General features: G+C 72.0%; 201 protein-coding genes (2 of these 201 running past the window's edge). 80 read left to right on the forward strand and 121 right to left on the reverse strand.

Translation table 11 applies throughout. The features are described from left to right. The 9 genes from efeU to QSK36_RS09500 form a co-directional block, all read left to right on the forward strand. On the forward strand, positions 1-505 hold the 3' portion of the coding sequence (gene efeU, locus QSK36_RS09460) for an iron uptake transporter permease EfeU (RefSeq protein WP_285782087.1). Its footprint begins 338 nt before the window's first position; only the last 505 of its 843 coding nucleotides appear in the window; the start codon falls outside the window, past its left edge; the stop codon is at positions 503-505. 15 nt (positions 506-520) lie between these two features. After that, positions 521-1,657 (forward strand): iron uptake system protein EfeO, encoded by a 1,137-nt coding sequence (gene efeO, locus QSK36_RS09465; protein ID WP_285782088.1) that lies wholly within the window; start codon positions 521-523, stop codon positions 1,655-1,657. Continuing rightward, positions 1,654-2,922 (forward strand): iron uptake transporter deferrochelatase/peroxidase subunit, encoded by a 1,269-nt coding sequence (efeB, locus tag QSK36_RS09470; RefSeq protein ID WP_285782089.1) that lies wholly within the window; start codon positions 1,654-1,656, stop codon positions 2,920-2,922. Before efeO ends, efeB begins: the two co-directional genes overlap by 4 nt. A 46-nt stretch (positions 2,923-2,968) precedes the next feature. Further along, a complete protein-coding gene (locus QSK36_RS09475) occupies positions 2,969-3,445 on the forward strand; it encodes an RrF2 family transcriptional regulator (RefSeq protein ID WP_285782090.1) in 477 nt (158 codons plus the stop codon). A 44-nt stretch (positions 3,446-3,489) separates the two neighbouring features. Next, positions 3,490-4,671: an MFS transporter gene (locus QSK36_RS09480; RefSeq protein WP_285782091.1), complete on the forward strand. Its 1,182-nt coding sequence runs from the start codon at positions 3,490-3,492 to the stop codon at positions 4,669-4,671. 190 nt (positions 4,672-4,861) lie between these two features. Beyond that, entirely contained in the window at positions 4,862-5,971 is a 1,110-nt protein-coding gene (locus tag QSK36_RS09485) for a hypothetical protein (protein WP_285782092.1), read from the forward strand. Positions 5,972-6,013: 42 nt separating this feature from the next. Then, positions 6,014-7,177 carry a toxic anion resistance protein gene (locus QSK36_RS09490; protein WP_285782093.1) on the forward strand — a complete coding sequence of 388 codons (1,164 nt, stop codon included), beginning with the start codon at positions 6,014-6,016 and terminating at the stop codon, positions 7,175-7,177. Continuing rightward, on the forward strand, positions 7,174-8,769 hold the full coding sequence (locus QSK36_RS09495) for a VWA domain-containing protein (protein WP_285782094.1): 1,596 nt from the start codon (positions 7,174-7,176) through the stop codon (positions 8,767-8,769). The genes QSK36_RS09490 and QSK36_RS09495 overlap by 4 nt, the downstream gene beginning before the upstream one ends. Next, positions 8,756-9,376, forward strand: a complete 621-nt coding sequence (locus QSK36_RS09500; RefSeq protein WP_182902521.1) for a hypothetical protein — start codon at positions 8,756-8,758, stop codon at positions 9,374-9,376. The genes QSK36_RS09495 and QSK36_RS09500 overlap by 14 nt, the downstream gene beginning before the upstream one ends. Here QSK36_RS09500 and QSK36_RS09505 read toward each other — a convergent pair whose 3' ends face one another. The 4 genes from QSK36_RS09505 to QSK36_RS09520 form a co-directional block, all read right to left on the reverse strand. Next, positions 9,377-11,341: a CehA/McbA family metallohydrolase gene (locus QSK36_RS09505; RefSeq protein WP_285782095.1), complete on the reverse strand. Its 1,965-nt coding sequence runs from the start codon at positions 11,339-11,341 to the stop codon at positions 9,377-9,379. Positions 11,342-11,440: 99 nt separating this feature from the next. Beyond that, positions 11,441-12,433: a methylmalonyl Co-A mutase-associated GTPase MeaB gene (gene meaB, locus QSK36_RS09510; RefSeq protein ID WP_502883297.1), complete on the reverse strand. Its 993-nt coding sequence runs from the start codon at positions 12,431-12,433 to the stop codon at positions 11,441-11,443. Then, positions 12,430-14,571: a methylmalonyl-CoA mutase gene (scpA, locus tag QSK36_RS09515; protein ID WP_285782096.1), complete on the reverse strand. Its 2,142-nt coding sequence runs from the start codon at positions 14,569-14,571 to the stop codon at positions 12,430-12,432. The genes meaB and scpA overlap by 4 nt, the downstream gene beginning before the upstream one ends. After that, complete coding sequence (locus QSK36_RS09520) at positions 14,568-16,391, reverse strand: methylmalonyl-CoA mutase family protein (RefSeq protein ID WP_285782097.1); 1,824 nt, start codon at positions 16,389-16,391, stop codon at positions 14,568-14,570. The genes scpA and QSK36_RS09520 overlap by 4 nt, the downstream gene beginning before the upstream one ends. Positions 16,392-16,523: 132 nt before the next feature. On the opposite strand from QSK36_RS09520, the gene QSK36_RS09525 reads away from it, so the two are divergent. After that, complete coding sequence (locus QSK36_RS09525) at positions 16,524-18,293, forward strand: serine/threonine-protein kinase (protein ID WP_285782098.1); 1,770 nt, start codon at positions 16,524-16,526, stop codon at positions 18,291-18,293. 16 nt (positions 18,294-18,309) lie between these two features. Here the strand turns inward: QSK36_RS09525 and QSK36_RS09530 are convergent, their stop codons facing one another. Continuing rightward, a complete protein-coding gene (locus tag QSK36_RS09530) occupies positions 18,310-19,083 on the reverse strand; it encodes a peptidoglycan recognition protein family protein (RefSeq protein ID WP_183531321.1) in 774 nt (257 codons plus the stop codon). Between the two features lie 162 nt (positions 19,084-19,245). On the opposite strand from QSK36_RS09530, the gene QSK36_RS09535 reads away from it, so the two are divergent. The 4 genes from QSK36_RS09535 (at position 19,246) to QSK36_RS09550 (ending at position 24,718) form a co-directional block, all read left to right on the forward strand. Further along, on the forward strand, positions 19,246-20,361 hold the full coding sequence (locus tag QSK36_RS09535) for a DUF5925 domain-containing protein (protein ID WP_285782099.1): 1,116 nt from the start codon (positions 19,246-19,248) through the stop codon (positions 20,359-20,361). Between the two features lie 135 nt (positions 20,362-20,496). Next, positions 20,497-21,618, forward strand: a complete 1,122-nt coding sequence (locus tag QSK36_RS09540; RefSeq protein WP_285782100.1) for a C39 family peptidase — start codon at positions 20,497-20,499, stop codon at positions 21,616-21,618. Further along, the gene (locus QSK36_RS09545) at positions 21,615-23,441 is read left to right on the forward strand and encodes a S9 family peptidase (RefSeq protein ID WP_285782101.1); all 1,827 of its coding nucleotides are present in this window, start codon (positions 21,615-21,617) and stop codon (positions 23,439-23,441) included. Before QSK36_RS09540 ends, QSK36_RS09545 begins: the two co-directional genes overlap by 4 nt. Further along, a complete protein-coding gene (locus tag QSK36_RS09550) occupies positions 23,438-24,718 on the forward strand; it encodes a M20/M25/M40 family metallo-hydrolase (protein ID WP_285782102.1) in 1,281 nt (426 codons plus the stop codon). Before QSK36_RS09545 ends, QSK36_RS09550 begins: the two co-directional genes overlap by 4 nt. 6 nt (positions 24,719-24,724) lie before the next feature. Here the strand turns inward: QSK36_RS09550 and QSK36_RS09555 are convergent, their stop codons facing one another. Beyond that, a complete protein-coding gene (locus QSK36_RS09555) occupies positions 24,725-25,996 on the reverse strand; it encodes a nucleotidyl cyclase domain-containing protein (protein WP_285782103.1) in 1,272 nt (423 codons plus the stop codon). A gap of 99 nt (positions 25,997-26,095) precedes the next feature. After that, a complete protein-coding gene (locus QSK36_RS09560; protein ID WP_285782104.1) occupies positions 26,096-27,859 on the reverse strand; it encodes a cellulose binding domain-containing protein in 1,764 nt (587 codons plus the stop codon). A 551-nt stretch (positions 27,860-28,410) separates the two neighbouring features. Here QSK36_RS09560 and QSK36_RS09565 point away from each other — a divergent pair. Further along, positions 28,411-29,871: an arabinofuranosidase catalytic domain-containing protein gene (locus QSK36_RS09565; RefSeq protein ID WP_285782105.1), complete on the forward strand. Its 1,461-nt coding sequence runs from the start codon at positions 28,411-28,413 to the stop codon at positions 29,869-29,871. Positions 29,872-29,880: 9 nt separating this feature from the next. Here the strand turns inward: QSK36_RS09565 and QSK36_RS09570 are convergent, their stop codons facing one another. The 3 genes from QSK36_RS09570 to QSK36_RS09580 are packed head-to-tail and all read right to left on the reverse strand — an operon-like array spanning position 29,881 to position 33,239. After that, positions 29,881-30,720: an ABC transporter permease gene (locus tag QSK36_RS09570; RefSeq protein ID WP_285782106.1), complete on the reverse strand. Its 840-nt coding sequence runs from the start codon at positions 30,718-30,720 to the stop codon at positions 29,881-29,883. Further along, positions 30,707-31,636, reverse strand: a complete 930-nt coding sequence (locus QSK36_RS09575; protein ID WP_079319243.1) for an ABC transporter permease — start codon at positions 31,634-31,636, stop codon at positions 30,707-30,709. The genes QSK36_RS09570 and QSK36_RS09575 overlap by 14 nt, the downstream gene beginning before the upstream one ends. Positions 31,637-31,643: 7 nt before the next feature. After that, positions 31,644-33,239: a peptide ABC transporter substrate-binding protein gene (locus QSK36_RS09580; RefSeq protein WP_285782107.1), complete on the reverse strand. Its 1,596-nt coding sequence runs from the start codon at positions 33,237-33,239 to the stop codon at positions 31,644-31,646. 120 nt (positions 33,240-33,359) lie between these two features. On the opposite strand from QSK36_RS09580, the gene QSK36_RS09585 reads away from it, so the two are divergent. From QSK36_RS09585 to QSK36_RS09595, 3 genes are all read left to right on the forward strand, one after another. Then, on the forward strand, positions 33,360-34,331 hold the full coding sequence (locus QSK36_RS09585; RefSeq protein ID WP_182902536.1) for a LuxR C-terminal-related transcriptional regulator: 972 nt from the start codon (positions 33,360-33,362) through the stop codon (positions 34,329-34,331). Positions 34,332-34,380: 49 nt separating this feature from the next. After that, positions 34,381-35,196: a DUF4253 domain-containing protein gene (locus QSK36_RS09590; protein ID WP_285782108.1), complete on the forward strand. Its 816-nt coding sequence runs from the start codon at positions 34,381-34,383 to the stop codon at positions 35,194-35,196. A gap of 62 nt (positions 35,197-35,258) precedes the next feature. Continuing rightward, positions 35,259-36,089, forward strand: a complete 831-nt coding sequence (locus tag QSK36_RS09595) for an SAM-dependent methyltransferase (RefSeq protein WP_285782109.1) — start codon at positions 35,259-35,261, stop codon at positions 36,087-36,089. Positions 36,090-36,093: 4 nt separating this feature from the next. Here QSK36_RS09595 and QSK36_RS09600 read toward each other — a convergent pair whose 3' ends face one another. Both QSK36_RS09600 and QSK36_RS09605 read right to left on the reverse strand, forming a co-directional pair. After that, positions 36,094-37,092, reverse strand: a complete 999-nt coding sequence (locus QSK36_RS09600) for a lactonase family protein (protein ID WP_285782110.1) — start codon at positions 37,090-37,092, stop codon at positions 36,094-36,096. A gap of 15 nt (positions 37,093-37,107) precedes the next feature. Beyond that, positions 37,108-37,953, reverse strand: coding sequence for a universal stress protein (locus QSK36_RS09605; RefSeq protein WP_285782309.1), 846 nt, complete (start codon positions 37,951-37,953; stop codon positions 37,108-37,110). Between the two features lie 137 nt (positions 37,954-38,090). Here QSK36_RS09605 and QSK36_RS09610 point away from each other — a divergent pair, with 137 nt between their 5' ends. Both QSK36_RS09610 and QSK36_RS09615 read left to right on the forward strand, forming a co-directional pair. Further along, the gene (locus QSK36_RS09610; protein ID WP_285782111.1) at positions 38,091-38,732 is read left to right on the forward strand and encodes a response regulator transcription factor; all 642 of its coding nucleotides are present in this window, start codon (positions 38,091-38,093) and stop codon (positions 38,730-38,732) included. Between the two features lie 158 nt (positions 38,733-38,890). Beyond that, positions 38,891-39,349, forward strand: a complete 459-nt coding sequence (locus QSK36_RS09615; RefSeq protein WP_285782112.1) for a hypothetical protein — start codon at positions 38,891-38,893, stop codon at positions 39,347-39,349. On the opposite strand, the gene QSK36_RS09620 is transcribed toward QSK36_RS09615, so the two are convergent. The 4 genes from QSK36_RS09620 to QSK36_RS09635 all read right to left on the reverse strand — a co-directional run bounded on the left by QSK36_RS09620 (position 39,350) and on the right by QSK36_RS09635 (position 43,866). Then, the gene (locus QSK36_RS09620; RefSeq protein ID WP_285782113.1) at positions 39,350-41,047 is read right to left on the reverse strand and encodes a sensor histidine kinase; all 1,698 of its coding nucleotides are present in this window, start codon (positions 41,045-41,047) and stop codon (positions 39,350-39,352) included. An 82-nt stretch (positions 41,048-41,129) separates the two neighbouring features. Further along, positions 41,130-41,741: an Rv1733c family protein gene (locus tag QSK36_RS09625; protein ID WP_285782114.1), complete on the reverse strand. Its 612-nt coding sequence runs from the start codon at positions 41,739-41,741 to the stop codon at positions 41,130-41,132. A gap of 456 nt (positions 41,742-42,197) precedes the next feature. Then, positions 42,198-43,187: an Acg family FMN-binding oxidoreductase gene (locus tag QSK36_RS09630; RefSeq protein WP_183531308.1), complete on the reverse strand. Its 990-nt coding sequence runs from the start codon at positions 43,185-43,187 to the stop codon at positions 42,198-42,200. 19 nt (positions 43,188-43,206) lie between these two features. Next, positions 43,207-43,866: a CBS domain-containing protein gene (locus QSK36_RS09635; RefSeq protein WP_139572940.1), complete on the reverse strand. Its 660-nt coding sequence runs from the start codon at positions 43,864-43,866 to the stop codon at positions 43,207-43,209. A 223-nt stretch (positions 43,867-44,089) separates the two neighbouring features. Here QSK36_RS09635 and QSK36_RS09640 point away from each other — a divergent pair, with 223 nt between their 5' ends. Further along, positions 44,090-44,791, forward strand: coding sequence for a CBS domain-containing protein (locus QSK36_RS09640; RefSeq protein WP_183531307.1), 702 nt, complete (start codon positions 44,090-44,092; stop codon positions 44,789-44,791). A 15-nt stretch (positions 44,792-44,806) separates the two neighbouring features. Here the strand turns inward: QSK36_RS09640 and QSK36_RS09645 are convergent, their stop codons facing one another. Next, positions 44,807-47,191, reverse strand: coding sequence for an HNH endonuclease signature motif containing protein (locus tag QSK36_RS09645; protein WP_285782115.1), 2,385 nt, complete (start codon positions 47,189-47,191; stop codon positions 44,807-44,809). Positions 47,192-47,689: 498 nt separating this feature from the next. Between QSK36_RS09645 and QSK36_RS09650 the strand changes: the two genes are divergently transcribed. Next, the gene (locus QSK36_RS09650) at positions 47,690-48,466 is read left to right on the forward strand and encodes a PRC-barrel domain-containing protein (protein ID WP_285782116.1); all 777 of its coding nucleotides are present in this window, start codon (positions 47,690-47,692) and stop codon (positions 48,464-48,466) included. Between the two features lie 142 nt (positions 48,467-48,608). Here QSK36_RS09650 and QSK36_RS09655 read toward each other — a convergent pair whose 3' ends face one another. The 4 genes from QSK36_RS09655 to QSK36_RS09670 form a co-directional block, all read right to left on the reverse strand. Beyond that, positions 48,609-49,127: an FxsA family protein gene (locus QSK36_RS09655; protein WP_285782117.1), complete on the reverse strand. Its 519-nt coding sequence runs from the start codon at positions 49,125-49,127 to the stop codon at positions 48,609-48,611. Positions 49,128-49,204: 77 nt separating this feature from the next. Beyond that, complete coding sequence (locus QSK36_RS09660) at positions 49,205-49,948, reverse strand: polyprenol monophosphomannose synthase (RefSeq protein WP_183531304.1); 744 nt, start codon at positions 49,946-49,948, stop codon at positions 49,205-49,207. Beyond that, entirely contained in the window at positions 49,948-51,504 is a 1,557-nt protein-coding gene (gene lnt / locus QSK36_RS09665; protein ID WP_285782118.1) for an apolipoprotein N-acyltransferase, read from the reverse strand. Before lnt ends, QSK36_RS09660 begins: the two co-directional genes overlap by 1 nt. Positions 51,505-51,970: 466 nt before the next feature. After that, positions 51,971-54,235: a HelD family protein gene (locus QSK36_RS09670; protein ID WP_183531303.1), complete on the reverse strand. Its 2,265-nt coding sequence runs from the start codon at positions 54,233-54,235 to the stop codon at positions 51,971-51,973. Between the two features lie 176 nt (positions 54,236-54,411). Between QSK36_RS09670 and QSK36_RS09675 the strand changes: the two genes are divergently transcribed. The 6 genes from QSK36_RS09675 to QSK36_RS09700 are packed head-to-tail and all read left to right on the forward strand — an operon-like array spanning position 54,412 to position 61,086. Continuing rightward, positions 54,412-55,632 (forward strand): ROK family transcriptional regulator, encoded by a 1,221-nt coding sequence (locus QSK36_RS09675; RefSeq protein ID WP_285782119.1) that lies wholly within the window; start codon positions 54,412-54,414, stop codon positions 55,630-55,632. Positions 55,633-55,664: 32 nt separating this feature from the next. Beyond that, positions 55,665-57,002, forward strand: a complete 1,338-nt coding sequence (locus tag QSK36_RS09680; protein ID WP_183531301.1) for an ABC transporter substrate-binding protein — start codon at positions 55,665-55,667, stop codon at positions 57,000-57,002. Between the two features lie 4 nt (positions 57,003-57,006). Beyond that, the gene (locus QSK36_RS09685; RefSeq protein ID WP_285782120.1) at positions 57,007-57,948 is read left to right on the forward strand and encodes a carbohydrate ABC transporter permease; all 942 of its coding nucleotides are present in this window, start codon (positions 57,007-57,009) and stop codon (positions 57,946-57,948) included. Continuing rightward, a complete protein-coding gene (locus QSK36_RS09690) occupies positions 57,945-58,787 on the forward strand; it encodes a carbohydrate ABC transporter permease (RefSeq protein WP_183531299.1) in 843 nt (280 codons plus the stop codon). The genes QSK36_RS09685 and QSK36_RS09690 overlap by 4 nt, the downstream gene beginning before the upstream one ends. After that, on the forward strand, positions 58,784-60,046 hold the full coding sequence (locus tag QSK36_RS09695; RefSeq protein ID WP_285782121.1) for a 6-phospho-beta-glucosidase: 1,263 nt from the start codon (positions 58,784-58,786) through the stop codon (positions 60,044-60,046). The genes QSK36_RS09690 and QSK36_RS09695 overlap by 4 nt, the downstream gene beginning before the upstream one ends. Then, complete coding sequence (locus QSK36_RS09700) at positions 60,043-61,086, forward strand: N-acetylglucosamine kinase (protein WP_285782122.1); 1,044 nt, start codon at positions 60,043-60,045, stop codon at positions 61,084-61,086. The genes QSK36_RS09695 and QSK36_RS09700 overlap by 4 nt, the downstream gene beginning before the upstream one ends. Here the strand turns inward: QSK36_RS09700 and QSK36_RS09705 are convergent. Continuing rightward, entirely contained in the window at positions 61,032-61,505 is a 474-nt protein-coding gene (locus QSK36_RS09705; protein ID WP_139572953.1) for an Lrp/AsnC family transcriptional regulator, read from the reverse strand. The two genes, QSK36_RS09700 and QSK36_RS09705, sit on opposite strands and share 55 nt — an antisense overlap. Positions 61,506-61,643: 138 nt before the next feature. Between QSK36_RS09705 and QSK36_RS09710 the strand changes: the two genes are divergently transcribed. Both QSK36_RS09710 and QSK36_RS09715 read left to right on the forward strand, forming a co-directional pair. After that, positions 61,644-61,922, forward strand: coding sequence for a DUF8820 family protein (locus tag QSK36_RS09710; protein WP_240808753.1), 279 nt, complete (start codon positions 61,644-61,646; stop codon positions 61,920-61,922). Next, complete coding sequence (locus QSK36_RS09715) at positions 61,922-63,010, forward strand: DUF6745 domain-containing protein (protein WP_285782123.1); 1,089 nt, start codon at positions 61,922-61,924, stop codon at positions 63,008-63,010. Before QSK36_RS09710 ends, QSK36_RS09715 begins: the two co-directional genes overlap by 1 nt. Here the strand turns inward: QSK36_RS09715 and QSK36_RS09720 are convergent. The 8 genes from QSK36_RS09720 to QSK36_RS09755 form a co-directional block, all read right to left on the reverse strand. After that, entirely contained in the window at positions 62,989-63,837 is an 849-nt protein-coding gene (locus tag QSK36_RS09720) for an STM4011 family radical SAM protein (RefSeq protein WP_285782124.1), read from the reverse strand. The genes QSK36_RS09715 and QSK36_RS09720 overlap by 22 nt on opposite strands. Beyond that, entirely contained in the window at positions 63,831-65,099 is a 1,269-nt protein-coding gene (locus tag QSK36_RS09725) for an STM4012 family radical SAM protein (RefSeq protein ID WP_285782125.1), read from the reverse strand. Before QSK36_RS09725 ends, QSK36_RS09720 begins: the two co-directional genes overlap by 7 nt. Then, on the reverse strand, positions 65,096-65,887 hold the full coding sequence (locus tag QSK36_RS09730) for an STM4013/SEN3800 family hydrolase (protein ID WP_285782310.1): 792 nt from the start codon (positions 65,885-65,887) through the stop codon (positions 65,096-65,098). The genes QSK36_RS09725 and QSK36_RS09730 overlap by 4 nt, the downstream gene beginning before the upstream one ends. After that, the gene (locus tag QSK36_RS09735) at positions 65,884-66,933 is read right to left on the reverse strand and encodes an STM4014 family protein (protein ID WP_285782126.1); all 1,050 of its coding nucleotides are present in this window, start codon (positions 66,931-66,933) and stop codon (positions 65,884-65,886) included. The genes QSK36_RS09730 and QSK36_RS09735 overlap by 4 nt, the downstream gene beginning before the upstream one ends. 4 nt (positions 66,934-66,937) lie before the next feature. After that, complete coding sequence (locus QSK36_RS09740) at positions 66,938-67,243, reverse strand: hypothetical protein (RefSeq protein WP_285782127.1); 306 nt, start codon at positions 67,241-67,243, stop codon at positions 66,938-66,940. Continuing rightward, entirely contained in the window at positions 67,240-68,196 is a 957-nt protein-coding gene (locus QSK36_RS09745; RefSeq protein ID WP_285782128.1) for an STM4015 family protein, read from the reverse strand. The genes QSK36_RS09740 and QSK36_RS09745 overlap by 4 nt, the downstream gene beginning before the upstream one ends. Before the next feature lie 67 nt (positions 68,197-68,263). Beyond that, the gene (locus QSK36_RS09750) at positions 68,264-70,039 is read right to left on the reverse strand and encodes a tetratricopeptide repeat protein (RefSeq protein WP_285782129.1); all 1,776 of its coding nucleotides are present in this window, start codon (positions 70,037-70,039) and stop codon (positions 68,264-68,266) included. Positions 70,040-70,105: 66 nt separating this feature from the next. Then, the gene (locus QSK36_RS09755; protein ID WP_285782311.1) at positions 70,106-71,224 is read right to left on the reverse strand and encodes a M24 family metallopeptidase; all 1,119 of its coding nucleotides are present in this window, start codon (positions 71,222-71,224) and stop codon (positions 70,106-70,108) included. Positions 71,225-71,454: 230 nt separating this feature from the next. Between QSK36_RS09755 and QSK36_RS09760 the strand changes: the two genes are divergently transcribed. The 3 genes from QSK36_RS09760 to QSK36_RS09770 are packed head-to-tail and all read left to right on the forward strand — an operon-like array spanning position 71,455 to position 74,744. Then, positions 71,455-72,339, forward strand: a complete 885-nt coding sequence (locus QSK36_RS09760; RefSeq protein WP_285782130.1) for a PP2C family protein-serine/threonine phosphatase — start codon at positions 71,455-71,457, stop codon at positions 72,337-72,339. Between the two features lie 25 nt (positions 72,340-72,364). Next, positions 72,365-73,255 carry a 5'-3' exonuclease gene (locus QSK36_RS09765; RefSeq protein ID WP_183533458.1) on the forward strand — a complete coding sequence of 297 codons (891 nt, stop codon included), beginning with the start codon at positions 72,365-72,367 and terminating at the stop codon, positions 73,253-73,255. Between the two features lie 49 nt (positions 73,256-73,304). Next, on the forward strand, positions 73,305-74,744 hold the full coding sequence (locus QSK36_RS09770; RefSeq protein ID WP_285782131.1) for an RNB domain-containing ribonuclease: 1,440 nt from the start codon (positions 73,305-73,307) through the stop codon (positions 74,742-74,744). 94 nt (positions 74,745-74,838) lie between these two features. On the opposite strand, the gene QSK36_RS09775 is transcribed toward QSK36_RS09770, so the two are convergent. The 7 genes from QSK36_RS09775 to QSK36_RS09805 form a co-directional block, all read right to left on the reverse strand. Continuing rightward, entirely contained in the window at positions 74,839-77,556 is a 2,718-nt protein-coding gene (locus QSK36_RS09775) for a DEAD/DEAH box helicase (protein ID WP_285782132.1), read from the reverse strand. Positions 77,557-77,629: 73 nt separating this feature from the next. Continuing rightward, entirely contained in the window at positions 77,630-78,541 is a 912-nt protein-coding gene (locus tag QSK36_RS09780) for a diacylglycerol/lipid kinase family protein (protein WP_183531291.1), read from the reverse strand. Positions 78,542-78,589: 48 nt separating this feature from the next. Beyond that, a complete protein-coding gene (gene tatC / locus QSK36_RS09785) occupies positions 78,590-79,459 on the reverse strand; it encodes a twin-arginine translocase subunit TatC (protein ID WP_183531290.1) in 870 nt (289 codons plus the stop codon). A gap of 34 nt (positions 79,460-79,493) precedes the next feature. Beyond that, positions 79,494-79,817: a Sec-independent protein translocase subunit TatA gene (gene tatA / locus QSK36_RS09790; protein WP_139572966.1), complete on the reverse strand. Its 324-nt coding sequence runs from the start codon at positions 79,815-79,817 to the stop codon at positions 79,494-79,496. A gap of 114 nt (positions 79,818-79,931) precedes the next feature. Then, on the reverse strand, positions 79,932-80,075 hold the full coding sequence (locus QSK36_RS09795) for a hypothetical protein (RefSeq protein ID WP_285782133.1): 144 nt from the start codon (positions 80,073-80,075) through the stop codon (positions 79,932-79,934). A 14-nt stretch (positions 80,076-80,089) separates the two neighbouring features. Next, positions 80,090-81,040, reverse strand: coding sequence for a helix-turn-helix transcriptional regulator (locus QSK36_RS09800; RefSeq protein ID WP_285782134.1), 951 nt, complete (start codon positions 81,038-81,040; stop codon positions 80,090-80,092). Further along, on the reverse strand, positions 81,037-81,978 hold the full coding sequence (locus tag QSK36_RS09805) for a helix-turn-helix transcriptional regulator (RefSeq protein ID WP_285782135.1): 942 nt from the start codon (positions 81,976-81,978) through the stop codon (positions 81,037-81,039). The genes QSK36_RS09800 and QSK36_RS09805 overlap by 4 nt, the downstream gene beginning before the upstream one ends. Positions 81,979-82,017: 39 nt before the next feature. Here QSK36_RS09805 and QSK36_RS09810 point away from each other — a divergent pair, with 39 nt between their 5' ends. Continuing rightward, complete coding sequence (locus tag QSK36_RS09810) at positions 82,018-83,085, forward strand: DUF3866 family protein (protein WP_285782136.1); 1,068 nt, start codon at positions 82,018-82,020, stop codon at positions 83,083-83,085. Here QSK36_RS09810 and QSK36_RS09815 read toward each other — a convergent pair. Together QSK36_RS09815 and QSK36_RS09820 are read right to left on the reverse strand one after the other, a co-directional pair. After that, complete coding sequence (locus QSK36_RS09815) at positions 83,031-83,507, reverse strand: DUF3291 domain-containing protein (RefSeq protein WP_183531287.1); 477 nt, start codon at positions 83,505-83,507, stop codon at positions 83,031-83,033. The two genes, QSK36_RS09810 and QSK36_RS09815, sit on opposite strands and share 55 nt — an antisense overlap. 14 nt (positions 83,508-83,521) lie before the next feature. After that, positions 83,522-84,178: a helix-turn-helix transcriptional regulator gene (locus QSK36_RS09820; protein WP_183531286.1), complete on the reverse strand. Its 657-nt coding sequence runs from the start codon at positions 84,176-84,178 to the stop codon at positions 83,522-83,524. 200 nt (positions 84,179-84,378) lie between these two features. Here QSK36_RS09820 and QSK36_RS09825 point away from each other — a divergent pair, with 200 nt between their 5' ends. Next, positions 84,379-85,245 (forward strand): chitosanase, encoded by an 867-nt coding sequence (locus QSK36_RS09825; protein ID WP_285782137.1) that lies wholly within the window; start codon positions 84,379-84,381, stop codon positions 85,243-85,245. Between the two features lie 62 nt (positions 85,246-85,307). On the opposite strand, the gene QSK36_RS09830 is transcribed toward QSK36_RS09825, so the two are convergent. The 5 genes from QSK36_RS09830 to prcB all read right to left on the reverse strand — a co-directional run bounded on the left by QSK36_RS09830 (position 85,308) and on the right by prcB (position 90,243). After that, entirely contained in the window at positions 85,308-86,270 is a 963-nt protein-coding gene (locus QSK36_RS09830) for an FKBP-type peptidyl-prolyl cis-trans isomerase (protein ID WP_285782138.1), read from the reverse strand. Positions 86,271-86,341: 71 nt separating this feature from the next. Further along, a complete protein-coding gene (pafA, locus tag QSK36_RS09835) occupies positions 86,342-87,700 on the reverse strand; it encodes a Pup--protein ligase (RefSeq protein ID WP_183531284.1) in 1,359 nt (452 codons plus the stop codon). A gap of 69 nt (positions 87,701-87,769) precedes the next feature. After that, positions 87,770-88,456 carry a RodZ family helix-turn-helix domain-containing protein gene (locus QSK36_RS09840; protein WP_285782139.1) on the reverse strand — a complete coding sequence of 229 codons (687 nt, stop codon included), beginning with the start codon at positions 88,454-88,456 and terminating at the stop codon, positions 87,770-87,772. A gap of 125 nt (positions 88,457-88,581) precedes the next feature. Continuing rightward, positions 88,582-89,400 (reverse strand): proteasome subunit alpha, encoded by an 819-nt coding sequence (gene prcA / locus QSK36_RS09845; RefSeq protein ID WP_285782312.1) that lies wholly within the window; start codon positions 89,398-89,400, stop codon positions 88,582-88,584. 27 nt (positions 89,401-89,427) lie between these two features. Continuing rightward, complete coding sequence (prcB, locus tag QSK36_RS09850; RefSeq protein ID WP_285782313.1) at positions 89,428-90,243, reverse strand: proteasome subunit beta; 816 nt, start codon at positions 90,241-90,243, stop codon at positions 89,428-89,430. Between the two features lie 232 nt (positions 90,244-90,475). On the opposite strand from prcB, the gene QSK36_RS09855 reads away from it, so the two are divergent. From QSK36_RS09855 to QSK36_RS09885, 7 genes are all read left to right on the forward strand, one after another. Next, complete coding sequence (locus tag QSK36_RS09855; protein WP_285782140.1) at positions 90,476-91,858, forward strand: extracellular solute-binding protein; 1,383 nt, start codon at positions 90,476-90,478, stop codon at positions 91,856-91,858. Positions 91,859-91,860: 2 nt separating this feature from the next. After that, entirely contained in the window at positions 91,861-92,751 is an 891-nt protein-coding gene (locus QSK36_RS09860; protein ID WP_285782141.1) for a carbohydrate ABC transporter permease, read from the forward strand. Continuing rightward, the gene (locus QSK36_RS09865; protein WP_142559173.1) at positions 92,748-93,572 is read left to right on the forward strand and encodes a carbohydrate ABC transporter permease; all 825 of its coding nucleotides are present in this window, start codon (positions 92,748-92,750) and stop codon (positions 93,570-93,572) included. The genes QSK36_RS09860 and QSK36_RS09865 overlap by 4 nt, the downstream gene beginning before the upstream one ends. Then, complete coding sequence (locus tag QSK36_RS09870; RefSeq protein ID WP_183531279.1) at positions 93,569-94,627, forward strand: ABC transporter ATP-binding protein; 1,059 nt, start codon at positions 93,569-93,571, stop codon at positions 94,625-94,627. Before QSK36_RS09865 ends, QSK36_RS09870 begins: the two co-directional genes overlap by 4 nt. Continuing rightward, positions 94,624-95,895 (forward strand): CehA/McbA family metallohydrolase, encoded by a 1,272-nt coding sequence (locus QSK36_RS09875; protein WP_285782142.1) that lies wholly within the window; start codon positions 94,624-94,626, stop codon positions 95,893-95,895. The genes QSK36_RS09870 and QSK36_RS09875 overlap by 4 nt, the downstream gene beginning before the upstream one ends. 66 nt (positions 95,896-95,961) lie before the next feature. Beyond that, on the forward strand, positions 95,962-97,173 hold the full coding sequence (locus tag QSK36_RS09880) for a Gfo/Idh/MocA family protein (RefSeq protein WP_285782143.1): 1,212 nt from the start codon (positions 95,962-95,964) through the stop codon (positions 97,171-97,173). 10 nt (positions 97,174-97,183) lie between these two features. Continuing rightward, positions 97,184-99,952: a glycoside hydrolase family 38 N-terminal domain-containing protein gene (locus QSK36_RS09885; protein ID WP_285782144.1), complete on the forward strand. Its 2,769-nt coding sequence runs from the start codon at positions 97,184-97,186 to the stop codon at positions 99,950-99,952. Between the two features lie 267 nt (positions 99,953-100,219). Here QSK36_RS09885 and QSK36_RS09890 read toward each other — a convergent pair whose 3' ends face one another. Then, on the reverse strand, positions 100,220-100,429 hold the full coding sequence (locus QSK36_RS09890; RefSeq protein ID WP_183531277.1) for a ubiquitin-like protein Pup: 210 nt from the start codon (positions 100,427-100,429) through the stop codon (positions 100,220-100,222). Positions 100,430-100,735: 306 nt separating this feature from the next. Between QSK36_RS09890 and QSK36_RS09895 the strand changes: the two genes are divergently transcribed. Continuing rightward, complete coding sequence (locus tag QSK36_RS09895; RefSeq protein WP_285782145.1) at positions 100,736-101,785, forward strand: serine/threonine-protein kinase; 1,050 nt, start codon at positions 100,736-100,738, stop codon at positions 101,783-101,785. Positions 101,786-101,885: 100 nt separating this feature from the next. Here QSK36_RS09895 and QSK36_RS09900 read toward each other — a convergent pair whose 3' ends face one another. The 3 genes from QSK36_RS09900 to QSK36_RS09910 form a co-directional block, all read right to left on the reverse strand. Then, positions 101,886-102,212 carry a PepSY domain-containing protein gene (locus tag QSK36_RS09900; protein ID WP_285782146.1) on the reverse strand — a complete coding sequence of 109 codons (327 nt, stop codon included), beginning with the start codon at positions 102,210-102,212 and terminating at the stop codon, positions 101,886-101,888. Positions 102,213-102,453: 241 nt separating this feature from the next. Further along, the gene (locus tag QSK36_RS09905; RefSeq protein ID WP_285782147.1) at positions 102,454-103,314 is read right to left on the reverse strand and encodes a class I SAM-dependent methyltransferase; all 861 of its coding nucleotides are present in this window, start codon (positions 103,312-103,314) and stop codon (positions 102,454-102,456) included. A gap of 173 nt (positions 103,315-103,487) precedes the next feature. Then, entirely contained in the window at positions 103,488-104,054 is a 567-nt protein-coding gene (locus QSK36_RS09910) for a TetR/AcrR family transcriptional regulator (RefSeq protein WP_221263039.1), read from the reverse strand. Positions 104,055-104,164: 110 nt separating this feature from the next. Between QSK36_RS09910 and QSK36_RS09915 the strand changes: the two genes are divergently transcribed. Next, on the forward strand, positions 104,165-105,121 hold the full coding sequence (locus QSK36_RS09915; RefSeq protein WP_285782148.1) for an NADP-dependent oxidoreductase: 957 nt from the start codon (positions 104,165-104,167) through the stop codon (positions 105,119-105,121). Positions 105,122-105,512: 391 nt separating this feature from the next. Here QSK36_RS09915 and QSK36_RS09920 read toward each other — a convergent pair whose 3' ends face one another. Then, positions 105,513-106,130: a hypothetical protein gene (locus QSK36_RS09920; RefSeq protein WP_285782149.1), complete on the reverse strand. Its 618-nt coding sequence runs from the start codon at positions 106,128-106,130 to the stop codon at positions 105,513-105,515. Positions 106,131-106,284: 154 nt separating this feature from the next. On the opposite strand from QSK36_RS09920, the gene QSK36_RS09925 reads away from it, so the two are divergent. Together QSK36_RS09925 and QSK36_RS09930 are read left to right on the forward strand one after the other, a co-directional pair. Beyond that, on the forward strand, positions 106,285-106,953 hold the full coding sequence (locus tag QSK36_RS09925; protein WP_183531270.1) for a response regulator transcription factor: 669 nt from the start codon (positions 106,285-106,287) through the stop codon (positions 106,951-106,953). A 1-nt stretch (position 106,954) separates the two neighbouring features. Then, positions 106,955-108,280, forward strand: coding sequence for a sensor histidine kinase (locus QSK36_RS09930; protein ID WP_285782150.1), 1,326 nt, complete (start codon positions 106,955-106,957; stop codon positions 108,278-108,280). A gap of 42 nt (positions 108,281-108,322) precedes the next feature. Here the strand turns inward: QSK36_RS09930 and QSK36_RS09935 are convergent, their stop codons facing one another. The 4 genes from QSK36_RS09935 to QSK36_RS09950 all read right to left on the reverse strand — a co-directional run bounded on the left by QSK36_RS09935 (position 108,323) and on the right by QSK36_RS09950 (position 111,824). Further along, positions 108,323-108,700, reverse strand: coding sequence for a GntR family transcriptional regulator (locus QSK36_RS09935; protein ID WP_183531268.1), 378 nt, complete (start codon positions 108,698-108,700; stop codon positions 108,323-108,325). After that, on the reverse strand, positions 108,697-109,512 hold the full coding sequence (locus tag QSK36_RS09940; protein WP_285782151.1) for a hypothetical protein: 816 nt from the start codon (positions 109,510-109,512) through the stop codon (positions 108,697-108,699). The genes QSK36_RS09935 and QSK36_RS09940 overlap by 4 nt, the downstream gene beginning before the upstream one ends. A gap of 319 nt (positions 109,513-109,831) precedes the next feature. Next, entirely contained in the window at positions 109,832-111,127 is a 1,296-nt protein-coding gene (locus tag QSK36_RS09945) for a sensor histidine kinase (protein ID WP_285782152.1), read from the reverse strand. A 4-nt stretch (positions 111,128-111,131) separates the two neighbouring features. Further along, a complete protein-coding gene (locus tag QSK36_RS09950) occupies positions 111,132-111,824 on the reverse strand; it encodes a response regulator transcription factor (RefSeq protein ID WP_183531265.1) in 693 nt (230 codons plus the stop codon). Between the two features lie 93 nt (positions 111,825-111,917). On the opposite strand from QSK36_RS09950, the gene QSK36_RS09955 reads away from it, so the two are divergent. Further along, complete coding sequence (locus QSK36_RS09955; RefSeq protein WP_285782153.1) at positions 111,918-112,400, forward strand: hypothetical protein; 483 nt, start codon at positions 111,918-111,920, stop codon at positions 112,398-112,400. A gap of 29 nt (positions 112,401-112,429) precedes the next feature. Here QSK36_RS09955 and dop read toward each other — a convergent pair whose 3' ends face one another. The 4 genes from dop to QSK36_RS09975 form a co-directional block, all read right to left on the reverse strand. Beyond that, positions 112,430-113,947 (reverse strand): depupylase/deamidase Dop, encoded by a 1,518-nt coding sequence (gene dop / locus QSK36_RS09960; protein ID WP_139573226.1) that lies wholly within the window; start codon positions 113,945-113,947, stop codon positions 112,430-112,432. Between the two features lie 76 nt (positions 113,948-114,023). Next, the gene (locus QSK36_RS09965; RefSeq protein WP_285782154.1) at positions 114,024-115,268 is read right to left on the reverse strand and encodes an acyltransferase family protein; all 1,245 of its coding nucleotides are present in this window, start codon (positions 115,266-115,268) and stop codon (positions 114,024-114,026) included. A gap of 223 nt (positions 115,269-115,491) precedes the next feature. Continuing rightward, entirely contained in the window at positions 115,492-117,255 is a 1,764-nt protein-coding gene (gene arc, locus QSK36_RS09970) for a proteasome ATPase (RefSeq protein ID WP_183531263.1), read from the reverse strand. Positions 117,256-117,460: 205 nt separating this feature from the next. Then, positions 117,461-118,324 (reverse strand): tRNA (adenine-N1)-methyltransferase, encoded by an 864-nt coding sequence (locus QSK36_RS09975; RefSeq protein WP_139572988.1) that lies wholly within the window; start codon positions 118,322-118,324, stop codon positions 117,461-117,463. Between the two features lie 163 nt (positions 118,325-118,487). On the opposite strand from QSK36_RS09975, the gene QSK36_RS09980 reads away from it, so the two are divergent. Beyond that, positions 118,488-119,600, forward strand: coding sequence for a GNAT family N-acetyltransferase (locus QSK36_RS09980; protein ID WP_285782155.1), 1,113 nt, complete (start codon positions 118,488-118,490; stop codon positions 119,598-119,600). A gap of 116 nt (positions 119,601-119,716) precedes the next feature. Here QSK36_RS09980 and QSK36_RS09985 read toward each other — a convergent pair whose 3' ends face one another. Further along, complete coding sequence (locus QSK36_RS09985) at positions 119,717-120,940, reverse strand: aminotransferase class III-fold pyridoxal phosphate-dependent enzyme (protein ID WP_285782156.1); 1,224 nt, start codon at positions 120,938-120,940, stop codon at positions 119,717-119,719. Between the two features lie 49 nt (positions 120,941-120,989). After that, positions 120,990-121,910 carry a carbohydrate kinase family protein gene (locus tag QSK36_RS09990; RefSeq protein WP_285782157.1) on the reverse strand — a complete coding sequence of 307 codons (921 nt, stop codon included), beginning with the start codon at positions 121,908-121,910 and terminating at the stop codon, positions 120,990-120,992. Between the two features lie 52 nt (positions 121,911-121,962). On the opposite strand from QSK36_RS09990, the gene QSK36_RS09995 reads away from it, so the two are divergent. After that, positions 121,963-122,553, forward strand: coding sequence for a TetR/AcrR family transcriptional regulator (locus QSK36_RS09995; RefSeq protein ID WP_183531259.1), 591 nt, complete (start codon positions 121,963-121,965; stop codon positions 122,551-122,553). A gap of 118 nt (positions 122,554-122,671) precedes the next feature. On the opposite strand, the gene QSK36_RS10000 is transcribed toward QSK36_RS09995, so the two are convergent. Both QSK36_RS10000 and QSK36_RS10005 read right to left on the reverse strand, forming a co-directional pair. Continuing rightward, a complete protein-coding gene (locus tag QSK36_RS10000; protein WP_285782158.1) occupies positions 122,672-124,216 on the reverse strand; it encodes an FHA domain-containing protein in 1,545 nt (514 codons plus the stop codon). Positions 124,217-124,403: 187 nt separating this feature from the next. Beyond that, a complete protein-coding gene (locus QSK36_RS10005; protein WP_183531257.1) occupies positions 124,404-125,534 on the reverse strand; it encodes a site-2 protease family protein in 1,131 nt (376 codons plus the stop codon). Between the two features lie 233 nt (positions 125,535-125,767). Between QSK36_RS10005 and QSK36_RS10010 the strand changes: the two genes are divergently transcribed. From QSK36_RS10010 to QSK36_RS10025, 4 genes are all read left to right on the forward strand, one after another. After that, a complete protein-coding gene (locus QSK36_RS10010; RefSeq protein ID WP_285782159.1) occupies positions 125,768-126,712 on the forward strand; it encodes a sensor histidine kinase in 945 nt (314 codons plus the stop codon). Positions 126,713-126,778: 66 nt separating this feature from the next. Further along, a complete protein-coding gene (locus tag QSK36_RS10015) occupies positions 126,779-127,639 on the forward strand; it encodes a RecB family exonuclease (RefSeq protein ID WP_285782160.1) in 861 nt (286 codons plus the stop codon). Between the two features lie 100 nt (positions 127,640-127,739). Further along, a complete protein-coding gene (locus QSK36_RS10020) occupies positions 127,740-128,939 on the forward strand; it encodes a sensor histidine kinase (protein ID WP_285782161.1) in 1,200 nt (399 codons plus the stop codon). A gap of 127 nt (positions 128,940-129,066) precedes the next feature. Beyond that, positions 129,067-129,750, forward strand: coding sequence for a response regulator (locus QSK36_RS10025; RefSeq protein WP_183531253.1), 684 nt, complete (start codon positions 129,067-129,069; stop codon positions 129,748-129,750). 211 nt (positions 129,751-129,961) lie between these two features. Here the strand turns inward: QSK36_RS10025 and QSK36_RS10030 are convergent, their stop codons facing one another. From QSK36_RS10030 to metH, 8 genes are all read right to left on the reverse strand, one after another. Further along, the gene (locus QSK36_RS10030) at positions 129,962-130,999 is read right to left on the reverse strand and encodes an ABC transporter ATP-binding protein (RefSeq protein WP_285782162.1); all 1,038 of its coding nucleotides are present in this window, start codon (positions 130,997-130,999) and stop codon (positions 129,962-129,964) included. Then, on the reverse strand, positions 130,996-132,021 hold the full coding sequence (locus tag QSK36_RS10035; RefSeq protein ID WP_139572999.1) for an ABC transporter ATP-binding protein: 1,026 nt from the start codon (positions 132,019-132,021) through the stop codon (positions 130,996-130,998). The genes QSK36_RS10030 and QSK36_RS10035 overlap by 4 nt, the downstream gene beginning before the upstream one ends. Further along, positions 132,018-133,037, reverse strand: coding sequence for an ABC transporter permease (locus tag QSK36_RS10040; RefSeq protein ID WP_139573000.1), 1,020 nt, complete (start codon positions 133,035-133,037; stop codon positions 132,018-132,020). Before QSK36_RS10040 ends, QSK36_RS10035 begins: the two co-directional genes overlap by 4 nt. Positions 133,038-133,127: 90 nt before the next feature. Then, entirely contained in the window at positions 133,128-134,903 is a 1,776-nt protein-coding gene (locus QSK36_RS10045) for an ABC transporter substrate-binding protein (protein WP_285782163.1), read from the reverse strand. Between the two features lie 52 nt (positions 134,904-134,955). Next, positions 134,956-135,948, reverse strand: a complete 993-nt coding sequence (locus QSK36_RS10050; protein WP_183531251.1) for an ABC transporter permease — start codon at positions 135,946-135,948, stop codon at positions 134,956-134,958. A 366-nt stretch (positions 135,949-136,314) separates the two neighbouring features. Beyond that, complete coding sequence (locus tag QSK36_RS10055) at positions 136,315-136,824, reverse strand: cellulose synthase (RefSeq protein WP_285782164.1); 510 nt, start codon at positions 136,822-136,824, stop codon at positions 136,315-136,317. 69 nt (positions 136,825-136,893) lie between these two features. After that, the gene (locus QSK36_RS10060; RefSeq protein WP_285782165.1) at positions 136,894-137,535 is read right to left on the reverse strand and encodes an HAD family hydrolase; all 642 of its coding nucleotides are present in this window, start codon (positions 137,533-137,535) and stop codon (positions 136,894-136,896) included. 80 nt (positions 137,536-137,615) lie between these two features. Further along, a complete protein-coding gene (gene metH, locus QSK36_RS10065; protein WP_285782166.1) occupies positions 137,616-141,080 on the reverse strand; it encodes a methionine synthase in 3,465 nt (1,154 codons plus the stop codon). Positions 141,081-141,298: 218 nt separating this feature from the next. Between metH and QSK36_RS10070 the strand changes: the two genes are divergently transcribed. Continuing rightward, on the forward strand, positions 141,299-142,153 hold the full coding sequence (locus tag QSK36_RS10070; protein ID WP_139573006.1) for a PAC2 family protein: 855 nt from the start codon (positions 141,299-141,301) through the stop codon (positions 142,151-142,153). A 23-nt stretch (positions 142,154-142,176) separates the two neighbouring features. Here the strand turns inward: QSK36_RS10070 and QSK36_RS10075 are convergent, their stop codons facing one another. The 12 genes from QSK36_RS10075 to QSK36_RS10130 form a co-directional block, all read right to left on the reverse strand. Further along, on the reverse strand, positions 142,177-143,112 hold the full coding sequence (locus tag QSK36_RS10075) for a PLP-dependent cysteine synthase family protein (protein ID WP_183531246.1): 936 nt from the start codon (positions 143,110-143,112) through the stop codon (positions 142,177-142,179). Further along, the gene (locus QSK36_RS10080) at positions 143,109-143,786 is read right to left on the reverse strand and encodes a TRM11 family SAM-dependent methyltransferase (protein ID WP_183531245.1); all 678 of its coding nucleotides are present in this window, start codon (positions 143,784-143,786) and stop codon (positions 143,109-143,111) included. Before QSK36_RS10080 ends, QSK36_RS10075 begins: the two co-directional genes overlap by 4 nt. Continuing rightward, positions 143,786-145,099, reverse strand: a complete 1,314-nt coding sequence (locus tag QSK36_RS10085) for an MFS transporter (RefSeq protein WP_285782167.1) — start codon at positions 145,097-145,099, stop codon at positions 143,786-143,788. Before QSK36_RS10085 ends, QSK36_RS10080 begins: the two co-directional genes overlap by 1 nt. Continuing rightward, positions 145,096-146,358 (reverse strand): ATP-binding protein, encoded by a 1,263-nt coding sequence (locus QSK36_RS10090; RefSeq protein ID WP_285782168.1) that lies wholly within the window; start codon positions 146,356-146,358, stop codon positions 145,096-145,098. Before QSK36_RS10090 ends, QSK36_RS10085 begins: the two co-directional genes overlap by 4 nt. Positions 146,359-146,414: 56 nt before the next feature. Then, positions 146,415-148,385 (reverse strand): serine O-acetyltransferase EpsC, encoded by a 1,971-nt coding sequence (gene epsC, locus QSK36_RS10095; protein WP_285782169.1) that lies wholly within the window; start codon positions 148,383-148,385, stop codon positions 146,415-146,417. A 362-nt stretch (positions 148,386-148,747) separates the two neighbouring features. Next, a complete protein-coding gene (locus tag QSK36_RS10100) occupies positions 148,748-149,461 on the reverse strand; it encodes a sirohydrochlorin chelatase (protein WP_285782170.1) in 714 nt (237 codons plus the stop codon). After that, positions 149,458-150,621 (reverse strand): uroporphyrinogen-III synthase, encoded by a 1,164-nt coding sequence (locus QSK36_RS10105; RefSeq protein ID WP_139573010.1) that lies wholly within the window; start codon positions 150,619-150,621, stop codon positions 149,458-149,460. Before QSK36_RS10105 ends, QSK36_RS10100 begins: the two co-directional genes overlap by 4 nt. Continuing rightward, a complete protein-coding gene (gene nirD, locus QSK36_RS10110; protein ID WP_139573011.1) occupies positions 150,618-150,974 on the reverse strand; it encodes a nitrite reductase small subunit NirD in 357 nt (118 codons plus the stop codon). The genes QSK36_RS10105 and nirD overlap by 4 nt, the downstream gene beginning before the upstream one ends. After that, positions 150,971-153,442 (reverse strand): nitrite reductase large subunit NirB, encoded by a 2,472-nt coding sequence (gene nirB, locus QSK36_RS10115; RefSeq protein WP_285782171.1) that lies wholly within the window; start codon positions 153,440-153,442, stop codon positions 150,971-150,973. Before nirB ends, nirD begins: the two co-directional genes overlap by 4 nt. Further along, positions 153,439-154,848 carry an FAD-dependent oxidoreductase gene (locus QSK36_RS10120; protein ID WP_285782172.1) on the reverse strand — a complete coding sequence of 470 codons (1,410 nt, stop codon included), beginning with the start codon at positions 154,846-154,848 and terminating at the stop codon, positions 153,439-153,441. The genes nirB and QSK36_RS10120 overlap by 4 nt, the downstream gene beginning before the upstream one ends. Beyond that, on the reverse strand, positions 154,845-156,944 hold the full coding sequence (locus QSK36_RS10125; protein ID WP_285782314.1) for a molybdopterin oxidoreductase family protein: 2,100 nt from the start codon (positions 156,942-156,944) through the stop codon (positions 154,845-154,847). The genes QSK36_RS10120 and QSK36_RS10125 overlap by 4 nt, the downstream gene beginning before the upstream one ends. A 237-nt stretch (positions 156,945-157,181) precedes the next feature. Next, on the reverse strand, positions 157,182-158,537 hold the full coding sequence (locus QSK36_RS10130) for an MFS transporter (RefSeq protein ID WP_285782173.1): 1,356 nt from the start codon (positions 158,535-158,537) through the stop codon (positions 157,182-157,184). Positions 158,538-159,006: 469 nt separating this feature from the next. Between QSK36_RS10130 and QSK36_RS10135 the strand changes: the two genes are divergently transcribed. Continuing rightward, a complete protein-coding gene (locus QSK36_RS10135) occupies positions 159,007-159,822 on the forward strand; it encodes a peptidoglycan recognition protein family protein (protein ID WP_225897456.1) in 816 nt (271 codons plus the stop codon). 80 nt (positions 159,823-159,902) lie between these two features. Here QSK36_RS10135 and QSK36_RS10140 read toward each other — a convergent pair whose 3' ends face one another. From QSK36_RS10140 to QSK36_RS10155, 4 genes are read right to left on the reverse strand one after another with little or no spacing between them, the layout of a single operon-like run. Beyond that, positions 159,903-161,159: a nucleotide sugar dehydrogenase gene (locus QSK36_RS10140; protein ID WP_285782174.1), complete on the reverse strand. Its 1,257-nt coding sequence runs from the start codon at positions 161,157-161,159 to the stop codon at positions 159,903-159,905. Positions 161,160-161,197: 38 nt separating this feature from the next. Continuing rightward, positions 161,198-162,175, reverse strand: a complete 978-nt coding sequence (gene rfbB / locus QSK36_RS10145) for a dTDP-glucose 4,6-dehydratase (protein ID WP_285782175.1) — start codon at positions 162,173-162,175, stop codon at positions 161,198-161,200. Then, on the reverse strand, positions 162,172-163,239 hold the full coding sequence (locus QSK36_RS10150; RefSeq protein WP_285782176.1) for a glucose-1-phosphate thymidylyltransferase: 1,068 nt from the start codon (positions 163,237-163,239) through the stop codon (positions 162,172-162,174). The genes rfbB and QSK36_RS10150 overlap by 4 nt, the downstream gene beginning before the upstream one ends. Positions 163,240-163,276: 37 nt before the next feature. Continuing rightward, positions 163,277-163,792, reverse strand: a complete 516-nt coding sequence (locus tag QSK36_RS10155) for a GNAT family N-acetyltransferase (RefSeq protein WP_285782177.1) — start codon at positions 163,790-163,792, stop codon at positions 163,277-163,279. Positions 163,793-163,994: 202 nt separating this feature from the next. Here QSK36_RS10155 and QSK36_RS10160 point away from each other — a divergent pair, with 202 nt between their 5' ends. Next, on the forward strand, positions 163,995-165,014 hold the full coding sequence (locus QSK36_RS10160) for a glycosyltransferase family 2 protein (protein WP_502883298.1): 1,020 nt from the start codon (positions 163,995-163,997) through the stop codon (positions 165,012-165,014). Beyond that, complete coding sequence (locus QSK36_RS10165; RefSeq protein WP_285782178.1) at positions 165,011-165,745, forward strand: WbqC family protein; 735 nt, start codon at positions 165,011-165,013, stop codon at positions 165,743-165,745. The genes QSK36_RS10160 and QSK36_RS10165 overlap by 4 nt, the downstream gene beginning before the upstream one ends. Here QSK36_RS10165 and QSK36_RS10170 read toward each other — a convergent pair. The 7 genes from QSK36_RS10170 to QSK36_RS10200 form a co-directional block, all read right to left on the reverse strand. After that, a complete protein-coding gene (locus QSK36_RS10170) occupies positions 165,712-167,964 on the reverse strand; it encodes a hypothetical protein (RefSeq protein WP_285782179.1) in 2,253 nt (750 codons plus the stop codon). The genes QSK36_RS10165 and QSK36_RS10170 overlap by 34 nt on opposite strands. Positions 167,965-168,312: 348 nt before the next feature. Next, positions 168,313-169,011 carry a class I SAM-dependent methyltransferase gene (locus QSK36_RS10175; protein ID WP_182901995.1) on the reverse strand — a complete coding sequence of 233 codons (699 nt, stop codon included), beginning with the start codon at positions 169,009-169,011 and terminating at the stop codon, positions 168,313-168,315. A gap of 19 nt (positions 169,012-169,030) precedes the next feature. After that, positions 169,031-169,513, reverse strand: a complete 483-nt coding sequence (locus QSK36_RS10180; protein ID WP_183531233.1) for a GtrA family protein — start codon at positions 169,511-169,513, stop codon at positions 169,031-169,033. Between the two features lie 113 nt (positions 169,514-169,626). Then, positions 169,627-170,781 (reverse strand): dTDP-4-amino-4,6-dideoxygalactose transaminase, encoded by a 1,155-nt coding sequence (rffA, locus tag QSK36_RS10185; protein ID WP_285782180.1) that lies wholly within the window; start codon positions 170,779-170,781, stop codon positions 169,627-169,629. A 101-nt stretch (positions 170,782-170,882) separates the two neighbouring features. Next, positions 170,883-172,010 (reverse strand): ice-binding family protein, encoded by a 1,128-nt coding sequence (locus tag QSK36_RS10190; RefSeq protein WP_285782181.1) that lies wholly within the window; start codon positions 172,008-172,010, stop codon positions 170,883-170,885. Positions 172,011-172,192: 182 nt separating this feature from the next. Continuing rightward, positions 172,193-174,247, reverse strand: a complete 2,055-nt coding sequence (locus QSK36_RS10195) for a DUF4082 domain-containing protein (RefSeq protein ID WP_285782182.1) — start codon at positions 174,245-174,247, stop codon at positions 172,193-172,195. A gap of 376 nt (positions 174,248-174,623) precedes the next feature. Beyond that, positions 174,624-175,811: a hypothetical protein gene (locus QSK36_RS10200; RefSeq protein ID WP_285782183.1), complete on the reverse strand. Its 1,188-nt coding sequence runs from the start codon at positions 175,809-175,811 to the stop codon at positions 174,624-174,626. Between the two features lie 420 nt (positions 175,812-176,231). Between QSK36_RS10200 and QSK36_RS10205 the strand changes: the two genes are divergently transcribed. Further along, positions 176,232-179,543, forward strand: a complete 3,312-nt coding sequence (locus QSK36_RS10205) for a DUF4082 domain-containing protein (protein ID WP_285782184.1) — start codon at positions 176,232-176,234, stop codon at positions 179,541-179,543. A gap of 56 nt (positions 179,544-179,599) precedes the next feature. Here QSK36_RS10205 and QSK36_RS10210 read toward each other — a convergent pair whose 3' ends face one another. From QSK36_RS10210 to QSK36_RS10240, 7 genes are all read right to left on the reverse strand, one after another. After that, positions 179,600-180,727, reverse strand: a complete 1,128-nt coding sequence (locus QSK36_RS10210; RefSeq protein ID WP_285782185.1) for a glycosyltransferase family 4 protein — start codon at positions 180,725-180,727, stop codon at positions 179,600-179,602. After that, complete coding sequence (locus tag QSK36_RS10215) at positions 180,724-182,043, reverse strand: lipopolysaccharide biosynthesis protein (RefSeq protein ID WP_183531228.1); 1,320 nt, start codon at positions 182,041-182,043, stop codon at positions 180,724-180,726. The genes QSK36_RS10210 and QSK36_RS10215 overlap by 4 nt, the downstream gene beginning before the upstream one ends. A gap of 5 nt (positions 182,044-182,048) precedes the next feature. Beyond that, entirely contained in the window at positions 182,049-183,203 is a 1,155-nt protein-coding gene (locus QSK36_RS10220; RefSeq protein WP_285782186.1) for a glycosyltransferase, read from the reverse strand. A 10-nt stretch (positions 183,204-183,213) separates the two neighbouring features. Beyond that, entirely contained in the window at positions 183,214-184,476 is a 1,263-nt protein-coding gene (locus QSK36_RS10225; RefSeq protein WP_183531226.1) for a hypothetical protein, read from the reverse strand. 6 nt (positions 184,477-184,482) lie between these two features. Continuing rightward, positions 184,483-185,586 (reverse strand): glycosyltransferase, encoded by a 1,104-nt coding sequence (locus QSK36_RS10230; RefSeq protein ID WP_285782187.1) that lies wholly within the window; start codon positions 185,584-185,586, stop codon positions 184,483-184,485. A gap of 37 nt (positions 185,587-185,623) precedes the next feature. Then, positions 185,624-186,355: a class I SAM-dependent methyltransferase gene (locus QSK36_RS10235; RefSeq protein ID WP_285782188.1), complete on the reverse strand. Its 732-nt coding sequence runs from the start codon at positions 186,353-186,355 to the stop codon at positions 185,624-185,626. A gap of 133 nt (positions 186,356-186,488) precedes the next feature. Next, on the reverse strand, positions 186,489-188,672 hold the full coding sequence (locus QSK36_RS10240; protein ID WP_285782189.1) for a hypothetical protein: 2,184 nt from the start codon (positions 188,670-188,672) through the stop codon (positions 186,489-186,491). A gap of 391 nt (positions 188,673-189,063) precedes the next feature. Here QSK36_RS10240 and QSK36_RS10245 point away from each other — a divergent pair, with 391 nt between their 5' ends. From QSK36_RS10245 to QSK36_RS10265, 5 genes are all read left to right on the forward strand, one after another. Then, complete coding sequence (locus QSK36_RS10245; protein ID WP_285782190.1) at positions 189,064-190,263, forward strand: glycosyltransferase; 1,200 nt, start codon at positions 189,064-189,066, stop codon at positions 190,261-190,263. Then, positions 190,260-191,204, forward strand: a complete 945-nt coding sequence (locus tag QSK36_RS10250) for an NAD-dependent epimerase/dehydratase family protein (RefSeq protein ID WP_285782191.1) — start codon at positions 190,260-190,262, stop codon at positions 191,202-191,204. The genes QSK36_RS10245 and QSK36_RS10250 overlap by 4 nt, the downstream gene beginning before the upstream one ends. A gap of 65 nt (positions 191,205-191,269) precedes the next feature. Beyond that, on the forward strand, positions 191,270-192,268 hold the full coding sequence (locus tag QSK36_RS10255) for an NAD-dependent epimerase/dehydratase family protein (RefSeq protein WP_285782192.1): 999 nt from the start codon (positions 191,270-191,272) through the stop codon (positions 192,266-192,268). Continuing rightward, on the forward strand, positions 192,265-193,293 hold the full coding sequence (locus QSK36_RS10260; RefSeq protein WP_285782193.1) for a glycosyltransferase family 4 protein: 1,029 nt from the start codon (positions 192,265-192,267) through the stop codon (positions 193,291-193,293). Before QSK36_RS10255 ends, QSK36_RS10260 begins: the two co-directional genes overlap by 4 nt. 5 nt (positions 193,294-193,298) lie before the next feature. Then, the gene (locus QSK36_RS10265) at positions 193,299-194,699 is read left to right on the forward strand and encodes a tyrosine-protein kinase domain-containing protein (RefSeq protein WP_285782194.1); all 1,401 of its coding nucleotides are present in this window, start codon (positions 193,299-193,301) and stop codon (positions 194,697-194,699) included. Positions 194,700-194,771: 72 nt separating this feature from the next. Here QSK36_RS10265 and QSK36_RS10270 read toward each other — a convergent pair whose 3' ends face one another. From QSK36_RS10270 to QSK36_RS10280, 3 genes are all read right to left on the reverse strand, one after another. Beyond that, positions 194,772-195,365, reverse strand: coding sequence for an arsenate reductase/protein-tyrosine-phosphatase family protein (locus QSK36_RS10270; protein WP_285782195.1), 594 nt, complete (start codon positions 195,363-195,365; stop codon positions 194,772-194,774). An 88-nt stretch (positions 195,366-195,453) separates the two neighbouring features. Beyond that, the gene (locus tag QSK36_RS10275; RefSeq protein WP_285782196.1) at positions 195,454-197,217 is read right to left on the reverse strand and encodes a DUF4012 domain-containing protein; all 1,764 of its coding nucleotides are present in this window, start codon (positions 197,215-197,217) and stop codon (positions 195,454-195,456) included. Then, positions 197,207-197,935, reverse strand: coding sequence for a hypothetical protein (locus QSK36_RS10280; protein ID WP_285782197.1), 729 nt, complete (start codon positions 197,933-197,935; stop codon positions 197,207-197,209). Before QSK36_RS10280 ends, QSK36_RS10275 begins: the two co-directional genes overlap by 11 nt. A 265-nt stretch (positions 197,936-198,200) precedes the next feature. Here QSK36_RS10280 and QSK36_RS10285 point away from each other — a divergent pair, with 265 nt between their 5' ends. The 3 genes from QSK36_RS10285 (at position 198,201) to QSK36_RS10295 (ending at position 199,939) form a co-directional block, all read left to right on the forward strand. Beyond that, on the forward strand, positions 198,201-198,827 hold the full coding sequence (locus QSK36_RS10285; RefSeq protein ID WP_285782198.1) for a class E sortase: 627 nt from the start codon (positions 198,201-198,203) through the stop codon (positions 198,825-198,827). Between the two features lie 183 nt (positions 198,828-199,010). After that, positions 199,011-199,151: a hypothetical protein gene (locus QSK36_RS10290; RefSeq protein WP_182902015.1), complete on the forward strand. Its 141-nt coding sequence runs from the start codon at positions 199,011-199,013 to the stop codon at positions 199,149-199,151. Positions 199,152-199,318: 167 nt separating this feature from the next. Then, positions 199,319-199,939 carry a snapalysin family zinc-dependent metalloprotease gene (locus tag QSK36_RS10295; RefSeq protein WP_285782199.1) on the forward strand — a complete coding sequence of 207 codons (621 nt, stop codon included), beginning with the start codon at positions 199,319-199,321 and terminating at the stop codon, positions 199,937-199,939. Between the two features lie 129 nt (positions 199,940-200,068). Here the strand turns inward: QSK36_RS10295 and mshC are convergent, their stop codons facing one another. The 6 genes from mshC to QSK36_RS10325 all read right to left on the reverse strand — a co-directional run bounded on the left by mshC (position 200,069) and on the right by QSK36_RS10325 (position 205,061). Beyond that, a complete protein-coding gene (gene mshC / locus QSK36_RS10300; protein ID WP_285782200.1) occupies positions 200,069-201,280 on the reverse strand; it encodes a cysteine--1-D-myo-inosityl 2-amino-2-deoxy-alpha-D-glucopyranoside ligase in 1,212 nt (403 codons plus the stop codon). A gap of 10 nt (positions 201,281-201,290) precedes the next feature. Then, on the reverse strand, positions 201,291-202,055 hold the full coding sequence (locus QSK36_RS10305) for an NRDE family protein (RefSeq protein WP_285782201.1): 765 nt from the start codon (positions 202,053-202,055) through the stop codon (positions 201,291-201,293). 94 nt (positions 202,056-202,149) lie between these two features. Next, positions 202,150-202,911 carry an SCO1664 family protein gene (locus QSK36_RS10310; RefSeq protein ID WP_139573045.1) on the reverse strand — a complete coding sequence of 254 codons (762 nt, stop codon included), beginning with the start codon at positions 202,909-202,911 and terminating at the stop codon, positions 202,150-202,152. A gap of 57 nt (positions 202,912-202,968) precedes the next feature. Next, positions 202,969-203,535 carry a DUF3090 domain-containing protein gene (locus QSK36_RS10315; RefSeq protein WP_183531212.1) on the reverse strand — a complete coding sequence of 189 codons (567 nt, stop codon included), beginning with the start codon at positions 203,533-203,535 and terminating at the stop codon, positions 202,969-202,971. Positions 203,536-203,544: 9 nt separating this feature from the next. Then, positions 203,545-204,246 (reverse strand): histidine phosphatase family protein, encoded by a 702-nt coding sequence (locus QSK36_RS10320; RefSeq protein ID WP_183531211.1) that lies wholly within the window; start codon positions 204,244-204,246, stop codon positions 203,545-203,547. Further along, positions 204,243-205,061, reverse strand: coding sequence for an undecaprenyl-diphosphate phosphatase (locus tag QSK36_RS10325; protein ID WP_183531210.1), 819 nt, complete (start codon positions 205,059-205,061; stop codon positions 204,243-204,245). The genes QSK36_RS10320 and QSK36_RS10325 overlap by 4 nt, the downstream gene beginning before the upstream one ends. Positions 205,062-205,096: 35 nt before the next feature. Here QSK36_RS10325 and QSK36_RS10330 point away from each other — a divergent pair, with 35 nt between their 5' ends. The 3 genes from QSK36_RS10330 (at position 205,097) to QSK36_RS10340 (ending at position 207,957) form a co-directional block, all read left to right on the forward strand. After that, positions 205,097-206,035 (forward strand): aldo/keto reductase, encoded by a 939-nt coding sequence (locus QSK36_RS10330; protein ID WP_139573049.1) that lies wholly within the window; start codon positions 205,097-205,099, stop codon positions 206,033-206,035. 151 nt (positions 206,036-206,186) lie between these two features. After that, complete coding sequence (locus tag QSK36_RS10335; RefSeq protein WP_285782202.1) at positions 206,187-207,197, forward strand: hypothetical protein; 1,011 nt, start codon at positions 206,187-206,189, stop codon at positions 207,195-207,197. A 154-nt stretch (positions 207,198-207,351) separates the two neighbouring features. After that, positions 207,352-207,957, forward strand: a complete 606-nt coding sequence (locus QSK36_RS10340; RefSeq protein WP_285782203.1) for a DUF2690 domain-containing protein — start codon at positions 207,352-207,354, stop codon at positions 207,955-207,957. Between the two features lie 132 nt (positions 207,958-208,089). Here QSK36_RS10340 and QSK36_RS10345 read toward each other — a convergent pair whose 3' ends face one another. Next, positions 208,090-209,313, reverse strand: a complete 1,224-nt coding sequence (locus QSK36_RS10345) for an acyl-CoA dehydrogenase family protein (protein WP_285782204.1) — start codon at positions 209,311-209,313, stop codon at positions 208,090-208,092. Positions 209,314-209,467: 154 nt separating this feature from the next. On the opposite strand from QSK36_RS10345, the gene QSK36_RS10350 reads away from it, so the two are divergent. The 5 genes from QSK36_RS10350 to QSK36_RS10370 all read left to right on the forward strand — a co-directional run bounded on the left by QSK36_RS10350 (position 209,468) and on the right by QSK36_RS10370 (position 214,708). Further along, positions 209,468-210,394 carry a LysR family transcriptional regulator gene (locus QSK36_RS10350; RefSeq protein ID WP_285782205.1) on the forward strand — a complete coding sequence of 309 codons (927 nt, stop codon included), beginning with the start codon at positions 209,468-209,470 and terminating at the stop codon, positions 210,392-210,394. A 145-nt stretch (positions 210,395-210,539) separates the two neighbouring features. Then, positions 210,540-211,673, forward strand: a complete 1,134-nt coding sequence (gene sfnG / locus QSK36_RS10355; RefSeq protein ID WP_285782206.1) for a dimethylsulfone monooxygenase SfnG — start codon at positions 210,540-210,542, stop codon at positions 211,671-211,673. A 4-nt stretch (positions 211,674-211,677) separates the two neighbouring features. Continuing rightward, a complete protein-coding gene (locus QSK36_RS10360) occupies positions 211,678-212,934 on the forward strand; it encodes an SfnB family sulfur acquisition oxidoreductase (protein ID WP_285782207.1) in 1,257 nt (418 codons plus the stop codon). A 53-nt stretch (positions 212,935-212,987) separates the two neighbouring features. Further along, positions 212,988-213,539, forward strand: coding sequence for an NADPH-dependent FMN reductase (ssuE, locus tag QSK36_RS10365; protein ID WP_183531204.1), 552 nt, complete (start codon positions 212,988-212,990; stop codon positions 213,537-213,539). An 11-nt stretch (positions 213,540-213,550) separates the two neighbouring features. Then, positions 213,551-214,708: an LLM class flavin-dependent oxidoreductase gene (locus tag QSK36_RS10370; RefSeq protein WP_285782208.1), complete on the forward strand. Its 1,158-nt coding sequence runs from the start codon at positions 213,551-213,553 to the stop codon at positions 214,706-214,708. Positions 214,709-214,786: 78 nt separating this feature from the next. Here QSK36_RS10370 and QSK36_RS10375 read toward each other — a convergent pair whose 3' ends face one another. The 3 genes from QSK36_RS10375 to fabG all read right to left on the reverse strand — a co-directional run bounded on the left by QSK36_RS10375 (position 214,787) and on the right by fabG (position 217,518). Continuing rightward, positions 214,787-215,779 (reverse strand): helix-turn-helix domain-containing protein, encoded by a 993-nt coding sequence (locus tag QSK36_RS10375; protein WP_183531202.1) that lies wholly within the window; start codon positions 215,777-215,779, stop codon positions 214,787-214,789. Positions 215,780-216,019: 240 nt separating this feature from the next. Further along, complete coding sequence (gene fabI / locus QSK36_RS10380; protein ID WP_183531201.1) at positions 216,020-216,784, reverse strand: enoyl-ACP reductase FabI; 765 nt, start codon at positions 216,782-216,784, stop codon at positions 216,020-216,022. Between the two features lie 29 nt (positions 216,785-216,813). After that, on the reverse strand, positions 216,814-217,518 hold the full coding sequence (gene fabG / locus QSK36_RS10385) for a 3-oxoacyl-[acyl-carrier-protein] reductase (RefSeq protein WP_182902027.1): 705 nt from the start codon (positions 217,516-217,518) through the stop codon (positions 216,814-216,816). 77 nt (positions 217,519-217,595) lie between these two features. On the opposite strand from fabG, the gene QSK36_RS10390 reads away from it, so the two are divergent. Further along, positions 217,596-219,089, forward strand: a complete 1,494-nt coding sequence (locus QSK36_RS10390) for a TldD/PmbA family protein (protein ID WP_183531200.1) — start codon at positions 217,596-217,598, stop codon at positions 219,087-219,089. A 5-nt stretch (positions 219,090-219,094) separates the two neighbouring features. Next, on the forward strand, positions 219,095-220,468 hold the full coding sequence (locus QSK36_RS10395) for a metallopeptidase TldD-related protein (RefSeq protein ID WP_285782315.1): 1,374 nt from the start codon (positions 219,095-219,097) through the stop codon (positions 220,466-220,468). 225 nt (positions 220,469-220,693) lie between these two features. Here QSK36_RS10395 and QSK36_RS10400 read toward each other — a convergent pair whose 3' ends face one another. After that, the gene (locus QSK36_RS10400; protein ID WP_285782209.1) at positions 220,694-220,909 is read right to left on the reverse strand and encodes a dodecin; all 216 of its coding nucleotides are present in this window, start codon (positions 220,907-220,909) and stop codon (positions 220,694-220,696) included. Between the two features lie 85 nt (positions 220,910-220,994). Here QSK36_RS10400 and QSK36_RS10405 point away from each other — a divergent pair, with 85 nt between their 5' ends. Continuing rightward, a complete protein-coding gene (locus QSK36_RS10405) occupies positions 220,995-221,318 on the forward strand; it encodes a DUF3099 domain-containing protein (protein ID WP_240808770.1) in 324 nt (107 codons plus the stop codon). Between the two features lie 306 nt (positions 221,319-221,624). Here the strand turns inward: QSK36_RS10405 and QSK36_RS10410 are convergent, their stop codons facing one another. The 4 genes from QSK36_RS10410 to QSK36_RS10425 all read right to left on the reverse strand — a co-directional run bounded on the left by QSK36_RS10410 (position 221,625) and on the right by QSK36_RS10425 (position 224,123). After that, positions 221,625-221,897, reverse strand: coding sequence for a DUF6457 domain-containing protein (locus QSK36_RS10410; RefSeq protein WP_285782210.1), 273 nt, complete (start codon positions 221,895-221,897; stop codon positions 221,625-221,627). An 11-nt stretch (positions 221,898-221,908) separates the two neighbouring features. Next, positions 221,909-222,529 (reverse strand): molybdenum cofactor guanylyltransferase, encoded by a 621-nt coding sequence (gene mobA, locus QSK36_RS10415; protein ID WP_285782211.1) that lies wholly within the window; start codon positions 222,527-222,529, stop codon positions 221,909-221,911. Between the two features lie 63 nt (positions 222,530-222,592). After that, positions 222,593-223,582: a GTP 3',8-cyclase MoaA gene (gene moaA / locus QSK36_RS10420; protein WP_285782212.1), complete on the reverse strand. Its 990-nt coding sequence runs from the start codon at positions 223,580-223,582 to the stop codon at positions 222,593-222,595. A 118-nt stretch (positions 223,583-223,700) separates the two neighbouring features. Then, positions 223,701-224,123 (reverse strand): YjdF family protein, encoded by a 423-nt coding sequence (locus QSK36_RS10425; RefSeq protein WP_285782213.1) that lies wholly within the window; start codon positions 224,121-224,123, stop codon positions 223,701-223,703. Positions 224,124-224,392: 269 nt separating this feature from the next. On the opposite strand from QSK36_RS10425, the gene QSK36_RS10430 reads away from it, so the two are divergent. After that, the gene (locus tag QSK36_RS10430; RefSeq protein WP_285782214.1) at positions 224,393-224,725 is read left to right on the forward strand and encodes a cupin domain-containing protein; all 333 of its coding nucleotides are present in this window, start codon (positions 224,393-224,395) and stop codon (positions 224,723-224,725) included. A 99-nt stretch (positions 224,726-224,824) separates the two neighbouring features. On the opposite strand, the gene QSK36_RS10435 is transcribed toward QSK36_RS10430, so the two are convergent. Together QSK36_RS10435 and QSK36_RS10440 are read right to left on the reverse strand one after the other, a co-directional pair. Further along, positions 224,825-225,259, reverse strand: a complete 435-nt coding sequence (locus QSK36_RS10435; protein ID WP_285782215.1) for a hypothetical protein — start codon at positions 225,257-225,259, stop codon at positions 224,825-224,827. A gap of 143 nt (positions 225,260-225,402) precedes the next feature. After that, the gene (locus QSK36_RS10440; RefSeq protein WP_285782216.1) at positions 225,403-226,431 is read right to left on the reverse strand and encodes a phosphotransferase; all 1,029 of its coding nucleotides are present in this window, start codon (positions 226,429-226,431) and stop codon (positions 225,403-225,405) included. A gap of 116 nt (positions 226,432-226,547) precedes the next feature. On the opposite strand from QSK36_RS10440, the gene QSK36_RS10445 reads away from it, so the two are divergent. Then, positions 226,548-227,702: an RtcB family protein gene (locus QSK36_RS10445; RefSeq protein WP_285782217.1), complete on the forward strand. Its 1,155-nt coding sequence runs from the start codon at positions 226,548-226,550 to the stop codon at positions 227,700-227,702. Here QSK36_RS10445 and QSK36_RS10450 read toward each other — a convergent pair. Next, positions 227,690-228,985 (reverse strand): cytochrome P450, encoded by a 1,296-nt coding sequence (locus QSK36_RS10450; RefSeq protein ID WP_285782218.1) that lies wholly within the window; start codon positions 228,983-228,985, stop codon positions 227,690-227,692. The two genes, QSK36_RS10445 and QSK36_RS10450, sit on opposite strands and share 13 nt — an antisense overlap. A 58-nt stretch (positions 228,986-229,043) precedes the next feature. Further along, positions 229,044-230,186 carry a cellulose binding domain-containing protein gene (locus QSK36_RS10455; protein WP_285782219.1) on the reverse strand — a complete coding sequence of 381 codons (1,143 nt, stop codon included), beginning with the start codon at positions 230,184-230,186 and terminating at the stop codon, positions 229,044-229,046. A 151-nt stretch (positions 230,187-230,337) separates the two neighbouring features. On the opposite strand from QSK36_RS10455, the gene QSK36_RS10460 reads away from it, so the two are divergent. Continuing rightward, positions 230,338-230,686, forward strand: the 5' end (the start) of a protein-coding gene (locus QSK36_RS10460; protein ID WP_285782220.1) for an NAD-dependent epimerase/dehydratase family protein. The gene runs 665 nt beyond the window's last position; 349 of the gene's 1,014 nt are visible here — the first part of the coding sequence; it begins with the start codon at positions 230,338-230,340; its stop codon lies beyond the right edge, outside the window.

Here is a 230,686-nt window from a genome sequence, read left to right on the forward strand (position 1 = left end):
CACCGCCGTGGTCGTGGTGGCGTTCCTGGCCGTCGCCCGCGAAGGACTGGAGACCGCGCTGCTGTGGTTCGCCGCCGTCCAGGGCGCGACCAGCAGCGCGAGCCCGCTGATCGGCATCACGCTCGGGTTGCTCACCGCCGTCGCGCTGGGCTGGGGGCTCTACCGCAGCGCCCTGCGGATCAACCTCACGAAGTTCTTCACCTGGACGGGCCTGCTGCTGGTCCTGGTGGCCGCCGGGATCTTCAAGTACGGCGTGCACGACCTGCAGGAGTCGGGACTGGTGCCCGGTCTGAACACCCACGCCTTCGACATCAGCGGGGTGCTCGACCCCAGCGCCTGGTACTCGACGCTGCTGAGCGGGATGTTCAACATCACCCCGCAGCCCAGCGTGCTGGAGGCCGTCGCCTGGGTCGTCTACCTGGTTCCCGTCCTCATCCTGTTCCTGCGGCCCGCGGCCAAGACGCCGGCGAGCCCCGCCTCCAAGTCTCCCCAGCCCGCTTCCTGACCGGAGTCCACCGAAATGCGCACCCCCACCGTCCTGGCCGCCGCCGCGCTGACCCTCGCCGGTCTCACCGCATGCTCGTCCACGGGCTCCGGCACCACGACCGAGGCGACCGCGGCCGGCGACGGGAAGATCACCGTGGCCGCCACCGACACCGAGTGCAAGGTGGCGAAGTCCGACCTGGCCGCCGGCACCTCGACCTTCTCGATCACCAACAACGGCACGAAGGTGACCGAGTTCTACGTGTACGCGGCGGGCGACCGGGTCATGGGCGAGGTCGAGAACATCGTGCCCGGCCTGACCCGCGAGGTCGTGGTGGAACTTCCAGCGGGCGTGTACGAGACCGCCTGCAAGCCCGGGATGACCGGCAAGGGCATCCGCGGCCCCCTCAAGGTCAGCGGCGAGCACAAGCCGCTGACCGGCGACGCCAGGCTCGCCGAGGCCGTGGCCAGCTACAAGCGCTACATCAAGAGCCAGTCCGACACGCTGCTCGACAAGACCAAGGAGTTCACCGAGGCCGTCAAGGCCGGCGACGTGGCCAAGGCCAAGGAGCTCTACCCGGTCGCCCGCACCTACTGGGAGCGGATCGAGCCGGTCGCCGAGGTCTTCGGCGATCTCGACCCGGCCATCGACGCGCGGGAGAACGACGTGCCCGACGGCGAGGAGTGGACCGGCTTCCACCGCATCGAGAAGGACCTGTGGGTCAAGAAGGACGTCGGCGGCGACGGCCCGATCGCCGACAAGCTGATGACCGACGTGAACACGATCGTGACGAAGGCCGCGACGGTCGACCTGTCCCCGGTGCAGCTCGCCAACGGCGCCAAGGGGCTGCTCGACGAGGTCGCCACCGGCAAGATCACCGGCGAGGAGGACCGCTACTCGCACACGGACCTGTGGGACTTCGACGCCAACCTGCAGGGCTCGAAGGCCGCCGTCCAGGCGCTGCGCCCGGTGCTGGAGGAGCGCGACGCCGAGCTGGTGAAGACGCTCGACGCGAAGTTCGCCGACGCCGAGAACGCGCTCGCCGCCCACCGCAGCGGCGACGGCTGGAAGCTGCACACGGACCTGTCCAAGGACGACCTCAGGGCGCTGTCCGACGCGATCAACGCCCTGGCCGAGCCGATCAGCAAGGTAGCCTCGGTGGTGGCCCGGTGACCCGGAAGAGCACAGTGAGCAACGGGATCAGCCGCAGGCGGCTGTTCGGCCTCGGCGCGGCGAGCGTGGCCGCCGTCGGTGCGGGCGCCGTCGTCACCCGGTCGTTCGCGGAGGAGCCGGTCGCCCACGCGGCCTCGGCCTCCGACCCCGTGCCCTTCTACGGCCCGCACCAGGCGGGCGTCACCACTCCCGCCCAGGACCGGCTGCACTTCGTGGCGTTCGATGTGATCACGAAGAACAAGGCCGACCTGGTGGAGCTGCTCCAGGAGTGGACCGCCGCCGCGGCCCGGATGACCCAGGGCAAGGACGCCGGCACGTTCGGCGCCGTGGGCGGGGCGCCCGAGGCGCCGCCGGACGACACCGGTGAGGCGCTCGGCCTGCCGGCCTCCGGCCTGACGCTGACCGTCGGCTTCGGCCCGTCGCTGTTCGACGAGCGGTTCGGCCTCGGCGACCGCAGGCCGCCCGCGCTGGCCGACCTGCCCGCCTTCCCCGGCGAGGACCTGCAGCCCGAGATCTCCGGTGGGGACATCTGCGTGCAGGCGTGCGCGCACGACCCGCAGGTGGCGGTGCACGCCATCCGCAACCTCGCCAGGATCGGCTTCGGCAAGGTCTCCGTCCGCTACTCGCAGCTCGGGTTCGGGCGCACCTCGTCCACTTCGCGGGCGCAGGCGACGCCGCGCAATCTCATGGGCTTCAAGGACGGCACCAACAACCTCAAGCTCGAAGACACCGCCATGCTGCGCGACCACCTGTGGGCCGCGCCCGGCGACGGCCCGGCCTGGATGGACGGCGGCACCTACCTGGTCACCCGCAAGATCCGGATGCACATCGAGACCTGGGACCGCGCCCCGCTGGCCGAGCAGGAGGCCATCTTCGGCCGCGACAAGGGCAAGGGCGCGCCGCTCACCGGGCACGGGGAGTTCGACGCGCCGGACTTCGCCAATAAGGGCCCGGACGGCACGCCGGTGATCGCCGGCAACGCGCACGTACGGCTCGCGCACCCCGACGCCCACGGCGGCGCGCGGCTGCTGCGGCGCGGTTACAACTTCGTGGACGGATCCGACGGCCTCGGGCGGCTCGACGCCGGCCTGTTCTTCATGGCCTACCAGCGCGACCCCCGCAAGCAGTTCGTCCCCATCCAGCGGATGCTGTCCCAGAAGGACGCGCTGAACGAGTACATCAAGCACGTCTCCAGCGGCCTGTTCGCCTGCCCGCCCGGAGTGACCGACGGCGGCGACTACTGGGGCCGCACACTGTTCGCCTGACATCTCCGCCGCCTCCGCGATAACCGGGACGTGTATAGTCCCGGTTATGCGGATGGGCGAGGGCGTCGAGTGGGGGCTGCACTGCTGCGTGACGCTGGGCTGGCTCGACGACCAGGCCCCCGTGTCGATCCGCCGGCTGGCCGCCTGGTTCGACCTGCCGCAGGAGTACCTGAAGAAGCGGCTGCAGCCACTCGCCCGCGCCGGGATCCTCACCTCCACTCCAGGCGTCCGGGGCGGCTGGTCGCTCGCCCGCCCACCCGATCGGATCACGGTGATGGACGTCGTCACCGCCATGGAGGGGCCGCTCGAAGCGTTCCGTTGCACGGAGATCCGCAAGCGCGGAGCGAGCGGGCGTGACGCCGGCGCCGAGTTCGACCGGCCCTGCGGCATCTCCAGCCTCATGCGCCAGGCCGAGCTGGCGTGGCGGCGCGAACTGGCCGGCCGTACGATCGCCGACCTCATGGAGCAGGGCCCCGCGGGCGCGGCGCGCACCCGCCGCAACTATGGCCGCATGACCGACTGATCCCCACCTTGGCACGGAGCATTCTCATGGAGAAAACAGGGACGTTGGATGTCCCGATTAACCCCCGCGAGGCCACGCCGCGAGGGCTCGGCTCGACCCTCGTTCTGGCCCTCGGGACGTTCGCCGTCGGGACCGACGCGTACGTGGTGGCCGGGTTCCTGCCCGCGATGGCGCACTCGCTTCGCGTGACGGAGAGCACCGCCGGGCAGTCGGCGACGGCGTTCGCCATCGCCTACGCCGTGCTGTCGCCCGTCCTGGCCACCGCGCTGGCCCGGATGCCGCGGCGGGCCCTGCTGGTCGGCGCCCTGGCCGTGCTCGCCCTGGCCAACCTCGCCTCGGCGCTCGCGCCGGACTTCGGCACGCTGATGGTCACGCGGGTGCTGGCCGCGTCCGGCGCCGCCGCGTTCACCCCGAACGCGGGCGCGGTGGCCGCGTCGCTGGTCGCGCCCGCGCAGCGGGCCCGGGCGCTGGCCGTGGTGGTCGGCGGCCTGACCGTCGCCACCGCCCTCGGCGTGCCCCTGGGCAACCTGGCCGGGAAGATCCTCGACTGGCGCGCGGCGCTCGGCCTGGTCGCGGCGCTGTGCGCCATCTGCGCGCTGGGCGTGTTCGCCGCGATGCCCGCGTTGCCCGGCAACCCGCGCATCCCGCTGCGGGAACGGCTGGCGGCGCTGCGGCAGCCGGGGGTGGTCGCGGTGCTGCCGCTGACCGTGCTCGGCCTGGCCGCCAGTTATGGGCTCTACGCCTTCGCCGTTCCCGTGATGCGCGCGCTCGGGGCCGGAGCGCGGGCGGAGACCTGGCTGCTGTTCCTGTACGGCGTCGGCGCGGTCGCGGGCAACCTGGTGGCGGGCGCCATGGTGGACCGGCGGGGGCCCATCCCCGTGCAGGCCGTGGGGTTCGCCGTGCTCACCGTGACGCTGGCCGTCTCCGCCTGGGCGGCCGGGGCGGGCACACACTGGCTGCCGCTGACCGCCGTGCTGATGGCGGCCTGGGGCGCGGCGACCTGGTTCCAGACCCCGGCGCAGCAGGTCCGGCTGATCAACGCGGCGCCCCGGGAGACCGCCGTGGTCGTCGGCCTGAACTCCTCGGCCCTCTACGCCGGGATCGGTCTCGGCACGGCGCTGGCCGGCGCCCTGCTTCCGGTCGGCCCGCCCGTGGCGCTCGCCGTCTGCGCGGGACTGGCCCTGGTGTGCCTGCCCTACCTGGGCGTCACCCGCCGGTACCGCTGACGCCGCCGGGGCGACAAAAGGTGATATAGCAGTATTCTCGGCAATAAATCATCGCCGATCCCATTTATTACCCTTCAATGAACACTTCCTGAATTCTCAGCCGCACCCTTCTCCTCTCGCTCGCGCATTCCCGCTATCTCCCATAATCCGGAATACGGGGATCAGGGCCACGGGGCGAAGGAAAGCATGAATGAAGCGTTGGGTCGGGGTCGGGCTGGCGCTGGCGCTGGGCGCCGCCGTCATCCTCGCCCTCCTGCTGGGCAACGGCGGGGACGGCGGCGGCGGTCAGCAACTCGCCACGGTCCGTGGCGTGATCGGTTCGGAGAAGAAGCCCTTCTTCGACGATCCCGCGGTCAGGGCGGCGTTCGCCAGGCACGGACTGCGGGTCGACGTCGACACCGCGGGATCCCGCGAAATCGCGACCACGGTGGACCTGCGCCCGTACGACTTCGCCTTTCCCTCCAGCGTCCCGGCCGCCGAGAAGATCAGGCAGGCGCATAAGATCGCGCGGACGTATTCGCCGTTCTACTCGCCGATGGCGATCGCGACGTTCCAGCCGATCGTGGACGTGCTCGCGAAGGCGGGCGTGGTCCACGACTCGGGCGCGGGCTACCAGGTCCTCGACCTGCGCAGGTTCCTCGGCCTCGTCGCGAAGGGCACCCGATGGGACGCGCTGCCGGGCAACGCCTCCTACCGTGCCCGCAAGCGGGTCCTGCTCACCACCACGGACGTCCGTACGTCGAACTCGGCCGCCATGTACCTCGCGGCGACCAGCTACGTGGCCAACGGCGACGACGTCGTGACCTCGCGGGCGCAGGTCGCCGAGGTGGCGCGGACGGTCGCCCCGCTGTTCCTCGACCAGGGCTACTCGGAGTCCTCCACCGAGGCGCCGTTCGAGGACTACCTCGCGCTGGGGATCGGCAAGACGCCGATGGTGGTGATCTACGAGGCGCAGTACGCCGCGCGGCTGTTCGCGGGCGGCGGGGCGATCCGGCCCGACATGCGGCTGATCTACCCCGCGCCGACCGTGCTCAGCAAGCACACGCTCGTCCCGCTCACCGACCGCGCCGCGGAGGTCGGGCGGCTGCTGCAGGAGGATCCCGAGTTCGCCCGCCTCGCCGCGAGATACGGCTTCCGCACCGCCGACCCCAAGGTCTTCGCGGACCTGGTGGCCACGACCAAGGCGCCGGTGCCCGCGAGCCTGGTCGACGTCGTGGAGCCGCCCGCCTACGACCGGCTGGAAGAGCTCATCTCGACTGTCGAGAAGCGCTACCTGGCCGGCGCGAAGCCGTCGTCCTGACCCCCGGTTATTCAGGAAGAGTCCCAGGAAGAGAGAACACCCGTGTCCGAAGATCTGGTGCTGACCCCGCCCGCCCCGGTGGCGGTGGTGCCGGTCGAGAAGGCGGCCGGCATGCTGCCGCTCCCCGGCGAGCGCGGCGCCGAGCTCGCCCGTAGAGCGTCCGGCTTCGCCGAGGAGCTCACCACGCTCGATCACCGGTCGCCGGAGTTCACCAGGAAGGTGCACGACATCACCTCGATGGGCGACTCGGAGATCCGCGCTTCCTCCCAGGTGGCCAACCGGATGCTCAAGCGCCCGGTCGCGGCGCTGGCCTCGGCCAAGGGCGAGGGCGCCGACGGCCAGGCGCGGGTCGCCGGTCAGCTCGTCGCGCTGCGCCGCACGATCGTCGACCTCGACCCCAAGCAGGCGACCGCCGGCACTCGGCGGCTGCTCGGGATCATCCCCTTCGGCGACCGGCTGCGCGACTACTTTGCCAAGTACCGCAGCGCGCAAAAGCACATCGACGACATCATCCGGGCGCTCAGGTCCGGGCAGGACGAGCTGCGGAAGGACAACGCCGCCATCGAGGGCGAGAAGGCGAATCTCTGGGAGTCGATGACGAAGCTCCAGGAGTACGCCGTGCTGGCGGCGGCGCTCGACGCGGAGCTGCAGGGACGGATCGACCAGATCGAGCTCACGGACCCCGAGAAGGCGAACGCCCTGCGGTCGGACGCGCTGTTCGGCGTGCGCCAGAAGCACCAGGACCTGCTGACCCAGCTCGCCGTGTCGGCCCAGGGCTACCTCGCGCTGGATCTGGTGCGCAAGAACAACCTGGAGCTGATCAAGGGGGTGGAGCGGGCCACCACCACGACGATCGCGGCGCTGCGCACGGCCGTCACGGTGGCCCAGGCCCTCGCCAACCAGAAGCTGGTGCTCGACCAGATCACGGCGCTGAACACCACCACCTCCGACCTGATCCTCGCGACCAGCGAGATGCTGCGCACCCAGGCGGGAGACATCCAGACCCAGGCCGCCGCCACGACGGTGAGCATGGAGGCGCTGAGCAAGGCGTTCGACAACATCTACTCGACGATGGACATGATCGACGGCTTCAAGGCCAAGGCCGTGGAGAGCATGGCCGTCACCGTCGACAACCTGACCGTGGAACTCGACCACGCCCGCGCCTATCTGGAGCGCTCCCGCCGCGGCGACGAGGCGGGGTCATGAGGAGAGCGATCACGGCCGCCGCCCTGGCGCTGCTGCCGGCCCTGGCGCTCACCGTCACCGCCGCCTGCTCGGGCGCGGGCGGGGACGCCCCTCCGGAAGACGGCCCTGACGTGCTGCGCGTCCTCGCGGGCAGCGAGATCAAGGATTTGGAGCCGCTGCTCGCCAAGGCGGCCGGCGCGGCGGGTGTGAAGGTGTCGCTCTCCTACACCGGCACGCTGGACGGCGCCGAGCAGGTGGCGAACGGCGGCGCGGACGGCCGCTACGACGCGGTCTGGTTCTCCTCCAACCGCTATCTGTCCCTGATCGACGGGGCGAGCGCGCGTCTGTCCACCCAGACCAAGATCATGGTCTCGCCCGTGGTGCTCGGCCTCAGTCGCGCCAAGGCCCGCGAGCTCGGCTGGGACACCGGCCAGGCGACCTGGACGGACATCGGCGAGGCCGCAAGGAAACACCGCTTCACCTTCGGCATGACGAACCCCGCGTCGTCGAACTCGGGCTTCTCCGCCCTGGTCGGTGTGGCGGCGGCGCTGTCGGACGCGGGCGAGGCGCTCGACCAGGCCCAGATCACGGCCGTCACCCCCCGGCTCACCGGGTTCTTCTCCGCGCAGACCCTCACCGCGGGCTCCTCCGGCTGGCTCGCCGACGCCTTCCGGCGGCGCACCGACGTGGACGGGCTGATCAACTACGAGTCCGTGCTGCTCGGCCTGCGCACCGCCTCCGGGGAGCCGCTCACGCTGGTCTATCCCGGCGACGGGGTCGTCACCGCCGACTACCCGCTGACGCTGCTCGCCTCCTCCGCCAAGAAGGAGCTGTACGGCAAGCTGGCGGCCTGGCTGCGCACACCCGGGGTGCAGCGCGAGATCATGACGACCACGGCGCGGCGGCCCATCGTGCCCGAGGTGCGGCCCGACGCCAGGTTCGGCACGGCCCCGCTGCTGGAACTGCCCTTCCCCAACCGCCGCAGCGCCGCCGACGCGCTGATCAACGCGTACCTCAACCAGGTGCGCCGCCCGTCGCGCACGGTGTTCGTGCTGGACACCTCCGGGTCGATGGAGGGCGACCGCATCGACGCGCTCAAGCAGGCGCTCACCGCGCTGACCGGCGCCGACGCCTCGGCCTCCGGCCAGTTCTCCCGGTTCCGCAACAGGGAGACGGTCACGCTGCTGCCGTTCAGCACCGTGGCCGGCCCGGCGAGCACGTTCACAGTGCCGGAACACGATCCCGAGGCGGTCCTGCGTCGGATCCGCGCGTACGGCGACGTCCTGACGGCGAGAGGCGGCACCGCGATCTACGACGGCCTGCGCGACGCGTACGAGACGGTCAGGAGCGGGCAGGGCGGCGGGCAGGGCGGCGAGGACTTCACCTCGGTCGTGCTCATGACGGACGGCGAGAACACCGACGGCTCCTCCTACGAGGACTTCGCTGGCTTCTACCGGACCCTGGGCACCCGGATCCCCACGTTCGTGGTGCTGTTCGGCGACAGCGACGTGGCCGAGATGCGCCAGGTCGCCACGCTCACCGGCGGCGCGGTGTTCGACGCCCGGCAGGCATCGCTCGCCTCGGCGTTCAAGGAGATCCGTGGCTACCAGTGACCGGATCCTGTCCTACCTCGGCTCGACGCGGAACATCGTCGGCTCCGCCCTCGCGCTCGGCGGCCTCGGGCTGCACTTCCTCGGCCTCGCCGGTTCGCTGTGGCCGGTGGTCGTCGCCGGGCTGTACGGCGTGGGCGCACTGCTCACCCCGCCCGACCGGGTGCGGCTGACGATCTCCCACGCCGAGGTCGAGACGCGGGCGCTGCGGGACGACCTCGACGCCCTCGTGGCCAAGGTGTCGCCGCCCCGCTTCCCCGAGGACGTCGTGGCCAAGGTCGGCGACCTCGCCGCGATCCTCCGCGGCGTGCTGGCCAGGGCGGAGGCGCTCACCTCCGCCCCCGACCACCTGCACGTCGTCTCCCAGGCCGTCCGCGACTACCTGCCCACCAGTCTGGAGGCGTACGCCAACCTGCCGAGGTCGTACGCGCTGACCCGCCGGGGATCGCGCGAGCGCAGCGCGCACGAGGAGCTGATGGCCCAGCTCGGCCTGCTGGAGTCGGGGGTGTCGGCGATCGCGGAGGCCGTCTACCAGGGGGACGAGCAGGCGCTCAGGGACCAGGGCCGGTTCCTGCGGGACCGCTTCGGCGGCTCGTCGCTCGACCTGTAGTCACAAGCGGGCTTCGTACACCGCCCTGGCCTTCTCGATCAGGTCGAGGTGGTCACGCAGCTGGGCCCGGGTCCGCAGGCGGGCCCTGGCCCTGACCAGCTCGTCGAGCAGGTCGAGCCACCGCAGGCACCAGCGCACGTCCTCCTCTCTTGCCACATGCCGCCCCCGCACGTCGAGGTAGACCGGGCTGGTGTGGGCGTACGCGCGGCCGCGCGGGGAGCGCGGATGGGGGCCGCCGCGGACCACGGCGACCACGTAGGTGGCGTCCGCCACGGACAGCGACGCGGTGATCTCGTGGCCCGGCCCCTCGGCGAGCACGCCGGCCGCGGTCCTGATCTCGATGCGCTCCACCTCCGGCCCGACGGCCCTGGCCCGGATCGCGACCGTCTCGCCGCCCTCCAGGCCGAGCGTGTCCCCCGGCCCCAGGCCGTTCACCGTGAGCTCCAGCCAGGGACCGGTGGTGGCGAACGTGCGGCCCCGCCGTACGGCCTCGGCGAACGACTCGGCGCTGAGCGGCCCGTCCACGCGTGCGTAGACGCGCTCCCAGCCCGGCGGGCTGGAGACCGTGTCCTGGCGGGTGAACGACAGCATGGTGTCGGTTCCGGCGAGCGCGGCGAGGCGGTTGCCCGCGCCGACCAGCCTCCGGTAGACCTCGGCGGTTCCCGGCGCGGGCGACAGGTCGCCGAAGTGCAGCACCTCCACTCCGTCGACCAGGCCGAGGGCGGCGTCGACGACCAGGGCGCGGCCGCTGCAGTTCCTGGTCCCGTTCGCGGCCACGTCCTCCGGGGAGGAGACCGGGCCGTGGAAGGGGTGGGCGTACCCCAGGACCGCGCGCGGCTCCCGCAGGTCGCCGCAGACCGTGGCGTTGGGCGGCCAGTCGGCGTCGGCGCCGAAGCCCGTGTGGTAGACGGCGGGCGGCGCGGCCACCCCGAACACGTGGACGTGCCCGAACAGGTCGTTGCGATACTCCACACCCATCCGGGCCACGTGCCCGGCGTCCGACCACGGCAGGTCGCGCCCGGCCCAGTGCTGGAGCGCCTCCCGGTCGTAGACCCGGTCCCCCGCGACGTTCCCGGCGACGAGGTTGAGCACGTGCAGGTCCTCGCCGAGCTGCGCCGCGGCCGCCTCCGCCGGGACGGCGACCAGGTCGCCCGCCCAGTTCATGTGGACGTGCAGGTCGGCGCCGTACCAGCCGCGGGCGGCGGCGTCGTACAGCCGCTGCGGCGCGAGCCCGACCAGCGTCTCCTCCCCCGTCCTGGGAACGACCGTCGTCTCGGCGATGCCGTACTCCATGCCGCGCGTGACCCGGATCGCGACCGGCTCGCAGGGCACGGCGAGCACGATGTCGTCGCCGTGGAAGAACGGCCTGTCGTCGTTGTCGCGCCGTTCCGGTGCTCCCTCCGGATACCACCCCTGGCCGTCGGCCGACGTGACGCTCCACCGGCACGGGAAACCCGCGCGCAACCGCAGCCGCGCGGCCGGTGCGGGCCGGGTCAGCCCCGCCAGGTCCACCTCCTCGCCGTCCACCGTGAGCATGGTCGCGGTCGTCACGTCGAGGAGCCTGGCCCCGCCCGCCGCGATCCCGTACGGCACGCCGTCGGCCGTGACCTCCACCGGGTGCGGCAGCGCGGAGTCGACCAGCAGGATGACGGGCACCGGCTCCGGCGACAGCAGCGGCCGGGCCGGGCCGTGCTCCAGGCGGTGCTTCAGTCGGTGGCCGTCCGCGGTCAGCCGCAGTGCCACCAGGCCCCGGGGGACCTCGCCTGCCAGAGTGTCGCGGAACTCCGCGTCGAGGTCGGGCCTGACGCTCATCCGGTCGGCCTCCTCGGGAAACCGCAGGAACGGCATCATCCGGACGTAGCCCAGCGGCGGCTCTCCCCAGGTCATGCCGTGTGCGGACAGCAACGCCCGATACTCCCGCAGAGCGCGTTCCACCTGCGGCGGCATCATCGGATCGTGGTTCATCGCACCTCCCCGTAATCGAAAGCGGCCACATGGTGGCACGGTTTCGGCCGGGGAAAACGTGCAACAGTGCATTCCCGGTCACATGGGTAGCGATCTTTCTCACCCGGGAGGAAAGGTGATCCCCCGGGTGTCATGAGAGGCGTCCGTGGGCAGGAAGGCCGCCAGGATGCGGTCGGCCGCCAGCGCCGGGGTGAGGGTGCCGTCGAGGACCTGTCGTTCGATCTCCGGCGCGATCTCCGCGGTGGCGTCGCGGAGCATGGCCAGCAGCCGCTCCCTGACCAGCGCCCAGGTCCACTCGACCTGCTGGCGGCTGCGCCTGGCGGCGAGGTCGGCGCCCTCCTGGTGGCGCACGACGTGCGCCCACAGCTCCTCCAGCCCGGCGCCGGTGAGGCCGCTGCAGGTCAGCACGGGCGTGGCCGAGCGCAGCAGCCGCAGCGCCCCGGACAGCTCACGCGCCGCCTTGCGCGCGGCCATCTCGTGCTCACCGTCGGCCTTGTTGACCGCGATGACGTCGGCCAGCTCCAGCACGCCCTTCTTGATCCCCTGGAGCTGGTCCCCGGTGCGGGCGAGGGTGAGCAGGAGGAAGGTGTCGACCATGTCGGCGACCGCGGTCTCCGACTGGCCGACCCCGACCGTCTCGACGAGCACGATGTCGTAGCCCGCCGCCTCCACGACGACGATCGCCTCGCGGGTGGCCTTCGCCACGCCGCCGAGCGTCCCGGCCGTGGGGGACGGCCGGATGAAGGCGTTCGGATCGGCCGACAGCCTGGCCATCCGGGTCTTGTCCCCCAGGATGCTGCCGCCCGAGCGCCGCGACGAGGGGTCCACGGCCAGCACGGCAACCCGGTGCCCCTGCCCGGTGAGATGGGTGCCGAGCGCCTCGATGAAGGTCGACTTGCCGACCCCGGGCACCCCGGACACGCCCACCCTGCGGGCCTTGCCGGCATGCGGGGTGAGCTCGACCAGCAGCCGCTGCGCCATCTCCCGGTGATCGGCCCTGGTCGACTCCACCAGCGTGATGGCCCGGGCGGTCCACCGCCGGTCGCCCGACAGCACGCCCTTGACGTAGTCCTCGATCACCGATGCGATCACCGATGACCCAGCCGGGCGGACAGCTCGCGCAGCAGCTCCAGGGCGGCGTCGGCGATCACCGTGCCGGGCAGGAAGATCGCCGAGGCGCCCGCGGTGCGCAGCTCCTCGACGTCGCCCGGGGGGATCACCCCGCCGACGACGATCATGATGTCCTCCGCGCCGAGGTCGCCGAGCGCCTGCCGCAGCGCGGGCACCAGCGTCATGTGCCCGGCCGCCAGCGAGGAGACCCCGACCACGTGCACGTCGGCCTCGACGGCCTGCCGGGCGACCTCCTCGGGCGTCTGGAACAGCGGGCCGACGTCGACGTCGAAGCCGAGGTCGGCGAAGCCGCTCGCGATCACCTTCTGGCCCCGGTCGTGACCGTCCTGGCCCATCTTCGCGACGAGGATCCGGGGCCGGCGGCCCTCCGCCTTCTCGAACTGCGCGCACGCCTCCCGGACCCGGTCCGCGGCGCCGCCCACCTCCGCGCGGTACACGCCCGATATCGTACGGATCTGCGCGGCGTGCCGTCCGAAGACCTTCTCCAGCGCGTCGGAGATCTCCCCGACCGTGGCCTTGGCCCTGGCGGCGTTCACCGCGAGCTCCAGCAGGTTGTCCACGCCGGCCGCGCCCTTCGTCAGCGCCTCCAGCGCCTCGTTGACGGCGGCGGCCGACCGCTCCTCGCGCAGCCTGCGGAGCTTGTCGATCTGCTGGTTGCGCACGGCCGTGTTGTCGACCTTGAGCACCTCGATCGGCTCGTCGGCCTCGGGGCGGTACTTGTTGACGCCGATCACCGGCTGCCTGCCGGAGTCGATGCGGGCCTGGGTGCGGGCCGCCGCCTCCTCGATGCGCATCTTGGGCAGCCCCTGGTCGATGGCCCTGGCCATGCCGCCGGCCCGCTCGACCTCCTGGATGTGGCCCCAGGCCGCCCGCGCCAGCTCCCGGGTCAGCCGCTCCACGTAGTAGGAGCCGCCCCACGGGTCGATCACCCGGCAGGTGCCCGACTCCTGCTGGAGCAGAAGCTGGGTGTTGCGGGCGATCCGCGCCGAGAAGTCGGTCGGCAGCGCGAGCGCCTCGTCCAGGGCGTTGGTGTGCAGCGACTGGGTGTGGCCCTGGGTGGCCGCCATCGCCTCGACGCAGGTCCGTACGACGTTGTTGAACACGTCCTGCGCGGTCAGCGACCACCCGGAGGTCTGGCTGTGCGTGCGCAGCGACAGCGACTTGGGGTTGCGCGGGCCAAAGCCCTTCACGAGGCGGGCCCACAGCAGCCGGGCGGCGCGGAGCTTGGCGACCTCCATGAAGAAGTTCATGCCGATGCACCAGAAGAACGACAGGCGCGGCGCGAACGCGTCGACGCCCAGCCCCGCCTGGACCCCGGCGCGCAGATACTCCAGCCCGTCGGCCAGCGTGTAGGCGAGCTCCAGGTCGCAGGTCGCCCCGGCCTCCTGGATGTGGTAGCCGGAGATCGAGATGGAGTTGAACTTCGGCATCTTCTTGGAGGTGTACTCGAAGATGTCGGAGATGATCCGCATCGACGGGTCCGGCGGGTAGATGTAGGTGTTGCGGACCATGAACTCCTTGAGGATGTCGTTCTGGATGGTCCCCGCCAGCTTGTCGGGCGTGACGCCCTGCTCCTCGGCCGCGACGATGTAGAGCGCCAGGATCGGCAGCACCGCGCCGTTCATCGTCATCGACACGCTCATCCGGTCGAGCGGGATCCCGTCGAACAGCTGCCGCATGTCGTAGATCGAGTCGATCGCCACGCCCGCCATGCCGACGTCGCCGGCGACGCGGGGGTGGTCGGAGTCGTAGCCCCGGTGGGTCGCGAGGTCGAAGGCGACCGACAGGCCCTTCTGCCCGGCCGCCAGGTTGCGCCGGTAGAACGCGTTGGACTCCTCGGCGGTGGAGAACCCGGCGTACTGCCGGATGGTCCACGGCTGGGTGACGTACATCGTCGGGTAGGGGCCGCGGAGGAAGGGCGCGACGCCCGGGTAGGTCTCGAGGGACGGGCCGTCCTCCAGGTCGGCCGCCGTGTAGAACGGCTTGACCGCTATGCCCTCCGGCGTCTCCCACACAGGAGTCTCCCAGACCGGGCCGTCGGGGATGTCCGCCGCCGGGGCGCCCGACCCCAGGTCAATCTCCGAGAAATCCGGAATCATCGGTCCACTCCCAGATCGTCGAACGTCGCACGGAGCACCCCGAGCGCGTCACAGCCGGCGTACAGGGTGGTGTCCACCCCCTCATACTCCCCCTTCCCGGCCAGCCAGACCCTGCGCGCCCCGGCCTCCCGCAGCGCCGCCGCGACCGTCGCGGCGTGCTCGCCGTACAGCCGGTCGCTGGAGCACAGGCAGGCCACGGGGGTGCCGCAGTCGCGGAAAGCCGCGGCGATCGCGGCCGGGTCGGTGCCCGGGCCGCTGGTGACGGTGGCGACGCCGCCCGCCGCGAACAGGTTGGCGGCGAACGTCGCCCTCGCGGTGTGCGCGGCGACGGGCCCGATCGTGGCGAGGAAGACCGTGGGACGGCTCGGCTGGGCGTCGGCGAGGTCGCGCAGCGCCTCGAACTCCTCGGCGTAGCGCATCACCGGCAGTCCCCCACCCGACGCCCCACCGGACGTCGCGGCGAGCCCATGGCCGGGCCGCCGGGACACCGGCCTCTCCTTCAGGTCGGGGAACTCGCTGACCCCCGTGATCGGGTCGCGGCGGTGGGCGAGGTTGTCCGCGCGCCTGGCCCTGGTCGCCGCCAGCCGCTCGGGAACCAGCCGCTCCAGCGCGGCCGCCACGCCGCCGGCCCGCTCGATCTCCTGGAACCACTCCCAGGCCCGGGCGGCGAGGTCGTCGGTGAGCCGTTCCACGTACCAGGACCCGCCGGCCGGGTCGGCCACGTGGGCGACGTTCGCCTCCTCCACCAGCAGCGACTGGGTGTTGCGGGCGATTCGGCGGGCGAACGCGTCGGGCAGCCCGAGGCAGGCGTCGAACGGCTGCACGGTCACCGCGTCCGCCCCGCCCGCCCCGGCCGCGAAGCAGGCCACGGTCGTGCGCAGCATGTTCACCCAGGGGTCCCTGACGGTCATCATCGCCGACGAGGTGACCGCGTGCTGAAGCTGCCTGCCGGGTTCCCGCGCGACCCCTGTGACCTCGGCGACCCGCGCCCACAGCCGCCGTGCGGCCCGGAGCTTGGCGACGGTGAGGAACTGGTCGGCGGTCGCGGCGTAGCGGAACTCGAGCTGCCCGAACGCCTGCTCGGCAGTCAGGCCGGCATCGGTCAGCGCCCGCAGGTAGGCGACGCCGGTCGCGACCGAGCAGCCGAGCTCCTCGGCGTCGGCGCCGCCCGCGTCGTGGTACGGCAGCGCGTCGACGGTGATCGCCCGCAGGCCGGGGTGATCCGCGGCGCAGCGGCGGGCGAGCGCCACGGCGACGCCGGTGTCCGCGGTCGCGCCGGTGCGGGCCGCCAGCCCGATCGGGTCTGCGCCCAGATTGCCCCCGGGTAGCGCCACCCCGCCGGCCACCCCCTCGACCAGGCGCAGGAACGCCTCCGCCGCCTCGGCCGTACGCGGGCCGGCGTCGAGGACGACCGGGGCGAGGTCGAGCAGGACGCCGTCGAGCACGGCCGGCAGCGCGGCCGGGTCGATCGCGGTCAGATCGAGCCACAGGGACGTGACGCCGTTCTCCAGGTCGGCGTGGATCGCCTCCCGGGTCGCGGCCGGATCGGGGTCGGCGTGCCGCTGGCGCACGTCCCACGGGCCCGGCGCACGCGTCGTTCGCGGCGCGGCCGGCAGGTCGGCGGCGTCGTACAGCGGGGCGACCGCCACCCCGTCGTAGGTCGCGGTGGTCAGGGCGGCCTCGGCCTCGTCCGGCGAACCGTCCCAGCCGGATCTGCGCAGCACCTCGGCCGCGAGCGTCCTCCACTGCTCCCGCGTGGCATGCGGGAACCCCGCTGCGGGATCGGCGAGATCGTCGAGTTCAACAGGCGGCACCGTCATGAACCGGATGCTAAATGCACCGGCCTGGCCTCGGGGCTCCGGGGTCCCGGTCTGTGGACAACTCCGCCCGGGGCACAGCCGTGATCTTCCTCAGTATTGTGATCTCGGTCATGGACGGGGAGAGGTAGGACGATGGGCGCGGACGGGGCCGGGGCGTCGCTGGGCAGCGGCTATGTGTTACTGGACGAGATAGGCGCCGGCGCGATGGGAACCGTATGGCGGGCGCGGCACCGGGATACCGGGGAAACGGTGGCGGTGAAGCTGCTGCGCGAGGGCCTCGGCGACGACCAGGACCTGGTCCTGCGGTTCGTGCAGGAACGCAACGTGATGCGGACGCTGCGTCACCCCAACATCGTCGCCATACGCGACTTCGTCGTCGAGGGCCGACGTCTCGCCCTGGTGATGGACCTCGTCGAAGGGCGGAACCTCCGCGCCCTCCTCCAGCGGCGCGGCACGCTGCCCCCGGCCGAAGCGGCCGCGCTGCTCGGCCAGGTGGCCGACGGCGTGGGAGCCGCCCACGCCGAGGGCGTCGTGCACCGGGACATCAAGCCGGGGAACATCCTCGTCGAGGAGAACACCGGACGGGTTCGGCTCACCGACTTCGGTGTGGCCCGCATCCTGCACGGGCCGGGTCTCACCCAGACCACCTCGATCATCGGCACGCCCACGTACCTGGCTCCGGAGGTGGCCGAGGGAGGCACCCCCACGACGGCGGTGGACGTGTACGCGATCGGGCTGATCCTCTACGAGCTGCTCGCCGGGCGCCCCCCGTTCGTCGCCGATCATCCGATGGTGGTGCTGCGGCGGCACGCGACGGCCGTGCCCCGGCGGCTGCCCGGGGTGCCGGACGCCCTGTGGCAGGTCATCTGGGCCTGCGTCGCGAAGGATCCCGCCGGGCGCCCGGGCGCGGCGGAGGTGGCGGCGGCGCTGCGGAACGCGGTGCCGTCGCTCACCGGTCTGCCCGCCCTCCCGGCGATCGCGTGGTCGGATCCGCCGTCCGCCACATCGGAACCCCTTCCCACGGCCGGTCCTCCGGTGGAGGCGGGGCCCCCAGATCGGGCAGCGAATCCCGCACCGGGTCCCGCGACGGATCCCGGAACCCCTCCCGCGGGCGAGGCGACCTCGGCGTCGAAGCGGGGCCGGCGATCCAGGCGGCGCCCGATCGTCGTCGTCACGAGCGTCACGGCTCTGGCGCTCACCGCGTCGGTCCTGGCCGTCCTGTCCCCGTGGCGGTCGGGGGCGAGCGACGGAGCCGGCGATACGACGGCACGGAAGGCGGCGGAGCCGCACCCAACCCCCGTCTCCACTCCGTCCGCGCGAAAGGAAACGAAGCCGACGCCGTCATCGGCCACCGAGGCGGCGCACCGGCCCACCCGTGAAGCGGCGCCGCGCACCCCCCGGGCGGCGGTCTCCACGACGCCGGCCCGGCCGCGCCCGTCGAAGTCGGCCACGCAGCAGGCCGCCACGTCTCCCAGGCCCCGGCGGTCGGAGGCACGGGCGACGGACGAAGGCGGCGCGGAGGAGGCCACGCGCCCCCGTCAGAGCCCCGAGTGGCGATGCCGGTCCTGGATCTCGGTCGGCGCCGGCACGGGTACGGAGATGTCGCCCTGCTTCGCGATGGTGGGGGACGTCTTCTATCTCATGGGCCGAATCAGGGGGGACGGCTCCGTTCGGTCCGACATCCACATCCAGTTGTTCGACAGCACCGCGAACATGAACGTCTCGCAGCCCTTCATCTGCTCGGGCGTCTCCCCTTCGAGCGATGGCGCGACCGTCACCTGCGGTCCGTTCACCGCCACGGCTCCGCGCACCGGAGGCGAGCACAACGTCCGCCAGCGCTGGAGGAAGACGGGCGCGGCGGCCTTCGGCGGCGGCGCGGAGAGCCCCGGCGTCACCTGGTGACGCCGGGCCGGGCTCCTCAGGACTTGGCGAACGCGGCGTTCCAGGTCTCGGGGCCGACGATGCCGTCCGCGTCGAGGTGCCGGTCCTTCTGGAACCTGCGGCACACGTCCTGGGAGTCCGGCCCGTACGCGCCGTCCACGGCGATGTCGTAGCCGAGCTCCTTCATCCGGGCCTGCCAGGCGCGCACGTCGTCGCCGCGCATCACGGGCGGGTATTTGAGCAGGCGGCCGGGCCACTGCTGCGTGGGCTCCGGTTCGGGCTCCGGCTCCGGCTGGGTGGTGCCGGGACGCGGCGCGCCCTTCTTGATCCAGGCGTACAGCGGGTCGCCGGGGCAGTCGGTGGAGTAGCCGTCGCGGTGGCCCTTGATCTCCTTGCCCGCGCCGCCCTTGGCGCGCAGATACTCCACCGCGTCCAGGATCGCGTGCAGAATGCCGTCGGTCGGCTGGATCAGGCCGGCGTTGCCGACGAGTCCGAGCACGGCGTAATGGCCGGAGTTCAGGCCGGGGCCGTTGGCGGCGGGCAGGTGTCCCGGCCCGCGGCCGACGAAGACCTTCCGATGCGGGCAGGCCACCATCGAATACCCGATGTCGATCCAGCCGTTGCCGTCGATGTGGAAGTTCTGGATGGACTTCACCATGGCCACGCACTTGGCGTGGTCGGTGACGATACCCGGGTCCACCCGGCCGCCGGTGTAGTGGACCTTCACGCCGCGCGTGGAGGTCAGCGACGAGTACGAGCCCCTGGGAGGACGCGCGCCCCATTCAGCGCGGGACACGAGATCGATGGCCACAGTGCTCTCCGTTGAAAACCGTACGACTGGACACCGAGCGTAGCGGTAACGCCCCAGCAGGTACTGCCTTTTGCCCATATGAAACTGCTTAAACGGCAAGCAAACTGAATAGGCCCATAAATCCATTCGACAGAGCGAGTCGTACGTCGAGATCATCGCCGTATGTCCGTTCTCAAGGAGGTCGACTTCTCTCCTCACTCCACGCCCCCACCGCCGGTGCCGATGCGGATCTGGCTCGACGACACCGACAGCCCGGCCGACGTGATCGACGCCATGGCGCTGTCGCCGTTCGCGACCGGCGAGCAGCCCTGGTCCCGCACCACCAGCCTCGGCCGGGTCCGCGCCGACGCCCCGCTGACCGCCGAGGGCGGCCGGCTGCTGCGCGTCGCCCAGCACACCGACGGGTACGAGACCCGGCTGATCGCGGGCGAGGGATGGACGCTGCGGGTGGTCCGCGGCGCGAATCGGTCGGCGACGCTCACCGCCACGGCGGTGAGCGAGGAACTGGCCGGCTCGGTTCTGGAGCAGGCGACCAGGAACGCGGAGGAGGCGGCTCCCGACGCCGACCACGTGCGAATGGGCTTCTGGTGGAGGTCGAGCCACGGGCCGCACCGCTCCGCCAAGCCCATCACGACCTCCTCCTGGCGGGAGATCAGGAGGAACTACCCCACGGCGGCCGTCGGCCGCCTGGACGCCCTCATGGCGACGACCGCGGCCGATGTGACGGGCCGGCTGGTCCTCCTGCACGGCCCGCCCGGCACCGGCAAGACGACGCTGCTGCGCACGCTCGCGCGTGAGTGGGCGTCCTGGTGCCAGGTCGACTGCGTGCTCGACCCCGAGTTGCTGTTCAACGACCCGGGCTACCTGATGGACGTCGCCGTCGGCTGGGACGGCCCGGGCGAGGACGAGAAGCCGCGCTGGCGGCTGCTCGTCCTGGAGGACTGCGACGAACTGATCCGCGCCGAGGCCAAGCAGTCGACGGGCCAGGGCCTGTCACGCCTGCTCAACCTGACCGACGGGCTGCTCGGCCAGGGCAGGGACGTGCTCGTGGCCATCACGACCAACGAGGACCTCAGCAGGCTCCATCCGGCCGTCGTACGGCCCGGACGGTGCCTGGCGCAGATCGAGGTCGGCCGGTTCGACGCCGGGCAGGCGGCCGAGTGGCTGGGCGCCGCGGGCGCCGGCGCGGGCGGCGCGACGCTGGCCGAGTTGTTCGCCCTGCGGGACGGCCGCCCGGCCGCCACCGAACCCGCCCCCGCCACCGGCCTCTATCTCTGACCGGCCGCACGATCTGACCGGACGCACGATCTGACCGGACGCACGGAGCACGGTCGCCGATGGCGTAGCGTCCCATGTGTCGGATACGTAAACCATCCGATGTGCCAGGTCGGGGCGGTAACAACAATCGGCGAGGTGGTCACCCTGCTGTCGGCCGGACCGAGCCCCCAGGTGAGCCCCGTCGTCCTCCACCGGTGGTCCGTCGAGGCCCGGGAGGCGGGGACGGCGAAATATCTGGATCCGTTCGCTCCCGGCGGTGAGCGGGAGTGGCCCTACATCCGCTGGACGTCCCCCGAGCGGGAGATCGGCTTCGCGGCCACCGAACTGGTGCCGTCGTGGACGGCCGCCGCGCCGCCCGGCGCCTGGCTGGAGATCGAGATCCAGGCGAGGACCGTCACCGGCGACCTGACCAAGTGGTACGTCATGGGCCGGTGGGCCGAGACCGACGCCGACATCCACCGCACGTCGCTGCCCGGCCAGGGGGACGCCGACGGGGACGTCGCCGTCGACACCTTCGTCGCCGCCCGCCCCGTGACGTCGTACCGCGTCCGCGCCACCCTGTACGGCAGCGGCGGCGGCATGCGCTCGCTCACCGTGATGGCCTCGGCCGTGGGGCAGGCGGGCAGAGGCGGCCCGCCGGGGCCGCGGGCGATCGAGCTCGACGTGCCGCGCCGTTCGCAGAAGGTCCACATTGGGCACTATCCGCAGTGGGACGGCGGCGGGGAGTCCTGGTGCAGCCCCGCGTCCTTCACGATGGTGCTGGGCTACTGGGGGCTGGGGCCCGCCCCGGCCGACCTCGCCTGGGTGGCCCCCGGCGACCCGTGCCCGGCGGTCGACCACGCCGCGCGCGACATGTACGACCACAGCTACCAGGGCACCGGCAACTGGCCCTTCGGCGTCGCGTACGCCGGACGGTACGGGCTGGACGGCTTCGTCACGCGGCTGCGCTCGCTGGCCGAGCTGGAGCGGTTCATCGCCGCCGGGATCCCGGTGATCACCTCTCAGGCGTTCCGCGATCACGAGCTTCCCGGTGCCGGATACTCCACCGGCGGGCACATCATGGTCGTCACCGGATTCACGGCGGAGGGCGACGTGATCGCGAACGATCCGGCCGCGCCGGACGACGGCGGCGTGCGGCGGGTGTATCCCCGCGCGGCGTTCGAGAGCGTCTGGCTGCGCGCCACGAGCAGCGGGGGGATCGCGCACATCGTGCATCCGCCCGGCACTCCGCTTCCAGACTCCGGGGGGAACTGGTGACCATTCGGGCCGTCGACGTCGCGCGGGTGGACGACCGCCCGCTGTGGGTGGAGACCTCCGGAGACGAGGTCTGGTGGGATGAGCCGCGCCCGCGGGAGGGCGGCCGGCGCTGCGTGGTGCGGCGCAGGGCCGACGGCGTCATCGAGGACGTGCTCCCGCAGGGCTGGAACGCCAGGAACCGGGTTATGGAGTACGGCGGGCGGTCCTGGCGCGCGCACGAGGGCCGTCTGGTGTTCACCAATTGGGCGGACGGCCGGATCTACCTGTGCTCCCCCGGCGGGGAGCCGGTCCCGCTCACCCCCGAGGAGCCCGCCCGCTACGCCGACCTCGTCGTCCACGGCGACGAGGTGTGGTGCGTGCGCGAGCGGGGCGACGCGCGCAGCGGCGAGCGCGACATCGTCGCGGTGCCGCTGGACGGCTCCCCCCTGCGCAGCGTGGTGAAGACCCATCATTTCCTGATGAACCCGCGCGTCTCGCCGGACGGGCGGTCGCTCGCCTGGATCGGCTGGAACCACCCGGACATGCCCTGGGACGCCACCGAGCTCTGCGTCGGATCCGTGGACGGCGGCCCCCACCGCGTCCTGCTGACCGGCGCGTCCACCTGCCAGGCCGAGTGGCGCGACGACGAGAGCCTGTACGCCGTCACCGACCCCACCGGCTGGTGGAACATCCACCTCGTCGGCCTGGACGGCACGGCGCGCGACCTGACCCCGGTGCCGCTGGAGTTCGGCGACGCCACGTGGAAGATCGGCGCCACGTTCTTCGCCGCCGCGGACGGGCGGATCGCCGCCGTGTACGGCACGGCCGACGAGCGGCGGCTCGGGGTCCTCGACGACCCCGCGAAGGCAGGTTCCGTCCGCGACGTCGGCGGCGGCTACACCTACTGGGCGTCCGCCCTGTCGGCCCGGGGCTCCCATGTCGTGGGCGTCGCGGCCTCGCCCCACCGGCCGTACGAGGTGGTGCGGGTCCACCTGGAAACGGGGGCGCACGAGGTGCTGTCCCCGGGCAAGCCGGTGCCCGAGGACGCGGAGCTGCCGACGCCCGAGGCGGTGACCGTCGAGGGGGTCCACGCACACCTGTACGCCCCGGCGGGCGGCGGGCCCGCGCCGTACGTGGTGTTCGTGCACGGCGGGCCGACGAGTTCGGCCCCGCCGGTGCTCGACCTGGAGATCGCGTACTTCACCAGCAGGGGCATCGGCGTCGCCGAGGTCAACTACGGCGGCTCCACCGGCTACGGCCGGGCCTACCGCGAGCGGCTGCGCCACAGCTGGGGCGTGGTGGACGTGCGCGACTGCGAGACGGTGGCGCGGTGGCTGCTGGACAGCGGGCGGGCGGAGAAGGTGGCGATCAGAGGCGGCAGCGCGGGCGGCTGGACGTCGATGGCCGCGCTCGTCCACAGCGACGTCTTCTGCGGCGCGGTGTCCCACTACGGCATCTCCGACCCCGAACACTGGGCGGCGGAGACGCACGACTTCGAGTCGCGCTACCTCGACGGGCTGATCGGCCCGCTGCCCGAGACCCGGCAGCGCTACGTGGACAGGTCCCCCGAACTGCATGCAGAACGGGCGTCCGGCCCGGCCCTGCTCCTGCACGGTCTGGAAGACAAGGTGGTCGATCCCGCGCAGTCGGAGCGCTTCGCCGCCGCGCTGGCCCGCCACGGGCACCGGTGGGCGTACCTCACGTTCGAGGGGGAACAGCACGGGTGGCGGCGTGAGGAGACCATCGTCCGGGCCCTGGAGGCCGAGCTGGCCTTCTACGGGATCGTCTTCGGCTTTCCGACGCCCGAGGTCCCGCCCCTGAAGCTGGAAGGTGGGATGTTGTGAGTGAGGTCGCGGCGATCTGCTCGGAACTGCTGCGGATCGACACCACCAACGACGGGTCCGGCGACGGGCCGGGCGAGCGGCGGGCCGCCGAATACGTGGCGTCCCTGCTCGCCGAGGTCGGCATCGAGCCGATGGTGTTCGAGTCGGCGCCGCGCCGCACCAGCGTGGTGGCGCGCATCCCCGGCGACAGCCCCGACGCGCTGCTCCTGCACGGGCACCTCGACGTCGTGCCCGCCGACCCGGCCGAGTGGCGTACGCACCCGTTCTCCGGGGAGATCGAGGACGGCTGCGTGCACGGCCGGGGCGCGGTCGACATGAAGGGCACGCTCGCCATGACCCTCGCCTGGGCTCGCGAGAACGCGCGCAGGGGCGTGCGCCCCAGGCGCGACCTCGTGCTGGCGTTCCTCGCCGACGAGGAGTCGACCGGCGAGTACGGCGCGGGCCACGCGGTCGAGCGGCACCGCGACCTGTTCGAGGGCTGCACGGAGGCGATCAGCGAGTCCGGCGGCTTCTCCTGGTATGAGGGCGACGTCCGCATCTACCCGGTGGCCGTCGGGGAGCGCGGCACCGCCTGGATGCGCCTCACGGCCCGCGGCGTGCCCGGTCACGGCTCCAAGCCCGCCGTGGACAACCCCGTGGCCGAGCTCGCCCGGGCCCTCGCCCGCCTCGCCGACCATTCCTGGCCCGTACGGCTGACGCCCGAGGTGGCCCGGCTGATCGACGAGCTGGCGCGGGCGCTCGGCCGGCCGATCGACGTCGACCGGCTGGAGGAGGAGATCGAGCGGATCCCCCGCGCGGCAGCCCTGTTCAAGGGCGTGCTGCGCAACTCGGCCAACCCGACCATGCTCGACGCGGGATACAAGGTCAACGTCATCCCCGGCACGGCCGAGGCCCACGTCGACGGCCGGTTCCTGCCTGGGCAGCGCGACGAGTTCCTGGAGACCGTCGACCGGCTGCTCGGGCCGAAGGTCACCCGCGAGTTCGTCAGCTTCGAGGAGGCCGTCTCCTCCCCCGCCGAGGGCCTGTTCGACGAGCTCTCCGCCGCCCTGCTCGCCGAGGACCCCAGCGGCAGGCCGGTGCCGTACGTCATGACCGGCGGCACCGACGCCAAGTGGTTCGCCAGGATCGGCATCAGGGGGTACGGCTTCGCGCCGCTGCTGCTGCCGCCGGACCTCGACTACTTCGGCATGTTCCACGGTCTCGACGAGCGCGTTCCGGTCGAGGGCCTGGAGTTCGGCGTCCGCGTCCTCGACCGGCTGCTCGTCGCGTCTTCGTAGAAACGCTCAGCCCTGGTAGAAGGTCAGGTCCACGCCGGAGACGGTGTGCCGGACGAGGGCGAACCCGCCCAGGCCGGCATGCGCGGCGACCTGGGCGGCGACCGTCTCGCTCAGGCAGACCAGGCCGGGAGCGGCGAGGTCCTGGGCCATCTTGGATGCCTGGTTCACGGGCGCGCCGGCGACGTCTCGGCCGCCGTCCGGCGTCCGCCCGGACAGCACCGGCCCGCTGTCCAGCCCGATGCGACAGGTCATCCCGGCCTCGGCCAGGGCGGCGCGCAGTTCCAGGGCGAAGGGCACGGCGGGGCCGGGATCGTCGAACAGGTAGATGGCCAGCGGACCCGCGACCTTGACCTCGACGGCGCCCTCCGCGGGCAGGAGGCGCAGGCCCAGCTCCCGCATGCGGGCCGACAGGTCCAGCTCGCTCAGGAGCGCGACCTCGGGAACGTCCTTCCCCGTCCCGGCCTCGCCGCGCTCGGCCAGGACCACCGTCCGCTCCCGCAGGTGCTTTTGCGCGAGCGCCGCGGCGAGCCCGGCGTCCTGCGGGTCGAGACGGAGCAGGTCCTCGTAGAAGGCCGCCGGATAGGGGATGGGGTACCACCCGTCGGGGGGCGCCGCGTCGGCGGCGCGCGGGCCGTCGAGCACCCGGTAGACGGCGCCCAGAGGCCCGTCCTGCCCGTCCTGCCCGTCCTTGCGGCGCAGGACGAAGCCGTGGTCCGCGGGCAGCCGGTCGGCCACCGCCTCCGTGACCGCGATCTCGCCGCCCTCGGTGTGGTTCTCCGCGAGGTGCTCGATCGCGTCGGCCTCAGCGCCGTACAGGCCGCCGTCCAGGTCGTAGTAGTCGCCGTGGTGGACGCCGATGCCGACCCGGATCCGGCAGGTGCGCCCGATCTCGTCCTGCGCCCGCAGCAGCGCCGACAGCAGCAATCCCGCGTCGGTCGTGGCGGGATGGAACATCTGCGCGTTGTCGGCCGCCCAGACGCCCACGGCCCGGCCGCCCGCGCCGGTCCCGTACGCGTGCAGGACGCGTTTCGGGCCGTCGATGAGCGCCAGCACCTCCAGCAGGCCGAGGCTGCGGCTCAATCTGGTCAGCCCGGCCGAGTCGGACACCACGCTGTATCCGGTCGTGACGTGCGCGCCGAGCAGGCGCCGGGCGTCGGCGGCGGTGCGGCCGCTCGCCCGCCACCGCTCCACCAGCGTCAGCGGCAGGCCCGGGGCCGCATCCCTGGCGAGGTCGAAGGCACCCGGATCGTGCCGGGTCATCGGAGTGTCGGGGGTCACACGCGAACGCTACTATCCGCTTACGGATAGTAGCGCTCGGTTATCCGGCTGAAGTTGGAGCTGCCGGATTGGGTCTTCCCCCGGGCCGGCTGACAGGAGTCAGGGGCTGGTGCAGGTGGCGGTGGGGGTGGCCGCGCTGCCGTTGGCGGTGAAGCCGAAGGTGGTGGACGAGCCGGCCGCGATCGAGCCGTTGTAGTCCGCGTTGCGGACGGTCACGCTGGACCCGGACACGCTCTGCGTGCCGTTCCACAGGCTGCTGATGCTCTGCCCGCTCGGCCAGGTCCACTTCACGGTCCAGCCGTCGACCGGCGCGCTGCCCGCCCGTACGGTCACCGTCGATTGGAACCCGCCCGGCCAGCTGTTGGTCGTCTCGATCGTCGCCGAGCACGCCCCGCCGACCGGCGGAGTCGGCGAGGAGTCCGGCGACGGCGACGGGGTGCTGCTCGGAGAGGGTGACGGTGACGGTGACGGAGTCGAGCCGCCGGGGGGCAGGAGGGTGATGGTGAAGGTGTCGTCGACGGCGGTGTGTGGCAGGTTGATCGTGGTGCTGTTGCCGGACAGGGTCGCGACGGTGTTGGAGACGGTGACCGGGCCGGTGACGGCGCCGCCGTTGTTGTAGGGGATGCGTTCGACGAGGACGCGGACCTGGTTGTTTTGGACGATGCCGCTGGTGGTGTCCAGGCGTTGCAGGTTGACGGCGATGTTGCCGGTGGTGCGGCCGCCGCCGAGGAGGATCTTGGCGGTTCCGCTTGTCTTGGTGGCGAAGGCGTCGTAGTTGGAGCTGGGGGTGACCGAGGCGATCTGTCCGGTCTGGGAGCCGTAGAAGCGGTAGACCCACCATTCGCCCTTGGGCTGGTACTGGCCGGAGGAGTTGTGGGTGAGGAGGTTGGCCAGGTCGTTGTGCAGGTTGCTTCCGCCGGCCCAGTTGGCGCGCAGGCCGTCGGCCCCGGCCCGTTCCAGCCGGGCGATGTACCAGGCGCCGTCGGCGGGGTTCTGCTCGTTGGAGGCGCCGTATTCGTTGATCTGGTAAGGGCGGGCATGGGCGATGCCCCGCGAATCGAGAGTGGTGTTGGCGGTGGCCACGTTGGCGACCGGGTCGCCGGGCAGGGAGTGCCAGCTGACGATGTCGGGCACGACGTTGTTGGCCTTGACGTAGTCGAGGTACTGGGTCCACCAGCCGCCCGTGGACGGTACGCCCGCGAAGCTGGGGCCCACGATCAGGTGGGAGGGGAACGCGGCGCGGATGCGCTGGTAGGCGCGTTTCCACATCTCGAAGTACTGCGACTGGGGGCGGTTCCAGAACAGGGTGATGTTGGGCTCGTTCCACAGGTCCCACTGGACCGTGTTTCCCTGCGCCGGGGCGCCGGTGGCCCGCACGTCGTCGATCAGGCGGGTGAGGAAGGCGTCGTAGTCGGCCCAGTTGCCGTTGTCGCCGGGGAAGCGGGAGATCGGGTAGCCGTCGGCGCCCCACAGGTCATGGACCAGCAGCACGAACTGCCCGCCCAGCGACTGGGTGCGCAGCAGCTGGGCGCGGGTGGCGTTCCACCGCCGGTCGTACTTGCCCGACACCCAGCCGCCGGGGCTGTCGAGCTGGGCGCCGCCGGCGCGCATGTACCGGAACTTCACATCGGTGAAGTAGTTGTCCGGCGGATTGGCGCCGTTCTCGGTCATGCCGTAGATCCACCCCGACGCCCGATACGTCGGGGAACCACCCGCGACCGAGAAGTTGACGGTGATGGACTCGTCGGCGGCCTGGGCCGGTGCGGCGGTCGCGACAACGGACCCGGCGACGAGCGCCGCGGCGGAGAAGAGGGCGGCCAGACCGCGGCGGCGACCATGCCGCCAACTTAAGGTGATGTTCACGCGTGACTCCTTCGACGGGGGGGGTGGGGGATCGCGGGACGAGCCGTGGCATGCCTCTAATCGAATCGATTCGCATCAACTGCCAATGAGAGCGCGCGGGAGCCGGATCCGGCGAATTCGGGTCGACCCGGGGACCCCTGCCGATCATCACCGACATCGGCAGTAGGGTGCTCGCGGACCAGTGTGGAAACCTCGGCGAAACCCTGTCAAGGCGCTGACGAATCGTTTCGATGAGGCGGACCGGGACCTCATTCCTGTCGGCCTGCGGCGACGGAGGTCCTGAAGCCGGATCGTCCCGTCGGCAGGGGATGAAATTTTCAATCTCCGCGCCTCGCAGGCGATCGGGATCCCGCCCAGGTGGAAGCGGATGGACAGGCCTCGGCGGGCCGATGGCCGAGGCGGTGGACAGCCCGCCCCTTGACGGGACTCCTGCCCGTCGTATTTGCTCCGCCGCACCACCACATCGCCCATGCAGAAGAACCGATTCGACAGAAATTCCTGTTAGCGCTAACAGAAATCGGCGATTACGTTCACGCACCAGGGAGTATCGGATGAAGGTCCCTCGCCTGCGGTTCTGGCTTGCCACCGGGCTCGTCGCCGTGGCCGGCGCGATCGGTGCGCTGACCGCGCCCGCCGCCCATGCGGCCACAGGCTGTCGCGTGGACTACTCGGTCACGAACCAGTGGCCGGGTGGCTTCGGCACGAACGTGAGCGTCACCAACCTGGGTGACCCGATCAACGGCTGGAAGCTGACCTGGTCGTTCTCCGCAGGGCAGACCATCACCCAGCTGTGGAACGGCACCTACACCCAGTCGGGCTCCCAGGTCACAGTGACCAACGTGGACTACAACGGCAGCATCCCCAGCGGCGGCAGCACCAGCTTCGGGTTCAACGGAGCGTTCAACGGCTCCAACCCGGTGCCGACGAGCTTCGCCCTCAACGGCGTGACCTGCACCGGCGGCGTCACCGCTTCGCCCAGCCCGTCCACGAGCCCTTCCACGAGCCCTTCCCCGAGTCCTTCGGCCAGCCCGTCGTCCACACCGATGGCGAGCAAGCCCTGTGACATCTACGCCGCCGGTGGCACGCCGTGCGTGGCCGCGCACAGCACCACGCGGGCGCTCTACAACGCCTACAACGGCAACCTGTACCAGGTGCGGCGCTCCTCCGACAGCGCGACCAGGAACATCGGCGTCCTGACCCAGGGCGGTGCCGCCAACGCCGCGGCCCAGGACTCCTTCTGCGCCGGCACCACCTGCGTCATCACCGTCGTGTACGACCAGTCCGGCCGAGGCAACGACCTGTGGTACCAGGGGTCGAGCGTGGTTCCCGGGTCCCCTCAGAGCAAGCCCGCGACCGCGACCACCGAGTCGCTGTCGGTGGGTGGTAACAAGGCCTACTCCCTGTACATCAACCCCGGCAACAGCTACTGGCGGGACGGCCACCTGACCGGCGTGCCGACCGGCACCGCCCCCGAGGGCATGTACATGGTGACCAGCGGCACCCACGTCAACAGCGGCTGCTGCTTCGACTACGGCAACAGCGAGACCACCCGCAAGGCCGACGCCGCCGGCGCCATGGACGCCATCTACTTCGGCACCAGCTGCTGGTTCGGCGGCTGCTCCGGATCCGGTCCCTGGGTGCAGGCCGACCTCGAATGGGGCCTCTACCCCGGCGGAAGCCAGTCCTGGAACCCCAACCAGCGAGCCTTCACCAGCAAGTTCGTCACCGCGACGCTGAAGAACAACGGCACCAGCCGATTCGCGATCAAGGGCAGCAACGCGCAGTCCGGCACCCTGTACACCCTCTACGACGGCGCGCTTCCCCCCGGCTACAGCCCGATGAAGAAGCAGGGCGCCATCGTCCTGGGCAGCGGCGGCGACTGCTGCAAGCCCGGCGGCGGCGCCAACCTCAGCGCCGGCACCTTCTACGAAGGAGCGATGGTGGCGGGCTACCCCTCCGACGCCACCGAGAACGCCGTACAGGCCGACGTCGTCGCCGCCGGCTACCGCTAGAGGGGGGACTCAGCGCAGGCGGGGGTCGAGGGCGTCGCGCACCACGTCGCCGAGCATGAGGAAGCTCAGCACGGTCGCGGTGAGGAACAGCGCGGGGAAGACCAGCAGGTGGGGGTGCTCGGCGAAGAACGTCTGGGCGATGTTCAGCTGCAGGCCCCACGACACGTCGGGATACTGCAGGCCGACGCCGAGGTAGTCGAGGGTCGCCTCCCCCGCGATGACGTTCCCGACGTTCAGCATGGCCACGACGATGACCGGCGCGACGGAGTTGGGCAGGATGTGCCGCACCATGAGCCTGCGGTCGCTCGCGCCCAGCATGCGGGCCGCGGCGACGAAGTCCATGTCCTTGACGGCGATGACCTGGCCGCGCATCAGCCGGGTCATGGTCGTCCAGCCGAGCAGCACGAGGACCAGCGTCATCGCCCATATCCCGTGGTCGGGGAAGGCGACGAGCACGACGGTCGCGCCCAGCACGAACGGGATGCCGAAGAACACGTCGGTGAGCCGGGAGATGACCGCGTCGGCGACGCCCCCGTAGTAGCCGCCCACCAGCCCCAGCAGGATGGAGATCAGCATGGCGAAGACGGTGACCGAGACGCCGACCACGATGGACGCCCGGGTGCCGTGCACGACCTGCGACCAGTAGTCGCAGCCCTGCAGGTCGTACCCGAACAACGCGCCGCTCACCGGGCCGCGCTTCGACATGCGCAGGTCGCAGGCCTCATTGGGGCCGAGGTGGGCGAACAGCCCGGGGAAGGCCGCCATCGCCACGGCCACCAGCAGGACGGCCGCGGAGAACCAGAACACCACCCGGCCGCGCAGTTCCAGCCAGGCGTCACGCGCGAGCACGGCGGATCCTCGGGTCGAGTACGCCGTACAGCAGGTCGACGGCCAGGTTGGCGAGAATGAAGATCATGACGAGCAGGGTGACGACGCCGACGACGACGGGACCCTCCTGGAGCTGGATGGACTGGAACACCTGCTGGCCGATGCCGGGCAGGTTGAAGATGCCCTCGGTGACGACCGCCCCGGCCATGAGGTTGCCGAAGTCGACGCCGAGGTAGGTCACGACCGGGATGAGCGAGTTGCGCAGCGCGTGCAGCCCCACCACCCGCCGCCGGGACAGTCCCTTCGCGGTCGCCGTGCGGACGTAGTCGGCGCGCAGGTTCTCCACGAGGGAGGTGCGGGTGAGCCTGGCCACGTACGCCAGTCCGAACGAGCCGAGGACCATGCCGGGCAGCAGGTAACTGCCCGGCCAGCCCTCCTCGGTCCCCGCGGTCGGGAACAGCCCCAGATTGAGGCCCAGCACGATCTGGGCGGTGTAGCCGACGACGAACACCGGGACCGCGATGACGAACGTGGTGCCGGCGAGGACCGCCGTGTCGGCGGCCCCGCCGCGGCGCAGCCCGGCCAGGACGCCGAGGCCGATGCCCACGACGAGCTCGAAGACCCAGGCGGTCAGCGCGAGCTGCGCGGTGACCGCCCACCGGTCCTGGAGGAGCTCGCTCACCGGCTGGCCGGTGAAGGTCTCCCCCAGGTCCCCCTGGAACACCCCGAGCATGTAGCGGCCGTACTGGACGAGCAGGGGGTCGTCCAGGTGGTAGCGCGCCCGCATGACGGCGAGCACCTGCGCGGGCACCGGCTTGTCGCCCGCGAGCGCCAGGATCGGGTCGCCCGGCAGCGCGAACACCATCGTGTAGATCAGGAAGGTGGTCGCGAAGAACACCGGGATCGCCTGGGCCAGGCGCTGCGCGGCGTACCTCACCCTTGTGTCACCCCTGCTTCACGGTGATCGTGTACAGGTTCTTGCCGTACGGGGTCACGTCGACACCGCTGAGCCGGCTGGTGAAGCCGATCTGGTTCTGCCAGTTCCACAGCGGGATCATCGGCATCTCGGCCAGCGCGACGTCCTCGGCCTTCTGGTAGAGCGGCAGGCTCGCGTCCAGGCTGGGCGCCGAGTTCGCCTGCTTGATCAGGTCGTCGAACTCCTTGTTCTCCCAGCCCATCCGGTTGCCCGCACCCCACATGTACTCGAGGTAGTCCTGCGGGCTCGGATAGTCCATGACCCAGTTGTTGCGGTACGGACCGTCCTCCTTGCGCTGGCGCAGGGTCGACAGGTAGTCGGCGGCCGGGATCTTGCGGAACTTGATGTCCGAGATGCCGAGGTTCTGCTTCAGCTGGTTGGCGACGGCGGTCATCCACTGCTCGTAGCTCGGGTCGGCGTTGGAGAACCACAGGTTCAGCGTGCCGCTGAAGCCGCCGGCCTGGTCGAACAGCGCCTTGGCCTTGGCCGGGTCGTACGTGCACGCCTCGCCGCAGGCGTTCTCCCGGTAGCCGGGCACCAGCGGCGCCAGCAGCGACGCCATCGGCTTGAACGCGCCGTCGTAGACCGCGTCCACGATGGCCTGCCGGTCGATGGCCATGGAGAACGCCTTGCGCAGGTCGGGGTTGGCGAACCGCTTGTCGAAGGTCGGGAAGCCCAGGTAGTCCATCGTGCCGTCGGGGGTCTGCACGAAGCGGTCGCCGAGCAGCTTCTTCGCCTCGCCCGTGCTGGCCGGCGGGACCGTCGTCATCAGGTCCACCCGGCCGGCCCGCAGGTCGGTCCACGCCGTGTCGCGGCTGGCGTAGATCTTGAAGGTGACGCCGTCCGCCTTGGGCTTGCGCTCGCCCGCGTACGCGGGAGACCGCTTGATCGTGATCTGCTTGTTGTGCTCCCACGCGCCGTCGAGCACGAACGGCCCGTTGCCGACCGGGGCCTGGTCGAACGCCTTGAGGTCGGTGAACGCCGCCTTCGGCATCGGCGCGAACGCGATGTAGGCGAGCGTGATCGGGAACTGACTGAACGGCGCGGTGAGCGTCACCTCGAGCGTGGTGTCGTCCACCACCTTGAGGCCGCTCATCTTGTCCGTGGACGGGTCGCCCTTCTCGGGGTTGAGCTTGTCGTAGCCCTCGATGTTGGCGAAGTAGTAGTTGTTGGTCCAGCCGTTGGGGCCGTAGGCCGTGGCGTTCCAGGAGTCGGCGAAGCTCTGCGCGGTGACCGGCTCGCCGTTGCTGAACTTCTGCCCCGGCTTGAACTTGATCGTCCAGACCTTCTGGTCGGTGCTGCTCACCGACTCGGCCGCCCGCATCACGGGCTTGCCACTGGTGGCGTCGATGGAGACCGGAGTCTCGAAGAGCGTGTCCAGCACCGTGATCGAATAGTCGCTGGAGGTGTTGCCCGGGGTGAGATGGTCGGGTTCCGTCAGCGCGACGGAGAACGTGTTCGCCTCCTTGCCGCCGCCCTGGGACGACGCTCCTCCCCCGCACCCGCCGCTCAGCATGATGGCCGCCACAGCGAGGGCGGCCGCCCGGCTTCTCGTGACCCTCACTGGTCCTCCGCCTCTCCGTCGTATTGCGGGTGAGGGTAGGAAACGGGGCCGCCGACTGCATCGGAGACTTTACGTATTCCTTGCGCAACCTTTACCCGGCAGGCTGAGCATGGAGGATCCATGGATGCAATCAGCCTCAACGCGCGGAGCCTGCACGCCGTCGCCGAACTGGGCTTCCAGGTGGCCCGGCAGGGGGCGCACGGGGCGATGACCGCGCTGGGCGAGGTCATCCCCGTGGAGGCCTACGAGTTCGTGGCGTTCGACCCGGCGACCGGCCGGCACCGCTCGCTGGTGTCGGCGGGGTACACGCGGGTGGACGACGACGCCGCGGAGGAGTACGCCCGGCTCGACGCCTACCGCCGGGCCATGTCGCTGCGCACGCCCGTCGTCATGGGCTCCCCCGGCACCGAGCGCTACTTCCGCCGCCATCTGGAGCCGTACGGCTGGCGCGCGGGGATCACGACGCCGCTGTTCCTGACCGGCGGGCGCTACACCGGGCTGCTGCACGTCAGCTCCCGCGCGGACCTGCCGCCCGAGGCGCCCGCGGTGATCAGCGCGGTCTCCCCCGCCCTGGCCCACCTCACCGACGTGACCCGCTGCGTCATCGACCCGCTCGGCCTGCCGCCCGGCTTCCACGCCGTGGCGTACGAACGGGGCGGGCGGCGCAGGGACGTGGCCGGATGGCCCGCGTCGGAGGCGCTCGCGGCCGAGCCGGCGATGGCGGAGCTGGCCAGGGCGTTCATCGACTCCCGCGAGCTGTCGCGCCGGGGGCTGTGGCTGGACGGCACCGGTCAGTGGCGCGAGCTGCGCCTCCACCGGGCCGGCGTGGGCTTCCACGGCTCCATCCAGGGCGCGGTCATCGCCGAGCGCCCGTGCGCCCTGCCGTACGACCTGACCTCGCGGGAGATCGAGGTGCTCACCCGGGTCGCGCAGGGCGACTCCAACCCGCAGATCGCCGCCGCGCTCGTCCTGAGCGTGCGCACCGTGACCACCCATCTGGAGCACATCTTCGCCAAGCTGGGCTGCGACAGCCGTACGCGTCTGACCACGAAGGTTCTCGCCGAGGGGCTGTGCCGGCTCGACATCCCGTAATGATCGCCCTCGCGGGACGCGCCGAGGCCGGGTCCGACATTATTGGCCCATGTCGGTTCACGAGCGTCGGCGGCTCCCCACGGGCTTGGAGCTGCTGTTCGGCGACGGCGGCGACGGCCGGGTGCTGTCCGTCGACCTGCCGTCCGGGTCCCTCGTGTGGCCGGACCCCGACTACGACAGGATGCGCACCCATCACCGCCCCTCGTTCTGGCTGAGCGACGAGCCGGTGCCGGCCGGGCTGTGGGCCCGGCTCCGCGCCGAGCACCCCCGGTCGGGCCTGTGGCCGGTGCTGCTGGAGGACGGCGTGCAGCCCTGGTCGGCCGGGCAGATCGCGCCGGACTCGCCCGGCCAGGTCGACTACTACAGCGCGGCCGGATTCATGGCCGAGGCGTGGCAGGACCTGCTGCTGGGCCACGAGGCGTACCTCGCGCCGTTCGGGGCCGAGTGCCCGGGGGTCGCGCCGCCCGCCGCGCTCGTGGCCGACCCCGACATGGTCGCCGACTGGTACGCGGACGTGGTGGCCGAGCGGATGACGCCGCTGGGGCTCGCCGCGGTGAACCGCGGTGCCGACGCCTTGGTCGCGATGGGCTGGCAGGGGGCGCTGCACCACAACGAGTGGACCGTGCCCCTGGCGGCCGTGGTGCGCAGCTGGGAGGAGCGGTTCGGGGCGCGGGTGGTCGGCATGGGGTTCAACACGCTGGACCTCAGCGTCGCCGCGCCGCCCGCCACCCCCGCGCACGCGCTGCACGTGGCGGCCGAGCACTGGACGTTCTGCCCCGACAGCATCCTGCAGGGCCCGGGCACGCTGGCCGACTACGCCGAGCAGATCGTGGGCCAGAACGCCTGGTCGTTCTGGTGGGATTGAGGCGATACTTACACAGGCACGCGATAATGACCATTAAAACGACTGTGAGCGAGGGAGGCGGTTTGGGCGGCACGGAGCTGGGCGGGGGCGAACGGCCCGTCAAGGTGGCGGGCTTCAACACCGGCACCGCGAACATCGCCCGGATGAGCGACTACCTGCTCGGAGGCAAGGACAACTTCGCCGCCGACCGGAGGTTCGCCGAGCAGCTGATGACCATCGCGCCCGAGGTCAAGACGATGGCCGTGGACACCCGCGAGTTCCTGGAGCGGGTGGTGCGCTTCCTCGTCGAGCAGGGCGTGCGGCAGTTCCTCAACGTGGCGTCCGGGCTGCCGACCCGGCGCAACACCCACGAGGTCGCCCAGGAGCTCGCGCCCGACGCCCGCGTGGTGTACGTCGACGACGACCCGGTGGTGCTCAACCACGCGCGGGCCGTGCTCGCCCGCAACCCCGGCACCGGGGTGGTCGACGGCTCCATCCTGCGCCCGGCGGAGATGCTCGCCGACCCCGAGATGCTCCGGCTCATCGACTTCGACCAGCCGGTCGGGGTCCTGATCCCGGCCCGGCTGCAGTACCTCCCCGACGCCACCGAGCCGTACAAGTGCGTGGCCCACGTGCGCGACCATCTCGCCCCGGGCAGCTATCTGGCCATCGGTCACGCCGTCTTCGACAGCCGTCCCGAGCTGGCCGCGCCGATCGTCGACCTGTTCCGGCAGATCGTGCCGCAGGCCGACGACGCGCCGCGAGACCGGGAGAAGGTGCTGCGCTTCTTCGACGGCACGGAACTCGTCGATCCCGGCCTCGTCTACATCCGTCAGTGGCGGCCGGAGGTCCCGCAGAGCACCGGTCAGGCCCAGCGGGTGTGGATCGTCGGCGGCGTCGGCCAGGTGCTCTGACGACCTACCGGATGAGCACGCACGAGGGGGTGCCCACCGCCAGCGCCTGAGCGGCCGGCTCGGGCAGCCCGTCCTTGAGCGCCAGCACGGCGACGGAATCGGACCGCTGGTTGGCGACGTAGAGGCGGTCGCCGTCGATCGCGAAGTGGCGTGGCCAGCTTCCGCCCGACGGCACTTCGGCCGTCATCGTGAGGCGGGGCCCGTCCAGCTCGAAGACGGCCAGGGTGTCCGGCCCGCGGTTGGCGACGTACAGGTGGCGGCCGTCGGCGGACAGCGCGATGTGGGAGGGCAGGTTCTCCCCCCCGCTCTCCACCACGGCGCCGCTCGCCCGCACCACGCCCGCCTCCCGCCACTCGCCGTCGTAGACGCGCACGGTGCCGTCGAGCTCGCCGGTGACATACCAGTGGCCCTCGTGGTGCAGGAAGTGCCGCGGGCCGCTGCCGGAGGCCAGCCGTACGGGGCCGTCCGGATGCGGGCGCATGCCCGGCAGGAAGCGGCGCACCTCGTCGGTGCCGAGGTCGGTCACGTACAGCACGCCGCCGGGCCCGAAGACCGCCTGGTGCGCGTGCGGGCCCTCCTGCCGGTCCGGGTGGGGGCCGCGACCCTCGTGCGGGAACGTCAGCGGGCCGGGCTCGGGCATCCCGTCCTCACCCAGCCGGTAGGCCGTGACGGTCCCGTCGCCGTAGTTGGCGATCGCCAGCCACCGGCCCTCGGGGTCGAGCGCCAGGTGGCACGGCAGCGAGCCGCCGCTGGGGTGCTCGGCCAGGAGCCGGGGGGTGGGCTCGTCGGCGAAGACCGCGAGCCCCCCGTCCGCGGCCCGTTCGAGCACGGCGTACAGCAGCGGCAGCCGCGGGTGCGCGGCGACGAACGACGGCCCGGACGCGGTCGTTTCGGCCACCGCCTCCAGCCGCCCGTCCGCGTGCGCCCGAGCCACCGTCAGGCCGGGGCCCGACCCCTCCGTGTCGGGGGTGTATCCGCCGATCACCAGACCGGGTCGGGACATTCGCGCTCCAAAGGCTCAGATCGTCGGGATATCGCATGGTATCGGCCAGACGGGGGCCGGGTGGACGACCGCGACGGGGCAGGGGGCGCGCCGCAGCAGGCCCTGCCCGACCGAACCGAGCAGCCGGGCCCCCGTTCTGTGCGCACCCACGACGAGCAGCCGCGCCTCCCGGGCGCACGCCACCAGGGCGGGCAGCGCCGGCGCCTCGACGACCCTGGTCCCGATCGCGGGCCGGGCCCGGCAGCGCAGCCGCCACGGCTCGACGATCCGCGCCAGCGCCCGCTCGCCCTCCGGCTCACACCCTCCCGTGGCGTACACCACGGTCAGCGGCAGCGACCTGCCGCGGGCGACCTCCACGGCGAAGCGCAGGGCGGAGTCCGCCTCGGGACCGGCCGGCCGCGCCACGTCGATCCCCACCACCACCCCGCCGGCGGGCGGCGCGGACGCCGGCGCGCCGACCACGACGACCGGGCAGGCGGCGTGCGCCGCCGCGTACGCGCTGACCGAGCCGCGCAGCAGCCCGGCCAGTCCACGCACGCTCCGGTGGCCCAGGACCAGCATCGCGGCGTTCCTGCTGAGGCTGACCAGTGTGTCCTTGGGGTCTCCGCGCACGAGCACGGGGCGGACCTCGCGGCCCGGCAGCAGGCGTTCGGCCAGCCGTACCCCCTCGAACAGTTGCAGACCCGCCAGGCGGCGCTCCTCGGCGGCGACGGCCTCGGCGCGCTCCGGGTAGGGCCCGTCCCACACCTGGCACACCGTGACGCCCGCACGGCGGCGGGCCAGGCACTCCGCCGCGGCCCACTCGATCGCGGCCCGGCTCTGCCGTGTGCCGTCGTAGGCGACCACGATCTCCTGCTTCATCTCACTCACGCGGCCCGCGCCGCGTGCGCAGAGCGCACCCCATGTCACCAGCAGATCACCCGGGGCTCGGCGGCGACGCCGGGCGAAAGCCACCGGCCTGCGGGACCTTCGGCCCGCCCGCGGCTTAGCGTAGAGACATGATTCGGGTGTTCCTGGTGGACGACCATGAGGTCGTGCGGCGTGGTGTGGCGGCGTTGCTGGACGCCGAGGACGACATCGAGGTCGTCGGCGAGGCGGGGACGGCCGAGTCGGCGGTGGCCCGCATCCCCGCGCTGAAGCCGGATGTGGCGGTGCTCGACGTGCGCCTGCCCGACGGCGACGGGGTGGACGTGTGCCGTGAGGTGCGTTCGAAGGTGCCCGGCCTGGCGTGCCTGATGCTGACCTCCTATGCCGACGACGAGGCGCTGTTCAACGCGGTCATGGCCGGGGCGGCCGGGTATGTGCTCAAGCAGATTCACGGCTCGGACCTGGTCGGCGCGGTGCGCACGGTGGCCGGTGGGCAGTCGCTGCTCGATCCGCAGACCACGGCCGCGATGTTGCACCGGCTGCGCGACCAGGCCGCGAAGAAGGACCCGCTGGCCGCGTTGTCGGACCAGGAGCGGCAGATCCTGGAGTTGATCGGCGAGGGCCTGACCAACCGCCAGATCGGCGAGCGGATGTTCCTGGCCGAGAAGACGGTCAAGAACTACGTGTCCAACCTGCTGAGCAAGCTCGACATGCAGCGCCGTACCCAGGCCGCCGCGCTCGCCGCCCGTCTCAAGGCCGGCCGCCAGGACTGAGCCACCAGGACTGAACCGCCAGGATTGGGCGGGCGACGCGCCCGCACAGCGTAATCATCCGGGCCGGAGTTTCCCAGGGCGCCGGCGAGATCCGAGCGATACGGGCATATGCCCTATGTCGCTTATATCCAACTGGCGCATGGGCAGGTGGTTGCCAGGTGTCTCGTCACTGCGCGGACGTCTTCAGAACCGATCTCGTCTCGGCGGTGCGGCGGCTTGCGGTGGCCGCGCTCGTCGTCTCGCTGGCCGGCCTCGCCGTTCCGGAATCGGCGGACGCGGCCTCCGCTCCGCTGCGCCGCAAACCGCACGCGGCCGCGGCCGCCGCGAAGGCGGCTCGTGCGAAGGCGGCGGCCCGTGCGGCGGCGCAGGCGGAGGCGAAGGCCAGGCCCAGGCCCGGCCCGCGCGGTTATCAGGTGGCCCGAGGCGGGCGGACCAGCGCCAGGCAGTACAGGTCGGGCCGCGGCAGGAACATCCTGAACCTCAACGGCGTCTACACGCCCTCGCTCCTGAGCGGCCCGCAGTCGACCGCCGTCACGTCCGCCGGGAAGATCACCAGCCAGGGCGCGTACTGCGCCCCCGGCAGCCGCTCCTGCAACATCTCGCAGAACATGAGGTGATCAGCCCAGCGGGACGCTCCACTCCAGACGGGCGCCGCCGGCCTCAGGGGAGGTGAGGGTGAGGGCGCCGCCGAGTCGTTCGGCGCGGTCGGCGAGGTTGCGCAGGCCGCTGCGGCGGCCCTCGGCCGGGATGCCGACGCCGTTGTCCTCCACCACGAGGGTCAGCCGCCCGTCCGCGGCGTGGACGGCGACGTCGGCGCGGGTGGCCTTGGCGTGGCGGACGAGGTTCGACAGGGCCTCGCGCAGGACGGCGAGCAGGTGTTCCGCGACCTGTGCGGGCACGTCGTTGTCGAGCCGGCCCTCCAGGCTCAGGCCGGGCATGAAGCCCAGGTGCCCGCGGGCGCCCTCGACCAGATCGACGACCTGGGCGCGCAGGCTGGGCGAGGCGTCCTCGCGCGGGGTCTGCAGGGCGAAGATGGTCGAGCGGATCTGCCGGATGGTGGTGTCCAGCTCGTCGATGGCGCTCTGCAGCCGGGAGGAGGCCTCCGGCCGCTCGACCAGGCGTACGGCGCTCATCAGCGTCATGGCCACGGCGAACAGGCGCTGGATGACCACGTCGTGCAGGTCCTTGGCGATGCGGTCGCGGTCTTCCAGCAGGCCGAGCCGCTCGGCGTCGCGGCGGGTCTCGGCCAGCTCCAGCGCGACGGCCGCCTGCCCGGCGAAGGCGTGCAGCGTACGCAGCTCCAACTGGCTGAACGGCATCCGTCCCGGGCGTTTGACCAGGGCCAGCACCCCGCGTACGGCCCCGGCCGCGCCCAGCGGCACGGCCGCCACCGGGCCCGGGTCCAGGTCGCCGGCGAGATGGACGTCCCCGCCGGCGGGGTCGTCCAGCATGAGAGGCTCGCCGCTCAGGAACGCCCGGCCCGACAGCGAGCCCTCGATCGGGACGTCGCCGTCCTGCGGTACGCCGTCCTCCAGGGCACCGTCCTCCAGCGCCACCTGCAGGGTGTCGCCGCCCTTGCGCGGCAGCAGGATCGCCACCGCGTCGGCGTCGGCCATCTCGCGGGCGCGCCGGGCGATCAGCGTGAGGACCTCCTGCGGCTCGCCGCCGGACAGCAGCCGGGTGGTGATGTCCGAGGACGCCTGCAACCAGGTCTCGCGGCGGCGGCTCTCCTCATACAGGCGGGCGTTCTCGACCGCCACTCCGGCGGCGGTGGCCAGGGCGACCACGATCGCCTCGTCGTCCTCGTCGAAGCTCCCACCGCCGCGCTTCTCGGTGAGATAGAGGTTGCCGAACACCTCCTCGCGCACCCGGACCGGCACCCCCAGGAAGCTGCCCATGGGCGGATGGCCGGGCGGGAAGCCGTAGGACTCGGGATGCTGGGAGATGTCGGTCAGCCGCAGCGTCTGCGGCTCCTTGATCAGCAGGCCGAGCAGGCCCAGCCCGTGCGGCCAGTGCTCGATCCTGGCGATCTCCTCCTCGCTCAGCCCCACCGGCACGAACTGGATGAGCGTGTTCTCCTCCCCGATCACGCCCATCGCGCCGTACGTCGCGTCCACCAGCGTCGTGGCGGTGGCCACGATGCGCCGCAGCACCACCTCCAGGTCGAGGTCGCTGCCGATCGACACGACCGCCTCCAGCAGCGCGTGCACCCGATCCCGGGTGGCCAGCACGGCCTCCAGACGCGACTGCAACTCCGCCAGCAGATCGTCCAATCGCATGCTGGGAATCAGCGACCGCGGCTCGTTCTCCGTCATAGTGCAGAAGTCTGGCAGCACGGGGGCCCGGTGGGCGGCGGGGGTCCGGTGGGCCCGGTGGGCGCGGGGGTCCGGTGCGCCTTCAGATGCGGTGACGGCGCCACCTCTGGTCGGCCGCCGCCCAGGCGGCCTCCCATTCGCGGTAGCGCCTGCGATCCAGCCGGTGACGCGCGAGCGCGAAGCAGGCCCAGGCCAGGACGGCGGCGCTCGCGACGACGCCGGCGGCGGCCAGTCCCGCCCTCGTCACCGTCTCGGCCCGCTGCGGCGGCGGCGCGGCCGGCCTGCCCGCGGCGTCCACCCACAGCCGCGCGTCCGCCGGGCCGTCCCGCAGGAGGAGCGCCGCCGGGACCACGCCCGCCCGGACCTCACCGGATGGCAGCGTCCACCGCGCCGGGATCGCCGCGGGCAGACCGCGGCCGTTGGCCGGCACGGCGGACGTGTCCCCGATCGAAGTGGCCTCGACCAGGGTGGCCTCGACCAGCTGCCGTGTCCCAGGCCCGACCCGCTCGGCCGCGACGCCGTCGTCGTACACGGTACGAGCGGCCAGCGCCGCGGGCCACGCGGCGAACAGGACGGCGGCCAGCGCCGCCGCCGCGAGCGCCGCCTCGACCCGGTCGGAACGGCGGCGCAGCGGGTTGCGATCGGGCAGGTAGCGGCGTAACCGCGACACGACCCAGCGGACGATCGACCTCATCGCGCACCTCCTGTCGAGCCACAGGAGGTCCCACTTCCCCGGGCGGGCCCGTCCACGCCCGCCCGGATGGGCTCAGCTCAGCTTCGCCCGAGCGGCTGGACCTTATCGCCGGGCTTCCAGGTCCGGCTGAACGTGAACGGTGAAGCCGTTCTCGACCCAGTAGGGCACCCGGAGCCTCAGGTCCAGCGGGCCCGACCCCGTCGACCCTGAGCGTCACCGTGCCGGAAGGGTCGAAGCTACGGACCCAGCCCGGACTCATCGGGATGAAGTAGGTCAGCAGGGGTCGGTGGTGCTGTCGACGTTCCTCCGGGAGGCGAGGAGCATGTACTTCGGGCGCGCACGTTACGGCGGCAGCGCAGCGGGCGTCAAGGTGGAGCACGAGGCGTTCGGACCATGCGGCCCCTGGTCATGGGGCCCCCTGGTCGTAAGGTCGTGCTCGGCGGCACGGCCGCCGAATCAGTCAATCACGTCGGACGCGGCGCGGCGGACGCTCTCGCTCTCGTCGATGACGAACCCCAGCCGCATGATCATCTGGGGTGCCTCTCCCGAGCACAGATGCCTGCTGATGAACTCCCGCAACTCAGGCATCTCCAGTGCCTGTGTGTGGAAGGCGACGCTCACGCCGTACGCGGAGGCGTGCAGCAGCATCCGCTGCAGCGCCTCACCCGCGCGCAGCCAGTCCTCCCGGCCGTCGCCCGCGGTGGTGAGCAGCGCCACGAGGCCCGTCGAGGCGGACACCCGCTCGTCCGGCGCCATCCCCCACTCGTGGCCCCGGGCGTAGTCCCGCTGTGCGAAGTGCTGTGGGTACGTACGCCGGGGATCGGTCGGATAGCCCGCCGCGGGCACCCCGTCGCGGCGTGAACTGCCGGGCGGCCGGGCCCAGCGCATGAGTTCGAGGACGAACAACCGGTTCTGCGACTGCACGTCCTGGGCCGCACCGGTGAGCGCGGCGAGCACCCGTGCGGCGGCCTCCGCCCCGATCGGCATCAGGTGGCCGTCTTCGGCCGCCGCCTCCGCCACGAGCGAGTCGACCAGGCGGTCGGGCACCGGCAGAGCGGTGAACCCGGACCGGTGGGTGCGGCGGCGCTGAATCTCCGCATGCAACAGGCGGGTGTGCTCGCCCGGCTCCCGCCCCGGCCGCACGCGTACGGTGGCCAGCAGCAGCGGGCCCTCCGGATCGGGGAAGCGCCGCACCTGGGGCTCGTAGCCGAGGGCCTGCAGCGTGATTCGCACGTTGAACAGCGCGGCGCCGCAGCTGATCGTCATCTGCCGGCCGGTGGGGTCGGAGACCCGCAGCTTCCTGTCGGGGTCGGCGCGCAGGCAGATCTCGTCGCCGGAGACGCCGAACGACCAGGGCTGGGTGTTGTGGATCGAGGGCGCCCACAGGGCGGCCTCCACCGCCGTCCTCGCGGCCTGCACGATCCCTTCAGTCGTCCGAGTGTTCACGGTCTCCTCCCCTGGTCGGTCACAGCAACGGCGGGGCGATGAGCAGGTCGTCCACGAGGAAGGCGAGGTCGGCGTCCACCTCGACGACGCCCTCGACCCGGCGTACGGCGTGCAGCAGCGGCTTGATGTCCGACCTGCGGGGCACCTGTCCGTTGATCGCGACCACGCCGCCGGAGACGGTGATCCGGAGGTCGTCGGGGCCGAGGTTCAGCCGGGCCGCGACCTCCTCGATGTCGGCCAGGATGTCCTCCGCCGGGCGGACGAACACACGCAGCAGGTCGCCCTGGTGGACCGTCCCCACGATGCGGCCGGTCATGGCGTCGATCACGGGCAGCTGCTTGATGCGGTTGCGGTGCATCAGCCGGGCCGCGTCCCGCACGGAGGTGCCGCCGGTGACCGTGATCGCGGGGCGCGTCATGATCTGGCCGGCCTTCGTGCCCGCCGCCTTCCGGTGCTCCTCACGCCTGCGGGGACCGTCGAGCACGCTCTCGCCCGGATCGATCTCCTTCAGCAGGATGTCGTCCTCCGACACCACCCCGACCGGGCGCCGGTCGGCGTCGATCACCGTGACGGCGCCCACCTTGAACCGCTGCATGGTGGCGACAAGGTCTGCGAACGACGCGTCCATCGGCACCGCGATGGCGACCTTGCCCATGACATCCTTCACTTTCGCCGTCATGACGACGCCTCCCATCTCTCAGTGCCCAGCGTGCCTCGCCATGTCTTCCGAGGTCAGCGGTGAAGGTCCTGACCGCCCGGGACTTTCGGCCACCGATCGCGCCGTCCGGGGCACGGCATGGCGAAGGGCCCCACCGGTAGGGCCGTCCGTCCCTTCGCATCCGGCCCCGTACGGCGGTGCGATGGGACTGGGAACGGCAGACGGCCGGGGGAAGGAGCCGATCATGCACATGAAGGTGCGAGACGTCATGACGAGCGAGGTCGCCTCCGTCAACGGCAGCACACCGTTCAGGGACGTGGCCGAGGTGCTCATCGCGCACGAGGTCAGCGCGGTGCCCGTCGTCGACGGTGAGGGCCACGTCGTCGGGGTCGTCTCCGAGGCCGACCTGCTGCGCAAGGAGGAGTTCCGCGAGCAGTTCTATCGCGAGGGCTACCGGCCGCCGCTACGCGCCCGCCTGCGCGAGGCCGTGGGGCACGGGGCCGCCAGGAGCCAGGAGCGGGCCCGTGGGGTGACCGCCGCCGATCTCATGTCCACCCCCGCGGTCACCACCCGGCCGTACACCAGTGTGGTCAGCGCGGCTCGGCAGATGAGCCAGCACGGCGTCAAACGCCTGCCCGTCGTGGACGACGAGGGCGTGCTCATGGGCATCATCAGCCGTCACGACCTGCTCAAGGTTCTCGCCCGCGCGGACGCCGACATCGCCCGCGAGGTACGGGAGGACGTCATCGAGAACTGCCTGTGGGCCGACCTGTCGGGCGTCGAGGTCTCGGTGTCGGAAGGCGTCGTGACGCTCACCGGTGCCCTGGAACGCCGCTCGCAGGCGCGGGTGCTCACGCGGATGGTCGAACGGACCAACGGCGTGATCGGGGTCGTCGACCGCCTGGAGTGGAAGGAGGAAGACGTCGGCCCCTGGGAAGGAGCCTGATCCCGGAGCCTGGCCTCATGTTCCCGGCTCATGTCGAGGGCTCCGGACCCTGATGTGGGCCGGGTGGTAGGTGAAGGCCCAGCGGTCGGTGCCGATCTTGCGGCGGGTGTAGCGGTCGGGGTGCTGGTAGCGGTCGCGGTTGTGGAACTGGCAGGCGGGGCCGAGCAGTTTGAGGTCCGTGAGCCCGCCGTTGCTCCAGTTGTCGGCGTGGTCGATCTGGCACATGGTGGCGGGCAGTGGGCAGCCGTCGATCCAGCAGGTGGCGTAGCGGGCGTAGACGGCCCTGCGTTGGGCGGGGGTGGCCAGGCGGACCTTGCGGCCCATGTCCAGCACCTGCCCCTCGGCGTCCATAACCAGGCGCACCAAAGTGGAGGTGCGGGCAAGCCGGTGCACGCTGGAGACCGGCAGCATCTGCCCGGTCGCCAGCAACACCCCCGGCACCACCCCCAGCAGCATCCCTAGCAGCGGCCCCGGCAGCGTCCCTGGCGCTGTTCCCGGCGCTGTTCCCGGTGTCCCCGGCGCACACGAGCACCGCGCCTCGCATCCGCACCCGCCCTCGTCGTGCCTCCGATGCTCGTGGCCGTGGCCATGGCCTTGGCTCTCAGGCGTGCTCTGCCCATGCCGGCAGTCCCCCGCAGGCCGATGCCCGGCGTGGGCGTGATGCGCAGCGGCGTCTTCAGGGGGAGGATCAGGCAATCGCGCTGCGTGCGGAGACGCTACGCGCGGATGTGCCGTGTGCGGATGCGCGCTACCGCCGTCTGCGGGCCAGGCTGACGAATGCTTGGAATGAGTTGCTCCGGCTCGCACCACGACCTCATGGTCATCGGTTCCGCCGTCACGGGCGTCGCCGTCATCTATGTCGCCGCCTGCCCTCTCAAGGTTGGCGTCCTCGCAATCGGCGCCTCCCTCAGGGGCACGCCGAGGTCTCGGCACCGTTGCCGTTCCACGCTCGCTGCCAGGAGACCGGGTGTCGGCCGTATGGTCAGTCCGATCGAGGCCCGTGACCTCCGCCTCATCAGAGGCGCTGTCCTCCCCCGTCGCGGGCCCACCGGCCTTCTCATCGCGAGGGCCGGCACCGAGGTCGGCGCTCTCGGCAGCGGCGTCCGCGGCTGCTTCGGCACCGGCAACGGCACCCGCGGCTGCTTCGGCCTCGGTGCTGCCTGGGTCGGTGTCGCGGTCTTCGGTGCTTCCGGTGTCGCCGAGGGCGTAGTCGGCGGTGGCTTCGGCGTCGTCGGGGTGGGTGTCTTCCGAGTCGTCGGGGTGGTCGTTGGCGGGGTCGGTGGCGGGGTCGGTGCCGGGGTCGGTGGGGAGGGATTCGGCGGTGACCAGGACCAGGAGCTCAGCGGCGATCTTCTCCTCCAGATGAGCGATGAACGCATCCGCCTGGCGGACCCGCAGCGGCCGATCGTCCCCTTCTGCCTTCGGCTTGGCGTACAGGCTGAGCAAGGTCAGCAGCCGGGCGGCAGGCTCACGGGGGAGGTAGAACTCCCCCTCCAGGCCGCCGCCCTTCGTGGGGCGGACCCGCAGGAACCGCCGCCCGTAGTCCGCCTGCTCGTCGCGTTCTTCCCCGTCGGGGTCGAGCACCGCCCGCAGATAGCGGCCGGCTTTGGCCACCTCCGCCGCCCCCGCCTTACCCGCCAGCTCCAGCAAAATCGGCTCAGCCAGGTTGGCGTGCTCGTCGCTCAACTGCGCGGTGGCCATGCAGATCGCCTCCACCACCCCCGCCGCCAAGTCCCCGGCGGCGAACTTCTCCCGCACTCGCGGCAGACGCGCCAACTCCACCGCCAGCGTGAGCAGGCGACCAGCACCGGGCACGCTCATGCCTCCGGCGGTGCGCAGCCAACTGCGGGTGGAGGCATGCCCATGCTGCTTGGCCTGCCCCGCACCATGCACCCGCCCCACCCGATCAGCAAGAGCGCACGTGATCCGATCCCGCGCGAACAGCAGATCCTCGGCCTCGGCGAGGCAGATGTCGGCATCGTCGGGTAACGGCGCCAACGCCAACGCCTGCGCCGACTCACGAAGAGAACCCACCAACACCCACGACGACCGGCCCTTGTCCCGACCGGCACCTGATCCACAACCACCGGCACCCAAGCCATGGGCACTACCGACACCACCGCCGGCACCGGTGAAGGCATCGGCATGCGAGGTCGCAGATGCCCGGATTCCGGCAGTGGCGTTCAAATGCAGCCGAATTTGCTCGACGAGGCAATTCCATCTTTGTGTGACACGAGGGTCCCGGCTCGGCTCACCGAAAAGCTCCCGAACGTGCTCGCCACCGTAGGTTGCGCTTCCGGAGGACCAGAGGGGCGATCGGGAAGTCAGCCGCTCCCACCAGTTCTCATCGGGAATGTTCGAACGACTGAGGTGGCCAGGATCGACGAGCGGCGACTCCATGACACCTCCTCATGCTCATTCGAAAGCCTGTATGAATTCTTTCACGCGCCGCTCACCCTGCTCAACCGCGAAGGAAAATTAGATGGAGCCACAGGCAGAAACACAATTCGGGGCATAGCCCCCCTTCACCCGGCCCGCTCGGCGGCTTCCGGGAACTCCGATTCCCCGGTCCCGAATTCGCTCGCGAATCCCGTCTCCCGCCCGTGCGCACGTGCCGCCCGCCGACGAGGGCAGCGCTGCCGGTCTCCGGCTCCTCTGTCGCGTCCCCGCGGCTCGGGCAGCGTGAGACGGCGGTCCCGCGCCGCCCGGACGAGCGCGGCGGCGATTTCAGCGTCGGCAGAAGATGCCGCGACGCGGGCCTTCACCTGCGACGACGCCGGATGCACCGGCGTAGCCACCTGGGCACGGCAGAGGCGAATTCCGGAAAAGGTGGTTTCCGTCCTCCCATCGGCGGTAGCCCAGTAAGGGACCGACCAAGCGAGAGACAAGGAGAAGCACGTGATCACTCACGAGCAGATCCCCATGGTGCTCGACAACCCGGTCCACGACCCCAACGGCGACAAGATCGGCGAGGTCGCGCAGGTCTTCCTCGACGACGCGACCGGACGGCCGAAGTGGCTCTGCGTCAAGACGGGACTTCTCCACACCAAGGAGACCTTCGTCCCGTTGCACGACGCTAGCCTGACGGCCGGCCATGTCGAGGTCCCGTACGAAAAGGAGCACGTCAAGAACGCGCCAGACGTGGACCTGGACGCCGACGGGCACCTGTCCGCCGACCAGGAGCGGGAGCTCTACCGTCACTACGACATGGACTGGGACGGCGCCTGGGAACGCGCCAACCGGACCGACAGCCTCGCCGGCTGGGCCGACAGCGCCGGGCGGCGCGAACGCGAACGGCTGGGGACCGGCGCCGACGATCCCGGCGACTACGCGGACTACGCCGTGACCCGCGGCGGGGAGCGGTACGGCACCGACGACCCGGCGCTCGGCTCCAGGGACCGGCTGGACGCCGATATCCCCGGCACGCGACCGGGTGAGCCGCTGGCGCGGCGGGACCCCGAGACGCGGTCCGAGGAGCTGTTCGGCGGCGGCGATCCCTCGCGCACGTCGAGCGAGCGGTACGGCACCGAGGACCCGGCGGCCCGGTCACAGGAACGGTTCGGCACCGACGATCCGTTGACCGGCGCCGACGACCGGTTCGTCACCGACGAGGACGCCCGTGATCGGGACATCCGCCGCCGGGACATCCCCGACCAGGACGAGCCGCGCCTGTAACCGGGACCAACCCGGGCCAACCCGGTAGAAACCGGGAAGCCGCTCGTCACCAGCCCCGTTGCCCCGGTGCGCCTCCGCCGCCGGGGCAACGGCATGCCCGGCGGCTTACCCCGCCGCTTACCCGGCCGCTTCCGATCGTCTTTCAGTCGTCGTCGATGACCTCGCCGTGCACCACGCGGCCCCGGTTCGCTCCGGCGGGCCCGCTGAAGCCACCCGCGCCGCCGAAGCCCGCCCCCTCGTCGAATCCCGCAGTCCGCTCGAAGAGCGGCGCGTACGGCGAGCGGGCGGCGAGCGACCGCACGCGGCGGCCGAGGAACCACGACAGCCAGCGCCGGGCGATCGGCCGGGTGAACGGCAAGATCATGAAAAATCCGAACACGTCGGTCAGGAAGCCGGGGGCAAGCAGGAGGGCGCCGCCGGCGACGATCAGCGCTCCGTCGGTGAGTTCCCGGTCCGGCATGCGCCCCGACTCGATGGCCGTGCGCAGCGCCGCCCACGCCCGCCGCCCTTCATGGCGAACCAGCCAGGCGCCGAGGATGCTGTCGGCGATGAGCAGGGCGACCGTCTCCCACCCGCCGATCACGGACCCCACCCGGATCAGAATCCAGATCTCCAGGATGGGAACCAGGAGGAACCCGAGGAACAGCCCGATCCGCACCATGTCTTGCCCCACTCACCCCGGCACTCGTACGTCTGCGTCAACGTCCCCGCGGCCGCTGGGGTTCCTGTGGATCGTGGCTATCGCCTCGGGCGAAACCGCTCGCCGAACCCGGCGACCCCCCAGACGGCAATGCGCCAGAAGGCCTCAAAGATGATCTTCCGGCTCATCTTGCTGCTGCCCACGGTGCGCTCGACGAATGTGATCGGTATCTCGGTCACCCGCAGGCCCTGCCGTACGGTGCGGAGCGTGAGGTCCACCTGGAAGCAGTAGCCCTGCGACTCGACGTCGTCCAGCCCGATCTTCTCCAGGGTGGCCGCGCGGTAGGCCCGGAAGCCCGCCGTGGCGTCGCGCACCGGGATGCCGAGCACCAGCCGGACGTAGGTGTTGGCCCCCCGGGACAGCAGCTCGCGCGAGAACGGCCAGTTGACGGTCTTGCCGCCGGGCACCCACCGGGAGCCGATCGACAGGTCGGCGCCGTCGGTCACGGCGTCGAGCAGCTTGTGCAGCTCCTCGGGCTGGTGGGAGCCGTCGGCGTCCATCTCCACCAGCACGTCGTAGCCCTCGGCCAGGCCCCAGCGGAATCCGGCGATGTAGGCGGCGCCCAGCCCCTGCTTGCTCGTCCTGTGCAGGACGTGAACGTGGTCGTCCGCCTCTGCCAGTTCGTCGGCGATCCGGCCGGTGCCGTCGGGGCTGTTGTCGTCCGCCACGAGCAGGTGCACGTCGGGCAGCGCCTCACGCAGCCGCCGCGTGATCAACGGGAGGTTCTCCCGCTCGTTGTACGTGGGGACGATCACGAGCACCCGCCCTGGGGTCCGCTCCATCAGCTTCTCCTCCGCCCAGAGATGGCCGCCACCGTCGCTCCGGCTCCCATGAGTACCATGATCCACTCCGGCAGCGCACCTAGCTCCGCCGCCACCGTGTTCTTCGTCCTGACGGGGACATTCAGGACGTTCATCCCTGCCACCAGCTCGCCGGTACGCCATCCGACCCGGCCGTCGGGGCCGACGTACGCGGAGATGCCCGTGGTCGCCGCGGTGACCACGGCCCGGTTGAACTCCACCGCCCGCAGCTGCGACATCGCGAGCTGCTGGGGCGGCAGATTGGTGAGCGCGTAGCTGGCGTTGTTGGTCTGCACCACCAGCGGCGTGCCGCCGGCCAGCACCGTGTCACGCACCGTGCTGTCGAACGCAACCTCGTAGCACTCCACGCTGCCGATCGTCACCGGCCCCATCCGCAGCGCTCCCGGCTTGTCGCCGGGGACCGACTGCCGGCCGACGAGCTGCGCCCGCGACGACAGCGCCAGGAACAGCTCCTTCATCGGGGTGTACTCGCCGAACGGCACCAGCCGCCGCTTGTCGTAGTACGCGCCGGGACCGCTGACCGGGTCCCAGACCACGCCGCGGGTGGCCCGGTTCTCGGCGCCAATCTTGACGACCGCGCCGACGAGGATCGGCACGCCGATGTCCTTGGCGGCGGAGTCGATCACCTGCCGGGCGTACGCGCTGGAGTAGGGATCGATGTCGGTGGAGTTCTCGGGCCACACCACGATCTCGGGCCGCTGGAGTTTCCCCGCGCGCACGGCCTCGGCCATCCGGTGCGTCTCGTCCGCGTGGTTGCGCAGCACGACGGCGGGCTCGTCGCCGAGGAAGTACATCCCCCGCCCAGGGACGTTGCCCTGGATGACACCGATCCGCACTGTCCTGCCCTCGTCGCCGGGCCGGGGCACGACCAGCCCCAGCACCGGTACGGCTATCGCGGCGAGCAGCGTCCCGGCAAGCACCCGGTCGGCCCGCCACCTCAGCGGACGCCGTGTGACCAGCGCGGCGAGCAGAGCCCCCGTCAGGGCGACCGTGAAACTTACAAGCGGGGCGCCGCCCAGCGCGGCGAAGCCGGTGTACGGCGACTCGCCCTGGCTGAAGGCCAGCCGCGCCCACGGGAAGCCCCCGACGGGGAACAGGCCACGGGCCCACTCCTGCACGACCCACAGGCAGGCCACCCACAACCGCCACAGGCGCAGCCGCATGACGAGGACGGCCACAGAGGCCAGCCCGGCCCAGAACAGGCTCTCGATGCCCGACAGGGCCAGCCAGGCGTCATCCCCGATCGGGCGGACCCAGGCCAGCGCCGGCAGGAGGAACGCCAGCCCTCCGGCGTACCCGATCCACGCCGCCCGGCGCGGCCGCAGGCCGTACAACGCGAGGGCGAGCAGCGCCACGCCCACCGGTGCGCAGAACCACCATCCGATGGGCGGGAAGGCGAGGTAGAGAACCAGGCCGCCCGCGACGGAGGCGGCGAGGCGGATCAGCACGCCCGGCACCCGTGGCTTCGGCGCTGCGGCGGCGGGCGGAGCCGCGTCCTGTGCCGTCTTCAGTGCCACGGGACAGTCTCTCCTCGCATGTCGATGGTCCTGACGCTAAAAATCATTCCAGGTCAGAGTCGCAGACGGCGGCGCAGGCCGCCAAACCGGCCTCAGCCACTGTACGGCGGCGAGGAGCAGGTGGAGGAGGAGAGAGAAAGGGAAGAAGGCCCGGGCGGCCCTTCGGACCGGTTCCGTCCCGTCGGCGGCGGGCGCGGAGCTCCGTTGTCTACTGGGTGCCCGGGCCCCTCCTGGGTCCAACCCCCCGGCCGGATGGGGTGCCCCGCCTCGGCGGGACGCCGCCCTGCGCCTGGCGTGCTGACGGGGTCACGCTCCGTCATCGACGCAGAGGTCGGCGGCGCCATAGAGCGGCCAACCGGTCAGTCCCGTGCTGGACTGCGCAGCAAACTACCGACCTCAGCGCAGATGTCAACCGCGTCCCGATCAGCGGAAATACCACATTTCCGCAGGTAGGAGGGGTGGCCGTTCAGCGCCGTTCCAGACCGTTCAGAACCTCGGGCAGTTCCTCCGTGTGGACGACGCCGAGGCGGCTCGTGGCCCGGGTGAGTGCGACGTAGAGGTCGCTCGGGCCGCGCGGCGACTCCCGCAGGATCCGGCCGGGTTCGACCACGATCACCGAGTCGAACTCCAGCCCCTTGGCCTCGGTCACCGACAGCACCGCCACGGGCGCGTCCAGCGCGGCCGGGCCGGGGCCGGTGGCCGCGTCGGGCACCGCGGCCCGGACGATCGTCCCGATCTCCTCGGTCATCCCGGCCGGCGCGACGACCACGAGGCGTCCCTCCCCGACGACCTCCGCGGCGACCACCGGACCCGCCTCCGCGAGGGTGGCGACCCGCAGGGCCCACGGCCGCTCGCCCGTCTCCCGCACCGACTCCGGCGCCTTCAGGTCGGCGCCGACCAGTTCGAGCACGCGGGCGGCGACCTCCATCAGCTCGGCGGGGGTGCGATAGTTGACGCTGAGGTGCTCCTCGCGCCAGCGGCCCGAGACGTACGGATCGAGGACCCGGTCCCAGCTCGCCGCGCCCGCGGCGGACCCGGTTTGCGCGATGTCGCCGACGATCGTCATCGACCGGCCGGGGATGCGCCGCATGACCATCCGCCAGGCCATCTCGGACAGTTCCTGGGCCTCGTCCACGATCACGTGGCCGAAGGCCCACGTGCGGTCCCTGGCGGCCCGCTCGGCCGTGGTGAGATAGGTCTCCTCGGCCTGCTGCCGTTCGGCGAAGCGCTCGGCGTCCATGATGTCGGCGAGGCCGGTCAGCTCCAGCACCTCGCGGGCGTAGGCGATGCGTTCCTCGCGCTCCTGCTCGGCCCGGCGCGCGGCCCGCAGCACCCCCTCGTCGATGTCCCCCAGCAGCTCGGCGGCCTCGTCGAGCAGCGGCACGTCGGCCGCGCTCCACCAGTTCTCCCCCGGCTTCTCCCCCGATCTGGGCGGCTCGCGCAGCAGCAGGTCGCGCTCCGGCGCGCCCAGCCCGGCCGCCGCCATCCGGTCGCGGTCGGTGAACAGGCCGATGAGCAGCTGCTGCGGCGTGAGGTAGGGCCACAGCCGGTTGAGCGCCACCCGCACCGGCTCCTCGGTGCGCAGGTCCTCGCGCAGGTCGGCGAAGTCGGCGTCGTCGAGCGCGCCGCGGCCCAGGTGCCGGGCCGCCTGCCGGGTGAGCACGGTCAGCAGGTGGCGGATGAAGACGGCCCTGGCCTGGTTGTGCGGACGGCGGGAACGGCCGGCCTTCGACCGGGCCGCCTCCAGCGTCTGCCGGTCGAGCTTCAGCGTGAACTTGTCGAGCTTGATCTCCACGGGCGTGCGCGGCATCCGCTGGCGCTGCCGTACGGCCCGGGTGATAACGTCGGCCATCGCGATCCGGCCCTTGACCGCGGCGGCCTCGGGCGGCTCCTCCCGGGTCGCGGTGACGCCCGGGTACAGCTCGCCCACGGTGGACAGCAGCACGTCGGTCTCGCCGAGGGACGGCAGCACCTGCTCGATGTAGCGCATGAAGGTCGGGTTGGGCCCGAGGATCAGCACCCCCCGGCGTTCCAGCCGCTCACGGTAGGTGTAGAGGAGGTAGGCCGCACGGTGCAGGGCCACCACGGTCTTGCCGGTGCCCGGGCCGCCCTGGACGACGAGCACGCCGTTCAGGTCGCTTCGAATGATCTTGTCCTGCTCGGCCTGGATGGTGGCGACGATGTCGCGCATGCGGCCGGTGCGCTTCTCGCCGAGCGCGGCCAGCAGCGCCGCCTCGCCGTTCAGCGAGGCCCGGTCGGCGTCGGTGAGGCTGTCGAGGTCGAGCAGGTCGTCGTCGATCGCGGTGACCCTGCGGCCCCGCGTGTGCAGGTGACGCCGCCGCGTGACGCCCATCGGGGCGGCCGGGGTGGCCCGGTAGAACGGCTGCGCCACCGGGGCCCGCCAGTCGATCAACAGCCGGTGCTGGTCGTCGTCCGCCAGGCCGATGCGGCCGATGTACAGCCGGCTCGCGTCAGCCCGGCTCTCTTCGGCGAGGTCCAGCCGCCCGAAGCACAGGCCGTTCTCCACCGCCCACAGGCGGGCCAGCCGCTGGGTGTACATGACGGCGAAGTTGTCGCGCTCCGAGCGGTTCTGGTGGGTGCCGAAGGCTCCCTGGGCCAGCACGGCGTCGAGCTGCCCGCGCGTGCGCTCCCGCAGCACGTCGAGGCGCTCGTACAGCGCGGCGACGTACTTCTGCTCCCGGGCCAGCTCGCCCGTCGAAGACTCTGGCATAGGCCGCCAGATTCTACGTGCCGTCCCGCTCTTCTCCCGCATCGGGCACGGCGGGGTGACAGGTGCGGTCACAGGTGGATCTCGGCGCGGATCACGCTCTTGACGGCACTCGAGCCCGTTCGTACGGTCGCACCAAAAGTTAGGAAACTTTCCTAACCGCCTTCGTGGGAGAACGTATGACCCGGCCCATCGCGGGGACGCCGAGCCTGCTGCGCGCCATCAACGACCGTGCCGCGCTGATGGTCCTGCTCGAACGCGGCCCGCTGACCCGGCCCGAGCTGGGGGCCCTCACCGGCCTGTCCAAGCCGACCGCCTCCCAGCTGCTGGCCCGGCTCCAGGAGGCCGGCCTGGTCGTCCTTGACGGCATCCGCGAGGGCCTGCCGGGCCGTACGGCCGAGCTGTACCGGATCAACCCCCGCGCGGCGCACGTGGCGGCGCTGGACGTCACGCCGGCACGCATCGCCGTGGCGGTCGCGGACGTCACCGGCGCGGTCGTCGCCGAGCACCGCCTGGCCACCCCCGGGCGTACCGGCGGCGATGTGGTGGAGCGGGTCCGGGCCGCGCTCGCAGGGGCGTGCGGCCCGGCCGGGCTCGACCCGACGGAGCTGAGCCGGGTGGTCGTCGGCATCGGCGGCGCCGTCGACCCCTCGACGGGCAGGCTGGGCTACGCCGCCCACATCCCGGGCTGGCACATCCCCGACCTGATCGGGACCCTCCGCGACGGGATCGGCGTGCCGATCGACGTGGAGAACGACGTCAACCTCGTCGCCCAGGCCGAACGGTCCAGGGGCAGCGCCCGGGGCCACCAGGACTACGTGCTGCTGTGGGCCGACGAGGGCATCGGCGCGGCCCTCGTCATCGGCGGCCGCCTCCATCGCGGGGCGACCGGCGGCGCGGGCGAGGTCGGTTACATGCCCGTGGTCGGCGCCCCCACCGCGCGGGACGTCGGCAGGCGGGCCAACCACGGGTTCCAGGCGCTGTCGGGCGGCCCGGCCGTGCTCGCCCTCCTGCGGGCCCACGGCGTGCGCGGCTCCACGCCGAGCGGCGCCGTCCGCAACGCGGTCGCCGTGGCCGGACGCGGCGGCCCGGACGGCGAGAGCGCGCGCACGGCCCTCCGCGACCTCGCAGGCCGCCTCGCGCTGGGGCTGGCCGCGATCACGGCCGTGGTCGATCCCGAGATCGTCGTGCTGTCCGGCGGCGTGCTGCTCGCCGGCGGCGAGGTCCTGCGGGAGACGGTCGAGCGGGAGCTGCACGCGCTGACCATCCCCCGGCCCCGCGTGCTGCTGTCCACCCTGGAGGGCAATCCGGTCCTCGCCGGGGCCCTCGACCTCGCGCTCGGCGCCGTACGCGAGGAGCTGTTCGGCGCGGTGAGCAAATCCCCTTCGACGCACTGTTGACGCACTGTTGACGAACTAGGGAGGCACCCCCCATGAAACGCCTTCTCTTCCTCTCCGCGGCACTATCCATCGGGGCCGGGCTGGCCGCGCTCACCGCCTGCACGGCCGGCACCGAGAGCGGGCCGCCCAAGACGGCCCAGAGCGGGGCGAGCCACGAGCCGGTCACCATCGAGTTCTGGCACGGCTTCAGCGCCGACAACGAGCTCAAGGCCTTCGACGAGACCCTCGCCGGCTTCCGGAAGAAGTTCCCCTGGATCACGGTCAAGCCGACCAAGGCCGTCCAGGACAGCCAGATCCTCCAGTCCGTGCGCGGCGGCAACCCGCCCGACGTGGCCCTGTCGTTCACCACCGACAGCGTCGCCGAGTTCTGCAAGGCCGGGATCTTCCAGGACCTCAACCCCTACCTGAAGGCGAGCGGCATCGACCCGGCGTCGCTGTTCCCGAAGGTGATCGCCGAGTACACGCAGTATCAGGGCAAGCGCTGCGTGATGCCCATGCTCGCCGACGCGTACGGCCTCTACTACAACAAGACGCTCATGAAGGGCCACCAGCCCCCGAAGACGATGAGCGAGCTGGCCGACCTCGCCAAGAAGCTGACGGTCAAGGACGACAAGGGCGACATCAAGGTCGCCGGGTTCGTCCCGACCAGCCAGATGTACGAGAACGCCCCCATCCACACCGGCGTGATGGTCGGCGCGAAGTGGACCAATCCCGACGGCACCTCGGCCATCGGCTCCGACCCGCAGTGGAAGAAGCTGATGACCTGGCAGAAGGAGCTCACCGACTGGTACGGCTACGACAGGCTCGACAAGTTCCGCAAGAGCTTCGGTGACGAGTGGTCGGCAGAGAACCCGTTCAACACGGGCAAGGTCGCCATGGCCATCGACGGCGAGTGGCGCACGGCCATGCTCGCAGCCGACGCCCCCGACCTCGACTACGGCACCGCGCCGCTGCCGGTGGCGGACGACCAGCCGCAGCGGTACGGCGCGGGCTTCATCGCCGGCACCGTCATCGGGATCCCGCGCGGCGCCGAGCACGCGGAGGCCGCCTGGGAGCTGGTGAGATACCTCACCACCGACACCGGCTCGCTGGTGACGCTGTCGAACGCGATCAGGAACGTGCCGAGCACGCTGCCCGCGCTCCAGTCGCCGGACCTCAAGAAGGACCCGAACTTCCAGACCTTCCTCGACGTCTTCGCCAACCCCAGCAGCACGACGCTGCCGGCCCACGTCAACTCCGTCTTCAACCAGCAGACGCTGCAGGAGGCGCAGATCAAGTGGGAGTCGGGCCGCGCGTCCGACCTGGACGCACTGCTCGCCGAGGTCGACAAGAAGATCGACGAGAAGCTCAAGCTGACGGCGGGCGGCTGAGCCGATGGCAGGAACGGCTCTCAGCCGCCCGAACCCTCTCAGCCGGGGAAATCTCCGTGCGCTGCTCTACCTGTCCCCCTGGCTGGCCGGGTTCGCGATCTTCTTCGTCTACCCGCTGGTGTCCACGGTCTACTTCTCCTTCCAGCGGTACGACCTGTTCACCCTGGAGCCCGTGGGGCTGCTCAACTGGGAGTACTTCCTCAAGGACCAGGCGGCCTGGACGGCGATCCGCAACACGCTGTGGCTCGTCGTGGTGATGGTCCCCTTGCGGGTGCTGTTCGGCCTCGGCGTCGCCCAGCTGGTGACCCGGCTGAAGGCCGGCGCCGGGGTCTACCGCACGATCTTCTACCTGCCGGCCCTGGTGCCGCTGGTGGCCGGGACGCTGGGGTTCGTGTTCCTGCTCAACCCCGGCACCGGGCCGGTGCAGGCGATCCTGTCGGCGGTCGGGCTGCCCGCGCCGGACTGGTTCGGCGACCCGGCGTGGTCGAAGTGGGGGCTGACTCTGCTGGGCCTGTGGTCGGTCGGCGACCTGATGGTCATCTTCATGGCCGCCCTGCTCGACGTGCCGAAACAGCTCTACGAGGCCGCCGCGATCGACGGCGCGAACGGCTGGCGGCAGTTCACCTCGATCACGCTGCCGGTGATCCGGCCGGTGCTGATGTTCGCCCTCGTCACCGGGGTGATCCAGACGCTGCAGTATTTCACCCAGGCCGAGGTCGCCGCGCGGGTCGCGTCCGGGGCGACCGACTCGGCCGGGTCGGTCTTCACCCCCGGCTACCCCGACCAGTCCACGCTGACGTTCCCGCAGTGGCTGTTCCAGCAGGGCTTCCGTGACTACGCGATGGGCTACGCCTGCGTGCTCGCGCTGATGCTGTTCGCGGTCGCGATGGTGTTCACGCTCATCCTGCTCCGGCAGTTCCGCGGCCTCGGCGAGGAGGACATATGACGAGGCGCCCGGTGCTCACGAGAGGCGGGGTGCTGCTGTGGATCGCGCGGCACGCGCTGGCCATCGCGCTCGCGCTGATGTTCCTCGGCCCGCTGGTGTTCATCGCGCTCACGGCCCTGATGAGCGATCGGCAGGCGCTCACCTCCGACCTGTGGCCGCACACCTGGAACTGGGGCAACTTCACCGAGATCTTCGAGAAGGCGCCGCTGCTGACCTGGATCCGCAACACGCTGCTCTACTCGGTGCTCGCCACCGCGTTCATGCTGGTGTCGTCGATCCCCGTGGCGTACGCGCTGGCGCGGTTCCGCTTCCGCGGCCGCCGGCTGGCGTTCCTGCTGGTGATCACCACGATGATGCTGCCGCCGCAGGTCGTGGCGGTGCCGATCTATCTGATCTGGGCCCGCTTCCACCTGACCGGCACGCTGTGGCCGCTGATCCTGCCGATGCTGCTCGGCGACGCGTTCTCGATCTTCCTGTTGCGCCAGTTCCTCGTCACGATTCCGCGCGAGTACTCCGACGCGGCGAAGGTCGACGGCTGCGGCGAGTTCCGCACGCTCGTGCGGGTGATCCTGCCGATGGCCCGCCCGGCCATCGCCGCCGTCGCGCTCTTCCAGTTCTTCTACTGCTGGAACGACTACTACGGGCCCCTGCTGTACGCGGGGACCGACCTGGACAGCTGGACGCTGTCGCTGGGGCTGGCGGCGTTCCGGTCGGTGCACCGCGTGCAGTGGAACCTCACGATGGCCGCCACGCTGCTGGCCATGGCCCCGGTGATCATCGTGTTCTTCTTCGCCCAGAAGGTCTTCATCGAGGGCGTCAAGCTGACGGGAGTCAAATGAAGCTGGCCGTTGTCGGGGGCGGTTCCACGTACACGCCGGAGCTGATCGACGGTTTCGCCCGCCTGCGCGGCGAACTGCCGCTGTCGGAGATCGCACTCGTCGACCCCGACGAGCGACGGCTCGCGACGGTCGCCGGGATGGCCCGGCGGATGCTCGCCCGCGCCGGCCACCCGGCCGCGCTGACCACCGCCACCCGCGTGGAGGACGGCGTCGCCGGAGCCGCGGCGGTGCTGCTGCAGTTGCGCGTCGGCGGCCAGGCCGCCAGGAACGTCGACGAGACCCTGCCGCTGGAGTGCGGCTGCGTCGGGCAGGAGACCACGGGCGCCGGGGGCCTCGCCAAGGCCCTGCGGACCGTGCCTGTGGTGCTGGACATCGCGGAGAAGGTGCGTGCGCACGCGCCCGGCGCGTGGATCGTCGACTTCACCAACCCCGTCGGCATCGTCACCCGGGCGCTGCTCGACGCCGGGCACCGGGCCATCGGGCTGTGCAACGTGGCCATCGGGTTCCAGCGCCGCTTCGCCGCGCTCCTCGGCGTGGCCCCCGAGCGGATCACGCTCGGCCACGTCGGGCTCAACCACCTCACCTGGGAGCGGTCCGTCCTGCTCGACGGCGTGGACGTGCTGCCCCGCCTGCTGGACGAGCACGGCGAGGGCATCGCCGAGGCCGTCGGCCTGCCGGTGCGGCTGGTCCGCCACCTGCGCGCCGTGCCGTCGTACTACCTGCGGTACTTCTACGAGCACGACCGCGTGGTGGCCGAGCAGCGGACTTCGCCGTCGCGGGCCGCCGAGGTGGCGGCGATGGAGTCGGCTTTGCTGGAGATGTACGCCGACCCGGCCGTGGACACCAAGCCCGACCTGCTGAACAGGCGCGGCGGCGCCTTCTACTCGGAGGCCGCCGTCGCCCTGGTCGCCTCGCTCATGGGCGACCGCGGGGACGTGCAGGTCGTCAACACCCGCAACAACGGCACGCTGCCGTTCCTCGACGACGACGCGGTGATCGAGGTCCCGGCCGCCGTCGGGGCCGCCGGGGCCGTCCCGCTGCCCGTCGATCCCGTGGAGCCGCTCTATCGAGGCCTGATCGCCCACGTGTCGGCGTACGAGTCGCTCGCCCTGGAGGCGGCCCTGCGCGGCGGCGAGGACCGCGTCAGGGACGCCCTGCTGGCCCATCCGCTGGTCGGCCAGGCATTCCTCGCCGACGACCTCGCCGCGCGCCTCGTGGAGGCCAACCGCGCCTTCCTGCCGTGGGCGGTGGCCCGGTGACCCTTCTCCGTACGGTGCTCGCGGTGGACGGCGGCAACAGCAAGACCGACGTCGCCCTCGTCCGCGAGGACGGCACGGTGCTCGCCGCCGCGCGCGGGCCCGCGTTCCTGCCGCAGAGCGCCGGAGCCGAAGCCGCCGTCGACGTGATCGGCCGGACCGTGCGGCGTGCCCTCGCCGACGAGACCGCCGCGCCGCCGTACGCCGACCACGTCGCGGCGTACGTCGCGGGCGCGGACCTGCCGGTCGAGGAGGAGCGGCTGCGGGCCGAACTGCTGGCCCGCGGCCACGGCGCGAGCGTGGTCGTCGGCAACGACACCTTCGCCCTGCTGCGGGCCGGGTCGGGCACGGGATGGGGTGTGGCCGTCGTCTGCGGCGCCGGGATCAACGCGGTGGGCGTCAGCCCCGCCGGGCAGGTCGCCCGCTTCCCCGCGCTCGGCCGCCTCAGCGGCGACTGGGGCGGCGGTCACTACCTGGGCGAGGAGGCGCTCTGGCACGCCGTGCGCGCCGAGGACGGCCGCGGCCCCGCGACCGCGCTGACCGACGTCGTGCGCGCCTGCTTCGGCGCCGCCACGGTCGAGGAGGTCGTCGTCGGGCTGCACTTCGGCGACCTGCCGGCCGACCGGCTGCACGCCCTCGTGCCGCCCCTGCTGGCCGCCGCCGCGGACGGGGACGCGATCGCCGGGTCGCTGGTGGAGCGGCAGGCCGAGGAGATCGCGCTGCTGGGCGTCGTCGCCATGCGGCGGCTCGGCCTGCTCGCCGCGCCCTGCGAGGTCGTGCTCGGCGGCGGCGTGCTGACCGCCCGGCACCCCCTGCTGACGTCGCTGGTCGAGCGGCGCTACGCCGAACGCGCGCCGCTCGCCCGGCTCGTCGTCGCCGACGTGCCGCCGATCGTGGGCGCCGCGCTGCTCGGCCTCGATCGCCTCGGCGCGCCCCCCGAGTCGTACACCCGGGTGCGTGCGCACTTCCTCCGGGAGGAGGACGGCACTCAGCCCTCGGCGGCGTCCGCTTCCGGCTCCTTCTCGATCACCGGGGAGCGGTAGTCGTACGGCGTGCTGAGGACGACGGTCGTGCGCGTGCTGACGTTGGCCGAGGCGCGGATCTGCTGGAGGAGCTCCTCCAGTCCCAGAGGAGAGGCGACGCGGACCTTGAGAATGTAACTTTCATCGCCCGCGACGCTGTAGCACGCCTCGATGGCGGTCAGATGGCTCAGCCGCTCCGGCGCGTCGTCCGGCGCGGAGGGGTCGATCGGCTTGATCGAGACGAACGCGGTCATCGGGAGACCGATCTCGTCGTAGTCCACGAGAGCGGCGTATCCGCGGATGACACCGCGCTTTTCCAGCCTGCGTACCCGCTGGTGCACGGCGGAGACCGACAGCCCGGTCTCCTTGGCCAGATCGGTGAAGCTCATCCGGCCGTCAGTCGCCAGCAGGGTGACGATTCGGCGATCGATCTCCTCCACCCCAGCAACGGTAGCGCCGCCCGAGACTGGCTCGTCCCTAAGCCACCGAATTGCCGTGTTCCCAGGAATGTCAGTGGGCCTGGCTAGCTTGCGATCATCGCCGAGACCGGAGGTCGACTGATGTATCGACAGGGAGACGTGTTGATCGTGCCCGTGACGGAGGAGTCGGTGCCGCGCGGACTGCGCCCGGTGCCGCGCGACCCGCGCGGGAGGCTGGTGCTGGCGGAGGGCGAGGCGACCGGGCACTGCCACGCGATCCCGGGCCCGGGAACGCTGTACCCCGGTTTCCTGCACCTGCCCGCGGGCGGACGCCTCGTCCACGAGGAGCACGACCCGATCTCGCTGCCGAAGGGCTGGTTCCGGGTGATCCGCCAGCGGGAGTACGTGCCCGGCTCGTTCCGGACGGTTGCCGACTGATGGGCCGACTGATGGAGACGGGGGAGACGCTGACCTGGGAGCGGGTGGCCTTCGCCACCGGCGAAGGCGACCACGACGAGGCGTCGGCGGGAGTGCGGCTGGCCTACCGCGAGGCAGGCTTGCGCGAGCCGGAGGCGATCGTACGGCTGGCCTCCCCCGCCGCCGGGGCGATCGCGGCCGTGTGGCTGCTCGGCACCGACGAGGTCCGGGCGGCGATGGAGGAGATCGGCTTCGGGCGGCTGCGGGCCCTCGACGGCATCGACCCCGGGGTCTCGGTGCGCTACGAGGTCCGCACCGTGCCCTGGGAGAGCGCCAGGGCGGAGGCGAGCGCCGCCGCCGGGCCCGCCGGCTGGGCCCGGTTGTGGGAGGAGACGGGCGGCCGGCTGTGGCCGCGCGTCGACCGGCTGGTCACCGAGATCCGCAGGGCGATCGGCGACCTCGGCGGCGACGTGCTGCGCCAGGCGACGCTCGACGCGGTGCTCGGCCAGCACGACGCGCCCTGGCTGTCGGCCTTCGAGGGTCTGGAGGGGCTGAAGCGGGCCGCGCGGCACGCGGGCTGGTGGTGGCCGTACGAGCGGGTCGCGATCGTCACCGACCGGCCGGTGGAGCTGCACCTGGACGACGTGGGACGGCTGCACTCTACTTTCGGCTCCGGGCCTTTCGGCTCCGCGGCCGAGGCCCCGGCCCTGTCGTACGCCGACGGCTTCGCGCTGCACGCCTGGCACGGGATGCCCGTCCCCGCGGGGTTCGGCGCGACCATGACCGCGCTCACCCCCGAGCGCATCCGCGCGGAGGAGAACGCGGAGCTGCGCCGGGTCATGCTGGAGCACTTCGGCCTCGACCGCTACCTCGCCGAGTCGGGCGCCCGGCCGCGGCACTCCGACGAGACCGGCGTCCTGTGGCGGATCGACCTGCCGGGCGACGAGCCGGTGGTGATGGTCGAGGTGGTCAACTCGACGCCCGAGCCCGACGGCACCCGGCGCACCTACTTCCTGCGGGTCCCGCCGTGGGTGACCAGGGCCCGCGAGGGGGTGGCGTGGACCTTCGGCGTACGCGAGGAGGACTATCACCCCGAGCGGGAGACCTGATCCCAGGCGGTGGGGACGCGTTCCAGCACGCCCCCCGCGAAGACGTCGTAGAGGCCGAGGGGCTCCAGGTGGACGTACCCGATGTGGCAGTCGCAGACGGGCAGCGGGCAGGCGCGGGGCCGCAGGGCGGGGCGGTACGAGCCGTCGTAGAGGTTGCCCAGGACCTCCGGCACGAAATGGCAGCGCCTGACCGTCCCCTCGCCGTCCACCGAGATCACGCTGTCCCCGGTGCGGCACGGCAGGCCCAGGCTGCGGTGCGCGTGCCGGCTGTAGCCGAACAGCGGGTCGACGGCCGTCCAGTCCGCGGCCTCGGCGTCGCTGTAGACCCGGCCCTCCTGCGCGTTGACCCACAGGTAGGTCTCGGGCGGCAGGTCCGCCCGGAGCCTGCGGGCGTCCGCCAGATGCGCGGGGTCGCCGACGATGCCGACGCTGTGCCGTACGGGCAGCGAGCGGACCTTGGGCAGGAACCGCTCGTAGGGCACCTGGCTGGGGTGGTAGGTCACCCACAGCGCCGCCCGGTCCGACGCCTCCGCGAGCCAGCCGGTGCGGCAGCTCAGGTTCGTCTGGATGGCCACCCGCCGCACGTTGCCGAGCCAGGACAGCCGCACCAGCGCCTCGCGATACCAGGACCGCACCAGTCCCTCGCCCCACGGGGTGAACAGCACCGAGATTTCGGCGTCCTGGGCCGCCACCCACGCCGTGAACCGCTCCAGGGCGGCCCGGTCGGCGCGCAGTTGTTCCGGGGTGTCCCTGCGCTTGGCGAACGGGCAGTAGCCGCAGTCGTAGTCGCAGCTCGCCAGCGGCCCCCGATAGAGGATGGTCAGCACGCGTCGTATTCCTCCATGAGCGCCCTCACGCGCGGCGAGAACAGCGCGGGGCCGATGGCGTCGGAGTGGGCGAGCCCGTCGGGGGTCGGGCGCACGGCGGACGCGTCCGCCGTCAGCCAGCCAGGGAAGCGGTCCAGCAGGGGGAAGTCGTCGAGCACGTCGGTGCCGAACCTGGACCGGTAGAGGTCCCGCGACAGCCCCTCGGTCCGCAGCAGCGACTGGATGAGGTGCCGCCTCCTGCGCTCCTCCTCGTCCAGGGCGAACCCCACGTTGGCCACGCCGAAGTCGTCGCGCCGCACGTAGTCGTCGATGATCGCCCGCACGTGGCGGGCCCCGACCGCGTACTCGAAGGAGTGGTGCAGGGCGCTCGTGTACGACCGGGCCCCGCAGCCGAGGCCGACCATGCCGTCGGTCTGGCAGCAGTAGTCCGTGGACGCCGTCGTATCGGGCAGCCGGAACATCCGCATGGACACCTGTTCGTACCCCGCGTCGAGCAGGTGGTCGCGGCCCAGGCGGTACAGCTCCATCCGCTGGTCGTCCCAGGCGCGGCCCTGCCTGCCCAGGCCCGTGAGAGGCCGGACGTACAGCGGGTAGAGGTACAGCTCCTCCGGCTTCCACGTCAGCGCGGCGTCCAGCGAGTAGCGCCAGGAGTCGGGCGTCTGCCCGTCGATGCCGTAGATCAGGTCGATGTTGAGGGTCGCGATGCCCGACGCCCGGATCGCGTCGAGCGCGGCGTCCACCTCCGCGCGCTTCTGCGGCCGTACGGCCGCGCGGGCCTCGGCGTCGACGAAGCTCTGCACGCCGATCGAGATCCGGCTCGCGCCCCGCTCGGCCAGCACGGCCAGCCGGTCGGGCGTGGCGGTGGCCGGCGAGGTCTCGACCGAAAGCGGGATCTCCCGCAGGTCGACGCCCATCGCCTGCTCGGTGAGGTCGAACAGGCGGGTCAGCTCGCGGGCGTTCAGGTAGGTGGGCGTGCCGCCGCCGAAGGCCGCCGTCGCGAAGCGCGGCTCGTCCAGGGCGGCCCGTACGGCGCGCGCCTGCCGTTCCAGGGCGTCCAGGTAGGCCCCGGTGAGGCCCTCAGGAGCGCCCGTGCGGGTGAACAGGTTGCAGAACCCGCACCGCATCTCGCAGAACGGGATGTGGACGTACAGCGCGCCCGCCCGTTCCCCCGCCCAGACCTCGCTCAGCGCCGGGCGCGGATCGAGCGGCCGGTAGGCGGTCTTGTGTGGGTAGGCGTAGACGTATCCCTCGTAAGGCGTCAATCGTGCTCCCCATCGGGATCAACCAGGATGAACTCGGCGTAGGGCACCGTCCAGACGACCTCGTGGCCCACGCGGTGCCCGACGTGCCCGTCCTCGCCGTACGCCGTCCCGTGGTCGGAGCAGACGATGACGAGGCAGGGCCGGCGCATCAGCGCGTACAGCCTGCCGATGTGCCGGTCGACGTATTCGAGCGCGGCGGCGTGGGTGTCCGGGCCGTCCCCGGTGGCGCCGGGAAGGTAGAAGTGGTTGGGCTGGTGCAACGCCGACACGTTGACGAACAGGAAGACCGGCCGGTCCCGCCGGGCCAGCACCTCCTCGGCGCGGTCGATCTGCCGTTCCAGCGAGTGGGGGCTGGTCACCCCGAACTCCGGCTCCCAGTGGCTCTCCGCGAACAGCCCGGGCAGGGCCGAGCCCAGCGGAGTCAGCTTGTTGAAGAACCCGACCCCGCCGACGCAGACCGTGTGGTAGCCGCCGCGGGCGAGCCCGGCGGGCAGGTCGGGCGCGTCGAACACCCAGGTGCCCGCCCCGGTCGTCTCGCTGCCGGGGAAGGTGGCGGCGAACGGGCGCGGGTGCGGCCCCGGCGTGACCGGCGTGGGCAGGAACCCCGCGAAGATCGCGGCGTGCGCCGCGTAGGTGAAGCTGCCGGGGCTGTGCCGCCGCTCCCACCTGCGGCCGCCGGGCAGCAGGTTGGGCAGCCGCCCGGCGTCGGCCAGCTCGGCCGCGACGTCGTAGCGGAGCGTGTCGAGCGTGACCAGGAGGATGTCGTGGGTCCCCACGATCGCGTTCATGTCCATCGCCGATCCAGGATCGCCTCGGCCTGCTCGGCGTAGGTGTCCCTGCCCGTGCCCGCGAGGTCGCCCAGGCCGGGCAGCAGGTCGCCGAACGCGTTGACCTCCGCCACGGCCACCGACCGCCGGTCGGCCCCGACCATGATGTCGACACCGGCGGTCAGGCTCCCCGGGAAGCACGCGGAGGTCCGCGTGGCCACGTCGAGCACCCGCTCCCACAGGCCGGGCCGCGCCCTGACCACGCCGAGGTCGCCCCGCTGGCCGCCGAGGTGCAGGTTGGTGATCGGCGTCCTGCTCGTGCGCATCACCGCGTGGGTCGGGCTCCCGGCCACGGTCACGACGCGCAGGTCGAACGTCCTGCCGCCCGCCGACGCCTTCGGGAACCACCGCTCCACGTGCAACCCGTCGGGCGCGAGCGTCTCGACCAGCGCCTTCACGTCGGCCTCGTCCTCGTAGGAGCGGACCCGCAGCGAGTTGCACAGCGCGCCGCCTGTCCACGCCGCCGACGTGACCGCCTTGACCCGGCCCGCGTGGGCCTGGAAGGCGACCACCCCCGAGGCCGACGAGCCGTGGGCGGGCTTGACGAACACGCGGGCCCAGCCCCGCTCGGCCATCCGCTCGCGCAGCTCGCCGTACGAGCCGGCCTCGAAGGCGGGCGGCACCGGCACCCCGGCCGCGGCCAACCGGGCGTGGCAGCGGCGTTTGTCGAACATCACCGCGATCTCCTCGACGTCCCCCAGCAGGCGGACGCCGGGGAGCGCGGCGATCCTCCGCAGCCCCGCGGTGAAGGCGGCGTACCAGGCCGCGCCCCCGCCCACCCGGGTGGGGTCCCCCGGCCCGCGCAGCAGCGCGTCTGTCTCCGCGTCCTCGCCCGGCGAGTCGATCCGCACCAGCGTCCCCGGCGGCAGGCCGATCTCGCGTCCGGTCAGCACGTCACGCCAGGGGACCACCCGCGGCTCGGGCAGCCCCCGGGCGACGACGGCGTCGCGGAACATCGTCACCCGCCGGTCACCCGGCACCCCGACGACAGCGAGGCTCGGTGTCACTCGCTCACCGCCACGTAGCGCTCGTAAGCCGGGCCAGCACGGGGGCGGCGGCGACCGCCGCCGCGATCTCGTCCTGCGCCGGGCTCGCCGAGTCGAGCAGGCGCCGAAGTTCCTGCTCGAGTCCCGGCTCTCCCCCGTTGCCGGACAGCCCGTTGGTGAGAGCCCACGCGACCGCCGATGGGTCGGCGACCGTCTCTCCCGGCTCCACCACCGGCCTGCCGGCGAAGAACCGCCCGGGCTCCCACTCTTGGCCGTACAGGTAGAGGTTCTCGTGGACGAAGGTCTCGCCGGGGTCGGGCGTGGCCGTCACTCGCTCACCGCCACGTAACGCCAGACCTCACCCTCGTCCTCCTCGGCCTCCTCCTGTTTCGACAGGTCGACCTCGACGCCCGGCAGCGCCTCGGTCACCCGGGCGACCATCGCGTCGGTGAGGAAGTGGTGGTGCAGGTCGAGCGTGTGCAGGTGGGTCAGCGGCTGCCCGCCGAGCAGCGCCTCCGCCCCGGCGTCGGTCAGCGTGCCCATCGACAGGGCGAGGGACTCCAGCCGGGCGACGACCGGCGCGGAGGCCACGGCCGCCGCGATCTCGTCCTGGATCTCGCTGTCCTGCAGGCCGAGGTGGCGCAGCGCCGGCAGCCGCTCCCCGGACAGGATCGGCGCCAGATCGGCGACTGTGGCGTTCCCGCCGTAGTCCTCGACCCCCAGCCACAGCTCCAGGTGCTCCAACGCGGGCAGGTCGCAGGCCCCGACCGCCCGCACCACCTCGGCGGGCAGCCCACCGGTCTCGAACCGCAGCATGCGCAGCGACTCGTGCCTGACGGGCCTGAGCTCCAGTCCGGTGCCGCCGCGCACCTCCAGCCGCTCCAGCCGGGGGAAGGCCTCAAGCAGCGGCGTGACGTCCGACTGCGTGATCCAGGAGATCTCCGCCTCGTCGGAGCTGATCGCACCGAGGAAGAGCGAGCGCAGCCCGGGGAACCGGGCGGCGTTGTCCACGAGCAGGCCGACGAGGAAATCCGACGAGGTGCCGTAGCAGTCCTCCCACCCGCCGATCACGAGTGCCGGGACCTTGGCCGTGTCCACACGCTTCAGCAACGCGTCGAACGCGTCCTCGATGTCGTAGTCGTCCCACCCCGAGCTGATCCGCACCGCCACCGAAGCCGGGTCGGGGATCTCCTGCTCCTCCGGAGCGATCTCGACCACCGGCAGCCCGGCGTAGCTCTCCTCGTAGCGATGCTTGTAGCCGAAGTAGGTGTCGTACGGAATCATGGGCGGACTTTCTCGTCGGGGGGAGTCGGCGGGTCCGTCCTACCAGACCCCGCCGACAATTACGCGATCACGCGTCCGCGGCCAGCGCCCGTACGTCGGGGTGCATGCCGGGGGTCGCCGACACGAGGGCGGCCAGCGAGCCGAGGATCGTCACGGGCCGCGTCCTCGACGCCTCCACGGCGGCCAGGTAGCGCCAGGCCACCAGTTCGGCCACGTCGTCGCGGGCGTCCGGGTCCACCCAGGCCGTGGCGATCATTCCCAGCAGGGCGGCCTCGGTCACCCAGTCCTCCGGCCCGTACGCCAGGTCCGCCAGCACGCTCCTGCGCTCGGACTCCGCCCATGCCTGACCGGCCTGGTGGTGGGCGATGCCGAGGCAGGCCCACGCCTGGACCTGCCTGATCCACAGCGGCACGGCCGCCGGCTCGCCGTACGGCGACAGCGGCGGGTGGGCGAGCACGCCGAGCAGGTCGCCGAGGGACAGGCCCGACAGGCGTACGGCGTGGTCGTAGGCGGCCGGCAGGTGCGGCCAGCGCAGCGTCGCGACGGCGGCGACGGCCTCCAGCGCCTCGCGGGACGGCGGCGGCACGGCGGGCACGGCCGTCATGCCCTCGTAACGCCACACCCGGCGTGTCACGCTCCGCACCGGGCCGTGGGCGTACACCTCCGGCACCGTCAGCCGCGCGTCGGGTTCCGGCGCGTCGGCGACGGTCACCGCGAAGCCGGGCACGACCAGGGAGAAGGCGAGCAGCGCGCTGGGCGGCTCGGGGGCGGAGACCGTGAGCTCTCCGCTCGCCGGGACCTCCTCCTGCTCCACCACCTGGTAGAGCACGTCGATCACCGACTCCGTCGGGCCGGGGACGCGTCCCAGCCAGAGGCGCAGCGCGCAGTGCTCGCCGAGGACCGCGTCACCGTGCTCGTTGCCGGGGTCGTCACGCAGGTGGTCGGCCAGCTCCACCAGGTGGCGGACGTCCCCGTCCCGCTCGAAACGCATCCCGCAGGCCGTCGGATAGGCGTTCGGGTGCCGGGGCTCGCGCCGCAGCGCGCGCTCCACCCACTCCAGGCCCTCCTCCGGGCGACCGCTGCTGTACAGCATCTCGCCGATGTCGGTGTACAACGCGAGGTTGGCGGGGTCGTGCTCGAGCGCCCGCACCATCGCCCGCTCGGCCTCGGGCCACCGATGCAGGTCGCGGCACGCGTATCCCTCGGCCAGGGCGGCCTGGAAGGACGGCGCCAGCGCGTAGGAGCGGGCGGCCAGCTCGACCGCCTCCTCGGCCTCCCCCACCCTGCGCAGGAGGAGCGAGGCCAGCCAGAGCAGCGACGCGTCGTCCGGATGGGCGCGCAGCGCGCCCCGCACCAGGGCGACGTACGGCAGCAGCGCCTCGCGGCCGTCCTCCGGCACCGTGCCGGGCAGCCCGGAGGCCAGCAGCGAGACGAGCGAGCCCAGTTCGCCGGGCGGGATCCGCCCGGGCAGCTCGGGGTCGAGCACCCACGGCACGTGCGCCCAGCGTCCTCCCGGCTCGTGCCGCTGCACCGAGATCAGCAGGCGCAGCGCGGGCACGTGCTCGCCTCGCGCGGCCAGTGCGTGGGCGCGGGCCAGCGCGGTGCCGAGGAAGACCGGCTCCTCCAGGGGGAACAGGTCCGGCCCGCCGCCCGGCCCGGCCAGCAGCCGCGCAAGCATCTCATGCGCCTCGGGCAGGGCGGGATCGTGGGCCAGCGCCGCCGCGACATGCGCGGCGGCGTGCCCGGTCTCCCCGTCGGCCAGGGCCAGCCGCGCCATGCTGACCTCGCCCTCGGCCTGGGCGCGGGGATCGTCCATGCCCTCGTCGATGCCCTCGTGCGTCATGCGTCCTCCGATCCGGCAGTCGTGATCATCACTCTGCCAGAGCGGCGGAGAGCACGGCCGCAGGGATCAGTCGACCACGACCAGGTCCCTGGTGGTGTTGTTCATCCGCTCTCCGGCGGTCTCGCCGCAGACGACGATGTCCTCGATCCGGGCGCCGTGCCGTCCGGGCAGGTAGATGCCCGGCTCGACGGAGAAGGCGAACCCCGGCCGCATCTCCTCGGTGTTGCCCGCGACGATGTACGGCTCCTCGTGCGTCTCCAGGCCGATGCCGTGCCCGGTGCGGTGGACGAAGTACTCGCCGTACCCCGCCCCCGCGATCACCTCGCGGGCGGCGGCGTCCACCGACTCGCAGCTCACGCCGGGCCTGACGTGGGCACAGGCGGCCTCCTGGGCGCGCTTGAGCACCTCGTAGTACGCCGCGAAGTCGGCCGGGGGCTCGCCCACGCAGTAGGTCCGCGTGGAGTCGGAGCAATAGCCGCTCGGCATGACGCCGCCGATGTCGACCACGACGGGCTCGCCGGGCCGGATAACCCGGTCGGTCAGCTCGGCGTGCGGGCTGGCGCCGTTCGGGCCCGAGCCCACGATCACGAAGTCGACCCGGGCGTGACCCGCGTCGATGATCGCCTCCGCGATGTCCTTGCCGACCTCCCGCTCGGTGCGACCGGCCTTCAGCAACTGGGGCACCAGGTTGTGCACGGCGTCGATGGCCGCCCCCGCCTCCGCGAGCGCCGCCTTCTCCGCGGGCGACTTGCGCATGCGCAGCTCGCGCAGGACGCTCCCGGCCAGCACCTGCTCGGCCCCGGGCATGGCCGCGCGGAACCGCAGCGACTGCAGCGCCCACATGCGGTCGGCGAGCCCGACCCGGGCGACCGGGCCCAGGCGGCGGGCCACCTCGGCGAACGGGTCGTCGGTCTCGTCCCACGCGACGAACTCGATGCCGAGCCGGGAGGCGGGCGAGTGCTCGGCGGCCGGCAGCTCCAGGCGCGGCACCATCAGGAACGGCTCGCCGGACGCCGGCACGACCAGGCAGGTCAGGCGTTCCAGCGGCATCGCGTCGTAGCCGGTCACGAAGCGCAGGTCGGGGCCTGGCGTCAGCAGCAGCGCGTCGAGACCGGCGCGGTCGACGGCCTCGCTCACTGCGGCCGGACGGGTCGTGGGATACAGGTCGGAGTGCTCCGGGGACATCGTCGTCACGCGACCTAATCTAACGAGCGCGGGCCCTTACGACGTACCCAGGTGCGCATACCACAGCCGCCACGCGGGCCAGCTTCGCGGGGCTCTGGCTTATTCCACGCCATAGAAGAAAACCAACCCCCGCGGAATGCAGGACTGCTACGCTCCGCGTCAGGGCGAACACGGAACGTCCGCACAGCACTGCAAGAGCGGCATCGAGAGCGAGACAAATGGTCGGCGTAGTGGGCGGCACAAGGCCCGCCCTTCCCCCCGCGGACGACCGCGACCCGGACTTGACGCCCGGCGCCGCCCCCGTCGGCACCCTCATGGTTCAGGACATCGGCGGACCGCGGTGGGCCGAGCGCCGGGAACGCGCCGTCGAGGAGCGCCGCGTCACCCTGGCGCTGCGGGAGGCGATCCTGCCCGAGCCCGGCGCGTCGATCGACCTGCCCTACGCTCGGATCGCGGTCCGGTACGTCCCGGCGGGCCGGGCGTCGAGCCTCGGCGGCGACTGGTACGACGCCGCGCCGCTGCCCGACGGACGCATGTTCCTCGCGGTGGGCGACGTGTCCGGACACGGCCTGCCCGCGATCGCCGAAATGGCGCAGCTGCGTCACGCGCTGCTCGGCCTGAGCATGACGGGGGCCTGCCCCGGCAGGCTGCTGACGTGGCTGAACACCCTGGTCCTCACCCGGTTGGACGACACCACCGCGACCGCAGTGTGCGGCCACTTCGACCCGGCGACCCGCCTTTTCACGTGGGCACAGGCGGGCCACCCCGCCCCGATCCTGGTGCGTCGCGGGGGCGCGCGCCAGCTCGGGGCGCCCCGGGGGGTCGTGCTCGGGGCGACGTCGAGCCTGCCGTACGGGGTGGCCGACGTCCGCCTCGAGCCCGGCGACCTGCTGCTGATGTTCACCGACGGCCTGGTCGAGCGCCGCTCGCGCGACATCGGCGCCGGGGTGTCCCTCATCGTGGAGGCGGCCGTGGCGACCGGGCTCGGCACGGCCGGAGCGGACCTCGACGCGGGCCTCGACCGCCTGCTGGAGGCGATCGGCGGCCCCAACCCCGAGGACGACACCTGCCTGCTGGCCGTGGCGGTGACCGGAGAGGGTCCGCGGCACCCCTGACAGGCGTGACAATGGCAGGGTGCTGATGCTTCTCGACACCCCGTCGCTGTACTTCCGCGCCTTCTACGGAGTCCCGGAGTCGGTGACCTCGCCGGACGGCATGCCGGTCAACGCGGTGCGCGGGCTCCTCGACATGATCGCCACCCTGGTCCGGCAGCACTCCCCCACCCAGATCGTGGCGTGCATGGACGCCGACTGGCGGCCGGCGTTCCGGGTGGCCGCGATCCCGTCGTACAAGGCGCACCGGGTGGCGAGCGGCGACGAGGAGGAGGTGCCGGACACGCTGGCCCCGCAGGTCCCGGTCATCGAGGAGGTCCTGGACGCGCTGGGCATCGCCCGCGTCGGCGTCGCCGGATACGAGGCCGACGACGTGATCGGCACCTACGCGACCGCCGCCGCCGACGCCGTGGACATCGTCACGGGCGACCGCGACCTGTTCCAGCTCGTCGACGACGAGAAGCCCTGCCGCGCCCTTTACACAGTAAGGGGAATCCGCAACCTGCAGATCATCGATGAGGCGTTCGTCCGGGAGAAGTACGGCATCCCGGGCCGGGCGTACGCCGACTTCGCGACGCTGCGCGGCGACCCGAGCGACGGCCTGCCCGGCGTCGCCGGCATCGGCGAGAAGACGGCGGCGGCCCTCATCACGCGCTTCGGCTCGCTGTCCGCACTGCTCGCCGCGCTGGACGACGGCGGCGCCGACGGCTTCCCCGCGGGCGCACGCAACAAGCTCGCCGCCGCCCGCGACTACCTGGAGGTCGCCCCTGCCGTGGTACGAGTGGCCCACGACGTCCCGGTCCCGGACGTCGACATCACCCTGCCCGCCGCGCCGCGCGACCCCGAGCGGCTGGTCGCACTGTCGGAGAAGCACGGCCTGGACAGCCCGCTCAACCGCCTGCTCGCCGCGCTGGCCTGACCCCCGGCCGTTACGGCCCGGAATGTCCACACTCGGGTAGGTTGATCGCGTGCCGTACACGACGATTCGCCTCCCGAACAACGTGGACGGGCTCCGCCCGGGGTTGAAAGCAGAGTTCGCCCGCATCCGCGGCGAGTTCGACCTGCCGGACGGTTTCCCCGCCCCCGTGCAGGAGGAGGCCGAGCGGGCCGCCGCCTCCCCCGCCGCGCCGCAGGAGGACCGGATCGATCTTCCGTTGATCACGATCGACCCGCCCGGCTCGATGGACCTCGACCAGGCGCTGTGCATCGAGCGGCGCGGGACGGGCTACCGCGTCTGGTACGCGATCGCCGACGTCGCGGCGTTCGTCCGGCCCGGCGGGGCGATCGACGCCGAGGCGCGGGTCCGCGCCGAGACCGTCTACATGGCCGACGGGCGTGTGCCGCTGCACCCGCCGGTCCTGTCGGAGGGCGCGGCCAGCCTGCTGCCCGGGCAGGCCCGCCCCGCGGCCCTGTGGCGGCTCGACCTCGGGTCCGACGGAGAGATCGAGGCGGTGGACCTGCGCCGCGCGCTGGTGCGCAGCCGGAAACGGCTCGACTACGAGACGGTCCAGGCCGCCGTGGACACCGGCCGGGCGGAGGGGACGATCGCGCTGCTCGCCGAGGTGGGGCCGCTGCGGCTGGAACGGGAGCGGGCCAGGGGCGGGCTGTCGCTGCCGACCCCCGAGCAGCAGGTGGTCCCCGACGGGAACGGCGGCTACCGGGTGGAGTTCCGCACGAACCACCCCTGCGAAGCGTGGAACGCCCAGATCTCGCTGCTCACCGGCATGGCGGCCGCCCGGATGATGCTGGACGCGGGCGTCGGCGTGCTGCGGGTCCTCCCCAAGGCGGGCCCGGAGGACGTCGGCAAGGTCCGCAGGGTCGCCGCCGCGCTCGGTGTGCCCTGGCCCGACGGCACGTCGTACGCCGAGGTCGTGCACGGGCTCGACCCGAAGATCCCCGGCCATGCCGCCTTCCTGCACGAGTCGACGGTGCTGCTGCGCGGCGCGGCCTACGTCGCCTTCGACGGTTCGGCACCCGCGCAGGTGCTGCACGCCGCCCTGGGGGCGCCGTACGCGCACGTCACCGCGCCGCTTCGGCGGCTGGTCGACCGGTACGGCACCGAGGTCTGCCTGGCCGTGGCCGCGGGCCGCCCGGTCCCCGAGGAGGTCGCGGCGGCGCTGCCCGGCCTGCCGGAGCAGATGGCCGCAGGCGGCAGGCGGGCCGGCGCGGTGGGGCGGGCCTGCGTGGACCTGGTCGAGGCGGCCGTGCTGCACCCCAGGATCGGCGAGGTCTTCGAGGCGGTCGTGGTCGACGTCACCGACGGCAAACCGGGCGGGCAGGTGCAGGTCACCGAGCCCGCCGTCATCGCCCGCTGCGACGGCGACCGCCTGCCACTCGGCGAGCGCGTCCCCGTACGGCTCACGCGCGCCGACCCCGCCACCCGCGAGGTCCGCTTCACCGCCGCCTGAGCGGCCGCCCGAGCGGCGGTCAAGCGGCGCTCGGGTGACGTGCGCCCGTCCGCGCGCGCCGCCTTCCGGGCCGCCGTGCGGCATCCGGCGCGGGTCAGCTGACGGAGGAGTAGGCCACGACCCCGCGGCGCATGGCATCGATGGCCTTGAGGGCGTTCTCGGCGACCTTGCTCCCCTTGGGCGCGGCATCCCTGAGCTGGCCGAGCAGGTCGAGCAGCTGCTTGACCCAGCGGACGAAGTCGCCCGCCGCGAGATCGCAGTCGGTCAGCACGGCGTCGAGGCTGTGGCCCTTGGCCCAGCGGAAGGCCGCCCAGGCGAAGCCGACGTCGGGCTCGCGGACGAACGACAGGCCGTGGTCCTGCTCGATGCCCTCCAGCTCGCCCCACAGCCGCACCATCTCCCCGAGCGCCTCGCGCGTGGCCCCGGCCGGGATCTTGGGGCTGCGGACGTCGTCGGCCTGCCGCGACTCGTACACCAGCGACGACACGCACGCGGCCAGTTCGGCGGGGTCGAGACGGTTCCACACGCCCGCCCGCAGGCACTCGGCCGTGAGCAGGTCCAGCTCGGTGTAGAGCGAGGCGAGCCTGCGGCCCTGTTCCGTGACGGTCTCGCCGTCCAGGTAGCCGAGCTGGTCGAGCACGCCGCAGACCCGGTCGAAGGTCCGGGCGATGACGTGGGAGCGCCCCTCGACCCGGCGGCGCAGCCCCTCGGTCTCCCTGAGCAGCTTGTGGTAGCGCTCGGCCCAGCGGGCGTGGTCCTCACGCTCGTCGCAGCCGTGGCAGGGGTGCTGGCGCAGCTCCCGCCGCAGGCGCGTGATCTCCTCGTCCTCCGCGGCGTGGTCGCGCGCCCGCGGCGGCTTGCCGAGGTCGCGGTCGCCCAGCTTCGCGTGCACCGTCGAGACGAGGTTGGCCCGTTCCTTCGGCGAGCGCGGGTTGAAGCCCTTCGGAATCCTGATCTTGTCGACCGGCTCGACCGGCACCGGGAAGTCGGCCGCCGACAGGCGCTTGACCTGCTTGCCGATCGTCAGCACGAGCGGCGCGGGGCCCTCGTGTCCCCGGCCGTTGACGCCGGGGTCGAGCACGACCGCGATACCCGCACGGCGCCCGCCCGGCACCCGGATGACGTCGCCGGGCTTGAGCACCTCCAGGGACTGCACGGCCTGGGCGCGGCGGGCCGCCCCCCGCTGGCGCGACAGCTCGGCCTCGCGGTCCGACAGCCGCCTGCGCATCGCGGCGTACTCCTCGAAGTCGCCGAGGTGGCAGGTCATCGCCTCGGCGTAGCCCTCGAGGGCCTGCTCGGCCTTGCGGAGCTGTCGGGCCAGCCCGACCACGGCCCGGTCGGCCTGGAACTGGGCGAAGGAGTCCTCCAGCAGGGTCCGCGCCCGCTCCCGGCCGACCTGCCCGACGAGGTTGACCGCCATGTTGTACGACGGCTTGAAGCTGGAGCGCAGCGGATAGGTGCGGGTGCCGGCGAGACCGGCGACGGCGAGGGGATCCATCCCCGGCTGCCAGACCACCACCGCGTGGCCCTCGATGTCGATGCCGCGCCGCCCGGCCCGGCCGGTGAGCTGGGTGTACTCCCCCGGGGTCAGGTCGGCGTGGGTCTCGCCGTTCCACTTGTCGAGCTTCTCGATCACCACGGACCTGGCCGGCATGTTGATGCCGAGCGCCAGCGTCTCGGTCGCGAAGACCGCCTTCACCAGCCCCTTGGTGAACAGCTCCTCCACGACCTCCTTGAAGGCCGGGAGCATGCCCGCGTGGTGGGCGGCCAGGCCGCGCTCCAGGCAGTCGCGCCATTCGAGGTAGCCGAGCACCGCGAGGTCCTCGTCGGGCAGGTGCGCGGTGCGCTCGTCCACGATCTGGCGGATCTCGTGGCTCTCGGCCTCCGTGGTGAGGCGCAGCCCCGAGTAGAGGCACTGCATGACGGCGGCGTCGCAGCCGTTCCTGGAGAAGATGAAGGTGATCGCCGGCAGCAGGCCCTCGGCGTCGAGCTTCTCGATCACGTCCGACCGGCTCGGCGTCGTGCCCCGGCCGGGCCGCGAGTAGCCCCGTCTGCCCCTGGCCTGGGCCAGCCGCATCTCGTCGCGGGAGATCCGCATGAGGGACGGGTTGACCCGCAGGGTGCCGTCGCCCTCGTCGACGAACAGGTCGAACATCTTGTTGCCGACCAGCATGTGCTGCCACAGCGGGACCGGCCGGTGCTCGTCCACGATGACCGTGGTGTCGCCGCGCACCTCGCCCAGCCACTCGCCGAACTCCTCGGCGTTGCTGACCGTGGCCGACAGGGCCACCACCCGCACCGACTCCGGCAGGTGGATGATGACCTCTTCCCAGACCGCGCCGCGGAACCGGTCGGCCAGGTAGTGGACCTCGTCCATCACCACATATGCGAGGCCGGTCAGCGTGTTCGAGCCCGCGTACAGCATGTTGCGCAGGACCTCGGTGGTCATGACCACGATCGGGGCCTCGCCGTTGACGCTGTTGTCCCCGGTCAGCAGGCCGACCTTGCGCGCTCCGTACCGCCTGACCAGGTCGTTGTACTTCTGGTTGGACAACGCCTTGATCGGCGTCGTGTAGAAGCACTTGCGGCCCTGCTCCAGCGCCAGGTGGACGGCGAACTCCCCCACCACCGTCTTGCCCGACCCGGTCGGCGCGGCCACCAGCACGCCGTCCCCGGCCTCCAGCGCCTGACAGGCGTCGATCTGGAACTCGTCGAGCTCGAAGTCGTAAAGTTCGCGGAACGAGGCGAGAGCGGGTCCGGCGCCGGACTGCCCCTCACGGAAGGCGGCATAGCGTTCCGCTGGCGTACTCATACCGTCAACCCTACCGATAACGGGATTCCGGGCGTCCGTCATCGGAGATCCTTTTACGCCTTTACGCCGTAGATCAGCCTCGTCGATCAGGGGCCAGGACGCGCAGCGCTCCCGGCTCGACGGCGCAGGTCAGCGGGGCGGGGCCGGCCCGCTCGCCGTCGGCGTACGCGACGACGTCACCGTCCAGAGCCTCGATCTCCACCCGCCGGGCCCGTCGCAGGGTCACGGCGGGGTGCCCGGTGTGGCTGCCCCGGTAGACGCGGGGGAACGTGCGCAGGAACTCGCCCTTGGGCACCGCCCCGAGCACGAGCACGTCGAGCAGGCCGTCGTCGGGCCGGGCGTCCGGGCACACCCGCATCCCGGCGCCGTACGACCGGGTGTTGGCCACCGCCACCAGCATCGCCTCGCGCTCGGCGGCCTCCCCGTCGAGGGTGATCCGGAACGGGATCGGGGTGAACGACCGCAGTTCTCGTGCGAGCGCGACCAGGTACTTCGCCATTCCCGGCGGCCGGGTCATGGCGTTGGCCCGCTCGTTGACGCGGGAGTCGAACCCGCAGGCGAGGACCCCGGCGAACCACTCATCCGGCCTGTTCCCGCCCGTGCCCAGCCTGGCCGCGTCGATCACCCGGCAGTCGCCCGAGGTCACGATGTCCGCGGCGGCGAGCGGATCCTTGCGCGGGATGCCGAGGGCGTCGGCGATGTCGTTGCCGGTCCCCGCGGGCACGATCCCGAGCGGCACGGCCGTCCCGGCCACGGCCTGCACGGCCAGGTGGACCAGGCCGTCGCCGCCGAAGGCGACGAGTGCGGCCGGCCCGGCGGCGACGGCATCGCGGGCCCGGCCCAGGGCGTCCGCCGCCGAGGTCCCGACGACCACCGAGACCGGGCGGCCGCCCGCCCGCAGCCGCCGCAGCACCGGGTCGAGCAGGCGCAGCGTACGGCCGCCGCGGGCGGCGGGGTTCACCAGGACGACGATCTCATCGGCCATACGCGGAACCTACCGCCACCCACCAGGCGACACCAGAGGGATATTCGGTCAGTCCCTCACGTCGACCGAGTCCGCCGTGCCCTCGGCGGCGGACGGCCCGTCGAGCTCCTCCTCGATGGCCCGTGCGTGCGCCGCGTCGGCGGCGTCGCGCTTCTTGTCGTGGAAGTACATGAACGCCTCCGCGACGAAGAACAGCGCCACCATCGGGAGCGCCAGGGCCAGCATGGTGACGGGGTCCTGGCTCGGCGTCGCGACGGCCGCGAAGACGAACATCAGGAACACGACCATGCGGGTGTGCTTGGACACCGTCTTGAACCGGAGCACCCCGATGACGTTGAGGAACACCAGCAGCAACGGCATCAGGAAGGAGACGCCGAAGATGATCAGCATCGCGAGCGCGAAGCTGAGGTACTCGTTGATGCTCACCAGCGTCAGCGTGCCCTCGGGCGCGAAGCCGAGCAGCAGGGACAGGCCCTTGTCCATCGTGACGTAGGCGAGGGCCGAGCCTGCGGTGAACAGCGGAACGGAGAGCCCGAGGAACGCCATGGTGTAGCGGCGCTCGTTCTGGTACAGGCCCGGGGTCACGAACGCCCAGATCTGGTAGATCCAGAACACGGCCGAGACCACCACGCCGAAGATCACGGCGACCTTGAGGTTGACGAAGAACGAGTCGAAGACCCCGTTCACCACCAGCGTGCACTTGTCGCCGTTCAGCTGGTGGGCCTGCGGCAGCCGGCAGTACGGCTGCTTCAGGAAGTTCCAGATGGGCTCGAAGTAGATGAACCCGACGGCGGTCCCGACGACCACCGCCAGGATGGCCTTGATCAGCCGGTTGCGCAGCTCGCGGATGTGCTCCATGAGCGTCATCCGCCCGTCGTGTGCCGTGGCGGCGGGAGTCGACCGTTTCAACAGGGCCATCTGGTTCGTCCTGGGGTCAGTGGGGGTGCGGCGCCTAGTTGGAGCGCTGCTCGTTCTGCGAACTCACCGGCTGCTGGCTCTCACGCAGCCTCCGGTTCTCCTCCTCCAGGACACGCAGCCGCTCCTCGACGGACGGGGTGGCCGGCGGGATCTGCGCCGCCGGCGGAGCGACGGGCTCGGCCTGCGCCTTGACCGTCTGCCGCTCCTCGTCCTCCTCGCTCATCTTGCTGGTTTCCTTCTTGAACATGCGCAGCGACTGCCCAAGGGCCCTCGCGGTGTCCGGGAGCTTCTTCGCGCCGAAAAGAAGGATCAGAACCAGGAGGATCAGAATCCATTCCATGGGTCCGAGGTTGGGCATGTCATGTCCTTACCGCGAGGGCCGTGGGTACTACTCCCCGATCGTACGCGCACCACACGCCAAAGTTCACCTGTCCGTGGGGCTCAAAATCACATCAATCGTGGGCAAAGTCCCTTATTCGGACACTCCGAGCCGCCCCTTGGCCCGCTTGACTTCGGCGTGCAGGTCCCGCGCCGCGGCGAGCACCCGGACGGCCGGCCACATGAGGACGGCGAGCCCCGCCACGACCACCGCGGACAGGGCGAAGATCAAAGTCATGCGCTTCCCCCAGGTCACACGGTCTCGTAGTTGGCCAGCGCCTGCTTGGCGGTGGCCGTCACCCGCTCGGCGAGGGACGCCGGGGACAGCACCCGGCCGCTGTCGCCCAGCCGGAGCGCGAGCCGCACCAGCCAGGACTGGTCGCGGGCCCGCAGCGAGACGCGCAGGCGGCCCTCGCCCAGCTCGGCGACCTCCTCGCAGGGGTAGTACTCCGCCACCCAGCGGCCCGCCGGGGTCAGTTCCAGCTCCACCAGCTCGTCGCTGTCCGACGGCCGGAACACGCCCCGGGTGACGTCCATCGGCTCGGCCCCGGCCGGCGGGTCCACGGGCACGTCGAGGATCTCGACGTCCAGGATCCGGTCGACGCGGAACATCCGCATCGCCTCGGCGCGGTAGCACCAGCCCTCCAGGTAGTGCCGCCCGTCCACGAGCACGACCCGCAGCGGGTCGACCTCCCTGGGGGTGATCTCGTCGCGCCCCGGCACGTAGTAGCGCAGCGACAGCCTGCGGCCCCTGCGGGCGGCGTCGGTGATGACGGCGTGGGCGTCCGGGGCCGCGCCGATCTCCACCTGGACCTGGCTGCTCACCGTGGCCGCGCCCTCGCCCGCCGCCTGCTCCAGCTTGGCGATGACCCGGCCGAGCACGTCGCGGCCCTGGAACTCGGGCAGTTCGTCGAGCATGCGCAGCGCGACGAGCAGCGCGCTCGCCTCGTCCACGCCGAGCTTGAGCGGCCGGGCGATCGCCTCGGCGTTGTCGATGAGGATCTCGCCGCCGTCCCACGAGACGTCGATCAGGTCGCCGGGCGTGTGCCCGGGCAGGCCGCACATCCAGACGAGCTGGAGGTCGTCGATGAGCTGCTTTTCCGACAGGCCGAACAGCCGTGCCACCTCGGGCACCTGCGCGCCCGGATGCGACATGAGGTAGGGCACGAGCGCGAGCAGCCGCGGCAACCGGTCCGAACTCACTGCAACGCCCCCTTCAGACGGCGGATCACGGCATCGCGCGCGTCCGGCGGGTCCAGCACGACGGCGTCCGCGCCGAGACTGGCCAGCCACCCGGCGAGGCGTTCCGCGTCGGCGAAGGTCACCTCGGCCTCGTCCCACTCCCCCGGCCCGTTACGCACGGCCTGGGCGGCGTGCCGCAGGCCGAGGCAGGTGCCCTTGCGTACGCGCACCAGGGCGACCCGCTCGTTCGGCAGCTCCTGGTAGCCCACCATGGCCCGCAGGTCCAGCCCCTCCGGCACGGTGAACGCCGCCGGCCGCCCGAGCGTGGACACGGCCCCGGTGATCCGGCTCAGCCGGAAGACCCGGGCGGCGCCGCGGTCGCGGTCGTGCCCGACCAGGTACCACCGGCCGCGCCTGCTGACGACCCCCCACGGCTCGACCGTCCGCCGCAGCACCGACTCGCTGCCGGCCGACCGGTAGTCGAAGGCGACCGCGCGCCGGTCCCGCACGGCCTCCCACAGCGCGGGGAACGCGGGGTCGCGGGTGTCCACCCGCAGCTCCAGCGGGCTCTCCGCGAGGTCGGCGTGCACGCCGCCAGCGGTCAGCTTCAGCAGCGCCCCGCCGGCCGCCTCGGCGAGGCTCGCCCGCTGCCACACCTGCGCGGCCAGGCCGATGACGGCGGCCTCGTCGGGCTCCAGCGTGATCTCGGGCAGCTCGTACGCCTCGCGTACGATCCGGTAGCCGGGGTCGTCCTCCCAGGGGTCCTTGTGGACCTCGATGGGGATGCCGATCTCGCGCAGCTCGTTCTTGTCGCGCTCGAACATGCGCTGGAAGGCCTCGTCGTTGTCCGGGTCGTACCCGGGGACGGCCTGCCGGATCTGCTCCGCGCTCAACGGCCGCCGCGTCGCGAGCAGGCAGATAACCAGATTGAGCAGCCGCTCGGTCTTCCGCCGCGACATCGGGCCTCCCTTCCAGTCGAGAACGCTACCCTTTTCGGCGTGATCAGATGGCGCAAGGGCGAAGTGGTGCGGGTCCGGCGCGAGTGGCCGGGGGCGGTGGAACTCGACGTCGCCGTCGCCGAGGGCGAGTGCCGGGCGCTCGCCTATCCCCCGCTGGTGGGACGCCCTGAAGTGGGCGACACCGTGCTGCTCAACACGACCGCCCTCGCCATGGGTCTCGGTACGGGAGGGTACGCCATGGTGGTGGCCGTCCCGGACCGTTTACCGCAAGATCCTTCCGGTGCCGGCCACCTGGTGAAAGCACGCTACACCCCGTTGCAGGCCACCGTGCTCGGCGCGGACGAGCAGGGGTCCCCGCACCACGAGGCGCTGCGGGAGGCCGACTCGGTCGATGGAATGCCCGTCGTGGTCGCCGACCTGCACTCCGCCCTGCCCGCGATCCTGTGTGGTCTGTACGCGGACTCTCCGGGGATCAGGGTGGCGTACGTGATGCAGGACGGCGGGGCGCTGCCTGCCTGGTTCTCGATGTCGTGCGCGACGCTGCGCGAGCGCGACTGGCTGTGCGGGGTGGTGACGACCGGCCAGTCCTTCGGCGGGGACGTCGAGGCGGTCACGCTCCACACCGGCCTGCTGGCCGCCCGCCACGTGCTCGGCGCCGACGTCGCCGTCGTGACGCAGGGGCCGGGCAACCTCGGCACCGGCACCCGCTGGGGCTTTTCCGGCGTCGCCGCGGGCGAGGCCGTGAACGCCGCCGCCGTGCTGACCGGGCGGCCCGTGGCCGCGCTGCGGGTCAGCGAGGGCGACCGCCGCGAGCGGCATGTCGGGGTGTCGCACCACTCGCTCACGGCGTACGGCCGGGTCGCGCTGACCCCGGCCCAGGTCGTCGTGCCTGATCTGCCCGGCGCGTTCGGGGCGACGGTGCGCGAGCAGGCCGCGGCCCTGGCCACGCGTCACGAGATCGTGACGGTGCCGGTGGAGGGCCTGCACGAGGCACTCAAGGCGTCCCCGGTGCGGCTGTCCACCATGGGCCGCGGCCTGGAGGAGGACCTGGCCTACTTCGTGACCTCCGCCGCCGCCGGGAGACACGCGGCGTCACTGCTGTCGTAGAACTCTCTGAACGTGAACGCCTTCGGGCCCGGCCCCTGCCCCCGGAGCAGGTCCAGGCGTGCCATGGCCTCGTCAAGCGGCGGCAGGTGGCCCTCGGGCACCCACCACATCACCGTGTACGGCTCGGCGATCCGGTGGAACCACTCCCGGCGGCGCCGCATCACCTCCAGATGGGCGCTGCGGTAGACGAAGTTCCACAACGTCTCGCGGGACTCCCAGACCGAGAGGTTCACGACCAGCATCTGTCCGTAGTCGTGCTGGATCAGGTCCGTGGGCTCATCGCCCTCCTTCATACGCCAGACGAAGCCGGGCGCGGCGTCCGACACCTGGTAGATCGGTTCCAGAGCGGCGAGGAAGTCCGCCAGCGTGGGGGAGTCGAGGGGTTCCCTGAGATGGGCGACGTTGAGCTGGGCGAGATGCATGCCCCGATTCTATGTCAATCTACGTTGTTTTTAGAAGGTGTGAAGGCCACACAACACTCCTCCGGCCTCGGGTCCAGCGTCGCGGCGAACCCGTTCTCACCCAGACCGGCCAGCAGCCCCTCGCACAGCGCGAGGTTCATCGAGCACACGAGCAGCGGATGGCTGTCGGCCAGCACGTGGAAGGGGCAGTTGCGCAGCCGCACCCGCCCGTCCTCCTCGTACGGCTCGTAGCCGCGCGCGCGCAACACCTCCAGGAGATCGCCGGAGGCGGCATCGGAGGCGACGAGGCGCTCCCCCGCCCGCCGGGCGGCCTCCTCGGCCTTCTCCTCGCCGCCCAGCAGGTCGACGGTCTCCGCCAGCACGAGCGCGAGCGTGCGGTAGTCGCGGGGCGGCAGGCTCACGGTCCGCTCCTCGCGCACCCGCCGGTAGACCTTCGCCGGGCGGCCGCCGCCGGGGCCGGCCTTGCCGCTGAGCCGCCGGAAGCCCGCCTCCAGCAACCCCGCGTCAACCAGTTTGTCCAGGTGGTGCGCGGCCAGCGTGCGCTGGACGCCGGTCGCCTCGGCCGCCTCGTTGCGGCCCACGTCCCGCCCCTGCTCGGCCACGAACCGGTACAGCGCCCGCCGTACGGGATCGCCGAGCACGCTCATCGACTCCAGATCGTCGCTCGTCACAGCCGGAGTTTAGGTCGTGGCGGCCGCCACCATCGGACGCCGGCCGGGACGGCCGGTCAAGGGGCTGTTGACACCGCCGCGGAGTACTGCTTTCATTAGGAAACCTTCCTAACTAAACCCCCTCACGGAGGGCTCATCCCCCGCCCGCGCCCCCTTCCCGCCACGACGCATGGCCGCGGGCGGAGAACGGAGCGACGCACGTGAAAGACCCGCTGATCAGGCGCACTCCCCGGCGCGCGGCTCTGCTGCTTGTGGCCGCCGCCGCGGCCGTACTCCCCGCGAACGCGGCGGGAGCCGCCACCGGCGGCCCGGCTGCTACCGGGGAGACCGTGAAGGTGACGGTCAAGGCGGCGCCGGTCGACCTCACGGACCCGAAGAAGAAGGAGATCGCGATGGAGCTCGTCTCCAGCGCGGAGAACTCCTCACTCGACTGGAAGGCCCAGTACAAGTACATCGAGGACATCGACGACGGGCGCGGCTACACCGCCGGGATCATCGGCTTCTGCTCGGGCACCGGCGACATGCTCGACCTGGTCGAGCTCTACACCACGCGCAAGCCCGGCAACGTGCTGGCCAGGTATCTGCCCGCGCTGCGGAAGGTGAACGGCACCGACTCGCATCAGGGGCTGGACCCGAACTTCCCCAAGGACTGGCGCGCCGCGGCCGCCGATCCCGTGTTCCGGCAGGCGCAGAACGACGAGCGCGACCGGGTCTACTTCAACCCCGCGGTGGCCCAGGCCAAGGCCGACGGCCTGCGCGCGCTCGGGCAGTTCGTCTACTACGACGCCATCGTGATGCACGGCCCCGGCACCGACCCGGTCAGCTTCGGCGGCATCCGCAAGACGGCCATGAAGAAGGCGAAGACCCCGGCGCAGGGCGGCGACGAGGTCGCCTACCTCAACGCGTTCCTCGACGCCCGCAAGGCGGCGATGAAGACCGAGGAGGCGCACAGCGACACCAGCCGGGTCGACACCGCCCAGCGGGTGTTCCTCAAGAACGGCAACCTCGACCTCGACCCGCCGCTGCGGTGGAAGGTCTACGGCGACAGCTACCAGATCCTCAGCTGACGCCCGTACGCCAGGGGCCCCTCCCACCGTTGGGTGGGAGGGGCCCCTGTCGTCCGTTGCCGTCAGGCCGCGCCGAGGACGTCCACGACGAAGACGAGCGTGTCGGTGCCCTTGATGCCGCCCTGCGCGTTGCCCTCCTTGCCGTAGCCGAGGTCCGGCGGGATCGTGATCAGGACGCGGCTGCCGACCGGGACGCCGGTCAGGCCCTGCGCCCAGCCCTTGACGACCTGGTCGAGGGCGAACGTCGCGGGCTGGCCGCGGTCCCAGCTGGAGTCGAACTTCTTGTCGGTGCCCCAGATCTTGCCGACGTAGTGGGCGAGGACCGTCTGACCGGCCTTCACCTCCGGGCCGCCACCCTTGATCACGGTCTTGACGACCAGCTTCTTGGGCGCCTTCTCGCTGGTCTTGGTGGTCAGCGCCGGGGCCTTGTCGCCGCTCGGGTTCTCGACCTTCACGCCGTTCACGGCGGGGTCGACGGCAGTGCCCTGGACGGACTTCAGCGCGGCCCCCAGCACGTCGATGACCAGCACCTGGGACACGGCGTTGAAGTCCTGACCCTGCTGCTTGGCCTGGTCGAGCTGCTCCGCGCTCAGGTTGTCCTTGGCGATCACGGCCATCACCCGGCCGCCCGGCTTGGCGCCGATCAGCGCCTCGTGCAGCGCCTTGGGCAGCTGCGGGCTGACCGAGACGAACTCCGACTTGCCCTGGTCGTAGTCGGAGCCTGCCGCCTTGTTCTCCTTGCCGTCCCAGTTGTAGACGGTGACGTTGGCGGTGAGGACGTCGCCGTCCTTGGCCGGGGTGCCCTGGCCCTCGACGACCTTGATGGAGGCCGACGTGAGCGAGGGCTTGCCCGCCGGGAAGGTCACGGTGGGCTTCTTGCCGGCCTCTCCCGTCACCTTGATGGCCGAGGCCGCGGCCTGGCCACTGGAGGCGGGGCTCGCGCTGGACGTGCTCTTCTGCGCGGTTCCGCAGGCGGCGACGAGCAACAAGGGTAGGGCGGCGACGAGTGCCGTACGACGGCGCATATGGGAATCCTCAAACAGACAGCGGGTCCGGGCCAGGCTACCCGAACCCGCCGTCAGAGCGGTGTAAGAGATCACATACCCGCGATGAGCTTCTCGACTCTCTCGTCGACGCTGCGGAACGGATCCTTGCACAGCACCGTCCGCTGGGCCTGGTCGTTGAGCTTCAGGTGGACCCAGTCGACGGTGAAGTCACGCCGCTTCTCCTGGGCCTTGCGGATGAACTCCCCGCGCAGCTTGGCCCGTGTGGTCTGCGGCGGAACCGACTTGGCCTCGAAGATGCGCACGTCGTCGGCCACCCTCTCGACGGCCCCCCGCTTCTGCAGGAGGTAGAACAGCCCGCGCTTGCGGTGGACGTCGTGGTAGGCCAGATCGAGCTGCGCGACGCGCGGCGACGACAGCGGCAGGTCGTACTTCTGTCTGTAACGTTCAATCATCTGGTACTTGGTGACCCAGTCGATCTCCCGCGAGACGAGGTCGAGGTCGCCCGTCTCGACCGCCCGGAGCGTGCGCTCCCACAGCTCCAGCACCCGCTTGGCGATGGCGTCCCCGCCGCGCCGCTCGACGAAGTCCTGCGCCTTGGTCAGGTACTCCTGCTGGATCTCCAGCGACGAGGCCTCACGGCCGTTGGCCAGGCGCACCCTGCGCCTGCCCGTCATGTCGTGGGACACCTCCCGGATCGCCCTGATCGGGTTCTCCAGGGACAGGTCGCGCATCACCACACCGGCCTCGATCATGCGCAGCACCAGGTCGGTGGCGCCGACCTTGAGCAGCATCGTGGTCTCGCTCATGTTCGAGTCGCCCACGATGACGTGCAGCCTGCGGAACCGCTCGGCGTCCGCGTGCGGCTCGTCGCGGGTGTTGATGATCGGCCGGGACCGGGTGGTCGCCGAGGAGACGCCCTCCCAGATGTGCTCGGCCCGCTGGGAGACGCAGTAGACGGCTCCGCGCGGGGTCTGCAGCACCTTGCCCGCACCGCAGATGATCTGGCGGGTCACCAGATAAGGGATCAGGACGTCGGCCAGCCGCCCGAACTCCCCGTGCCGGCCCACGAGGTAGTTCTCGTGGCAGCCGTAGGAGTTGCCGGCCGAGTCGGTGTTGTTCTTGAACAGGTAGATGTCTCCCGCGATGCCCTCCTCGCGGAGCCGCTTCTCGGCGTCCACGAGGAGACCCTCCAGGATCCGCTCCCCCGCCTTGTCGTGGGTGACCAGCTCCACGACGTTGTCGCACTCAGGGGTGGCGTACTCGGGATGGCTGCCCACGTCCAGGTAGAGACGTGCGCCGTTGCGCAGGAATACGTTGCTCGATCGGCCCCAGGACACCACTCGCCGGAACAGGTACCGCGCCACCTCGTCCGGCGACAGCCTCCGCTGCCCGCGGAACGTGCAGGTGACGCCGTACTCGTTCTCCAGCCCGAATATGCGTCGATCCATCACCTCACACTATTCCCATAAACCGGCGGCCGAACAGTGATCAGGCGGTGGAATGCCGAGAAGGAGCGGTCAGGCGGCGTAAATCTCCGTCACCTTGACGATCTGGCCGCCCTGAACGGTGATGAGCGCCCGCAGGTCGCCCGCGTCGGCCCGCAGGACCAGCTTGCCCCGTGAGCAGCGCTGGGTGCCGAGGTACTTGCTGTCGATGGTCTGGTCCTTGCCGTCGCAGCCGACCGCGCTGAGGAACACGACGTTCTTCGCGATCGGCGCGGCGAAGGCCGTCACGTCACCCTCCGGCGGCCCCTCGAAGTGGCCGCTGGTGCTGCCGCCGTACTCCTTGACGAACTTGACGGGCCGGTACTCCGCCACGTTCTCGTCGTGCATGGCGACCAGCTGGCCGCGTACGACACCGTCCCTGCTGGGGCTGAGCCCCTTGGTGAAGTCGTGCCCGGGGTCCGACTGGATGGTCCCGCCGAAGGGGGCCGGCGTCTTGTCCGTGATCGGCGGCCCGGCCTTGCCCGGCTTCCGCGTCGGCGCGGTCGTGCTCGAGTCGGTGGGCGTGTCCGCCGCCGGGGTGTCGGAGGCCGCCGGGTCGGCGGACGGCTCCGCGGGCGACGCCGGGGCCGTCACCGTCACGGTGGCGGTCACGGTGGGCGAGGCCGAGGTGCCGGAGGCTCCGGAGCATGCGGTCAGCGACAGGAGGGCGACGGCGGCGGCCGGAACGCCCGCCCGTCGGAAGAGATCAAAAGTCGTCATAACCGGATGAGAGTAGCGAAATCGGGGGTTGGCTGGACCGAAATGCCCGAGCCGAGCCCATGAGACGGCGGCGCCGCGCCCCTGATGAGGGCGCGGCACCGCGGCCGTACGGACGGGAGGACGGGCTACTCGCCGGAGCCCGTGTCGATGTCGCCCTCGGGGGCGATCGGCGGGGCGGTGTCGGGAGCCTGCTCGGCCTGTTCCTGCTCTGCCCGGGCCTCCTCGGCGGCGGGCTGCCGCGCGCCCCCCTGGCTGTCCTTGGCGGCCTCCAGGAGCTTCTCCAGGCGGGGCCCGGTCAGGCGCAGGAACTTGCGGTGCTCCCTGCCCCGGTCGAGGACGGCGACCTCGATCTGGGTCACCGGGGGACGCTCGCCGCCCGGCTCGGTCAGGGCGGCCAGCGCGGCGTCGAGGGCCTGCGGCAGCGGCAGTCCCTCGCTGTAACGCTCCTTCAGGCGCCCTCCGACGGCGTCGGCCTGGCCGCCGATCACGGCCATGCCCTGCTCGTCGAAGACTGAGCCGTCGAAGGTGATCCGGTAGATCTGGTCGTCCTCGGCCGCCTCGCCGACCTCCGCGACGACGATCTCCACCTCGAACGACTTGATCGACTCGGTGAAGATCATGCCGAGGTGCTGGGCGTACAGGTTCGCCAGGCCGCGGCCGGTGACGTCGTTGCGGTTGAAGGTGTAGCCGTTGATGTCCGCGTAGCGGATGCCGGCCAGGCGGAGCGACTCGAACTCGTTGTAGCGCCCCACCGCGGCGAAGCCGATGCGGTCGTAGATCTCGCTGATCTTGTGCAGCGCCTTGGACGGGTTGGGCGCCACGAACAGGATGCCGTCCGCGTACTGCATCACGACCACGCTGCGACCGCGAGCGATGCCCTTGCGGGCATACTCCGCCCTGTCCCGCATGATCTGCTCGGGCGAGGCATATCCTCCGAAGGGGATGGACACCGGGGGTGATCCTCTCTTGGGTTAGCGCAGCGGCGCGGTCGGGCCTTCGGGGGCGGTCATCCGCCTCTCCAGCATGGACTCCACGAACTCGGCGATCTCGTCGTCCGGGAGGCGGCGGAAGCCGTCGGCGGTGATGACGGACACGACCGGCCAGATCTTCCGCATCACGTCGGGGCCGCCGGTCGCCGAGTCGTCGTCGGCGGCGTCGTACAAGGCGTGCAGGCAGGCCAGGACCGTGTCCTGCGGGCTGGAGTTCTCCCGGTAGAGCTTCTTGAGCGAGCCCCGGGCGAAGATCGAACCCGAGCCGATCGAGTGGAACTCCCTCTGCTCGTACGGCCCGCCGCCCACGTCGTAGCTGAAGATCCGCCCGGAGTCGTGGGACGGGTCGTAGGCCGCGAAGAGCGGCACGACCACGAGGCCCTGCATGGCCATGGGCAGGTTTCCGCGGATCATGGTGGCCAGGCGGTGCGCCTTGCCCTCGGTCGACAGCGAGCGACCTTCGGTCTTCTCGTAGTGCTCCAGCTCGACCCGGTAGAGCCGGGCCAGCTCCAGGCCGGTGCTCGCGGTGCCCGCGATGCCCATGCAGGAGTAGTCGTCGGTGCGGAACACCTTCTCGATGTCCCGCTGCGAGATGATGTTCCCGGAGGTCGCACGCCTGTCGCCCGCCATCACCACGCCGCCGGCGCAGGTCGCCGCGACGATGGTGGTCGCGTGCGGGATCTCGTCACCCACCGGCGCCGCCAGCGACTCGTTGCGGGCGGGCAGCAGGTTCGGCGCGTGCACGCCTAGGAACTCTGAGAACGACGACGATCCCGTATATGTGAAGAGGCTGTTCATCCAGGCTGGCTGAGATGCCACGCGACTCCCTCCAAGCATGCGTTGTTACGCCCGACCATACTCAGGTCTCAGCGCTGGTTGCACTCTTCCCGATCAGCTCAGCGCGAACCAGACATCCCGCAAGAGGCCGGGCGCGCGTCCCTTACTCGTTCACCAAACCGTTTCTTTACGTGTCGGTAATCGCGTGCGAGTGTCGATTTGTCCGTACGTCAGGACTACGGGGAGGTCGATCATGAGACCTGCGCTCGCGGTGGCGGCGGTGGCCCTGTTGACTCTGGGCGCCTGCGGCACCGGCGGCTCCGACGATTCCGGCGACTCCACAGACGAGGGCGTCACCCTGACCATCACCGCCAACGCGATCTCCGGCGGCAAGAACGCCGAGACCGCCGACTGGACGGCCAAATGGGTCATCCCGCGGTTCGAGGCCGCGCAGAAGGCCAAGGGCCGCGACGTCCGCGTGGTGTTCCAGCCGAGCGGCGTGGACGACGAGCAGTACAAGACGAAGGTCGCCCTCGACCTCAAGTCACGGGCGGGCGCCGACGTCATCGACCTCGACGGCATCTGGGTGGGCGAGTTCGCCCAGGCCGGGTACGTCAAGCCGCTCGCCGAGGTCGCCGGTCCCGAGGCGGACTCCTGGGAGGGGTGGAGCCAGATCCCGCAGGCCGTGCAGGGCCTCGGCACGTTCGAGGGCAAGAGGTACGGCCTGCCGCAGGGCACCGACGGGCGGGTGCTGTTCTACAACAGGGCCCTGTTCCGGAAGGCCGGCCTGCCGGACCGCTGGCAGCCGCGGAGCTGGCAGGAGATCCTCGACGCCGGCGGGGCGCTCAAGAGGGCCGGCGTCCCCGTCCCGATCCAGATCGACGCCGGCACCGCCATGGGCGAGGCGACGACCATGCAGGGCGCGCTGCCGCTGCTGGCGGGCGCGGGGGCGCAGATCTACGCGGACGGCAAGTGGACCGGCGCCTCCCGGGCGCTCAAGGACGTGCTGGACTTCTACCGGCAGGTCTACTCCGGCGGCCTCGGCGACCCCAGGCTGCAGCAGGAGGCGCGGGGACGGGACAAGTCGTTCGCCCAGTTCGCCGAGGGCAGGATCGCCATCCTGGCGGAGGGTGACTACTTCTGGCGGTCGGTGATCGAGCCCGAGGCCGGGGTCGCCCCGATGAAGGACCGCGACTCGGTCGTCGGCTACGCCCTGATCCCCGCCCAGCGCCCCGGGGCCGGCATCCGGGGCCAGGACTTCGTCAGCATGTCCGGCGGCGCCGTACGGGTGCTCAACCCCAACTCGAAGAACCCGAAGCTGGCCTGGGAGCTGCTGTCGTTCATGCACTCGGCCGAGGCCACCACGTCGCAGCTCGCCGGGGCCGCCCGGATCACGGCGCGCAAGGACGTGAACGACACGGTGCTGGGGGCCGACCCGATGCTGAAGTTCGTCTCCGACGAGGTCCTGCCCCTCACGGCGTACCGGCCGCCCCTGGCCGTCTACCCGCAGGTGTCGGTCGCCCTGCAGGAGGCCACGGCCGCGGTCGTGGCGGGCACGAGCGTGGAGGAGGCGGCCGCCGCCTACCAGCGCAAGGTCGAGTCCCTCGTCGGCGGCCCCGCCAATGTCGCGAGCTGAGCATGTCGCGAGCTGAGTCCGGCACGCTGGGCCGCCGTCCCGCCGTGGGGTTCGTGCTGCCGGCGCTGGTGCTGATCGGGGTGTTCCTGGTCTTCCCCGCGCTGTGGACCGTCTATCTGGGCCTCACGGACTACCGGCTCACCGGCCTGGCGGCGGCCGATCCGCAGGTGGTGGGGGCGGCCAACTACGCCGAGGCGCTGGGCGACGAGCGGTTCCGCTCGTCGCTGTGGCTCACCGTGCAGTTCGTGCTCGGCTCGGCCGTGCTCGGGCAGGCGGTGCTCGGGTTCGCGATCGCGTGGGCGCTGCGCGACCGGCGGGGGCCGCTGAAGAGCCTCACCGAGGGGCTGGTGCTGCTGGCGTGGATCCTGCCGTCGTCGGTCGTCGCGTTCCTGTGGATCGCGCTGCTCGACCGCGACGGCGGGACGCTGAACGCGATCCTGCACACGCCCGGCTTCGCCTGGCTGCTCGACCACCCGATGGCGTCGATCATCGTGTTCAACGTCTGGCGCGGCACGGCGTTCTCGATGATGCTGTACGGCGCGGCGCTGGAGAACGTGCCGCCGTCGCACCTGGAGACCGCCCGGCTCGCCGGCGCGTCGACGCTCCAGCAGCTCAGGGATGTGGTCTTCCCGCACATCAAGGGGCATGTGCTGACGAACCTGCTGCTGATCACGCTGTGGACGTTCAACGACTTCACGGCCTTCCAGCTCACCGCCGGAGGCCCCGAGGGGCGGTCGGAGATCCTGCCCGTCTACATCTACAACGTCGCGATGAGCGGCGGCAGGCTCGGTTTCGGCGCCGCGGTCTCCTTCCTCGTCCTCGTGGTGAACCTGGTCCTGGCCTTCGCCTACCTGCGCCTCCTGCGGTCCCGGGGGGAAGTGAGGCCGTCATGACGCCGGTGCGCCACATGCTGGGGACCATCGGGCGGGCCACCTTCCTGGCCCTGGTGCTGGGGTTCTTCGCGCTGCCGCTGCTGTGGCTGGCCTCGGCGCCGTTCGACGCCCACCCGTCGATCACGGCCTCGGTGCCGGAGTTCACGCTGGCGAACTTCCGGGCTCTGCTGGACAACCCGTACGCGCTGGGCTCGCTGCGCAACTCGCTGATCCAGGCGTGCGGCAGCGCGGCCCTGGTCGTGACGCTGGCCGCGCTGGCGGCGTACGCGCTGTCGCGGGCGCGGGTGCCCGGTCGCGACGCGCTGCTGTACGTCCTGCTGCTCCTGTCGTCGGTGGTGACGGGGACGGCGGCGATGGTGCCGCTGTTCGAGCTGGCGACCCGGCTGAACCTGATCGACACCCACCTCGGCGTCGTGCTCACGCTGTCGGGCGGCCTGCTCCCCGCCGCGATCTTCATCCTGAAGGACTTCATGGACGCCACGCCCACGTCGTACGAGGAGTCGGCGCGGGTGTTCGGCGCGTCGTCGGGGCAGGTGCTGCGGCACGTCGTGATCCCGCTGGTGCGGCCCGGCCTGGCGACGATCGCGGTGTGGGCGGTCGCAGGAGTGTGGGGCAGCTTCCTGCAGCCGTTCATCCTGCTGCGCGACCCGGACAAGGCCCCCGGCGCGGTCATCCTCTACACGCTCTACACCGAGGGCGGCGCGCCGCGCCTCGACGTGATCTCGGCGTTCTCGCTGCTCTACTCGCTGCCGGTGGTGGTGATGTACGTGTTCGTCAGCCGGAGGTACGGCTTCCGCTTCCACGGGGGGATCAAGCGGTGATCGCGTTGCGCGGCCTGACCAAGGAGTTCCCCGGCGGGGTGCGGGCGGTCGACTCGCTCGACCTGGAGATCGGCGACGGCGAGTTCTTCGCGCTGCTGGGCCCGTCGGGCTGCGGCAAGACGACGCTGCTGCGGACGATCGCCGGCCTGGAGACCCCCACATCGGGGCGGATCGAGATCGGCGGCGTGGACGTCACCGGGACGCCTCCGGGACGGCGGGACGTCGCGATGGTCTTCCAGGACTACGCGCTGTTCCCGCACATGGACGTGACCGCCAACATCGCCTATCCGCTGCGGATCAGGAAGGTCCCGCGGGCCGAGCGTGCGGAGAAGGCCGCCGAGACGGCGTCCCGGCTCAGCCTGTCGGAGCTGCTGGACCGCAGGCCCGGCCAGCTGTCCGGCGGGCAGCAGCAGCGCGTGGCGCTCGCGCGTGCGGTCGCCTGCCACCCCAAGGCGTTCCTGTTCGACGAGCCGCTGTCGAACCTGGACGCGCGGCTGCGCCTGGAGGCCCGCACGTTCCTCAAGCGCCTGCAGCGCGAGCTGGCGGTGACCACGGTCTTCGTCACGCACGACCAGAGCGAGGCGCTCGCGCTGGCCGACCGCATCGCGGTCATGTCGGCCGGGCGGATCACGCAGCTCGGCACGCCGTCCGAGGTGTTCCGCCGCCCGGCCACCACGTTCGTGGCCTCCTTCATCGGGTCGACGCCGATGAACCTGCTGCCGGGCGTCGCGAAGGACGGCGTGCTGCGGGTGGCCGGGGCCGAGTTCCCCCTGCCGGACGGCGCGCCCGAGGGCGAGGTCGTGTACGGCCTGCGGCCCGAGTACGCCGACCTGACCACCCGGGAGCCCGGGGAGAAGGGGGCGTTCCCGGGGAAGGTGGCGGTGGTGGAGAACCTCGGCACGGCCCATCTCGTCACGCTGGAGTGCACGGACCACCTGCTGCAGGTGGTGGTCCCCGAGGGCGCCGAGCCCCCGCCGGGTACGGCGGCCTGGGCGGTGCCCCGCCCGGGCCGGGCGCTGCTCTACCGCGACGACACCCTGGTGGGTGGCGCGTGACGACCAGGGCCGCGATCAGCGGGACGTGGACGCTGGACGACCGGCTGGCCGGGCCGGTGGCGGAGGTGCCGGTGGAGGTGCGGCCCGGCACGGCCGCACTCACGGTGCGCCTGTCCTACGACCGGTCGGCCGGCGTGCTCGACCTCGGCTGCGCCGGGCCGGCCGGGTTTCGCGGCTGGTCGGGGGGCGCTCGCTCCGAATACACCATCACCCCGTCCTGGGCCACCCCGGGCTATCTTCCCGGCGAGATCGAGCCGGGGGTGTGGCGGGTGCTGGTCGGACTGCACCGGGTGCCCCTCGGCGGCCTGCCGTACGAGATCCGGGTGATCAGGCACGTGCGCCCGCCCGCCCGGCCGCGCCGGCGCCGCAGCCGCTTCTCCCGCGTGCCCGCGCCCGTCCCGCCCGAGCCCGCCGCCGTACGGCGCCGCCTGCCGTCGCCGCCGGGATACCGCTGGCTCGCCGGGGACCTGCACGCGCACACCGACCACTCGGACGGGACGCTGAGCGTCTACGAACTGGCCTGTGTGGCGGCCGCGGCCGGGCTGGACTTCCTCGCGGTGACCGACCACAACACCGTCAGCCACCACGTGGAGCTCGCGGCGGCCTCGGCGCTGGCCGGACTCGTGCTCGTGCCCGGGCAGGAGGTGACCACCGACCTCGGGCACGCGGGCGCGCTCGGGGACGTCGGCTGGATCGACTTCCGGCGGCCCCCCGACGAGTGGGCGAAGGCCGTACGGGACCGGGGCGGGGTGCTGTCGGTCAACCATCCGGTGGCGGCCGACTGCGCCTGGCGGCACCCGATGACCGACCGGCCGCGGGTCGTCGAGCTGTGGCACTGGAGCTGGTGGGACCGCAGCTGGGGCGCGCCGCTGGCCTGGGCGCAGGCCTGGACGCACGATGTGATCGGCGACCCGGCCGGCGATCTCGTGGTGGTGGGCGGCGGCGACTACCACCGGCCCGAGGAGGGTCACCTGCCCGGCGCGCCGACGACGTGGGTGCTCGCCGAGGGCGACGGCCGCGGTCCCGAGGCGGCCGGGGCGGTCGTACGGGCCGTGGCGGAGGGGCGGACGGCGGTGTCGGCCTCCCCCGGCGCCCCGCTGCTGCTGCGGCTGGAGGACGAGTTCCTCGCCGTGGACGCCGACGGGCTGGTGCTGTGGGGTCCGCAGACCCGGCGGGTGGTCAGGGGGGACCTCACCCTCCTGCCCGCCCATCCCGGGGTGCACCGGCTGGAGACGCACGCCAACGAGGTGATGGCCGTCTGCACCTGACGGGGTTGCGCTCCACCGCCGATGGGGAGGTGCAGGGCAGGCCGCCGAGCGGAGGAAGGTGAGGACGTGGAGACGGTGAAGGTGGGGATCGCCGGGCTGGGCGTGGTCGCACAGGTCGTCTACCTGCCCCTGCTCGCGCGGCGGCGCGACCTGTTCCGGGTCGCGGCCGTGTGCGACCTCGACCGCGGGCACGCGGAGGCGGTCGGCCGGGAGGCGGGCGTCCCGGCGTACGACGATCCGCTGGCGATGCTCGACAAGGGCGGGTTCGACGCGCTGATCGTGCTCACGCCGGGGTCCCACGGGCCGCTGGTGCGGGCCGCCCTCGAACGCGGCCTGTGGGTGCTGTGCGAGAAGCCCCTCGCCTACAGCCGGGCCGAGCTGAGCGGCTTTTCCGGCGAACGGCTGATGGCCGGCTACATGAAGCAGTACGACCCGGCCTCCCAGCGGCTGCTGGAGGCGCTGCACGAGGCCGGCGGGCCGGAGGTCGTCCGCCACCTGGACGCCACCGTGCTGCACCCGTCGGAGGAGTCGCAGCTGCTGTTCGCCCGGGCGCGGCCCGGACATCCCGCGCCCGAGGCGGTGGCCCCCTACGCGGAGGCCGACGAGCGGGCGCTCACCGCCGCGCTCGGCACGCCGTCGGAGCGGCTGCGGCGGCTGTACGCCGAGGTGCTGCTGAGCAGCCTGTGCCACGAGCTGTCGCTGATGCGGCTGTTCACGGGGTCTCCCGACACGGTGGACCACGTGGCCGTGTGGCCGGTGGAGGCGTTCCCGCCGTCCCTGGAGGTGAGCGGGACGCTCGGAGGCGAATGCTCCGGCAGGTACGGCATCCGCTGGCACTACCTGCCGAGCTACCCGGCCTACCACGAGGTCATGACGCTGCACCACGAGCACGGCTCGCTGGAGCTGCGCTTCCCCTCCCCTTATCTGCTGAACGCGCCCACCCGGCTGACGGTCACCTGCCGCGTCGGCACCACCGAGCGGACGGTCGTCAACGAGGACGTCGCCGAGGCGTTCGAACGCCAGCTGCGCGCCTTCCACCGCTTCGTCACCCAGGAGGAACCGCCGCTCACCGGACTCGACGGGGCCCTGGAGGATATCGTCACGGCGCAGCGGATCGTGCACCGGTACGCGCGGTGGGCGGGCATCCCCATCGGCGGAGAGTGCGCCCAGGAGGTCACCGGCGCCCCCCGGGAGGCGACCGCCGGGGCCGACAGCAGCTACGCCGAGGAGGGCGGGAGTGGAGCCAGCGGTCACGCCGAGGAGAGCCTCAGCAGATAGCGACAGGATCGTGGTGGTCCCGCACACGCACTGGGACCGGGAGTGGTACCTCCCCTTCCAGCGGTTCCGGGTCGGGCTGGTGCGGGTGCTCGACGAGGTCCTGGACGCCATGGCCGCCGACCCCGCCTACCGCTTCACGATGGACGGCCAGCTCGCGGCGATCGAGGACTACCTCGAGATCCGGCCCGCGCGGCGCGGCGACGTCGCCCGCTTCGTCGCCGAGGGACGGCTGGCCGTCGGGCCCTGGCTGATCCTCGCCGACGAGTTCCTGTGCTCGGGCGAGACCCTGCTGCGCAACCTGGAGTACGGCATGCGGGGCGCCGCCGCGCTCGGCGGCGCGATGCCCGTCGGCTACCTGCCCGACCAGTTCGGCCACTGCGCCCAGATGCCGCAGATGCTGGCGCTGGCGGGGCTGCGCCTGGCGTGCCTGTGGCGCGGCGTGCCCGCGCACGTGGACCGCGACGCCTTCGACTGGACCGGCGCCGACGGCACCACGATCAGGACCGGATATCTGCCCGGCGGGTACGGCAACGCCTTCGGCCTGTTCACCGGCCCCGCCGAGGGCATGCCCGACCGCGTGACGGCCTTCGTCTCCACGGCGAAGGGCTGGGCGGCCGGTGACACCCTGCTGGCGATGTACGGTGCGGACCACTCGGCGCCGGCCCGCGAGATCACCGCGTCGGGGCTCCGCGTCGCCACCCTCGCCGAGGCCCTGACCGGCGATCCGGCGGATGGAGAGGTGCCGCGGGTGGCGGGCGAACTGCGCTCGCACGCGCGGGCCAACATCCTGCCCGGCGTGATCTCGGCCCGGGTGCCGCTGAAGCAGGCCATGGCCCGTGCCGAGCGGATCCTCACCCGCTACGCGGAACCGCTGTCGGCGCTGTGGCTCGCCGACCGGTCCGCCGGTGAACGCCTCATCGACATGGCCTGGCGGTCGGTCATCGCCTGCAGCGGGCACGACTCGGTCACCGGGTGCGGTTCGGACGAGACCGCCCAGCAGGTGGCCGCGAGGATCGCCGAGGCCGGGCAGACGGCCCAGGCGGTCGTGGACCTGGTCGCGGCGTCCCTCGCCGAGGCCGCGCCGAAGGGCGCGCTCGTGGTCGTCAACCCGTCCCCGTTCGAGCGGACCGGCCTGGTGCTCGCCGACCTGCCGGAGGACCGCGCGTCCCTGGCGGACGCCTCGGGGCGGGCCGTCCCCGTCCAGCGGCTCGAACACGCTCCGACCCTGCTCGACGAGACCGTCATGGACGACCTCTCCCGGCTTCTCGGGCGCGTCCACGAGCGGGAACTGTACGGCCACGAGATCGTCTCCTGGCACGCCGGGGACGGCGTGTTCACCGTCACCGTGAGCAGGCACGCCTCCGGCGCGTACGCCTACGAGGACCTGCGCCGGGCGGTCCTGGAGGCCGGTCCCGGGCCGTGGGTCGTCCGCACGGTGGCCGAGCCCGTGGTCACCGTGGCCGCGCTGGTCACCGTGCCGCCGCTCGGCCGTGCCGTCCTCACGGCCCGTCCGCCCGCGCCCGGCCGGACCGCCCCCGTCGCGAACACCCCCGTCGCGAACACCCTGAGGACCGACCCGTACGGATTCGAGCCGGTGCTGGACAACGGGCTGCTGCGGGTGCGCGTGGCCGGCGACGGGACGCTCTCGCTGCGCGGCGCGGGCGGGACCGAGGTCCACGGCGTCGGGCGGATCGTCCACGGCGGGGACGCCGGGGACACCTACAACCACGCGCCCCCGCCACACGACCGGCTCCTCGACCGGCCCTCCCGGGTCGTCGTCGAGGAGGTCTGCGCGGGCCCGCTGACCGGCGCGTACGAGATCACGCGGGTGTACGACTGGCCGGCCGGCCTCGGCGACGCCGCCGGCTCCGACGCCGCCGAGACCGTGCCCACGGCCGTCACGACCCGGGTGGAGCTCAGGGCGGGCGAGCCGTTCGCGCGGTGCGAGATCACGATGGACGTGCGCTGCCGCGACCACCGCGTCCGCTGGCACACGCCGCTGCCCCGCGCGGCGGCCGAGTCGTACGCGGAAGGACAGTTCGCCGTGGTGCGGCGCGGCCTGGCGGCCGAGGGCGGGGGCGGCGAACGCCCGATCCCGACCTTCCCCGCCGAGTCCTTCGCCGCCGCCGGCGGCCTGGCCGTGCTGCTCGACCACGTCACCGAATACGAGATCGTCAGGGACGAGATCGGCGGGGACGGGACCGAGATGGCGCTGACGCTCGTGCGGTCAGTCGGCTACCTGTCCAGGAACCGCAACCCCTACCGCGACGAACCCGCCGGGCCCGAGGTGCCCACCCCGGCCGCCCAGTGCCGGGGGCCGCTGGCCGTGCGCTTCGCCGTCCTGCCGTACGCGGGCGAGTGGCACGAGGCCGGGCTGCCGAGGCTCGCCGAGGAGTTCCGCCACGACCTGCTCGCCGTGCCGGGCACCGGCGCCAACGCGGGGGACGGGGACGGCCCGGGCGGAGGCGGTCGCGTCGCGATCAGCGGAGACGGCGTCATGATGGCCGCCCTGCGCGAGCGGGACGGACGGCTGGAGGTCCGCCTGGTGGCCGAGCATCCCACGGCCACCGAGGCGGTCGTCCGGGGAGATTTCACCGCGGCCTGGACGGCCGGCGTGCTGGGCTCTCCCCTGAGCCCTCTGGAGGTGTCTCGCGACGAGGTGTTCCCCGGCGATGGGGCGGACGGACAGGGGCCCGCGAGGTCCCCTGGGTCGTGGCGGACGGTGCGCGTCCCGCTGAATCCGTTCGAGATCGCGACCGTTCATCTCGGCAGAGCCTGACGCCCGGCCCGCACGGCGTCACCCACCTGCACAGCGCCACCCCAACGGGGCCACCTTCACGGGGCCGGTGGAACCGGGACGCCTGCCGGATACCGCGTCGTCTGGCGCGTCATCGTCTGCCGCATCATCGCCGAGGGCGGCTTCGCGCGCCGCTCATCGCGGCGCGGGGGCGAGGGCGCGTTCGACCGGAGTTTCCGGGCCCGACGGCGGCCCTGCCGGGGGAAGGTCCCCCGGCGGCCGCCACCGGCCCGGACGCCTCCGCCGGGGCTACTGCCCCCCCTTCTGCACGTAGGAACGGACGAACTCCTCCGCGTTCTCCTCGAGGACCTCGTCGATCTCGTCCAGGATCGCGTCCACGTCGTCGGTGAGCTTCTCGTGGCGCTCCTGGACGTCCGGGGACGCCTGCGCCTCGGTCTCTTCGACTTCGTGCTCCTGGCGCCCGGTCTGCTTCTGGCCGCCGCTCTCCTTGGTCGCCATCCCTGACACCTCCGCTGCTCGGGGGGACGCCTCTCCCCATATCTTCCCCGAACCGACCGACAATGCGCGCGAAAGAGCGTGCGATCTTCGGCCCGGCCGCTGTGGCCAGACAACCCGGTGAACGCCGGGAAGGCAAACGCGCGGGGATTCGGCCCTGCGGCGGGCGATGCCGGCCCACGGGAACCGTCTTCGTTAGACCGGATCGTTATCGACCTCACACTCCCCGTGGCCGCCTTTCGGCGCAGAGCGACCGCGTCCGGGACGACAATTGATGGATCACGGCACGACCTAGCGCACGGGTGGTCGATGGCATCGCACGCACGGCAACTGCTGGCGGATCGGTACAAGCTGCTGACGCCCTTCCATCGTGACGGCGGCGGAATCATGTGGCAGGCACACGATCTCCGCCTCAAGCGCGACGTCGCGATCAAGGAAGTGCAGCCGCCGTACCGGGTGGACGTGGCCGACCTGCCGGCCGCCCGCAGGCAGGCGCTGCGGGAGGCCCGTTCCGCGGCCCGGCTCAGCCACCCGGCCGTCATCACCGTGCACGACCTGCTGGAGGACAAGGGCCGGCTCTGGATCGTGACAGAGCTCCTGCAGGGCCTCACGCTGGGCGCCACCGTCCGCCACCTCGGCCGGCTGCCGGTCCACTGGGCCGCCTGGGTGGGCTTCCAGCTCCTGTCGGGCGTACGGCACGCGCACGCGATGGGCGTCGTCCACGGGGACATCCGGCCCGCCAACGTCATGCTGACCGAGGACCGGGTGGTGCTGACCGACTTCGGCATCGCCGCCTTCGACCGGGATCCCGGCGGATCGACGACCGTGCCCGTGGCGCGGTCCGGCGCCTACCTCGCCCCCGAGCGGCTGCGTGGGAAGGGCCTGGCCCCCGCCGCCGACCTGTGGTCGTTCGGCGCCACGCTGTACTGCGGGGTCGAGGGGCGGCCGCCTTATCCGACCACGGAGCCGCTGCCGGCCGCGGCGCTGCTGGGCCGCGAGCCGGAGCCGCCGCGCCGGGCGGGCCTCCTGCGACCGCTGATCGAGGGCCTGCTGCGGCACGACCCGGACGAACGGCTCACCGTCGACCAGGCGATGCACGTGCTCGTGGACGTGTTGCGGCGGCAGGGCATCCCGGCGGCGACGCCGGGCCGTACGGCCGGCGAGTTGCCCAGCCGCACCGCGCCCAAGCCGAGCGGGGCGCACCCCTACGGCCGCTCCTCCGGCCACGGGTGGCCTCTGGCCCCCGGGGAGCTCACGACCGGGCGCTTCCACGACGTGGAGTCGCGTCGCCGGGACAATCCCTACTTGCCCGCCCCCACGACCGGGCCCCGCCGGCCCGGACCTCCGCGCCTCCCGTAGCCTCCGGATCGCCAGGCCTCCGGCTTCGCGGGACGGGACTCGCCGGACGACTCCCCCGGGTACGCGGCCGGGGAAGCCGCCCGTGCCCGCCTTCCTGTGATCAGTCGTCGTGGTGGGCGCGGAACTTGACGATCCGCCCGGTCGCGATCGCGACGTACACCTTGTACTCCCTGTGGCCCTTGCGCAGCTCGACCTTCCAGGTGCGGTGGCCGTGCTCCCACTCGCGTTCGACCTCGGTCACCCGCGCGCCGGGCACCCGCCTCGTCGCGATCGCGATCGCCTGGCTCCGGGTGACCGAGGTCTGGGAGACGGAGACCGAGGCGGTCGAGGAGAGAGGGGCGGGCGCGGCGGCGGCGACGGTTCCCCCTGCGGCCAGGGCGGCGAGGGTGACGGCGGCGGCGAGAGCGATCTTGGTTGTCTGTGTCATGCCCCGAGGTTCGCAGCGATCACACTATGGCCGCGCTAAGCGGTCCCTAAAGCGTGGTTGCCCCGGCCCAGCCGCGCTCAGCACCGGTTCGAGGCACCGCGGGTCGGCGGCGACGGCGCGCGGCGGGCGAGGGCGACCTGGAGGGCGTGCAGGCGGGCAGGAGCCATGGTCGGGGCGGACCGCAGGGACGGACAGTCGAAGGCCGGCCCCCGCCACATGTGGGGGCCGGCCTTCATCGTGCTCAGTGCGCCGCGCGCACCGCCGAGACCAGTCCGCCGACGCCCTCGTCCTGCTGCGACGGGGTGAGCACCGGACGCCCGTAGGCCTCGGCGCGCTCACGAAGGGTGAAGGTCTCCGCCTCCCAGCCGAGGCCGTCCAGCCAGCCAACCGGGTCTTCCGGCATCTCCCAGACCCACATCGACGCCGCCGATCCCGGAGTGGCGTCCCCGCGGAAGCGTTCGACCACACCGCGCGCGCCCAGTGTCAGGCCCATCCTGCTGCCTGCAGCGGACAGCGCGCCGACCCGTTCGAGCAGCGACTGCACCGCGTCCTCGGGCAGATAGATCAGCAGTCCCTCGGCGATCCACACCGTCGGCTGCGCCGGATCGTGCCCGGCCGCGGCCAGGGCGCCAGGCCAGTCCTCGCGCAGGTCGATCGGGACGGTGATCCGCTCGCAGCGCGGAACGGCCCGCTCCTGACGCAGCACCGACGCCTTGAAGCCCAGCGGTTCGGCCGTGTCGACCTCGAACAGCCGGGTCCCCGCAGGCCAGTCCATCCGGAAGGCCCTGCTGTCCATCCCGGCTCCGAGCAGCACGACCTGCCGGACGCCGGACGCGACCGCCCGGTCCAGCAGGTCGTCCAGGAACTTCGTCCGGATGACGATCGAGAAGGCTACAGCGAGCCGGCGACGCCGCGCCGCCTCGTCCGCGTGCGGGGGCGGCGGCGCCTCAGGGCCTCTCCCGCCGGCCGTGGCGAAGGCCAGGGCCAGCGGGTCCCGGAACAGCGGCTGCTCGCGTGCCGTCTCCATCGCCCTCACCCGGGCCACGCCCACGGCTGTGGCCCACACCCCGGACGGCTCGACCCGTCCCGCCGCATCGGTCATGCATTCAGCCTAGCTAGGCCGGGGCGTCACACCGGCGTGGTGGGAAACAGCGCTCCGGGGGCCAGGTACAACCCGGTGGCGACGACGTCCTTGGGCGGGATGAGGTCCAGGTGCCAGTCGCCGAATCCATGATTTCAATGTGTCACTGGAGTACCAGCCGCCTCGATCCGGGCTCAGGTCGGCCGGGCGGCGGGCCGGAGGCCGTCCATCAGGAGGTCCAGCAGGCGACCGGCCTTGGCTTCATGCTCGCGCCGGGAGGCCACGGTGAAGATGCCGATGAGGGAGGCGGCGATGTCTTCGGCGGTGACGTCGGAGCGGAGGTCGCCCGCCGCGCGACCGGCGTCGAGAATCGTGGTGATGGCCGCAAGTAGCTCGCTCCGGGTCTGTGCATGGGCGATCTCGCCCGACTCGATCATCGCAAGCAGCGTGTCGAGCATGCCGCTCTTGGTCGCGATCCAGTCCCCGAACAAGTCCATCCAGCGCCGCATCGCCGCAGCCGGGGGCAGCCGGCCGAGCAACTCGCGGGCGCCGGTCGTCAGCCGCACGACCTGGTCCCGGTAGACCGCATCGACCAGCGACTCGCGGGTCGGGAAGTGCCGGTAGAGCGTGGCGATGCCGACTCCGGCCTCGCGGGCGATCGCACGCATCGACGGCTCGGCGTCAGCCGACATGAACACGCGGGTCGCCACCGCGAGCAAGTGGTCGCGGTTACGGGTTGCGTCCGCCCGTGGCGCGCGCATCTCCGCCTCAGTCAAAACGGATCACGCTCCGGTTGTGTTAGGGTCATCCATGGAAACGGAGCATAGTCCGTTTCAAGGCGTTCCCTCGGTCCCCAAGGAGACAGGCGTACATGCAGGAACAGAGCGATCAACCGCCGACGGGCGGGAGCAGGGCGGTCCGGCTCGATTCATTCGGCGGCCCCGAAGTCCTGGACATCCTTGAGGTTCCCGCTCCGCAGGCCGGCCCGGGACAGATCCGCGGACGGGTCACCGCGGCCGGTCTGAACCCGATGGACTGGATCATGACCGCCGACGCGGACACCGCCGCCCGGTTCGGCTTGAGCCTCCCGGCCGGGTTCGGGACCGACTACGCGGGACTGGTCAACCAGGTCGGTGACGGGGTGACCGGCTTCGCGCCCGGCGACCGGGTGTTCGGGGGCGCCCTGTCCCGCGCGGTCGCCGACTTCGTGGTGATCGACACGGCCGGGGGGATCGCGGCGAACGAGGCCCATCACACTCCCGACGGCGTCGACGACCGCACCGCCGCCACCCTCACGATCGCCGGCCGCACGGCATCCGCCGCCCTCGCCGTGGTCGACCCCGGCCCGGACGACACAGTGCTGATCGGCGGCGCGGCGGGCGGGGTCGGGGTGTTCGCCGTCCAGCTGGCCCGGATCGCAGGAGCGCGCGTGATCGGGACGGGATCGGCGACATCATCCGATTTCCTGCGCGACCTCGGAGCCGAGCCGGTCGCCTACGGCGACGGCCTGGCCGACCGGGTCCGAGCCCTCGCTCCCGGCGGTGTCACCGCCGCCATCGACCTGCACGGGACGGAGACAGTGCACGCCGCAAGGGAACTCGGCGTCCCGGACGGCCGCATCTGCACCATCGCCGCGCAAGTCGACGGCGTGCCGACGGCCAACGGCGCGAACGCCGCCCCCGGCGCCCTGGAAGAGGTCGCCCGCCTGGTCGCGGCGGGCCGACTCCGGGTGCCTATCGCGGCGAGCTTCCCGGTCGAGCAGATCCGCCGCGCGGCCGAGCTCCAGGCCGGCCGGCACGTGCACGGCAAGGTCGTCATCGACCTCTAGATCAAGGCCGTCGCGACGATAAACGCGATGTCGTCGTCACTGATCAGGCGGGGACGGCCTCTCGCCCACTGAGGGCCCAGGGCGGCCAGGCCCTTCTCGTTGAATGCGTGGACCACATCGCGGCCACCCGATCCCCACATCCTCGATCCCGGCGCACTGACAGGATCGAGGGTCGAAGCACTCCCAGCTCAGCCGCAGGAGCCCGAGCGGCGTATCACCAAACCGGTGAACCTAAGTGGACAACGCACTGGCCCGCGCGAAGGATCTCACCGTGGATGCGCTTGATGGTGGGCAGGAGCTGAAGCGCGGCTTACCGGCGGAAACGTCCCGCCGGCGAGGTGGCCGGCGGGACGTTCGCATGGAGTGGTCAGCGCCTGCGGCGAGTCGTGTGTCAGTTCGGCGTGACGGTCACCGGGGCGTCGTCCCCGAGGTGCACGTCATCCATGCCCTCACCGAGCTCCTTGGGCAGGGGGCACTTGAAGTGCGCCTTACCCTCCGGGGCCAGCTTGCCGCCGACGTAGACCTTCTCGTCGCTCGTGCCGAACTCGCCGCTCCCGTCGCCCTTGACGTGCACGCTGCAGATGACGCCCTTGCCGGGCAGCGGAGGCTGCTTGCAGAGGGTGCGCAGCTTGCTCTTCGGGACCTCCTTGCCGTCCACGAAGACCCTGCCGCCCCTGAACTTGTCCCCCCTGAACCTGCCGCCCTTGTCGGCCCTGTCGGCCTTGGCCTTCATGATGCAGGCGACGCCCTTGCCGGGCAGCGGAGGCTGCTTGCAGAGGGTGCGCAGCCTGCTCCTCGGGACCTCCCTGCCGTCCACGAAGACCTTGCCGTCCTGGTCGACCTTGACGGTGGTCTTGCCCTCCCCCGTGGCCATCGGCCCACCCTTCACGGCGCAGGCGACCCCCGGCTTCGGGGCGCCGGTGGAGGTCGCGGACGCGGCCGTGGCGCCGCCGATGCCGAGGCCCACCGTCATGACGACCCCCGCGAGGATCATGCTCCTCTTCTTCATTCTCTAGACACTCCCTAGATCGGCTGCCCATGGGGGCTGCCCGTGATCGTTGACGGAACGCTCAGCAGTTTGGGCCCCTACACCTGAAGCGAGCCTGAAGAGGTAAGCGATGATCTTCATGTTTACCTTAGGTACGTACCTTCACCCTGTTGACGTGCGCCTACTCCTGGTGGAAGACGAACGCAGGCTGACCGAGCTGCTCAAAGACGGCCTGACCAAAGAGGGCTTCGCGGTCGATCTCGCCTACGACGGGCGCGAGGGCCTGTGGATGGCGACCGAGCATTCGTACGACGTGATCGTGCTGGATGTGATGCTGCCGTTGCTGCACGGCTATGGGATCTGCGCGAAGCTGCGGGAGGCCGGGAACTGGACGCCGATCCTCATGCTGACCGCGAAGGACGGAGAGTACGACGAGGCGGAGGCACTGGACATCGGCGCGGACGATTATCTGACCAAGCCGTTTTCGTACGTCGTACTGCTGGCGCGACTCAGGGCACTGGCCCGGCGCAAGGTGCGGGAGCGGCCGACGGTGCTGACCATCGGGGATCTCCGGGTCGATCCGGCGGGGCTGAGGTGCAGTCGCGGGGACGTACAGATCGCGTTGACACCCAAGGAGTTCGCGATCCTGCACTGCCTGACCCGGCATGCGGGCGAGGTGGTGACCAAGTCCGAGTTGCTCGCCCAGGCGTGGGACTTCGCGTACGACGGCGATTCGAACGTCGTCGAGGTCTACATCAGCGCGCTGCGCCGCAAGATCGACAAACCGTTCGGACGGACGACGCTGAAGACCGTGCGGGGCGTGGGATACCGGCTGGAGGGCTGACATGGGAGTACGTCTACGCACGACGCTGACGGCCACCGCCGCGGTGGCGGCGGCGCTCTGCCTGGCCTCGATCGCGCTGTTCACCGCGCTGGACTCGAGCCTGACGGCCTCCACCAAGGAGTTGGCGGCGAACGACGCCAAGAAACAGATGCAACATCTGAAGGCGGAGTCGGGGCCGGGTAACCCGGGGTACGAAAAGGGAATGGTGCCACCGCTCGGAAAGGGAGCGGTGCCGCCGGGTGGGAAGGGACCGATGCCGGGCTCGGCCGCCACCGGCGAAGACGACGGCCTCCCGTTACCCGACGAGGCCGTGCTCGTGGTCAGACGGACGTTCGAGACCGAGGACGGCCCGGTCACCGTCCTCGGAAAGGCTTCCAAGGCACCCGCCCTGGCGGCGATGACCACGCTGAGGAACCTGCTGATCCCGGGGGTTCCGGCGCTCCTCACGGTGGTCGCGCTGTTCACCTGGCTGGCGGTCGGCCGCGTGCTACGGCCGGTCTCCGCGATCAGGGCGAAGGTCGCCGACATCACCGCGTACGGCCTGCACGAACGCGTGCCGGAACCGGACACCCGAGACGAGATCGCGGCACTGGCCCGTACCGTCAACGCGACCCTCGACCGGCTGCAGACCGCCGTCGACGCGCAGCGACAGTTCGTCGCCGACGCCGCACACGAACTCCGCAGCCCACTGGCGATCCTGCGCACCCGACTGGAGCTGGCCCTGCCCGCCGAGAAGCCGCTGGCGACTGCGGCACTGGACGATGTCGCACGCCTCCAATCCCTTTCCGCCGACCTCCTCCTGCTGGCCCGGCTCGACGCCGGCGAACCCCTGTCGCGGGCCGAGGAACTGGACCTGGCCCAGGTCGTCGCCGAGGAGGCCGTCCGCAAACGCCCTCGTCCGGACGTCCACGTGTACCTCGACCTCACCCCCGACCTGCTCGTCAACGGCTCCGCCGACCAACTCCGCCGCCTTGTGGCGAACCTCGTCGACAACGCGGTCCGCCACGCCTCCACGTCAGTCCACGTCACCCTCGCGTCTCCGGACGACCACGCCGTCCTCGACGTCGTGGACGACGGCCCCGGTATCCCCCCGGAACACCACACCATCGTCTTCGACCGATTCACCCGCCTGGACCACGCCCGCACCCGGGACACGGGGGGCTCGGGGTTGGGGCTGCCGATCGCCCGGGATATCGCGCGGGCTCACGGAGGGACCCTCCATGTGGTCCCGCACAGCCCGGGCGCGAGGTTACGCGCGGTCTTCCCGTTGTCCGGGCGGTCTGTTGCGTACCCGCTGGGTGACCTTGCGCGACAGGACGCTTTCTGATCGGCGGCTACTCCGGCGACGTGGCCCCGGGCCGGGTCGCGGTCATGACGAGGCCGGTGTTACCGTGCCGGAAGTCAGAGCCGCCTGCACGATGCGGATCGCCTCGCCCATGTCGATGCCGACACTGGCGATCACGGCCGCGTAGTCGGCGGCGGCCCGGCGGGCCCGCTCCCGGCCATCCTCCCCGGCGGCCGACACGAACGAGCCCGCCCGCCCGCGCGTCTCGATCAGCCCCGCCTCCTCCAGCTCCCGGTAGGCCCGGCCGACCGTGTTGACGGCCAGGCCGAGGTCGGCCGCGAGGTGGCGGATGGTCGGCAGCCGGGCACCCACGGCAAGCGTGCGGTCCTGGATCTGCCGGGCGAGCTGGGCCCGCAGCTGCTCGAACGGCGGCACCGGCGACGCCGCGTCGATGACGATCATCGGACGCTCATGGCCCGCCGGGCCACCGTCGCGCTCGACGGCGTCTTGGCATGGAGCGCGACGCACGCGACCAGGCCCAGGATCAGATAGGCGACCGCAGCGGCGCTCCACCAGCCGGGCGCGGTGCCGAACAGCAGCACCATGGGCAGCGACCACTGCACGCTCGGCGTGGTGAGGTCGCGGGCGTCCTCGACGCGCATGATGACGTCGGCGGTCAGCGACTCCTCGTCCTCCGCCACCACCGGGCGCCGCAGCAGGTGGCGCAGTTGAACGGCGGTGATGGCTGTCACGCCGAGCAGGCCGATCAGCAGGACGACGGCCAGCTGCCGCACGGTGGGGTCGGGAACGGCCAGGGCGCTCCCGGCCAGCGCCATCGCGCCGGCGAACGTGGCGACCGCGAAGACGGCGTACGGCAGGCCGAGCACGGCCCGCCAACTGGGCTGGATCGGATGGGCGGCCCTGCGGGACAGCGTCGCGCCCGCCCGCTGATCGACGCGTCGCACCCACCAGTCGAGCAGCGACTGTGCGAGCAGCAGCCCGGCCGCCAACGCGGTCAGGGCCAGCAGCGGCAGCGGGCGATGCGACTGGAAGCCGCCGAAGGCGGAAGTGGCGGCGAGCGCACTCGCGATGATCAGCACGGCCAGGATGAGGTGAGCGGCGAGGCGGGCACGTCCCCGGACCGCCAGCCGGCTGGCCAGCAGCGGGGTCGGGCGGGCACCGGACAGGCCGTGCCGGGCCAGCCACTCGCCCGCCAGTCGCAGATCGGCAGCACGCGCCGGCGGGCCGGTGTCCGGTAACGGTTCATGGGCCATAGCCCCTCCTTTGTCGCAAGGTTTGTAGCAAAATCATGAGACATACCTTGAGACAAAGTCAACGCCTGGTCAGCTCTCATCGGAACGTGGCCGTTCAGTGAATACAGCGTCGGCGCGGAGGCGGATTGTAGCGAGAGCCCTGACGCGCCGTACTCGTCGGTGTCGGCGCTCTCGGCTATCCGTACGCGGTCCAGCTCCCACGGGGTACGGCGAACGTCTCACGCTTCTGCCGACACCACCGGTTCTCGCGAAAGGCGACATGAACCGGCGGCGGCCCGCGTCATACCAAAGGGGACGCGACTGCTCGGGAGCGCGCTGTTCACCGGTTGGTTCCCCATTTCGCTACGGGGCCTGAGCCCAGGAGCAGGCGCACCTCCGCGCCGCCGAGGTCCGATCGGCCGACGGTGAGGGAACCGCCCGAGTCCTCGGCCACGCGGCGGGCGATGTCCAGCCCGAGCCCCGTCGAGCCCGCGCCGCTCTCCCCGCGTCGCGGCGGATCGCCCGGGCCGAAGCCGGGCCCGGCGTCCGAGACCGCCAGGGCCACCGCGTCATCCGGCTCGGAGACCAGGCGCACGTGGAAGGACGTCCCATCGGGGGTGTGCGCGAAGACGTTGCCGAGGAGAGCGTCGACGCAGTCGGCCAGGTCCTCGGCCGGGACCGCCACCGGCAGCGGACCGGGCACGAGGTCGAGCGCGAAGGTCCTGGACTGGTCCTCCGCCAGCACCGACCAGAACTCCACTCTGCCGCGCACGACCGCGACGGCGTCGCAGGAGGCCCGATCCCGCGAGCGCCGCCGCACATCGTTGATGACGGCGGTGACCGCCCGCTCCAGCGCGTCCACGCGGGCCTCCATCCTGGCCGCCTCACCGGGATCCGCCAGCGACTCCGCTTCGAGCCGCAGGCCGGTCAGAGGGGTGCGGAGCCGATGGGAGACGTCCGCCACCGTCTCTCGCTCCTCCGCGAGCAGGTCGGAGATGCGTCCCGCGAGGTGGTTGAGGGCCAGACCCGCCGTACGGACCTCGGGCGGGCCCTGCGGGGTCGCCCTGGCGGTCAGGTCGCCCTTCGCGAGGCGGTGGGAGACCTGGGCGAGCGCCGTGGTGGGCCGCACGACCGCGCGGGCGAGGCGGTCGGCGACCAGGATGCCGAGCCCTACCAGGGCGACCCCGAGGATCAGCAGCGCGAGCCACGTCCGGTGAACGCCGCGGTCGAGGTCGTCGTCGCCGAGGAAGGCGCGGACGACGGCGGTGCCGCCCGGCGCCCCCTGCACCGCCACCAGGATCTCCCGGCCGCCCGGCACCGCCGCGGTCAGGCTCCGGCCGCGTGCGGCGAGGTCGACGGCGCGGGTGCGGGCCGCCACGGCCCCGAGCGCACGGCCGTCCGCGAGGAAGACCGTGACGGGGTGTCCGCTCGACGCGCCCGCCTGCTCGGCGGTCAGCCGCAGCGTCTCCTCGTCCACCGCTCCGACGGCCACCGCGACGGACTCGGCGGCCCGGGTCGCGGAGGCGACGGCCTCGCTGTGCGCCACCGACCGCACCAGCAACGCCAGCGGAACCAGCAGCGACACCAGGACGAGCGACGTGGTCGCCGCGACGAGGGCCGCGAGCCAGCGCCTCATCGCCTCACTCCCCGGGCGAAGGCGGCGCGGTCAGGCGCACGCCCACCCCGCGGACCGTCTGGAGATAGCGCGGTCGCTGGGCGGTCTCGCCGAGTTTGCGGCGCAGCCAGGAAAGGTGGACGTCGACCGTCTTGTCGGTGCCCCCGTAGGGGACGCGCCAGACCTCGGTGAGCAACTCGCGCTTTGTGACGACCTGCCCGGCCCGGGCCGCCAGATAGTGCAGCAGGTCGAACTCCCGCGGCGCCAGGTCCAGTGCCGCGCCGTCGAGCGTCGCCTCCCTGGTGCCCGCGTCCACGCGCAGCGTCCCCACCGTCAGGGAGGTGTCCGTACGCCCGGTGTCGACCCGGCGCAGCACGGCGCGGATGCGTGCGTCGAGTTGCGCGGCGCTGTAGGGCTTGACCACGTAGTCGTCGGCGCCGGCGTCGAGCAGGCGGACCATGTCGGCCTCCCCGTCCCTGGCGGTGGCGACGATGACCGGGACGCGGCTCACCGCGCGGAGCATGCGCAGCAGGTCGGCGCCGTCCATGTCGGGCAGGCCGAGGTCGAGCACGATCAGGTCGGGGCGGTCCTCGACGACGGACCGCAGGCCGTCGAGGGCGGTGGAGGCGGAGGAGACGGCATGGCCGCGATCACGCAGGCTCCGGGTGAGGGAGGTGCGGATGGGGGCGTCGTCTTCGATGAGCAGCACGCTTGGCATTTGAGCGCTACAGTAGCCGTCCGGCGAAAGCGGCATAAGTCCGTTATCCGGGCCTTAGCAATCCCTTAGCGTTCGGGGTGGGAGAGTGGCGGCGTGAACAGCCGCCTCGTACTCGCCGTCGCCGGGTGGCTGCTGGCCGCCGCCCTCGCCACCGGTACGGGCGTCGCTGTGCTCGGCCTGCTCGGCCGGCCGCTCACGGGCCCGGCGGCGCGGCCGATGACGGCCGAGGAGATCCGCCTCGCGCTCGCCCGCGACACCCCGGGCCCGCCCTCCCCCGCCTCCACATCCGCCGGTGCGGCCCCGGTGGACGCGTCCGGCGGCGTGACGCCGAGCGCCGTGCCCGTGACGGGACGCAAACTCGTCTCCACGGGCGCGGGCAGCCTGATCGCCCGGTGCGACGGCGGGCTGGTCCGGCTCCAGTCGTGGACCCCGGCGCAGGGCTTCGAGGTGGACGACGTCGACCCGGGGCCGGACGACCGCGCCCGGGTGAAGTTCGAGTCGGACGAGGGCAGGATCGAGGTCGAGGTGCGCTGCGCCGGCGGCGTGCCGGTCCCCCGGATCACCCGGCACGGCTGATCGGGGTCACCGGCCGGCGCCGGTCTCGCTCAGCCCTCGCCGGTGAGGGCGGCGACGAGGTCGGCGGCCGTACGGCACCGGTCGAGCAGGTCGCCCACATGCGCCTTGGTTCCGCGCAGCGGCTCCAGGGTCGGCACGCGCTGCAGTGACTCGCGGCCCGGGATGTCGAAGATGACCGAGTCCCAGGAGGCGGCGGCGACCGACTCGCTGTACTGCCGCAGGCACCGGCCGCGGAAGTAGGCCCGGGTGTCGGTGGGCGGCATCTCGACCGCGCGGTCGACGTCCTCGTCGGTCACCAGACGCTGCATTCGGCCCCTGGCGACCAGCCGGTTGTACAGGCCGCGGTCGGGGCGGATGTCGGAGTACTGCAGGTCGACCAGTTGCAGCCGCGGATGCGACCACGGCAGGTTGTCGCGGGTGCGATAGCCCTCCAGGATCTCCAGCTTGGCGACCCAGTCGAGCTCCCGGGACAACTGCATCGGGTCCTCCGCGAGCCGGGTGAGCACCGACTCCCAGCGGTTGAGCACGTCCTTGGTGAGGTCGTCCACGCCCGAGCCGAAGCGGTCCTCGACGTACTTGCGGGCCTGCTCCAGGTACTCCATCTGCAACTGCACGGCGGTCATCTTCCGCCCGTTGCGCAGCGCGATCTCGTACTTGCAGGTCGGGTCGTGGGAGACCGCGCGCAGCGCCGCGACCGGCGACTCGGGGGTCAGATCGATGGTGAGGAACCCCTCCTCGATCATCGCCAGGACCAGCGCCGTCGTGCCCAGCTTCAAATATGTCGAAATTTCCGACATGTTGGCGTCGCCGATGATCACGTGCAGCCGCCGGTACTTCTCCGGGTCGGCGTGCGGCTCGTCGCGGGTGTTGATGATCGGCCGCTTGAGCGTGGTCTCCAGCCCGACCTCGACCTCGAAGAAGTCGGCCCGCTGGCTGATCTGGAAGCCCTCGCCGCGCGAGTCCTGGCCGATGCCGACCTTGCCCGCGCCGCAGACGACCTGCCGCGACACGAAGAACGGCGTCAGGTGCCTGACGATGTCGGCGAACGGCGTCGCGCGGCGCATGAGGTAGTTCTCGTGGCAGCCGTACGACGCGCCCTTGGCGTCGGTGTTGTTCTTGTACAGCTGGATGGGGGCGTTGCCGGGCACGGCGGACGCCCGCACGGCGGCGTCGTACATCACCCGCTCGCCCGCCTTGTCCCACAGCACCGCGGCCCGGGGGTTGGTGCACTCGGGTGTGGAGTACTCCGGGTGGGCGTGGTCGACGTAGAGGCGCGCGCCGTTGGTGAGGATCACGTTGGCGAGCCCGAGGTCCTCGTCGGTGAGCTGGCTCTGGTCGGCCACCTCACGGGCCAGGTCGAACCCTCGGGCATCGCGGAGCGGGTTCTCCTCCTCGAAGTCCCACCGGGCCCGGCGAGCCCGGGCGGCCGACGCCGCCAGGTACGCGTTGACGACCTGTGAGGAGGTCACCATCGCGTTCGCTCCCGGTTGACCGGGCACGGCGATGCCGTACTCGGTCTCGATGCCCATCACCCGCCGAACCGTCATTCGCACCCCGCCTGCTTCAGGCCGTCGTAGTCCATATCCGAGCCTAGCCCTTTCTCTATGCCCTGCTACCGAACAGTTACGGCACAGATGCCTCGGGACTTTGCGCCGGAATGGCCGTCGCAGTCCGGGAGGTACCCCCGCGCCCCCGGGGATGGGACCTCCGGGAGCGGTCGAGCAGGGCCCCCAGCCTGGCACGAAGCCAGCGCTGACCGGGCTTGTCCACCATACGGTAGATCAGGTACGCGAGCCCGATCGAGACCGCCATCGTGATCGCGACCAGCGGCCACGGATCGATCACGTCCCGGTACGCGGGGATCACGACGGCCGAGACCGTCTGGTGCAGGAGATAGAGCGGATACGTGAGGGCCCCCAGGGTGACGAGGCGGCGCCAGCGCACCCACCGCAGCCAGCCGAGGGCGACCGCGGCCATCAGGAGGTAGACGACCGTGATCGCGACGACGACGGCCTCAGGGGGCGCGGGGTAATGCTTGATGCCGACCAGGCGCACCCGCTCCCCCACGCGCTCCATGGCGGCGTACAGGGACATTCCGTAGCCCGCGGCCACGAGCAGCCACGGGACGAAAGCCCCCGAACGCACCCCGAAGCGGTGGATCAGGAAGAAGGCCATGCCCGCGATGAAGTACGGCGCCTGCCGCGGCATGAAGACGAAGACCAGCGTCTCGTTCTGGGTGAACTCGGCCAGCAGCGCCAGGCCGAACCAGGCCGCCAGGAACACCAGGCAGCGCCGCAGCGTGATCCCCACGAGGGAGAACAGCGCCACGAGGACGTAGAACCGCAGCTCCACCCAGAGGGACCAGAAGACGCCGCCGGCGTGGCCCACGCCGAAGGCCCCCTGGAACATGGTCAGGTTGAGCAGGTACTCACCGTCGCCGAGCTTGGGGTCGAACCCGGCGACGCCGCTGAAGCGGTACATGATGAAGATCACGAGCACGGCGAACCAGTACGCCGGATACAGCCGCGACACCCGGGAGACGGCGAACTCCCCGACCGTGTGCCCCCAGACGCTCATCAGGATGACGAACCCGCTGATGAGGAAGAACAGCTCGACGCCGAGGATGCCCAGCGTGGTCAGGCGGGCGACCGGCTCGAACAGCTTGGTGGGGTACTCGTCCCAGAGCGACTTGCTGGCCGCCATGAAGTGGAAGGCCATGACGGCGAAGGCGGCCACGAAGCGCAGGACGTCGAGCTCGACCAGGCGGCGGCTCCCGACGGCCGCGGCAGCGGCCCGGGCGGGGACCGCGCCCGGCGCGGCCGAGGCCGGATCGGACCGGCGCACCGGCTGTCTGACAGGCTGTCCCACAGCGGTCACCCGCGCGAGCCAAGGAAGATCATGCCTTCTTTGACGTGATCACTCCGGGTTTCGGTTCCCTCGGATCACGATCGTCACGAAAGGTCACTTTTGTCCCGGCCTGCTGCCGCCTGCCCCCGTACCGGTGCCGGAAAGGGCCCGGAAAGCCGGAGGAGCGGCGCGACCCGGGGTCGCGCCGCTCCTCGATGGCACCGGTCCGGCCGGAGCCGGGGTGTTACAGGTACTGGCCGGTGTTGGCGACCGTGTCGATCGACCGCCCGGCCTCGGTGCCCTGCTTGCCCTGCACGAGGGTGCGGATGTAGACGATCCGCTCGCCCTTCTTGCCGGAGATGCGGGCCCAGTCGTCGGGGTTGGTGGTGTTGGGCAGGTCCTCGTTCTCGGAGAACTCGTCCACGCAGGCGGCCAGCAGGTGCGAGATCCGCAGGCCCTTCTGCCCGGTGTCGAGGAACTCCTTGATGGCCATCTTCTTGCCCCGGTCCACGATGTTCTGGATCATGGCGCCGGAGTTGAAGTCCTTGAAGTAGAGGACTTCCTTGTCGCCGTTGGCGTAGGTCACCTCGAGGAAGCGGTTCTCCTCGCTCTCGGCGTACATCCGCTCGACGACCCGCTGGATCATCGCGGCGATCGTGCCGTCGCGGCTGTCGCCGTGCTCGGTCAGGTCCTCCGGGTGCAGCGGCAGGTCGCTGACGATGTACTTCGAGAAGATGTCCTTGGCCGCCTCGGCGTCGGGCCGCTCGATCTTGATCTTGACGTCCAGGCGGCCGGGCCGCAGGATCGCCGGGTCGATCATGTCCTCGCGGTTGGAGGCGCCGATGACGATGACGTTCTCCAGACCCTCGACACCGTCGATCTCCGAGAGGAGCTGGGGGACGATGGTGTTCTCGACGTCGGAGGACACACCGGAGCCGCGGGTGCGGAAGATCGAGTCCATCTCGTCGAAGAACACGATCACCGGGGTGCCCTCGGACGCCTTCTCACGCGCCCGCTGGAAGACCAGGCGGATGTGCCGCTCGGTCTCACCGACGTACTTGTTGAGAAGCTCGGGGCCCTTGATGTTGAGGAAGAAGCTCTTGCCGGACTGGCCGGTCTTCTCCGCGACCTGCTTGGCCAGGGAGTTGGCCACCGCCTTGGCGATGAGCGTCTTGCCGCAGCCGGGCGGGCCGTACAGCAGCACGCCCTTCGGCGGCCGGAGCTTGTGCTCGCGGAACAGGTCGGCGTGCAGGTAGGGCAGCTCGATGGCGTCCCTGATCTGCTCGATCTGCCGGCCGAGGCCGCCGATCTCCTCGTAGGAGATGTCGGGGACCTCCTCGAGGACGAGCTCCTCCACCTCGGACTTGGGGATGCGTTCGTAGACGTAGTTGGAACGGGGTTCGAGCAGGAGGGAGTCGCCGGCCCGCAGCGGCTGGTCCAGCAGCGAGTGGGCGAGCTTGACGACCCGCTCCTCGTCGGCGTGCGAGATGACGAGCGCGCGGTCGCCGCTCTCCAGCAACTCCTTGAGCATCACGATCTCGCCGACGTCCTCGTAGCCGAGGGCCTCGACGACGTTGAGCGCCTCGTTCAGCATGACCTCCTGGCCACGCTTGAGCGAGTCGACGTCGACCGCCGGACTGACGTTCACACGGAGCTTGCGTCCGCCCGTGAACACCTCGATCGTGCCGTCATCCCTGGCCTCGAGGAAAACGCCGAATCCGGACGGCGGCTGTGCCAGCCGGTCGACCTCCTCCTTGAGGGCGACGATCTGATCCCTGGCCTCCTTGAGGGTGGAGACCAAACGCTCGTTCTGGCTTGTGAGGGCGGCCACCTGTGCCTGCGCCTCGTGGAGACGCTCCTCGATGACCCTGGCCTGCCGGGGAGACTCGGCCAGCTTCCGGCGCAACGCGGTGATCTCCTCTTGCAGGAAGGAGACCTGTGTTGTGAGATCCGCGACCTCCCGTTCGCGCTGCGCGGCTCGAGCCTCAGCGTCGTCGCGAGCTGCCACGCCCCGTCACCTCCTTCCCCGTCGAGAACGACTACTCAAGACCCTACCTATCTTGGCGCTGTACGTAACCTGGCCGGGCAGTGTTCGTGTAGTTACGTTGGGTGTTCGGCGTTTGATACCTTATGGACCGATTGTTCGGTTCACCATTAGGAACACACCCATATGTTCCCGTGTCACGCGGCTTTGCCGGGTTGTGGCTGAATCGTCACACTTGTTCGATCCCCTCTCCATACGCCCCCTTGGCGGGACGCCTGCGCCGCGGCGGGGGCGTGACGCCGTCCGCCATGCGACGGGCCATGACGAGAAATCCCGTGTGGCCGACCATCCGGTGGTCGGGCCGTACGGCGAGACCTTCGACATGCCAGTCGCGAACCAGGGTCTCCCACGCGTGAGGCTCGGTGAAACTCCCGTGCTCCCGCAGGGTTTCCACCGTTCTGGACATCTGGGTCGTTGTCGCAACATAGCAGCAAATAACTCCCCCGGGGGTAAGGGACTTCGCCGCCGCGTCAACACACTCCCAAGGCGCGAGCATGTCGAGGATGACGCGGTCCACGTCCGCCTCGTCCAACGCGTCGACGAAGTCACCGACCACCAGGCGCCACTGCCCCATCGGGCCGCCGAAGAACTTCTCCACGTTCTTGGTGGCCACCTCGGCGAAGTCCGCGCGCCGCTCGTAGGAGGTGACCTTCCCCTCCTGGCCGACCGCGCGCAGCAGGAAACAGGTGAGCGCGCCGGACCCCACGCCGGCCTCGACCACCCGGGCGCCGGGGAAGATGTCGGCCATGGCGACGATCTGGGCCGCGTCCTTCGGGTAGACCACCGCGGCGCCGCGCGGCATCGACACCGCGTAGTCGGCGAGCAGGTGCCGGAACGCCAGATAGGCCGTGCCGCCGGAGGACCGCACCACGGACCCCTCGGGCTGTCCGATCAGGTCGTCGTGCGGGATCGACCCCTTGTGCGTGTGGAAGACGCCGCCCTCTTTCAGCGTCACCGTGTGCCGCTTGTTCTTGGGGTCGGTGAGCTGGACCTGATCTCCGGCCCGGAACGGGCCGTGCCTGCGAAAACCCATGCGGAAAAGGCTAGTGCCGCGACCGACGAGATTCGCCGCGACGGGGTAAGGATCGGGGGGAGGGGCACGGGTGCCGCGACCGACGAGATTCGCCCGGACGGGGAGCGGCGACGGCCGGGAAAAGACCTGGCCGGTGCGGTGTCACTGCTGGTAACAATGGGACATGTTGCCCCAAGAGGCGATCCCCGCCGGGCCGGCCGTACTGCGCCTGCCGGTCGAGGGGGACGCCGACCAGATCGCCCGAGCCTGCGCCGACCCCGAGATCGCGAGGTTCATCCCCTTCGTTCCCTCGCCGTACACGCGTGACGACGCACTGGCGTGGATCACGAAGGTCGTCCCCGGCACCTGGGAGAACGGCGGCGCCGACTTCCTCATCGCCGACGCCGCCACTGACCAGGTGCTCGGCACCGCCGGGCTCAAGCCGCCGGACCGGTTCGGCGCGACGGAGGTGGGCTACTGGCTCGCGCCCTGGGCCCGCGGGCGCGGCGTCGTCACGGCCGCCGTACGGGTGCTCTCCGAGCGGGCCTTCGCCCGGGGCGTCCCCCGCATCTCGCTGATCGCCGAGGTGGACAACGTCCCGAGCCAGCAGGTCGCCCACCGGTGCGGTTTCACGCACGAGGGCGTGCTGCGCGCGGCCGGCTCCACCCGTGGGGAGGTCCGCGCCGACCTGGCGGTGTTCGGGCGGCTGAGCACCGACCCCGGCGACCCGATCGCGCCCTTCCTGCCGTTCTTCCCCGGAGGGTTCCCCGGCGGCTCGCTCACCGACGGCGTCGTCCGGCTCACGCCGCTGACCACCGCCGACGCCGCGGACTATTTCGCGCTGGCGTCGGTGCCCGACGTGATGGACTCGCATGTGCCGCCCGTACAGCCGGAGTACGCGGACACCGAGGTCGTCTGCCGGTACGCCGGGCACCGGTGGCTGACCGGCCAGCGGGCGGACATCGCCATCAGGGACGCGGCGACCGGCGAGTTCGCCGGGGACATCCAGCTCACCGGCGTCATCCCGCCGCTCGGCCAGGCGATGCTCGGCTACAGCCTCCGTCCCGGCTTCCGCGGCAGGGGCCTGGCGACGCGGGCGGCGAACCTGCTGGTCGAGTGGGCGTTCGCGAACACGCCGCTGAGAAGGATCGTCGCCGGGACCTCTCCGGGCAACACGGCCTCCCACCGCGTGCTCGAACGGGCGGGATTCACCCGGGAGTACCTCGTCAAGGGGCTGCTGCCGGGCCCTGGAGGCACCCGCCTGGACGACGTCCAGTGGGCCAGGACACGCCCCTGAGCGGAACGGACCTCCCGCGCTCGGGCGCCGCCCGGAACCCGGCGCCCGAGCGCGGGGGCGTCCGCGGCACGGCACGCCCGTCGGGCGTCCCGGCCACGCCGGTGCAGGCCGGTCCCTCAGTCGGCTCCGTACGCGGCCCTCAGCTTGGCGAAGGCGGCGTCGGTGCCCTGGAGGGCCCGGTCGATCTCCTCGTCGGTGTGCGCGGCCGACAGGAACCAGTTGTGCCAGGGATGGAGATAGACCCCTTCCTCCAGGCAGGCTCCGGCCCAGGCGATGCCCTTCTCCAGGGTGTCGTCGCCCTCGAAGGACAGCCACGGCACCTGCACCGGGCCGGTCTGGCGGACCACGAAGCCGTGCGCGGCCGCCTGGGCGGCGAGCCCCTCGCGCAGCCGGGTCCCGGCCCGGTGCATGAGCGCGACGCCGTCGGTCTCGCGCAGGATCTCGATCGTCGCCTTGGCGGCGGCCATGGCCGTGGCCGAGAACCAGAAGGAGCCGGTCGAGTACAGCGTCTGGGCCGCCCCGCGCAGCGCGTCGGTCCCGGTGAGCGCCGCGATGGGGAAGCCGTTGGCCATCGCCTTGCTCCAGGCCGTCAGGTCGGGACGCACGCCGAGCGGCTCCCACGAGCCGCGCAGGTCCAGCCGCCACCCGGCGCGTACGTCGTCGATGACCAGCGCCGCGCCGATCCGGTCGGCCAGCGCCCGCAGGCCCCGGGCGAACTCCGCGTCGGCGTGCTCCTGGTCCTCGAACGAGTCGTGCTTGAACGGGGTGACCAGGATGGCGGCGACGTCGCCGTCCGCCTGGGCCGCGGCGGCCTCGGCGCCGGCGAGGTCGTTGTAGGTGAACTCGATCGTATCCGCCCGCTGGTTGGGGGTGACCCCCGACAGACCGGGCGTGCACCAGGGGTCGGCGCCGTGGTAGGCGCCGTGGGCGACCAGCGCCTTGGTCCTGCCCGTCGCCGCCCTGGCCACCATCAGGGCCTGGGTGGTGGCGTCGGTGCCGTTCTTGGAGAACATGGCCCAGTCGGCGGAGGGGATGAGGTCCACCAGCAGCTCGGCGAGCTCCACCATGACCGGGCCGGGGCCGTTCAGGCAGTCGCCCTCCGCCTGCTGCGCCGCGGCGGCGGCCTCCACCCGCGGGTTGCGGTGGCCGACGATCACCGGTCCCCAGCTGCACATCAGGTCGACGTACTCACGGCCGTCGGCGTCCCACTGCCGGGCGCCCTCGGCCCGGACGAAGAACTGGGGGTAGCGGTCCCCGTGCAGGGCCGCGTTCAGGTGGCCGTACATGCCACCGGGGATGACCTTCGCGGCACGGGCCCGCAGGGAGGCGTCGAGGGACATGGGCGGCACTCCTGAGATCGGGGGAATCGGGGAGGTGGGGAGCCGGGGATCAGGCGTCCGGGCCGGGGTCGTCGGCCACGAAGCCGTCCAGCCCGGCGTCGGAGCCGAGCCCGCCCGCGACCCGCGCGGCGACGGCCGTGCCGAGGCGGGCGGCGCCGAGGACGTCCCGGCCGCGCAGCAGTCCCGCGGCGAATCCGGCGCAGTACGCGTCGCCGCAGCCCGTGGTGTCGACCACCGGCACGTCGAGGGCGGGCACACGGGTGAGCCCTGCGGCGGTGGCCACAAGGCTGCCGGCGGCCCCGAGAGTGACGATCACGCCCTTCGGGCCCTCGGCGAGCAGCGCGGTCGCGGCCTCCTCCGGCGTCGACGCCCCGCTGAGCAGGAGCGCCTGCTCCTCGTTCGGCAGGAGGTAGTCGACGTGGGGCAGGAACGCGCGGACGCCGGGCATGAGGTCGGGCATGTTCGACAGCAGGTCCAGCGTGACGGCCGTGCCGCCCTCGCGGGCCTTGTCGAGCAGCGCGAAGAAAGCGGGGTCGTGCAGGCCCCAGGTGACGTCCATGCCGCCGAGGTGCACCACCTGCGCGCCGGTAAGACGGTCCGCGTCGAGGTCGGCGGTCGCCAGGCCCAGGTTGGCCCCGGGCACGTGGAACGACGGCCGTCCGCCGTCGGGGCGGATGGGCAGGATCGAGGCCGCCGTCTGCTCCCCCGCCCTGCGCACCACGCCGCTCACGTCGACGCCGCGCCGCGCCATGATCATCAGGAGGAAGTCGCCGAGCTCGTCGTCGCCGACGGCGCCCATCGAGGCGACCGGCACGCCGATCTTCGCCAGGGCCACGGCCGTGCCCGCGGCCGCACCGGCCGCGGTGATGCGGATCTGCTCCAGCAGGTGGGTGTCCTGACCGGCCGGGATGGACTCGACCGGGCGGGCCAGGACGTCGACGATATGCACGCCGACCGTCACTACCGTCATGAGCGGATAATAGACGGGCGCCCGACTAAAATGTCAACCGAGGTGGTGGACCATGCCGAAGATCGTCAATCACGAGGAGCGCAGGGGTGAGGTCGTCGCGGCGGCCCGCCGGATCATCCTGCGCGAGGGCATCGAGGCCGCGACGACGCGGGCCATCGCCAAGGAGGCCGGCTACTCCAACGGGGTACTCACGCACTACTTCGCCGACAAGGACGAGATCCTGCTGTCGGCCCTGGAGGCGTCCCATCGCCGGATCGCCGACCGGCTGCGGGAGAAGCTGTCGGGCCGCACCGGCCTGGCGGCGCTGCGCGAACTGCTGCTCGACAACGTGCCCCTCGACGAGGAGCGGGCCGGGGAGACCGGGCTGGAGGTGGGCTTCTGGGGCCGCAGCCTGACCAGCCCCGCGCTGCTGGAGATCCAGCGGCGGGAGGCCGCCGAGCTCCGCTATCTGGTGACGAGCCTGCTCAGGTCCGCCGCCGAGGCCGGTGAGATCCGTACGGACGAGGACCTGGAGGACGTGGCGGAACGGCTGCTTGCGCTCGTGGACGGGCTGAGCGTGCACCGGCTGCTGTATCCCGCGCACGTCACAGGCGAGCGGCTGGAACGGCTGATCCTGAGCGAGATCGACCGGCTACGCCCTTAAGGTCGTGTCCAACAAGTCAAGCCCTGCTGCGCGTGGCCCAGGCGGCGCCGGGCAGCATTTGTCAGACATTCCCTGATCCGGCCGCCGGGAGCCGGTGGCCCCGGCGGCCTCGGGATCGTCAGGCGTTGCGGTGTGCCTCGTACCGCATCGTGCGCGAGACGCCGACACGCACGGTCGTGCCGGGCAGGATCGGCACCGGCTCGTTCGGCGGGATGTCGTAGAAGTTGGGGTCGCCGGGCGGCTGGATCTGGGTGCCGTTCACCGAGCCCAGATCGAGCAGGTTGACGTCCCAGTTGTCCAGGAAGACCCGCAGGTGGCGGCGTGACACCGAGCCGTCGGGGCTGGTGACCCTGGCCGGCCTGGCCTCGCCCGACTGCACTTCGGGCGCGCGCTCGGGGTCGCGGCCCAGCAGGTAGTCGGCCTCCAGCGGCAGCGCCATGCCGTCGTCGAGCAGCAGCACGCCGAGCAGCGGCCGTGGACCCTTGTACGGCACCACCGCCCGCTGGTCGATGGGGATGCCGCAGACCGCGCAGTAGGGCGCGCGCGGGTCGTTGAAGTGGTCGTTCTTGCAGTCGACGCCGTAGACCATCGGCCGCTGCTCCGGCTCGGGCGCCGCGTCCATCTGGGTCGCCTCGCCCGGCTCCTCGTCGGCGGGTGCGTGCGGCACCGGCTCGAACGGCCCGCTCGGCGGGCCGTCCGGCCCGCCCAGATCATGCGGCAGGCCCAGATCATGCGGCAGGCCCAGGTCGTGCGGGGGGTTCAGGTCGTGCGGGGGGTTCAGGTCGTGCGGAGCGCCCCGGTCCTCGATGGGCTCGGGCAGCGGGGGCAACGGCTGCGGCCCCGAGTGGTGCAGCGGATTCGGGTCGGAGAGGGCGGGCGGCAGCGGCGGCAGCGGCTGGGAGACGTGGGACGGCGGCTGGACGGGCGGCGGCGCGAGCGGCTGGGAGGATCCCGGGGACTGCGCCGCCTGCTCGGCCGACGGCCCGCCGCCCGGCATGGGACCGGACGGGAACGGCGACACGGGCGGCGGCGGCACGGGCGACGGCACTACGGGCCCGCGCGGGGCGATCGGCTCAGGAGCACCGATGGGCGGGGGCTGCACGCCCTGCTGCTGACCCTGCTGCTGCGGCTGGGGCGGGCGCGGAGGCAGCGGCGGGAAGGCGAGGTCGCCGTGCCGGGTGAGGTCGCACTCCAGCCCGGCCCCGGTGACCACACCGCCGTCCAGCCTGGCGTACGGGCTCGACGGGCCCGCTCCGGGCAGGCGCAACTCGACCCGGGACACCGGGCCGTTGACGAGACGGTCGGTCCAGGTCAGCGCGTCGTGCCCGGCGAGGCGGACCTCGCCGTCGGGGCCGCCCGACACGGTCGCGTACGCGGCCCCGCTGACCAGCACGGCCACGCCGCCCCCGGCCGGCCCGGCGACCGCGCAGGCCACCGGCTCACCGCCGATCGACCTGTCCATGGCGCGCGCGAGGACCTGGGCCACCCGCCGGGCCAGCGCCCGGCCGTCCCCGCCCGTCGTGGCGGTCTCGCTCAGCGCGTCCAGCAGGTCGTCGACCGGCTGGTCGCCGCCGGTGGCGCACACGAGCAGCAAACCGTTCAGATGGGCGACCACGCCCTCCCCCGGCAGCGGGCGGACCACCCCCACGCCCTGTTCCGTCACAGAAGTTCTCCCTCCGGAAACGCCACCGGATGACCGGCATCATCGCCGGCACGCCATGTGCCGGATCGATCACCCCAGAAAGTAGCAAAAAAGAGTGGTGAACCGGCTTGCCGGAGTCCGCGGCGGGCGGCCGGACGGCGCCCGGCCCCGGTCTCGGTCAGCACCCTAGTCCCCGGCGACGCCGCGCTCACACACCGCTGAACATGCGGTTGACGTCGGCCGTGGCGAGCACTCCGTAGATCTCGCCGCCCCGCTCGACGAGCAGGTACTCCGGCGCGGGGGTGTCCCGCATGGCGTCCAGCAGGGGCTCCCCCTCCAGGTCGGCGCCGAGCACGAGCGAGGGCTCCAGGGCGCGTGACAGGGCGCCGACGTTCACCCACGGCCTGCGCTGCTCGGGAGTGGCGTTGACCGCCGCCTCGTTGACGATGCCGACCGGCCTCCCGTCGTGGTCGACCACCACCATGGCCCCCGCCCCCGCCTCGCGCGCGCGGCGCAAGCCCTCCGACAGCGGCACCTCGGCGGTGACCGGGATCGCCCGGCGGGCCAGCACCCGGGCCCGCAACTGCGGCAGCCGTGCCCGTACGCGGGCCACCCGCAGCGACTGGGAGGCCCCGAGCCAGATGAACGACGCCAGCACCACCGTCCAGAGCATGCTCCCGATGCCGGGCTCCTGCCCGGCCATCAGGTTCATGAGGAGCGGCACCACGACCACCGCGACCGCGACGCCACGGCCGACCCACGCGGCGGCCACCGTGCCCGTGCCCGGGTCACGCCTGATCTTCCACACGGCCGCCCGCAGCATCCGGCCGCCGTCGAGCGGCAGCCCGGGCAGCAGGTTGAACAGCCCGACGATCAGGTTGGACAGCCACAGCTGCCACACGAGCACCTGCGCCAGGCCGCCCGGCGGCACGACGAACGCCTCCGCCAGGGCTCCGATCCCGGCCAGCCCCAGCGACAGCAGCGGCCCGGCGAAGGCCACGTTGAACTCCCTGCCCGCCGTCTCCGGCTCGCGTTCGATCTCCGAGACGCCGCCGAGCATGTAGAGGGTGATCCGGCGCACCGGCAGGCCGTAGTGCTTGGCCACGACGCAGTGCGCCAGTTCGTGCAGCAGGACGGAGACGTACAGCAGGACGGCGAAGGCCAGCGCGACGGCGTACGCCGCGGCCTCGCTGTAGCCCGGCAGCATGTCGGCGAACTGGGGCTGGAAGCTGATCGTGATGAACGCCGCCACGATGAGCCAGGTGGGTGAGACGTAAACCGGGATGCCGAACGGCCGTCCCATCCGAAGTCCGGTGGACTCCTTGACCGGTGTGCTCATGTGGCCGCCTTCCCCTCCCACGCCCCTCGATGCTACGCGCCGGGCCGTGAGGTCAGCCTAAGAGCTCGCCCGCCCCTCGCGCACCGTGTGATCGTTACGGCGCGCGGGCCGGGGCGGCGGCCGGCGGACCGGCGCGGCGACCGATACGGATTCCCGCGTGCCGCGGGTAAAAATTCGCACACACTTTCGCGCCGCTTGGGGTCACCCCCGCTCTCCTGGGTACGCGGGCGCACATGGGCCTGCGCGCGCGCCTGTCCGACAGCATGACCAGCGCCCTGACGTCGGCGCTGCTCATGCGCGTGGGGTGGCTGGCGCATCGGCTCGTCCGGCCCGAGCCCGTCCTCGTCGAGCGGGTCCGCCGACGCCTCGACGAGATCAACAGCGGTGACGGCAGCGGGCGGATCCAGCAGCCGGAGCACCGCACGGGAATGGCCCCGCTGGCCGAGAGCATCAACGCCACCCTCGACCACGCCGCTCGGTGCTCCCGGTTCGCCTCCGACGTCTCGCACGAGCTCCGCAGCCCCCTCACCGCCCTCCGGGTGAAACTCGAGGAGGCGCAGCTTCACATTCCGGAGACCGGGCTGGACGAACTCCTCCGCGAGGGCTTGCGGGACATCGACCGGCTGGAATCCGTCATCGACGACCTCCTCACGTCGTGCCGGCTGCGGGCGGGGATCGCGACCGCCCGGCCGCGCCCGGTCGACGTCTCCGAGGTGGTGAAGGAGGACGTCTCCCGACAGAGTGGACCCGTCCCGGTCCTGCTCCGGCTCCAGCCCGGCGTGTACGTGAACGGCGTGCCGACACAACTCGGCCGGATCCTGCTCAACCTGCTGAGCAACGCCCAGCGGCACGCCAGGCGCTCGATCGTCGTCACCGTGCGGCGTGATCGTGACATCGCCGAGATGGCCGTCGACGACGACGGGGACGGGGTGCCGCCCGCCGATCGGGAGCGGCTCTTCGAGCGGTTCGTCAGGTCGGAGAAGTCGCTCCGAGTCGATCCTCACGGCGCCGGGCTCGGTCTGGCGATCTGCCGGAAGATGGCCTCGGCGCACGGCGGCACCATACACATCGAGGACTCCGCCGCCGGCGGCGCGCGCTTTGTGGTCCGGCTGCCCGCCATCGATCCGGTGAGGCGTGAAGTGCCGGTACTCGCCGCCGCGGGGTCGGGCTCGGCCTGAGCCCGCCACGGCGCGCATGGAGAGGGGCGGGAGCGTTCTGTCGGCCCGGTGTCCTACAGTTCCGGCATGACCCTCGCCGAAGAGCGCGCCGTCATCGGGGCGCTTTCCCCCTCCCGGGCCGGTGACTTCATGACCTGCCCCCTGCTCTACCGGTTCAGGGTGATCGACCAGCTCCCCGAGCGGCCCTCGGCCGCCGCAGTCAGGGGCACGCTCGTTCACGCCGTGCTGGAACGGCTGTACGACCTGCCGGCGGAGGCACGGACGGTCGCCGCCGCCCAGGATCTGCTGGAGCCCCAGTGGCGGCGGCTGCTCGCCGAGGAACCCGACTACGCGGGGCTGTTCGAGAACGACGGGGAGCGGGACGCCTGGCTGGCGCAGGCCCGTGGCATGGTCGACCGTTACTTCACGCTGGAGGACCCGCAGCGGCTGGAGCCCGCTCAGCGTGAGATGTACGTCGAGGTCGTGCTCGACAGCGGGCTGCTGCTGCGCGGCTACATCGACAGGCTCGACGTGGCCCCGACCGGCGAGATGCGGGTCGTGGACTACAAGACGGGCACGGCGCCGGGTCGCGACTGGGAGGCCAAGGCGCTGTTCCAGATGAAGTTCTACGCGCTGGCGCTGTGGCGGCGCAGCGGCCAGGTCCCCCGGATGCTCCAGCTCATGTACCTGGGCAACGGCGAGATCGTCCGTTACGTCCCCGACGAGGCGGACCTACGGGCGACCGAGCGCAAGGTCGAGGCGCTCTGGGCGGCCATCGAGCGCGCCGTGCGCACCCGCGAGTGGCGCGCCCGCCGCTCGCGGCTGTGCGACTGGTGCGACCACCAGGCGCTGTGCCCGGAGTTCGGCGGCACCCCGCCGCCCGTGCCCGACCGCGAGCCCGGGCTGTCCGCCCGCGTCAGCAGGAGGTCGGCCAGCGACGAGCTGTGACGCCCGCTCGGACTCCTCCTGTGGGCTCCTCCATGGGGAGGAGGGGGGATATCCCTCCCGGGCAGGGTGGACGCGGGCGGCGAACGCCTAGATTTGGTACGTGCGCACCACCCCCGGCAGTACGCGGTCCTGGCTTCGGGCTCATCCCCTGGTCTACGACTCGATCCTCGCGGTGGTGCTGACGACCGCGTCCCTGTGGTGGATCGCCTCGGCCGCCCCCGGGCAGGAGGCCGGTTGGCTGCGCTCCGCATCGCCGCGCCCGGCGGACGCGCTGAACCTGATCCTGGCGGCGGCCTGCACGCTGCCCGTGGCCCTGCGGCGCAGCCGGCCCTTCGTGCTGCTGGTGGCCACCTGCGTCCCTCAGGCGGCGCTCGACACGCTCCACTACGACCCCGGCCTGAGCGAGTTCGGCGGGCTCGTGCTGCTCTATTCGGTGGCCGCCTGCCGGGGGCTGGCGCTGAGCCTGGCCGCCCTCGTCGTCTCCTTCGCCTCCTACGTCGCCAGCGCCGTCGCCGGGGTCATCACCCCGTCCTGGACCGACCACGTCGTCGTCACCGCCGTCCTGCTGCTGTGCTGGGTGTGCGGCCGGGCGCTGCGGCTGCGCCGCGCCTACCTCGCGGAGCTGGTCCAGCGGGCCGACCGGCTGGAGCGGGCGCGGGAGGCCGACACCAGGGCCGCCCGGGCCGAGGAGCGCTCCCGCATCGCCCGGGAACTGCACGACGTCGTGGCCCACCACGTCAGCGTGATGACGGTCCAGGCCGCCGCCGCGCGCAGGATGCTCGACACCAAGCCCGACGTGGCGCGGGACGCCCTCACCGCCATCGAGGAGATGGGCCGTACGGCGATGGCGGAGATGCGCAGCATCGTCGGCGTGCTGCGCACCGACGGCCCGGCCGAGCGGGGGCCGCAGCCGGGCATGCACGACCTGCCGGCGCTGGTGGAGCAGATGCGCGAGGCAGGGCTGCGGACCCAGCTGTGGATCGAGGGCGAACGGCGCGGCCTGCCGCCAGGGGTGGATCTGGCCGCCTACCGGCTCGTGCAGGAGGCGCTGACCAACAGCCTGCGGCACGCCGGGCCCGCCGCCCGCGCCTGGGTGACCGTACGGCACGAGCCGAACGAGCTGAGCATCCACGTGGAGGACGACGGGCGCGGCGCGGCGGAGGAGTCGGTGCGGATCGGAGGCAGGGGACACGGCCTCGTCGGCATCCGCGAGCGCGTGGCGCTCTATGGTGGAGTTCTGCGGATCGGTCCCCGCGCCAAGGGCGGGTTCGAGGTCCGCGCACAGTTCCCCCTCAAGTAGAGCCCCCTCAATCACAGCCCCCTCAAGTAGAGCCCCCTCACGCAGAGCCCCTTCAAGGACAGACCATGACGATCAGGGTGTCCCCCTCCACCCGGCGGCCCGCCGCCCCTCTCAGGACGGACGCATCATGACGATCCGGGTGTTGCTGGTCGACGACCAGCCGCTGCTGCGCACCGGGTTCCGGTTCATCCTGGAGGCGGAGCCGGACGTCACCGTCGTGGGCGAGGCGGGTGACGGCGCGGTGGCCATGGAGCAGTCCCGGGCCCTGCTGCCCGACGTGGTGCTCATGGACGTCCGCATGCCCGGCACCGACGGCATCGAGGCGACCCGCCGCATCGTGCGGGAGGCCGCGCCCAGCGCCCACGTGCCGAAGGTGCTCGTGCTGACCACGTTCGACCTGGACGAGTACATCGTGGAGGCGCTGCGCGCGGGCGCGAGCGGGTTCCTCCTCAAGGACGTGCCGCCGGACGAGCTGGTCCAGGCGATCCGCGTGGTGGCGGCCGGCGACGCGATCGTGGCGCCGAGCGTCACCCGGCGGCTGCTGGACAGGTTTGCCACCCGGCTGCCCCCCGCCCACCAGCAGGCCACCCCCGCGCGGCTCGACCGGCTCACCGAGCGCGAGCTCGAGGTGCTGGGCCTGATCGCGAAGGGCATGTCGAACGCCGAGATCGCCGCCCAGCTCGTGGTCAGCGAGACGACCGTGAAGACCCACGTGGGCAACGTGCTGACCAAGCTGGGGTTGCGCGACCGGGTCCAGGCGGTCGTGCTCGCGTACGAGACCGGCCTGATCGTCCCCGGCGCCTTCTCCTGACCTTCGGCCTACGACCACGGGAGTAGCGAGGCGGGCCCCGGTCCTCCCACGGTCGCGGGCGAGAGCCGTACGGGAGGCCGATGCCGGGCGGGGGCGCGCCCCGATACCGTCGTGACAGGGGCGTGGCCGAGGTGGCGGAACACGCCTCGCCGGTACGGCTCCCGCGGACCGTCTGGGGGGAAGACGGCGGGGGCCGTACCGGCGGAAAGACTCAGTCCGCGGGCGCGGCGGCCGTCTCCGGCGAGGCCGCGGGCCCGCCGCCCGAGCGGGCGTTCTCCGGGAAGTGACAGGCCACCTGGTGGCCGGGGGCGAGCGTCTCCAGCGGCGGCTCGACCTGCTTGCAGATCTCCTGCGCCTTCCAGCAGCGGGTGTGGAACCGGCAGGCGGGCGGCGGGTTGAGCGGGGAGGGCACGTCGCCCTGCAGCCGGATCCGCTCCCGTTCCTTGCGCCGCTTCGGGTCCGGGACCGGGACCGCCGACAGCAGCGCGTTGGTGTACGGGTGCATCGGCGCCTCGTACAGGCCCTTGCGGTCGGAGATCTCGACGATCTTGCCGAGGTACATCACCGCGACGCGGTCGCTGATGTGCCGCACCACCGACAGGTCGTGCGCGATCACCACGTAGGTGAGGTCGAGCTCCTTCTGCAGGTCCTCGAGCAGGTTGACGACCTGGGCCTGGATCGACACGTCGAGGGCCGACACCGGCTCGTCCGCGATGATCAGCTTGGGCTTGAGCGCGAGCGTCCTCGCGATGCCGATGCGCTGCCGCTGGCCGCCGGAGAACTCGTGCGGGTAGCGGTTGTAGTGCTCGGGGTTGAGGCCGACCAGTTCGAGGATCTCCTGGACCGCCTTCTTGGTGCCCTGCTCGGTCTTGATGCCCTGGATCCGGAACGGCGCGCCCACGATGGCGCCGACCGTGTGCCGGGGGTTGAGCGAGCTGTAGGGGTCCTGGAAGATGATCTGCACGTCCCGGCGGAGCGGACGCATCCGGCCCTGGGACATGTGCGTGATGTCGTTGCCCTCGAACAGGATCTTCCCGCCGGTCGGCTCGATCAGCCGCGTGATGAGGCGTCCGGTGGTGGTCTTGCCGCATCCCGACTCGCCGACCAGGCCCAGGGTCTCGCCCTTCTTCACGTCGAAGCTGATGCCGTCGACGGCCCTGACCGCGCCGACCTGCCGCTTGAGCAGGCCCTTCGTGACCGGGAAGTGCTTTTCCAGCCCCTGTACGGACAGCAAGGGCTCCTCGTTCACGAAGCCTCCAGGTTCGGCTTGATCTCGTTCTCCCAGATGGCGCGCCGCCGCTCGCGCGGCAGGTGGCAGCGCACGAGGTGGCCGCCCTCGGTCTCCAGCAGCTCGGGGACCTCCGCCTTGGCCCGGCCGCCCGTACGCTCCTCGAACACGCAGCGCGGGTGGAAGGCGCAGCCGGACGGCACGTTGATCAGCGAGGGCGGCGAGCCCTTGATCGGCATCAGCCGCTCGGTCGGCTCGCGGTCCAGGCGCGGCATCGAGCCGAGCAGGCCCCAGGTGTAGGGGTGCTCGGGCCGCTCGAAGATGTCCTCGGACGTGCCGTACTCGATGCACTTGCCGCCGTACATCACGAGGATGTCGTCGGACAACTCGGCGACGACGCCGAGGTCGTGCGTGATGATGATCAGCGCGGCGTTGAAGTCGCGCTGCAGGTCGCGCATCAGGTCGAGGATCTGCGCCTGCACGGTCACGTCGAGCGCGGTCGTCGGCTCGTCGGCGATCAGCAGCTCGGGGTCGCAACTCAGGGCCATCGCGATCATGGCGCGCTGCCGCATGCCGCCGGAGAACTCGTGCGGGTAGCTGTCCACCCGCCGGTCCGGCTGCGGGATGCCCACCCGGCCCAGCATGTCGATCGCGTGCTTGCGCGCGACCTTCTTGCTGACGTCGTTGTGGATGCGGTAGGCCTCGATGATCTGGTCGCCGACCGTGTAGAACGGGTGCATCGCCGACAGCGGGTCCTGGAAGATCATCGCCATCTTCTTGCCGCGCAGCGTCCGGACGTGCTCCAGGCTGGCACCGACGAGTTCCTCGCCGTCGAGCCAGATCTCCCCGGAGATGCGGGCGCGGCCGCCCTTGTGGAGGCCGAGGATGCCGAGGCTGGTCACGCTCTTGCCGGAGCCGGACTCGCCGACGATGCCGAGCGTCTTGCCCCGCTCCAGGGTGAACGACAGCCCGTCGACCGACTTGACCAGGCCGTCGTCGGTCGGGAAGTGGATGCGCAGGTCCTTCAGTTCCAGGAAGCTCATCCCAGCCTCACCCTCGGGTCCACGACGGCGTACAGGAGGTCGACGATCAGGTTCGCGAAGACCACGAAGAACGCGGCGACGAGCGTCACGCCCATGACCTTCGGCAGGTCCTGGGCGAGGATCGCGTCGATCGCGTACTTGCCCATGCCGGGCAGCGAGTAGGTGCTCTCGGTGAGCACGGCGCCGCCGAGCAGCAGGCCGAGGTCGAGGCCGAAGATCGTGAGAATCGGGGTCAGCGCGCCGCGCAGGCCGTGCTTGACCACGACCGCCCGCTCGTTCAGGCCCTTGGCCCGTGCGGTGCGGATGTAGTCCTCGTTCATCGTCTCCAGCATGCCCGCCCGGGTGAGCCGCGCGTACCCGGCGGCGTACAGGAAGGCCAGCGTGATCCACGGCAGGATCAGGTTGTAGGCCCACATGGCCGGGTTCTCCTCGAACGGCGTGAAGCTGCCGCCCGGGGCGGTGATGCGGAACGGATTGCCGTAGCTGAAGACGACGAGCGAGACGATGCCGGTGAAGAAGATGGGCAGCGAGACGCCGGCCAGGGCGACGCCCATCGCGGCCCGGTCGAACAGGCTGCCGCGTTTCAGCGCGGACAGCACGCCGGTCGCCACACCGGCTATCACCCAGATGACGGCGGCCCCGATGGCCAGTGAGATCGTCACGGGCAGCCGGTTGAGCAGGTCCGGCCAGACCGGGAGCCGGGTGAGGAAGGAGTAGCCGAAGCAGGGCGCGGGGCAGTGCTCCACGCCGGGGCCGTAGTCGTAGTCGGCGCCGGCGACGATGCCCTTGGCGAACCGCCCGTACTGCACGACCAGCGGATCGTTGAAGCCGAGCTTCTCAGCCGCGATCTTCACCTGTTCCGCCGAGGCGGTGCGCCCCACGTAGCGCGCGGCCAGGCTCTCCGAGGTGGCGCCCGCCAGGCGGGGCACCAGGAAGAAGATGGCGAACGTGGCGATGCTCACGATGGTGAGCATCACGACCGCCCAGATCAGGCGCCGGATGATGTATGTGACCACAGTCCCCCCGGCTCCGGGGGCCGGCCCGGTCGGACCGGCCCCCTTGCCGCGTTCACGCGTCTATCGGATCTGTCTGGTCTCGGCGGGCGCTTACTTGACGCCCATGCCGAGGTAGTCGTACATGGCGTACGCGTCGTTCACGAAGATGTTCGTCGCGTTCTTGCTGCGCACGAGCAGGGTCTTCGTCCACACGTTCGGCAGGATGTAGGCGCCCTCCATGACCTTCTTGTCGATCTGGGTCCAGATCGCGTTGCGGGCGTTGGTGTCGGTCTCCTTCATCGCCTGGTCGATGAGCTTGTCGACCTCGGGGTCGCGGACGCTGATGTTGGAGGAGCCGCCGGTGTCGCGGATGACACGGCTGTCGACGATCTGCTGGAGGAAACCGAAGCCGTCGGGCCAGTCGGACTGCCAGCCGTTCTGGGCCAGGCCGATCTTGTTGTCCTTGGCGTAGCCCGGCTTGCCGGCGTACAGCGCGAAGTAGTCTGCCTGCGGGAACGGCTTGAGCGTGAGCTTGATGCCGACCCGGCCGAGGGACTGCTGCAGCGCCTCGGCGGCCGCCTTCTCCTTCGGCCGCTCGGCGCGGTAGGAGATGTTGGTCTCGAAGCCGTTGGGCTGGCCGCAGGCGGTCAGCGCCTCCTTGGCCTTGGTCAGGTCGCCCTTGTTGTCGGCGCCCGGCGGGTAGAGGTTGAAGTCCTCGTGGCCGGGGATCGCCGGCGGCAGCAGGCTGGTCGCGATCTGGCCACCGGAGAACTCGCCGCCCCAGGCGGTCTGGAGGGACACCTTGTCCGTGGCGTACTCGACGGCCTTGCGGCACTCGATGTTGTCGAGCGGCGGGACGTTGCCGTTGATCGAGGTGTACCAGAGGCGGGTGCTGGTCGGGTTGTCGGCGTTCGCCTTCATCGCGGGGTCGGGCAGGACCCGGCCGAGGGCCGCCGACTGCACGCCGATGCCCGCGACGTCGACGTCGAGGTCGCCGGCGATGATCCGGTTGTCGATGTCGTCGGCGTTGACGTTGGTGGAGACCTCGTAGCCGTCGGGCAGCGCCTTGCGGTTGGGGTCGGTCGCCGAGTCCCACTGGTCGTTGCGGACCAGCGTGAAGCCCTTGCCGATCTCGTTCTTCTCGAACTTGTACGGCCCGGTGGAGATGATGTGCTCCTTGTACTTCGCGCCGGTGTCCTTGTCCTTGGGGACCGGGATCGTGGCGGGAAGCTGGGCGAAGTAGTCGAAGTTGCTCAGCGGCTGCTTCAGGTGGAAGACGATCGTGGAGTCGTCGGGCGTCTCGATCGCGCTGTCGGTGTTGACGTCCTTGGACTTGTACGCGCCCTTGTAGTCCTTCGGCCAGGCGAGGAAGTCGTTGAAGTAGGTGTACCCGTCGGGGAACACCTCCTTGTCGAACGACCGCTCCACGGCGTACTTCACGTCCTTGGACGTGACCGGGGTGCCGTCCTCGAACTTGATGCCCTTCTTGAGCTTGTACGTCCAGGTCTTGGCGTCGTCGCTCGGCTTGCCCATGTCCTCGGCGAGGTCGGGGACGAGCTGGTTGCCTTCCTTGCCCACCGCGGACTTGAACATCAGCAGCGACCGGCCGTACAGGCGGATGAAGTTCCAGGAGTAGCCGTAGTAGGTGTCGCCCGGGTCGAGGGAGTCCCAGTCACCGCCGTTGGCGAACTTGAGGATGCCGCCCTTCTTGTCCGACGGGTTGACAACCCCCGTCAGAGCGGCGTTGAACTCGCTCTTGGACTCGGAGCCGGCGGCGGCGCCGCCGGAGGACGACGGCGTGCTACTGCCCGAACCGCCGCCGCAGGCGGCCACGGCGAGGGCGAGCACGGCGCCGGTGGCCGCCACACCCAGTCTTCTTCTTAGCATTGCAAACCCCTTGGTGATAGGAGCCGGGGGACTTTACGGGGAAGGGAGGGGCTCAGCGGGCCTTCGGGTCGAGAGCGTCCCGCAGGCCGTCGCCGAACAGGTTGAACGCCAGGACCGTGATGAAGATCGCCATGCCGGGGAAGAACATGAAGTGCGGGATCGTGTAGAACCGCACCGCGTCCGACAGCATGCCGCCCCAGGTGGGGGTGGGCGGGCGCACGCCGACGCCGAGGAACGACAGCGCCGCCTCGAACAGGACGTTCGTGGGGATCAGCAGCGTCGCGTAGACGAGGATCGGCGCGACCAGGTTCGGCAGCAGCTCGCGGAAGATGATGTACGGCCCGCGCGCCCCGAGGCTGCGCGCCGCGTCCACGAACTCCCGCTCGCGCAGCGACAGCGTCTGTCCCCGAATGATCCGCCCGATGTACGGCCAGTTGAAGAAGCCGATGATGAACACCAGCAGCGAGACGCGCAGCGTGTCGCCGGTCAGGCCGAACGCCGAGTCGGGGACGATGCCCGCCAGCGCGATCGCGAAGACCAGGATCGGGAACGCCAGGAAGACGTCCATGGCCTTGCTGATGATCGAGTCGACCAGACCGCCGAAGTATCCGGCGGTGACCCCGAGCAGGGTCCCGATGACCACCGAGAGCAGCGTGGCCAGGAAGGCGATGAGCAGCGAGATCCGGGCGCCGTACACGACCCGGCTGAAGATGTCGCGGCCGTTGACCGGCTCGATGCCGAACAGATGGTCGGCGCTGATGCCGGTGCCCGTCTTGGGCGCCATCGTGGAGGAGTCGATGAGGTCGGAGTTGAACTGCGTCGGGTCCTGTCCGAACGCCCCGGCGATCACCGGCGCGAAGACCGCGACCAGGATCAGGAAGATGACGATCAGACCGCCGGCCAGGGCGACCTTGTCGCGCTTGAGCCGCATCCAGGCGATCTGACCGAGGGACCGGCCCTGGATCGCCTTACCGCCCGACGCGTCGACGACGGCCTCCGGCGTGGCCTGCGCGTCCCCACCGGTGACGTCCATCGGCGCGGTCATCGATCCTCCTTCGCCCTGCCCGAGCGGACCGCACCCGCGGTGACGCGCTCGGGGTAGCCCGGGATCGATCCGGCGACAGAGAAGCGGCGGCCGCTCACGACCTTGCCTCGCACGGCCATTTGGTGCAGGCCCCCTGGATCCCAGACGACATTGTCCGAAGGGGCCGCGTGGTGTGCGACCCCCGGAGGCAGAATCTATGGTCTGAGCTGGGCTGACCAGTCCCCAGAGGCGCCCTGTGGCTCAACTGTGATTCACGCGAAACTCATTCGTGTTGATCTTGAAGGGTTTGTCCGCGTCCCGTTTCGATTATGTCGTGGAACTGTAACATTGCACTGGCCGGTAACTTGATCCCACGATGTGGGATGATCAGCTGATTCCCCGGCGCTTGAGAATGGCCTCGATGTCGGAGAAATCGTCCCCTGCGGGCTGTTCCACCTGTCGTGGTGCCGTCTTCCCGGTCTGTGCCGTTTTAGACGTGGCCGTTTGAGACGTGGCCGCTTTGGGCGCGGCAGGCCGCTCAGGCGCCCCGGCGGCGCCGCCCGGCTCCGGCCGTGCCGTACGGGTCCGGGACAGGGCACGGCCGCGCAGCGTGCCGGAGACGACGAACAGCAGCGCCGACAGCCCGGCCAGGACCACCCCGGCCCACACCGCGGGCGACAGGACCAGGCCGGTCACGAAGCCCACCGCCGCCGCGCCGATGTTCCAGAGCGTCTGCAGCGCGCCGGTGAGGTAGGCCGCCAGCGGTAGCAGGGACCATGCGGTGGCCCGCAGGCCGGCGGTCACCCCCCTGCGCCGGAAGGTCAGGTAACTGAGCCCGACGCCCACCGCGGTGAGACCGGCGCACAGCGGCAGCCAGGCGATGTCGTTGAATGTCATGGCGGGTCCCCTTCGTCCACGGCGTACCCCCATCCTGGCACCCCGAGGGCGATGACGCGGGGGCCCGCGCTACCGGACGAGCGACCGCAGGAGGTCCACGTCCACGTCGAGCAGCGAGGGCATGACGACCCGCCCGGGCGCCTGAGCGATCGGCAGGACGCCCGGCACGGCGACGACCCGGCAGCCCGCGGCGGTCGCCGAGGCGACGCCGTTCGGCGAGTCCTCCAGCGCGACGCACCGCTCCGGGTCCACCGACAGCAGGCCGGCCGCGGTCAGGTACGGCTCCGGGTGCGGCTTGGTGCGCGTGACGTCGTCGGCCGTCACGACGATCTCGAAGTGCTCCCGGCCGACGGCCTTGAGCACGGCGTCGGCGATGATCCGCAGCGACGAGGTGACCAGCGCCGTCCGCACGCCCTGGTCGCCGAGCCCGCGCAGCAGGTCGAGGGCTCCCGGCATGGGCTCGACGCCTCTCGACAGCCGGCTCTCCATGCCGTCGATCAACCACTCCCCCACGACCATGGGGTCGACGTCGGCCTGCGTCAGCTCCAGCATGTACGCGACGGTGCGGTCCCAGGAGCCGCCCACGAGCTGCTCCTGGTGCTCAGGGCCCCAGGCCCCGCCGAGGCGGGTGACCACCTCGGTCTCGACCTCGAACCACACCCCTTCGGTGTCGACGAGCAACCCGTCCATGTCGAACAGCACGGCGTCCACGTGGCCCCTTCCCCCGGTGAGACCCCCGATCAGGGGGGACCAACATGGTAAGGGGCGCACGTGAACGCCCATGCGGCCGGTCAGACGTTGAAGTACTTCGCCTCGGGGTGGTGGACGACCAGGGCGGAGGTGGCCTGCTCCGGGTGGAGCTGGAACTCCTCCGACAGCGTCACGCCGATGCGCGCGGGGTCGAGCAGCTCCACGACCTGCACCTGGTCCTCCAGGTTGGGGCAGGCCGGGTAGCCGAAGGAGTAGCGGCAGCCGGCGATGTTCACCTTGAGCATGTCGGCCAGCGACTCGTCGCCGCCGATGCCGAGCTCCGACCGCACCCGCGCGTGCCAGTATTCGGCCAGCGCCTCGGTGAGCTGCACCGACAGGCCATGGAGCTCCAGGTATTCGCGGTATGCGTCCTTGGCGAAAAGCTCGGCCGTGGCCTCGCTGATCCGGTTGCCCATCGTGACCACCTGGAAGGCGACGACGTCGGTCTCCCCGGACTCGCGGGAGCGGAAGAAGTCGGCCAGGCACAGGTGCCGGTCGCGCCGCTGCCGCGGGAAGGTGAAGCGGGTCCGCTCCTTCCCGTCGTCGTCCAGGATGATGAGGTTGTCGCCCTCGCTGACGCAGCGGAAGTAGCCGTAGGCGACCGCCGCCTCCAGCAGGTTCTCCGTCTGCAGCCGCTCCAGCCACATCCGCAGCCGTGGCCTGCCCTCGGTCTCGACCAGTTCCTCGTACGACGGGCCCTCGCCGCCCCGGGCGGCCTTGAGGCCCCACTGGCCCATGAACGTCGCCCGTTCGTCGAGGAAGGCGGCGTAGTCGGCCAGCGGGATACCCTTCACGATCCGGTCGCCGAGGAACGGCGGGGCGGGCACCGGGTTGTCGGCCGCGACGTCGGAGCGGGCCGGCAGGTCCTCCTCGGCGGTCCGCGTCAGCACGGCGCCGGTCTTCACCCGCCGCGCGCGCAGCGGCGGCAGCGTCGCGCCGTCCACACCGCGCTTGACCGCCATGAAGGCGTCCATGAGGCGCAGGCCCTCGAACGCGTCACGCGCGTACCGGACCTCGCCCCGGTAGAGGTCGGCCAGGTCCTGCTCGACGTACGCCCTGGTCAGGGCGGCGCCGCCGAGCAGCACGGGATACCTGTCCGCGATGCCCCGGGAGTTCATCTCCTCGAGGTTCTCCTTCATGACCACCGTGGACTTGACCAGGAGCCCGGACATGCCGACCACGTCGGCGCGGTGCTCCTCTGCGGCCTCCAGGATCGCCGACACCGGCTGCTTGATGCCGAGGTTCACGACGTCGTAGCCGTTGTTGGAAAGGATGATGTCCACGAGGTTCTTGCCGATGTCGTGGACGTCGCCCTTGACCGTGGCCAGCACGATGCGGCCCTTGCTGCTGCCCTCGACCTTCTCCATGTGCGGTTCGAGGTAGGCCACGGCGGTCTTCATCACCTCGGCCGACTGCAGCACGAAGGGAAGCTGCATCTCGCCGGAGCCGAACAGGTCGCCGACGACCTTCATGCCGTCGAGCAGCACGTCGTTGATGATCTCCAGGGCCGGCCGCTGGGCCAGGCCCTCGTCGAGGTCGGCCTCCAGGCCCTTGCGCTCGCCGTCGATGATCCGCCGCTTCAGCCGCTCCCACAGGGGCAGCCCGGCCAGCTCGGCCGCCTTGCCGGCCTTCATGGACGCCGCGTCCACGCCCTCGTACAGCTCCATGAACCGCTGCAGCGGGTCGTAGCCCTCGCGCCTGCGGTCGTACACGAGGTCGAGCGCGACCTGGCGCTGCTCGTCCGGGATCCGGTTCATCGGCAGGATCTTGGAGGCGTGCACGATCGCGGAGTCGAGCCCCGCGTTGACGCACTCGTTGAGGAAGACGCTGTTCAGCACCATGCGGGCCGCCGGGTTGAGGCCGAACGACACGTTGGAGACGCCCAGCGTGGTCTGCACGCCCGGGTAGCGGCGCTTGAGCTCGCGGATCGCCTCGATCGTCTCGATGCCGTCGCGCCGGGTCTCCTCCTGACCGGTCGCGATCGGGAACGTGAGGCAGTCGACGATGATGTCCTCGACCCGCATGCCCCAGGTGTTCACCAGGTCCTCGATGAGCCGGGTGGCGATGCGCACCTTCCCCTCGGCGGTGCGGGCCTGGCCCTCCTCGTCGATGGTCAGCGCGACCACGGCCGCGCCGTGCTCCTTCACCAGACGCATGATCTTCTGGTAGCGCGAGTCCGGGCCGTCGCCGTCCTCGTAGTTCACCGAGTTGACCACGGCCCGGCCGCCGAGCATCTCCAGCCCGGCCTCCAGCACGGCGGGCTCGGTGGAGTCGATCACGATCGGCAGCGTCGAGGCGGTGGCGAACCGGAACGCCAGCTCCTTCATGTCGGCGACCCCGTCGCGGCCGACGTAGTCGACGCACAGGTCGAGCATGTGCGCGCCGTCGCGGGCCTGCGCCCTGGCGATCTCCACGCACTCCTCGTAGTCGCCGGCCAGCATCGCCTCGCGGAACGCCTTGGAGCCGTTGGCGTTGGTCCGCTCGCCGATGGCGAGGTAGGAGGTGTCCTGCCGGAACGGCACGTGCTGGTAGAGCGACGCGGCCCCCGCCTCCGGGCGGGGCCGCCGCTCGCCGCGGGCGCGCCCGCCCACCCGCTCGACCACCTGGCGCAGGTGCTCGGGCGTGGTGCCGCAGCAGCCGCCCACGAGCGCGAGCCCGTAGTCGCGGGTGAACGCCTCGTGCGCGTCCGCCAGCTCCCCCGGGCTCAGCGGGTAGTACGCGCCGTCGGCCGTGAGCTGCGGCAGGCCGGCGTTCGGCATGCAGGAGATCGGGATCCGCGAGTGCCTGGCCAGGTAGCGCAGGTGCTCGCTCATCTCGGTCGGGCCGGTGGCGCAGTTGAGGCCGATCAGATCGACGCCGAGCGGCTCGATCGCGGTCAGCGCAGCGCCGATCTCGGAGCCGAGCAGCATCGCGCCGTTGGTCTCGATGGTGACCTGCGTGATGATCGGCACGTCCCGCCCGGCGGCCTCGACCGCCCGCTTCGCGCCGACGACCGCCGCCCGCACCTGCAGCAGGTCCTGGCAGGTCTCGATGATCAGAGCGTCGGCCCCGCCCGCGATCAGGCCGGCGGCGTTGTCGCGGTAGGCGTCGCGCAGCGTTTCGTACGGCAGGTGGCCGAGCGTGGGGAGCTTCGTGCCGGGGCCCATCGAGCCGAGGACGAACCGGGGCCTGTCCGGCGTCGACCAGTGGTCGGCGCGCTCCCTGGCCAGCCGCGCGCCGGCCTCGGAGAGCTCGAAGATGCGGTCCGCGATGCCGTACTCGCCCAGGGCCGCACGGTTGGCGTTGAAGGTGTTGGTCTCGACGCAGTCGACGCCCACCTCCAGATACGCGTCGTGCACGGCCCGCACGATGTCGGGACGGCTCACGTTGAGCACGTCGTTGCAGCCCTCGTGGCCCTGGAAGTCGTCAAGGGTGGGGTCGTAGGACTGCAGCATCGTCCCCATGGCTCCGTCGGCGATCAGAACTCGCTCGGACAGCACTTTTCGGAACGACGGTCTGCTGGTCATGGAGGCAAGCCTATCGGCCCCGCCGGATGGAATATCGTCCGCGCGCGCGAAACGGGAATACCGGTTGCGTGAGGGACGGCGGGCCCACGTCCGCCGGCGCGGCGCCGCAGGTCGGCGCAGCGCGACGGGCCGGTGCCCGGCGGAGGTGACGTACGGGGCCCCTCACCGAATAGTCTTGGACTGAGCCATACTGCACAAGGCCAGTGAGGAGGCGGCGCGTGATCGAGTTCGAAGGGCTCCCCGAGCTCGTCGACCCGGTGCTGATCGCCGCGTTCGAGGGATGGAACGACGCCGGCGAGGCGTCCAGCGGCGTGCTCGCGCACCTCGAGTCCGAGTGGAAGGCCACCCCGCTCGTCGAGCTGGACCCCGAGGACTACTACGACTTCCAGGTGACCCGGCCGGTGGTCGAGCTCGGCGACGGCGTGACCCGCTCCATCGTCTGGCCGACGACCCGGCTGCTGCTGGCCCGCCCGCCGGGCGGCAAGCGCGACGTGGTGCTGCTGCGCGGCATCGAGCCCAACATGCGGTGGCGGTCGTTCTGCGCCGAGATCGTCGGGCTCTGCCACGATCTCGGCATCGAGCTGGCCATCCTGCTCGGCGCGCTGCTCAACGACTCGCCGCACACCCGGCCGGTGCCGATCACCGGCTCGGTCAGCGACCCCGGCATGGCCCGCGCGCTCAACCTGGAGCTGACCAAGTACGAGGGCCCGACGGGCATCGTGGGCGTGCTGCAGCACACCCTCGGCACCGCCGGGCTGCGGACGGTGTCCCTGTGGGCGTCGGTCCCGCACTACGTCGCCCAGCCGCCCAACCCCAAGGCCACCCTGGCGCTGCTGCGCCGCATCGAGGACATGCTCGACATCCCGATGCCGTACGGCGACCTGGCCGAGGAGGCGCGGGCCTGGGAGCACGGCGTGGACGAGCTGGCGGCCCAGGACAGCGAGGTGGCCGAGTACGTGCGCGAGCTTGAGGAGCGCAAGGACGCGGCCGAGCTGCCAGAGGCCAGCGGCGACGCCATCGCGGCGGAGTTCGAGCGCTACCTGCGCCGCCGCGACCGCGGCACCGACCGCTGACCTGCTGGGACATCGCCGACGGGTCAGGCCGGCCACCAGCTGAGGTAGCGCTCACCGGTGTCCGGGAAGATCGTCACGATCGTCCGCCCCGACAGGTCCTCGCGGCGGGCCAGTTCCGCGCAGCCGTACGCCGCCGCGCCCGAGGAGACCCCGACCAGCAGCCCGGTCGTAGCCGCGATGAGCCGGGTCATGGCGGCCGCCTCGCCGTCCGGCACGGTGATCACGTCGTCGATGAGGGTGACGTCGGTGACGGGGCTCGTGAAGCCGCCGTTGAGGCCGGGAATCCGGTGCGGCCCCGGGGCGCCTCCCGACAGCAGCGGGGAGCCCTCCGGCTCGACCGCGACGACGCGCAGCCGGGGGTTGCGCTCGCGGAGATAGCGGGCCGTGCCGGTGAGGGTGCCGCCGGTCCCGACTCCGCACACCAGCACGTCGACCTCGCCGCCGGTGCCGGCCCAGATCTCCGGTCCCGTGGTCGTGTAGTGGGCCATGACGTTGGCGGGGTTCTCGTGCTGGCGGGCGTACCAGGACCCGGGGACGGCGGCGTGCAGTTCCGTCGCCCGGTCGACGCATCCCTGGAAGCCGAGGACGTGGTCGGTGAACTCGACCCGGGCGCCCAGCATGCGCAGGATCAGCGTGCGCTCCCGCGACGCGTTGTCCGGCATCACGACGACGCACGGGTATCCCCGGCTGACGGCGAGCGCCGCCAGGGCGATTCCGGTGTTGCCCGACGTGGACTCGATCACGGTCGCGCCGGGGGTCAGGGCCCCGGACGCCTCGGCCTCCTCGATCATGCGCAGCGCCACCCGGTCCTTGATGCTCGACAGCGGGTTGGCCGCCTCCAGCTTGGCGAGCACGGTGGCGGACGGGGGCAGACCGTCGAGGGCGAGGCGGAGCAGGGGCGTGTCACCGATGAGATCGTCGATCCTGGCCGCTATCTCACGGCCGATCAGGGGGATCATGCCTGCTCCTTCGCGGCCACCAGCAGGTATTCGTGCGAGCGGTTGGTCACCATCGGGTCGTCGTCGCTCACCGGCCGGTCGTAGAGGTGGATCCGCTCGTCGCCGAGGGTCAGGTGCCGGCCGAGCACGCGGGCGACGTCCCAGGCGAGCGGCACGAACCTGCCGGCCAGGCGGCGGTTCTGCACGGCCAGCACCGCCCGCGCGCCGGGCCGCATGACCTTCGTCACCGCGGCGAAGGCCTCGTCGATCGCGCTCAGGTACTCGTCGTAGTCCCGCAGCGCGTAGAACTGGCCCTCCACGGAGGAGTCGGTGTCGAGGTTGGTGCCGAAATAGGGCAGGTCGGCCAGGACGAAGTCCACCGACTCCGGCGGCAGCGGCGGCGTGCGGGCGTCGGCGCACAGCATCGTCTGGCCGGGGTACGCCTCCAGGCGCTTTCGCGCCTGCTCCGCGCGCTCCGGCGAAACCTCCAAGCCGATGCCCTTCCGGGACTCGACCGCGCACGCCACCAGCGTCGTCCCCCAGCCGGCGAACGGGTCGAGCACGACGTCGCCCGGCCGGCTCATCTCGACGATCAAGGGCCGCAACTGGCTCACCCAGCCGCACTGGCCCGCGGCCTCCGGCAGCGCGTACGCGGGGTCCTCTCCCTGCAGCACATGCCAACTCGATCTGCCCATCAGTCCACACCAGCCTTCTGTGTCGCCGTCGCGTCGCGACGGTTGTCTGTGTCTTCGGGGTCTTCGGGGTCTTCGGGGTCTTCGGGGTCTTCGGGGATCCGCGCGTGGACGGCCCGGGCGGGCAGCCGTGACTCCAGGCGGAGCATGGTGAGCGCCGAGCAGGAGACGCCTCCCGCCAGCAGCAGCCACATGGAGACCGGTGACAGGCTCAGCAGCGCGGTCAGCACGGCCGGAGCCAGCGTGATCGGGATCGCCCAGGAGAACTGGTAGACCGCCATGTACCTGCCGCGGGTCTCCTCGGGGGCCGCGCTCGACACGAGCGCCGACAGCGGCGCGCCGTGCAGCATCTCCCCCAGCGTGAACAGCGCCGTCGCGGCGAAGACCCCGGCCAGGGCGACCGGCCGCGCGGGAACCCCGGCCAGCAGGGCGAACGCCGCGAACGACGCCGCGAACGTGGCGGCGCCCGCCGCGACGGTGCGGGTGCGCCGATAGCGGATCAGCCGCCGCGTCACCGGGATCTGCAGCAGCGCGATGCCGACGGTGTTGACCGCGTACAGCACGCCGACCAGCGACGCGGGAACGTCCAGTTCCTGGGTGACGTAGACGGGCAGCGCCACCGACAGCACCATGTAGCCGAAGGCGGTCGGCACGTTCTGCAGGGTCAGCGCGAGGAACGTGCGATCGCGCAGGACGAGCCGGTATCCCCCGCTTCGCCGGTCCGTCGCCGCCCGCGGGGCCGTAGGAGCCCGGCCTCCGGGAACAGGGATTGTGCGGAGGATCAGTGCGGCGCCGGCGAACGCCGCGGCGCTGACGAGGACGATCACCCGGTAGGCGGCGTCGCTGCCCAGGCCGAGCGCGGCGCCCGCGATGAGGCCGCCCGCGCCGAGTCCGGCGTTGCGCAGGCTGCGCTGCGCGGCGAGGAGCCTGTCGCGGTCCGCGCCCCGCGCGATCGAGGCGACGAACGACTGGATCGACGGCGGGTAGGAGCCGTCGCCGAGCGCGACCAGCGCCACCGCGAGGAACATCGTCAGCGGCGAGTCCACCAGCGGGTAGGCGGCGAACCCCACGGCGCGCACCGCGTAGCCGCCCACGACGACGGCCCGCGCGCCGAAGCGGTCGACGAGCACGCCCGCGATCGGATTGCCGACCAGGCTGAACAGCGCCGCCCCGGTCATGATGACGCCGACCCGCTCGATCGGCAGCCCGGTGACGTGGTGGAAGAACAGCAGGGACAGGGGCAGGTACATGCCGCTGCCGGTGGCGTCGACCACCATTCCGGCCATGTAGCGTGCCTGCGTCGACGGACGGGTCACGACGGCACCGCCCCGATCCGCACCTGCTCCTCCAGCCGCGCGCCGAGCGAGCGCAGCCTGCGCTCGCACTCCGCCCGGGAGGGGGCCGAGGCGATGGCCACGGTCAGGAAGTCGGCCGAGCCCGAGGCGGGCGGGACCACCTGGCCCGGCTTCGCGTAGAGCCAGAAGTGCTCCACCCAGGGCTCCCGCGGGACGTCGGGCAGCGCCTGGATGAGTCCCGGCCGCTTCATCATCAGCACCTGACCGGCCATCCGCGCCGGCTCCGGCCGCCGCCCGGGGCGTACGGCCCGCTCCGCGTCGGGCAGCGGCAGGCCGAGCTGGGCCCGGATGGAGCACTCGGCGAGGTTGACCCCGAACAGGGTGTGGAAGACCTCGCGGATCTTCCCGCCGCCGGACCGGCAGGCGATCTCGCACAGCACCAGCCGGTCGTCGGGCGTGTGGAAGATCTCCGCGTGGAAGGCGTGGTCGCGCAGCCGGCCGCCGGGCCGCCGCAGCGCCGCCAGCGTCCGCCCGGTCAGCTCCAGCAGGCGGCCGGTGAGCGGGTCGCCGGGGTCGAGCGCCAGGTCGACCCGGGAGCCTGGGTCGGTGCCGAACGACGCCAGCTCGTACTGGTACTGCGAGGGCCAGGCCAGCACGACCTCGCCGTCCACCACCAGCCCGTCGACGTGGCACATGCGGCCGGGCACGTACGCCTCCAGCAGCAGGTCGTCGCGCTGCGAGCCGTACGCCTCGGTGAGGAAGGCCGTCAGCGCGTCCCGGTCGCGCAGGATGCGCAGGCCGATGGAGTTGAAACCGGCCCTGTTCTTGACCACGAGGGGGAACCCGTGGACGCCGGCGAAGGCCAGCACGTCCGCCGCGGTCCGCGGCACGGCGTGCGGGGCGACCTCCACGCCGGCCCGCGCCGCGTGCTCCTTCATCAGGGCCTTGTCCCGGAACGGCAGCACGTCGGCGGCCCGCGCGCCGGGCAGCCCGAGCTCCTCGCGCAGGGTGGCCACGCGCAGCACGTCGGCCTCGTGCTCCCCGATGAGGTGCGTGGCGCCGTACTCGGCGGCGAGGCGCGCGACCCGCCCGGCCACCTCGTCGTCGTGGTCGAAGAGCTCCAGGTGCGTGTAGCCGAGGTTCCCTTCGGGGATCCGCTCGCCGAACGGCTCGAACCTGTCGCGGGCGGCGAGGATCACCACCGGGCCCTCGTGGTCGCGCAGCCAGCGGTCGTACGGGAACGGCTCCAACGGGTTGCGGTGGACGATGACGACGCTCATGTCACCCCCTCGCCTGAGCGAATCACTGTGCTTGTTGATTCGCTCGCTTCGCTCGCTCATGCCGGCACCTCCGCCAGGGATCGGGCCTCGGCCGCGTGCGCGAGCCAGGACCGTCCGTCCTCGCCCACGATCCGGATCCGGATGGCGTCGTCGATGACCTCCGCGCCGCGGCGGATGGCCGCGTCCGTGTCGGGGCCGGTCACCGCCACCAGGCCGAGCCGGTCCCAGTTGTCGCGCAACGCGTGCACGGTGTCGCCGGGCTTGGCGGTGACGCGCACGTCGAGGACGCCGTCCCGCGCCGCGGCGTCGGCGACACCCTCCACCGACTCGACCCGGCCCGGCTCGCTCACCAGGGAGCGGACGCTGGCCCCTGCGTGCGCCTCCGGCCGGTCCGGCAGCTCGGGGACCAGCCCGAACGGCCAGCCCAGGGCATATTCGACCAGGTCGATGCCGTAGGCGCCGCGCACGAGCTCCGGAATCATGTCGCCGGCGACGCGGTTGTGGCTCTCGATGATCACCGGGCCGTGCGGGCCGAGCCGCAGCTCGGTGTGCGTGACGCCGTCCCTGAGACCGATCAGGTCGAGGAAGCGGCGCACGCTCGCGCGGACCCGCTCCTGGACCGGCTCGTCCAGCCGGGCGGGCACGGCGTGGCCGAGCTCCGCGAACCGGTCGGCGTGCACGAACTTCTCGGTGATCGCCACCACGACGTGGCGGCCCGCGAAGCTGAACGCCTCGACGCTGAACTCCGGTCCCTCGACGTACTCCTCGATGAGGAAGTCCCGCAGGAGGTACATGGTCGAGACCCGGTCGGTCCGGGTGCCGCGCAGCCCTTCCACCGTGGCCCAGACCTGCTCGGCGTCCTCCGGCCCCCCGACCCGGAAGACGCCGATGCTCGCGGTCGCGTCGGTCGGCTTGACGATGAACGGGTAGCCGTGGACGGCGCCGAAGGAGTCCAGGTCCTCTCGCCGCAGGAGCGGCGCGGCGGCCACCGCGGAGGGGTCGAGCTCAGCGCCCGGAACCGACGCGAGGTGGCGGCGCATGGCCAGTTTGTCGCGGAACCTCCTGGTGACCTCGTAGCCGGTGCCGCCCAGGCCGAACAGGTCGTTGACCCGTCCCGCGTTCTCCAGCCCCGGCTCGGTGATGGACAGCGCGACGCGGAACCCCGGCTCCTGCCACAGTTCCCTCGCGACGGGCTCGACGGCCGCCCAGTCGGTGTAGTCCAGGACGCGCAGGACGTCGGCGAGCTCCTCCTGCTCGGGGCTGACCTTGGTGGGGTGCTGGAGCAGCAGGACGGTCAGGCCCAGCTCCTTGGCCTTGCGCACGGTTTCGTCCGTGGCGCCGACTATCAGGACCGTGCTGTCCGGATTCATCGATCCATTCCTTTCTTCGGGGGGTCGGGGCAGGTCGGCTCGGGCCGTACGGGACGCCGTGCCGGCGCGAGGCGGTGACACGGTCCCGGCGGAGGCGAGGACGCGCGCGCCGGCGGGCACGTCGTCGAGGACGAGCGCCCGCGCCCCGATGACGGCGTCGTCTCCCACGCGCACCGGGCCGAGAACGGCCGCGCCGACGCCCAGCACCACGCGGGCTCCGATCACCGGGTGCCGCCGTTCCCCTTCCGCGCGCAGGTTGTCGCGCCACCAGCCGACCGCCCCCAGGGTCACCTGGTGGTAGATGGTCACGTCGTCGCCCACGACCGCGGTCTCCCCGATCACCACGGCCGCACCGTGGTCGACGAAGACCCTGCGCCCGAGCACCGCACCCGGGTGGATCTCCACCCCGGTGACGAACCGTGCGACGAGCATCAGCAGCCGGGCCGGCAGTCGCCGGCCGCGCCGGTGCAGCCGGTGGGCGACCCGGTGCAGCCATAGCGCCGGGAGCGCCGGGTGCAGCAACGCCTCCTTCCGGTCGCGCACGGACGGGTCCCGCTCGACGATCGTCCGCAGGTCCTCGGCCAGGAGGCGCAGCAGTCTCTCCGGCCGTTCGCTTCCCGGGGGCGGCGGAGAAGACCTGAAATCGGCATGCGGCATCTTCGCCTCCTCACATTCACCTCGGCGAATAACCATGAATGAAAACCCGGATCGATGGAACGGCAGACCGCCACTGGCCGGGAGATGCTCCACGGCCATTTCCGGGAAAGTGAATTACGGACCCTTTTTCCTCGGTTATTGGGTAAGCGTGATGGCCCTGGAACCACAGGTCAACCCCTACCCGACCGGCCTTCGACCGGTAATCAGCGGGCCGACAACCCCAACCGGACAGGCGTCGTACCGAATTATCCGAGCCCAAGGGGGTGCATTCTCAGGAGCGACGGAGTCGCAGAATGCGCACGCGCCGGCCTGCGAGCAGACCGGCGCGGCAAAAAAGAGAGAAAGGCGCGGACGCGGTCCGCTCAGGCCCGGGTGCCGGCGGGGCGCGGCGCGCGGGCGGGCCGGGCGAGGGCCTCGTCGAAGCGGGCCCAGACGAGAGCGGCCAGGTCGTCGTCCACGCCGAGGGGCGCGCTGACCAGGTCCGCGCCGCTGCTCGCCAACCGGTCGTGGAAGAAGCCGGGCGCGAGCAGGTAGGAGGCGACGGCGACGCGCGGGGCGAGGCCGGCCCTGGTGCGCTCAAGCGCCTCGGCGAGCGTGGGCGTCCCGGCCGAGGCGAAGGCGGCGGTGACGGGACGCGAGAGCCGTACGGACAGCAGCCGGGCGGCGGCGCGGACGTCGTCGAGCGCGACGGGGTCGGACGAGCCGGCCGCGCCCAGGATCACGGTGTCACAGGGCCGCAGGCCGGCCTCGGCCAGACGGCGCGCCAGCACCGAGGTCAGCAGCGGGTGCGGCCCGAGCTGCCCGGCGACGACCGCGTCGGGCCGGGTGCGGGCGACGACGGCCGGCAGGTCGATGTGCGCGTGGTATCCCCCGGCGAGCAGCATGGGGACCACCACGACCGGCCCGGCCACCCGCGACAGCACGTCGGACAGCAGCGGCGCGCTGATCTCCAGGAACCCGAGTTCGACCGGCGCGCCGGGCCTGGCGCGGCGCACCCGGGCCGCCAGGGAGTCCATGACCGACTCCCAGTGGCCGCTGCGCGCCCCGTGCGCCGCCATCACGAGGGTCGGGGTCACCGTTCGTCCCGGCCGCAGGCGAGGCGGTAGCCGCGCTTGACGACGGTCTCGACGATGCCCGAGGGGCCGAGCGCCCGGCGCAGGCGGGTGATGGCCATCTCGACCGCGTGCTCGGCCGAGTCGCGGGACGGGCCGCCGGGCAGCACGACCCGCAGGTCGGCCCGGTTCACGACGTGCCCGGGGCGCTCGGCGAGCCGCTTGAGCACGGCCATCGGTGCGGGCGGCAGCGGCTTGAGCTCGCCGTCGACCACCACGGCGTGGCCGCGGATCTCCAGCTCGTGCCCGCCGGCGACGAGCCGCGTGACGCCGCTTTCCGGCAGGTGGCGGGCGAGGGTCCGGGCGAGCGCGCCAAGGCGGGCCCGGTCGGGCTGGACGACCGGCACGCCGCGCTGGGTCAGCGGCCCGGCCGTGACCGGGCCCACGCAGGCCGCCACCACGCGGGTGCCGAACGCGGCGAGCAGCGCGTCCTCCAGCCCGTCGGCGCGGGCGGCGCCGAGCATGGCCAGCACGGCGGGCGCGCTGGTGAAGGCCACCGCGTCCACCGAGCCGGTGATCGCCTGGCTGATCAGGCGGCGCAGCGGCGAGGTGTCGCGGTAGGGCAGCCACCGGTAGACCGGCACCTCGATCACCTCGGCGCCCGCCTCCCGCAGCGACGCGACGAAGCCGTCCAGCGGCTCGCCGTGCAGCTGCACGGCGATGCGGCGGCCGTGCAGGTCCTGCGCGAGCAGGTACTCCTTGACCTCCTCGCACGACTCCGTGGCCGGCGTCCAGAAGTCCACCAGGCCGGCCGCGCGGACGGCCCCGCGCGCCTTGGGGCCGCGGGCGAGCAGCCGCGCGCGGCCCAGGTGCGCGTTCAGGTCGGCGGACAGGCCCCAGCCCTCCGCCGCCGCCATCCAGCCGCGGAACCCCACGCCCGTGGTGATGACCACGTCGTCGACGGGCGCCTCCAGGCAGGCCCGGGTCGCGGCGAGCAGCCCGGCGTCCTCCGCGAGCGGCACGATGCGGATCGCGGGCGCCCGCACGACCCGGGCGCCCCGCCGTTCGAGGAGCGCGGCCAGCTCCTCGCTGCGGCGGGTCGCCGTCACCCCGATCGTGAACCCGGCCAGCGCGTCCGGCGCCGTCTCCAGACTCATCGGGGTCTCGTCCACCAGCGCGGTCATACCACGCTCACCTCCACGGTTCCGTCGGTGACTCGGATGGGGTAGGTCGGCACGGCGACGCCGGAGCCGTCCGCGCACACACCGGTCACCAGCGAGAACACCTGCTTGTGCATGGGCGAGGCCACGGTCGGCTCGCCGTTCCTGGTGCCGACGATGCCCCGGGACATCACGTACGCCCCGCTGAACGGGTCGAGGTTGCCCAGGGCGTACAGGGCGCCGTCGAAGGTGCGGAAGACCGCCACCTGCCGGTCGCCGACGAGCACCGCCGCGCCCTGCTCGGGCAGCAGGTCGGTGTAGGAGCAGACCGGGGTCCAGTGGCCGGCAAGGGCCGGCGTCGCGTCGAGGATGGTCATCTGCGGGTCACCTCCAGTGGGATTGGCATCGGCTTGATCTGGTCGCGCTCGGTCTCGAAGGAGATCGAGGGGTCGGGCACGCCGGGGGCGTTGACGAAGCTGACGAAGCGGCGCAGCTTGTCGGGGTCCTCGATGGTGGCGCGCCACTCGTCGACGTACGTGGACACGTGCCGCTCCATCTGCGCGTCGAGTTCGGCGCAGATGCCGAGCGAGTCCTCCATGATCACCTCACGGAGGTAGTCGAGCCCGCCGTCCAGGTTCTCCAGCCACGCGGCGGTGCGCTGGAGCCGGTCGGCGGTGCGGATGTAGAACATCAGGAACCTGTCGATCGTCCTGACCAGTTCGTCGGTGGACAGGTCGGACGCGAGCAGGTCGGCGTGGCGGGGCGTGAAACCGCCGTTGCCGCCCACGTAGAGGTTCCAGCCCTGCTCGGTCGCGATGATGCCGAAGTCCTTCGACCGGGCCTCGGCGCACTCCCTGGCGCAGCCGGACACGGCCGACTTCAGCTTGTGCGGCGAGCGCAGCCCCCGGTAGCGCAACTCCAGGGCGATGGCCAGGCCCACCGAGTCCTGCACGCCGTACCGGCACCAGGTGGACCCGACGCAGGACTTCACCGTCCGCAGCGCCTTGCCGTACGCGTGGCCGGACTCGAAGCCGGCGTCGACGAGGCGGCGCCAGATGGCGGGCAGCTGCTCGACCCGGGCCCCGAGCAGGTCGATGCGCTGCGCTCCGGTGATCTTCGTGTAGAGCCCGAAGTCGCGGGCCACCTCTCCGATCACGATGAGCTTGTCCGGAGTGATCTCGCCGCCCGGGATGCGCGGGACGACCGAGTAGGTGCCGTTCTTCTGGATGTTGGCCAGGAACTGGTCGTTGGTGTCCTGCAGCGCGGCCTGCTCGCCGTCGAGGATGTGGCCGCGGCCCAGGGAGGCGAGGATCGAGGCGACCGCGGGCTTGCAGATGTCACAGCCGCGGCCGGTCCCGTGCTCGGCGATGAGCTGGGAGAACGTCGTGATCCCCCGGACGTTGACGATGTCGAACAGCTCGGCCCTGCTGTGCGGGAAGTGCTCGCACAGCGCCTTGCCGACGTCGACGCCCGACTTCACCAGGATCTGCTTGAGCATCGGCACGCAGCTTCCGCAGGTGGTGCCGGCCCGGGTGCAGTCCTTGATGCCCTGCACGTCGGTCAGGCCCTTGTCGGCGATGGCCGCGCAGATCTTTCCCTTGGTGACGTTGTTGCAGGAGCAGACCTGCGCGTCGTCGGGCAGGTCGACCGACGCCTTGCCCGCGCCGGCGAACAGCAGATCGCTCGGCGCGCCGGGCAGCGGCTTGCCGACGAACGGCCGCAGCGCGTTGTACGGCGCGGCGTCGCCGACGCAGATGCCGCCGAGCAGGGTCTTGGCGTCGTCGCTGATGAACAGCCGCTTGTAGACGCCGCCCACGGGGTCCATGTAGGTGACGTCGAGCGCGCCCGACATGGCGCCGAACTGGGCCACGTCCACGCCGAGCAGCTTGAGTTTGGTGGACATGTCGGCGCCGGTGAAGGCGGCCGGCCCGTCCAGGATCCGCTCTGCGGCCACCTCCGCCTGCGTGTTGCATGGCCCGACGAGGCCGTAGACCATGCCCCCGGCCAGGGCGCACTCGCCGATCGCGTAGATGTGCTCGTCGGAGGTGCGCATGCCCGCGTCGACCACGATGCCGCCGCGCTCGCCGACCTCCAGGCCGCAGGCGCGGGCGAGCTCGTCCCGCGGCCGGATGCCGGCGGAGAAGACCACGACCTGCGTGTCGATCGCCTCGCCGTCGGGCTTCACGAGCGAGGTGACCCGGCCGTCCGGGCCGGCCTCGATCGACCGCACGCCCGCGCCCGTGTGGATCGTCAGCCCGAGCCCCTCGACGTGCCCGCGCAGCACCGAGCCGCCGCCCTCGTCCACCTGGCGCGGCATGAGCCAGCCGCTCATCTCGATGACGTGCGTGTCGAGGCCGAGCCCGCGCAGGGCGTCGGCCGCCTCCAGGCCGAGCAGGCCGCCGCCGATGACCACGCCCGCGCGGGCGTCCCGCGACGCGTCCCTGATGGCGTCCAGGTCGTCGATCGTCCGGTACACGAAGCAGCCCGGCAGGTCCCGGCCCGGCACCGGCGGCACGAACGGCGCCGACCCGGTGGCCAGCACCAGCACGTCGTACGGCTCGCTGTCGCCGGCGTCGGTGGTGACGGTGCGGTTCGCGCGGTCGATCGCGGTGACGCGGACGCCGGTCCTGAGCGTGACGCCGTCCGGCACCGGATAGGTGAGGTCCTCGACGCTCTTGCCGCTGAGATAGGAGGTCAGCGCCACTCGGTCGTAGGCCGGGCGGGGCTCCTCCCCGAAAACGGTGACCGTCCCGTCGAAGCCCCGGCCGGCGAGCGTCTCGATCAGGCGGTGTGCCGTCGGGCCGTGTCCTACAACGACGAGTCTCATCCGCTTGCGGTCCTTCATGCGCTCACGCCTTCCTGCTCACACAGCCAGCCGACGATGCCCTCGACCGCGTCGCGGCAGCTCCCGCAACCGGTGGTGGCCCTCGTCGCGGCGGCCACGGCCTCCACGTTCCGCGCGCCGGATTCCCAGCACGCCCTGATCTGGCCCTTCGTCACGTTGTTGCACTGGCAGACCCGGGCCGAGTCCGGCATCCGGGTGGGGCTGTCGGCCACCGCGGCGCCGCCCGCTCCCGCGAGATCGGGGAACAGCAGCCCGGTGCGGTCGCCGGGCAGGGGACCTCCCCGGTCGAAGAGCTGGGTCAGCGTGCCCACCGCGGAGGTCTCGCCCAGCAGGATCGCGCCGACCAGCCGGCCGTCCCGGATGACGAGTTTGCGGTAGGTGCCCTTGTGCCGGTGGGAGAAGCGGACGATCTCCGCCTCGTCCTCCGTCAGCTGGGTCTCCCCCATCGCCGCGAGCTCCACGCTCCTGGCCTTCAGCCGGGTGACCAGCCGCGAGCCCCGGTAACGCGCGCCCTTGTCGGCGCCGGTGACGAGGTCGGCCACGACCGACGCCTGCTCCCAGCCGGGGGCGACCAGTCCGTAGACGCGGCCGGCGTGCTGGGCGCACTCCCCGATCGCGAAGATCGACGGGTCGTCGGTGCGCAACTCGTCGTCCACGACGACGCCGCGCTCGACCTCCAGCCCCGCGTCGCGGGCGAGCCCGACGACCGGGCGCACGCCGCAGGCCAGCACGACCAGGTCGGCATCGATCAGCTCACCGCCGGCGAGCTCCACGTGCCGCTCGCGTATCGCGCTCACGGTGACGCCCGTGCGGATGGCGACGCCGAGCCCGCCGAGCGTCTCGCGGAGGATGAGCCCGGCCTCCTCGTCGAGCTGGCGCTCCATCAGGTGCCCGGCCAGGTGCAGCAGCGTCACCGGGACGCCCCGGCCGGCCAGGCCCCGCGCCGCCTCGATGCCGAGCAGCCCGCCGCCGACCACGACCGCGCTGCGCGCGCTCGCGGCGGCCTCCCTGATCCGCTCGCAGTCGTCCAGCGTGCGGAACGCCGTCGCCCGCTCCACGCCAGGGATCGGCGGGACGACCGGCTCGCTGCCCATGGCCAGCACGAGCACGTCGTACGGCTCGCGCGTCCCGTCGGCGGCGACCACCGTCTGGCAGTCCCGGTCGATCGCGGTGACCTCGACACCGAGGCGGACGGTCACGCCGTGGTCGGCGTACCAGCGGGGGTCGAGGAGCCGGACCTGGTCCGGGCTCGACGTGCCGGCCACCACGTTCGACAGCAGGACCCGGTTGTACGGCTGCCACGCCTCGGCGCCGAACACCGTGATCTTCGCGTCCTTGTCCCGGGCGCGGACCTCGCTCACCAGGCGCGAGCCCGCCATCCCGTTCCCCACCACGACGAGCCTCACGCGACACGCTCCCCGTCTTCGGCGCACCGCTCGATCGCGGCGGCGCAGACCTTGAACTCCGGCATCCGCGACGTGGGGTCGAGCGCCGGGTTGGTGAGCAGGTTGACGCCCTCCCAGTGGAACGGCATGAACAGCGTGTCCGGCCGGATCGAGGCGTTCACGCGCGCCACGCCCTCGGCGGCGCCCCGGCGGCTGCGCACCCGGACGCGGTCGCCGGGGGCGACGCCGAGCCGCTCGGCGAGGTCCGGGTGAAGCTCCACGAACACCTCGGGCGACGCCTGCGTGAGCGGGTGGATGCGGCGCGTCTGCGCCCCCGACTGGTAGTGGGCGAGCACCCGCCCCGACGTCAGGTAGAGCGGGAACTCCTCGTCCACGTCCTCGGCGGGCGGGCGGTGGTCCACCGGCACCAGGCGGGCCCGGCCGTCCGGGGTGGCGAAGCCGTCGAGGAACGGCCGCGGCGTTCCGGGGTGTGGATCAGAGTGTGGCTCCCCCGCCGTCTCCGGACACGGCCAGAACACGCCGGTCTCGGCCGCGATGCGCTCGTAGGTGATGCCGGAGTAGTCGGCGACGCCCCCGGCGGAGGCCCGGCGCAGCTCGTCGAAGACCGTGCGCGGGTCGGCGGGGAACTTCTCGCCGCAGCCGAGCCGCTCGGCGAGGCCCCGCAGGATCTCCAGGTCGCTGCGCGCGCCCGGTGGCGGCGCGGCGGCCTGGCGGCGCAGCAGGACCCGGCCCTCCAGGTTGGTCATCGTGCCCGCCTCCTCGGCCCACTGGGTCGTGGGGAGCACGACGTCGGCCATGGCCGCGGTCTCCGACAGCACGAAGTCGGAGACCACGAGCAGGTCGAGCGCGTCCAGCCGCCGGGCGACGTGCCCGGCGCGCGGCGCGGAGACGACGGGATTGGAGCCGAACAGCAGCAGCGCCCTCGGTCCCTCCGCCGTGCCGAGGGCGTCCAGCAGCTCGTACGCGGACCGGCCGGGGCCGGGCAGGTCGGCCGGGTCGATCCCCCACACGGCCGCGACGTGCGCCCGCGCCGCCGGGTCGTCGATCTTCCGGTAGCCGGGGAGCTGGTCGGCCTTCTGGCCGTGCTCCCTGCCGCCCTGGCCGTTGCCCTGGCCGGTCAGGCAGCCGTAGCCGGAGCCCTCACGGCCGGGCAGCCCGAGGGTGAGCGCCAGGTTGACGAACGCCGTGACCGTGTCGGTGCCCTTGGCGTGCTGCTCGGCGCCCCGGCCGGTCAGCACCATCGCGCGCTCGGCCTCGCCGAGGATCCGTACGGCCTCGCGCATCCGCGCGACCGGGACGCCGGTGACGCGCTCCACCCGCTCGGGCCACCAGGCCGACACGGAGGTGCACACCTCCTCGAAGCCGGTCGTGCGGGCGGCCAGGTAGTCCAGGTCGGCGTACCCTTCGGCGATCGCGATGTGCAGCAGGCCGAGCGCGAGCGCGAGGTCGGTGCCCGGGGTGACCTGCAGGTGCAGGTCGGCCATCTTGGCGGTCTGGGTGAGGCGCGGGTCGACGACGACGAGCCGGCCGCCTCCGGACCGCATCGCGATCAGGTGGCGCACGAAGGGGGGCATGGTCTCGGCGACGTTGCCCCCTGCGAGCAGGACGGCGTCGGCGCGGGCGATGTCGGTGATGGGGAACGGCAGCCCCCGGTCCATGCCGAAGGCCCGGTTGACCGCGGCCGCAGCCGAGGACATGCAGAACCTGCCGTTGTAGTCGATCTGGCTGGTCCGCAGCGCGACCCTGGCGAACTTGCCGAGCTGGTATGCCTTCTCGTTGGTCAGCCCGCCGCCGCCGAACACCGCCACGGCGTCCGGGCCGTGCGCGGCCCCGATGGCCTCGATCCGGGCGGCGACGTAGTCGAGCGCCTCGTCCCAGCTCACCGGGCTGCCGTGCAGCAGCGGGGCGGTGAGCCGTTCCGGCGAGGTCAGCAGCTCGGCCGCCGTCCAGCCCTTCTGGCACAGGCCGCCGGCGTTGGCCGGGATGTCCTCCCGTGGAGTGATCTCGCCCTTCGCGACGTACATGCCGCACTGGAGCGCGCAGTACGGGCAGTGCGTGGCGGAGCCCACGGCGGTGCCCGCGGAGGCCTGTGACATCACAGGACCGGGAGCGTGCAGTGAGATCGGCATGGATCCGATGGTGCTGACAGGCGGTTTCACCGCTGGGTCCCTTCTGTTACCGCTGTGCTACAAGGCGCCAACCGCGCTAACTTCGGCGAGCGCGGCGTGTGAGAGACCCCGTCGTCTCGAAAGCTCACTTGTGCTGTCGCCGCTTGTGAGGCATGAGCCCGGAAAAGGCGGGCGCCCGTGCGGGCGCCCGCGAAAGGCCGCGTCTCAGACCCGGGCGGCCGCCAGGCTCGGCGCCGACTTCGCTCCGAGGGTGCGCATGTAGCAGAACCAGGTGAGCGCGAAGCAGACGGCGTAGAAGGCGGCGAAGGCCGCCAGCGCCGCTCCCGCGCCGCCGGTGGCGGAGATGGAGCTGCCGAACCCGCGGTTGATGAAGAACCCGCCGAAGGCGCCCACCGCGGAGATGAACCCGATCGCCGCCGAGGCGTCGCGCTTGCCGGTCGCCAGCGCCTCCTCGTACGCGGGGGTGCCGTGCTCGACGCCGGTCACCGCCTTCGCCCGGAAGATCGCCGGGATCATCCGGTACGTGGAGCCGTTGCCGACGCCCGCGGTGCCGATCAGCAGCATGAACGCGGCGAAGAACAGCACGAAGTCGTGGGCCGACATGGCTCGCCAGACGAGCAGGACAGAGGCGATCATCGCGGCGAAGTTCCAGAACGTCACCGAGGCGCCGCCGAGGCGGTCCGACAGCCAGCCGCCGACCGGCCGGATGAGCGACCCGACCAGCGGGCCGAGGAACGCCAGCGAGGTGAGCGAGGCGTGCTCGGGGAACTGCGACTTGATGAGCAGCGGGAACGCGGTCGAGTAGCCGATGAACGAGCCGAACGTGCCGATGTAGAGGACCGACATGATCCAGGTCTGCGCCCGGCCGGCCGCCTTGGCCATCTCCCTCGGCTCGGCCTTGGCCGAGGTGAGGTTGTCCATGCAGAAGTACGCCCCGGCGGCGGCGGCCAGGACGAAGGGCACCCAGAACAACCCGGCCGCGGCCAGCCCGAACCCGGCGATGACCAGCGGCATCAGCAACTGCACGGAGCTGACGCCGATGTTGCCGCCGGCCGCGTTCAGGCCGAGGGCGGCGCCCTGCCTGTTCTGCGGGTAGAAGTAGGTGATGTTGGCCATGCTGGAGGCGAAGTTGCCGCCGCCGAGCCCGGCCGTCGCCGCGATCAGCAGGAAGGCCCAGTAGGGCGTGCCCGGGTCGTTCACCGCCACCGCGAGCAGGACGGCGGGCACCAGCAGCAGCGTCGCGCTGATCACCGTCCAGTTCCGGCCGCCGAACCGGGCGGGCGCGAAGGTGTAGGGGATGCGCAGCGCGGAGCCCACGAGGTTGGGCAGCGAGACGATCCAGAACAGCTGGTCGGTGGAGAACTTGTAGGCGCCGAGCTTGACCGCGACGATGCTCCAGACGGTCCACAGCGTGAAGCCGAGATGCTCGGCCAGGATCGAGAACACCAGGTTCCGCCGGGCCACCTTCTTGCCGGTGCTCTCCCAGAAAGCGGGATCGTCCGGTCGCCAGTCACCGATCCAGCGGCCCTTCCCGTGTGTCGCCGCCTGCGTCGCCGTCATCGTTCCTCCTGCGTCCTCATCAGCTGGGGCCGGTAACAGAAGCTAGGAAGAGCGCGTTACGCACTTTGACCATGCGTGACCGTGCGGCCGTTACATGTGCCGCACCCGCGAAACATGCAATCCACACGCATAACGGACGCAACATCGGGTTAACACGGGCGCGCCCCTCACGCGGCCTGCGTTTCATCCGCGTGTCGTCCTTCGCGCCGTCTCCGGCCGGTCGCCGTCACACAAGGTCAGCAGCCTCACCGCGACCCGTACGCGGGTATTTCGGGAAATTCCCGCGATCGCGGTAGTGCCATTCCATGACCGGACTACGGCGTTTTCCGCCACGGCATGGCACGGACATTTCGGTTGACATGTGACCGGTTTTCCGTCCACAGGAATATCGCGGCGGGGAAAGGGGATATCGATGCCGCCTCCCGCCGTACGAGGGCCCCCGAGGGCCCCGCGCACTCGGGGAGGACGGATGCCAGCGGTCTCGCGCCGCGCGTTTCTTTCGACGGGGCTCCTCTGGTCGGCGTGCCTGCCCATGGCGATGCTGACCGCGCAGGGCGGGCTCGTCGCGACGGCCACGCCCGTCTGGGCCGCGAACCGCCCGCGGCGGCCGCGCGTGTACACGCGGTCCGACTGGAAGGCCGATCCGCCCAGGAGCAAGGCCGAGGTGCTCGACCGTGCGCCCGACCGGCTCGTCGTCCACCACACGGCGACGGCGAACACGGGCGCGACCGACCTCGACGCGGCCTTCCGTCTGTCGCGGACGATCCAGCGCTACCACATGAAGCACAACGGCTGGGAGGACATCGGCGAGCAGTTCACCGTCAGCCGGGGCGGATACGTCATGGAGGGCCGCAACCGCTCGCTGCCGGCCGTCGAGGCGGGCAAGCACGTGATGGGCGCGCAGGCCGCCGACCACAACGACCACACGCTGGGCATCGAGACCGAGGGGACGTACACGTCCTGCCTGCCCCCGGACCGGCAGCTGTCCGCGCTGACCGCCCTGCTGGCCTGGCTGTGCGACGCCTACGAGCTCGACCCGCACGAGGCCATCGTCGGACACCGTGACCTCAACAGGACCGCCTGCCCCGGCGACCGCCTCTACGCGTACCTGCCGCGGTTGCGCGACGACGTCGCGCGCCGCCTGGGCGGGCGCGGGGACGGGCGGGCCGAGCCCCCGCCGCCGCGGCTCGCGCTGCCCGACGGTCCGTACGAGGGGGCCGCTCTCATCGGCGACCTGCCGTTGGAGCACGGTCCCGCGGTCGGCCCGCACGACCTGTCCCGCTGAAACGGCCCTACTGAAACGGCCCCGCTGAAACGGCACGGGCGGTCCCCTCCGGGAGGGGACCGCCCGAGTGGCGCCTTGCGTCAGATCCGCTCGACGTTCGGCCCCCGGCAGCGGTTGCGCGTGTCGAACACGAAGGCGCTCTCGCGCTGGACCAGGGCGTAGTCGAAACAGTCGTGGTCGGTGAGGACCACGACGGCGTCGGCCGCCGCGATCTCCCGCGGCGACGCCTCGGCGATCGCCACCCCCTCGGGCACGAGGGCGAGGTCGACGTGCGGATCGGCCGCGCGCACGTCCGCGCCCAGCTTGCGCAGGTGCCTGGCCACCTCGAGCGCCGGGGACTCGCGGCAGTCGCCGGTGTTCTTCTTGTACGACAGGCCGAGCAGGAGCACCCGGCTGCCGTTCAGAGCCTTGCGCCGGTCGTTCAGCGCCAGCACCAGCCGGTCGACGACATGCGCGGGCATGTGGTCGTTGACGTCGTTGGCCAGCTCCACGAACCGGAAGCTGTGCCCCAGGCTGCGCTTGACCTTCCAGGACAGGTACGACGGGTCGATCGGCAGGCAGTGGCCGCCGACGCCGGGCCCCGGAGTGAAGCGCATGTAGCCGAACGGCTTGGTGGAGGCGGCGTCGATGGCCTCCCACACGTCGATGCCGAGCTGCCCGGCGAAGACCGACAGCTCGTTGACCAGGGCGATGTTGACGTGCCTGAAGGTGTTCTCCAGGAGCTTGCACAACTCGGCCACCTGCGGCGAGGACACCGGGACGACCCGCTCGACGACGGCCTCGTAGAAGGCGCGGACCCGCGCGAGGGCGGCGGCGTCGAGGCCGGAGACGACCTTCGGCGTGTTCTCCAGGCGCCACCGCGCGTTGCCGGGGTCGATCCGCTCGGGGCTGTAGCCGAGGTGGAAGTCGCCGGGGGCGCGCAGGCCCGATCCCTCCTCCAGGATCGGGCGCAGGTACTCCTCCGTCGTCCCCGGATAGGTGGTCGACTCCAGCACCACGGTCGCGCCCGCCCGCAGGCGCGGGGCGAGCGACCGGCCGGCCGCCGCGATGTGGCTGAGGTCGGGCACGCCGTCGGTCAGCGGCGTCGGCACGGTGATCACGCAGACGTCGAAGCCCTCGGCGTCGGCGTAGTCCGCGCTGGCCCGGTAACGGCCCGTCGCGTGCGCCGCCGCGAGCGCGTCGTCGCCGATGTCCTCGACGTACGACTGGGCGGCGTTGAGACGCTTGACCCGCCACTCGTCCACCTCGACGCCCACCACGTCGAACCCGGCGTGCACGGCGCGCACGGCGAGCGGCAGGCCGACGTAGCCCTGCCCCACCACGACCAGCTTCTCCATCAAGGACCCCCGTCCCTTGTCTGTCACGATGTGCCGTCTCAGCCGCGGCGGTTCACGAGCGGGCGCCACCAGTCCTGGTGGTCCCGATACCAGCGCACGACGCCGGCGAGTCCCTCGTCGAAGTCCACCCGGGGCGCGTAGCCGATCGCCCGGATCCTGCCGCTGTCCAGCGCGTAGCGCCGGTCGTGCCCCGGCCTGTCGGGCACCTGCTCGACCATCTCCCATCCCGCGCCGAAGGCGTCGAGGATGCGGCGGGTGAGGTCGAGGTTGCTCAGCTCGACCCCGCCGCCGACGTTGTAGACCTCGCCGGGCTCTCCCTTGTCCAGCACGAGCTGGATGCCCCGGCAGTGGTCGTCCACGTGCAGCCACTCCCGCACGTTGCGCCCGTCGCCGTACAGGGGCACGGGCCGCCCGTCGATCAGGTTGGTGACGAACAGCGGGACGACCTTCTCCGGGTACTGGTACGGCCCGTAGTTGTTGGAGCACCGGGTCACCCGGACGTCCAGTCCGTACGTGCGGTGGTAGGCGCGGCAGAGCAGGTCGGCCCCGGCCTTGGCGGCCGAGTAGGGCGAGTTCGGCAGCAGCGGCTCCGCCTCCGTCCACGTCCCCTCGTCGATCGAGCCGTACACCTCGTCGGTGGACACCTGGACGAACGTGCGGACGTCCGCCTCCAGAGCGGCCTGCAGCAGCCGCTGCGTGCCCAGCACGTTGGTCGTCACGAAGTCGCCCGCACCGGTGATCGAACGGTCGACGTGGGTCTCGGCGGCGAAGTTCACCACCACGTCGTGCCCGGGGACCAGCTCGCGCAGCAGCTCCGCGTCGCACACGTCGCCGTACGCGAACGTGAAGGCGGGGTCGCTCTCCACGGGGGCGAGGTTGGCCGGGTTGCCGGCGTAGGTGAGCGTGTCCAGCACCGTGACCCGGGCGTCCTCATACCCGGGGTAGGCGCCCGACAGCAGCGAGCGGACGTAGTGGGAGCCGATGAAGCCGGCCGCGCCGGCGACGAGGAGCTTCATGCGCGAACCTGCACCTTGCTGTGGTCTCCGATCATGAGCTGGTAGGCGTTGGGCACCCCGGTCGCCTTCGTGACCTCCGCGTTGCGGCCGATCAGCGAGTGGGTCATGCCGCGGACGCCGCGGATGGCCGAGTCGGCGAGCACGATGCTGTAGTCCACCTCGGCGTCCTCGATCACGCAGCCCTCGCCGATCGAGGTGTACGGCCCGACGTACGAGCCGATGATCTTAGTGTCGGCGCCGATCACCGCCGGGCCGCGGATGACCGAGCCCTCGACCACGGCGCCGGGGGCGATCACCACGCGCCCGCTCACCTCCGACAGCCCGTCCACGGTCCCCGCGACGTCGGGCTCGACCGCCTCCAGCACGATGCGGTTGCACTCCAGCATGTCCTGGAGGCGGCCGGTGTCGCGCCAGTAGCCGGTGACGAAGTGCGACCGCACGCGGTGCCCGGTGTCGATGAGCCACTTGATCGCGTCGGTGATCTCCAGCTCGCCCCGCGCGGACGGCCTGATCGCGCGTACGGCCTCGTGGACGGCCGGGGAGAACGTGTAGACCCCGACGATCGCCAGGTCGCTGCGCGGGTGCTCGGGCTTCTCCTCCAGCGCGACGATCTCCCCGTCCGGGCCGAGCTCGGCCACGCCGTAGAACTGGGGCTCGGCCACCCGGGTGAGCAGGATGCGGGCGTCGCACTCTTCGGCGCGGAAGGCGTCGACAAGGCCGCGGATGCCGCCGACCAGGAAGTTGTCGCCCAGGTACATGACGAACGGGTCGCCGGCCAGGAACTCCCGCGCGACGAGGACGCAGTGCGCCAGCCCGAGCGGCGCCTCCTGGGGGATGTAGGTGACGTCGAGCCCGAACGCCGAGCCGTCGCCGACGGCCTCGCGGACCTCCCGGCCCGTGTCGCCGACGATGATCCCGACGTCGGTGATGCCGGCGTCCCTGATCGCCTCCAGCCCGTAGAAGAGCACCGGCTTGTTGGCGACGGGGACGAGCTGCTTGGCCGAGGTATGGGTCAGCGGGCGCAGCCTCGTGCCCTTGCCGCCCGCCAGGACGAGTGCCTTCACCGCTGTTCGCGTCCTTCCCCGATATCCGGTGGGCGGCTCATCGCGGCTCACCGCGGAGCAGCGAGTAGAGGACCTGGTCGTGCCAGCCGCCGTCGCGCCACTGGGCTCGCCGCAGGACTCCCTCACGCACGAACCCGATCTTCTCCACCGCGCGCTGCTCGCCGATGTTGGCCACGTCGGTGAAGCACTGGAGGCGCTCGGCCCGGGTGTGCGCGAACAGGTAGTCCGCCAGCAGGCGCTGCGCCTCGGTGCCGATGCCGCGGTTGCGGAAGCCCGTGAAGACGCAGATTCCGATCGCCCAGCACCAGCACGTCGTCTCGGGTCCCCAGGCCGTCTTCCACCAGGCCACCCATCCGGCGGTGTCCCCGCCGGAGTCGATGGCCAGCCGCCCGTAGTCGTCGCCGAGCAGGCCGTTTTCCGCGAACTGGCGGCGCAGCGCGCCGGAGTGGCGATATCCGTACCACTGGAATTCGCCCCGCGCCTCGGGCGTCGCCCGTTCCGCTTCGAAAACGTCGAGGTCCGCCTCGCGGACCGGCCTCAATGTGACGTCCATGATCTCCCCTCATCGGGCATGCGGGAGCCGCGCAGAGGGAACGGAATCGTCCCGCGCTTTTCTCCCGGGCGGTGCCGCGGAATTCCGTTCGGCCGCCCGCCAGTCGCCAATGCTATGCGCGGATCCGCACGGACCCGGCGGGCCACATTGCGAACGAGCGTGAAAGGTGCGGATCGGGTTTCTCAATATCCCGCAAATTCGGATGTGCGGCACGAGGAGGCCGACAGCCGCTCATCACAATGACGCCATGACCAACGTATCCGTTGTGATCCCCTGTTACCGATCCGCCCGGACACTGCCGGCCCTGGTGGAACGCCTTCTCGCCGTTCTGCCCGCCGCCGCGAACCTCTTCGAGGTCGTGCTCGTCGTGGACGGCTCGCCCGACGACACGTGGGAGGTGGCCCAGGGCCTCGTCGAGCGGCACGACAGCGTCCGCGCCGTGCTGCTGGCCCGCAACTACGGGCAGCACAACGCCCTGGTCGCGGGCATCCGGTGCGCGCGTTACGAGGTCATGGTGACGATGGACGACGACCTGCAGCATCCGCCGGAGGAGATTCCCCGGCTCCTGGCGGGCCTGGGGCCCGACCTCGACATCGTGTACGGAGTGCCGAGCGGCGGGACGCACGGGCGAATCCGCGATTTCGCCTCCAAATCGCTGAAGTCTGGCCTTTCCGGGCGGTTCGGCGCGGAAAACGGCGCGGACATCTCCGCGTTCCGCGCCTTCCGGAGTTTCCTGCGGGAGTCGCTGGACGGCGTCGGGGGCCCGCACACGCAGATCGACATCGCCTTCTCCTGGGCGACCACCAGGGTCGGCACCGTAGAGGTGCGGATGCAGAGCCGGCTCGTCGGCCGCTCCAACTACACGCCCGCGATGCTCGTCCGCCACGCGATCGGCGTGTTCGTCGGGTACAGCACGCTCCCGCTGCGCCTGGTGACCTATTTCGGCCTGCTGACCGGGGCGTTCGGCATCGTCCTGCTGACGGTCTTCCTGTGGACGTACTGGTCGGGCGACAGCACGGTGAAGGGCTTCACCTCGACCGCGTCGATGATCGCGTTGTTCGCGTCCGCCCAGATGATCGCGCTGGGCATCATCGGGGAGTACCTCGGCAGGATCCACGTCGAGAGGATGGGACGCCCCACCTACATCGTCCGCACCCGGGTGGAGAGCGGTGCGGCGCAGCCGATGACGGTGACGGGCGGGCCTGAGGGGTGGAGCGCGTGAAGCGGGTCGCCATCGTGCAGTCGAACTACATCCCCTGGAAGGGGTACTTCGACCTGATCGCGCACGTCGACGAGTTCATCCTGTTCGACGACGTGCAGTACACCGACAGGGACTGGCGCAACCGCAACCTGATCAAGACGGCGGCCGGACCGAAGTGGCTGTCGATCCCGGTACGGCGGGGCCCGCGCGGCCGCCTGATCAACGAGGTGGTCGCGAGCGACATGGAGTGGCCCCGCGCGCACTGGCTCCTGCTCGCGCAGACCTACCGCAAGGCCCCCTGCTTCGAGGAGGTCGCGCCGGCGGTCGAACGGCTCTACCTCGACTGCCGCGGCGACCGGCTGTCGGACATCAACCGGCACTTCCTGGAAGGATTGCTGGATCTGCTCGGCATCCCGGCGATCCTCAGCCGCGCCGAGGACTACGGCGCGGCGGGCGCCAAGACCGAGCGTCTTGTGGACCTGTGCCGCAAGGCGGGCGCCGACGAGTACCTCACCGGCCCGGCCGCCCGCGCGTACCTGGACGAGAGCCTCTTCGACCGGGCCGGGATCGGGGTCCGGTGGTTCGACTACTCCGGCTATCCGGAGTATCCGCAGGCGCACCCGCCGTTCGACCACCACGTCAGCGTGCTCGATCTGATCTTCAACACCGGGCCGGCCGCCGCCCGATATCTCAAGAGCGCGCGGTATCTCAAGAGCGCTCAGCGCTCCGCAGCCGGGCCGGCGATCTCGTAGACGGTGAAGTCCCCGGAGCGGAACCGCGGGGCGGCGACGTCTCCGAGCCTCGCGCCGGGGACCGTCAGCCGCTCGTCCACGAACAGCCAGCGCACCCCGTAACGGTCCCGCAGCGACCGGGCCGCCTGCGCCGAGGGCGCGGCGAACAGCGCCTCGTTCGCCCGGAGCCGCTCGCGGTCCCAGAACGGCAGATACCAGAGCACCTGGCCCGGACTCCACCGGTCCAGGTTCGCCGTCGCGTACGCCCATCCCTCGACGAGCACCCGCCGCTCGGTCAGCGCAGACACCCAGGCCGCGCGGCTGTCGCAGGGGCCGTCGACGCCGAGGCGGCAGTGCAGGTTCGTGGCGACGACGTCGCCGGGACGGGAATGGTCGCGCAGCCACCGCGCGGCGGTCACGATGCCCTGCGGCATCGCCTCGGCCCGCGCCCCGCGCTCGGCGTCCTCCGCCGCGACCACCGGGGCCTTGTAGGTCACCGGAAGCACCCGGGTGAACCAGGCGGCCGGCGCGGCGAACGCCGAGGTCACGGCCAGCGTGAGAGCGAACGAGCGCGGTCCGCCGCGCCGCGCGGCCACCAGCCCGACCGCGGTCAACCCCACGAAGACCAGCAGGGCGGCGTACGGCAGGGCGAGCACGCCGAGGGACTCGCCGTCGGGCAGCGGGACCCGCACGTCGCAGAGGATCCGGATGCAGTAGGCGGCGACGGCTCCGGCGCCGGCGGCGCACACGATGGACAGCGGCGACGTCCCCGACCGGCGCACGACGGTGACGAGCCCGTAGACCGAGACGATCGCCAGATAGGGATAGGGCGCCTGGAGGAAGTAGATCTCCGACAGGCCGGGATGCCCGAAGAGCAGCGCCACGACCAGCCCGGCCAGGCTCATGCCGAGGGTCAGCACGACGGCGGGCCTGGCGAGCGCCCGGGGCCGGCTGAGCAGGCCGAGCGTCCCGCACCAGGCGACGGCTCCGGACAGGACGCACAGGAGGGTGAGCCCGAGGACCGTCGTCACCGGCCCCCCGAGCGGCCCTCCGTCGCCGACCACGCCGCCCCACGTCACGCGCATCAGGGACAGCGGGGCGGCCGTCGTTCCGCCGCGCACCCCGCCGTACAGGACGAGCTGGGCGTACATCAGGAAGGCGGCGCTCATGCCGAGAGCCGCCAGAGCCGGGCCCGGCGGGCGGCGGCGCCGCACCGCCTCGACGACGGCCACCGCCGCCAGGCCCGCCGTGAGCAGGGGCAGGTACGTCGCCTTGGCCCCCATGACGGCCGCCAGGAAGACCCCCAGCAGGAGCCACTCCCGCGGATTCCGCCGGTTCTCCAGGAGCCGCCGGTTCTCCAGCAGATCGGTCAGCAGGAGGAAGACCGGGACGAACAGCAGCGCGCCGAAGGTCTGAGTGGGGCTCGACCACGACTGCACGGGCTTCCACACCAGCGCCCCGCCAACCGAGCCGAGGTAGAGGTTGGGCGCCGCGACGAGGAAGACGGCGGCGAGGGCGAGCAGCGCCGCGGCCCGCGACCCGGTCACGCGCCGGGCGACCATGCCCAGCAGGACGACGAGCGCCGCGATCATCGGCAGCATGCCGAGGCGGAACAGCAGCACCAGCGGCTCGACGCCGGTCACCCAGCTCGCCGCGGCGAAGTGGGCGTAGACGAACCAGTGGTACGGCAGGGACTCTCCCGCGACGATCGGCATCGTCGGAGGCACGTGGTGCCGCAGCTCGCCGATGAACGCCAGGTGCAGGGGCATGTCGGGGTACGACGCACCGAGCGCCGGCCAGGTGAGGGCCTGCGTCCGGAAGAAGTTGACGGCGCTCCAGATCACGAGGTAGGCGACGACGAGGGCCAGCGACCAGGACCACCAGACCGGCGAGCGGGCCGTGGCGGGGGCGCTCCTCCAGTGCCGCCGCAGGCGGGGCACGAGGAGGAAGGCGGCGTACGTCGCGACCGGCCACGCGAGGACGAGCAGCGGCGCCCCCACGGCGCGGGCCGCGACGTAGGCGAACACCTCCAGGGCGTATCCGAGGGCCAGGCCGAGCGCGACCTCCTCGGCCCGGGAGCGGTCACCCCGGTAGAGGGCCCGGACCAGCAGCGTTCCCGGCACCGCGAGACAGGCGACGACGTAGCCGCAGAAACGGGCCATGTCGGAGACGCGGACGCCGTAGCGGCTCAGCGCGACCGCTGTCAGCGCGAGCACCACGACGGCCGGCGCCCATCTCACCGGCATTCGCCGCGCCGGTGCGCCGTTCGCCGGCGCGGCATTCATCGCCGCACCGGTCATCGATTCCTGCGGGGATTTCATCGGGCTCCGGGTCCGCGGACTTCCCCCGGTCGCGCTCCTCGCGACCGAATCGAACAGCGCTTTCCCATTCGATCGGGGCGGGCCCGTCGCAGGGATTTCCCGAGGCGAGGTGTCAGCCATGCGTGCGATTCTCGCGGCGGCGGCACCGCGAATTCGCCCGCGACCTCGTTCCGGGCGGAATCCTTGACATTCTTTTGCGGGTGTCCCGCTCACCGGCCGGAAACGCGGAAATCGCGAATCGCCTTTCCGGCGTCCCGTGAAACTCCGTCACGAAGGACGGTGCGCCCGCACGACCAGGGTGACTCCCGGAAGCGATTTGACGGGCAGATATCTCTCGGCCGCGACCACGGCGCCCAGACCCAGGTTGACCAGGCGCGGCACGTCCGTGACGTCGGAGCCGCTGGTGCGCTTCCTGCGCCAGGCCACGATCGGCCGCATCAGCACGTTCCAGCTCCACATGCGGTCGACGACCAGTCCGGCCCCGCGCAGCAGGGCGGTCAGTTCCTCCCGGGCGTACCTGCGGAAGTGGAAGGACGCCACGTCGTGCGCCGACCACAGCGCCATGTCGCACGGGACCGTGATCAGCGCGCGAGCACCCGGCCGCAGCACGCGCACCAGCTCACGGGCGGCCGTGTGGTCGTCCTCGATGTGCTCGAGCACGTCGAATGCGAGCACGAGGTCGAAGGACTCGCCGGGCAGCGGCAGGTCGCACGCGTCGGCGTGGATCGCCCGCAGGCCCCGCCGGACGGCCAGCTCGACCGCGGTCTCGGAGTAGTCGGCCGCCAGCGCGTCCCACCCGTGCTCGACCAGCACGCGCGTGTTGCCGCCGCCCGCGGCGCCGATGTCGAGTGCCCTGCCGGGCGGGCCGAGCCGCCGCAGCTCCCGGGCGAGCATGGCGCGCCGCTCCCGGTACCACCAGTGCCGGTCCTCCAGCTCGACCGTACGGCGGATGTCAGTGGCCTCCATGGGCAGCCTTCCCTGTTGATCAGTTCTTACGGCGGGCCGGAAACGTCCAGAGTCTGTGCACCAGGTAGCTCAGCGGCACGTTCACGACGATGACCACCGCCTGGGCCACCATGATCGGAATCCCGGCGAGCTCCACCAGGAGCGGAACGCCCGTGACCGACGCCGCGAGGAAGCCCAGCCCGACGGCGTAGAACCGCAGGTGGCCCAGCACCCAGGACGATCCGGACACGCGGAAGACCATCAGCCGATACCACGGATAGACGACGACCGAGGCGGCGAACTGGCTGGTCACGAGCAGGATGAGGTAAGGGACCCGATGCCCGAGCGCGGCCAGTTGGACGCCGAGGATCGCGTAGTACACCACGGCCGACATCGCGCCGCTGCCCAGGTAGAGCACGCGCCGCCGGTCGAGCGCCGCGGACAGGACCCGCCGCGCGAGGTGACGGCGCGCCGCGGGCGGGCGGCCTCCGGCGTCCGTGCCGCGCCGGTCGCCGGAGGGCACGGCCGGCCGGCGATCGTGACGCGGACCGGGACCCGGGCCGTGACCCCGGGTGGATCCCGGCGCGTGCCCTGACGTGGATTTCGGGGCGAACCCGGCGGCGTTCCGACCCACTGTCAGCGCACCTCGTAGCCGCGCACCGCGTCGACGACACGAGCCGCGCCGGCCTCGCCGAGACCCGCGAACAGCGGCAGCCGTACGAGCCGGTCCGCGACGTTCTCGGTGACCGGGCAGCCGCCGGGGGCGGTCCTGCCGTGCCGCAGACCGGCCGGGGAGCTGTGCAGCGGCTGGTAGTGGAACGCCGCCTGCACGCCGTGCGCCGCGAGGTGGGCGATGAACGCCTGCCGGTTGCGCAGGTCGGGCAGGAGCAGGTGATAGAGGTGCGCCGGATGCGCGCGGTCGCCGGGAACGGCCGGCTGCGCCACCCCGTTCTCGGCCGCCCAGTCCGCCAGTCCCTCGTGGTAGTCGCGCCAGACCGCCTGGCGCAGCCGCTGGATCGTGCCGAACGACTCCAGCTGGGCGGTCAGCATGGCGGCCAGGACGTCCGAGGGCAGATAGCTCGACCCGATGTCGACCCACTGATACTTGTCGACCTGTCCCCGGAAGAACCGGCTGCGGTCCGTGCCCTTCTCCCGGATGATCTCGGCACGGGCGGCGAGGGCGGCGTCGTTGACGAGCAGGGCGCCCCCCTCCCCGCACTGCACGTTCTTCGTCGCGTGGAAGCTCTGCGCCGCCATGCACCCGAACGACCCGAGGGGCCGCCCCCGGTAGGAGCCGCCCAGCCCGTGCGCGTTGTCCTCGATCAGGGCCAGGCCGTGGCGTCGCGCCACCGCGCCGATCGCGTCCATCTCGCAGCCCACCCCGGCGTAGTGGACGACCACCACGGCCCTGGTCCGCTCGGTGATCGCGGCCTCGATCAGGCGTTCGTCGATGTTCAGGGTGTCGGGCCTGCAGTCCACGAACACCGGCACCGCCCCGCGCAGGGCGTAGGCGTTGGCGGTCGACACGAACGTGAACGACGGCATGAGGACCTCGTCGCCGGGCCGCAGGTCCAGCAGGATCGCCGACATCTCCAGGGCGTGCGTGCACGAGGTCGTCAGCAGGGCGCGGCCGGCGCCGGTCAGTTCGCACAGGAGCCGGCCGGCCCGCTCGGTGAACGGCCCGTCCCCGCAGGTGGACCCTCGGCGTATCGCCTCAGAGAGGTAGGCGAGCTCGTTGTCCGCGACGTGGGTCCGGTTGAAGGGGACAGCCTTCAGGCTGGTTGTGCTCACCGCCGTAGTGAACAACGGCCCCGCGCCCCCGCCCCGCCGCCGCCGCGCGTGGTTGGCGAATCATGGCGCAAGCCTTACGACGGGGGCGGGGGCCGGCCGGGCTATCTGGCGTTGACGACCTGCACCACCTCGTTCGAGGTGCTGGGCGCGAAGCGCACCCACGCCTCGGCCTGCGCCGTGAGACCGCCGAGGTAGACGGCGGTGATGTGGTGCTCCCCGATCGACAGCGCCGAGGTCGTGAACGTGGCGGGCGTGTCGGCGCCGGTCTGCATGCCCGAGCCGATGACGACGCCGTTGTCCTTGAAGACCACCCTCCCGGCGGGCACCAGCGTGCCACTGCGGGGACGCACCCGCGCGGTGAACGTGACCGGGAACTTCGCCTGGGAGGGGTTCGGCGAGGAGGTCAGCTGGGTCGTCGTGCCGGGGTCGAACGGCAGCGTGACGCGGGTCGGCGGCGGGACGATCGCGTCGACCTCGTTCGCGCGGTCGATCCCGTTGTCCGCCTCGGTGGTGCCCTCGATCGTGACCGTGTTGTCGAGCAGGAGGGTCCGCCCGTCGATGACGGCGCCCTCCGCGACCTTGATCGAGCCGCGGGCCAGGACGGTGCCGCGGAAGGTGGAGTACGTCCCGAGGGTTGCGCCCTCGGTGGCCTGCCAGAAGATGTTGTCCGCCTGTGCTCCGCCAATCAGCATGACGTTGCTGACCCTGGCCGTGGTCAGCGTGCTCGCGCGGAAGATGAAGACCGCGTCCGGGTTCCCCCCGGCGTCGATGGTGAGCGTCCCGTCGATGCGGAACGTCCCGTCCGCCGAGTCGTAGACGCCGGGGGTCCTGCGGGTCCCGCCGAGTTCGGCGGGCACGGTGACGGCGGGGCCCCGATCCGAGATGTCGTCGTACGCGGCGGTCGCGTCGTCCATCACCTGCGCCGCCTCGGCGTCACCGGCGTGAACCTCCCCCTCGACCACGCCCGGCGGGAAGCCGGTGACGGCGGTGCCGGGGCTCACGTCGACGTCCCCGGTGATCAGGGTCGCGTTCGCGCTGATGACCGTGCCCGCCGCCAGCACCGCCGTGTGCTCGGCGGCGCCGAGGTCGACCGGGGGCTGGTCCGCGCTCGCACGGCCGTCCATCACGACGAGGACGCCCGCGATCAGGGCGGCGACGAGGGCCGCGTACACCCACACCGCGGTGGCGCCGCGTGGGAGAAACCGGCGGTGACCGGCGACTGCCGCCATGAGAGGACTCCTCCTTCTCGGGGATCCGGCCTTGCCGCGTGATCGGCCCGGACGGGTCGATCGGCGGGTCGCGGCGGCCTGCCCGCGCGTAAGCATTGGGTAAGGGGATCGGCAGGGGCGCGGCCGGACACCGGGCGGGGGCGTTTTGTTGCCCGTTCTTTGCCCGGCGCCGGCCGTTTCGTTCAGCCCTGCTGGAACACGACGTCGACCCAGTAGTTCGACGATCGGAAGGTGCTGGCCGGGAAGGTGTCGGTGGCGCTGTAGGCGTACACCCCGTTGCCGCCCGACGCGCTGTCGGAGGGCGCGGTCAGGGGTCCGTTGCTGCGCGGCGAGGTGAAGTACGGCCTGGTCAGCGAGTAGCGCCCCGAGGTGTGGTACGAGACGACATAGGTGGTGCCCGCGGTGATGGGAACGGGATCGGGGAAGTCGACCTGCTGCCACCCACTGGCGGTCTCGTTCGCGAAGGTCGCGGTCGCCAGCTGCGTGCCGCCGGTCGTCCACAGGCTGCCGATGTGGGTCCCGGTGTTCTGCGGGCCCTTGTAGAAGCGGACGCCGGTGACCAGGCCGCCGGTCGTGGAGGTGAACTTCACGCCGAGCGTCGCGTCCTGGTCGTCGGGCTGGTTGACGACCGCGGGGGTATCGGTGTTGTCCCAGAGCGTCTGCGCGGGAGTGAACATCACGTCGACCCAGTAGTTCGACGCCCGGTAGCTGCTGGTCGGGAAGGTGTCGGTGGCGCTGTAGGCGTACACCCCGTTGCCGCCGGACGCGTTGTCGGAGGGCGCGGTCAGGGGCCCGTTGGTGTACTGGTTGTTGAAGTACGGCCGGTCCATCGCGTAGAAGCCGGACGTGGTGTGGTACGACGCGATGTACGTGGTGCCGGAGCTGATGGCGACGGGGTTGGGGAAGTCCATCCGCTGCCACCCGGTGTCGGTCTCGTTCGTGAAGGTCACGGTGGCGAGCTTCTGGCCGCCGGCCGTCCATAAGCTGCCGGTGTGGGTCCCGGTGTTCTGCGGGCCCTTGTAGAACCGGATGCCCGTGATCACGCCGTCCACCGCCGACTGGAACTTCACGCCGACCACCACCGCCTGCGGGTCGTTCCGTGACGCCTGGTCGGGGGTCACGCTGTCGCTCCACAGACTGACGCTCGACACGCTCTGCACCAGCTCCGGCGACGTGCTCGGGGCGAAGTGGATGACCTGCTCGCCGTTGAAGGTGTCGCCGCCGAGGTAGACGGCCGTGATCCGGTGCTGCCCGGCGGCGAGGCTCGACGTGGTGAGCTTGGCGGGATGCCCGTCGTCGTGGTAGTCCGTGCCGATGACCGTCGTCCCGTCCTTGAACGCCACGTAGCCCGCGGGGACGATCGACCCCGACTGCGCCTGGACGTTGGCCGTGAAGGTCACCCCGTCGCCCGTGTCGGACGGGTTGAGCGAGGAGGTCAGGGTCGTGGTCGTGGGCGGGTTGTTCGGCACCGTCACGCGGGTGGCCGGGAGGCTCGTGGTGCCCTGCAGGCCGATCGTGTTGTTGAGCGAGAACAGGCGTCCGTACACCGCGGCGCCCGAGCTGACCGACACCGCGCCGGAGGCGAGCACGTTCCCCCGGAAGGTGCAGAACGTGCCCAGCGACGCGGTGCCCGTGAGCTCCCAGTACACGTTGTCTTCTTGGGCGCCGTTGATCAGGGCGATGTTGCTCACGCCGCCGGCGGTGAGGGTGGAGCCCCGGAAGACGAAGACGGCGTCTGGGTCGGCCTGCGCGTCGAGCGTGAGCGTGCCGTTGATGTTGAAGGGGCCGCCGGTGGAGTCGTAGACGCCGGGGGGCCTGGTCGTCCCGCCGAGGGCGGGCGGGATCGTGGCGTTCGAGGGCATGACGGCGATGGTGTTGTACGCGTCGACCACGTCGGCCTTCGCGGCGGCGGCGGCGGCGCCGGTCCGGATGGAGCCGCTCACGGTGCCGGGCGGGAAGCCGGTCACCGTGGTCCCTGGGCTCACCCCGAGGTCTCCGGTGATCGAGGTGAGGTTCGTGTTCGTCACCGACGTCCCCGCCAGCACCGCGTAGGTGTCGGCGTCGCCGACGGTCAGGGGCGGGTCGGCGCTCGCGCCTCCGGGGATCGCGACCCCCAGTGCGAGGACGGCGAGCAGCGCCGTGAGGGTGGCCGAAAGGCGGCGCCGGACGGTTCCGCCGGAGCCGGGGCGGCGTCCGCCACCCGTCTTCCGCAGGGCGGGCTCCCGCCCGCGTTTCATCGCATTGCCATTCATTTCCCGACCTTTCTCGCGTAACCGGACGAATGCCACATAACCATGCGCGTCGCAGTGGGACTTTCTATGCGAATCGACTCGCGGAGCCGACAGATGCGATGCGCAAACGATGACGCGAAGAAGGCCGCCACGGAATGGGTGATTGCCTCGCCGATGAAGAGGATCTATGCGCGGGCGAAAAAGATCTACGAAATGCCCGCTCGGGTTGGATAGTACTCCAGGGCCTTCGGAGTTTCCATACGGTGCGCTCCCTTTGCTGCGTCCACCTCCCCTTTAATCGCATTTCCAGATAAGCGAATCGCCTTTTCCGCCCCGGACGTTTCCGGCGGGCCGGGCGGGAGCGCCGCCCGGCCCCGGACGGTCAGGACAGGACGGTGAACGGACGGCAGTTGCCCGGCCAGGCGGGGACTCCGCCGGTGCCCGGCGCCGGGAAGACCGTGCACCGGGTCTGCGCCACCCGATCGGCGGTGGCCACGGTCACGTACAGGTCGTTGCCCGTGCCCGCGAGCTCGGCGTCCACCGAGACGGCCAGCACGCCGCCGGGGTAGCCCGCGACGTGGGACAGGTCGTACCAGGTGTTCGTACGGGGATCCCTGACCAGGGTCCTGCCGTCACCGGGGACGCGGCCGAGGAACGTCAGGAGCGAGCCTGGATTGCCGACGAACGAGCTCGAGTCCACGCTCGTCGTGGGGCCGGCGGGCCCGGGTGGGCCTTGCGGACCGGCCTTCCCCTCCGGTCCGGCCGGTCCCTGAGGTCCTGCGGGACCCGCGGGCCCGGGTGGTCCTTCCGGCCCGGTCTTTCCCTCGGGTCCTTCCGGTCCTGCGGGTCCTTCGGGTCCTTCGGGTCCGGCCGGTCCTTCCCGCCCTTCCGGCCCGGGTGGCCCCTGCGGCCCCCGCTCGCCGGTCTCCCCCGCCGGCCCGGCCGGGCCCGCGGCTCCCCGCTCGCCGGACGAGCCGAACGGGACGAATGGACCGGCCGGCCCACCGGCTCCGGACAGCCAGGGCGGCGCGGACATGAAGGGCCCGGCGGCGCCACTCGAGTCGCGGGGCCCGCCGTCGTCGTCCCACAGAGGTACGGCTGCCGCGGGGCCGGCCGGCCGCACCGGCGCGGCGACCTTCGTCGCCCCCGGCGGCGCGGACGGCGGAGCGGCAGCGACGCCTTCTCCGGCCTCGTCGTCCCAGGGCCAGGGCGGCGCGGCGAACGTGTCGGTGGCCCCTCCCCGTGCGCCCCGCCCGTCCGTCGGGCGTACGCCCCGCGGCGCGCACGGCCGCTTCTTCGCCTTCTTCGCGCCGCGGTTCGCCGAACCGTGCGGAAGCCCGGACCCGGGACCGCATTCCGTGCCCGCCTTCGGCCCTCGCGGGCCGTGGCCGAGGGTCGCGGACGTGGTCCCGCTCGCCGTGACGCCCGCGTCGGCCGGAGCGGACAGCGCCATGACCCCGCCGGCGACCACCCCGGCGACCACTGTGGCGACCACCGCGGCGACGGCACGCCGCAGTGCGCCCGTCCCGCCGGGCGACCGCGACGTCGCCCCACTTTCCCGAGGATTCACGCGAACCCGTCCTTCCAGCGAGAAATCCAGCTTCTGATGCCCACTCCCGGGCCGGCGCGAAATCCCGGCGAATTCTTTTCCCGGGGAAACCGCCACGTGGGTGTTCCGGCCGCCGGATGGCCGGGGCGCGCCGATTCCACACGCATCCCTCGCCCTGCTCTTTGAGGGTGGTTTACCCGGCCCCGCACCGGCGGCGCTTACAGAGCGCGCGAAATGCGAAACGGCATCCGCCCTGCAGGGAACTCTCCGCTTCTGCGCATGTCGCCGGGCGATATGCGGTCGCCGCTATCCTTCGCTAGCCGTCCTCAGCTTAAGGCGTTCCGCCGCGCGAACCAGAGGTTGTACATGCCAGGCGAATGGAAAACAATCGGCGCTGCCCGGAAAACAGGATTTCCCGGCGCCGCGCGCATTTTCGGCACCGTGCTGACGGCCGCGGCCGTCCTCCTCGCCACAGCCTGGGCTCCGGTGCCCGCCGAAGACTCCGGCAAAGACCTGGGCCAGGGCGACGTGAAGATCGTAGGCACGCGCCCCTCCGGCTCGCCGCAGGGCACGCCCACGCCCAACGCCAAGCTTTCCCCCGGTGCTTCCACAGGTGCCTCCACAGGCGCCACCACGAGCGGGCCCACGCGCGCCCCGCGCCTCGGCGGCTGGCGGCACCTGCGTCTCGGCCACGGCCGTGCATCCCGTCAGACGTGCCCGCCGGGGTCGATCATCTGCGTCGAGAACAGCCTGCCGGGCAGTCCGCCCTCGGAATGGGACGTGCCCGGTGCGGGCAGCCCGACGATCACCGGCTACGCCACCCAGATGAGCGTCAACGCGGGACAGACCCAGCAGTTCAAGGTGAACGCCCCGTCGATCACCTCCTGGAAGATCGACATCTACCGGGTCGGTTACTACAGCGGTCTCGGTGCGCGGAAGATCGCCACAGTCAACCCCTCGGTCCCGCTGCCGCAGGCGCAGCCCGCCTGCCTGAGCGACACGACGACGGGCCTGGTCGACTGCGGCAACTGGAGCGTCTCGGCCTCCTGGACGGTGCCGGCCGACGCCGTCTCCGGCGTCTACCTCGCGAACTTCACCCGCACCGACGGCACCAGCGGCGTCAGCCAGAACATCTTCGTCGTCAGGAACGACGCGCGTAATTCCGACATCCTCGTGCAGACCTCCGACGCGACCTGGCAGGCGTACAACACCTACGGCGGCAACAGCCTGTACAAGGGCCTGCCCGTGGGCCGCGCCTTCAAGGTCAGCTACAACCGCCCGGTCATCACCCGCGCCGGATGGCCGGAGACCTATTTCTTCAACGCCGAATACCCGATGATCAGATGGCTGGAGTCCAACAGCTACGACGTGAGCTACACCAGCAGCGTCGACACGGTGACCAGCGGCGCCCAGCTGCTGAACCACAAGGTGTTCTTCTCCTCCGGGCACGCCGAGTACTGGTCGCAGGAGATGCGCGACAACGTCATCAACGCCAAGAACAAGGGCGTCAACATCGCCTTCTTCACCGGCAACGAGATGTTCTGGAAGACGAGGTGGGAGAGCAGCATCGACCCCTCGGCGACCCCGAACCGGACGATGGTCTGCTACAAGGAGACCGTCGCCAACATGAAGATCGATCCGAGTCCAACCTGGACCGGGACCTGGCGGGATCCGCGTTTCGCCCAGCCGCCCAACGGCGGCTATCCGGAGAACGCCATGACCGGGACGCTCTTCATGATCAACGGCAACGTCAACAACGCGATCACCGTTCCCGCGGAGTACGCCCCGATGCGCCTGTGGCGCAACACCTCGATCGCGAACCTGCAGCCCGGGCAGGTCGCCACCTTCCCGAACGGGACGCTCGGCTACGAGTGGGACGAGGCGCCGGACAACTCTTTCGCTCCGGCGGGACTGGTCCTGTTCTCCAAGACCACCGTGGCCACCACCACCAAGTTCCTGCTCGACTTCGGCGCGACGTACGGCGCCGGGATCGCCACCCACAGCCTCGTCCTCTACCGCGACCCGAGCGGTGCGTACATCTTCGGTGCGGGGACCATCCAGTGGTCGTGGGGGCTGGACGCGGTGCACGACCGGCCGGGCACGCCGACGGACATCCGGATGCAGCAGGCGACGGTGAACCTCCTCGCCGACATGCGGACACAGCCGGCCACCCTGCAGCCGGGCCTGGTCCCGGCCACGCCGTCGACCGACACCGCTCCCCCGACCTCGACGATCACCACCCCGTCGAGCGGCGCCTCGGTGCCCGGCGGCACCACCGTGACGGTCGCCGGAACCGCCGCCGACACCGGAGGCGGCGTCGTGGCGGGAGTCGAGGTGTCGGTCGACGGCGGCACCACGTGGCATCGGGCGACCGGCCGGACCGCCTGGCAGTACGCCTGGACGACGACGAGCGGCCAGGGCCCGGTCACGATCATGTCCCGGGCCGTCGACGACATCGGCAACATCCAGCGGACCCCGGCCAGCAGGTCGGTGACCGTCAACGCGGGCTGCCCGTGCTCCATCTGGTCTCCCGACACCGTGCCCGCCAACGTCACCAAGGACGACAACAAGGCCGTCGAGGTCGGCGTGCGGTTCCGGGTCCGGAGCCCCGGCTACATCTCCGGGATCCGGTTCTACAAGGGCCCGCTGAACACCGGGACGCACGTCGGCAGCCTGTGGACCAACACCGGGCAGTTGCTGGCGCAGGCGACCTTCACGAGCGAGACGGCGACCGGCTGGCAGCAGGTGAACTTCTCGACGCCCGTGCCGGTGAACAACGACGTCACCTACGTCGCCTCCTACCACACCAACACCGGGTTCTACTCGGTCAACCGGGACTACTTCGTCACGCAGTACTCCAACGGCCTGATCACCGGACTGGCGGACGGCGCGGACGGCGGCAACGGGCTCTACACCTACAGCAAGACGAGCACGTTCCCGACCAGCACCTACCGGGCCAGCAACGCCTGGGTCGACGTGGTCTACTCGCAGGCGACCACGCTGTGGGACGAGTCGGCGACACCGGACGTCGTCGCCCAGCCCGACAACAAGGCGGTCACGCTCGGGGTCAAGTTCCAGTCCTCCGTGTCGGGCGCCATCCGGGGGATCCGGTTCTACAAGAGCACCCAGAACACGGGTGCCCACGTGGGCAGCCTGTGGACCGTCGACGGGCAGTTGCTGGCGAACGTGACGTTCACCAACGAGACGCCGTCCGGCTGGCAGCAGGCGCTCTTCTCCACACCCGTGAACATCACGCCGGGCACCACGTACATCGCGTCGTACTTCACGCCGACCGGGTTCTACGCGCTGGACCGGTTCTACTTCACCACCCAGTACAGCCGCGGCCCGCTGACCGCTCTGGCCGACGCCGCGTCCGGCGGCAACGGCGTCTACACCTACGCCGGGACGAACACGTTCCCGACCGCCACCTACCGAGCCTCCAACTACTGGGTGGACGTGCTGTTCGACCCTGCCCAGACACAGGCCGCCGCCCGCCGGGCCCTGCGCTACGGAGTGGACCGGGCGTACGGGAACTCGGTGCCGCACTCGCTTCCGGCGCGGCGCCCCGAGGCGCCGTACGCGCCGGCCCCGCTCGTCCGCGGGACCGGCCGGGCGCAGCGCGACGCCGCGCGGGCGCCGATGCTGGAGAGGTTCTCCTACCTGGCGCGGCCCCGGCGGTCCGGGGTGTTCCATCCGGGAGGCGGCGGGCACGCGCGGCATCCCGGCGGCGGACGGCCGGGCTCTCGGTCGTGAGCGGGGGGCGCGGGACGCCGGGTGGTGTCCCGCGCCCCGCTCCCGGTCGTGAGCGGTCAGCCGCGCGCGGTCTCGCGGCAGGGCCGGGAGCGACGCGCCGGTTCACCGGCGCGGGCCGCCTCGTACCAGTCGTCGATGACGGCGGCCGTGCGCGGCCAGTCGAGATCCGCGACCGCCCGCCGCCCGCGCTCCACCATCCGGGCGCGGGCGGCGCCGGCGTCGAGCACCCGCCTCAGGTGCGCCACCAGGTCCTCGGCCGACCCGCTGCGGAACACCCGGTAGGCGTTCCGGTCCGCTATCACCGGGCCGAGGGTGGCGTCGGAGGACACGACGACCGCCGTGCCCAGGGCGAGGGCCTCCAGGGCGGCCGTCGGGATCCCCTCGCCGATGGACGCGAGCCTGCGGGAGGCGAGCACGAAGACCTCCGCCCGGCTGACCAGCGCGTGGACGTCGTCGCCGGACAGCTGCCCGGCGAACTCCACGCCCGCTCCGGCGAGCCGTTCGAGCCGGGCGCGCTCGGGCCCCTCCCCCGCGATGACGAGGCGCACCCCTGGGCGTACGGCCCGCAGCCGGTGGAATGCCTCGATCGTCAGGGCGTGGTTCTTCACCGGCACGAGGCTGCCCACGCTGACGATCAGACCGGGTTCCACGACCGTCCGCGCCCTGATCGCGTCCAGGCGGGGCAGGTCCAGGCCGCTCGACATCGTGCGGATCGCCTCGGCCGGGACACCTGCCCTGTGCAGGTCGGCCGTCGGCCGGGCGCCGATGGCGACGAATCCGGCGACGTGGCGGAAGGCCCACGGCATCACCGCGCGCTGCCCCATCGCGAGCGCGCCGTGCACGGTGAGCAGCAGCGGGACGCGCAGCCGCCGGGCGGCCGGGCCGAGGAAGAGCGCCTCACGGTGGTCGCCGTGCAGGTTGACGACGTCCACCGGCCCCAGGCCGGGGAGCGCTGCGGCGCACTCCAGGGCGAACGCGACCGGGTCGGACCTGCGGGCGGCGACGCGGCCGAGGCGGGTCGGCGCCGGCGTCACCGCCTCCACACCCGGCGGGACGTCGCCGCGCCGCCGGGCGACCAGCACCTCGTGCCCGCGCAGCACCTGCTCGCGTGCCAGGCGCGCGATGTAGCGCTCCTTGCCCCCGGGGTCCGGGGGCAGCCGATATCCGATGTGCAGAATCCTCACGTCGTCCTCCCCGAGATCGATCTGTCCGCCCCGCGCGAGGCGTGCGGGGCGCCGCGCCCCCGCAGCACGGCGGCGGCCGCCCATCGGACGTCGCGGGCGCCGGGCAGCAGGTCACGGGCGTCCAGCCCGGCCACCCGGGCGAACCACCCGACCTCCACCAGGGCCATGGCGCCGTAGCTCACGGTGGAGGCCAGCGCCGCGCCGGCCGGTCCCCACATCGGAATGAGCACGGCGTTCAGCGCGACGTTCGAGGCGAGGGCGCCGGCGCTGACGGCGGTCATCGTCATCGGGCGGCCCAGCCGCACGAGGTACTGCTCGACCGGCCGCAGCAGGGACCACGCGACGGTCCCCGGCGCGAGCGCGAGCAGCGGGAGCACGCTGCCCGTGAAGGCCGCGCCGTACAGTCTCGGAATGAGCAGCGGCGCGGCGCACGCGAGCACGCCGACGGCGGCCGACGAAAGCATCAGGTTGAGCCGGATGGCGCGCGCCGTGACCGCCCGGGCGTCGGACTCGTCCCTGACCGCCTGGCGGGACAGCACGATCTGCGCCAGCGCGTCGGTGGGCACCCTGGACAGCGACAGGAACGACGTCGCCACCGTGTAGAGGCCGACCTCGGCCGGCGCCGCCCAGGCGTTCAGCAGCAGGACGTCCACGGTCAGCAGGAGATGGAACGCCACCGCCCCGAGGTGATACCGGCCCGACAGCGCCAGTTGCCTGCGGGCGAGGGCCACCTCCCCGCGTACGGGCAGCCCGAGCGGGCGGGCGAACAACACGAACGGCAGGAGCGTGGAGACGGCCCAGCAGGCGACCACCGCGGTGAGCGTGAGTCCGCCGGCCACGGCGAGCAGCAGGATCGGGACGTACAGCACCACGGCGGACAGCACGACCGACCGGTTGGCCAGCCCGACCCGGGACTCCAGCAGCGCGATCCCTCTGAGGTTGACCGCCGCGACGCCGAACGGCACGGCGAGCAGCGCCACGACCACCAGGTGGGTGGCGGCGGTCAGGGCCAGGGCGCTCACCGCACCCAGCGTCAGCAGGGCGGAGGCGGCGCCGAGGATCAGCCCGAGGACCGCGGCGTTGCCGACCAGGGGCCGGTGGCGCTCCAGGACCGGCCACAGCGCGATCTGCGACCTTCCGACCGACAGGTGGCCCAGCACGGTCGCGATCCCGGCCGTGGTGGTGATCGTCGCGTAGACCCCGCGCCCCTCCGGCTGCAGGCAGCGGGCGAGGAACACGCCCGCCACCGCGGCCAGGACCAGCGGGATCGCCTGGCTGGCCATGGTCTGCAGGAGAGTCCTGACGCCGGTCCTCATCCGGTCTACCTCCCGCGGCGAGCCGCGAACAGCCGCTGGTACATGCCGAGGTGCTCCTCGGTGACGGCCTCCATGTCGAGGTTCTTCCACGCCCACGCCCGCGCGGCCGCGCCCATCGACGCGGCGAGCGCTCGGTCGTCGAGCAGCCGGGCGATGCCGTCGGCCAGCGCCTCCGGCGCCGCGGGGGGCACCAGGACGCCGCGGTCCTCCAGCAGTTCCGGGGTGCCGCCCACGGCCGTGGCGACGACCGGGCGGCCCGCCGCCATCGCCTCCATGACCGCGTTGCTCAGGCCCTCCTCCGTCGACGGGAGAGCCACCACGTCGGCGCGGGCCAGCAGTCCCGCGTTCTCCTGGCGGAAGCCGAGGAACCGCACGTCGACCCCGGCCTCCTCGGCCTGCCGCTCCAGGCTTGCGCGCTCGGGCCCGTCGCCGACGAGCACGAACGTGCAGGGCCGGCGCCGCCGGGCGAGCAGCGCCGCCGCCTCGACGAGGAACCGCTGCCCCTTGTTGTCGCTCAGCCGGGCCACGCACGCGACCACCGGAAGCGCGCTGCCGACCGGCTCGGGCTCGGCCCGGTCGAAGGCCGACGGCGCGAGCCCGTTGTAGATCACGCTCACCTTGCCGGCGGGCACGCCCTCGACCTCGCGCGTGCCCTGCGCGATGGCCACCGAGTTGGCCACGACGTGGTCGGTCATCAGGTTCACCAGGTGCTCGAACGCGGCCGTCCAGGGCGCCTTCTGCCGCAGGTAGCCCTGCGTGCGCCGGGCCGTGACGACCACCGGGACCCGGGCCAGCCGCGCGGCGGGCGTGCCCAGCAGGTAGCTCTCGTAGAGGAAGCCGTGCACGACCTCGGGCCGCAGCCGGCGCAGCAGTCGCACCAGCCGGACGAACGCCCGCAGGTTGCCGGCCGCCGACCCGGCGCCCCGGGAGAAGCCGAGCCGGTGCACCGGGATCCCGGCCGCGCGCAGGTCGTCCTCATGCGGGCCGCCCCTGGACAGGACGAACACGTGGACCTCGACGCCCCGGTCGCGCAGCCGTTCGGCGAGCAGACACAGTTGCCGCTGCGCGCCCCCGAGGCCCAGATGCCCGATGAGGAGCACGACGCGCCGCACCTTGCATGCGTCCGCGCCTTCGTCCGTGCCTTCGTCCGCGATTGCCATACGAGGGACCTCAGGTTCTGTGTACGAGTGAGTCGGCGGGGTCGGGGTCGGCGGACCTGCCGCCCTGCGGCGTCCTGGTCCACGCGACCGCGGCCAGCAGGCTCGCGATCATCACGATCGGCATGCGCTGCCGGAAGATGAGGCCGATGTTCGACATGGTCGTGGCGTATGCGACGGAGCCGGGGATGACGAACAGCAGGATGATCAGGAGCATCCGCCGGTCGTGCCGCCAGAGCCTGCGCGCCCCGAGCACGGCGCAGCACAGCAGCCAGTACCACAGGAGCGTGTCTACCTTCCCGAGCTGAAGCGCCAGGCTCCCGCTCATCCACGGGAAGGGGGACAGCAGCGTGTAGACGAGCTTCGGCCCCAGGGCGTTCCATGCGCTGCCCTCGTCGTCGAAGACGACGCCCGAGCCGCCCTCCGCGTTCGCGAGCCGGGTGTGCTCCGACTGCCCGCGGTCGAGTTGCTCCTGCACCGTGCCGAACGGCCCGCTCTGGTCGACGCCCTGGTCGACGCCCCGGTCGACGCCCTGCAGGAGCAGGAAGACCGGGATCAGCAGCGCGGCGAAGGCGACCAGGCCGCGACCGGACAGCGCGCGCCTGATCCGGGCGACGCCGACCAGCAGCGGCAGGGCGCACATGAACACCATGTACGGCCGCACGTTCCACAGCGCCCACAGCAGCGGCGCCAGGGCGATCACCTTGCGCGGGTCGAAGCGTTGCATGTTCGACGCGCCGAGGCCCAGGCAGGCCACCACGAGGAACGCGTTGAAGCCGTCCTTGAAGGTGTCGGAGGTGTGCAGCAGGAAGCCGGGCAGGAACGCCGTGATGACCAGCAGCCGGAACGCCGCACGCTCGTCGGCGCCGACGACCCGGGCGAACCGGTAGAGGACGACGCACACGGCGCAGGCGATCAGTGCCACCACGGCGGTGCAGGCGAGCGGGGCCGGTCCCCCGCACAGGTACATGACGAGCGCGAAGACGTGACACGGCACCGCCACCCCGTAGACGGAGCCGAGCTCGTCGGACGTGACGAAGTGCACTCCACTGTGCCGCCACAGCTCGACGATCCCGAGCGCCCTGGCCTCGTACGAGAGGTTGTCACCGCCATACCCGAGGCCGTTGGAGCGCAGGACGAGGACGTGGACGACCAGCCGGAGCGCGAAGGCGGCCAGCAGCACGGGCAGCGCGCGCCGCGCCACCGGCGGGGCCAGAGTCGTGTGCGCCATCACGACCAGCAGCACCGCGACGACGATGACGACGATGTACTCCACCTGGGATCACCTGGAGTTTCCGGCGCACGCCTCGGCGTACAGCGCCTCGAACCACTCCGCGGCCCGCCCGATGTCCACCAGGTCGGCGCTCTCCCCCGCTCCCGCCCGTAGCCGGGCCAGCGTGGCGGGCCGCATCGCCCGCAGGATGCCCCCGGCGAGCGCGTCGGCGCTGCCGGGCGGAGTGAGGATGCCGTTACGCCCGTTCTCGACGAGATCGGGCACGCCTCCGACGGCGGTGGACACCACGGGAACCCCGGCCGCGAGCGCCTCCATGACGACGACCGGCAGCCCCTCCCATGAGGAGCTGAGGACGAGCAGGTCGGCGGCGGCGATCAGCCGTCCCGCGTCGGGCACGTGGCCGGCGATCCGGACGGCGTCGTCGAGCCCGAGCCCGGCGATGCGGCGGCTCGTCGGCTCCAGCTCCGGGCCGGACCCGGCGAGCAGGAAGACGGCGCGCGAATCGGCCGCCACGACCCTGGCGGCGGCGTCGACCAGCAGGCCGTGGTTCTTCTGCGGCCGGAAGTTCGCGACGTTCACGATGAGGAACGCGTCGTCGGGGACGCCCCACTCCCGCCGGGTGCCCGCGGCCAGCGTGGCCCGGTGCCGCTGCTCCGCCACGCGCACCCCGTGCACGCAGGTGTCCGGGGCGCGCCCGCGCCTGCCGGTGCGCGCCCGGGCGACCTGGGGCGAGACCGCCACGGTGCGGCTGTCCAGCCAGCCGGTGAGCCGGTCCAGCAGCATGGTCGGCGGGCGGTAGCGCACGTTGTGCACCGTCGAGACCAGGACCGGCCGGGGCCGCCACAGCCGGGACACCGGCCGCAGCAGCGCCCCGGGCAGCGGCGAGTGCAGGTTGACGACGTCCGGCCGCAGCCGTCTGACCTCGCGGAGCAGGCGCGCGAGCCGCAGCGGCCGCGGGCAGGCGGTGAGGTCCACGACCTCGATTCCCACCGACCTGAGCCGCCCGGTCAGTTCGCCGGTGGACGCGCTCAGGCACACCACCGTGTAGCGGTTCGCCGGACGCGACGTGGCCAGCAGCCGTTCGACGAGGAGCACCTCGGCCCCGCCGACGTCGAGCGTCTTGATCACTTCACAGACATGGACACCGCGCATCGCGCTCGATCCCCTCGAAAGGCGTTCCATCGGGGTGCTAGCGGCGCTCGACGGCCCGCAGCCCCGAGCCCGTGACGCCGATGTACTTGCCCTCGTAGGCGAAGACACGGAAGAGCGACTGCCGCTCCGCGTACTCCCGGAAGACCAGATTGTCCTGGATATCGTCCATGACCATCACGTGCCTGCCGGTCAGATGGGGCCGCACCCGCCGGAGGAAGAACTCCCGCCCATCTCTGGTCTTGTCCGAGTCGTAGTGGACGAGGTCGACCATCGTGTCCGGGGACAGGAACTCCTCGAGATTGCGGCGGTCGCCCTTTATCCGCAGGGACCACCGGCTTTTCAGGTCGTTCGGCACGACATATCCGATATAGCGCTCTGGATTGGCGAGCCGGAAGAACGGGAAATCACTGGACATCAACCGTCCGGTTCCGTTGACCCGCATCGCCGCGAGCATCGCCGCGGTGGACCAGCCGGCCGCCACTCCCGTCTCCAGGGCGAGCGCGGGCCTGACGACCCTGGTCAGCAGATAGAGCAGTTCCAGACCGCCGGCCCCGCCCAGGTCCACCCCCGCGGCGGCGAGCGTCTCCATGCGCGGCCGGGCGAGGTCCGCGAGGGACTCGGCGAACTCCTTGCCCTCCCGCCACAGGACCGGGTCGACGGAGTTCCCCCACGCGTCCATGTCCTCCGCGTGTTTCGCCGCCCAGGCGCGGGCGGCGTTCCGCTCCCGGTCGTGCCCATGGCTCAGTCGCGACCATATTTTCCGCGTCATCACGGGGAGATAAGCGGGACGGGCGGCATTTCTGGCGACGACGCGAATATTCATAACCGAATGATACGAGCGCCGTTCATTCGCTATCGGGAGCGCCATCGGAATATCTCGGAAAACGGAGCGGAAGAAAAATTCACCGGAGCCGGTAGACCGCGTAATCGCCGGAGCGGTACACCGGTGTCGCGCCGGCCGGCGCCTCCGGATCCCCCGGCCGCCGCTCGGACACCAGCCACCGCACGCCGTACCTGTCACGCAGCAGCCGGCCCGCCGGAGAGGCGGGGTCGCGGACCGCGGCGTCGTTGTCCCGCAGCAGTCGCTGGTCCCGGAACGGGATGTCCTGCACCCGCACGCCGGGACGCCAGCGCGCCATGTTCGCCGAGGTGTACGTCCAGCCCTCGACCAGCACGCGCCGTTCGGCCAGCGCCGCCAGCCAGAAATGCCGGCTGTCGCACGGGCTCTCATGGCCCCATCGGCAGTGGGCGTCGGTCGCGACCAGGTCGTCGGGGCTCGAATGGGCCCGCAGCCACCTGGCCGCCGCCACCGTCCCCTCCGGGACCGTACCCCCGGACACCCCGGCCTCGGCGGCGCCCTCCCCTGTGCCGCCTGTAAGGACGCCGCCGTTCGGGAGCGCCCTGGTGACCCACGCGGCGGGCAGGCCGAGGGCGCCGACGAGGAACACCGTGCACGCCCACAGGCGCGCCCCCCGCCACCCCCTGAGCGCAAGGGCGCCCACGACCAGGGTCACGACCAGGGCCAGCACGCCGTACGGCAGGTAGAGGAGCCCCTCCGGCCGCCCGGGCTCCAGGGGAACCCGGACGCCGCACAGCCACCGCACCAGGACCTCGATCAGCACCCCGGCCGCGACCGCCACGCCCGCGGTGCGGTACGGCAGGCGCGCCCGGGCCCGGGCCGCGGACAGCCCGCGTGCCGCGACGACCATCAGGTAGGGATAGGACCCGGCCAGGAAGTAGATCTGGCTCATCTGGCAGTGCCCGAGCAGGAGCACCGCGCCGAGGCCGGATCCGCCCATGCCGAGCATGAGGAGCACCCCCAGCGGCGTCCGCGTCCCCGGCCGGCCCGCGAGCAGCCCGAGGACGCCGAACCAGATCAGCGCCCAGCACACCGCGTACAGGGCGGCGACCCCGAGCAGCGAGGCGGTCCCCGGACGCGCGTCGCCCCGGCCGGTCAGCTCGCCCCAGGTGACGCGTACCAGCGAGAGGGGATCCACGACGATGCCGTTGCGCGCGCCGCCGAACAGCACGAACTGCGCGAAGAGCAGGCACACCCCGGTCATCGCCGCCACGGCGAGCAGCGCCGGGGAGACCCGGCGGCGCCTCACCGCCCCGACCGCGCCGGCCGTCGCCAGCCCGGCGGCGAGCAGCGGCAACTGGGTGGCCTTGGCGCCCATCACCCCGACGAGGAGGACGCCGAGCATGGTCCATCGGCCCGCACCGCCGCGGCCTTCGAGCAGGTCGGCCACGAGCAGGACGACGGGCGCGAACAGCAGCGCCCCGAACGTCTGGGACGGGCTCGTCCACGACTCGGCCTTCCAGGTGAACACTCCCGTGCTCGGCCCGAGGTACAGGCTCGGCGCCGCGACGTAGAACGTGCCCGCGACGGCCGCCAGCGCGCCTGCCCGGGAGCCCGCGCCGCGCCTGGCGACCATCCCCAGCAGAACGACGAGCGCGGCCAGCACGGGCAGCATGCCGAGCCGGAACAGCAGCACCAGCGGCTCGACGCCGGTGACCCAGCTCGCCGCCGCGAAGTGCGCGTACACGAACCAGTGGTAGAGCAGCGGCTCCCCCGCGACCATCGGGGTCGCGGGCGGCACGTGGTGTTTCAGCTCCCCGATGAGCGCCAGGTGGTAGGGCAGGTCGACGTTGACCGAGGCCATCCCCGGCCAGGTGAGGGCGGTGTGCCGGAAGAAGGTCACCGCGCTCCAGGCGACCAGGCTCGCGACGGTCAGCGCCAGCGCCCACGACCACCACACCGGCGCCGGCGTGCGGAGCGCCCTCGATTCGCGTCCGCGCAGCCGGGGGACCACGGCGACGGCCGCGAACGTGGCGACCGGCCACGCCAGGACGAGCAGCGGGACCCCGGCGGCCCGGGCTGCGGCGTAGACGACGACCTCGACGGCGTAGCCCAGCGCCACGCCCAGCGCGATCTCCTCGGCCAGCGTGCGGCGGCCCCGATAGAGAGCCCGCACCAGAAGCGTCCCCGGCAGCGCCACGCAGACGGCGAGGTATCCCGCGAAGAGGCCGAGATCCCTGACGGAGACGCCGTAGAACAGCGCCACGCCCGCGGTGAACGCGGTCACCGACACCGCCGGCAGCCATCTCAGGAGAGGGGCCGGGGCGGATCGGCCGGCCCGGCGGTGAGGCCTGCGGCCCTCGACCGGTCGCGGTGGGGTGAGTGCTGTTTCGGCCATGCGGCAAGCCTCGCGACCGCCGGAGGTCCGCCCGGGACACGACGCCTGCCCCCGGCGGAGTCATTGCCACTCCTTTGTACGCGTGGAACGCCCCTCCCACGCGGAAAAGGCCGTGGAGACCGCGCGATCGGCGGCATTCCGCTTCCCGCCATTGCTTTACCTTTCCGTCCGGCCCGCGCCGATCGGCCTGAATCATGCCTCGGTAGGGAATGCGGAAAGGCTTCGCCGCCGCCGTGACGGTGTCGGCGAAAAGCTCAAATCGCGGGTTAGCTTCTCCGTCGTGAACAGGCTCATCACCGAGGAGCCCGTGGTGAGACCGGACGGCCGAATTCGGGTCATGGAAATCATCGCGCGCATGAACATCGGCGGCCCGGCGACCCAGATCCTGGGGTTGTACGAACGGCTGAACACCGAGGAGTTCGACCACCGCCTCTACACCGGGCAGGTCGAGGAGGCCGAGGGCGACCGGCTCAGGGAGACGGCGGCGCGGGTGCACCGCGTCCCCGGCCTCGGCCGCTCGATCCGGCCGGGCGACGACTGCCGCGCGCTGCTGCGACTGGCCGCCGAGATGCGCGCCTTCCGGCCGCACATCGTGCACACCCGTACGGCCAAGGCGGGCGCGCTCGGCCGGGTGGCCGCACGCCTCGCCCGGGTCGGTTCTGCTCGGGTGCACGTCTTCCACGGCCACCTGCTGGACGGCTACTTCTCGCCGGCCAAGCGCCGCCTCTACGTATGGGCGGAGCGGCGACTGGCCGCCATGACCGACCGGCTGGTGACGGTGGGCGCCAACGTGCGCGACGACCTGCTCGCGGCCGGGATCGGCCGTCCCGGGCAGTACGTCGTGATCCCGCCGGGCGTACGGCTGGGCCGGGTGCCCGGCCGGGAGGCCGCCCGCGCGGAGCTGGGCCTTCCCCCGGACGCGCCGGTCGTCGCCTTCGTCGGCCGGCTCACCGGGGTGAAGCGGCCCGACCGGTTCCTCGCGGTGGCGCGGGCCGTGCTCTCCCGCCTGCCCGCCTGCCGGTTCGTCGTCTGCGGCGGCGGCGAGCTCACGGACGAGGTGGAGCGGGCCGCCGCCGCCACACCGGGCGCCTTCCACCTGCTGGGGTGGCGGGCGGACGTCGAGGCCGTCTACGCGGCGGCCGACGTCGTCCTGCTCACCTCCGACAACGAGGGCACGCCGCTGACGTTGATCGAGGCCGGCATGGCGGGCACTCCCGTCGTCGCCACCCGCGTGGGCAGCGTCGAGGAGGTCGTCCGGCACGGGGTCACCGGCCTGCTGGCGGCCCCGGACGCGGGCGAACTGGCCGAGCACGTCTTCCGGCTGCTGACCGACCCGGTGCTCGCCTGCCGCATGGGCGAGTCCGCCCGCCGCTGGACGACGGAGTCCTTCGCGGTCGAGCGCCTGGTGGCCGACACCGAGGCGCTCTACCGGTCGCTGTACGCCGCGTCCAGCCCGTCGTTCCCAAGGAGCATCGCGTGAGAGTCCTCGTGACCGGAGGCGCCGGGTTCATCGGCGCCAACCTCTGCCGGGCGCTGACCACCCAACCCGAGGTCGAGAGCGTCACCGTGCTGGACGACCTGAGCAGCGGGGACGCGGCCAACCTCGCCGACGTCGGGGCCGACCTCGTGACCGGCAGCATCCTCGACCGGGACCTGCTGGCCGAGCTCGTGCCCGGCGCGACGCACGTGATCCACCTCGCCGCGCGGCCCTCGGTGCCCCGGTCGGTGAAGGACCCGCTCGCCTCGCACGCCGTCAACGCGACGGGGACGCTGCACGTCCTGGAGGCGTGCCGGGCCACCCGCCCGCACGTGATCCTGGCGTCGTCCTCCTCGGTGTACGGCGACAGCGACGAGGCGTGCAAGCACGAGGACCTGCCGACCCGGCCGTTGAGCCCGTACGGCGCGAGCAAGCTCGCCACCGAGGCGTACGCGCTGGCGTACGCCGCCAGCTACGGCCTGCCGGTGCTGCCGTTCCGCTTCTTCAACGTGTACGGCCCGCTCCAGCCGGCCGGGCACGCCTACGCCGCGGTGATCCCGGCGTTCGTCAGCGCCGCGCTGGCGGGCCGGCCGGTCCCGATCCACGGCGACGGGCGGCAGGCGCGGGACTTCACCTACGTGGGCTCGGTGGTGGACGTCATCACCGACGCCGCCGTCCGCCGGGTCACCGGCGACACGCCGGTGAACCTGGCCTTCGGCACCCGCGTGTCCCTGCTCCACCTCAAGGACGCCCTGGCCGCCGTACTCGGCCGGCCGGTCGAGGCGGAGTTCCTGCCGCCCCGCGCGGGCGACATCCGCGAGTCGCAGGCGTCGGCCCGCCTGCTACTCGACCGGTTCCCCGGCGTCCGGCCGGTGCCGCTGGAGGAGGGCCTGCGCCTCACCGTGACCTGGTTCGAGAAGACGTCCGGCGCCCGGGGTGCCTGACATACCACCTTTGCGCACGAAGTCCTATTGCGATCCTGTCAACCTCCACTTGCTGGGAGAAGGCCTTGACCACGTCAAGCGGGAACACCTATCTGATCACGGGCGGGAGCGGCTTCGTCGGATCCCACCTGACCGATGCCCTGCTCGCTCGCGGCGACTCGGTCGTCGTCCTGGACAACATGTCGACCGGCCGCCCCGCCAACCTCGCGCACCACGCGGGTGACCCGCGGCTGCGCGTGGTCCGGGGCTCGGTCCTGGACGAACTCGTGGTGGACGAGCTCGTGCACGAGTGCGACGTGGTGGTCCACCTTGCCGCCGCCGTGGGGGTGAAGCTGATCGTCGAGCAACCGTTGCGCTCGCTCACCACCAACATCCGCGGCTCGGAGATCGTCATCGAGGCGGCGCACCGCTACCGGCGGAAGATCCTGGTGACCAGCACGAGCGAGATCTACGGGAAGAACTCGGCCGGCCCGCTCCCCGAGTGGTCCGACCGGATCCTGGGCAGCCCGGACGTCGTCCGCTGGGCCTACAGCACGGCCAAGGCGGTGGAGGAGATCCTGGCCAACGCCTACCACGGTGAGCGCGGCCTGCCGACGGTCGTCGTCCGGCTGTTCAACACGGTGGGGCCGCGGCAGAGCCCGGCGTACGGCATGGTCATCCCCCGGCTCGTCCGGCAGGCGCTGACGGGCGTGCCGCTCACCGTGCACGGCGACGGCACGCAGACCCGTTGCTTCGCGCACGTACGCGACGTCGTGCGGGCCCTTCTCCTGCTGCTTGACGACGACCGCGCGGTCGGCGGGACGTTCAACGTCGGCTCCAGCGACGAGGTGAGCATCCTGGAGCTGGCCAAGCTGATCGTCGAGCTCACCGGGAGCACGTCCGGCGTCGATCTCGTTCCGTACGCCGAGGCGTACGGCAAGGGCTTCGAGGACATGACGCGCCGGGTTCCCCACACCGGCAGGCTGCGCGCTCTCACCGGGTGGACACCGGCCCTGTCGCTGGACGACATCCTGCTGGAGACCATCGCCGACGCCCGCGCCGAACTCGCGGCCCCGGGCCGGTGAACGGCACCACCGCCCTGGTCACCGCGATCAGCGCCTTCGCCGGCTGCGCGACGGCGACCCCCGTGGTGCGGCGTCTCGCGCTGCGCTGGGGACTCACCGACAGGCCCGGTGGGCACAAGTCGCACCGGCGGCCGACGCCCTATCTGGGCGGCATCGCCATCATGCTGGGCACCGTGGTCCCCCCGGTGGCGCTCGCCGGCGCGGCCGGCCAGCGGATCGCCGGCATCCTCGTCGGCGCCGTGGCCATGGCCCTGCTCGGGCTGATCGACGACGTCGCGCCGCTCCCCCCGCCGACCCGGCTGGCCGTACAGGCGCTGGCGGCCGGGGTGGCCGTGACGAGCGGGGTCGTCGCGCCGGTGACCGGGACCTGGCCGGACGTGCCGATCACCCTGCTGTGGATCGTCGTGGTGACCAACTCGTTCAACCTGCTCGACAACATGGACGGCGCGCTGGGCGCGGTCACCGTGGTCAGCACCGCGCTCCTGGCCGCCGCCGCCTTCGTGTCCGGGCGTCCGGAGATCGGCCTGCTCCTGGCCGCCCTGTCCGCCGCCGCCCTGGGGTTCCTGTTGTACAACTGGGCGCCTGCGCGGATCTTCATGGGGGACGCCGGTTCGCTGTTCATCGGGTTCGTGCTGGCGTCCTCGGCGGCACTGGTGATCACCGGCACCGGGACCGGAACGGCGGTCGCCGGCCTGCTCCTGCCGACCTTCGTCGCGACGGTCGACACCGGGATCGTGCTGCTGTCGAGGCGCAGGGCGGGCCGGTCGCTGCTGCAGGGCGGCAGCGACCACCTCTCACATCGACTGCACCGGCTCGGTCTCGGCAAGCGGCTCACGGCCCTCGCGCTCGCCGTGCTCGCGGCCGCCGCCGGCCTGGTCGACCTGGCGATGACGCTGGGCTGGATCGCGCCGGTCGGCGCGGCGATCGGCGGCGTCGCCGCCGCCTGCGTCGCCGTCGTGCTGCCGCAGCGCGTGCCGGTCTACCCGCCGGCCCGTCCTCAGACCTCTATCCCTGTAAGGGGCTGACACTCATGGAACTGCTCTATTACGCGCGGCTGATGCGCAGATACTCGCCGCTCCTGCTGCTGTCCGTGCTTGCGGGAGTGGGGACCGCCCACGTCGTGACCGTCAACACCCCGCCCAGGTACCTCGCGTCGATCACGATGCTGGTGTCCGCCGACACCAGGGAGGGCGGCCTTTCGACCGCGCTCCAGGCGGGGGCGCTGTCCCAGCAGCGGGTCCAGTCGTACGCCACCTTGCTGACCAGCCGCCAGGTGATCGGCCGGATCGCACGCGGGGAGGACGTCGACGATCTGCAGGCCAGGATCACGGCCGGTGCCGTCCCCGACACCACGCTGCTGCGGGCCACGGTCGCCGACAGCGTTCCGGCCCGGGCGGCCGCACGGGCGAACGCGCTGGGTGCCGCGTTCGCCCAGCTGATCGACAAGATCGAGCGGCCCACACCGAAGAGCCCGCCCACGATCCGGGTCACGGTTGTCGACGAGGCCGAGGTCCCCAAGGAGCCGGTCGCCCCGCAGCCCTTGACCAACATGGCGCTCGGCGCGCTCATCGCGCTGTTCGCGGCCGTCGCCGGCCTTGTCCTGCGCGACCGCCTCGACACCACCGTCAAGACCGCCGAGACGCTGCAGCAGGTCGCCAGGAGTTCGATCCTCGGGGTCATCGGCTACGAACGGGACGCCAAGCGGCATCCGCTGATCCTGCGCGACCAGGGCCGGTCGTCGCGGGCGGAGGCGTTCCGGTCGTTGCGGACGAACCTCCAGTTCATCGGCGTGGACAGGCAGCCCAAGTCGCTCGTCGTGACCAGTTGCCTGCCGGGCGAGGGCAAGTCGTCCACGTCCGTCAACCTCGCGATCACCATGGCCCAGGCGGGCTGGCGGGTGGTCCTGGTCGACGCCGACCTGCGGCGTCCCAGCGTCCCCCGCTACCTCGGCATCGAGGGCGGCACCGGGCTCACCGACGTGCTCATCGAGCGGGCGCGGCTGCGCGACGTGATCCAGACGTGGGGGCAGCCGGGCCTTTCCGTGCTGCCCAGCGGCCGGATCCCGCCGAACCCCAGCGAGCTGCTCGGCTCGCGGGGCATGCGCTCGGTGCTGGCCCAGCTCACCGAGGAGTACGACATGGTGATCATCGACGCGCCGCCGCTGCTGCCCGTCACCGACGCCGCCGCCCTCGGGGCGATCTGCGACGGTGCGCTGCTCGTCGTGCGGCACGGCAAGACCCGGCGCGAGCAGGTGCTGCGGGCCGGTGAGCTGCTGTCGTCGATCAACGCCCGCCTCGTCGGCACCGTGCTGAACTTCGTGCCCGCCAAGCACGGCTCCTACTACGGCTACGGGTACGGATACGGGTACGACTCGGGGGGCCAGGAGACCGCGTCGGAGACGCCGCAGCCCCAGGCGCCCATGCCGGTGTAGCGGACGAACCACGTGCGTGGGGCCGCGTCGTGTGACGCGGCCCCACGCGTTCGTGTGCGGCGACCGGCGGCGTCAGGCCGGCGCGTGCGTCAGCAGGCGGATCGGGACGGCGAGCGCGTCCGTGATGCGGCGGGCCGCCTCCCGGTAGGCCCTGCGCGGGCCTCCGTAGGGGTCGGCGATGTCGGGCCGCTCCACCCGGACCAGCCCGCGCAGCGCTCCTGTCTCCTCCAGCAGGGCCCGCGCCCGGCGCGCGGGATCCGCGTGGCCCAGCACTCGCCCGGCGGGGACGGCGCGGGCCAGCGCGCCGAACTCGACGATGGTGAACGCGCGCGTGGCCGCGACGGGATGCAGGGCCACCGCCTCGGCGCGGTGCTCGGACGAGGCCGCCAGCACGAGATCGGCGCGGGACACCTCCTCGGCCGTGAGAGGCCGTGAGGCGAAGTTCTCGGGATCGCCGCCGAGCCGCAGCAGCACCCCGCTCGCCCGCTCGGCCATCGGGAGTCCCGGCCGGGCGTGGGTGCCCGCGCTGCCCACGAGGATCGGCGACCCCGGACCGAGCGCGGCCAGGGCGAGCCGCTCGGCCATGGCCGATCTGCAGATGTTCCCCGTGCACACGAACAGGATGCGGAAGGTCCCCGAGCCCTCCGGCGTATGCGTACGCTCCATGGGCGGGACGCTAGGCCGAGCCCGGCGCGCCGCCGCTCGCGGCACGCCGGGCTTTTACGGTTCCTGTCGATTCCCTCGTGCGGGCTCCTCAGGCGCCGCAGCCCCTGCCGTCGGCCGTCACCAGCGTCCGCTGCGGGCGGACGAGCGGCTGCACCGGGACCACGGGGGCCGCCGCCGAGTACGGTTCGAGCAGGTCGAACTCCAGCGTCCTCGTCTGGCCGGGCGCGAACTCCAGCACCTTGGAGTAGACGGGATGCGACCGCTCGGTCTCCGAGTAGTACGAGATCGGCCGGCCGTCGAGCCGGACGGCCGTCGCCTTCGCCCCGATCCCGGCGTACAGCGACACCCACAGCATGTTGGAGCCGGCGGCGTGGGGACGCCGCGGGTCGTCGAGCCGGCCGGTGACGTAGGCGGGCAGCGGCCCGCGCGGCACGTCGTTGGTCAGCCGGACCCGCACCCGCGAGGTGCGCAGCCCGTCCGGGCGGCACGGGCCGAGCTCGTAGGTGAGCGAGCGGTCCAGGTAGTAGTCGAGCTTGGTGCCGGCCGAGTTGTTGACCACGAGCCCGGCGTACGGCTCGCGCCGCTCGGGCAGCACCCCGCCGATCGGGGTCGCCGCGAGACGGCGCTGCTCGTCCTCGGCCCGGCTCCAGACGGTGAGCCGGCGCTCGCTCACCATGCGCGCGAAGGCGGGCAGCAACCGCGTGGGCTTCCCCAGCCGGTCGGTCAGCGCCTCGCTGACCGCGCCGGCGATCCTGATGAGGTACTTCTTGCGCTCCGCGGGGTCCGGATAGCGGGCGTAGGCCTCCCGCTCGGTCAGGTCGACGACGTTGCCGGCCGTCACCGTCTCACCGCCGGGGAGCTTCACCGGCCCGATCGCGCCCAGGATGTAGGAGAGGCCGACCGGGTCGGTCGCGATGGCCCCGTCGAGCTCCTGGCCGGTCTGACGGCGCCACAGCCCCGTCCAGGTGGCCGCGGCGTAGGGGAAGTGCGGGGACAGGTTGGACACCGACAGCGTCGTGGTCGCGCCCCGCCCGTATCGGGAGGCGAACGCGGAGCCGAGATCGGCGACCGGCTCGGTGCTGGCCGCCATACCGGTGTTGGCGGACAGCCGGGCGACGGACACCCTGCCGCCGTCGGCCTTCAGCACGCCGAACGCGCCGACGAGGCCTCCGGTCCCGCGGGCCTCGGCGTTGGTCTCGAACGCGAGGAAGTAGCGGCGGGGACCGTCGCGGCCCAGCATGGGCGGCAGGAGCGCGGCGGCCTGGGCCCCCTGGCTCAGCATGCCGTGCAGCCGTCCCGCCTCACGGAGCACGGTGTCGCGCGCCCCGTCCAGGGCGGCCAGTCCCGTCGACGCCGGGGTGCCCGCCACGCGTGACCGCGCGGCTTCTACTCGGAGGGCGCCGTCGCGCAGCACCGGCGCCATCGCGTCGAGGGCGGCCAGCGCGCGCCGCAGGTCTCCCGGCACCCGTGCGCCGGGGGACAGCAACGGCGCGGCCGTGCGCTCCACCCGGGACAGCACGTCGGTGATGTCCGCGACGGACGCGGCAAGCCCCCGGGTCGTCGCCGCGCCGTCGCCCACCACCGGGAGGTGGGTGAGCAGTGCCCAGTAGAGACCGCCGGTCAGCCGCCGCGCCTCCGCCGCGTGGGCGCGTGCCTCGGCGAGCGTCGCGGCGACGGAGCGGGCCGGCCCGATGGCGCCCGGCCGCAGCCGGAGCAGGGCGGTCCGCGTGGCCTCCAGATGATCGCGCACACTCAGCCCGAGGTGGGCCGCCCAGCCCCCGGCCAGCACGAGGCCGAGGGCCAGCGACGGCAGGCCGACAACGACCAGCCGACGGTTCCTCTTACTCGGCACCGCTCGACCGGCGGCGTCGCGCGGAGACGAGAGTGCAGCCCAGAGCGACGGCCAGCAGGCCGGCGCCCGCCGCGGCCACGCCCACCGGCGCGCCGGTGAACGGCAGCTGACCGCCGCCCGCCGGACCGGCCGCGACCGGTGCGGGACCGCCCCCGCCCATGGTCTCCTCGGGGCCCATGCCGGCCGGCGCCTCCTCGGAGCTCTCCTCCTCAGGGGCCTCCTCTTCGGAGGTCTCCTCCTCAGGGGCCTCCTCCGACTCCTCCTCGGTGGGCTCCGACTCCTCGGCGGCCGCCTCCGGCGCTCCCTGGGCGCTCTGCGCCGCGTTCTGCACCGGCATGATCCCGCCGTTGCCGCCCGCGCCGACGGGTGCGACCACGGGCTGCGCGTTTGCGTTGGTGGTGTCGTTGTTCGTGTACGTCTGCGGCCAGTTCCAGCCTTGCCAGTTCTGCTGCGGCCAGATCCAGCCGTTGTTGTTGTTATTGCAGTTGTTGCCCTCGCAGACGGTCTGCGGCTCCGCCTGCTCGTTGTTCTGGATGACCGGCCGCACACCCGGATCCACGACGTTCTCCACCGTGATGGGCCTCGGCGGATAGACGCCGTCGTCCGACGGCAGCACGGTGAAGCCGACGGACTGCGCCGCCGCGGCCCCCGGTATCCCGAGGGCCAGGCCGCCGGCGACCGCCGCCGCCAGGAAAATAGGTATTTTAGTTCGCGCCACTTGGACTCCCGATAACGGCCGCTCAATTATTTGAGCATTTGCCCGGATTGCCAGCGAAATCTCGCTGCTCGACTGTTATATGCGCCCGGCGAAGAGCCGCTCCATCACGGCGCACGGTGCTTACCGAAGGATCGGCCAGGTTTTCGCTTCGTTGACCACAGCCGAATAGGCGTGCCAAAGAGTTCGCCAACACCTCCTGCGAGACCGCCGCCGGCGGATGACCGAAGGCCATACTCGGTCCGTGCGCGGAGCAGACGACGGAGCCGTGAGAACGGTCACGCGGGCCATCGGCGAGCTGTGCCTGCCCGCGGGGCTGGTCCTGCTGCTGTTCTACGCGTACCTGCTGTGGGGCACCGGCGCGGAGACCGAGCGGGAGCAGCGCGTCCTGCAGCGACGGCTCGGCGAGGTCTTCGGCAGGCACGACGGGCAGGCGGGCCCGGGCCTGGGCCCGGTGCGGCTCGGCGACGCCCTGGCGCTGCTGCGCATCCCGCGGCTGGGCGCTCATTACCGGTTCGCCGTCGTCGAGGGCGTCGGCCCGGCGGAGCTGCGCAAGGGCCCCGGCCACTTCCCCGGCACGGCGCTGCCCGGCCAGGTGGGCAACTTCGTGCTCTCCGGCCACCGCACCACCTACGCCGCGCCGTTCAACCGGATCGACCAGCTGCGGCCCGGCGACGACATCGTGGTGGACGCGCGGGACGCCCGCTACACCTACCGGGTGACGCGCAAGGAGGTCGTGGACCCCGGTGAGGTCGACGTCGTCGATCCCGTCCCCGGCCACCCCGGGCAGCGGCCCACGACCGCGTTCATGACCATGACCACCTGCCACCCCAAGTTCTCCGCGGCGCAGCGCCTGGTCGTCCAGAGCGTGCTCGTCCGCCGCGAGGAACGCTAGGGAGTGTCTGACAAATGCTGCCCGTCGCGAGCGTGGATCCAGGTGGATGCATCGCAAGGCCGAGGAGGAGCCCATAGCGGAGCTATGGGCGACGACGAGAACGCAGCGAGGCGCCGCCTGGGCGACGCGCAGCAGGGCTTGATTCGTCAGACACGAACTAGGACTGACCGAGGGAGATCCGGCGTGTACAGGTTCCTCTGGCGGCGGCTGCCCGGCGGCACCGCGCTCCGGCTGTCCGTCGTGCTGCTGCTGACCGGCGTCGCCGTGGCCGCGCTGTGGTACGTCGTGTTCCCCTGGCTGGCGCCGCGGGTGCCGCTCGGATAGCGAAGCCGTCTGCTGCTGTCCCCTGTGCCCCCATAACTCGGAAGTAGGGGAAAAGTGGCCTGTCCCCTGCCGGGCCCGCCGGACGTACGTTTGCGGGTGCCTCACCCGAGACTCCACCGATCACCGGCGTGCCTCGTGGTGGTCATCCCCCGACCGAGGAGACTCCGATGCACATGTCCCCGATGCGAATGTCCCCGATGCACATGTCACGGTTCCTTCGGACCGTCTCGGCCCTGCTCCTGGGACTGGCCGTGCTGTTCACGGTGTCGCCTGCCCGGGCGGCCGCGCCGGCCGGCGAATCGGCGGCGAGCGCCGTGCGCGTGCTGCGGTACGACGCGAGCCGGGCCGCCGAGTTCCGCACGGTGATGGACCAGGCCGCACAGGTCTGGAACGCGAGCGTCAGCAACGTCCGGCTCGTGGCGGGCACGCCCGCCGACTTCGCGGTGCTCGCCGACAACGGCTGGCCCCGCACGAGCGTCACCAGGCTCGGCCGGGGCACCATCTGGATGGGCAGGGACGCGACCGCGCAGGGTTACTACCCGCTGCGCATCGCCACTCATGAGATCGGCCACATCCTCGGCCTGCCCGACCGGCGCACCGGCCGCTGCACCGACCTGATGTCCGGTCACAGCGCCCCGGTGAGCTGCACCAACGCCAACCCCAGCGCGGCCGAGCGCAGCGAGGTCGACGCGAACTTCGCCGGCTCCGCCCTCGCCGCCGGCGAACGCGCCGGCCGACTCTTCGTCGACCGCGCGGACGCCGCCGGCGACCTGGTCCCCGCGCCGTAACGGGCTCCAGGGGAGCGCCGTCCGAGGGTTCGGTTCAGAGGTGCGGTTCAGAGGTTCGGTTCCGAGGTTCGGTTCTGAGGGGCGCCGTTCGAGGGTTCGGTTCAGAGGGTGCCGTTCAGGGAAGCGCGGTCAGAGGGCGACACCGAGGAGCGCGTCGGCGACGTCGCGCACCAGCGCCGGAGAGGAGGCGTCGTCGCCCTCCTCCGCCGCCCAGGCGTCGATCGCCGCGAGCGCGCCCGGCGCATCGAGATCGTCGGCGAGGCGCTCGCGCACCGCCGCCAGCACCGGGGCGCCCGCGGGGCCCGCCTGGCGGGCCACCGCCGCCCGCCACCGCGCCAGCCTGTCCTCGGCCGCGGTGAGCTGGTCCGGTGTCCACTCCCAGTCCGCGCGGTAGTGGTGCGCCAGCAGGGCCAGCCGTATGGCGATGGGATCGGCGGTCTGCCGCAACCTGGAGACGAACACGAGGTTGCCCCTGGACTTCGACATCTTCTCGCCGTCCAGGCCGACCATGCCCGCGTGGACGTACGCCCGCGCGAACGGCCACTCGCCGGTGGCCACGTGGCCCTCGCACGCGCCCATCTCGTGGTGGGGGAAGATCAGGTCCGAGCCGCCGCCGGCGACGTCGAAGCCGCTGCCCAGGTTGCGCAGGGCGATGGCCGTGCACTCGATGTGCCAGCCGGGCCTGCCGCGGCCGAACGGCGACTCCCAGGACGGCTCTCCCGGCCGTTCCGCCCGCCACAGCAGCCAGTCGAGCGGATGGCGCTTGCCCTCCCTGCCGGGGTCGCCCCCGCGCTCGCCGAACAGCTCCAGCATGGTCTCCTCGGAGTAGCCGGAGACCGCGCCGAACTTGGGCGCGGACGCGACCGAGAAGTAGACGTCCCCGTCGATCTCGTACGTGGCGCCCCGCTCGGCCAGCCGGGCGATCAGTTCGGCGATCTCCCCGACGGTCTCGGTGACCCCGACGTACTCGCGGGGCGGCAGGATGCGCAGCCCCTCCATGTCGGAACGGAACAGCTCGATCTCGCGCTCGCCGAGGGAGCGCCAGTCGGTCCCGGTCGCCTCGGCCCGCTCGAGCAGTGGGTCGTCCACGTCGGTGGCGTTCTGGGTGTAGTGCACGTCGTGGCCGGCGTCCCGCCACACCCGGTTGACCAGGTCGAAGGCGAGGTAGGTGTTGGCGTGCCCGAGATGGGTGGCGTCGTACGGCGTGATGCCGCAGACGTAGAGCCGGGCCTCGCCGGAGGGGGCCGTCTCCCGCACCTCACGGGCAGCGGTGTCGTATAGACGGAGCGGAAGGCCCGGACCAGGCAATCTGGGGACATTCGGAGCAGACCACGATCGCATGGTGTGAAGCCTATCCGCGCGGCCGGCGGACCGGTTCAGCCGGTGTGCTCCACGAGGTGTCGATCTCGTGCCAGGTGGCGGGGTCGTCCGGCTGAGGGCAGAAGTCGTAGCGCAGCCCCTCCTCCGCGAGGGCGACCAGCGTGATCGAGAGGCTGGCGAACACCCGCCCGTCCGGCAGCCGCTGCCGCATGACCAGCGCACGGGGATCGTCCCAGGGCACCCCGGCGCCCGACGCGGGATCGAGCCACTCCCCCCAGAACCGCTCGGACGAGCCGCCCGTGGTCCACGCGGGCCGCGCCGCCCGGGAGAAGCGGGGCCGGAACCAGGCGGTGCGCGGCCGGCTCTCGCCGCGGTCCCAGCCCGAGTTCACGATGACGTGCACGCCCTGGGGCAGCTTCTCCTCGGCCAGGGTCTCGCCGTCCCAGCTCCACAGCCGTACGCCGTCGAGCCCGCCGAGGACGAGATGAAAAGGGTCATACCAGGACAGGTCGACCGGAGGGAGCTCTCCCGCGGCGGCGGCGAGGAGCGGCAGCTCGCCGCGCGAGTGGCGCCTGCCGGCCGGGGCCGCGACGCCATCGCCGTTGAGCAGCGCGGCCACGCGCCGCGCGGCGGGGTCGGCGGCCAGCCAGGTGCCGCCCGCCTCCAGGTCGCGGCCTCCGACCAGGCCGGGGTACGCGGGCCAGTGCCGGTCCGGCGACATCCACGGCCGCGTGACGAACTCGTCACGCACTCCCGCCAGGAGCACCGGCGCGCCGGCCTCCGGCTCGACGCTCACGACGACCGTACACAATGCGTGTTCCCTCCTATATCGGTAGAGACCCCTGCAGAGTGCACAATTCGCACGTTTTGCGCAAGCCTGTCTGCGGCGATCAAATCGGGGGCCATGGGATCGCCGGCCAGTCCTCGGAGGGATGCGGGTGGACCCCGGTGGCCAGCAGCCTCTTGACCCGCTCCCACGTGGCCTCCACCTCGGCCTGGGTCAGCAGCTCGCGCAGGCGCCGGCCGAGGCGCCCCCGCTCGATCTCGCGCTCCAGCCGCACCAGCACGTTGACCGCCTCGCGCGGGAGCGTCTTGCCGCGCCACTGCCACAGCACGGTGCGCAGCTTGTCCTCCACCGCGAAGCAGACCCCGTGGTCGACCCCGTACACGTGCCCGTCGGGCAGCGGCAGCAGGTGGCCGCCCTTGCGGTCGGCGTTGTTCACCACGGCGTCGAACACGGCCATGCGGCGCAGGGCGGGGTTGCGGCTGCGCATCAGGGCCATCAGGTCGGTCTCGGGATCGGCGTCGATCCACAGCTGCACCATCCCCGGGCCGAAGGGGCCGTCCCGGTAGACGGTCGGCGGCACGATGCGCCATCCGGTGACGGCCGCCACCTCGTAGGCGGCCACCTCCCGGGCCGCGAGCGTACCGTCGGGGAAGTCCCACAGGGGGCGCTCCCCGCGCACCGGTTTGTACACGCACGCCGCCGCGTGCTCGCCGTTCCTGATGGAGCAGTAGAGCGTCATGTTCGTGGCCTCGACGAGTCGTCCGGCCACTTCTAAGGTGCCCTCCCGCAGCAGGCGCATGGCCGCCGCGTCGTCCAGCCCCGGCCCGTCCACGTCGCTGATGCTCGCCTCGCCCTCGGCCGTCATCCGGTTCCTCGCCCGCGCGGCACCAGGCCGCTCCTCCACCCGTTCACGCCGCGCCTCTCATGCCGACAACCCTCCGGGGTGGTGACCGTTGAGGCGGACGCATATGTGGCCCTCGGAGTCGAGGGGCCGGCCGCACAGCGGGCACGGCGGACGGCCCGCGGCGACCACCTCCAGCGCCCGGCGGCTGAACGCGCGGGCGGCGGCGGCGCTGATCCGCACCCTGAGGACGGCGGGCTCGGGCCGGTCGTCCAGCGGCGGCTCGTCCTCCTCTTCGTCCTCGGTGGCCTCCTGTGCCTCGATGATCACCTGTGCGGCCTCGGGATCCCAGGCGAGCGCCATCGTGCCCACCCGGAAGTCCTCGTCGATCGGCAGGTCGAGCGGGCCCTCGTCGGCCAGCTCCGCGGGGGCCATGGCCGGGACCGGCGCGCGCCCGCCGCTGCGCCGCAGCACCTCGTCGAGCAATTCGTCGAGGCGGTCGGCGAGCACTGCGACCTGGAACTTCTCGAGCGCCACCGTGGTGATCCTGCCCTGGCCTCGGGCCTGCAGGAAGAAGGCTCGCGCGCCCGGTTGCCCCACGGCACCGGCCACGAACCTGTCAGGCGGATCGTAATCGAAGACCGGCATAGCCCGACCCTATGTGGTCCCGGGTCCACCGCCGACGGCGGCATCGCTTCCGGTGATGGTTTCTCCCCCGTCTCGGTCCTCCGACACCTCCGGCGGGGGCAACAGGTTGGCCACTCCCCCGCCCACGTCGTTCGCCCTGAGCAGGAAGGGGCGCAGGGGGGTGTAGCGGATCACCGTGACGGACGCGGGGTCGGCCGTGATCCGCTGGAACTGGTCCAGGTGCAGGCCCAGCGCGTCGGCCACGATCGCCTTGATCACGTCCCCGTGGCTGCACACCAGATAGGTGGCCTTCTCGCCGAGCCGCTCGTTCCAGTCGCGTACGGCCCGCACGGCCCGGTTCTGCACCTCCGCCAGCGCCTCCCCGCCGGGGAACACCGCCGCGCTGGGATGGGCCTGCACCACCCGCCACAGCGGCTCCTCCGCAAGCTCCTTCAGCGGCCTGCCCGTCCAGTCGCCGTATCCGCACTCGCCGAACCTGTCGTCGGTCTGCACGGAGACGGGGCGGCCCTGCGCGATGGCGGCGGCGGTCTCCCGGCACCGCTCCAGCGGGCTGGACACGATGGCGTCCAGTTCCAGGGGCGCGAGCCGCTCTGCCACCGCGCGCGCCTGCTCCCGGCCGCGCTCGTCGAGGTGGACCCCGGGGGTCCAGCCGGCCAGCACGGGGCCGGTCATCGCGGTGAGGCCGTGCCGTACGAGGAGGACGGTCGTCATGACTGCACCACCCCGAGGGCCAGCAGCGTGAGGAGGAACGTTCCGGCGAAGACGCGGTAGACGACGAAGACGACGGTCGAGTGGCGCGCCACGTAACGCAGCAGCCAGGCGATCGAGGCATAGCCGACGACGAACGACACGACGGTCGCGATCAGGGTCGGCGCGACCGGCGGGCCGCCGCCGTCGCCGACGTGCCGCAGCTCGAACAGCCCCGAGAGGATCACCGCCGGGATCGACAGCAGGAAGGAGTAGCGGGCGGCCGCCTCGCGCGTGTATCCGAGGAACAACGCGCCGGTCATCGTGGAGCCCGAGCGGGAGGCGCCGGGGATCAGCGGCAGCATCTGCCAGGCGCCGATGATGAGGCCGTCGCGCATGTTGAGGTCGGCGACCTCCTTCTTCTTGCGCCCCATCTGGTCGGCCACGAGCAGCAGCAGGCCGAAGACGATGAGCATGGCCGCGTTCAGCCACAGGTTGCGGGCCGGGCCCTCGATCGCGTCCTTGAACAGCAGGCCGGCGACGCTGATCGGGATCGTGCCCAGGCCGATGTACCACCCCATGCGCGCGTCGAGGTCGCCGCGCAGCTCCGGCGTCCACAGGCTGCGCAGCCAGGTCCAGGTGATCCGGACGATGTCCCGCCAGAAGTAGATGAGCACCGCGAGCATGGTGCCGAGCTGGATCACCGCGGTGAACGCGGCGCCGGGGTCGCCCCATCCGGCCAGCTTGGGCACGATCAGCAGGTGGGCCGAGCTGGAGATGGGCAGGAACTCGGTGAGACCCTGCACGAGCCCGAGCACGATCGCCTGTAGTACGTCCATGGTGCGGACAGCCTATCGGCTAGTCTGTCCGCACCATGGACCAGCGACTAGTCGGGCGCAGCGGTCTGTCGGTGTCCAGGATCGGGCTCGGCACCATGACCTGGGCCCGCGACACCTCCGCCGAGGAGGCGACGGCGCAGCTCACCGCCTTCGCCGAGGCCGGCGGCACGCTGATCGACACCGCCGATGTGTACGGCGGCGGCGACGCCGAGCGCCTGATCGGCCGGCTCATCCGCGACGTGGTGCCGCGCTCGGAGCTGGTCATCGCCACCAAGGCCGTGCTCACCCCCGGCGGCGAGCACGACGCCTCCCGCCGTCACCTCATCCGCGCGCTCGACGCCTCCCTGGCCCGGCTCGGGCTGGAGGAGGTCGACCTGTGGCAGCTCCACGCGTTCGACCCCCGGGTGCCTCTGGAGGAGACGCTCGCCGCCGTCGACTTCGCCGTCTCCACCGGGCGTACGGCCTACGCGGGCGTGTGCAACTACACGGGCTGGCAGCTCGCCGCCGCCGCCACGTGGCAGCGGTGCGGCGACTCGCGGGCCCCGATCGTCGCTGCGCAGGTGGAGTACTCCCTGCTGGCCAGGGACGCCGAGGAGGAACTGCTGCCGGCCGCGGGGCACGTGGGCGCCGGTGTCCTCGCCTGGTCGCCGCTGGGACGCGGCGTGCTGACCGGCAAGTACCGCACCGGCATTCCCGCGGACTCCCGCGCCGCCACCCCGCACTTCGCCGAGTTCGTCCGGCCATACCTGGACGAACGGTGCCGCAGCATCGTGGAGTCGGTGACCACGGCGGCCGAGGGGCTCGGCGTGTCGCCGCTCGCCGTGGCGCTCGCCTGGGTGCGCGACCGCCCGGGCGTGTCGTCGGCGATCGTCGGCGCGCGCACCCACGCGCAGCTCCTCGGCGTGTTGCAGGCCGAGAAGCTGACACTGCCGTGGGAGATCCGCGAGGCTCTGGACGACGTCTCCGACCCCTGATCGCCGCCCCGGACGTGGGAGGCGAACGAGAATCGTCCTCACGTATCACACATCGATACCGAACTGCAACTTTCTACTGCATAACCCCGCGCTCCGGCGAAGAGTGGCGGGTATGTCGGGGGATGGACCAGAGCACTGCGGAAGGGGACACATGGGGATCGTAGGCAAGGCCTCCGCGATCTCCGCCGGGGCTCTCGCGATCACCCTGGCCGGAGGACTCCCTCTCGCCGCATCCCCGGCACAGGCGCTCGACTGCACGGGCGGCGGCGGCCTGGTCTCGGGCATCACCGGCGGCGTCTGCTCCCTGGTGGACGGCGTGGGCCGCCTGGCGGACGGCGTCACCGACGTCGCGGACAAGGCCACCGGCGGGGTGACGGAACCGGTCACGAAGGCCGTGGACGACACGCTGAAGACGACCACCGAAGCCACGGGCACCGCGGTGAACGACGTCGGCAAGGCGGTCGACAAGGCCGGACAGACGCTCACCGGGGCCGCCGACACCGCGGCCGGCGCGGCGAGCGGAGCGGCGGACGACGCGAGCGGAGCGGTGAGCGGAGCCACGGGAGCTCTGACGGGCGACGGATCCGGAGCCGCGCACAGCCCCGCCCCCGGCGTCGAGAAGCTCACCGACGGGCTGACCCGCGCCGTCCAGGACACCTGCCTGCCCCTGGTCGCCGGCGAGGACTGCGCGTCCCATGGGCAGCGTGAGAGCGGCGAGGGCGCGCGGAGCGCCGGAAAGACGCGGCCGGCCGACAAGAAGGCGACACGGCCCAAGGCGTCCATGACACCCGAGGGCACCCTTTCGCCCGAGCCGTACCGGCCGCGTCTCGTCGCGGCGCTCGACGACGCGCCGGAGACGGGCCGCGCGGCGAAGGTGGACCCCGACGAGGACGGCGTGATCCCCCTCCTGTGGCCCGGGCAGAGGATGCCCGAACTGCCCGAACTACGCGGCGATTCGGCGGGGGCGCGCGCTCGGGGCCACCGGTCCTACGACGCGGCGGGGACGGCCCTCACCGCGGTTCTGCTGCTTTCGGCGCTGCTCGCCACCCGCGTGGTCTCGGCCCGGCGGGCGCGCGCCGGGCGGCAGGAGCCGGACGAGTCGATCCCCTTCGAGGGCGGCCTGCGGCTGCCGGGGAAGGCGGGGCGCCACCGGCTCGCCTGAGGGCGACACGCGTGGGCCGGGCCTGAGCTGCTTCTTGCCGGTTGATGGGTTGATGCGAACCCGCGCCGGATGATCGCGCATCAACTGCCGACCGGGTTATCCATGCCGTGGAGGCACCGCGAGGTGCCCGGGGCCACGGAAGGAGCAGCTCGGGATGAGATGGAGCATCGTCCTCAAGGCGCTGGCCGTCCCGGCGGCGGCGGCCGTCGTGCTGACGACGACGGCGACCGGCGCGGTCGCCGGAACGGGAGACGGGCCGGGATCGGGGTCGGGATCGGGGTCGGGCCGGACCGGCACGGTGAGGCTCGACGACATTCCGCGCGGCGGGACCGCCGACCTCCCGCGCCGCGTCTCCGACACGCTGTGCGACCAGGGCCGGAAGAGCGCGCAGACCTGTGACGGGACCGACCCGATCAGGAGCCGCTGCGACGACGGGGCGTACACCGTGTCGAGTTCGCGGCTCTGGTATCACGACGGCCGCGGACGGGCCACCCGGCCCGCCGGCGCCACCGTCGAGTTGCGGTACTCCCCCCGATGCGGGACCAACTGGTCGCGGATCACGCTCGACGAGGGGCGCACCGCGCCTGTGGGCGTTCTCGTGTGCCGGGGCGAGGGCTTCGGCGACTGCACCGAGACGTACGCGACCCGCGACGGCACGGCGTACTCCGACCAGCTCTACGCGAAGGACGTGGAGGCGACGGCGTACGCGCTGTGCTGCGGCACCTGGCCGACCATCGCCTCCGCCTGGGCCCGGGGCTGAGCCCGCCGCGGAACCGACGGTGCGGCGCCCTCACGCCGCCTCGTGCGGGGGAGGCGGGCGCGGGAACGGGGGCCGGTCCCGCGGCCGTCCGGCCTCGTCACACGCCCGAGAGGAGGCCGGACGCGGCCTCCGTCAGGAGTACCAGGTGGGCTCGGGGACCTCGTCCCGCAGGCGGTGGACGCCCACCTCGCGGCGCTTGTACGCCACGGGGTCGTGCAGGGTGTGGGTGCGCACGTTGCGCCAGAACCGGTCGAGCCCGTAGCGGGACGCGGTCGAGCGGGCCCCGGTGGCCTCGAAGACACGCGAGGTGACCTCCAGGGCCACGTCGGTGGCGTGCGCCTTGACCGCGGCCACCCGCACCTCGTGCTCCCCGCGCAGGCGGGGGGTGACCTCGTCCGGGTTGAGGTGGAACCACAGGCCCTCCCGGGCGACCTCGTCGGCCAGCGCCTCGGCCGCCCAGAGCTTGGCGGTGAGGTCCCCGTAGAGGTCGATGACGTACGGCTCGTCGACCGCGCGCTCGTGCCCGCCGTGCAGCCACGGGCGGGTGTGCTCCCTCGTGTACGCCAGCGCGGTCTCCAGCGCTCCCCTGGCGATGCCGAGGTAGAAGTTCACGAACACGAGCTGGATGGTCGGCACGTTGAGGGTGGCGTAGACGCGCGGCTGGAACTCCTTGTCCACGTAGCCGAGGGCGTCGCGCCACGGCGCGCGCACGCCGGAGACGGTGACGCTGCCGCTCTCGGTCAGCCGCTGGCCGATGTTGTCCCAGTCGTCGTGGAAGGTCAGCCCCTCGGAGTCCGAGGGGACTATGGCGAAGACGTGCTTGTCCGTGCCCTCCAGCACGCCCTCGAGGACGGTGACGTCGGAAACCTTGCTACCGGTGGAGAAGGTCTTGCGCCCGTCGAAGACGAGGGTGTCGCCCTCGTCGCGCACGACGATGTCGCGGTCGCGGGGGTTGACGGCCCCGCCGAAGAACCAGCGGTGCCGGGCGGCATCGGCCTCAACGCGCTCCCACTGCTCGCGGGTGCCCACCAGGCGCGCCGCCCAGTTCCAGAGGTAGTGGTAGCCGAGCAGCTGGCCGATGGAGCCGTCGGCCGCGGCCACCTCGCGGACGACGCGGTAGGCGGTGGGCCAGTCCTGCCCCGCGCCGCCGTGCCCGGCCGGTCCGAGCAGCGTGACCAGGCCGGAGTCCTTGAGCAGCCCGATCTCCGCGTACGGGGTCTTCGCGGCCCTGTCACGCTCGGCGGCGTCCACCGCGAGGACGGCGGCCACCTCGCCGGCACGCGCGGTCCACTCGTCCGGAGTGCGCGGCGCCGGGCCGTCCGTCCAGTCCGTACGGCTGGCGTGAGCGATGGTCACGTGTCGTCTCCTCTCGTGTGCGGCGCGTCGCGCCTGCTGTCGCTCACCAGGTTAGGCAACATTCTCTACTTGTTAAGTAGGAAAATTGCCGAACGGCCGGTAGGGTCCCCCTTGAACACCACCGGCGAACCCCCCTTGGACGAGGTGGACGACGATGCGCATCGAGCAGCTCGAGTACATCCGCGCGGTGACCCGCCTCGGCTCGCTGCGCAGGGCCGCCGACCACCTGCACCTGTCCCAGCCGGCGCTCAGCGAGACCGTGCGCAACCTGGAGCGGGAGCTCGGCGTCGACCTGCTGGAGCGGCGCCGGTCCGGCGCCACGATCAGCGACAAGGGCCGGGAGCTGCTGCCGTACATCAACGGCGTGCTGGAGGCGGTGGACCGCCTGCGCGGCGCGGCCGACGAGCAGCACCACACGGCCCGCATGGTCAGGCTGGGCACGGTCAACGCGGCCACCGTCCCGCTGCTGATCCCCGCAGTACGGGCGTTCCGGGAGGCCCATCCGGCGACCCAGGTCGAGGTCGTCGGCGCGCAGCAGGCCGAGATCCACCGGCGCATCCGGGAGGGGAGCTTCGACCTCGGACTGGTGAACTACCTGAGCGGCGACGACCTGCCGCCCGACCTCGCCACGACCGAGCTGCTGCGCGGCCGCCCGGTCGTGTGCGTACGGCCCGACAGCCCGCTGGCCTCGCTGCCCGCGGTCGAGGTCGCCGACCTGCTCCGCCAGCCCCTGATCGTGATGCGCTCCGGCTATGTCATGCACCGCCTGGTGCACCGCCTGCTCGGCGGGCGCGCGCCGTCGTTCTCGTATTCGACCGACGGCGCCGAGATGGGCAAGCTCATGGTCGCCGAGGGGCTCGGCGCCACCGTGCTGCCCGAGTTCAGCGTGGCCGGCGATCCCCTCCTGCGCAGCGGCGCGATCACCTACCGGCCGCTGGCACGGCGCGTGGCGGAGGTCCTCCTGGTGATCCAGTCGCAGCGATCCGCCTCCGGCCCCCGGGTGGCCCGCGACCTGCACCGGTTCCTCCTGGACCGGGCACGGGAGTGCCGCGCCGACGCCCGGACGGGCGCCGCGGGATAAAGCGCAGGAGCCACAGTGCGGGGTGCCAGCGGTGGAGTTACAGGGCGGCCCTATCACTCCCCCGCCGATCGCATGTGGAACCGCGGGGCACGGCCGACGTACTATCCCCATTGACTGAGTAGGAAATGCCTGAAAGGGGTCCTCCGTGTCCGCGAACGTCAGTCCCGAGCCGCTGCGGTTCGCCTACTGGGTGCCCAACGTCAGCGGCGGGCTCGTCACCAGCACGATCGAGCAGCGCACCGATTGGAGTTACGACTACAACCGGAAGCTGGCGGTGCTCGCGGAGAACAACGGCTTCGAGTACGCGCTGTCCCAGGTGCGCTACATGGCCAGCTACGGCGCCGCGTACCAGCAGGAGTCGACGAGCTTCAGCCTGGCGCTGCTGCTCGCCACCCAGCGGCTGAAGGTGATCGCCGCCGTCCACCCGGGCCTGTGGCACCCGGCGGTGCTGGCCAAGCTGCTCAGCACCGCCGACCACCTCTCGGGCGGCCGGGCCGCCGTCAACGTCGTGAGCGGCTGGTTCAAGGGCGAGTTCACCGCCCTGGGCGAGCCGTGGCTGGAGCACGACGAGCGCTACCGCCGGGCCGAGGAGTTCATCCGCGTCCTGCGGACGAGCTGGACCGAGGACAAGGCGCAGTTCCAGGGCGACTTCTACCGGCTGCACGGGTACGACCTGCAGCCCAAGCCGCTCTCCGGGCCCGACCGCCCGCACCCCGAGGTCTTCCAGGGCGGCAACTCCACGGCGGCGCGCGCCATGGCGGGCCGGGTCTCCGACTGGTACTTCAGCAACGGCAAGGACTTCGACGGCGTCACCGAGCAGATCGAGGAGGTCGGCGCGGCGGCGCAGGCCCACGGCCGCCGGGTGCGGTTCGGCCTGAACGGCTTCCTCATCGCCAGGGACACCGAGGCGGAGGCGCGCGAGACGCTGCGCGAGATCGTGGCCAAGGCCGACGTCGAGGCCGTCCACGGGTTCCGCGACGCGGTCCGCGAGGCCGGCCGGTCCACCCAGGACGGACGGGGAATGTGGGCCGACTCCTCGTTCGAGGACCTGGTGCAGTACAACGACGGCTTCCGCACCCGCCTCATCGGCACGCCGGAGCAGATCGCGCACCGGGCGATCGAGTACAAGAAGCGCGGCGTCGACCTGCTCCTGCTCGGCTTCCTGCACTACCACGAGGAGGTCGAGTACTTCGGCCGCCACGTGCTGCCCATCATCCGCGAGCTGGAGGGCGAACTCGCGGCAAGGGGCACGTTCCCGGTGGAACCGGCCCGGGCCTGATCCCATGACCGATCTCGCCCACGCAGCCGTCCAGGAAACCGTCCAGGCAGCCGTCCAGGCAGCCGTTCACGCATCGGGGACCGCGCACGTGGTCACCGGCGACGAGGAGGCCCTCGCCGTCGCCGCCGAACTCGCCGGCCGGTTCGCGGACGGCGCCGCCGGACGCGACGCCCACCGCGAGCTCCCCCACGCCGAGCTGGCCGAGCTGTCGGCGAGCGGCCTGCTCGGCATCACCGTTCCGCGCGAACACGGCGGCGCCGACGTGCGGTCCGCCACACTGGCGGAGGTCGTCCGCCTGCTCGCCACCGCCGACCCCAGCATCGCCCAGATCCCGCAGAGCCACTTCGTGTACGTCAACGTGCTGCGGCAGCAGGGGTCCGCGGCGCAGCGGGAGTTCTTCTTCGCCGAGGTCCTGGCGGGCAGGCGGTTCGGCAACGCCCAGTCGGAGGCGGGCACCCGGCACGTGCAGGACTACCGCACCCGGCTGCGCCCGGCGGAGGACGGCGGCTTCGTCCTCGACGGCGTCAAGCACTACTCGACCGGGGCCCTGTTCGCCGACTGGATCACCGTGCTGGCAAAGGACCCCGCCGACCGACTCGTCGTCGCGTACGTGCCGGCCGGCGCGCCCGGCCTCACGGTCGTGGACGACTGGGAGGGCATGGGGCAGCGCACCACGGCCAGCGGCACGGTGCGGCTGGAGGGTGTGCGGGTTCCGGCCGACCGCGTGGTCCCCCACCACCTGACCTTCACCGGGCCGCAGCTGCACGGCGCCCACGCGCAACTGCTGCACGCCGCGATCGACGTCGGCATCGCCCGCGCCGCGCTCACCGAGGCCGCCGAGTTCGTCCGGACCCGCAGCAGGCCCTGGTTCGAGAGCGGCCTCGACCACGCCGCCGACGACCCCCTGACCATCCAGCGCTTCGGAGAGCTGGAGATCTCCGTGCGCGCCGCGGAGGCGCTGCTGGGCGAGGCCGGGCGGGCGGTCGACCGGGCGCGGGAACGGCTCGACGACGAGACCGCGGCGGCGGCGTCCATCGCGGTCGCCACGGCGAAGGCGTTCGCCGACCCGGCAGCCGTCGAGGTGACCGACGCCCTGTTCGAGGTGTCGGGCACCAGGTCGGCGCTCGACTCGCTGAACCTGCACCGGCACTGGCGCAACGCCCGCACCCACACCCTGCACGATCCGGTGCGCTGGAAGATCCAGCACATCGGCCGGTACGCGCTGAACCGGACCCCGCCCCCACGGCACGGCCTGATCTGATCCCGAACCCGGCCCCCACTCCGAATCCGGTTCCATCTGACGGAGGTTCCGCCATGTCCACCATCGTCGTCCTGTCCGGCAGTCCCTCTGCGGTCTCGCGTACCGCCGCCCTGTGCACGCACCTCGCCGGCCGGCTGCGCCTCCTTGGCCACGAGGTCCGCACCGTACACGTGCGGGACCTGCCCGCGGAGGCGCTGCTGTCGGCCGACACCGGGCACCCGCGGATCGCCGAGGTCGTCGGCCTCGTCGGCGAGGCGGACGGCGTCCTGGTCGCCTCACCCGTGTACAAGGCCGCCTACAGCGGACTGCTGAAGACGTTGCTCGACCTGCTGCCGCAGTTCGCGTTCGCGGGCAAGGTCGTGCTGCCGATCGTCACCGGCGGCAGCCCCGCCCACGTGCTGGCCATCGACTACGCGCTGCGCCCGGTCCTGACCTCGCTCGGGGCCGACCACGTCGTGCCGGGATGGTTCGTCCTGGACCGGCACATCGCGGTCCGCGGCGACGAGGCCGGCCTCGACCCCGACCACGCCGACCCGCTCTACCGCGTGGTCGACGCCTTCGCGTCGGCCGTGGCCGCGCGCCGCCTGCTGCTGGCCGCGTCCTGAGGGGACTCCCGATGACACTGACGTTCCACTGGTTTCTGCCCACGTACGGCGACAGCCGCCACCTCGTCGGCGGCGGGCACGGCACGGACATCACCACGGCCGGCGGAGACCGGCCCGCCACCCTGGCGTACCTGGGCCAGATCGTGCGCGCCGCCGAGCAACTCGGCTTCGAGGGGGCCCTCACCCCGGCCGGCGCCTGGTGCGAGGACGCCTGGCTGACCACCGCCATGCTGGTCGCGGGCTCCGAGCGGCTGAAGTTCCTGGTCGCCTTCCGGCCGGGGCTGCTGTCGCCCACGCTCGCCGCGCAGATGGCCGCCACGTTCCAGCGCCACTCGGCCGGGCGCCTGCTGGTCAACGTCGTCACCGGCGGCGAGGACCACGAGCAGCGCGCCTACGGCGACTCCCTCACCAAGGACGAGCGCTACGAGCGCACCGACGAGTTCCTCACGGTCGTACGCGCCCTGTGGCGCGGGGAGCGGGTCACCCTGGAGGGCAGGCACGTCAGGGTCGCGGACGCCGCGCTGAGCCGGGTGCCGTCCCCGGTGCCGGCCGTGTATTTCGGCGGGTCGTCCCCGGCCGCGGGCAGGGTGGCGGCGCGGCACAGCGACGTCTACCTGACCTGGGGCGAGCCGCCCGCGCAGGTGGCCGAGAAGCTCGCCTGGATCCGCCGGGAGACCGCCGCGGCCGGGCGCGAGGTGCGCTTCGGCATCCGGCTCCACGTGATCAGCCGGGACACCTCGGCGCAGGCGTGGGCGGAGGCCGAGCGGCTGCTGTCCGCCCTGGACCCGGCCGTCATCGCGTCGGTGCAGGCCGGTCTCGCGCGCAGCGGGTCGGAGGGGCAGCGGCGGATGCGGGCCCTGCACGGGGGCCGCACGGACGCGCTGGAGGTCTCGCCGAACCTGTGGGCCGGTGTGGGGCTCGTCCGCGGCGGCGCGGGCACGGCCCTCGTGGGCAGCCACGTCGAGGTGGCCGAGCGGATCGAGGAGTACCACGCTCTCGGCATCGACGAGTTCGTGCTGTCCGGTCACCCGCACCTGGAGGAGGCCTACTGGTTCGGCGAGGGCGTCCTGCCTCTGCTGCGCCGCAGGGGGTTGTGGCGGCACCCGGTGGACGTGCCCGACGACCCGCTCCCGGCCGCCATCCCGTTCGCCGGCGCCGCGTCGCGGTGACCTTCCGACGGCGCGCCGTGCGCACCGCGGCACCGCCGAGGGCAGAGCGAGGCGAGGGGGTGCGTGCGGGCGTGCGGGTCAGCGCGCGCAGCGGGTTCTCGCGTGCGGGCCTTCCCCCTGCCCTGTGACCACCCATCCCTCCACCCAGACGCATCCGGGTGCGAGGGAGAGCATGTCCCCGTAGCTGCCCGGCGGCGTGTTGTTCGACCATTGGGAGCGCACCTGGGCGCTGTCCGCCGGACGATGCGCGGCGAGCCACACCGTGTAGAGATGGGGATTGTCGAAGTGCGCCGAGGCCCAGGCCGTGTCGCACTCGGGGCTGCGCCGCAGCCTTAGCGTCCCGAAGCGGGTGCCGTCGGGCAGGTTCAGCGGGACGGCGTCGAGCGTCTCGATCGTCTCGAGGTCGGCTCCGCACCCGCGGGCGCGGGGGTCGTCGCCGTCCATGTCCTCGGCCCTGCTCGCGTCCCCCGCCCGGTCGGTGACGTGCTGGTTGCGCGAGGTCCAGCCGGGCGCGAGCCCCACGCCGCGCGCGGCGGCGCCCAGCACCACCCCGCCGGCGACCACGAGGACGGCGGCGAGCGCGAGCAGGCGCCCGCGCCGCCGCACCCAGCCCGCGAAGCCACCGTTCCCCGCGTCCGACCCTGCGTCTGCCCCGGCATCAGGGCCGCCGTCGTGCGCACTGCCATGCCCGCCACCGCGCTCGCCGGCGTCTTCGGCCAGTGGGACGACCTCGGCGGCGCCGGGAGCCGGAGACGAAGGCCCTTCAGCGGCCGGGGCCGGTTCCGGCGGTTCCGCCGTCCGCCCCGAGATCTCCTCGCTGACTCGATGCCAGCGCCGTGCCCACGCGTCCTCGTCGCCCCCGCAGGCCCGTACGAAGGCGAGGGTGACCTCCAGGCTCGGGAAGACACGGCCGCCCGCGGCCCGCGACAGCACCGTGGGCGAGTAGTGCGCCCTCTCCGAGAGGGCGCGGTAGGTGGGCGACCCGCCCTCCTCGCGCAGCCGCCGCAACGCGACGGCGAACGCCTGTACGGGCCCTTCCTCGGGGCTGAGGTCGCGCTCTGGTCGTCCCATGGTCCCCACACGAGTTCGGCGGCCACGTCGCCGCGGGCGACGCCGTCCCGGGGCGTACGGGGACGGGACGGCCCGGGCACCACGCTCGCGCCTGACAGTCCATGCCCACTCCGGAGAACGGGCGGGCGTCAAACACGCCCAGATGCTAAGCGCAGGGACGGGCCGCGGCAAGATTCGCAAGCCGCCGCGGCCCGTGAGCCCGCCCGATGAGAGAGGCGGGATGTCGCGAACGGGGTGCCGTCAGGCGCCCATCGCGTGCACGCCGCCGTCGACGTGGACGATCTCACCGGTGGTGGAGGGGAACCAGTCGGACAGCAGCGCGACGCACGCCTTGGCGGCGGGGGCGGTGTCCGCCAGGTCCCAGCCGAGCGGCGCGCGCTCCGGCCAGGAGTCCTCGAACTCCTTGAACCCGGGGATGCTCTTGGCCGCCATCGTGCGCAGCGGGCCGGCGGCGACGAGGTTGACCCGGATGCCGTGCTTGCCCAGGTCGCGGGCGAGGTAGCGCGAGCACGACTCCAGCCCGGCCTTGGCCACGCCCATCCAGTCGTACACGGGCCACGCCTTGGTGGCGTCGAAGTCGAGGCCGACGATCGCGCCGCCGTCCTTCATCAGCGGCAGGCAGGCGACGGCGAGCGACTTGAACGAGAACGTCGACACGTGGACCGCCGTGGCGACGTCCTCCCACGAGGTGTTGAGGAAGTTGCCGCCCAGGCAGGACTGCGGCGCGAATCCGATGGAGTGGACCACCCCGTCCAGCCCGTCGAGGTGCGCGCCGACGCGGTCGGCGAGCGTGTCGAGGTGATCGGTGTTCTGGACGTCCAGTTCGATCACCGGAGGCGGCTCGGGCAGCCGCTTGGCGATGCGCTCGACCAGGCTGAGGCGGCCGAAACCGGTCAGCACGACCTGGGCGCCCTCCTCCTGCGCCAGCTTGGCCACGTTGAAGGCGATCGACGCGTCGGTGAGGACGCCGGTGACCAGCAGTCGCTTCCCGTCCAGCAAACCCATGTCCAGCTCCAGTCAGTCGGGTGTCCGGCTCAGTGGCCCATGCCGAGGCCGCCGTCGACGGGGATGACCGCCCCGGTGATGTAGGAGGCGTCGTCGCTCGCCAGGAACCTCACGACCCGGGCGATCTCCTCGGCCTGCGCCTGCCGCCCGAGCGGGATGCTCTTGCGGATCTGCTCCTGCTGCGCCTCGTCGAGCACCGCGGTCATGTCGGTCTCCACGAACCCGGGCGCGACCACGTTGACCGTGATGCCGCGCGAGCCGAGCTCGCGGGCCAGCGACCGGCCGAAGCCGACCAGGCCGGCCTTGGAGGCGGCGTAGTTGGTCTGGCCGGCGGAGCCGGACAGGCCGACGACGGAGGAGATCAGGATGATGCGCCCGCGCCGCAGGCGCAGCATGGGCCGCACGGCCCGCTTCGCGACGCGATAGGCGCCGGTCAGGTTCGTGTCGATGACGTCGGTGAAGGTCTCCTCCTTCATCATCGGCAGCAGCGTGTCCTTGGTGATCCCCGCGTTGGCGACGACCACCTCGACCGGGCCGTGCTCGGCCTCGGCCTTCTCGAAGGCGGCGTCGACGTCGGCGGAGCTCGTCACGTCGCAGCGAACCCCGAACAGCCCCTCCGGGGGCTCGCCGGAACGGTAGGTGACGGCGACGGCGTCTCCCGCGGCGGCGAGCTCGCGGGCGATCGCGAGGCCGATGCCGCGATTTCCGCCGGTGACGAGAACAGAGCGAACCATGCGACCGACCGTATCGGCTACTTGGGGGTAGTCCACTTGTCCGCAGGGCACAAGATCACAGGGTTAGGATCGTGGACATGCGCCAGATCGACCCCGACTTCCTCGCCCTGCCACTGCGGCGGCTGGCGGACGCGGCCCTGCAGCGCGCCCGTGACCTGGGAGCCGAGCACGCCTCGTTCCGGCTCGAACGCGTGCGCGCCGAGACGCTGCGCCTGTTCGACGCCCGGCTCGAGGGGTCCTCGGACGCCGACGACCTGGGCTTCGCCGTACGGGTGATCAAGGACGGCACATGGGGCTTCGCCTCCGGGATCGAGCTGACCCCGGAGGCGGCGGCCCGGGCCGCCGAGGAGGCCGTGCGGGTGGCGGCGGTCAGCGCGCCCATCAACCGCGAGCCGGTGGAGCTCGCCTCCGAGCCGGTGTACGACGACGTGACCTGGGTGTCGGCCTACGAGGTCGACCCGTTCGACGTGCCGCTGCCGGACAAGGCGGCGCTGCTCGCGGAGTGGTCGTCCGGCCTGCTCGGCAGGGTCGACCACGTCTCGGCCTCGCTCATGCAGGTCAAGGAGCAGAAGTTCTACGCCGACACGGCGGGCACGGTGACCACGCAGCAGCGCGTGCGGCTGCACCCCGTCCTGACCGCGATGCGGGCCGACGGCGACCGGTTCGACGACATGCGCACGCTTGCCCCGCCGGTCGGCCGGGGGTACGAGTACCTGACCGGCACCGGCTGGGACTTCCCCGCCGAGCTGGCCGAGATCCCCGACCTGCTCGACGAGAAGCTCAAGGCGCCCTCGGTCGAGGCCGGGCCGTACGACCTGGTGATCGACCCGTCGAACCTGTGGCTGACGATCCACGAGTCGATCGGCCACGCGACCGAGCTGGACCGGGCGCTCGGCTACGAGGCGGCCTACGCCGGCACCTCTTTCGCCACCTTCGACCAGCTCGGCAGCCTGCACTACGGCTCGCCCGTGATGAACGTGACGGGCGACCGCACGGTCGAGCACGGCCTGGCCACCGTCGGCTGGGACGACGAGGGCGTGGCCGGCCAGTCGTTCGACATCGTCCGCGAGGGCACGCTGGTGGGCTACCAGCTCGACCGGCGGATGGCGCTGCTGAAGGGCCTCGGGCGGTCGAACGGCTGCGCGTTCGCCGACTCCCCCGGGCACGTGCCGATCCAGCGGATGGCCAACGTGTCGCTCCGGCCGGCGGCGGACGGCCCCTCCACCGACGAGCTGATCTCACGGGTCGAGCGCGGCGTCTACGTCGTCGGCGACAAGAGCTGGTCGATCGACATGCAGCGGTACAACTTCCAGTTCACCGGCCAGCGGTTCTACCGCATCGAGAACGGCCGCCTGGCCGGTCAGCTGCGCGACGTGGCCTACCAGGCGACCACGACGGACTTCTGGCGCTCCATGGAGGCCGTCGGCGGCCCGGAGACGTACGTGCTCGGCGGCGCCTTCAACTGCGGCAAGGGCCAGCCGGGCCAGGTCGCGCCGGTGAGCCACGGCGCCCCCGCGGCGCTGTTCCGCGGCGTGCGGATCCTCAACACTGCCCAGGAGGGTGGGAAGTGACCGACATGGTGACCACACCGCAGGAGACGGTGGAGCGGGCGCTCGCGCTGAGCGAGGCCGACGGCTGCGTCGTCATCGTGGACGAGGGCTCGACCGCCAACCTGCGCTTCGCCGGCAACACGCTGACGACCAACGGAGTCGCGCGCTCGTCCCAGATCACCGTGATCTCCGTCGTGGGCGCCGGTGTGGGGGTCGTCTCACGCTCCGCCGTACGGGCCGACCAGCTGGCCGACGTGGTGGCCGCGGCGGACCGCGCCGCGCGGGAGGCCCGGCCGTCGGAGGACGCCCGGCCTCTGGTGGAGGGCACCGCCGGAGCGGGCTGGGAGCGCCCGGTGGAGCCGACCTCCATCGGCGTGTTCGGGGATTTCGCCCCCGCGCTCGGCGAGGCGTTCGCCGCCGCCGACGCCTCAGGACGCAGGCTGTACGGCTTCGCCGAGCACAGCATGACCTCGACGTTCGTCGGGTCGTCCACGGGCCTGCGGCTGCGTCACGACCAGCCGACCGGGCGGCTCGAACTGAACGCCAAGTCGGCGGACATGACGCGCTCCGCGTGGACTGGCGTGGCCACCCGCGACTTCTCCGACGTGGACGTGGCCGCCCTGGACGAGACGCTCACCCGGCGGCTCGACTGGGCCAAGCGGCGGATCAGCCTGGAGCCGGGCCGCTACGAGACGCTCCTGCCGCCGACGGCGGTCTCCGACCTGATGATCTACCTGTACTGGGCGGCCGGCGCGCGGGACGCCGCCGACGGCCGCACGGTGTTCTCCCGGCCAGGCGGCGGCACCCGTGTGGGCGAGCGGCTCTCGACACTGCCGATCTCGCTGCACAGCGACCCGGCGCGGGCCGGCGTCGAGTGCGCGCCGTTCGTCGTCGCGCACTCCTCCAGCCGGGAGCAGTCGGTGTTCGACAACGGCCTGCCCCTGGCCCACACCGAGTGGATCAGCGACGGCACGCTGGCCAACCTTGTGCAGACCCGGCACTCCGCCGGGCTGACCGGGCTCGCCACCACCCCGCAGATCGACAACCTGATCATGACGGGACCGGAGGACGGCCGCTCGCTGGAGGAGATGATCGCCTCGACCGAGCGGGGCCTGCTGCTGACCTGCCTGTGGTACATCCGCGAGGTCGACCCGCAGTCGCTGCTCCTGACCGGGCTGACCAGGGACGGCGTCTACCTGGTCGAGAACGGCGAGGTCGTGGGCGAGGTCAACAACTTCCGGTTCAACGAGTCGCCGGTCGACCTGCTCGGCCGCCTCAGCGAGGTGGGCCCGAGCGAGCAGACGCTGCCGCGCGAGTGGAACGACTGGTTCACCCGCGCCGTCATGCCGCCGGTCCGGGTGCCCGACTTCAACATGTCGACGGTCAGCCAGGCCAGCTGAGCCGTTCTGCGACCGGAAACGGTCACCACGCCGAGTCCACAGAGCCGGTCGGATGTCCCCGGCTCCTCCCGGCCGGGCGATCGGCATCGGCCGGGAGGCGCTGCGCGCGCTGCGGCCTGACGACCGACCACCCGGTGATCACCGCCGGTGGCGCGCCGAAGCTCGTCGGCCCGACCGGCTCCGCGGACTGCGGACGGTGCCCGTCCCCAGTCACAGCACCAGGCCCTATTCGGTGTCCTCGAGACGGAAGCCGACTTTCATGCCGACCTGGAAGTGGGCCACCTCGCCGTCCACGATGTGCCCGCGCATCTCGGTCACCTCGAACCAGTCCAGGTGCCGCAGCGTCTGGGCGGCTCGCCTGACGCCGTTGCGGATGGCCTGGTCGACGCTTTCGGCCGAGGTGCCCACTATCTCGGTCACCCGGTAAGTGCGGTCCGACATCACGTCCTCCTGCCTGTGCCTGTCGCGTGATCGTATCGCCGTGCGGGAGTCACCCCCGCCTCCCCCGGGGTCTACCGTGGAAATCGTGAATCCATGGCGCTGGTTGCGAAAAGACCGCCCGGTCGTTCACCAGGTGACGGACGCCCAGCCGTCGCTGTCCGACGACGTGCGCAAGCGGGAGATCAGTTACCTCATCAAGATGGGCATCCGGCTCGTGTGCCTCATTCTGGCGGTGGCTGTGCCGGCCCCCTGGCCCGTCAAGGCCCTGTTCGTCGCGGGGGCGGTTCTTTTGCCATACCTTGCCGTTATCGGGGCCAATCAGAGAGGTCACGAGCCTCCCCCACCCCCGGACTTGACCTCGCCTAACCAAAACGAGATACCACGCCATCGACGCGAGATCGGGTCGTGACAAAGTCTTGACGCAACCCATGGGTTGGAGGTGTACAGTTTAGCCAAGCGCTCTGGTCCCCCGTCGGAGCGCTGGTGCCGGCGTTCCGGGCCCCCGTCGGAACGCCGATGAAGCGGCGCCGGGTGGTTTGCCCCCGTAACCACCCGGCGTCGCCCTTTTCCGAGACTTTGCACAGGTCTTGACTTTGCACAGGCCTCACAGACCGGCCGTCGTGGTCGTCCCCGGCAGGGACGGCCCTTCCGCCGAGCGGCCCCCGGCGCCCGCCCTTCCCCTCTATGCGGCGCGCCGGGGCCGTGGAAGCCGGAGTCAGGAGTCGGGGGTGTCAGTGGTCGCGCGCGTCTGCGCGGTCGCCTCCGCCCAGTCCTCGGCCATCCGGGACAGCCGCTCCAGCACATCCGGCGGCGCGGTGCCGGCCCCCTGCGCCAGCCCCACCAGGTAGGCGGTCAGCGGGGCGGCGGGCCGCGCCACTCCGTGCGCCACATCCCTGGTCAGGTCGAGCACCGCGGTCCGGTCCACCCGGGCGGGGTCGATGCCGAGCTCGCGGCAAACCTGTGCCGTCCATTCCTCCAACACGTTCACGCGCACTCCCTTCACCCGCGCCCTCGGGCCCGCTCGCGGGCCGCGCGGAGATCGTCGACGGTGTCGCAATCGAACCACGGCGGGGTCTCCCCGGGTGCCACCGGCGGGCGCACGAGCGCCGGCCCCAGCGGGCCGAGCAGCCCGCGCAGCGACCGCCCCTCGTACGCGCCGAGCGCGGCCCGCAACGCGGCCGTCCGCCAGGCACCGGTCAGCCACTGCTCGCGGCCCTCGTCGTCCACGAGCACCGCGCCCGCGCCGTCCTCCGGCACGGCCGCCAGGAGCGCCCCGACGTGGCCGGCGACGACGAACGGCAGGTCGGCGGCGAGCAGGACGACCAGTGGGGACGTCACCTCGGCGAGCCCGGCGCGCAGCGCCGGCACCGGCCCGCCGCCCGGCGGGTCCTCACGGGTGAACAGCACACCCGGCATGTCCCTGGGCGGGCCCACCACAACCACCGCGCGAGCGTCGCGGACCGCCGCCGCCACCCGCTCGACGAGGGGCAGCCCGCCGACGAGCGCACCCGGCTTGTCCGCCCCGCCGAGCCGCTCGGCCCGGCCCCCCGCCAGGATCACGGCGTCGTACGGCGGCGGGGAAGCCGCCTCACCGGCGCCGGTTCCGGAACGGGGACGCACGCGTGCTCCCTGAACTCTCTCTCGTGGCTCTCGATGGCTCTCTTGCGGCTCTCTTGGGCTCCGTCAGCCGCCGATGGCCGACATCGGGCGGGCCGGCTGGAGGAACGCGGGGTCGTCGATGCCGTGCCCGGCCCTCTTCCCCCGCACCGCCGCGACCCACCGCGCCACCAGCTCATCGTCCGAGGCGCCCGAGCGCAGCGCCGAACGCAGGTCGGACTCCTCGGTGGCGAACAGGCAGTTGCGGACCTGGCCGTCGGCGGTTATCCGGACGCGGTCGCAGGCGCCGCAGAACGGCCGGGTGACCGAGCCGATCACGCCCACCCGGTGCGGACCGCCGTCCACCAGGAACAGCTCGGCGGGGGCGCTGCCCCGCTCGCGCGGGTCGTCCTCGGTGAGGTCGAAGGAGTCCTTCAGCAGCCCGAGGATCTCGTCGGCCGTGATCATGTCGTCGCGGCGCCAGCCGTGCTGGGCGTCGAGCGGCATCTGCTCGATGAAGCGCAGCTCGTACCCCTGGTCAAGGCAGTAGCGCAGCAGCGGCGCGGCCTCGTGCTCGTTGACGCCGCGCATCAGCACCGTGTTGACCTTGACCGGCGTGAGGCCCGCCGCCGTCGCCGCGGCGAGCCCGTCCAGCACGTCGCGCAGCCGGTCGCGGTGCGCCAGCCGGACGAACACGTCGCGGTCGAGCGTGTCCAGCGAGACGTTGACGCGGTCGAGACCGGCCCGCGCGAGCGGCTCCGCGAGGCGGGCCAGGCCGATGCCGTTGGTCGTCAGCGACACCTGGGGACGCGGGCGCAGCCCGGCGGTCGCGGCCACGATCTCGGCGAGTTCCCGCCGCAGCAACGGCTCGCCACCGGTGAAGCGGACCTCCCGGATGCCGAGCCGCTCCACGCCGATCGTCACCAGGCGGACGATCTCCTCGCCGGTGAGCAGTTCGGGCTTGGGCAGCCAGTCGAGGCCCTCAGGCGGCATGCAGTACGCGCACCGCAGGTTGCACCGGTCGGTCAGCGACACCCTCAGATCGGTTGCGATCCGGCCGAACGAGTCAACCAGCACGAGAGGACCTCCAACCTCAGAGAGCCTCAAGCCTAAGCCCTGCCGTCACGATGGCGGCAATCTCGGTGTCCCCGGCGTGATTCCCTCACCCCGGGACGGAACGGCTCCGCCCCCGCGGTCACCTGTCGCGGCGGCGCTCGATGCGCTTGCGGTGGGCGACCTCCCGGCGGTGCTCGGCCAGCGCGCGCTCGCGCTCGCGCCGGTTCACGCGCGCCTGGCCTTTGGTGCTCTCCAGTTCGAGCCGCAGCGCCTCCTGAGCGGCCGTGCCGCGCCGCGGGACCCGGGCCGCCGCACGGGCGGCCAGCTTGGCCGCGCGCTTGGGATTGACCCGCCGCTCCCCGCGCTCCCCCACAGGTACGGCGGGGGCCGCCTCCGCGCGTTCGAGCAGGGCGACCCCGTGCCGCATGAGGAACTCGTACAGCTCGGGGTCGGTGGGTTCCGCGCCGAGGACGAACCGGGTCGCGCGGAGCTCGCCGTCCTCGACGATCTCCAGGACGCCCACCCAGAACGGGCTCTCGAAGTAGACGGACAGGGAAACCACGATGCCTCCAGAGGTATGCCGACAGGCGGCTTGGCGAAGCCGCTTTCCGGCACACCGGACATCCTCCGAGGCTCCCCGAGGGGACACGAGAGGCGGATACGAGACCGCCGGCACCGGTTCCACACCAGTTCACACCAGGGCCGACGGGTGCCCGGGCTACCAACCGGGGACCGCGTTTTCGTGTGCGCAGCCCAGCTTAACGGGCCGCCTCCCGCCACGGCCATGGCCTTCCCGGGACCCCGCACGGAGCACGGGGCAGACTGATGGGCATGGAACCGATCTCTCTCGACGTGCGTGCCAGGGAACTACTCGAACGCGCCGCCGCCGCGTCCAGCGGGCGGGCGGCCGACACCGTGCACGGCGGCCACGAGCACGCGCTGCGCCAGACGGTGCTCGCCCTCACCGCCGGGACCGGCCTCGCCGAGCACGAGAGCCCGGGTGAGGCGACCCTGCTGGTGCTGCACGGTCATGTACGGCTGAGCAGCGGCGACGCCACCTGGGAGGGGCGGTCCGGCGATCTGCTGGCCATCCCCGACGCGCGTCACGCGCTCGACGCCGTCGAGGACAGCGCGGTCCTGCTCACCGTCGTCAGCCGCCCCTGATCGCGCCTGTCCAGGGACCTCTGCCAGGTCCTCATGACAGGTCGCCGGCCCCGGTGGTCCTTCCGCCTCGCTCGATGCGGCCGCGGGCGGAAGGAACCGCTACACCGCCTGGAGGACGCAGCCCAGGGCGAGCAGCGCCAGGACCTTCACGATCTCCAGCGCCACGTAGTAGAGGTGCGCCCTCGACCTGTGCCGCGCCGGGTCCTCGCCGGACAGGACGCGGTCGGACCTGCGGTTGAGCGGCGGGCGTACGGCGGCGATCTGGATCACCAGGACGGCCGCGGCGACCGCCGTGAGCGCGACCGCGGGGGTGGCGCGCGATCCGGTCGCGACCGCCACGATCACGACGACCGCCAGCACGGCCTCGGCGGCGTTGAGCGCGCGGAAGACGAGCCGGCCGATGCCGAGCCCGATCGGGATCGTCACCCCCGGCGCGCGGAACTTCAGCGGCGCCTCCAGGAAGGAGATCGCCAGCACCATTCCGAGCCAGACGAAGGTGGCCGCGCCGCCCACGGCGGCCGAGGCGGGGTTCATTCTCGCTCTCCTCTCGCGCACGCGAAACCGGCGGGGCGGGCGGAGCCGCGCTCAGGTGAGCGTCCCGCCGGTCACGGCGTCGCCGTCGCCCTCGCCCAGGGTTCCACGCGGGCTCCCCGGTTTCCGATCCAGGGTCGCCGGCGTCACTTCCAGCCGGTCCGTTGCCGCAGCCAGGCCAGCGCCGCCCGGCCCTGCGCGAGCTGGAACGCGCGGAGCGTCGGCAGGCCCGGCGGCGGGGGGAGGCTTCCCCGCTGCAGGAAGAAGCCGGTCACGGCGGCCAGGACCGCGGTGACCGCGTCGCCGTCCGCCTTCGCCGCGACCGGGTGACCGTCGAAGACCTCGGCGGGCGGCGGCCCGCCCTGCATGGCCACGCTCGGCAGCATCCCGAGCAGGTCGAACCACGGGGCCGCCAGGCACGCCCAGGGCCAATCCACCACGCGAACGCGCCCGTCCGCGGTGAGCAGCAGGTTGTCGGCCCGGAGGTCGGCGTGGGCCAGCGTGTCACCCTCCACCGCCCGGCCCCAGGCCGCCTCCAGCTCCGCCAGCCGATCCAGGTGCCGCCGGGCCCACGCGGCGTCGGATCCGTTTACGCCCAGGCCGTCCGGGCCGGCCGCCAGGCGCCGCCATCCCTGGTATTCCTCCGCGAGCCGCTCGGCGGCCGGCGGCACGGCCACGGGCGCGGGGGTGAGCGACTCGGCCAGCTCGGCCATCGCGCCGAGCACGAGGTCGAGCTCGGCCGGAACCCAGGGCTGGGCCGGTGTGCGGCCATCGACGTCCTCGAACAGCAGGACCACCCAGTCGTCCTCGTCGAACGACGCGAGCAGCCGGGGCGCGGGCGCCGTGGCCGGCAACGCGGCGGCCACCCGGGCCTCCGACCGGTGGATGCCGGGGCTGACCAGGTTCGGCTCGGGCCCGACCGCCTTGACGAAGGCCCTGCCGCCACCCGCGAGCCGCAGGCGGGCCGCCACGCCCGGAGAGAATCCGCCGGGCTGGGTGACGGCCTCGGTCACGCGGTCTCCCAGATGCAGCTCGACGGCCAGCCGCAGGTGCGCGGGCACCGCGGTCCACGGCAGCCGTACGCCGCCGGCGGGCGGGGGCGGGCCGTCGTCATCGGGGCGGCGATGCCGCTCCTCCTCGTCCCGACCGCCGGGGTTCCGGGAATCGTCGCTCATCTCGGCATGATGGGCGGCGGGCCTGCAGTGCGGCAAACGACTTTCCGCCGCGATATTCGGTTGGGATTCCCGCCGGTCCCCGGCACAGTGGATCTCGATTGAGAAGGAGAACCACGATGCCGAAGCACATCGCCCCGAAGCTGCTGTCCTGGGCGAGCGAGATCGACGACGGGACGATCGACCAGGCCGCCCGGGCCGCGCGCCTGCCGTTCGTGCCCGGTCACGTCGCGCTCATGCCGGACGCGCACGTGGGTATCGGCGCGACGGTCGGCTCCGTCATCCCCACGGAGGGCGCGATCATCCCGTCCGCCGTCGGCGTGGACATCGGCTGCGGCATGGTTGCGACCGAGACCACGCTCACGGCCGCCGACCTGCCCGACACGCTCGACCCGCTGATGCGGCTGGTGGAGCAGCGCATCCCGGCGGGCGTGGGCAAGGGGCACGACGACCGCGCGGTGGACCGCGCGGTCGGCGAGCTGGGCCGGCCGCACACCGGCCTGACGCCCAAGCAGGAGACCACCGTGGCCTGCCAGTTCGGGACCCTCGGCTCGGGCAACCACTTCGTGGAGGTCTGCCTCGACGAGCGCGACCGGGTCTGGACCGTGCTGCACTCCGGCTCGCGCGGGATCGGCAACCAGCTGGCCACCGCGCACATCAACGGCGCGAAGCGGCTCATGCGGAGCCTGGGTGTCGGGATGGAGGACTACGACCTGGCCTACTTCACCCAGGGCACCCCGGAGTTCACCGCGTACATCGAGGACATGCTGTGGGCGCAGCGCTACGCCATGGCGTCGCGGGCGCGGATGGACAAGGTGCTGAGCGACGCGCTGTTCCGCGTCGTCGGCGCCGGCACGCGGGTCCGGACGATCAACTGCCACCACAACTTCACCCAGATGGAGACCCATCAGGGCAAGGAGCTGTGGATCACCCGTAAGGGCGCGATCAAGGCGGACACCGGGGACGAGGGCGTGATTCCGGGCTCGATGGGCACCCGGTCCTACATCGTGCGCGGGCGGGGCAACCCGCTGTCGTACAACTCCTGCTCGCACGGCGCGGGGCGCAGGATGTCCAGGAGCCGGGCCAAGCGCGAGCTGTCGCCGGCCTCGCTCAGGGAGGCGATGCGCGGCCGGACCTGGAACTCCGACCGGGCCGCCGCCCTGGTCGACGAGCACCCCGAGGCGTACAAGCCGATCGACCAGGTGATGGCGGACCAGAAGGACCTCGTGGAGGTCCGGCACACGCTGCGCCAGGTCTTCAACTACAAGGGATGAACGGAGGGGCGCCGCCGTTCCGCCCCCACGGTCTCGCGGGGCGCTGCGCCGGCTGGACGGGCGCCGGCTGGACGCAGGACGAAACCGCTCGCCACCCGGGCCGGGATCCGGTACGGCGAGATGGTGAGGTCCTGCTCCGGCACGGTGTAGTCCAGTCGGGCCAGCCGCGGCGCGAGAGCCTCCAGCAGGCCCACGGTGACCGGCTCGCCCGGGCACCGGTGGCCGGCCGCCGGGTCGCCCCCGCCCTGCGGGATCAGGTCGTACGGGCCGATCTCACGCCCGACGAAGCGGCGCGGGTCGAACGCGCACGGATTCGGCCAGAGCGCCGGATCGTGGTTCTGGTCCCAGATGTCGAGCAGCACGAGCCAGTCGGCCAGGATCGGCTCGCCCTTCCAGGTGAGGTCCTTGACGGCCTTCCCCGCCACGAACGGCGCGAAGGGGTAGAAGCGCCGCACCTCGTGCGCGAACGCCTCGGCGTACGTGCCGTCGGCGTCCTCGGTCAGGCGGACCCGGGTGACCGGCCAGGAGTGCAGCGCGTGCGCGGCGAACGTGAGGAACCAGCTCACGGCGACGGTGGGGCGCACCAGGTTGAGCAGTTCGACCGCCGCGATCCGGGGCGCGAGCGGCTCCCCGTCGGGCTCCCGGTGGCGGGCGGCCACGGCGAGCGCCGAGGTGTCCGGCACCCGCAGGGCCCCGCGGCGCACGTCCTCGACCAGTCCCGCCAGCCACGCCTCGCGGCGCTTGCGGGCGGCGCGGGCCCGCCAATGCCGCGGGCCCGGTGACCCGAACCCGTCGACCAGCGCGACGAGGTCGGCGGCGAGGGGCCCGGTCTCCTCGTCGGTGAGCGGGATGCCCGCCCACCGGCAGGCCCCCCGGGTGATGACGCGGGCGGCCTCGTCGAAGAGCACGACGTGTCCCCTGCCCGGCCACGTCGCCACCGCCGCGTCCCACGCCGCGGTGGTCTCGCCCACCAGGGCGGCCACGCTTTCCGGCGTCACGAGCGACATGAACATGCCCTTGCGCGCCCGGTGCGCGGCCTGGTCGAGCGTGTGCACCGCGCCGTGGCCGAACAGCGTGCTCTTGATCGGCTCGGGCAGCGCGGGAGCCCGCTGGACGTGGTTGTCGTCGTAGAAGAAGCGGACGGCGTCCGGCCCGCGCAGCACGACGGCGCGCTGGCCCATCAGCCGGGTGTGGACCATCTCTCCCTGGGTCTCCCGCCAGCGGGCCGGCAGCCAGGCGTAGCCCTCGAGCAGCAGGAGCAGCGTGGTGTCGAGCAGCGGCATATCGTCCTGCCTGCCCCGATTCGCCCCGGGGAAACGGCCCATCGGGCCGGTACGGCGGTCAGCCCCGGATGCAGACGCCGCCGTTCAGCGTGAAGCCGGTGGGATCGGGGTTGGCGCCCGTGAGGGTGCCGTTGAAGCCGATCTGCAGCGACGCGCCGCCCTGGATCACCGAGTTCCACGGCATGGCCGAGGCGGTGACGTCCTTGCCGGACTGCGACCAGGTGGCCGACCAGCCGTTGGCGACCTTCTGTCCCGCGTCGGGAAGGACGAAGCGCAGCGTCCAGTTGTTCATCGGCGTCTGACCGAGGTTGATGATCTTCACGGTGGCCGAGAAGCCGCCGCTCCACGACCACGCCGTGTACTCGATCTTGCAACTGACCGGGGGCGGCGAGTACGTCGGGTAGCCTCCCGACGCCCGGGCCGTTATCAGATCGGACGGCAGGCTGAGGTTGCCCGCGGCGTCCTGCGCCACCATGAAGTAGACGTACGACTCGCCGGTGACGAGGTTGCCCTCGGTGAAGTGCGTGCCGATGGCGGTGCCCACCGGGATCCAGGCGGTGTCGGTGCGACGGTAGACGTCGTAGCCCGTGACGCCGACGTCGTCCGTGGACGGGGTCCAGCAGAACGACGTCCCCTTGAAGTCGGGCAGGCAGTTGGCCTGGATCCCGGTCGGCTTGGTCGGCGGGGTCGTGTCGCCGGTGCCGGGGCTCGGCGACACGGACATGCCGGTGACCGCCGCGGTGCTGAACGGCGCGGTGGGCCTGCTGGTGTTGCCCGCGGCGTCCTTGGCCACGATGTAGAACGTGTAGGTGCGGCCGATGGTCAGGCCGGTGATCACGGTGATCGTGGACGTGGTTGAGGTCGCCTTCACGAAGCCGTCGGGCGTGAGGCGGTAGACCTCGTAGCCGGTGACGCCGACGTCGTCGGTGGACGCCGTCCAGCACAGGCCGACCACGCCCTGGGGCGTGCCGCCCGTGGGCAGGGGCGGCGGGCAGGGCCGCACCTCGCCCGGGGCCGTGGGCGGCGTGGTGTCCGTCCCGGGGGACCCGCTCGGCTGCGGCGTGGGTTCACCGGTGGACGCCGAAGCCGCGTACACCACACTCGTCGCGAGGACGGGCGGCGCGGCGATGTTGGCCGCCAGCAGCGCGGCGGCGACGGCGCCCGCCGCGGTCCACGCGGCCGGCCACGACAGTCTGGACACGAGCCACCCTCCGGAACGACGATTCGCCGACGACATCGCCCGGATCATCAGGTCGGCGGCGCGGGCCCGTCAACTCCGCTCGTATCTGTGCCGGTCGTTCCGTAAGGAATATGAAAGTTTCAGCGAGGCGGGCCGTTGTTACCGTCGCGGGATGAAGATCGTGGTCACCGGCGCGGCCGGTTTCATCGGAACTCGCGTCGCCGGGCTGCTGCGCGACGCCGGGCACGAGGTGCGGGGCTTCGACCTGCGCGGCGGCGAGGACGTCACGGCCGGTGACGTGCGGGACGAGGACGCCGTCGGCCGCGCCATAGACGGCGCCGACGCCGTCGTGCACCAGGCGGCCAAGGTCGGCCTCGGCGTCGACGTGCGGGACCTCCCGGAGTACGTGTCGGTCAACGCGCTCGGGACCGCGGTGCTGCTCGCCGCGATGGCGCGGCGCGGGATCGCCCGGCTGGTCCTGGCGTCGTCGATGGTGATCTACGGCGAGGGCGTCTACGACT

The sequence above is a fragment of the Microbispora sp. NBRC 16548 genome, from assembly GCF_030268985.1.
GTDB lineage: Bacteria > Actinomycetota > Actinomycetes > Streptosporangiales > Streptosporangiaceae > Microbispora > Microbispora catharanthi.

Coding starts and splice junctions, on each gene's coding strand:
- efeO (WP_285782088.1), top strand. CDS start 521: ATGCGCACCCCCACCGTCCTGGCCGCCGCCGCGCTGACCCTCGCCGGT.
- QSK36_RS09475 (WP_285782090.1), top strand. CDS start 2,969: ATGCGGATGGGCGAGGGCGTCGAGTGGGGGCTGCACTGCTGCGTGACG.
- QSK36_RS09485 (WP_285782092.1), top strand. CDS start 4,862: ATGAAGCGTTGGGTCGGGGTCGGGCTGGCGCTGGCGCTGGGCGCCGCC.
- QSK36_RS09495 (WP_285782094.1), top strand. CDS start 7,174: ATGAGGAGAGCGATCACGGCCGCCGCCCTGGCGCTGCTGCCGGCCCTG.
- QSK36_RS09505 (WP_285782095.1), bottom strand. CDS start 11,341: ATGAACCACGATCCGATGATGCCGCCGCAGGTGGAACGCGCTCTGCGG.
- scpA (WP_285782096.1), bottom strand. CDS start 14,571: ATGATTCCGGATTTCTCGGAGATTGACCTGGGGTCGGGCGCCCCGGCG.
- QSK36_RS09520 (WP_285782097.1), bottom strand. CDS start 16,391: ATGACGGTGCCGCCTGTTGAACTCGACGATCTCGCCGATCCCGCAGCG.
- QSK36_RS09525 (WP_285782098.1), top strand. CDS start 16,524: ATGGGCGCGGACGGGGCCGGGGCGTCGCTGGGCAGCGGCTATGTGTTA.
- QSK36_RS09535 (WP_285782099.1), top strand. CDS start 19,246: ATGTCCGTTCTCAAGGAGGTCGACTTCTCTCCTCACTCCACGCCCCCA.
- QSK36_RS09565 (WP_285782105.1), top strand. CDS start 28,411: ATGAAGGTCCCTCGCCTGCGGTTCTGGCTTGCCACCGGGCTCGTCGCC.
- QSK36_RS09585 (WP_182902536.1), top strand. CDS start 33,360: ATGGATGCAATCAGCCTCAACGCGCGGAGCCTGCACGCCGTCGCCGAA.
- QSK36_RS09590 (WP_285782108.1), top strand. CDS start 34,381: ATGTCGGTTCACGAGCGTCGGCGGCTCCCCACGGGCTTGGAGCTGCTG.
- QSK36_RS09600 (WP_285782110.1), bottom strand. CDS start 37,092: ATGTCCCGACCCGGTCTGGTGATCGGCGGATACACCCCCGACACGGAG.
- QSK36_RS09605 (WP_285782309.1), bottom strand. CDS start 37,953: ATGAAGCAGGAGATCGTGGTCGCCTACGACGGCACACGGCAGAGCCGG.
- QSK36_RS09610 (WP_285782111.1), top strand. CDS start 38,091: ATGATTCGGGTGTTCCTGGTGGACGACCATGAGGTCGTGCGGCGTGGT.
- QSK36_RS09620 (WP_285782113.1), bottom strand. CDS start 41,047: ATGACGGAGAACGAGCCGCGGTCGCTGATTCCCAGCATGCGATTGGAC.
- QSK36_RS09625 (WP_285782114.1), bottom strand. CDS start 41,741: ATGAGGTCGATCGTCCGCTGGGTCGTGTCGCGGTTACGCCGCTACCTG.
- QSK36_RS09635 (WP_139572940.1), bottom strand. CDS start 43,866: ATGACGGCGAAAGTGAAGGATGTCATGGGCAAGGTCGCCATCGCGGTG.
- QSK36_RS09640 (WP_183531307.1), top strand. CDS start 44,090: ATGCACATGAAGGTGCGAGACGTCATGACGAGCGAGGTCGCCTCCGTC.
- QSK36_RS09645 (WP_285782115.1), bottom strand. CDS start 47,191: ATGGAGTCGCCGCTCGTCGATCCTGGCCACCTCAGTCGTTCGAACATT.
- QSK36_RS09655 (WP_285782117.1), bottom strand. CDS start 49,127: ATGGTGCGGATCGGGCTGTTCCTCGGGTTCCTCCTGGTTCCCATCCTG.
- QSK36_RS09660 (WP_183531304.1), bottom strand. CDS start 49,948: ATGGAGCGGACCCCAGGGCGGGTGCTCGTGATCGTCCCCACGTACAAC.
- QSK36_RS09670 (WP_183531303.1), bottom strand. CDS start 54,235: ATGCCAGAGTCTTCGACGGGCGAGCTGGCCCGGGAGCAGAAGTACGTC.
- QSK36_RS09675 (WP_285782119.1), top strand. CDS start 54,412: ATGACCCGGCCCATCGCGGGGACGCCGAGCCTGCTGCGCGCCATCAAC.
- QSK36_RS09680 (WP_183531301.1), top strand. CDS start 55,665: ATGAAACGCCTTCTCTTCCTCTCCGCGGCACTATCCATCGGGGCCGGG.
- QSK36_RS09685 (WP_285782120.1), top strand. CDS start 57,007: ATGGCAGGAACGGCTCTCAGCCGCCCGAACCCTCTCAGCCGGGGAAAT.
- QSK36_RS09690 (WP_183531299.1), top strand. CDS start 57,945: ATGACGAGGCGCCCGGTGCTCACGAGAGGCGGGGTGCTGCTGTGGATC.
- QSK36_RS09695 (WP_285782121.1), top strand. CDS start 58,784: ATGAAGCTGGCCGTTGTCGGGGGCGGTTCCACGTACACGCCGGAGCTG.
- QSK36_RS09715 (WP_285782123.1), top strand. CDS start 61,922: ATGGGCCGACTGATGGAGACGGGGGAGACGCTGACCTGGGAGCGGGTG.
- QSK36_RS09730 (WP_285782310.1), bottom strand. CDS start 65,887: ATGAACGCGATCGTGGGGACCCACGACATCCTCCTGGTCACGCTCGAC.
- QSK36_RS09745 (WP_285782128.1), bottom strand. CDS start 68,196: ATGATTCCGTACGACACCTACTTCGGCTACAAGCATCGCTACGAGGAG.
- QSK36_RS09750 (WP_285782129.1), bottom strand. CDS start 70,039: ATGACGCACGAGGGCATCGACGAGGGCATGGACGATCCCCGCGCCCAG.
- QSK36_RS09755 (WP_285782311.1), bottom strand. CDS start 71,224: ATGTCCCCGGAGCACTCCGACCTGTATCCCACGACCCGTCCGGCCGCA.
- QSK36_RS09765 (WP_183533458.1), top strand. CDS start 72,365: ATGCTTCTCGACACCCCGTCGCTGTACTTCCGCGCCTTCTACGGAGTC.
- QSK36_RS09775 (WP_285782132.1), bottom strand. CDS start 77,556: ATGAGTACGCCAGCGGAACGCTATGCCGCCTTCCGTGAGGGGCAGTCC.
- QSK36_RS09780 (WP_183531291.1), bottom strand. CDS start 78,541: ATGGCCGATGAGATCGTCGTCCTGGTGAACCCCGCCGCCCGCGGCGGC.
- tatC (WP_183531290.1), bottom strand. CDS start 79,459: ATGGCCCTGTTGAAACGGTCGACTCCCGCCGCCACGGCACACGACGGG.
- tatA (WP_139572966.1), bottom strand. CDS start 79,817: ATGCCCAACCTCGGACCCATGGAATGGATTCTGATCCTCCTGGTTCTG.
- QSK36_RS09795 (WP_285782133.1), bottom strand. CDS start 80,075: ATGACTTTGATCTTCGCCCTGTCCGCGGTGGTCGTGGCGGGGCTCGCC.
- QSK36_RS09805 (WP_285782135.1), bottom strand. CDS start 81,978: ATGTCGCGGCGGAAGACCGAGCGGCTGCTCAATCTGGTTATCTGCCTG.
- QSK36_RS09815 (WP_183531287.1), bottom strand. CDS start 83,507: ATGCATCTCGCCCAGCTCAACGTCGCCCATCTCAGGGAACCCCTCGAC.
- QSK36_RS09830 (WP_285782138.1), bottom strand. CDS start 86,270: ATGCGCCGTCGTACGGCACTCGTCGCCGCCCTACCCTTGTTGCTCGTC.
- pafA (WP_183531284.1), bottom strand. CDS start 87,700: ATGGATCGACGCATATTCGGGCTGGAGAACGAGTACGGCGTCACCTGC.
- QSK36_RS09840 (WP_285782139.1), bottom strand. CDS start 88,456: ATGACGACTTTTGATCTCTTCCGACGGGCGGGCGTTCCGGCCGCCGCC.
- prcB (WP_285782313.1), bottom strand. CDS start 90,243: ATGAACAGCCTCTTCACATATACGGGATCGTCGTCGTTCTCAGAGTTC.
- QSK36_RS09855 (WP_285782140.1), top strand. CDS start 90,476: ATGAGACCTGCGCTCGCGGTGGCGGCGGTGGCCCTGTTGACTCTGGGC.
- QSK36_RS09860 (WP_285782141.1), top strand. CDS start 91,861: ATGTCGCGAGCTGAGTCCGGCACGCTGGGCCGCCGTCCCGCCGTGGGG.
- QSK36_RS09865 (WP_142559173.1), top strand. CDS start 92,748: ATGACGCCGGTGCGCCACATGCTGGGGACCATCGGGCGGGCCACCTTC.
- QSK36_RS09890 (WP_183531277.1), bottom strand. CDS start 100,429: ATGGCGACCAAGGAGAGCGGCGGCCAGAAGCAGACCGGGCGCCAGGAG.
- QSK36_RS09895 (WP_285782145.1), top strand. CDS start 100,736: ATGGCATCGCACGCACGGCAACTGCTGGCGGATCGGTACAAGCTGCTG.
- QSK36_RS09900 (WP_285782146.1), bottom strand. CDS start 102,212: ATGACACAGACAACCAAGATCGCTCTCGCCGCCGCCGTCACCCTCGCC.
- QSK36_RS09905 (WP_285782147.1), bottom strand. CDS start 103,314: ATGACCGATGCGGCGGGACGGGTCGAGCCGTCCGGGGTGTGGGCCACA.
- QSK36_RS09910 (WP_221263039.1), bottom strand. CDS start 104,054: ATGCGCGCGCCACGGGCGGACGCAACCCGTAACCGCGACCACTTGCTC.
- QSK36_RS09915 (WP_285782148.1), top strand. CDS start 104,165: ATGCAGGAACAGAGCGATCAACCGCCGACGGGCGGGAGCAGGGCGGTC.
- QSK36_RS09920 (WP_285782149.1), bottom strand. CDS start 106,130: ATGAAGAAGAGGAGCATGATCCTCGCGGGGGTCGTCATGACGGTGGGC.
- QSK36_RS09930 (WP_285782150.1), top strand. CDS start 106,955: ATGGGAGTACGTCTACGCACGACGCTGACGGCCACCGCCGCGGTGGCG.
- QSK36_RS09935 (WP_183531268.1), bottom strand. CDS start 108,700: ATGATCGTCATCGACGCGGCGTCGCCGGTGCCGCCGTTCGAGCAGCTG.
- QSK36_RS09940 (WP_285782151.1), bottom strand. CDS start 109,512: ATGGCCCATGAACCGTTACCGGACACCGGCCCGCCGGCGCGTGCTGCC.
- QSK36_RS09945 (WP_285782152.1), bottom strand. CDS start 111,127: ATGAGGCGCTGGCTCGCGGCCCTCGTCGCGGCGACCACGTCGCTCGTC.
- QSK36_RS09950 (WP_183531265.1), bottom strand. CDS start 111,824: ATGCCAAGCGTGCTGCTCATCGAAGACGACGCCCCCATCCGCACCTCC.
- dop (WP_139573226.1), bottom strand. CDS start 113,947: ATGACGGTTCGGCGGGTGATGGGCATCGAGACCGAGTACGGCATCGCC.
- QSK36_RS09975 (WP_139572988.1), bottom strand. CDS start 118,324: ATGGGTTTTCGCAGGCACGGCCCGTTCCGGGCCGGAGATCAGGTCCAG.
- QSK36_RS09980 (WP_285782155.1), top strand. CDS start 118,488: ATGTTGCCCCAAGAGGCGATCCCCGCCGGGCCGGCCGTACTGCGCCTG.
- QSK36_RS09985 (WP_285782156.1), bottom strand. CDS start 120,940: ATGTCCCTCGACGCCTCCCTGCGGGCCCGTGCCGCGAAGGTCATCCCC.
- QSK36_RS09990 (WP_285782157.1), bottom strand. CDS start 121,910: ATGACGGTAGTGACGGTCGGCGTGCATATCGTCGACGTCCTGGCCCGC.
- QSK36_RS09995 (WP_183531259.1), top strand. CDS start 121,963: ATGCCGAAGATCGTCAATCACGAGGAGCGCAGGGGTGAGGTCGTCGCG.
- QSK36_RS10005 (WP_183531257.1), bottom strand. CDS start 125,534: ATGAGCACACCGGTCAAGGAGTCCACCGGACTTCGGATGGGACGGCCG.
- QSK36_RS10010 (WP_285782159.1), top strand. CDS start 125,768: ATGGGCCTGCGCGCGCGCCTGTCCGACAGCATGACCAGCGCCCTGACG.
- QSK36_RS10015 (WP_285782160.1), top strand. CDS start 126,779: ATGACCCTCGCCGAAGAGCGCGCCGTCATCGGGGCGCTTTCCCCCTCC.
- QSK36_RS10025 (WP_183531253.1), top strand. CDS start 129,067: ATGACGATCCGGGTGTTGCTGGTCGACGACCAGCCGCTGCTGCGCACC.
- QSK36_RS10035 (WP_139572999.1), bottom strand. CDS start 132,021: ATGAGCTTCCTGGAACTGAAGGACCTGCGCATCCACTTCCCGACCGAC.
- QSK36_RS10045 (WP_285782163.1), bottom strand. CDS start 134,903: ATGCTAAGAAGAAGACTGGGTGTGGCGGCCACCGGCGCCGTGCTCGCC.
- QSK36_RS10050 (WP_183531251.1), bottom strand. CDS start 135,948: ATGACCGCGCCGATGGACGTCACCGGTGGGGACGCGCAGGCCACGCCG.
- QSK36_RS10055 (WP_285782164.1), bottom strand. CDS start 136,824: ATGACATTCAACGACATCGCCTGGCTGCCGCTGTGCGCCGGTCTCACC.
- metH (WP_285782166.1), bottom strand. CDS start 141,080: ATGACCAGCAGACCGTCGTTCCGAAAAGTGCTGTCCGAGCGAGTTCTG.
- QSK36_RS10075 (WP_183531246.1), bottom strand. CDS start 143,112: ATGATCCCCCTGATCGGCCGTGAGATAGCGGCCAGGATCGACGATCTC.
- QSK36_RS10080 (WP_183531245.1), bottom strand. CDS start 143,786: ATGGGCAGATCGAGTTGGCATGTGCTGCAGGGAGAGGACCCCGCGTAC.
- QSK36_RS10090 (WP_285782168.1), bottom strand. CDS start 146,358: ATGAGCGTCGTCATCGTCCACCGCAACCCGTTGGAGCCGTTCCCGTAC.
- epsC (WP_285782169.1), bottom strand. CDS start 148,385: ATGCCGCATGCCGATTTCAGGTCTTCTCCGCCGCCCCCGGGAAGCGAA.
- QSK36_RS10105 (WP_139573010.1), bottom strand. CDS start 150,621: ATGACCGCGCTGGTGGACGAGACCCCGATGAGTCTGGAGACGGCGCCG.
- nirD (WP_139573011.1), bottom strand. CDS start 150,974: ATGACCATCCTCGACGCGACGCCGGCCCTTGCCGGCCACTGGACCCCG.
- nirB (WP_285782171.1), bottom strand. CDS start 153,442: ATGAAGGACCGCAAGCGGATGAGACTCGTCGTTGTAGGACACGGCCCG.
- QSK36_RS10125 (WP_285782314.1), bottom strand. CDS start 156,944: ATGTCACAGGCCTCCGCGGGCACCGCCGTGGGCTCCGCCACGCACTGC.
- QSK36_RS10130 (WP_285782173.1), bottom strand. CDS start 158,537: ATGACGGCGACGCAGGCGGCGACACACGGGAAGGGCCGCTGGATCGGT.
- QSK36_RS10135 (WP_225897456.1), top strand. CDS start 159,007: ATGCCAGCGGTCTCGCGCCGCGCGTTTCTTTCGACGGGGCTCCTCTGG.
- QSK36_RS10140 (WP_285782174.1), bottom strand. CDS start 161,159: ATGGAGAAGCTGGTCGTGGTGGGGCAGGGCTACGTCGGCCTGCCGCTC.
- rfbB (WP_285782175.1), bottom strand. CDS start 162,175: ATGAAGCTCCTCGTCGCCGGCGCGGCCGGCTTCATCGGCTCCCACTAC.
- QSK36_RS10155 (WP_285782177.1), bottom strand. CDS start 163,792: ATGGACGTCACATTGAGGCCGGTCCGCGAGGCGGACCTCGACGTTTTC.
- QSK36_RS10160 (WP_502883298.1), top strand. CDS start 163,995: ATGTGCGGCACGAGGAGGCCGACAGCCGCTCATCACAATGACGCCATG.
- QSK36_RS10175 (WP_182901995.1), bottom strand. CDS start 169,011: ATGGAGGCCACTGACATCCGCCGTACGGTCGAGCTGGAGGACCGGCAC.
- QSK36_RS10190 (WP_285782181.1), bottom strand. CDS start 172,010: ATGGCGGCAGTCGCCGGTCACCGCCGGTTTCTCCCACGCGGCGCCACC.
- QSK36_RS10195 (WP_285782182.1), bottom strand. CDS start 174,247: ATGAAACGCGGGCGGGAGCCCGCCCTGCGGAAGACGGGTGGCGGACGC.
- QSK36_RS10215 (WP_183531228.1), bottom strand. CDS start 182,043: ATGAGGACCGGCGTCAGGACTCTCCTGCAGACCATGGCCAGCCAGGCG.
- QSK36_RS10220 (WP_285782186.1), bottom strand. CDS start 183,203: ATGGCAATCGCGGACGAAGGCACGGACGAAGGCGCGGACGCATGCAAG.
- QSK36_RS10230 (WP_285782187.1), bottom strand. CDS start 185,586: ATGCGCGGTGTCCATGTCTGTGAAGTGATCAAGACGCTCGACGTCGGC.
- QSK36_RS10235 (WP_285782188.1), bottom strand. CDS start 186,355: ATGACGCGGAAAATATGGTCGCGACTGAGCCATGGGCACGACCGGGAG.
- QSK36_RS10265 (WP_285782194.1), top strand. CDS start 193,299: ATGGAACTGCTCTATTACGCGCGGCTGATGCGCAGATACTCGCCGCTC.
- QSK36_RS10270 (WP_285782195.1), bottom strand. CDS start 195,365: ATGGAGCGTACGCATACGCCGGAGGGCTCGGGGACCTTCCGCATCCTG.
- QSK36_RS10295 (WP_285782199.1), top strand. CDS start 199,319: ATGCACATGTCCCCGATGCGAATGTCCCCGATGCACATGTCACGGTTC.
- mshC (WP_285782200.1), bottom strand. CDS start 201,280: ATGCGATCGTGGTCTGCTCCGAATGTCCCCAGATTGCCTGGTCCGGGC.
- QSK36_RS10310 (WP_139573045.1), bottom strand. CDS start 202,911: ATGACGGCCGAGGGCGAGGCGAGCATCAGCGACGTGGACGGGCCGGGG.
- QSK36_RS10315 (WP_183531212.1), bottom strand. CDS start 203,535: ATGCCGGTCTTCGATTACGATCCGCCTGACAGGTTCGTGGCCGGTGCC.
- QSK36_RS10320 (WP_183531211.1), bottom strand. CDS start 204,246: ATGACGACCGTCCTCCTCGTACGGCACGGCCTCACCGCGATGACCGGC.
- QSK36_RS10325 (WP_183531210.1), bottom strand. CDS start 205,061: ATGGACGTACTACAGGCGATCGTGCTCGGGCTCGTGCAGGGTCTCACC.
- QSK36_RS10330 (WP_139573049.1), top strand. CDS start 205,097: ATGGACCAGCGACTAGTCGGGCGCAGCGGTCTGTCGGTGTCCAGGATC.
- QSK36_RS10335 (WP_285782202.1), top strand. CDS start 206,187: ATGGGGATCGTAGGCAAGGCCTCCGCGATCTCCGCCGGGGCTCTCGCG.
- QSK36_RS10340 (WP_285782203.1), top strand. CDS start 207,352: ATGAGATGGAGCATCGTCCTCAAGGCGCTGGCCGTCCCGGCGGCGGCG.
- QSK36_RS10350 (WP_285782205.1), top strand. CDS start 209,468: ATGCGCATCGAGCAGCTCGAGTACATCCGCGCGGTGACCCGCCTCGGC.
- QSK36_RS10360 (WP_285782207.1), top strand. CDS start 211,678: ATGACCGATCTCGCCCACGCAGCCGTCCAGGAAACCGTCCAGGCAGCC.
- ssuE (WP_183531204.1), top strand. CDS start 212,988: ATGTCCACCATCGTCGTCCTGTCCGGCAGTCCCTCTGCGGTCTCGCGT.
- QSK36_RS10370 (WP_285782208.1), top strand. CDS start 213,551: ATGACACTGACGTTCCACTGGTTTCTGCCCACGTACGGCGACAGCCGC.
- QSK36_RS10375 (WP_183531202.1), bottom strand. CDS start 215,779: ATGGGACGACCAGAGCGCGACCTCAGCCCCGAGGAAGGGCCCGTACAG.
- fabI (WP_183531201.1), bottom strand. CDS start 216,784: ATGGGTTTGCTGGACGGGAAGCGACTGCTGGTCACCGGCGTCCTCACC.
- fabG (WP_182902027.1), bottom strand. CDS start 217,518: ATGGTTCGCTCTGTTCTCGTCACCGGCGGAAATCGCGGCATCGGCCTC.
- QSK36_RS10390 (WP_183531200.1), top strand. CDS start 217,596: ATGCGCCAGATCGACCCCGACTTCCTCGCCCTGCCACTGCGGCGGCTG.
- QSK36_RS10395 (WP_285782315.1), top strand. CDS start 219,095: ATGGTGACCACACCGCAGGAGACGGTGGAGCGGGCGCTCGCGCTGAGC.
- QSK36_RS10400 (WP_285782209.1), bottom strand. CDS start 220,909: ATGTCGGACCGCACTTACCGGGTGACCGAGATAGTGGGCACCTCGGCC.
- QSK36_RS10430 (WP_285782214.1), top strand. CDS start 224,393: ATGGAACCGATCTCTCTCGACGTGCGTGCCAGGGAACTACTCGAACGC.
- QSK36_RS10435 (WP_285782215.1), bottom strand. CDS start 225,259: ATGAACCCCGCCTCGGCCGCCGTGGGCGGCGCGGCCACCTTCGTCTGG.
- QSK36_RS10440 (WP_285782216.1), bottom strand. CDS start 226,431: ATGAGCGACGATTCCCGGAACCCCGGCGGTCGGGACGAGGAGGAGCGG.
- QSK36_RS10445 (WP_285782217.1), top strand. CDS start 226,548: ATGCCGAAGCACATCGCCCCGAAGCTGCTGTCCTGGGCGAGCGAGATC.
- QSK36_RS10450 (WP_285782218.1), bottom strand. CDS start 228,985: ATGCCGCTGCTCGACACCACGCTGCTCCTGCTGCTCGAGGGCTACGCC.